220 protein-coding genes, 3 pseudogenes and 1 CRISPR repeat array (1 of these 224 cut by a window edge) are annotated in these 230,686 nt (G+C 41.6%); of the genes and pseudogenes, 111 read left to right on the top strand and 112 right to left on the bottom strand.

Annotation, left to right across the window (positions count from 1 at the left end; translation table 11 throughout):
- The 6 genes from EUBREC_RS08255 to gltA all read left to right on the top strand — a co-directional run.
- Positions 1-1,558, top strand: partial view of a methyl-accepting chemotaxis protein gene (locus EUBREC_RS08255; RefSeq protein WP_012742675.1) — the 3' portion only. The gene continues 332 nt to the left of window position 1, outside the view; the window shows 1,558 of its 1,890 coding nt (coding positions 333-1,890); its start codon lies beyond the left edge, outside the window; the stop codon is at positions 1,556-1,558.
- 178 nt (positions 1,559-1,736) lie between these two features.
- Positions 1,737-1,913, top strand: a complete 177-nt coding sequence (gene rpsU / locus EUBREC_RS08250) for a 30S ribosomal protein S21 (protein WP_006856185.1) — start codon at positions 1,737-1,739, stop codon at positions 1,911-1,913.
- 136 nt (positions 1,914-2,049) lie between these two features.
- Entirely contained in the window at positions 2,050-3,159 is a 1,110-nt protein-coding gene (locus EUBREC_RS08245; RefSeq protein WP_012742674.1) for a CobW family GTP-binding protein, read from the top strand.
- Between the two features lie 45 nt (positions 3,160-3,204).
- Positions 3,205-4,149: a TIGR03943 family putative permease subunit gene (locus tag EUBREC_RS08240; protein WP_012742673.1), complete on the top strand. Its 945-nt coding sequence runs from the start codon at positions 3,205-3,207 to the stop codon at positions 4,147-4,149.
- Positions 4,150-4,389: 240 nt separating this feature from the next.
- Entirely contained in the window at positions 4,390-5,280 is an 891-nt protein-coding gene (locus tag EUBREC_RS08235; RefSeq protein WP_012742672.1) for a sulfide/dihydroorotate dehydrogenase-like FAD/NAD-binding protein, read from the top strand.
- Entirely contained in the window at positions 5,280-6,671 is a 1,392-nt protein-coding gene (gltA, locus tag EUBREC_RS08230; protein WP_012742671.1) for an NADPH-dependent glutamate synthase, read from the top strand. The genes EUBREC_RS08235 and gltA overlap by 1 nt, the downstream gene beginning before the upstream one ends.
- 113 nt (positions 6,672-6,784) lie before the next feature.
- Here gltA and EUBREC_RS08225 read toward each other — a convergent pair whose 3' ends face one another.
- Complete coding sequence (locus tag EUBREC_RS08225; RefSeq protein ID WP_041254054.1) at positions 6,785-7,873, bottom strand: pyridoxal phosphate-dependent aminotransferase; 1,089 nt, start codon at positions 7,871-7,873, stop codon at positions 6,785-6,787.
- 113 nt (positions 7,874-7,986) lie between these two features.
- On the opposite strand from EUBREC_RS08225, the gene EUBREC_RS16620 reads away from it, so the two are divergent.
- The 6 genes from EUBREC_RS16620 to EUBREC_RS08195 all read left to right on the top strand — a co-directional run bounded on the left by EUBREC_RS16620 (position 7,987) and on the right by EUBREC_RS08195 (position 18,115).
- On the top strand, positions 7,987-11,532 hold the full coding sequence (locus EUBREC_RS16620) for a DUF5717 family protein (protein ID WP_012742668.1): 3,546 nt from the start codon (positions 7,987-7,989) through the stop codon (positions 11,530-11,532).
- 11 nt (positions 11,533-11,543) lie between these two features.
- On the top strand, positions 11,544-12,782 hold the full coding sequence (locus EUBREC_RS08215) for a DUF5716 family protein (RefSeq protein WP_012742667.1): 1,239 nt from the start codon (positions 11,544-11,546) through the stop codon (positions 12,780-12,782).
- An 8-nt stretch (positions 12,783-12,790) separates the two neighbouring features.
- Entirely contained in the window at positions 12,791-13,570 is a 780-nt protein-coding gene (locus tag EUBREC_RS08210; RefSeq protein ID WP_012742666.1) for a hypothetical protein, read from the top strand.
- Positions 13,560-14,708 carry a hypothetical protein gene (locus EUBREC_RS08205; RefSeq protein WP_012742665.1) on the top strand — a complete coding sequence of 383 codons (1,149 nt, stop codon included), beginning with the start codon at positions 13,560-13,562 and terminating at the stop codon, positions 14,706-14,708. Before EUBREC_RS08210 ends, EUBREC_RS08205 begins: the two co-directional genes overlap by 11 nt.
- A 77-nt stretch (positions 14,709-14,785) precedes the next feature.
- Positions 14,786-16,240 (top strand): glutamate--tRNA ligase, encoded by a 1,455-nt coding sequence (gltX, locus tag EUBREC_RS08200; RefSeq protein WP_041254052.1) that lies wholly within the window; start codon positions 14,786-14,788, stop codon positions 16,238-16,240.
- Positions 16,241-16,261: 21 nt separating this feature from the next.
- Entirely contained in the window at positions 16,262-18,115 is a 1,854-nt protein-coding gene (locus tag EUBREC_RS08195) for an ATP-dependent helicase (RefSeq protein ID WP_012742663.1), read from the top strand.
- On the opposite strand, the gene EUBREC_RS08190 is transcribed toward EUBREC_RS08195, so the two are convergent.
- Positions 18,112-18,423 (bottom strand): DUF1292 domain-containing protein, encoded by a 312-nt coding sequence (locus tag EUBREC_RS08190; RefSeq protein WP_012742662.1) that lies wholly within the window; start codon positions 18,421-18,423, stop codon positions 18,112-18,114. The two genes, EUBREC_RS08195 and EUBREC_RS08190, sit on opposite strands and share 4 nt — an antisense overlap.
- A 123-nt stretch (positions 18,424-18,546) precedes the next feature.
- Between EUBREC_RS08190 and EUBREC_RS08185 the strand changes: the two genes are divergently transcribed.
- A complete protein-coding gene (locus EUBREC_RS08185) occupies positions 18,547-20,403 on the top strand; it encodes an alpha-amylase family glycosyl hydrolase (protein ID WP_012742661.1) in 1,857 nt (618 codons plus the stop codon).
- Between the two features lie 4 nt (positions 20,404-20,407).
- Entirely contained in the window at positions 20,408-21,010 is a 603-nt protein-coding gene (locus EUBREC_RS08180; protein ID WP_012742660.1) for a DUF5662 family protein, read from the top strand.
- Here EUBREC_RS08180 and EUBREC_RS08175 read toward each other — a convergent pair.
- Positions 20,987-21,874, bottom strand: a complete 888-nt coding sequence (locus EUBREC_RS08175) for an RluA family pseudouridine synthase (protein WP_012742659.1) — start codon at positions 21,872-21,874, stop codon at positions 20,987-20,989. The genes EUBREC_RS08180 and EUBREC_RS08175 overlap by 24 nt on opposite strands.
- Here EUBREC_RS08175 and sigK point away from each other — a divergent pair.
- The 53 genes from sigK (at position 21,873) to EUBREC_RS07910 (ending at position 74,877) form a co-directional block, all read left to right on the top strand.
- Positions 21,873-22,565, top strand: a complete 693-nt coding sequence (sigK, locus tag EUBREC_RS08170) for an RNA polymerase sporulation sigma factor SigK (RefSeq protein WP_012742658.1) — start codon at positions 21,873-21,875, stop codon at positions 22,563-22,565. The genes EUBREC_RS08175 and sigK overlap by 2 nt on opposite strands.
- A gap of 90 nt (positions 22,566-22,655) precedes the next feature.
- Complete coding sequence (locus EUBREC_RS08165) at positions 22,656-24,191, top strand: YifB family Mg chelatase-like AAA ATPase (protein ID WP_012742657.1); 1,536 nt, start codon at positions 22,656-22,658, stop codon at positions 24,189-24,191.
- Positions 24,188-25,267, top strand: coding sequence for a DNA-processing protein DprA (gene dprA / locus EUBREC_RS08160; protein WP_012742656.1), 1,080 nt, complete (start codon positions 24,188-24,190; stop codon positions 25,265-25,267). Before EUBREC_RS08165 ends, dprA begins: the two co-directional genes overlap by 4 nt.
- On the top strand, positions 25,267-27,351 hold the full coding sequence (topA, locus tag EUBREC_RS08155) for a type I DNA topoisomerase (RefSeq protein ID WP_012742655.1): 2,085 nt from the start codon (positions 25,267-25,269) through the stop codon (positions 27,349-27,351). Before dprA ends, topA begins: the two co-directional genes overlap by 1 nt.
- Positions 27,352-27,357: 6 nt before the next feature.
- Positions 27,358-28,134 (top strand): GTP-sensing pleiotropic transcriptional regulator CodY, encoded by a 777-nt coding sequence (gene codY / locus EUBREC_RS08150; protein ID WP_012742654.1) that lies wholly within the window; start codon positions 27,358-27,360, stop codon positions 28,132-28,134.
- A gap of 220 nt (positions 28,135-28,354) precedes the next feature.
- Entirely contained in the window at positions 28,355-28,741 is a 387-nt protein-coding gene (gene flgB, locus EUBREC_RS08145; protein ID WP_012742653.1) for a flagellar basal body rod protein FlgB, read from the top strand.
- Positions 28,742-28,762: 21 nt separating this feature from the next.
- On the top strand, positions 28,763-29,203 hold the full coding sequence (gene flgC, locus EUBREC_RS08140; protein WP_012742652.1) for a flagellar basal body rod protein FlgC: 441 nt from the start codon (positions 28,763-28,765) through the stop codon (positions 29,201-29,203).
- 31 nt (positions 29,204-29,234) lie between these two features.
- Complete coding sequence (gene fliE, locus EUBREC_RS08135; RefSeq protein ID WP_012742651.1) at positions 29,235-29,549, top strand: flagellar hook-basal body complex protein FliE; 315 nt, start codon at positions 29,235-29,237, stop codon at positions 29,547-29,549.
- Between the two features lie 13 nt (positions 29,550-29,562).
- Entirely contained in the window at positions 29,563-31,164 is a 1,602-nt protein-coding gene (locus tag EUBREC_RS08130) for a flagellar M-ring protein FliF C-terminal domain-containing protein (RefSeq protein ID WP_012742650.1), read from the top strand.
- A gap of 6 nt (positions 31,165-31,170) precedes the next feature.
- Positions 31,171-32,175 (top strand): flagellar motor switch protein FliG, encoded by a 1,005-nt coding sequence (gene fliG / locus EUBREC_RS08125; protein WP_012742649.1) that lies wholly within the window; start codon positions 31,171-31,173, stop codon positions 32,173-32,175.
- The gene (locus tag EUBREC_RS16990) at positions 32,168-33,025 is read left to right on the top strand and encodes a FliH/SctL family protein (RefSeq protein WP_012742648.1); all 858 of its coding nucleotides are present in this window, start codon (positions 32,168-32,170) and stop codon (positions 33,023-33,025) included. Before fliG ends, EUBREC_RS16990 begins: the two co-directional genes overlap by 8 nt.
- Before the next feature lie 36 nt (positions 33,026-33,061).
- Complete coding sequence (locus tag EUBREC_RS08115; RefSeq protein WP_012742647.1) at positions 33,062-34,183, top strand: FliI/YscN family ATPase; 1,122 nt, start codon at positions 33,062-33,064, stop codon at positions 34,181-34,183.
- Position 34,184: 1 nt separating this feature from the next.
- The gene (gene fliJ / locus EUBREC_RS08110; protein ID WP_012742646.1) at positions 34,185-34,622 is read left to right on the top strand and encodes a flagellar export protein FliJ; all 438 of its coding nucleotides are present in this window, start codon (positions 34,185-34,187) and stop codon (positions 34,620-34,622) included.
- Positions 34,623-34,634: 12 nt separating this feature from the next.
- Positions 34,635-35,504: a MotE family protein gene (locus EUBREC_RS08105; RefSeq protein ID WP_012742645.1), complete on the top strand. Its 870-nt coding sequence runs from the start codon at positions 34,635-34,637 to the stop codon at positions 35,502-35,504.
- 40 nt (positions 35,505-35,544) lie between these two features.
- Positions 35,545-36,957 carry a flagellar hook-length control protein FliK gene (locus tag EUBREC_RS08100; RefSeq protein WP_012742644.1) on the top strand — a complete coding sequence of 471 codons (1,413 nt, stop codon included), beginning with the start codon at positions 35,545-35,547 and terminating at the stop codon, positions 36,955-36,957.
- A 23-nt stretch (positions 36,958-36,980) separates the two neighbouring features.
- Positions 36,981-37,694, top strand: a complete 714-nt coding sequence (locus EUBREC_RS08095; protein ID WP_012742643.1) for a flagellar hook capping FlgD N-terminal domain-containing protein — start codon at positions 36,981-36,983, stop codon at positions 37,692-37,694.
- An 8-nt stretch (positions 37,695-37,702) separates the two neighbouring features.
- The gene (locus EUBREC_RS08090; protein WP_012742642.1) at positions 37,703-38,083 is read left to right on the top strand and encodes a TIGR02530 family flagellar biosynthesis protein; all 381 of its coding nucleotides are present in this window, start codon (positions 37,703-37,705) and stop codon (positions 38,081-38,083) included.
- 84 nt (positions 38,084-38,167) lie between these two features.
- Complete coding sequence (locus tag EUBREC_RS08085) at positions 38,168-39,601, top strand: flagellar hook protein FlgE (RefSeq protein WP_012742641.1); 1,434 nt, start codon at positions 38,168-38,170, stop codon at positions 39,599-39,601.
- Positions 39,602-39,760: 159 nt separating this feature from the next.
- Entirely contained in the window at positions 39,761-40,552 is a 792-nt protein-coding gene (locus tag EUBREC_RS08080) for a motility protein A (RefSeq protein WP_012742640.1), read from the top strand.
- Positions 40,552-41,379, top strand: coding sequence for an OmpA/MotB family protein (locus EUBREC_RS08075; RefSeq protein ID WP_012742639.1), 828 nt, complete (start codon positions 40,552-40,554; stop codon positions 41,377-41,379). Before EUBREC_RS08080 ends, EUBREC_RS08075 begins: the two co-directional genes overlap by 1 nt.
- A 17-nt stretch (positions 41,380-41,396) precedes the next feature.
- Positions 41,397-41,918, top strand: a complete 522-nt coding sequence (locus tag EUBREC_RS08070; protein WP_041254050.1) for a flagellar basal body-associated FliL family protein — start codon at positions 41,397-41,399, stop codon at positions 41,916-41,918.
- A 78-nt stretch (positions 41,919-41,996) separates the two neighbouring features.
- Entirely contained in the window at positions 41,997-42,977 is a 981-nt protein-coding gene (fliM, locus tag EUBREC_RS08065) for a flagellar motor switch protein FliM (protein WP_012742637.1), read from the top strand.
- Positions 42,978-42,980: 3 nt separating this feature from the next.
- The gene (gene fliY / locus EUBREC_RS08060; protein ID WP_012742636.1) at positions 42,981-44,195 is read left to right on the top strand and encodes a flagellar motor switch phosphatase FliY; all 1,215 of its coding nucleotides are present in this window, start codon (positions 42,981-42,983) and stop codon (positions 44,193-44,195) included.
- 41 nt (positions 44,196-44,236) lie between these two features.
- Positions 44,237-44,623, top strand: coding sequence for a flagellar biosynthetic protein FliO (locus tag EUBREC_RS08055; protein WP_012742635.1), 387 nt, complete (start codon positions 44,237-44,239; stop codon positions 44,621-44,623).
- Positions 44,616-45,515 carry a flagellar type III secretion system pore protein FliP gene (fliP, locus tag EUBREC_RS08050; protein WP_012742634.1) on the top strand — a complete coding sequence of 300 codons (900 nt, stop codon included), beginning with the start codon at positions 44,616-44,618 and terminating at the stop codon, positions 45,513-45,515. The genes EUBREC_RS08055 and fliP overlap by 8 nt, the downstream gene beginning before the upstream one ends.
- Before the next feature lie 11 nt (positions 45,516-45,526).
- Positions 45,527-45,805, top strand: a complete 279-nt coding sequence (fliQ, locus tag EUBREC_RS08045; protein WP_012742633.1) for a flagellar biosynthesis protein FliQ — start codon at positions 45,527-45,529, stop codon at positions 45,803-45,805.
- 8 nt (positions 45,806-45,813) lie between these two features.
- Positions 45,814-46,593 carry a flagellar biosynthetic protein FliR gene (gene fliR / locus EUBREC_RS08040; RefSeq protein ID WP_012742632.1) on the top strand — a complete coding sequence of 260 codons (780 nt, stop codon included), beginning with the start codon at positions 45,814-45,816 and terminating at the stop codon, positions 46,591-46,593.
- The gene (gene flhB, locus EUBREC_RS08035; protein ID WP_012742631.1) at positions 46,580-47,728 is read left to right on the top strand and encodes a flagellar biosynthesis protein FlhB; all 1,149 of its coding nucleotides are present in this window, start codon (positions 46,580-46,582) and stop codon (positions 47,726-47,728) included. Before fliR ends, flhB begins: the two co-directional genes overlap by 14 nt.
- 83 nt (positions 47,729-47,811) lie before the next feature.
- Positions 47,812-49,854: a flagellar biosynthesis protein FlhA gene (gene flhA / locus EUBREC_RS08030; RefSeq protein WP_012742630.1), complete on the top strand. Its 2,043-nt coding sequence runs from the start codon at positions 47,812-47,814 to the stop codon at positions 49,852-49,854.
- The gene (gene flhF / locus EUBREC_RS08025; protein ID WP_012742629.1) at positions 49,855-51,099 is read left to right on the top strand and encodes a flagellar biosynthesis protein FlhF; all 1,245 of its coding nucleotides are present in this window, start codon (positions 49,855-49,857) and stop codon (positions 51,097-51,099) included.
- Entirely contained in the window at positions 51,099-51,977 is an 879-nt protein-coding gene (locus tag EUBREC_RS08020) for a MinD/ParA family protein (RefSeq protein ID WP_012742628.1), read from the top strand. Before flhF ends, EUBREC_RS08020 begins: the two co-directional genes overlap by 1 nt.
- A gap of 20 nt (positions 51,978-51,997) precedes the next feature.
- Positions 51,998-52,732, top strand: coding sequence for a flagellar brake protein (locus EUBREC_RS08015; RefSeq protein WP_012742627.1), 735 nt, complete (start codon positions 51,998-52,000; stop codon positions 52,730-52,732).
- 4 nt (positions 52,733-52,736) lie between these two features.
- A complete protein-coding gene (locus EUBREC_RS08010; protein ID WP_012742626.1) occupies positions 52,737-53,798 on the top strand; it encodes a protein-glutamate methylesterase/protein-glutamine glutaminase in 1,062 nt (353 codons plus the stop codon).
- A gap of 1 nt (position 53,799) precedes the next feature.
- Entirely contained in the window at positions 53,800-55,920 is a 2,121-nt protein-coding gene (locus EUBREC_RS08005) for a chemotaxis protein CheA (RefSeq protein ID WP_012742625.1), read from the top strand.
- A 14-nt stretch (positions 55,921-55,934) separates the two neighbouring features.
- Positions 55,935-56,405: a chemotaxis protein CheW gene (locus EUBREC_RS08000; protein WP_015516404.1), complete on the top strand. Its 471-nt coding sequence runs from the start codon at positions 55,935-55,937 to the stop codon at positions 56,403-56,405.
- A 70-nt stretch (positions 56,406-56,475) separates the two neighbouring features.
- Positions 56,476-57,096 (top strand): chemotaxis protein CheC, encoded by a 621-nt coding sequence (locus EUBREC_RS07995; RefSeq protein ID WP_012742623.1) that lies wholly within the window; start codon positions 56,476-56,478, stop codon positions 57,094-57,096.
- A gap of 17 nt (positions 57,097-57,113) precedes the next feature.
- Entirely contained in the window at positions 57,114-57,599 is a 486-nt protein-coding gene (locus tag EUBREC_RS07990) for a chemotaxis protein CheD (protein WP_012742622.1), read from the top strand.
- A gap of 1 nt (position 57,600) precedes the next feature.
- Complete coding sequence (locus EUBREC_RS07985; RefSeq protein ID WP_012742621.1) at positions 57,601-57,879, top strand: hypothetical protein; 279 nt, start codon at positions 57,601-57,603, stop codon at positions 57,877-57,879.
- 34 nt (positions 57,880-57,913) lie between these two features.
- On the top strand, positions 57,914-58,681 hold the full coding sequence (locus EUBREC_RS07980; protein ID WP_012742620.1) for a FliA/WhiG family RNA polymerase sigma factor: 768 nt from the start codon (positions 57,914-57,916) through the stop codon (positions 58,679-58,681).
- A 16-nt stretch (positions 58,682-58,697) separates the two neighbouring features.
- The gene (locus tag EUBREC_RS07975) at positions 58,698-59,522 is read left to right on the top strand and encodes a DUF6115 domain-containing protein (RefSeq protein ID WP_012742619.1); all 825 of its coding nucleotides are present in this window, start codon (positions 58,698-58,700) and stop codon (positions 59,520-59,522) included.
- Position 59,523: 1 nt separating this feature from the next.
- Complete coding sequence (locus EUBREC_RS07970) at positions 59,524-60,087, top strand: hypothetical protein (RefSeq protein WP_012742618.1); 564 nt, start codon at positions 59,524-59,526, stop codon at positions 60,085-60,087.
- Positions 60,088-60,247: 160 nt separating this feature from the next.
- Complete coding sequence (gene rpsB, locus EUBREC_RS07965; RefSeq protein ID WP_015516402.1) at positions 60,248-60,982, top strand: 30S ribosomal protein S2; 735 nt, start codon at positions 60,248-60,250, stop codon at positions 60,980-60,982.
- Between the two features lie 27 nt (positions 60,983-61,009).
- Entirely contained in the window at positions 61,010-62,095 is a 1,086-nt protein-coding gene (tsf, locus tag EUBREC_RS07960; protein ID WP_012742616.1) for a translation elongation factor Ts, read from the top strand.
- Positions 62,096-62,239: 144 nt separating this feature from the next.
- Positions 62,240-63,196, top strand: a complete 957-nt coding sequence (locus EUBREC_RS07955) for a polysaccharide deacetylase family protein (RefSeq protein ID WP_012742615.1) — start codon at positions 62,240-62,242, stop codon at positions 63,194-63,196.
- A gap of 23 nt (positions 63,197-63,219) precedes the next feature.
- The gene (locus EUBREC_RS07950; RefSeq protein WP_015569294.1) at positions 63,220-64,023 is read left to right on the top strand and encodes a polymer-forming cytoskeletal protein; all 804 of its coding nucleotides are present in this window, start codon (positions 63,220-63,222) and stop codon (positions 64,021-64,023) included.
- Positions 64,024-64,025: 2 nt separating this feature from the next.
- Positions 64,026-64,721 carry a UMP kinase gene (gene pyrH / locus EUBREC_RS07945; protein ID WP_012742613.1) on the top strand — a complete coding sequence of 232 codons (696 nt, stop codon included), beginning with the start codon at positions 64,026-64,028 and terminating at the stop codon, positions 64,719-64,721.
- Between the two features lie 33 nt (positions 64,722-64,754).
- Positions 64,755-65,309, top strand: coding sequence for a ribosome recycling factor (gene frr / locus EUBREC_RS07940; RefSeq protein ID WP_012742612.1), 555 nt, complete (start codon positions 64,755-64,757; stop codon positions 65,307-65,309).
- Between the two features lie 155 nt (positions 65,310-65,464).
- Positions 65,465-66,190, top strand: coding sequence for an isoprenyl transferase (locus EUBREC_RS07935; RefSeq protein ID WP_012742611.1), 726 nt, complete (start codon positions 65,465-65,467; stop codon positions 66,188-66,190).
- Positions 66,190-66,993 (top strand): phosphatidate cytidylyltransferase, encoded by an 804-nt coding sequence (locus tag EUBREC_RS07930; RefSeq protein ID WP_012742610.1) that lies wholly within the window; start codon positions 66,190-66,192, stop codon positions 66,991-66,993. Before EUBREC_RS07935 ends, EUBREC_RS07930 begins: the two co-directional genes overlap by 1 nt.
- 84 nt (positions 66,994-67,077) lie before the next feature.
- A complete protein-coding gene (gene dxr, locus EUBREC_RS07925) occupies positions 67,078-68,220 on the top strand; it encodes a 1-deoxy-D-xylulose-5-phosphate reductoisomerase (RefSeq protein WP_012742609.1) in 1,143 nt (380 codons plus the stop codon).
- A gap of 11 nt (positions 68,221-68,231) precedes the next feature.
- The gene (rseP, locus tag EUBREC_RS07920) at positions 68,232-69,269 is read left to right on the top strand and encodes an RIP metalloprotease RseP (protein WP_041254573.1); all 1,038 of its coding nucleotides are present in this window, start codon (positions 68,232-68,234) and stop codon (positions 69,267-69,269) included.
- Between the two features lie 26 nt (positions 69,270-69,295).
- Positions 69,296-70,342: a flavodoxin-dependent (E)-4-hydroxy-3-methylbut-2-enyl-diphosphate synthase gene (ispG, locus tag EUBREC_RS07915; RefSeq protein WP_012742607.1), complete on the top strand. Its 1,047-nt coding sequence runs from the start codon at positions 69,296-69,298 to the stop codon at positions 70,340-70,342.
- A 2-nt stretch (positions 70,343-70,344) separates the two neighbouring features.
- Positions 70,345-74,877, top strand: coding sequence for a PolC-type DNA polymerase III (locus EUBREC_RS07910; protein ID WP_012742606.1), 4,533 nt, complete (start codon positions 70,345-70,347; stop codon positions 74,875-74,877).
- Positions 74,878-75,011: 134 nt separating this feature from the next.
- On the opposite strand, the gene EUBREC_RS07905 is transcribed toward EUBREC_RS07910, so the two are convergent.
- Together EUBREC_RS07905 and EUBREC_RS07900 are read right to left on the bottom strand one after the other, a co-directional pair.
- Positions 75,012-75,590 carry a xanthine phosphoribosyltransferase gene (locus EUBREC_RS07905; RefSeq protein ID WP_012742605.1) on the bottom strand — a complete coding sequence of 193 codons (579 nt, stop codon included), beginning with the start codon at positions 75,588-75,590 and terminating at the stop codon, positions 75,012-75,014.
- Positions 75,591-75,631: 41 nt separating this feature from the next.
- Positions 75,632-76,123 (bottom strand): hypothetical protein, encoded by a 492-nt coding sequence (locus EUBREC_RS07900; protein WP_012742604.1) that lies wholly within the window; start codon positions 76,121-76,123, stop codon positions 75,632-75,634.
- 46 nt (positions 76,124-76,169) lie between these two features.
- Between EUBREC_RS07900 and rlmH the strand changes: the two genes are divergently transcribed.
- The 31 genes from rlmH to EUBREC_RS07745 all read left to right on the top strand — a co-directional run bounded on the left by rlmH (position 76,170) and on the right by EUBREC_RS07745 (position 107,325).
- Entirely contained in the window at positions 76,170-76,649 is a 480-nt protein-coding gene (gene rlmH, locus EUBREC_RS07895; protein ID WP_012742603.1) for a 23S rRNA (pseudouridine(1915)-N(3))-methyltransferase RlmH, read from the top strand.
- Between the two features lie 37 nt (positions 76,650-76,686).
- Complete coding sequence (locus EUBREC_RS07890) at positions 76,687-76,947, top strand: YabP/YqfC family sporulation protein (RefSeq protein ID WP_012742602.1); 261 nt, start codon at positions 76,687-76,689, stop codon at positions 76,945-76,947.
- Positions 76,937-77,464 (top strand): sporulation protein YqfD, encoded by a 528-nt coding sequence (locus EUBREC_RS07885; protein ID WP_012742601.1) that lies wholly within the window; start codon positions 76,937-76,939, stop codon positions 77,462-77,464. The genes EUBREC_RS07890 and EUBREC_RS07885 overlap by 11 nt, the downstream gene beginning before the upstream one ends.
- Before the next feature lie 64 nt (positions 77,465-77,528).
- The gene (locus EUBREC_RS07880) at positions 77,529-78,524 is read left to right on the top strand and encodes a PhoH family protein (protein ID WP_012742600.1); all 996 of its coding nucleotides are present in this window, start codon (positions 77,529-77,531) and stop codon (positions 78,522-78,524) included.
- Complete coding sequence (locus EUBREC_RS07875; protein WP_041254047.1) at positions 78,521-79,681, top strand: hypothetical protein; 1,161 nt, start codon at positions 78,521-78,523, stop codon at positions 79,679-79,681. The genes EUBREC_RS07880 and EUBREC_RS07875 overlap by 4 nt, the downstream gene beginning before the upstream one ends.
- On the top strand, positions 79,678-80,175 hold the full coding sequence (gene ybeY / locus EUBREC_RS07870; protein ID WP_012742598.1) for an rRNA maturation RNase YbeY: 498 nt from the start codon (positions 79,678-79,680) through the stop codon (positions 80,173-80,175). The genes EUBREC_RS07875 and ybeY overlap by 4 nt, the downstream gene beginning before the upstream one ends.
- Before the next feature lie 39 nt (positions 80,176-80,214).
- On the top strand, positions 80,215-81,879 hold the full coding sequence (locus EUBREC_RS07865; protein WP_012742596.1) for a putative polysaccharide biosynthesis protein: 1,665 nt from the start codon (positions 80,215-80,217) through the stop codon (positions 81,877-81,879).
- 49 nt (positions 81,880-81,928) lie between these two features.
- Positions 81,929-82,303 (top strand): hypothetical protein, encoded by a 375-nt coding sequence (locus EUBREC_RS07860; protein WP_012742595.1) that lies wholly within the window; start codon positions 81,929-81,931, stop codon positions 82,301-82,303.
- Positions 82,304-82,333: 30 nt separating this feature from the next.
- Positions 82,334-83,608 (top strand): aminoacetone oxidase family FAD-binding enzyme, encoded by a 1,275-nt coding sequence (locus EUBREC_RS07855; RefSeq protein WP_012742594.1) that lies wholly within the window; start codon positions 82,334-82,336, stop codon positions 83,606-83,608.
- Positions 83,609-85,228: an NAD(P)/FAD-dependent oxidoreductase gene (locus EUBREC_RS07850; RefSeq protein WP_012742593.1), complete on the top strand. Its 1,620-nt coding sequence runs from the start codon at positions 83,609-83,611 to the stop codon at positions 85,226-85,228.
- Between the two features lie 48 nt (positions 85,229-85,276).
- Positions 85,277-87,901, top strand: a complete 2,625-nt coding sequence (gene mutS, locus EUBREC_RS07845) for a DNA mismatch repair protein MutS (protein WP_012742592.1) — start codon at positions 85,277-85,279, stop codon at positions 87,899-87,901.
- Between the two features lie 11 nt (positions 87,902-87,912).
- Positions 87,913-89,859, top strand: a complete 1,947-nt coding sequence (gene mutL, locus EUBREC_RS07840) for a DNA mismatch repair endonuclease MutL (RefSeq protein ID WP_012742591.1) — start codon at positions 87,913-87,915, stop codon at positions 89,857-89,859.
- Positions 89,856-90,842: a tRNA (adenosine(37)-N6)-dimethylallyltransferase MiaA gene (miaA, locus tag EUBREC_RS07835; protein ID WP_012742590.1), complete on the top strand. Its 987-nt coding sequence runs from the start codon at positions 89,856-89,858 to the stop codon at positions 90,840-90,842. Before mutL ends, miaA begins: the two co-directional genes overlap by 4 nt.
- Positions 90,836-92,134, top strand: a complete 1,299-nt coding sequence (locus EUBREC_RS07830; RefSeq protein WP_012742589.1) for a methionine gamma-lyase family protein — start codon at positions 90,836-90,838, stop codon at positions 92,132-92,134. Before miaA ends, EUBREC_RS07830 begins: the two co-directional genes overlap by 7 nt.
- Before the next feature lie 70 nt (positions 92,135-92,204).
- Entirely contained in the window at positions 92,205-92,894 is a 690-nt protein-coding gene (radC, locus tag EUBREC_RS07825) for a RadC family protein (RefSeq protein ID WP_012742588.1), read from the top strand.
- A gap of 23 nt (positions 92,895-92,917) precedes the next feature.
- Positions 92,918-93,922: a rod shape-determining protein gene (locus EUBREC_RS07820; protein WP_012742587.1), complete on the top strand. Its 1,005-nt coding sequence runs from the start codon at positions 92,918-92,920 to the stop codon at positions 93,920-93,922.
- A 14-nt stretch (positions 93,923-93,936) separates the two neighbouring features.
- Positions 93,937-94,887: a rod shape-determining protein MreC gene (gene mreC / locus EUBREC_RS07815; RefSeq protein WP_012742586.1), complete on the top strand. Its 951-nt coding sequence runs from the start codon at positions 93,937-93,939 to the stop codon at positions 94,885-94,887.
- Between the two features lie 8 nt (positions 94,888-94,895).
- Entirely contained in the window at positions 94,896-95,417 is a 522-nt protein-coding gene (gene mreD, locus EUBREC_RS07810; RefSeq protein WP_012742585.1) for a rod shape-determining protein MreD, read from the top strand.
- Positions 95,407-98,229 carry a peptidoglycan D,D-transpeptidase FtsI family protein gene (locus EUBREC_RS07805; RefSeq protein ID WP_012742584.1) on the top strand — a complete coding sequence of 941 codons (2,823 nt, stop codon included), beginning with the start codon at positions 95,407-95,409 and terminating at the stop codon, positions 98,227-98,229. The genes mreD and EUBREC_RS07805 overlap by 11 nt, the downstream gene beginning before the upstream one ends.
- Before the next feature lie 13 nt (positions 98,230-98,242).
- A complete protein-coding gene (gene minD / locus EUBREC_RS07800) occupies positions 98,243-98,989 on the top strand; it encodes a septum site-determining protein MinD (protein ID WP_167527327.1) in 747 nt (248 codons plus the stop codon).
- The gene (locus tag EUBREC_RS07795) at positions 98,986-99,198 is read left to right on the top strand and encodes a cell division topological specificity factor MinE (RefSeq protein WP_012742582.1); all 213 of its coding nucleotides are present in this window, start codon (positions 98,986-98,988) and stop codon (positions 99,196-99,198) included. The genes minD and EUBREC_RS07795 overlap by 4 nt, the downstream gene beginning before the upstream one ends.
- Positions 99,199-99,272: 74 nt before the next feature.
- Positions 99,273-100,385: an FtsW/RodA/SpoVE family cell cycle protein gene (locus tag EUBREC_RS07790; RefSeq protein ID WP_012742581.1), complete on the top strand. Its 1,113-nt coding sequence runs from the start codon at positions 99,273-99,275 to the stop codon at positions 100,383-100,385.
- Positions 100,386-100,396: 11 nt separating this feature from the next.
- Positions 100,397-100,792, top strand: coding sequence for a methylglyoxal synthase (locus EUBREC_RS07785; protein ID WP_012742580.1), 396 nt, complete (start codon positions 100,397-100,399; stop codon positions 100,790-100,792).
- Complete coding sequence (locus EUBREC_RS07780; protein WP_306719264.1) at positions 100,776-101,747, top strand: D-alanyl-D-alanine carboxypeptidase family protein; 972 nt, start codon at positions 100,776-100,778, stop codon at positions 101,745-101,747. Before EUBREC_RS07785 ends, EUBREC_RS07780 begins: the two co-directional genes overlap by 17 nt.
- A 95-nt stretch (positions 101,748-101,842) precedes the next feature.
- Complete coding sequence (locus EUBREC_RS07775) at positions 101,843-102,265, top strand: hypothetical protein (RefSeq protein ID WP_012742578.1); 423 nt, start codon at positions 101,843-101,845, stop codon at positions 102,263-102,265.
- Positions 102,266-102,318: 53 nt separating this feature from the next.
- Positions 102,319-103,707 (top strand): biotin/lipoyl attachment domain-containing protein, encoded by a 1,389-nt coding sequence (locus tag EUBREC_RS07770; protein ID WP_012742577.1) that lies wholly within the window; start codon positions 102,319-102,321, stop codon positions 103,705-103,707.
- Between the two features lie 48 nt (positions 103,708-103,755).
- The gene (locus EUBREC_RS07765; RefSeq protein WP_041254569.1) at positions 103,756-104,454 is read left to right on the top strand and encodes a YggS family pyridoxal phosphate-dependent enzyme; all 699 of its coding nucleotides are present in this window, start codon (positions 103,756-103,758) and stop codon (positions 104,452-104,454) included.
- Positions 104,455-104,503: 49 nt separating this feature from the next.
- Positions 104,504-105,046, top strand: coding sequence for a cell division protein SepF (locus tag EUBREC_RS07760; RefSeq protein WP_012742575.1), 543 nt, complete (start codon positions 104,504-104,506; stop codon positions 105,044-105,046).
- A gap of 19 nt (positions 105,047-105,065) precedes the next feature.
- Complete coding sequence (locus EUBREC_RS07755; protein WP_012742574.1) at positions 105,066-105,662, top strand: signal peptidase II; 597 nt, start codon at positions 105,066-105,068, stop codon at positions 105,660-105,662.
- Between the two features lie 32 nt (positions 105,663-105,694).
- On the top strand, positions 105,695-106,633 hold the full coding sequence (locus EUBREC_RS07750; protein ID WP_012742573.1) for an RluA family pseudouridine synthase: 939 nt from the start codon (positions 105,695-105,697) through the stop codon (positions 106,631-106,633).
- A gap of 56 nt (positions 106,634-106,689) precedes the next feature.
- A complete protein-coding gene (locus tag EUBREC_RS07745) occupies positions 106,690-107,325 on the top strand; it encodes a cytidylate kinase-like family protein (protein ID WP_012742572.1) in 636 nt (211 codons plus the stop codon).
- An 848-nt stretch (positions 107,326-108,173) separates the two neighbouring features.
- Here EUBREC_RS07745 and EUBREC_RS07740 read toward each other — a convergent pair.
- A complete protein-coding gene (locus EUBREC_RS07740) occupies positions 108,174-109,928 on the bottom strand; it encodes a 1-deoxy-D-xylulose-5-phosphate synthase (RefSeq protein WP_012742568.1) in 1,755 nt (584 codons plus the stop codon).
- 16 nt (positions 109,929-109,944) lie between these two features.
- Positions 109,945-110,109 carry a hypothetical protein gene (locus EUBREC_RS07735; protein WP_012742567.1) on the bottom strand — a complete coding sequence of 55 codons (165 nt, stop codon included), beginning with the start codon at positions 110,107-110,109 and terminating at the stop codon, positions 109,945-109,947.
- Between the two features lie 176 nt (positions 110,110-110,285).
- Between EUBREC_RS07735 and EUBREC_RS07730 the strand changes: the two genes are divergently transcribed.
- Positions 110,286-111,308: an alpha-hydroxy-acid oxidizing protein gene (locus EUBREC_RS07730; RefSeq protein WP_012742566.1), complete on the top strand. Its 1,023-nt coding sequence runs from the start codon at positions 110,286-110,288 to the stop codon at positions 111,306-111,308.
- Between the two features lie 30 nt (positions 111,309-111,338).
- Here EUBREC_RS07730 and EUBREC_RS18290 read toward each other — a convergent pair.
- From EUBREC_RS18290 to EUBREC_RS07675, 11 genes and pseudogenes are all read right to left on the bottom strand, one after another.
- Positions 111,339-111,888: pseudogene (locus EUBREC_RS18290) on the bottom strand (AEC family transporter).
- Between the two features lie 69 nt (positions 111,889-111,957).
- The gene (locus EUBREC_RS07720; RefSeq protein ID WP_012742563.1) at positions 111,958-113,511 is read right to left on the bottom strand and encodes an ABC-F family ATP-binding cassette domain-containing protein; all 1,554 of its coding nucleotides are present in this window, start codon (positions 113,509-113,511) and stop codon (positions 111,958-111,960) included.
- Positions 113,512-113,596: 85 nt separating this feature from the next.
- A complete protein-coding gene (locus EUBREC_RS07715; RefSeq protein ID WP_012742562.1) occupies positions 113,597-114,646 on the bottom strand; it encodes a helix-turn-helix transcriptional regulator in 1,050 nt (349 codons plus the stop codon).
- A gap of 77 nt (positions 114,647-114,723) precedes the next feature.
- Positions 114,724-114,979: pseudogene (locus tag EUBREC_RS18285) on the bottom strand (fluoride efflux transporter FluC).
- A gap of 12 nt (positions 114,980-114,991) precedes the next feature.
- Positions 114,992-115,510, bottom strand: a complete 519-nt coding sequence (locus EUBREC_RS07705) for a nitroreductase (RefSeq protein ID WP_041254044.1) — start codon at positions 115,508-115,510, stop codon at positions 114,992-114,994.
- Positions 115,511-115,541: 31 nt separating this feature from the next.
- Complete coding sequence (locus EUBREC_RS07700) at positions 115,542-115,748, bottom strand: YdbC family protein (protein WP_012742559.1); 207 nt, start codon at positions 115,746-115,748, stop codon at positions 115,542-115,544.
- A 280-nt stretch (positions 115,749-116,028) separates the two neighbouring features.
- Positions 116,029-118,960: a CRISPR direct-repeat array (repeat unit 36 nt; unit sequence GTTTTACAGTCACGTAAATTATTCAGTTACTAAAAT).
- An 81-nt stretch (positions 118,961-119,041) separates the two neighbouring features.
- The gene (gene csn2-St, locus EUBREC_RS07695) at positions 119,042-120,025 is read right to left on the bottom strand and encodes a CRISPR-associated protein Csn2-St (RefSeq protein WP_012742558.1); all 984 of its coding nucleotides are present in this window, start codon (positions 120,023-120,025) and stop codon (positions 119,042-119,044) included.
- Positions 120,022-120,348, bottom strand: coding sequence for a CRISPR-associated endonuclease Cas2 (gene cas2, locus EUBREC_RS07690; RefSeq protein ID WP_012742557.1), 327 nt, complete (start codon positions 120,346-120,348; stop codon positions 120,022-120,024). The genes csn2-St and cas2 overlap by 4 nt, the downstream gene beginning before the upstream one ends.
- Complete coding sequence (gene cas1, locus EUBREC_RS07685; protein WP_012742556.1) at positions 120,341-121,249, bottom strand: type II CRISPR-associated endonuclease Cas1; 909 nt, start codon at positions 121,247-121,249, stop codon at positions 120,341-120,343. The genes cas2 and cas1 overlap by 8 nt, the downstream gene beginning before the upstream one ends.
- Before the next feature lie 152 nt (positions 121,250-121,401).
- On the bottom strand, positions 121,402-124,716 hold the full coding sequence (gene cas9, locus EUBREC_RS07680; RefSeq protein WP_041254043.1) for a type II CRISPR RNA-guided endonuclease Cas9: 3,315 nt from the start codon (positions 124,714-124,716) through the stop codon (positions 121,402-121,404).
- A gap of 393 nt (positions 124,717-125,109) precedes the next feature.
- Positions 125,110-126,837 carry a methyl-accepting chemotaxis protein gene (locus tag EUBREC_RS07675; protein ID WP_012742554.1) on the bottom strand — a complete coding sequence of 576 codons (1,728 nt, stop codon included), beginning with the start codon at positions 126,835-126,837 and terminating at the stop codon, positions 125,110-125,112.
- A gap of 193 nt (positions 126,838-127,030) precedes the next feature.
- Here EUBREC_RS07675 and EUBREC_RS07670 point away from each other — a divergent pair, with 193 nt between their 5' ends.
- Complete coding sequence (locus EUBREC_RS07670) at positions 127,031-127,774, top strand: tRNA lysidine(34) synthetase (RefSeq protein ID WP_012742553.1); 744 nt, start codon at positions 127,031-127,033, stop codon at positions 127,772-127,774.
- Here the strand turns inward: EUBREC_RS07670 and EUBREC_RS07665 are convergent.
- Both EUBREC_RS07665 and dtd read right to left on the bottom strand, forming a co-directional pair.
- Positions 127,752-127,991, bottom strand: a complete 240-nt coding sequence (locus EUBREC_RS07665) for a GGDEF domain-containing protein (RefSeq protein WP_306719251.1) — start codon at positions 127,989-127,991, stop codon at positions 127,752-127,754. The two genes, EUBREC_RS07670 and EUBREC_RS07665, sit on opposite strands and share 23 nt — an antisense overlap.
- Before the next feature lie 26 nt (positions 127,992-128,017).
- A complete protein-coding gene (gene dtd / locus EUBREC_RS07660) occupies positions 128,018-128,464 on the bottom strand; it encodes a D-aminoacyl-tRNA deacylase (protein ID WP_012742551.1) in 447 nt (148 codons plus the stop codon).
- 350 nt (positions 128,465-128,814) lie between these two features.
- Here dtd and EUBREC_RS07655 point away from each other — a divergent pair, with 350 nt between their 5' ends.
- A complete protein-coding gene (locus tag EUBREC_RS07655; RefSeq protein WP_012742550.1) occupies positions 128,815-129,495 on the top strand; it encodes a TIGR00266 family protein in 681 nt (226 codons plus the stop codon).
- A 78-nt stretch (positions 129,496-129,573) separates the two neighbouring features.
- On the opposite strand, the gene EUBREC_RS07650 is transcribed toward EUBREC_RS07655, so the two are convergent.
- A complete protein-coding gene (locus EUBREC_RS07650; RefSeq protein ID WP_012742549.1) occupies positions 129,574-130,032 on the bottom strand; it encodes a ferritin-like domain-containing protein in 459 nt (152 codons plus the stop codon).
- 271 nt (positions 130,033-130,303) lie between these two features.
- Between EUBREC_RS07650 and EUBREC_RS07645 the strand changes: the two genes are divergently transcribed.
- Positions 130,304-130,576, top strand: a complete 273-nt coding sequence (locus EUBREC_RS07645) for a hypothetical protein (protein ID WP_012742548.1) — start codon at positions 130,304-130,306, stop codon at positions 130,574-130,576.
- Here EUBREC_RS07645 and EUBREC_RS07640 read toward each other — a convergent pair.
- The 4 genes from EUBREC_RS07640 to EUBREC_RS07625 all read right to left on the bottom strand — a co-directional run bounded on the left by EUBREC_RS07640 (position 130,569) and on the right by EUBREC_RS07625 (position 133,712).
- The gene (locus tag EUBREC_RS07640) at positions 130,569-131,477 is read right to left on the bottom strand and encodes a TrmH family RNA methyltransferase (RefSeq protein WP_012742547.1); all 909 of its coding nucleotides are present in this window, start codon (positions 131,475-131,477) and stop codon (positions 130,569-130,571) included. The genes EUBREC_RS07645 and EUBREC_RS07640 overlap by 8 nt on opposite strands.
- 4 nt (positions 131,478-131,481) lie before the next feature.
- A complete protein-coding gene (locus EUBREC_RS07635; RefSeq protein WP_012742546.1) occupies positions 131,482-132,531 on the bottom strand; it encodes a tyrosine-type recombinase/integrase in 1,050 nt (349 codons plus the stop codon).
- Positions 132,532-132,561: 30 nt separating this feature from the next.
- Positions 132,562-133,278, bottom strand: coding sequence for a lysophospholipid acyltransferase family protein (locus EUBREC_RS07630; RefSeq protein WP_012742545.1), 717 nt, complete (start codon positions 133,276-133,278; stop codon positions 132,562-132,564).
- A 110-nt stretch (positions 133,279-133,388) separates the two neighbouring features.
- Positions 133,389-133,712, bottom strand: a complete 324-nt coding sequence (locus EUBREC_RS07625; RefSeq protein ID WP_041254041.1) for a LysM peptidoglycan-binding domain-containing protein — start codon at positions 133,710-133,712, stop codon at positions 133,389-133,391.
- A 244-nt stretch (positions 133,713-133,956) separates the two neighbouring features.
- Between EUBREC_RS07625 and lexA the strand changes: the two genes are divergently transcribed.
- Positions 133,957-134,571 (top strand): transcriptional repressor LexA, encoded by a 615-nt coding sequence (gene lexA / locus EUBREC_RS07620; protein WP_015569226.1) that lies wholly within the window; start codon positions 133,957-133,959, stop codon positions 134,569-134,571.
- A 112-nt stretch (positions 134,572-134,683) separates the two neighbouring features.
- On the opposite strand, the gene rsfS is transcribed toward lexA, so the two are convergent.
- From rsfS to EUBREC_RS07520, 20 genes are all read right to left on the bottom strand, one after another.
- Positions 134,684-135,031, bottom strand: coding sequence for a ribosome silencing factor (rsfS, locus tag EUBREC_RS07615; protein WP_012742542.1), 348 nt, complete (start codon positions 135,029-135,031; stop codon positions 134,684-134,686).
- Between the two features lie 5 nt (positions 135,032-135,036).
- Positions 135,037-135,618: a bis(5'-nucleosyl)-tetraphosphatase (symmetrical) YqeK gene (yqeK, locus tag EUBREC_RS07610; RefSeq protein WP_012742541.1), complete on the bottom strand. Its 582-nt coding sequence runs from the start codon at positions 135,616-135,618 to the stop codon at positions 135,037-135,039.
- Positions 135,619-135,624: 6 nt separating this feature from the next.
- On the bottom strand, positions 135,625-136,251 hold the full coding sequence (nadD, locus tag EUBREC_RS07605) for a nicotinate-nucleotide adenylyltransferase (protein WP_012742540.1): 627 nt from the start codon (positions 136,249-136,251) through the stop codon (positions 135,625-135,627).
- A 3-nt stretch (positions 136,252-136,254) separates the two neighbouring features.
- Positions 136,255-136,551, bottom strand: a complete 297-nt coding sequence (gene yhbY / locus EUBREC_RS07600; protein WP_012742539.1) for a ribosome assembly RNA-binding protein YhbY — start codon at positions 136,549-136,551, stop codon at positions 136,255-136,257.
- A gap of 15 nt (positions 136,552-136,566) precedes the next feature.
- Complete coding sequence (obgE, locus tag EUBREC_RS07595) at positions 136,567-137,850, bottom strand: GTPase ObgE (protein WP_015569230.1); 1,284 nt, start codon at positions 137,848-137,850, stop codon at positions 136,567-136,569.
- Between the two features lie 164 nt (positions 137,851-138,014).
- Positions 138,015-138,302 (bottom strand): 50S ribosomal protein L27, encoded by a 288-nt coding sequence (rpmA, locus tag EUBREC_RS07590; protein ID WP_012742537.1) that lies wholly within the window; start codon positions 138,300-138,302, stop codon positions 138,015-138,017.
- A 3-nt stretch (positions 138,303-138,305) separates the two neighbouring features.
- Positions 138,306-138,635, bottom strand: a complete 330-nt coding sequence (locus tag EUBREC_RS07585) for a ribosomal-processing cysteine protease Prp (RefSeq protein ID WP_012742536.1) — start codon at positions 138,633-138,635, stop codon at positions 138,306-138,308.
- On the bottom strand, positions 138,635-138,943 hold the full coding sequence (gene rplU, locus EUBREC_RS07580; protein ID WP_012742535.1) for a 50S ribosomal protein L21: 309 nt from the start codon (positions 138,941-138,943) through the stop codon (positions 138,635-138,637). Before rplU ends, EUBREC_RS07585 begins: the two co-directional genes overlap by 1 nt.
- A gap of 103 nt (positions 138,944-139,046) precedes the next feature.
- Positions 139,047-140,255 (bottom strand): ribonuclease E/G, encoded by a 1,209-nt coding sequence (locus tag EUBREC_RS07575; RefSeq protein ID WP_012742534.1) that lies wholly within the window; start codon positions 140,253-140,255, stop codon positions 139,047-139,049.
- A complete protein-coding gene (locus tag EUBREC_RS07570) occupies positions 140,255-140,974 on the bottom strand; it encodes a TIGR03936 family radical SAM-associated protein (RefSeq protein ID WP_012742533.1) in 720 nt (239 codons plus the stop codon). The genes EUBREC_RS07575 and EUBREC_RS07570 overlap by 1 nt, the downstream gene beginning before the upstream one ends.
- Positions 140,964-142,826: a TIGR03960 family B12-binding radical SAM protein gene (locus EUBREC_RS07565; protein ID WP_012742532.1), complete on the bottom strand. Its 1,863-nt coding sequence runs from the start codon at positions 142,824-142,826 to the stop codon at positions 140,964-140,966. Before EUBREC_RS07565 ends, EUBREC_RS07570 begins: the two co-directional genes overlap by 11 nt.
- A gap of 34 nt (positions 142,827-142,860) precedes the next feature.
- Positions 142,861-144,144 (bottom strand): bifunctional phosphoribosyl-AMP cyclohydrolase/phosphoribosyl-ATP diphosphatase HisIE, encoded by a 1,284-nt coding sequence (hisIE, locus tag EUBREC_RS16985; protein ID WP_012742531.1) that lies wholly within the window; start codon positions 144,142-144,144, stop codon positions 142,861-142,863.
- 1 nt (position 144,145) lies between these two features.
- Positions 144,146-144,736, bottom strand: a complete 591-nt coding sequence (gene hisB, locus EUBREC_RS07555) for an imidazoleglycerol-phosphate dehydratase HisB (protein ID WP_012742530.1) — start codon at positions 144,734-144,736, stop codon at positions 144,146-144,148.
- 15 nt (positions 144,737-144,751) lie between these two features.
- Positions 144,752-146,041 (bottom strand): histidinol dehydrogenase, encoded by a 1,290-nt coding sequence (gene hisD, locus EUBREC_RS07550; RefSeq protein WP_012742529.1) that lies wholly within the window; start codon positions 146,039-146,041, stop codon positions 144,752-144,754.
- Between the two features lie 42 nt (positions 146,042-146,083).
- On the bottom strand, positions 146,084-146,731 hold the full coding sequence (gene hisG / locus EUBREC_RS07545; protein WP_012742528.1) for an ATP phosphoribosyltransferase: 648 nt from the start codon (positions 146,729-146,731) through the stop codon (positions 146,084-146,086).
- A 3-nt stretch (positions 146,732-146,734) separates the two neighbouring features.
- Positions 146,735-147,925 (bottom strand): ATP phosphoribosyltransferase regulatory subunit, encoded by a 1,191-nt coding sequence (gene hisZ, locus EUBREC_RS07540; protein ID WP_041254039.1) that lies wholly within the window; start codon positions 147,923-147,925, stop codon positions 146,735-146,737.
- A gap of 72 nt (positions 147,926-147,997) precedes the next feature.
- Positions 147,998-148,531 carry a Holliday junction resolvase RecU gene (locus EUBREC_RS07535; RefSeq protein ID WP_015516333.1) on the bottom strand — a complete coding sequence of 178 codons (534 nt, stop codon included), beginning with the start codon at positions 148,529-148,531 and terminating at the stop codon, positions 147,998-148,000.
- A 59-nt stretch (positions 148,532-148,590) separates the two neighbouring features.
- Entirely contained in the window at positions 148,591-149,565 is a 975-nt protein-coding gene (locus EUBREC_RS07530) for an RluA family pseudouridine synthase (RefSeq protein WP_012742525.1), read from the bottom strand.
- A gap of 9 nt (positions 149,566-149,574) precedes the next feature.
- Entirely contained in the window at positions 149,575-151,575 is a 2,001-nt protein-coding gene (locus tag EUBREC_RS07525; RefSeq protein ID WP_041254037.1) for a YgiQ family radical SAM protein, read from the bottom strand.
- Between the two features lie 26 nt (positions 151,576-151,601).
- Complete coding sequence (locus EUBREC_RS07520) at positions 151,602-152,324, bottom strand: pseudouridine synthase (protein WP_041254035.1); 723 nt, start codon at positions 152,322-152,324, stop codon at positions 151,602-151,604.
- Positions 152,325-152,570: 246 nt separating this feature from the next.
- On the opposite strand from EUBREC_RS07520, the gene EUBREC_RS07515 reads away from it, so the two are divergent.
- Positions 152,571-153,269: a hypothetical protein gene (locus tag EUBREC_RS07515; protein ID WP_306719235.1), complete on the top strand. Its 699-nt coding sequence runs from the start codon at positions 152,571-152,573 to the stop codon at positions 153,267-153,269.
- On the opposite strand, the gene EUBREC_RS07510 is transcribed toward EUBREC_RS07515, so the two are convergent.
- The 8 genes from EUBREC_RS07510 to EUBREC_RS07475 form a co-directional block, all read right to left on the bottom strand.
- Positions 153,249-153,905 (bottom strand): ATPase, encoded by a 657-nt coding sequence (locus EUBREC_RS07510; RefSeq protein ID WP_041254031.1) that lies wholly within the window; start codon positions 153,903-153,905, stop codon positions 153,249-153,251. The genes EUBREC_RS07515 and EUBREC_RS07510 overlap by 21 nt on opposite strands.
- 13 nt (positions 153,906-153,918) lie before the next feature.
- Positions 153,919-154,404, bottom strand: coding sequence for a pantetheine-phosphate adenylyltransferase (coaD, locus tag EUBREC_RS07505; protein WP_012742520.1), 486 nt, complete (start codon positions 154,402-154,404; stop codon positions 153,919-153,921).
- A 10-nt stretch (positions 154,405-154,414) separates the two neighbouring features.
- A complete protein-coding gene (gene rsmD, locus EUBREC_RS07500) occupies positions 154,415-154,966 on the bottom strand; it encodes a 16S rRNA (guanine(966)-N(2))-methyltransferase RsmD (protein ID WP_012742519.1) in 552 nt (183 codons plus the stop codon).
- Positions 154,967-154,986: 20 nt separating this feature from the next.
- Complete coding sequence (gene pgsA / locus EUBREC_RS07495; RefSeq protein ID WP_012742518.1) at positions 154,987-155,535, bottom strand: CDP-diacylglycerol--glycerol-3-phosphate 3-phosphatidyltransferase; 549 nt, start codon at positions 155,533-155,535, stop codon at positions 154,987-154,989.
- The gene (gene rimO, locus EUBREC_RS07490; protein WP_012742517.1) at positions 155,532-156,857 is read right to left on the bottom strand and encodes a 30S ribosomal protein S12 methylthiotransferase RimO; all 1,326 of its coding nucleotides are present in this window, start codon (positions 156,855-156,857) and stop codon (positions 155,532-155,534) included. Before rimO ends, pgsA begins: the two co-directional genes overlap by 4 nt.
- Positions 156,858-156,922: 65 nt before the next feature.
- Entirely contained in the window at positions 156,923-157,183 is a 261-nt protein-coding gene (gene rpoZ, locus EUBREC_RS07485; RefSeq protein WP_012742516.1) for a DNA-directed RNA polymerase subunit omega, read from the bottom strand.
- 1 nt (position 157,184) lies between these two features.
- Entirely contained in the window at positions 157,185-157,844 is a 660-nt protein-coding gene (gene gmk / locus EUBREC_RS07480; protein ID WP_012742515.1) for a guanylate kinase, read from the bottom strand.
- 15 nt (positions 157,845-157,859) lie between these two features.
- Positions 157,860-158,738 (bottom strand): YicC/YloC family endoribonuclease, encoded by an 879-nt coding sequence (locus EUBREC_RS07475; RefSeq protein WP_041254564.1) that lies wholly within the window; start codon positions 158,736-158,738, stop codon positions 157,860-157,862.
- Between the two features lie 139 nt (positions 158,739-158,877).
- Here EUBREC_RS07475 and EUBREC_RS07470 point away from each other — a divergent pair, with 139 nt between their 5' ends.
- The gene (locus EUBREC_RS07470; RefSeq protein ID WP_012742513.1) at positions 158,878-160,620 is read left to right on the top strand and encodes an Rqc2 family fibronectin-binding protein; all 1,743 of its coding nucleotides are present in this window, start codon (positions 158,878-158,880) and stop codon (positions 160,618-160,620) included.
- A gap of 111 nt (positions 160,621-160,731) precedes the next feature.
- Here the strand turns inward: EUBREC_RS07470 and recG are convergent, their stop codons facing one another.
- From recG to EUBREC_RS07455, 3 genes are read right to left on the bottom strand one after another with little or no spacing between them, the layout of a single operon-like run.
- On the bottom strand, positions 160,732-162,798 hold the full coding sequence (gene recG / locus EUBREC_RS07465; RefSeq protein WP_012742512.1) for an ATP-dependent DNA helicase RecG: 2,067 nt from the start codon (positions 162,796-162,798) through the stop codon (positions 160,732-160,734).
- 47 nt (positions 162,799-162,845) lie between these two features.
- Complete coding sequence (locus EUBREC_RS07460; RefSeq protein WP_041254029.1) at positions 162,846-164,543, bottom strand: DAK2 domain-containing protein; 1,698 nt, start codon at positions 164,541-164,543, stop codon at positions 162,846-162,848.
- Between the two features lie 15 nt (positions 164,544-164,558).
- Complete coding sequence (locus EUBREC_RS07455) at positions 164,559-164,918, bottom strand: Asp23/Gls24 family envelope stress response protein (protein ID WP_015516323.1); 360 nt, start codon at positions 164,916-164,918, stop codon at positions 164,559-164,561.
- 174 nt (positions 164,919-165,092) lie between these two features.
- Between EUBREC_RS07455 and rpmB the strand changes: the two genes are divergently transcribed.
- The gene (rpmB, locus tag EUBREC_RS07450) at positions 165,093-165,278 is read left to right on the top strand and encodes a 50S ribosomal protein L28 (protein ID WP_015516322.1); all 186 of its coding nucleotides are present in this window, start codon (positions 165,093-165,095) and stop codon (positions 165,276-165,278) included.
- A 75-nt stretch (positions 165,279-165,353) separates the two neighbouring features.
- Here rpmB and EUBREC_RS07445 read toward each other — a convergent pair whose 3' ends face one another.
- The 18 genes and pseudogenes from EUBREC_RS07445 to proB form a co-directional block, all read right to left on the bottom strand.
- Positions 165,354-165,749, bottom strand: a complete 396-nt coding sequence (locus EUBREC_RS07445; protein ID WP_012742508.1) for a GerW family sporulation protein — start codon at positions 165,747-165,749, stop codon at positions 165,354-165,356.
- 12 nt (positions 165,750-165,761) lie between these two features.
- Positions 165,762-166,001 (bottom strand): hypothetical protein, encoded by a 240-nt coding sequence (locus EUBREC_RS17965; RefSeq protein ID WP_012742507.1) that lies wholly within the window; start codon positions 165,999-166,001, stop codon positions 165,762-165,764.
- Between the two features lie 125 nt (positions 166,002-166,126).
- Complete coding sequence (locus EUBREC_RS17960) at positions 166,127-166,669, bottom strand: hypothetical protein (RefSeq protein ID WP_012742506.1); 543 nt, start codon at positions 166,667-166,669, stop codon at positions 166,127-166,129.
- A 4-nt stretch (positions 166,670-166,673) separates the two neighbouring features.
- Complete coding sequence (locus tag EUBREC_RS07435) at positions 166,674-166,994, bottom strand: hypothetical protein (RefSeq protein ID WP_012742505.1); 321 nt, start codon at positions 166,992-166,994, stop codon at positions 166,674-166,676.
- Between the two features lie 45 nt (positions 166,995-167,039).
- Positions 167,040-167,492 (bottom strand): NUDIX hydrolase, encoded by a 453-nt coding sequence (locus tag EUBREC_RS07430; RefSeq protein WP_015516318.1) that lies wholly within the window; start codon positions 167,490-167,492, stop codon positions 167,040-167,042.
- A 114-nt stretch (positions 167,493-167,606) separates the two neighbouring features.
- Complete coding sequence (locus EUBREC_RS07425; RefSeq protein WP_049757229.1) at positions 167,607-169,115, bottom strand: peptidoglycan D,D-transpeptidase FtsI family protein; 1,509 nt, start codon at positions 169,113-169,115, stop codon at positions 167,607-167,609.
- Entirely contained in the window at positions 169,000-170,457 is a 1,458-nt protein-coding gene (locus EUBREC_RS16980; protein WP_012742502.1) for an FtsW/RodA/SpoVE family cell cycle protein, read from the bottom strand. The genes EUBREC_RS07425 and EUBREC_RS16980 overlap by 116 nt, the downstream gene beginning before the upstream one ends.
- A 1-nt stretch (position 170,458) precedes the next feature.
- Positions 170,459-172,585, bottom strand: a complete 2,127-nt coding sequence (locus EUBREC_RS07415; protein WP_041254026.1) for a U32 family peptidase — start codon at positions 172,583-172,585, stop codon at positions 170,459-170,461.
- An 88-nt stretch (positions 172,586-172,673) separates the two neighbouring features.
- Complete coding sequence (locus tag EUBREC_RS07410) at positions 172,674-173,147, bottom strand: cell division protein ZapA (RefSeq protein ID WP_012742500.1); 474 nt, start codon at positions 173,145-173,147, stop codon at positions 172,674-172,676.
- A gap of 122 nt (positions 173,148-173,269) precedes the next feature.
- Positions 173,270-174,261 (bottom strand): annotated as a pseudogene (ruvB, locus tag EUBREC_RS07405) (Holliday junction branch migration DNA helicase RuvB).
- 42 nt (positions 174,262-174,303) lie between these two features.
- On the bottom strand, positions 174,304-174,912 hold the full coding sequence (gene ruvA / locus EUBREC_RS07400) for a Holliday junction branch migration protein RuvA (RefSeq protein WP_306719337.1): 609 nt from the start codon (positions 174,910-174,912) through the stop codon (positions 174,304-174,306).
- 102 nt (positions 174,913-175,014) lie between these two features.
- Positions 175,015-175,512, bottom strand: coding sequence for a Gx transporter family protein (locus EUBREC_RS07395; RefSeq protein ID WP_012742496.1), 498 nt, complete (start codon positions 175,510-175,512; stop codon positions 175,015-175,017).
- 33 nt (positions 175,513-175,545) lie between these two features.
- Positions 175,546-175,944 carry a NusG domain II-containing protein gene (locus EUBREC_RS07390; RefSeq protein ID WP_012742495.1) on the bottom strand — a complete coding sequence of 133 codons (399 nt, stop codon included), beginning with the start codon at positions 175,942-175,944 and terminating at the stop codon, positions 175,546-175,548.
- Complete coding sequence (gene miaB, locus EUBREC_RS07385) at positions 175,937-177,376, bottom strand: tRNA (N6-isopentenyl adenosine(37)-C2)-methylthiotransferase MiaB (protein ID WP_012742494.1); 1,440 nt, start codon at positions 177,374-177,376, stop codon at positions 175,937-175,939. Before miaB ends, EUBREC_RS07390 begins: the two co-directional genes overlap by 8 nt.
- Positions 177,377-177,423: 47 nt before the next feature.
- Positions 177,424-178,680 (bottom strand): glutamate-5-semialdehyde dehydrogenase, encoded by a 1,257-nt coding sequence (locus tag EUBREC_RS07380; protein WP_012742493.1) that lies wholly within the window; start codon positions 178,678-178,680, stop codon positions 177,424-177,426.
- Positions 178,673-179,248, bottom strand: coding sequence for a 5-formyltetrahydrofolate cyclo-ligase (locus tag EUBREC_RS07375; protein WP_012742492.1), 576 nt, complete (start codon positions 179,246-179,248; stop codon positions 178,673-178,675). Before EUBREC_RS07375 ends, EUBREC_RS07380 begins: the two co-directional genes overlap by 8 nt.
- Positions 179,223-179,447, bottom strand: a complete 225-nt coding sequence (locus EUBREC_RS07370; protein WP_012742491.1) for a DUF896 domain-containing protein — start codon at positions 179,445-179,447, stop codon at positions 179,223-179,225. The genes EUBREC_RS07375 and EUBREC_RS07370 overlap by 26 nt, the downstream gene beginning before the upstream one ends.
- Positions 179,448-179,478: 31 nt before the next feature.
- On the bottom strand, positions 179,479-180,393 hold the full coding sequence (gene proB, locus EUBREC_RS07365) for a glutamate 5-kinase (RefSeq protein WP_012742490.1): 915 nt from the start codon (positions 180,391-180,393) through the stop codon (positions 179,479-179,481).
- 204 nt (positions 180,394-180,597) lie between these two features.
- On the opposite strand from proB, the gene EUBREC_RS07360 reads away from it, so the two are divergent.
- Positions 180,598-181,647, top strand: a complete 1,050-nt coding sequence (locus EUBREC_RS07360; RefSeq protein WP_012742489.1) for an FAD:protein FMN transferase — start codon at positions 180,598-180,600, stop codon at positions 181,645-181,647.
- A 58-nt stretch (positions 181,648-181,705) separates the two neighbouring features.
- Here EUBREC_RS07360 and EUBREC_RS07355 read toward each other — a convergent pair whose 3' ends face one another.
- Genes EUBREC_RS07355 through rsxC form a run of 6 tightly spaced genes read right to left on the bottom strand, consistent with a single transcriptional unit; the run spans position 181,706 to position 186,747 of the window.
- The gene (locus EUBREC_RS07355; protein ID WP_012742488.1) at positions 181,706-182,497 is read right to left on the bottom strand and encodes an RnfABCDGE type electron transport complex subunit B; all 792 of its coding nucleotides are present in this window, start codon (positions 182,495-182,497) and stop codon (positions 181,706-181,708) included.
- An 18-nt stretch (positions 182,498-182,515) separates the two neighbouring features.
- The gene (rsxA, locus tag EUBREC_RS07350) at positions 182,516-183,106 is read right to left on the bottom strand and encodes an electron transport complex subunit RsxA (RefSeq protein WP_012742487.1); all 591 of its coding nucleotides are present in this window, start codon (positions 183,104-183,106) and stop codon (positions 182,516-182,518) included.
- A complete protein-coding gene (gene rsxE, locus EUBREC_RS07345; protein WP_012742486.1) occupies positions 183,106-183,834 on the bottom strand; it encodes an electron transport complex subunit RsxE in 729 nt (242 codons plus the stop codon). Before rsxE ends, rsxA begins: the two co-directional genes overlap by 1 nt.
- A complete protein-coding gene (locus EUBREC_RS07340) occupies positions 183,834-184,442 on the bottom strand; it encodes an RnfABCDGE type electron transport complex subunit G (RefSeq protein WP_012742485.1) in 609 nt (202 codons plus the stop codon). The genes rsxE and EUBREC_RS07340 overlap by 1 nt, the downstream gene beginning before the upstream one ends.
- The gene (locus EUBREC_RS07335; RefSeq protein WP_041254024.1) at positions 184,435-185,397 is read right to left on the bottom strand and encodes an RnfABCDGE type electron transport complex subunit D; all 963 of its coding nucleotides are present in this window, start codon (positions 185,395-185,397) and stop codon (positions 184,435-184,437) included. Before EUBREC_RS07335 ends, EUBREC_RS07340 begins: the two co-directional genes overlap by 8 nt.
- An 18-nt stretch (positions 185,398-185,415) precedes the next feature.
- A complete protein-coding gene (gene rsxC, locus EUBREC_RS07330) occupies positions 185,416-186,747 on the bottom strand; it encodes an electron transport complex subunit RsxC (RefSeq protein WP_012742483.1) in 1,332 nt (443 codons plus the stop codon).
- Between the two features lie 166 nt (positions 186,748-186,913).
- On the opposite strand from rsxC, the gene EUBREC_RS07325 reads away from it, so the two are divergent.
- Positions 186,914-188,011: a ribonuclease H-like domain-containing protein gene (locus tag EUBREC_RS07325; RefSeq protein ID WP_012742482.1), complete on the top strand. Its 1,098-nt coding sequence runs from the start codon at positions 186,914-186,916 to the stop codon at positions 188,009-188,011.
- Positions 188,012-188,018: 7 nt separating this feature from the next.
- On the opposite strand, the gene EUBREC_RS07320 is transcribed toward EUBREC_RS07325, so the two are convergent.
- The 18 genes from EUBREC_RS07320 to gpr all read right to left on the bottom strand — a co-directional run bounded on the left by EUBREC_RS07320 (position 188,019) and on the right by gpr (position 207,392).
- Complete coding sequence (locus EUBREC_RS07320) at positions 188,019-188,795, bottom strand: CheR family methyltransferase (RefSeq protein ID WP_012742481.1); 777 nt, start codon at positions 188,793-188,795, stop codon at positions 188,019-188,021.
- A 78-nt stretch (positions 188,796-188,873) separates the two neighbouring features.
- Positions 188,874-189,989, bottom strand: a complete 1,116-nt coding sequence (rpsA, locus tag EUBREC_RS07315; RefSeq protein ID WP_012742480.1) for a 30S ribosomal protein S1 — start codon at positions 189,987-189,989, stop codon at positions 188,874-188,876.
- Positions 189,970-190,830: a 4-hydroxy-3-methylbut-2-enyl diphosphate reductase gene (gene ispH / locus EUBREC_RS07310; RefSeq protein WP_012742479.1), complete on the bottom strand. Its 861-nt coding sequence runs from the start codon at positions 190,828-190,830 to the stop codon at positions 189,970-189,972. Before ispH ends, rpsA begins: the two co-directional genes overlap by 20 nt.
- A 3-nt stretch (positions 190,831-190,833) precedes the next feature.
- Positions 190,834-191,496 (bottom strand): (d)CMP kinase, encoded by a 663-nt coding sequence (cmk, locus tag EUBREC_RS07305; RefSeq protein WP_012742478.1) that lies wholly within the window; start codon positions 191,494-191,496, stop codon positions 190,834-190,836.
- A 113-nt stretch (positions 191,497-191,609) separates the two neighbouring features.
- Positions 191,610-192,893: a BaiN/RdsA family NAD(P)/FAD-dependent oxidoreductase gene (locus tag EUBREC_RS07300; RefSeq protein WP_012742477.1), complete on the bottom strand. Its 1,284-nt coding sequence runs from the start codon at positions 192,891-192,893 to the stop codon at positions 191,610-191,612.
- Positions 192,886-193,815 carry a MurR/RpiR family transcriptional regulator gene (locus tag EUBREC_RS07295; RefSeq protein ID WP_041254022.1) on the bottom strand — a complete coding sequence of 310 codons (930 nt, stop codon included), beginning with the start codon at positions 193,813-193,815 and terminating at the stop codon, positions 192,886-192,888. The genes EUBREC_RS07300 and EUBREC_RS07295 overlap by 8 nt, the downstream gene beginning before the upstream one ends.
- A 500-nt stretch (positions 193,816-194,315) precedes the next feature.
- Positions 194,316-195,734 carry an oxaloacetate decarboxylase subunit alpha gene (locus EUBREC_RS07290; RefSeq protein ID WP_012742472.1) on the bottom strand — a complete coding sequence of 473 codons (1,419 nt, stop codon included), beginning with the start codon at positions 195,732-195,734 and terminating at the stop codon, positions 194,316-194,318.
- Between the two features lie 22 nt (positions 195,735-195,756).
- A complete protein-coding gene (locus tag EUBREC_RS07285) occupies positions 195,757-196,905 on the bottom strand; it encodes a sodium ion-translocating decarboxylase subunit beta (RefSeq protein WP_022293183.1) in 1,149 nt (382 codons plus the stop codon).
- 19 nt (positions 196,906-196,924) lie between these two features.
- A complete protein-coding gene (locus tag EUBREC_RS07280; RefSeq protein WP_012742470.1) occupies positions 196,925-197,287 on the bottom strand; it encodes a biotin/lipoyl-containing protein in 363 nt (120 codons plus the stop codon).
- Between the two features lie 18 nt (positions 197,288-197,305).
- Positions 197,306-198,130: an OadG family protein gene (locus EUBREC_RS07275; protein WP_041254020.1), complete on the bottom strand. Its 825-nt coding sequence runs from the start codon at positions 198,128-198,130 to the stop codon at positions 197,306-197,308.
- A 19-nt stretch (positions 198,131-198,149) separates the two neighbouring features.
- The gene (locus EUBREC_RS07270; protein WP_012742468.1) at positions 198,150-199,586 is read right to left on the bottom strand and encodes an acyl-CoA carboxylase subunit beta; all 1,437 of its coding nucleotides are present in this window, start codon (positions 199,584-199,586) and stop codon (positions 198,150-198,152) included.
- A gap of 107 nt (positions 199,587-199,693) precedes the next feature.
- The gene (locus EUBREC_RS07265) at positions 199,694-200,809 is read right to left on the bottom strand and encodes a D-alanyl-D-alanine carboxypeptidase family protein (protein WP_041254018.1); all 1,116 of its coding nucleotides are present in this window, start codon (positions 200,807-200,809) and stop codon (positions 199,694-199,696) included.
- Positions 200,810-200,890: 81 nt separating this feature from the next.
- Positions 200,891-201,454, bottom strand: a complete 564-nt coding sequence (scpB, locus tag EUBREC_RS07260) for an SMC-Scp complex subunit ScpB (RefSeq protein WP_012742466.1) — start codon at positions 201,452-201,454, stop codon at positions 200,891-200,893.
- 17 nt (positions 201,455-201,471) lie between these two features.
- A complete protein-coding gene (locus EUBREC_RS07255; protein WP_012742465.1) occupies positions 201,472-202,221 on the bottom strand; it encodes a segregation and condensation protein A in 750 nt (249 codons plus the stop codon).
- A 13-nt stretch (positions 202,222-202,234) separates the two neighbouring features.
- Entirely contained in the window at positions 202,235-203,428 is a 1,194-nt protein-coding gene (gene hemW / locus EUBREC_RS07250; RefSeq protein WP_012742464.1) for a radical SAM family heme chaperone HemW, read from the bottom strand.
- Positions 203,429-203,436: 8 nt separating this feature from the next.
- A complete protein-coding gene (lepA, locus tag EUBREC_RS07245) occupies positions 203,437-205,248 on the bottom strand; it encodes a translation elongation factor 4 (protein ID WP_012742463.1) in 1,812 nt (603 codons plus the stop codon).
- Between the two features lie 63 nt (positions 205,249-205,311).
- Positions 205,312-206,394 carry a stage II sporulation protein P gene (gene spoIIP, locus EUBREC_RS07240; protein WP_306719202.1) on the bottom strand — a complete coding sequence of 361 codons (1,083 nt, stop codon included), beginning with the start codon at positions 206,392-206,394 and terminating at the stop codon, positions 205,312-205,314.
- 86 nt (positions 206,395-206,480) lie between these two features.
- Positions 206,481-207,392, bottom strand: a complete 912-nt coding sequence (gene gpr / locus EUBREC_RS07235) for a GPR endopeptidase (RefSeq protein ID WP_012742461.1) — start codon at positions 207,390-207,392, stop codon at positions 206,481-206,483.
- 180 nt (positions 207,393-207,572) lie between these two features.
- Here gpr and rpsT point away from each other — a divergent pair, with 180 nt between their 5' ends.
- Positions 207,573-207,836 (top strand): 30S ribosomal protein S20, encoded by a 264-nt coding sequence (gene rpsT, locus EUBREC_RS07230; RefSeq protein WP_022293179.1) that lies wholly within the window; start codon positions 207,573-207,575, stop codon positions 207,834-207,836.
- A gap of 98 nt (positions 207,837-207,934) precedes the next feature.
- Here rpsT and holA read toward each other — a convergent pair whose 3' ends face one another.
- The 10 genes from holA to argC form a co-directional block, all read right to left on the bottom strand.
- Positions 207,935-208,945, bottom strand: a complete 1,011-nt coding sequence (gene holA, locus EUBREC_RS07225) for a DNA polymerase III subunit delta (protein WP_012742459.1) — start codon at positions 208,943-208,945, stop codon at positions 207,935-207,937.
- Entirely contained in the window at positions 208,926-211,244 is a 2,319-nt protein-coding gene (locus EUBREC_RS07220) for a DNA internalization-related competence protein ComEC/Rec2 (RefSeq protein WP_306719199.1), read from the bottom strand. Before EUBREC_RS07220 ends, holA begins: the two co-directional genes overlap by 20 nt.
- Before the next feature lie 87 nt (positions 211,245-211,331).
- Positions 211,332-212,276, bottom strand: a complete 945-nt coding sequence (locus tag EUBREC_RS07215) for a GerMN domain-containing protein (protein ID WP_022293176.1) — start codon at positions 212,274-212,276, stop codon at positions 211,332-211,334.
- Positions 212,277-212,286: 10 nt separating this feature from the next.
- Entirely contained in the window at positions 212,287-213,738 is a 1,452-nt protein-coding gene (locus tag EUBREC_RS07210) for a sensor histidine kinase (RefSeq protein ID WP_012742456.1), read from the bottom strand.
- A 21-nt stretch (positions 213,739-213,759) separates the two neighbouring features.
- Positions 213,760-214,452 carry a response regulator transcription factor gene (locus EUBREC_RS07205; protein WP_012742455.1) on the bottom strand — a complete coding sequence of 231 codons (693 nt, stop codon included), beginning with the start codon at positions 214,450-214,452 and terminating at the stop codon, positions 213,760-213,762.
- A 10-nt stretch (positions 214,453-214,462) separates the two neighbouring features.
- Entirely contained in the window at positions 214,463-215,170 is a 708-nt protein-coding gene (locus EUBREC_RS07200) for a helix-hairpin-helix domain-containing protein (protein ID WP_041254014.1), read from the bottom strand.
- A 57-nt stretch (positions 215,171-215,227) separates the two neighbouring features.
- Positions 215,228-216,445, bottom strand: a complete 1,218-nt coding sequence (locus EUBREC_RS07195) for an aspartate aminotransferase family protein (RefSeq protein ID WP_012742453.1) — start codon at positions 216,443-216,445, stop codon at positions 215,228-215,230.
- Complete coding sequence (gene argB / locus EUBREC_RS07190; protein WP_012742452.1) at positions 216,435-217,337, bottom strand: acetylglutamate kinase; 903 nt, start codon at positions 217,335-217,337, stop codon at positions 216,435-216,437. The genes EUBREC_RS07195 and argB overlap by 11 nt, the downstream gene beginning before the upstream one ends.
- Positions 217,338-217,348: 11 nt before the next feature.
- A complete protein-coding gene (locus EUBREC_RS07185; protein WP_012742451.1) occupies positions 217,349-217,813 on the bottom strand; it encodes a GNAT family N-acetyltransferase in 465 nt (154 codons plus the stop codon).
- Between the two features lie 83 nt (positions 217,814-217,896).
- Positions 217,897-218,955 (bottom strand): N-acetyl-gamma-glutamyl-phosphate reductase, encoded by a 1,059-nt coding sequence (gene argC, locus EUBREC_RS07180; protein ID WP_015516289.1) that lies wholly within the window; start codon positions 218,953-218,955, stop codon positions 217,897-217,899.
- Positions 218,956-219,228: 273 nt separating this feature from the next.
- On the opposite strand from argC, the gene EUBREC_RS07175 reads away from it, so the two are divergent.
- A complete protein-coding gene (locus tag EUBREC_RS07175; RefSeq protein WP_012742449.1) occupies positions 219,229-220,455 on the top strand; it encodes an argininosuccinate synthase in 1,227 nt (408 codons plus the stop codon).
- Between the two features lie 87 nt (positions 220,456-220,542).
- On the opposite strand, the gene ltrA is transcribed toward EUBREC_RS07175, so the two are convergent.
- The 4 genes from ltrA to EUBREC_RS07150 all read right to left on the bottom strand — a co-directional run bounded on the left by ltrA (position 220,543) and on the right by EUBREC_RS07150 (position 225,921).
- Positions 220,543-221,937, bottom strand: coding sequence for a group II intron reverse transcriptase/maturase (ltrA, locus tag EUBREC_RS07170; protein WP_012742448.1), 1,395 nt, complete (start codon positions 221,935-221,937; stop codon positions 220,543-220,545).
- A gap of 468 nt (positions 221,938-222,405) precedes the next feature.
- On the bottom strand, positions 222,406-223,263 hold the full coding sequence (locus tag EUBREC_RS07160; RefSeq protein WP_012742447.1) for a DUF2225 domain-containing protein: 858 nt from the start codon (positions 223,261-223,263) through the stop codon (positions 222,406-222,408).
- Positions 223,264-223,306: 43 nt separating this feature from the next.
- Positions 223,307-224,992 (bottom strand): glutamine--tRNA ligase/YqeY domain fusion protein, encoded by a 1,686-nt coding sequence (locus EUBREC_RS07155; protein ID WP_012742446.1) that lies wholly within the window; start codon positions 224,990-224,992, stop codon positions 223,307-223,309.
- An 86-nt stretch (positions 224,993-225,078) separates the two neighbouring features.
- Complete coding sequence (locus tag EUBREC_RS07150) at positions 225,079-225,921, bottom strand: rhomboid family intramembrane serine protease (RefSeq protein ID WP_012742445.1); 843 nt, start codon at positions 225,919-225,921, stop codon at positions 225,079-225,081.
- Between the two features lie 351 nt (positions 225,922-226,272).
- On the opposite strand from EUBREC_RS07150, the gene EUBREC_RS07145 reads away from it, so the two are divergent.
- Positions 226,273-230,523: a 2-hydroxyacyl-CoA dehydratase gene (locus tag EUBREC_RS07145; RefSeq protein ID WP_012742443.1), complete on the top strand. Its 4,251-nt coding sequence runs from the start codon at positions 226,273-226,275 to the stop codon at positions 230,521-230,523.
- Positions 230,524-230,686: the final 163 nt, after the last annotated feature.

The raw sequence follows: 230,686 nt of genomic DNA, 5'->3' as shown, positions 1-230,686 counted from the left end.
GATGGAGACCGTGAATATTCATACACTGGCACTGTCTCATATTATATCGACAGATCTATCATCAATGATTGATATTGTAAGTGAAGTGAGAAATCACGAGGAAAAGCTAAAGCAGCTCCTTGATGATTATAATCCTTATGTAACCTTGGAGACCAAGAGAAACTATAGAATTATCTGTGAAAACTATACAAGCCTGGTCAAGGAGTGTGGCAATGTAATGGCCTATTCTGCCGCCGGTAAAAACGAGGAAGCGTATAAAACGGCAAATGGCTCTATTGCAAAATATACTAATAACATTGAAAAAGCTATTTCGTCAATGCGTGAGCATGTCAATTCTGTTACACAGGAGGAGAGAAAGAGCCTCGAAAGTACTTATCGCGCATCTGTTGTCACATGTACATTTACTATTGCAGTAAGTATAATTGCATTACTGTTTGTTGTTTTTGCTGTTGTCACCATGGTTATCAAGCCTCTGCTTCGTACACAGAAGGAAATCAACGGCATCATAGTCAATATTGATAACAAGAAGGGCGATTTGACACAGAGGGTTACTCCTATCAACAATGCTGAGGTTGACGCCGTAGGCAAGGGCATCAATGTCTTTATGACAAAGCTGCAGGCTATATTCAAGGCTGTTGTCACCAACTCGGCCAGGATGGAGAGGGTTGTTGATGATGTGCGTCAGAGTGTTCAGACAAGCAACAGCAGTGTGTCCGATCTTTCGGCTTTAACAGAGGAGCTGTCTGCTACCATGCAGGATATCTCTGAAAATGCATCTGTTATCAATACCAACACAGATAATGTGGCAAAAGAGGTTGAGCTTATTGCTGAAAAGACAGATGAACTGACCGGATACACCAAGGATATGAAGGCCCATGCACAGTCAATGGAGTCTGTTGCACGTACAAACATGGAGTCAACAGACAGGAAGGTTTCGGAGATTCTCGAGGTATTGCAGAAGGCTATTGAGGATAGCAACAGCGTAAAGCAGGTCAATTCACTTACCAATGATATTTTAAACATTGCAAGTCAGACCAATCTGCTGGCATTAAATGCTTCTATTGAGGCAGCAAGGGCAGGAGAGGCAGGCAGAGGTTTTGCGGTTGTAGCCAGTGAGATCAGCCAGCTTGCTGCAGCCAGCCAGGAGGCAGCCAACAATATCCAGCGTATCAATGCGGTAGTTACCAATTCGGTTAACAATCTTTCTGACAACGCCAATGGTCTTGTCAGCTATATTAATGATTCGATTCTTCCGGAGTTTGAGAGATTTGTTGAGTCCGGTGTGGAGTACAACGACAAGGCTTCATTCATTGAGGGTACCATGACTGATTTCAAGGAGAAGACTGATTCACTGAAGCAGTCCATGCTTGAGATTTCTTCTTCAATCAACACCATATCACATGCTATAAATGAGGGTGTGAACGGAGTGGTTTCAGCGGCTGACAGTACACAGCTTATTGTTGAGGATATGGACAATATCTCACACAAGATGGATGAAAACTATGAGATTGCAGATTCGCTGAAAAAAGAAACATCAATCTTTATCAAGCTTGATTAGAGTCATTTTGGAGTGATGTTTTACCTGATATAATTAAAATAATAATTTCTTGAAAAAATATCCGGATTTATCTTGACAAATCCGGATATTTTGATAAAATACATGTTAGTGCAATTAAGTATAGATACCTAACAGTTGATGCACAATACACAACTGGAGGGAGGTTAGGTTTTAGGTTATGTCTAGTGTAATAGTTAAAGAAAACGAGACTTTAGATAGCGCATTACGCAGATTCAAGAGAAACTGTGCAAAAGCAGGCATCCAGCAGGAGATCCGTAAGCGTGAGCATTACGAGAAACCAAGCGTAAAGCGTAAGAAGAAATCTGAAGCAGCTAGAAAAAGAAAATACAATTAATGTATTAGAGAGGACTACCGCGTGCGGTAGTTCTTTTGTTATGTGTCAACATAATTTAATAATAAAAATTTAATTTGCATATTTGTATTATTGCTAGTAAAATAGGACTTAGTGAAAAGAAAAGGAGTGAATTACAATGACAAAAATTGACATTATTTCAGGTTTCCTTGGAGCTGGAAAGACTACATTTATCAAGAAAATGATAGATGAGGCTTTTAAGGGTGAGCAGATAGTTCTCATAGAGAATGAGTTCGGTGAGGTTGGTATAGACGGTGGCTTTTTAAAGGATGCCGGCATTCAGATTACTGAGATGAACTCAGGCTGTATCTGCTGTTCACTGGTTGGTGATTTTGGTAAGAACTTAAATGAGGTTATTACTAAGTATCATCCTGACCGTATCTTAATCGAGCCTTCCGGCGTGGGTAAATTATCAGATGTCATGAAATCTGTTATAGATATCGAAAAAGAACAGCCGGTCAAGCTTAATGCACTTGTTACAGTGGTAAATGCACTTAAGGCAAGCAAGCAGATGAAGGCTTTCGGTGAGTTTTTCAACAATCAGATAGAGTATGCCACAACAGTGATCTTAAGTCGCAGCCAGAATGCTACACCTGAGCAGCTTGAGTTTTGTGTAAAGCAGATTCAGGCTTTAAATCCAAAGGCTTCAGTTATCACTACTGATTGGGATGCTATTAAAGGAGAGCAGATTCTTAAGACTATGGAAGGTCAGGACAATCTCGAGATGAAGGTGCTTGCTGAGGCACGCCATGCACAGGATGAGGCAGAGCATCATCATCACCATGACCATGATGAGCATGAGCATCACCATGACCATGATGAGCATGAGCATCACCACGACCATGATGAGCATGAGCACCATCACGACCATGACGAGCACGAGCATCACCACGAGCATGGCGAGGGCTGCACCTGTGGCTGTCATGACCATGAGCATGAGCACGGACATCATCATGCTGATGATGTATTTACAAGCTGGGGCAAGGAGACACCTCACAAGTTTGAGCGCGCTAAGCTCGAAGAAATCCTTAAGCAGTTTGTGGAAGATGACAAGATTCTTCGTTCAAAGGGCATGGTAGAGGGCACAGACGGCAAGTGGATTTACTTTGATATGGTTCCGGGCGAGTACGAGATTCGTGATGGCGAGCCTGACTATACAGGACGTATAGTTGTTATCGGAACAGATATCCACGAGCATGAGCTTGAAGAGCTTTTCGGACTTGCTTAAATGTATTTAATATAGTTACACAATAATCAGAAAGGAACTAACAAAATGGCTGAAGAGATTCCAGTATATTTATTTACCGGATTCATGGACAGTGGCAAGACTTCACTGATTAAGGATACCATTTTCGAGAATGATTTTGCTAATGGCTCAAAGGGGCTTATCATTATGTGCGAGGATGGTGATGTGGAGTATGATATGGATAAGCTAAAGGCTGCCAATATCCAGGTTGCAGAGATCGACTCGGAGGATGAGTTCGCAGCTGCAAAGCTGAATGAGCTCAACATGCAGTATTTGCCTGAACAGGTGTTTATCGAGTACAACGGCACATGGGGCATTGATAAAATAATAGAGGCTGAGCTGCCAAAGGGCTGGGTTATCGTGCAGTCGCTTGCCACAGTTGATTCCACTACATTTGACCTTTATATGAACAATATGCGCGCGATGATGCAGGAACAGGTATTTGCGAGTGATGTTGTCATATTTAACAGGACGGACGATGATACAGACAGAGGACACCTAAGGCGCACCATAAAGAATATCAACCGCAAAGCCCAGATAGTCTACGAACGCAAGGACGGTACTATTGATGAGCGTCCGGAGGAACTGCCGTTTGATATAAATCAGGATGTGATTGAGCTTTCAGATGCAGATTATGCCATCTGGTATATGGATGCCATGGAGAATTACAAGAAGTACGATGGCAAGGTTGTCAAATTTCTTGCTCTTGTATACAATCCTGATAAGCTTAGAAAGGGTGTTATGGTACCGGGCAGGTTTGCGATGACCTGCTGTATAGAGGACGTGACCTTTATAGGCTTTAAGTGCAAGTATGAGGATGAGAGCAGTATTCCTCACAAATCGTGGATTACCATCACCGCAAGGGTGCATGTGGAGTTTGCAAGAGAGTACAAGGGAAAGGGACCGGTGCTTTATCCGGTTTCCATCGAGCCTGCCGAGAAGCCGCAGGATGAGCTTGTATACTTCTCATAAAAGCTGATAAATACAGGAACCGGTTCATTTTTTGCATGAATTGGTTCCTGTTTTTGATATAAAGTACCGGACGAATGTCAGAAGATAACACAATTTCATAAGCATATAACATATTTTTATGGAATATCTAAAGAAATATATTGAAAAATTATATCATTTCATTTAAAATTAAAAAAGTATGAAATAATTGAGTATCAGATTACCTATGTAATGAGATAAGATTTAACTAGGAGGAAGACTATGTATCCAATAGTTCGAAAAGAAAAATTGGCTGACAATATTATCCTTATGGATATAAAGGCACCACGAGTTGCAAAAGAGTGTCTGCCTGGTCAGTTTATCATCGCAAAGACAGATGAGGTAGGAGAGAGAATCCCACTTACCATCTGTGATTATGACAGGGAAAAAGAGACTGTTACTATCGTAGTACAGACTATCGGTGCAGGAACAGAGAGAATGATGGCTCTTAATGAGGGAGATTCATTAGAGGATTTCGTCGGACCACTCGGCTGTCCATCAGAGCTTTGTCAGGAGGATAACCTCGAGGAGACAAAGAAAAAGCACATCGTATTTATCGCAGGAGGTCTTGGTACAGCTCCTGTATATCCACAGGTTAAGTGGCTTAAAGAGCATGGTGTGGATGCTGATGTCATCATGGGCTTTAGAAATAAGGATATCCTTTTCTTTGAGGATGAGATGAAAGCTGTTGCAAAGAATCTCTATGTTTGTACAGATGATGGCTCATACGGCTTCCACGGCAACGGCAGCCAGCAGCTTCAGGCACTTGTTGATGCCGGCAATACATATGACTGCTGTGTAGCTATCGGACCTATGATTATGATGAAATTCACATGTCTGCTCACGAAGAAGCTTGAGATTCCTACAATTGTTTCAATGAACCCAATCATGGTTGATGGAACAGGTATGTGTGGAGCATGCCGTCTGATCGTGGACGGAAAGGTTAAGTTCGCATGTGTTGACGGACCTGAGTTCGACGGACATCTTGTTGATTTCGATCAGGCTATGAAGAGACAGCAGCAATATAAGACTGAGGAAGGCAGAGCTAAGCTTGCCTATGAAGAGGGCGCAACACATCACGGTGGCTGCGGAAACTGCGGAGGTGACAAATAATGGAAGTCGATGTATTAAAGAGAGTACCTGTCAGAGAGCAGGATCCAAAGGTTCGTGCCACAAACTTTGAAGAGGTTTGCTACGGCTACAATAAAGAAGAGGCAATGGCAGAGGCAAGCAGATGCTTAAACTGTAAAAATGCACAGTGTATGAAGGGCTGCCCTGTTTCTATCAATATTCCTGCATTTGTTGAGCAGGTTAAAAATGGTGATTTCACAAAGGCTTATGAGATTATTTCAGAGTCATCAGCACTTCCTGCTGTATGTGGACGTGTATGCCCACAGGAGAGCCAGTGTGAGGGCAAGTGTATCAGAGGTTTCAAGGGCGATCCTGTCTCAATCGGAAAGCTCGAGAGATTTGTTGCTGATACAGCCAGAGAGAATGGCATCAAGCCAAAGACAGCCGCAGAGAAAAACGGCAAAAAGGTTGCTGTTATCGGTTCAGGTCCTGCAGGACTTACATGTGCCGGAGACCTTGCAAAGCTTGGCTATGATGTAACTATTTTTGAGGCACTTCATGCTGCCGGCGGAGTATTAAGCTACGGAATACCGGAGTTTCGTCTTCCAAAGGACAAGGTTGTTGCGGCAGAAGTAGAGAATGTCAAGGCACTTGGTGTTAAAATCGAGACAAATGTAGTTATCGGAAAGTCAGTTAAGATTGACGAACTTATGGAGGAAGAAGGCTTTGAGGCTGTATTTATCGGTTCGGGAGCAGGACTTCCAAGATTTATGGGAATCCCTGGAGAGCAGGCCAACGGTGTATTTTCTGCTAATGAGTTCCTTACAAGAAATAACCTCATGAAAGCTTTTAAAGAGGGTTATGAGACTCCTATCTCAAAAGGTAAAAAGGTTGTAGTTGTCGGTGGTGGAAACGTAGCCATGGACGCAGCCAGAACAGCTCTTCGTCTCGGTGCAGAGACACACATTGTATACAGACGTAGTGAGGCAGAGCTTCCTGCACGTAAAGAGGAAGTACATCATGCCAAGGAAGAGGGAGTTATCTTTGATCTCCTTGAGAACCCTACAGAGATTCTTGTTGATGAGAATGGCTGGGTTAAGGGTGTTAAGCTTATCAAGATGGAGCTTGGAGAGCCTGATGCATCAGGACGTAGAAGCCCTATTGAGATTGCCGGCTCTGAGTATGAGATGGAGTGCGATACAGTGATCATGTCACTTGGTACATCGCCAAATCCACTTATTTCCTCTACAACAATAGGTCTCGATACAAATAAGAGAAAGTGTATTGTAGCAACTGAGGATACAGGTGCAACTTCAAAAGAGGGTGTATTTGCAGGTGGAGATGCCGTAACAGGTGCTGCAACGGTTATTCTTGCCATGGGTGCAGGAAAAGCAGCAGCAAAGGGTATTGACGAGTTCTTATCTGCAAAATAATATAGACCTTAAAGCATATTCTATGTTTCACTTTATAAAAAAGCCTCCGGCTGGATTAAATCCTTCCGGAGGCTTTTTGGTTATATGTTATGTTTATATAAAGGCATTTAGCATCATTGTGTAAGGCAATTAATAAGCCTTGTGTTGTCCTCTGGCTTCATTATACAAAATCGTATGAACCGCTCCTTGAGTCCGGGGAAGGTAGAGCAATCCCTTATCATCATGCCCTGCCTTATGGCGCGCTCAAATAGCATATGTGCATCCACGCCTTCATCAAGTATCTTAAGCAGATAGAAGTTGCTGTAGGATGGATAAAGCTTGAATTTGTGTGATTTTTCAATCAATTGCCTGCATCTGGTTTTCTCCGAAAGTATCAAGCTTCTTGTTTTATCTATATATTCTTCATCCAAAAACATGGTTTCGCCTGCAACAACGGCGAGAGAGTTAATCATCCACGGATTTTTGTTTGTGTTTATGTCTGTAAGAATTTGTGAATTTGATGTGATGGCATAGCCCAGGCGAAGTCCCGGAGTGGCAAAAAACTTGGATGTGCCGCGTAAAATAATCACATTGTCAAACAATTCAGTCAGAGGTATTGCTGAAAGCTCATCAACATCCGGCACAAACTCTATATATGTCTCGTCTATCATCACATAAGTATTTGTCTCTTTACAGTGGGTTAAAATTGTTTTGAGCTTATCCTGTGTGATAAGACTGCCAGTCGGATTGTTGGGGTTACAGATGATGACAAGGTCGGTATCAGCTGTGATTGCAGAGATGAATTCATCCGAATTAATCTTAAAATCATCCTTTTCCTTAAGAAAATAGTATGAGATATCACTGCCGTTTATCCTTAAGTCGCGCTCGTACTCAGAGTAAGTCGGACCAAGCAGAAGTGTCTTTTTAGGAGCTGTAATCTGAATGAAAAGAGAGATGAGCTCCGTGCATCCGTTTCCGACTGTTATGTGATTGTAATCGCACTTGCAGTAGCTGCCGATAGCCTTTCTGAGAGAAGTATACTCCCTGTCAGGGTATTTTGTGATTGCATCAATGCGCTCAGACAGTGCAGTTTTTAGTTTACCGGATTCACCGAGTGGGTTGACATTTGCTGCAAAGCTCATAATATTTTCTTTCTTTATACCGTATATTTTTTCTATTTTTTCAAGGTCACTGCCGTGAAAATGCTCCTTTTGTTCTATCATTAGCTGTAATTTCCTTTCTATTTGCATTGCAACAGCATTGCAAATCGTATATAATTTACATTATATAATATGTATATAAAAAATCAACATTTAACGTAAACGGGGTAACAATTGTGCGAGCACGTATAGGGCAGATAGCTGCCGGCAGATTTAATGGCACGAAACCGATTTTGGCGTTTTCAGAGGAGACAATAGACCTTTCGGTCATTGAGGGAAGAAGCGAAGCGGGAAGCTTTGTAATAGAAAGTACGAATCAGATAAAAATCTGTGGCATAGTTTATTCGACTAATCCAAGGATGGAGTGTCTGAATCCGCACTTCGAGGGCGAGAAAGTCAGGATTCGTTATCAATTTAACAGTAAGGGCCTTACGGAGGGCGATACCTGCGAGGGCAAATTTGTGATTGTATGCAATCAGATAGAGTACAGTCTTTCTTTTTGTGCAAGAATCACAAGGCTCTATGCGGAAGCATCCACCGGAGCTGTAAAGAGCCTTGATGATTTTACAAGGCTTGCGGCATCCAATTGGGATGAGGCTTATCATCTGTTTTATAATCGCAATTTTTTAAACACAATTCCTTATGACAATGTATATGAGAGGCTGACCTATGAGGGCTTTGCCTGCGCCAGACCATCCGGTCAGAATATGGAGGAGTTTCTGATTGGCGTAAACAAAAAACAGCCTGTTTCCATTAGTGTAGACAAGTCAGAGGAGATTTTTATGGCTTCTAAAGAGCCACAGAGTGGATGCTTTACTATAACAAAGGATAACTGGGGATATACCGAGATACGCCTGCGCACGGATTGTGAATTCATAAAGCTGTCTAAGCCTGTTTTAACGCTTGATGATTTTATAGGTAAAACATATCTGTATGAGTATATCATCGATGCATCTGCGATGCATGCCGGACGTAATTTTGGCCGCATATATATTGATGGTGTATATCAGAGCTTTACAATAGATATCACGGCCGGTGTAAGAGATGATGATGGCAGTATAAGTGATATAGCTGTGACAAAGGACATAAAGGAATGCATGGTCGGAATCATGGAGCTTTATACCAGTTTCAGGCTGAAGCGGATAGTGACCGGGGTATGGGCAAACGAGACTATAAGCATATTAAACCACCTGCATGCACTCATGCCGGATGAGCATATGTATGAGCTGATGAAGGCTCAGGCATTTATTATCAACAGGCAAAGGCAGGAAGCTAAGTGGATTCTTGATGATTTCAAGCACAGTAATCCTGATAAGAAAGCTCCAATCTGGGGCTATTATCTGTATCTGATGACGCTGTTAGAGAGAGAGCCTTCATACGTTGACAATATGACACACGAAGTGGAGCTGATTTTTTATGAAAATCCTGACTCTGTGCTTTTGTTCTGGGTACTTTTATTTTTGAGGGATCAGTATTTTGATGACAGTGCCGGTAAGCTTAAAGATATAAAATACTGGGTACTGCGAGGCTGTTCGTCTCCGTATTTGTATATTGAAGCTTATTATCTTATATCACAGGATCCTTATCTGATAAAGGAGCTGTCGGTATTTGAGCTTCGCATCCTAAGCTGGGCCGTAAAGGAAAAGGCTCTGACAAAGGAGCTTGCCGGAGCAATCTTTGAGGCGGTTGATCTGGCAGGCGGGTTCGATAACAGAGTATATGAGCTTCTTACAGCAGCCTATGAGATATGTCCGGAGGCAGAGTATGTCGGCATCATATGCAGCTACCTGATTAAGGGACACAAAAATGATACCTGTTTTCATAAATGGTTTGAGCTGGGTATCGAGAATAAGCTGCGTCTGACAGGCTTGTATGAGTCGTATCTCCTTACGATGAATGACAGGCAGATTTCCCCTGTGCCAAAGATCATCCAGATGTATTTCAGCTTTGATAATAAGCTGCCATACCGAAAGCTTGCAGTGCTTTACAACAATATAATTGCTGCCAAGGAAACAGAGCCTGAGGTCTACCACAAGTACAGGAAAGCTATGGGCAGGTTTGCCATGGACCAGGCACAGCTTAGGCATATTGATGATAATCTGGCTGTTTTATACGAGGATATGCTTGAGTTGGGATTTATCAATGAAGAGCTGTCGGCAGCTTTTTCAGATATTATATATACCCACAAGCTTATTGTATTTGATAAGCGCATAGTGAGAGCTATCATATATCAGAATGAAATGAAGGAGCCTCAGATAGTTCCGGTTACAGACCAGTGTGCTTATTTTGAACTGTTTTCAAACGACTATGTTATACTTTTTGAGGACTCAAGGGGCTATAGATATGTTAAAAGCATCTCATACAGACTGCAGAGGCTGATGGATGCCGAGAAATACCTTGACAGGTGTATAAGCCTCTCGCCTGACAGACCACAGTATATAGTGTCACATTTTAAGCATGTAAGGGATTATTCTGATTTTACAAAGGATGATTTGAAGCTGTTTAAACCTGTATTTTATAGTGAATCCTTTTCTGATTCCTACAAAGCTGTTATGGGATACAGAATTTTAAAATATTGTCAGCTTCACGATTATGAGGATTACGTCAGGCCGTTTTTGCAAAGCATTAATTTTGATACCCTGCAAAAGGATGCAAGAAAATATCTTATTGACATGCTTGTATCAAACCGCCTCTATGAAAAGGCATATGATATGGCCATGGAGTATGGAATAGACATGCTTGCTGCCGCATCAAAGGTGGTTTTGTGTGAGAATGCGCTTAAAGTGCAGCATGTAGATGATGATTTTATGGTGCAGCTTGCCATATCTGCCTTTAAAACAGGCAAATACAGTGATCTGGTGCTTAAATACCTGTGTGAAAACTATACCGGGCCTACAGACGAGCTGATTAATCTGTGGCATGCCGCTGATAAGTTTTCAATATCTTCCATGAAGCTTGATGAGCGTATTCTCGAACAGGGTATTTATACGCAGATTGAGCCTGAAAAGATATCGGATATCTTTATGGAATACTATAAAAGAGCCGGAAATGATAAGCTGATTTTAGCTTATATATCTCTTGTGGCACATGGATATCTGCATAGTGGCGGGTGCAAGGCTGATTTTATTTTTGATATTATCGAAAAGCGATTTATTGGAAACAGAACATTAAATGATGCCTGCCAGTTAGCCCTATTGAAGCATTTTGCTGAGAAAACGGATATCACTCAGGCTGAGCTTGAGATTGAAGATACATTGCTTAAATATTATATATATAACAATATGTATTTTGATTTTTTTGCGAGGCTTGATTACAGACTGCTGGAGAAATATTTCCTCTATGACAAGGCATTTTTACAGTATGAGAGTACTCCGGGGACTCATGTTGTGCTGCATTACAGCCGAGACGAGGATGGCGAAGAGTTTAATTCAGAGGATATGGTTGAGATGTACGACGGCATATACGTAAAGACATTTGTCATATTTTTCGGTGAGCTGATCAGGTATTATATTACTGAGGAGCATGACAACAGCATAGAGGTGAAGGAGAGCAATCGTCTTACATGCAACAATATACCGGGTGACAATGATCACAGCCGCTATAATCTGATTAATGAGATGATAATTTCAGATACACTGTCTGATGAGACAACCTTAAAGAGCAATATAGACGAATATAAAAGGCTGGATGCTGCGACTAAGCAGCTGTTTAAGCTGATTTAAGAGGATTTATAATGGGACATAATGGCAATTCATACTATATAGGCATAGATTTAAATGACAGCTATGCTATGGTTAGTTTTTTTCAACAGAATATGAAAGAGCCGGAGACTGTCAGCACTGTTGCGGGCAGTGAGGAGTTTCAGATTCCTCTTGTACTTGCACGCCGTAAGAGCATTGGCAAATGGTATTATGGAGATGAGGCAAGAAGACTCTCTAAAAGCGGTGAGATGGTGTGTATTGACCAGCTGCTTAAGAGAGCACTGAATAGTGAAAAAATAGTCATTGATGATGATTCATTTATGGCAGAGGAGCTTTTGGCCTTGTTTCTTAAAAAGGTTATGGAACTGCCATCCAAGCTTGGTAATCCTTCATCCTTTGACAGGCTTGTTATATGTGTTGACAGGCTGACAAAGGAGAACGTGAGCATGTTTTATGGCATGGCGGTCAGGCTTGGCATAAATTCCAGACAGCTTACGGTCATAGACCGGAAGGAGAGCTTTTATTATTTTGCACTGAACCAGGACAATTCACTGTGGCTTCATGATGTGGTGATGTTTATGCAGGAAAAGGAGAGTATATTTTTTTATTCCCTAAAGAGGGATCTTCGCACAACGCCACAGGTAGTATCTATAGATGAAAGCATAAGCTATACTCTGGATAAAAATGATAAGGACAAAAGCTTTTTGGATATAATAAATGAGAGCTTTAAGAATCAGATTATCTCAACGGTCTTTCTCGTGGGAGATACGTTTGCTGAGGGCTGGATGAAGCAGTCTGTTGCACTTTTGTGCAAGGGCAGACGAGTGTTCATGGGCAATAACCTCTTTACTAAGGGAGCATGCTATGCGGCAGCCACGAGGGATAGGGAAGCAGAATGGCCTTTTGTATATATGGGCGAGAATGAGATGAAGTTCAATCTGAGCCTTAAGGTACATGATAAGGGAGAATTGTCGTTTTATAATCTTATCAGTGCCGGAAGCAACTGGTTTGAATCCAAGGGGCAGTGTGAGGTTATAATTTCAGGCTCTTATGAGGTGGATTTCTGGAAGCAGCTTCCTAAAAGCCGGGAGGCAAAGATTGAGACACTAAGACTTACGGATATGCCGCCCAGGCCGGATAGGGCTACACGCATCAGAATTACGGCGACACCTGTATCTGATGACAGGATAGATATAGAGATTAAGGATTTAGGATTTGGCGAAATATTTATGAGCTCGGGCAAAGTCTGGCACTATGAGATGACTATGTAGGAGGGTATATGGGAGAATTATTACTGTGTAATGAAGCTATAGCAGCCATGCCCTATTACATAGAGGGTGTGTCTATAAATGTTTACTCAATAGAGGAGCTTAATTATTATATAATCAACAATACATATCTTTTGGATGATGACTTTATGAGTCTTGAGCTGTGCACCTGGATTGAAAACCATGCACATCTGCCAAAGCTTGCCATGCATCTTAGAACCATTATATCCACAAACGGCAGACTGTCTGCTTTTGTGACTGAGCTGCTTGAGTACAGCGGCTACTGCACTAAGGAGGAGCTTAAGAACACACATGATGCACTTAAGGAGCTCGAGGAAAAGAGCGAGTTTGAGTGCTTGAAAATCAGGGCAGACAGACTGATGGAGAAGAAAAAGTACACTGCAGCAATTTTTGAATACAAAAAGCTGCTGTCATGTGAGGATGCAAAGCATACTGAGCGTGAATTGTACGGAAACATATATCACAATCTGGCTACAGCCTATGTGCAGCTGTTTTTGTTTGATATAGCAGCGGATTTATATCTTGAGGCTTTCAGGCAAAATGGGGACAGAAAATCACTGTGGTCTTGTCTATATGCCTATAAGCTTGATAATAACGACATAGGATATGCCCGTATTGTCAGGGAATATAGTGTCACAGAGCAGGAAATAAATAATCTGGACAACGTATTAAAGGGCGTATATGCAGAAGCTTCAGATGGTTGCGATGAGGGCAGACCAAAAGAAACAATTTTGAAATACAAAGAGGATTACAGGGCGCATGTTATTTAAACGCAAAAAAAAGACCGATGATACACAATTACATATTGAGAGTATACCGGATGAGAGTACTAAAGGGTTCAATGTAGTTGAAATATGTGAACAGATGGTTGATGCCGCCAGAGAACTCGAGGATAACAGAACAGAGTATGCACTTGTCACAAATTATCTGACTGACATAGAAAGGATGGAAAATATGTCAGAGACAGATAAAAAGACCATGAATGATGCGGCTGCAAACATATTGACACTCGAAAAGACCAGAAGTGATTTTTTAAAGACCAAAAACCGCATATCAGACAGCCAGTATGCGCAGATGCAGCAGCTGGAGGATGAGATTCCGCGGGCAATAAAGCGTCTTGAAAAAAACGAAAGCAGTCTGGATGTAATAAATAAAGACCTGAGGTATCTCGAGGGAGAAAAAGTGCAGTTCGATATAGATGGTGAATATGCCAAAAGCAGACAGCGGGCATTTAGGGTGTACGCAGTGCTTTTAGTGATATTTTTTGCTGTGGTGGTAGCTGTATGCACGCTGATGCAGATTGTATATGGAGCCGATACCACTATCTTTATGCTTATCGGGGCACTTCTTTCAGCGGTTGCAGGCTCGTTTGTGCTTTTGACATATCAAAGCTATTCAGATGAAGTAAAAAGCGCTGCAGCATCCAAAAATAAAGCAGTAGCTCTTGAAAACAGAGTAAAGATCAAGTATGTAAGTATAAAAAATGCTGTTGATTATACATACGAGAAGTATCATGTGAAGAATTCAAAGGAATTTGTATACAACTATGAGCAGTATCTTCTCGCTGTAAAAGACAAGGAGCGCTTCAGAAGGACAAACGAGGATCTGGAATACAACAGCAAAAAGCTTGTTTCGGTGCTTAGTAAAAATGACTTCTACGATGCCAGAGTATGGCTCAACTACACAAACGCTATTGTGGATCACAAGGAGATGGTTGAGCAGAAGCATGAACTTATAGTCAGGAGACAAAAATTAAGGGGCAGGATGTCCTGCAATGTGGAGACTATAACCAGGCTAAGACGCGAGATTTTATCACACAGGAACGAGCTTGGTGACAGAATCCACGAGGTAAACAGAATTTTAAATAAAATCGCAGAGCTTGATATGGAAGTTCAATCTGAGGATTGATAAAATTTCCATATTGTTATATAATTTCAAATTGAAAAATGACTAAAAAATATTAATATAGAGGAGCACATTTTAAAATGAGTAAGATTAGAACAAGATTTGCACCAAGCCCGACAGGAAGAATGCATGTAGGAAATTTAAGAACAGCACTGTATGCTTATCTGATTGCAAAGCATGAGGGCGGTGATTTCATTCTCCGTATAGAGGATACAGATCAGGTACGCCAGGTGGAGGGTGCTGTTGATATTATAAACAGGACACTCGAAGAGACAGGACTTGTCCATGATGAGGGACCTGACAAGGATGGCGGATGCGGTCCATATGTGCAGAGTGAGCGTGTGGCACAGGGTATCTACATGAAGTATGCAAAGGAACTTATTGACAAGGGAGAGGCATATTACTGCTTCTGTGACAAGGAGCGTCTTGACAGTCTTAAAACAACTGTTGCAGGAAAGGAAATCTCTATATATGACAAGCACTGCTTGCACCTGTCAAAGGAGGAGATTGAGGCAAATCTCGCGGCCGGCAAGCCATATGTTATCAGACAGAACAACCCTACAGAGGGCACAACCACATTTGAGGATGAGATTTACGGAGATATCACAGTAGATAATGCAGAGCTTGATGATATGATTCTTATCAAATCTGACGGATATCCTACATACAATTTCGCAAACGTAGTAGATGATCACCTGATGGGCATCACACATGTAGTCAGAGGAAACGAGTATCTTTCATCATCCCCTAAGTATAACAGACTTTATGAGGCATTTGGATGGGATGTACCTGTATATGTACACTGTCCGCTTATCACAGATGAGGAGCATCATAAGCTTTCAAAGAGATGCGGTCACTCATCCTTTGAAGATTTACTGGATCAGGGATTCCTTACAGAGGCTATTGTAAACTTTGTAGCGCTTCTTGGCTGGAGTCCTTCAGACAATCAGGAGATCATGTCACTTCCTGAGCTTGTTGAGAAGTTTGATTATCATCATATGAGCAAATCACCTGCTGTATTCGACTTCACAAAGCTTAAATGGATGAACGGAGAGTATATAAAGAAGCTTGATTTTGACAAATTCTATGAGATGGCACTGCCATACATTAAGGAGGTTGTCACAAAGGATTATGACCTTAGGAAGATAGCAAGAATGGTCCAGACACGTATTGAGATATTCCCTGATATCAAGGAACATATTGATTTCTTTGAAGAGCTTCCGGATTATGATATTGCAATGTATACTCACAAGAAGATGAAGACAAACCCAGAGACATCACTTGAGGTATTAAACGATGTAGTTCCTATTCTTGAAAGCTGTGATGATTTCTCAAATGATGCACTTTTTGAGACTCTTAAGGCATATGCTACAGAAAAGGGCTATAAGATAGGCTATGTTATGTGGCCAATCCGTACCGCTGTTTCAGGCAAGCAGATGACACCGGGCGGAGCTACAGAGCTTATGGAGGTGTTTGGCAAAGAGGAGTCTATAGCCAGAATTAAGAAAGGCATAGAAAAGCTTTCTAATAACTAATCTATTAACAAAGGGTATTTTATGAATTTTAACAAAGCCCAGCTTGGCGCCATCGAACACAAGGATGGCGCTATGCTTGTTTTAGCAGGACCGGGTTCCGGTAAGACCGCAGTTATCACACACAGGACTAAAAAATTAATAACAAAGCATCATGTGAAGCCTTCTGAGATTTTAGTTATCACCTTTACCAAGGCTGCTGCAAATGAGATGAAGGAGCGTTTTAATTCACTGATGAAAGACGAGAGGGTGAACGTATCTTTTGGTACTTTTCATGCTGTCTTTTTTACGATACTCAAATATGCATATCGCTTTACAAGTGCCAATATTGCTGATGAGTCTGTGAGATACGGCTTTATCAGGGAAATTTTATCCTACTACCGCCTTGAATACAAGGATGAGAATGAGTTTATAGGCAATTTACTTGCTGAAATCAGTCTGATTAAAAACAGCCGCATTGATATAGAAAATTTCTACTCGGGAGTGTGTGGTGAGGAAATATTCAGGGATATATATAAAAAATATGAGACAAGGCTTAAGGAAAACAGGCTTATTGATTTTGATGATATGCTCTCGTATACTTATGAGCTGTTTAAGGAAAGACCTGATATACTGGCATTGTGGCAGAACAAGTATAAATACATACTGATTGATGAGTTTCAGGATATTAACCGTCTGCAGTATGAGATTATAAAAATGCTTGCCGCTCCACAGAACAATCTGTTTATTGTAGGAGATGATGACCAGTCAATATACCGCTTCAGAGGGTCAAAGCCTGAGATAATGCTTGGGTTTGAGAAGGACTATCCGGATGCAAAAAGAATCCTTTTAGATACTAATTACAGATGTGGCAGATATATAGTGGAGGCCTCGCTGAATCTCATCTCGCACAACAGGGAGAGATTTGATAAGAAAATCATTGCGGCAAGCAAGTCAAAGGCACCTGTTACGTTTGCTGATTTTGAAAACAGAAGAGACGAAAATATCTTTCTTATACGCGATATAGATAAAAAGATAAAGGCGGGAGCTGTATTCAGCGACTTTGCGGTGCTTTTCAGGACAAATACCCAGCCAAGACAGCTTATAGAGCAGCTTATGAGCTATAATATCCCATTCAAAACCAAGGATAATATACCTAATATATATGAGCACTGGATTGCCAGAGATTTGTTTACATACCAAAGAATTGCAGGAGGCAGCAGAGACAGAGCTGATTTTTTGCAGATTATGAACAGACCTAAGCGGTATCTGTCAAGAGACAGCCTGTGTGATGCAACTGTGGCATTTGATGAGTGGATTAAGCTGTTTGATGAGAAGCCGTGGATAGCTGAGCGGATAGAAAAGCTTGAGTATGACATGAAGCTTATAAGCCGGATGAATCCATATGCCAGCATAAACTATATCAGAAGAGGGATTGGCTATGACGACTTTTTAGCTGAATATGCCGAGTATCGAAATATAAATAAAGAGGATTTGTTTGATATACTGGATGAAATCCAGTCAGGAGCCAAGGGCTTTGCTACATATGAAGAGTGGTATGAGCATATAAGGGAATATACAAAGCAGATGAAGCTTATGGCTTTATCGAAAGAAAGTGACCCTAATGCCGTGACACTTGCAACCCTTCACAGCTCAAAGGGGCTTGAATTTGAAAACGTGTATATAATTGATGCAAATGAAGGGATAATGCCGTATAAAAAGGCTGTGCTTGAAAAGGACATAGAGGAGGAGCGAAGGCTGTTTTATGTCGGCATGACCCGTGCAAAGACAAGCTTGTCTGTTTACTCGGTCAAGTCGGTAAACGATAAATCAGCCCAAGCCTCCAGGTTTGTCCGTGAAAGTAAAGAACCTAGACAAAATAATAGTAGAGATGATTAAATATCATCAAACATTTCGTCATCCAAAAGCTCATCGAATCTGTCGGCAGCAGCCTCGTACTCGTCGTCGGATTCGATGTTTTCTATTCTCGGAAGACCTTCCTCGTCCTCGAAATAGCGATACAGATACACTTCGCCACTCTCATTCTCGTTGCCATTTTTGTCTAACGGTAGAAGAGCTATGTAATCCTTGTGATCTGCATCAAAAATAGTGATAATCTTGCATTCGACACTTCCGTTGTCCAGATCAAGTGTCACGCGGATGTCGTCTGCCTCTTCAGGTGTAACAGGTGTTGCTTTTTCTGCCATATTGTACCTCTTTCTTTATAGTAATCTAAAGTAACTATTATATTATATCAAATTATTCTATACAAAAAAAGTCAAAACTAGTATAATAAATAAATACTAGAATTTTTGATTGGATGGTGTTGCATGAAATTTCGATTAACAAAGGGAAACTTTTTAAAAACAGGTGCTTATATTGACGGGGATAGTGCGATATTCACTTTCGCGGCAGAAAAAGAGGATGCATGCAGCATTGTTTTACTTGATAAATCAGGAAATACAGCCTGTGAGCTTGATATACCCGGTGAGTATTCGACAGGCTCTCTTTACTCTGTGAGAGTTCATGGCTTTTGCGGTAATGAGTATGCATATTATTTTAGAATTAATGGAAAAAGGTGCATAGATCCCTATGCCACAAGAATTTTCGGCAGAGAAAAATGGAATGATAAAACAAGAAGTGATAATGACTACGAAATAGCATGCGGGATAGACAGTAGTGATTTTGACTGGAAATATGACAGCTTTCCTGAGATAACCAGGGACCGGATGAAGCTGTATAAGCTTCATGTGAGAGGTTTTTCCATGGATGTTTCAGGGAACAAAAAGCATAAGGGCACCTTTGAGGCTGTATCGGACAGAATAAATTACATCAAGAAATTAGGCTTTACTTCAATTCTTCTCATGCCTGTATACGAGTTTGAAGAAATGACAATCCCTGTAAAGCACGATATTCCGGAATATGCAAAGCCGAAGTATTCCTTAAAAGATGAGCAAAGTGTGCATACAGAAAATGACAAGGTCAATTTTTGGGGCTATACCTCCGGCAATTATTTTGCCGTAAAAGCATCATATGCCAGTGACGCTTCAGATGCCTCCAATGAGCTTAGGCGTCTCGTTGAAAGGCTGCACAAAAATGGCATGGAATGTATCGTAGAGATGTATTTTCCGGACAGAACTGACCACAATCTGATACTCGATGCGCTCAGATACTGGGTCATGAGCTTTCATGTAGATGGTTTTAAGCTGCTTGGGGACAGGCTGCCTGTTACTGCGATTGTGCAGGATGCTCTCCTTAGCCGGACAAAGATACTCTATGATGGCTTTGATATGTCGGTTGTACCGCAAAACAGGACATATGAAAATCTCTATATTGACAAGGAGGAGTACCAGTTTGCGGCGCGTATGATGTTAAACCATATAAACTGCAATATGTATGAGCTTTTAAACCAGCAGAAAAAGCAGGGGGAGAATGTCGGATTTATAAACTATATATCAAGCAATAACGGTTTTACCCTGAGCGATTTATTCATGTACAATGACCGCCACAATGAGGCCAATGGTGAGAAAAATGCTGATGGTCCTTCATGGAATTTCAGCAATAATTACGGTTGTGAGGGTCCTTCGCGAAAGAGGTTTATCCGTGAGATAAGAAAACTTAAGTGGAAGGATGCCATGCTTCTTTTGTTTTTGGCACAGGGAGTGCCTATGATTATGGCAGGTGATGAGATCTGTAATTCACAGGATGGCAACAACAATGCTTACTGTCAGGACAACCCTACAGGCTGGGTGAACTGGTCAAATGAGCATAGCAGAAGGGAAAACATCAGGTTCTTAACCAGACTTATCAAATTCAGGGATGAGCATCCTGTTATTTCCTGTCCAAAGCCGTTTAAATTCAGCGATTACAAGGCTGTTGGGTATCCTGATTTGTCCTACCACTGCAAGAATGCCTGGATAGGCGAGTGTGATGCCACAAAGCTATGTGTAGGTGTGATGTACTGTGGGGATTACAATGAAGTGAATAAAGACTATGTATACGTAGCTTACAATTTTTATTCATCCAGGGAGAAGTTAGCTCTTCCTAAGCTAAAGAAAGGAATGAAATGGTATGCAGTCTGCGATTCTACGCTCAAAGAACCGTTTTATGACACTCCGGTGCTGTGTGAAAACCAGCAGTATGCAGATGTCTCACCGCAGTCGGTATACATCCTCATAGGCAGATAGACATATGAAAGCAATAAGACATTTTATAACAATTACACATCATAAGATTTTAGTCATGCAGGGGTGCTTTAGGATAGGGCTTTATAAACAGGGACTTCTTCATGACATGTCAAAATATTCACCGACTGAGTTTCTCGTCGGCTGCAGGTATTACAAGGGGTATATGAGCCCGAATAATGCGGAGAGAGCCGACAGGGGCTATTCATCTGCGTGGCTTCATCACAAGGGACGCAATAAGCATCACCTGGAGTACTGGATTGACTATGCTGTTTCAAAGCCGGGGGACGATAAAACACATACAAAAATGGAGGGCATGAAAATGCCCATAAGGTATGTCTGCGAGATGTTTATAGACCGTGTAAGCGCCTCAAAAAACTATCAGAAAGAAAAGTACACCGACAAAAGTGCACTGGAATACTATGAAAAAAGCGTGGATCACTACATGATTCATCCCGATACAAAAGCAATGCTTGAGTATCTGCTTGTCATGCTCTCTGTAAAGGGAGAAAAATATACTTACAGCTACATAAAAAAAGAGGTTTTAAAAGGGCATATCCCATACGAAAAGGATAAAATAAACCAACTAGAACAGGGACTTCATGTCTGATGGAATATCAGATATGAGGTTCATTTTTTGTCCTGTGACAGGGTGCGTGAAAACAAGACGCCCTGAGTGCAGTGCTTGTCTGGATATATATGTATAGTCGGGATTATATAAAAAGTCACCTATCAGTGGAAAACCGATATACTTCATATGGACGCGTATCTGGTGAGTGCGTCCGGTAAGAAGTCTTAGCTTGACAAGCGATAAATTATTATCCGGGTTATATTTGATTCTGATAAAGTCGGTTACTGCATATTCACCGCGTTTGAAATCAACACACCGCTCTATGGTGGAAGCATCCTTTCTTGCAATCGGAGCACTGATGCGCATGCATGCAGGTGTACACCCACTGCAGACGGCGTAGTATGTCCGGTGGATGGCACGCTTTGCGACAGCGTTGCCAAGTATCCCGCCTGCAAGTGCATGCTTTGCGACAATTGTAAGCCCTGTGGTATCTCTGTCCAGCCTGTTTATGCATCTGTATACAAACGGCTTGTTCTGACTGCCATAGTAGTACATGAGCGCATTTGCAAGCGTGTTGTCATGGTTTCCGGCGGAGGGATGGGCAGGCATATCAAACGGCTTGTTTATTACGATGATATCATCGTCCTCGTATGCTATATCAAGAGGCAGATTTACAGGTGCTATATTATCAGAGCATTCGTTTTCGACAATTTGGACTGTGATTAAATCATCCTTACACAGCCTTTCATTTGTATAGGCCCATATACCGTTTCTTAGTATGCCATGGTCTGTCTGCTTCAGCCTGACAAGCACCTGATGTGTGTAGCCATGCTCTTTCAAAAAGCCTTCTACTGTTTTTCCTGTATCATTTTCATTGATTTTGTAGTCTATTTTTCTATTCATGGCAAAGATTATATCACAAAATACAGATTTGAACATAATATATTATAAGCAAATAATGACAGGGTGCTATGTGAATACATTTTTATCACCTCTTAGTTTAGAACGTGAGACGGAATGTCTGAAAAAAGTGGCTCAAAATGATAAAGAAGCTAAGGATGAGCTTATATTACACAATATGCGCCTTGTGGCACATGTTACAAAAAAATATGCAGTAAGCGAGGATGAGATGGAGGAGCTCATATCCATAGGCACTATAGGACTGATAAAAGCAGTGTCATCATTCAAGGCTGATTACGGAAATCGTTTTGCAACCTTTGCAATCAGATGTATCGAAAATGAGATTCTGATGCACTTTAGAAGCCGTAAAAAGAGCCGGGGTGATGTGTCCATATTTGAACCTATAGGCACTGACAAGGAGGGAAACCAGATTCATCTGGTGGATGTGATTGAGAATGGACAATCTGATGTGGTATCGGATATAGAGGTATCTGAATCGCTCAAGATTTTAAGGCAAAATATGAGAAGCGTTTTATCGGACAGAGAATATTATATTATTACGAAACGCTTTGGACTAGACGGTGAAAAAGAGCTGACACAGAGACAGATTGCTAAAACGCTCAGCATTTCGAGGTCATATGTTTCAAGAATTGAAAAGGCCGGTTTGAAAAAATTACGGAAACTGCTCGAATAGGTGTTTACAAAAGGCAAAAATATGTTATCATAGAGCCATGTCTTTTGTGCATTTGTCTATGCATTTACCCCAATTGGAATAGGAGTATATATGTACAGTACAGTCAGAACGGCTGTTTTGGATGGAATCAGTGCGATTCCGGTACAGGTGGAGGTTGATATTTCAACCGGTATGCCTGTTTTTGATATGGTTGGAAATCTTACCTCAGAGGTGAGAGAAGCAAAGGAGCGTGTTAAAACAGCGCTGCACAGCGTTGGCATTGTTTTGCCTGCCAAGCGTATCACAGTAAATCTATCGCCTGCAAATATTAAAAAGACAGGAACAGGCTTTGATCTGCCTATAGCTGTTGCTATTTTAACAGCTATGGGGGTGATTGACGCTGATAGCATAAAGGACTGCACACTTGCAGGCGAGCTAAATCTAAACGGTGAAATTTTGCCGGTCAGCGGTATTCTGCCGATTGTATTTGATGAGTACAACAAAGGCATTGGAAAGTTTATTATTCCAAAGCAGAATGAAAATGAAGGCAGACTCGTCTGCGGTGCAAAAATATTTGGGATAAGCCATTTAAATGATGTAATTGCACAGTTTGATGAGACAGCATTTACGTGTCAGAAAACCGGTATGGCACATGAGCTGCAAATAGATGAAAAATACGCCGATTTTTGTGATGTTAACGGACAGAAATTTATTAAAAGAGCATGTGAGGTGGCTGCGGGTGGTATGCACAATATACTGCTTGTCGGACCTCCCGGTGCAGGCAAGACAATGATAGCAGAGCGTATGCCGTCCATTCTGCCTCCTCTTAGTGAAAATGAGAGGCTTGAGCTGTCAAAAATATACAGTATCTGCGGTCTTTTGGACAATGACAGCTCCTTAAGAGACAACAGGCCATTCAGAAATCCCCACTATTCCGTCACCCAGGCCGCATTAATCGGCGGAGGAACGAGAATTAATCCGGGCGAGATATCGCTTGCACACAATGGCGTTTTGTTTTTGGATGAGCTCGCTGAGTTTAAGGGCGGCCTGCTGGATCTGCTCAGGGCTCCACTTGAGGAGCACTGCATCAGGCTTTCAAGAGCCGGCAGAAACGTGACTTATCCGGCTAATTTTCTGCTTTTTGGTGCGATGAACCCATGCAGCTGCGGCTATTATCCCGATATGCAAAGGTGCCGCTGCTCAGAGCCGACTCTGCGCAGATATTTTGATAAGGTCTCACAGCCTATAATAGACAGAATTGACATATGTGTGGAGGCGTCACCGCTTAGCTTTGAGGATATAAACAGTACTACATCCAATGAATCATCTGTGGACATAAGAAAGCGTGTTATGCACTGCCACGAGCTTCAAAAAGAAAGGTTTAAAGGTGAGAGCTTTTCGTATAATTCAAAAATATCAACTGACAAGCTGGAAAAATACTGTTTCCTCGGCAGTCGAGAGAAAAGCTACATGGAAAATATGTTTGACAAGCTTGGACTGACGGCACGCACATACCACAAGATACTTAAGGTTGCGCGTACAATAGCTGATCTGGACGGCTGTGAAAGCATAAAGACAAAGCATCTCAACGAAGCTATATGCTACAGAAGCATCAATGAGAAGTTCTGGGGAGGTGCTGTATCATGAAGTTCAAATACTGGCTTACAAGCCTTACAGATATAAGCAATGCGAAGAAAAAGCTTCTGCATGATTGCAGTATAACGGCAGAAAAGCTGTTTTTTATGCCAAAGAATGAGCTTTTTGATATTTTGTTTTTCACAGATGATGACAGAAAAATAATCCTTGAATCAAGAGCTTCCTATGACGTAGAGAAGGAGTGGATATTATTTCAGCAGAAGGATATCGGCTTTGTAACAATGGAGGATGAGGCTTATCCGGACAAGCTTAGAAATATACATAATCCGCCGTATAGTCTTTTTTACATAGGCGCTCTTCCCGACAAATCAAGAAAAAGTGTCGCTATAGTCGGAGCACGGGGCAGAAGCGCATATGGCTGCGAGGTGGCAAAGGTACTGGCAGCAGCACTTTCAAGGCAGGGGATACAGATAATCAGCGGCATGGCAAGAGGAATAGACAGAGATGCCCATATGGGGTGTCTGGAGGCTGGTGGAAATACATATGCAGTTCTTGGCTCCGGAGCAGACACCTGTTATCCGAAAGAGAACCGCTTTCTGTATGATAAAATAAAGCTCTCCGGAGGCATAATCAGCGAGCTTATGCCGGGCACCGACCCGCAAAAGATGTTTTTTCCGATGAGAAACAGAATAATTTCCGGGTTATCCGATATAGTAGTTATAGTTGAGGCAAAAAAGAGAAGCGGTTCACTGATTACGGCTGATTTTGCAATGGAGCAGGGAAAGGACGTATATGTCATTCCGGGGCGTATCACCGACACCTTAAGCTACGGCTGCAACAGCCTGATAAAGCAGGGCGCAGGCATTATTTATAATATTGATGAATTTGTCTCAGACATTACAATGACTGGGTTTACAGAGTGCACACAGATGGATTTCAGAAAAAATATACTTGATAAAAAAGAAGCATTGGTGTATAGTTTACTCGATTTTTGTCCTATCGCAATCGGGACATTGTCTCAAAAAGTGCCGTATGAATTATCGGAACTATTTGAAGTGTTAGAAGATCTTATACAAAAAGGATTTGTTAAGGAGACAATTCCAAATTACTATATAAGGAGTTTATAATGGCTAAATATCTGGTTATCGTAGAGTCGCCTGCAAAAGTAAAGACTATAAAGAAATTCTTGGGAAAGAACTATGAGGTAATGGCATCAAACGGTCATGTGAGGGATCTGCCAAAGAGCAGCCTTGGAATAGATGTGGACGGAGATTTTGAACCAAAATATATCACAATCCGCGGAAAGGGTGAAATACTCGCTAAGCTTCGCAAGGAGGCTAAGAAGGCCGATAAGATATATCTCGCAACCGATCCCGACCGTGAGGGAGAAGCCATCTCATGGCATCTGCTTCACGCACTTAAACTTGAGGGCAAGGATGTCAGCCGTATCAGCTTTAATGAGATCACGAAGAATGCTGTCAAGGAATCATTAAAGCATCCAAGAAAAATAGATATGGATCTTGTGGACGCACAGCAGGCCAGACGAGTTTTGGATCGTATAGTAGGTTACAAAATCAGTCCGCTGCTTTGGGCCAAAGTTAAGAGAGGGCTTAGTGCGGGAAGAGTGCAGTCTGTTGCACTTCGCATTATCTGTGACAGGGAGGATGAAATCAATGCATTTATCCCTGAGGAGTACTGGAGCCTTGATGCCACGGTTGATGTGGAGGGTGAGAAGAAGCCGATCACTGCAAAGCTATACGGCAGGGGCGACAATAAGATAGCCATTTCCTCAAAGGAAGAGATGGATAAGGTGCTTAACGAAATAAATGGAAAGGATTGCAAAGTGCAAAATATCAAAAAAGGACAGCGCAGCAATAAAGCTCCGCTTCCTTTTACGACCAGTACTTTGCAGCAGGAGGCTTCAAAGGCTTTGAATTTTCCGATTTCAAAGACAATGCGTATAGCTCAGCAGCTTTATGAGGGAGTAGACATAAAGGGGCAGGGTACGGTAGGTATCATCACATACCTGCGTACCGATTCTGTGCGTGTATCAGATGAGGCTGAGGCCATGGCAAAGGATTTTATTTCAAAAAGCTATGGAGACAAATATCTTTCCAACGGTGAGGGAACAAAGAAGAGCAGCAAAAATATCCAGGATGCCCATGAGGCAATCAGGCCAACTGATATAAACAGAGTGCCTTCTGAGATTAAGGAGTCACTGTCGAGAGACCAGTTCAGGCTTTATCAGCTTATCTGGAAGCGTTTTACTGCAAGCCGTATGGCAAAATCCGAGTACGAGACTACTACAGTAAAGCTTTCAGTCGGAGATTATGTATTCAGCTTTGCTACCTCAAGACTGTTATTTGATGGTTTTGAGCTTGCATATACTGCCGCAGACGATGCAAAGAAAGAAAAGCAGCCTGTTCTTAAAAATCCTCTGACAGAAGAATCGCTTCTTACAGTTGAGGAGCTTTTGCCTAAGCAGCATTTTACCCAGCCCCCGGCACATTACACTGAGGCTTCTTTGGTAAAGACGCTTGAAGAGCTTGGAATAGGACGTCCGAGTACCTACTCTCCAACAATATCTACAATACTTGCCAGACGCTATATTACCAAGGAGAGTAAAAATCTCTATGTGACAGAGATAGGAGAGGTTGTTAATTCTATTATGAAGGAATCATTTCCTACTATTGTCGATGAGCATTTTACAGCCAATATGGAGTCACTTTTAGATGCGGTAGCAGAGGGGAAGGTTAACTGGAAGACAGTTGTTGAGAATTTTTATCCTGATCTTAAAGATGCAATCGACAAGGCTGAAAATGAGCTTGAGAAGGTTACAATACATGATGAGGTGACAGATGAAATCTGCCCTGAGTGCGGACGCAATCTGGTTATAAAATACGGACCTCACGGCAAGTTTTTGGCATGTCCGGGATTTCCTGACTGCAGATTCACTATGCCTTATCTTGAAAAAATCGGCGTCAATTGCCCTAAATGCGGTAAGGATGTTGTGCTTAAGAAAACAAGGAAGGGAAGAAAATACTATGGCTGTATTGACAACCCTGAGTGTGATTTTATGAGCTGGGGCAGACCAGTTGCAGAAAAATGCCCTCGTTGTGGAGGATATATGATTATAAAGGGAAACAAGATTGCCTGCGCAGATGAGCAGTGCGGCTACGTAACAGATAAAAAGCCCGAAAGAGAGGAATAACAATTAATGGGAGTACAATTATTAGATAAGACACGTAAGATTAATAAGCTTCTTCACAACAACAATTCATCAAAGGTTGTGTTCAATGATATATGTCAGGTGCTCACCGGGGTGCTCGACTCAGACATACTTGTAATCAGCAAAAAGGGCAAGGTGCTTGGCTCAAGTATCTGCAAAGGCGTGGATGAGCTTCATGAACTGATAGTAGATGAGGTTGGTGGCTATATTGACACTGAGCTCAATGAAAGACTTCTTGGCATACTTTCAACAAAGGAAAATGTAAACCTCGAGACACTTGGCTTTGGTGAAGATACAAGAATGTACAAGGCTATTATCACACCGATTGATATAGCCGGCGAGAGGCTTGGAACTCTTTTTGAGTACAGAAGTGACAGAGAGTATGACATTGACGATATCATTCTTACAGAGTATGGCACGACAGTGGTTGGGCTTGAGATGATGAGATCCGTGAATGAGGAGAATGAAGAGGAAAAGAGAAAGGTAGCGATTGTCCGTTCGGCTATCAATACACTTTCTTATTCTGAGCTTGAGGCTATTCTTCACATCTTTGATGAGCTTGACGGCAATGAGGGTATACTTGTTGCCAGCAGAATAGCCGACAGAGTAGGCATTACCCGCTCGGTAATCGTAAATGCCCTTCGCAAGTTTGAGAGTGCAGGCGTTATCGAATCACGCTCATCCGGCATGAAGGGCACATATATCAAAGTAGTAAACGATGTAGTTTTTGATGAGCTTGACAGAATCCGAAATAAAAACAAGTAAATAAATTTAAGTATATTTTAAGGACTTATGTTTGAAAGAACATAGGTCTTTTCTATGTTTTCGGCATATATATAGTGCGTCTGTCGACAAAAAAATACAATATAATGTAAAAAACAACAAAAACATCTTGTGTTTTGTCGATTTTACTTTATAATATATATATTAGAGTACTTATATAGTATTTTTTATAATATGCAAAAAGTGTATTGGAGGAATATTTATGATAAACTCAACAGCCTTTGATTATGTCAATGTATTGACCAAAGCGGCTGATGCAAGCTACCAAAGAGAAGCTATACTTGCAAACAATATATCGAATGTGGATACCCCGGGCTACAAGCGCAAGGATTTAAATTTTGAGGGGGTACTGTCACAGGAGCTTGGCAGATGCAAGCATCAGTCGCTTGATAAAAAAATAAGTGAGCTTGATACCTCAAAGCTGACGGCCAATGTATATACAGACCATTCCAATTATTCATACAGGATGGATGGCAATAACGTGGATATAGACACTGAAAATGTCGAGCTTGCGTCTGAGCAGATTAAGTATGAAGCACTTACAAGCAGCATAAGCTCGCAGTTTTCACGAATGAAGAGCGTGCTGTAGTAATCATGGAGGTTTAATGATATGGGATTATTTCAAGCTTTTAATATAAGTGCGTCCGGCATGACGGCTGAACGCTTCAGGACAGATATCATTGCACAGAATATTGCCAATGTAAACACTACGTCCACAAAGGAAGGCACACCGTACCGTAGAAAGATTGTGACTTTTTCCGAGAAAAATGTCACACCTTTTTCACAGATATACTCTTCATCAAAGAAGGCCGCTGTTGGAAACGGTGTAAAGGTAAGCAGCGTGACATCAGATTATTCTACTGATTTTATCAAGGAGTATGACCCATCAAATCCTGATGCTGATGCAGATGGTTATGTTTCTTATCCAAATGTCAATACAGTCACAGAGATGACCAATCTGATAGATGCCACACGTGCATATGAAGCCAATGCAACTGCCTTTGAGGCAAGCAAGTCAATGGCACAAAATGGCTTACAAATAGGCAAATAGCCGGCTGATACATACATAAAGGAGCTTTTTGATGGATATTTCAAACATTAATGGAATTTCAACAGGAGATATTAAATCTTTTTTTAATAATACCTCTCTTACGAAAACTGACAAGACTGATTCATTTTCTGATGTACTTTCTGCTGCCATGGGAAGCATCGGTGAGACAAATGATCTGCAGAATGCAGCTGAGCAGGAGGAAGTGAGATTTGCACTTGGCGAGTCTGATAATACACATGATCTGCTTGTTGCGGAAACAAAGGCGGCTGTGGCATTGCAGTACACTGTTGCTGTCAGGGATAAAATAATTGACGCATACAAAGAACTTATGCAGATGTCAATATAAGGAGTAATAGAAAATGCCAGAACGTTTAAAGGCTATTTTGGATAAAATAACTGCATGGTGGAAAAAATTCAATACTAAGCAGCGCTCCGTGCTCATAAGCATAGTAGCTGTGGTTATAGTGGCTCTTGTAATACTTGGCGTAGTCATATCAAGACCTACACAGGTTGAGCTGGTCGAGGCACAGAGTGCATCAGAGGCTTCCACAATAAAGGGAGTACTTGAAGATAACAATATAAGCTATGAGGTGGACAGCAAGCTTGTGTTTTTTGTCAATAAATCAGATGAGGTAAATGCCATTATGGCACTGGGTGATAACGGCATCCCTGCGCAGGCGTACTCGATAGACAATGTCACAGACGGCAGCTTCTCAACAACCGAGGCTGATAAGCAGAAAAAGTATCAGGTGTATCTGGAGGATAAGCTTAAGGATCATCTGGAAAAACAGTCATACGTAAATGAAGCAAGCGTTGATATCACTATGCCTGACAAGGATGGTACCATTCTTAAATCAAAAGAGGAGGCAACTGCGGCTGTCACTCTTGGACTTAAGGATTCGATTACAGATGATCAGGCCTACGCAATAGCACGTCTTGTTGCAACAGCTCTTGGAAACGATACCACAAAGGGCATTACTATCATCGACAAAAAGGCCAATGTACTTTACTCGGGCGGAGATTCCGATACCTCGGCAGGTCTTGCGACATCACAGCTTTCTTATAAGCAAAAGCTGGAGGAGCAGGTGAAAAATGAAGTCAAAAAGACCTTAGAGAGCTCAAATATTTTCTCGAATATTGAAGTTGGCATGAATCTGGACATAGATTTCAGTAAGACTGAAACAGCCCAGAAAAATTACACTTTGCCTGATGGACAGACCGATACAGGTCTTTTGGACAGTGAGTCGAATTACCAGTCGGATGCAACCAATGGTCAGGCTGCGGTTCCCGGAACTGATTCAAACAGCGATGATACTACATACACTACACAGGATGGCACTCCATCAGAGTCATCAATTACAGATAACGACAAAAAGTATTTAAATGATGAAAAAATCACTACAAGTAAAAACGATGGAGGCTCAATCAAGTATGATTCATCTTCAATTACCGTAGTTGCCACCAGGTATAAGGTATATGATGAAAGCACTCTTGAAAAGAACGGAAAGCTCAAGGATACAAGCTGGGAGGAATACAAAGCAAAGCATGCAGATCCGGTCAAGGTGACGGATGTAGACCAGGATCTTGTAACTTCCGTGCAGAATGCAACAGGTATCTCACAGATTTCATTCCTTGTATATGAGCAGCCGGAGTTTGTTGACAAGGCATCTGGCGTGCGTTCGTTGAGTGATATTTTACAGATTGCAATCACTGTCCTTATTTTTGCACTGCTTGGCTTTGTGGTATTTAAGAGCACAAGAAGCAGTGAGGAAGAGCCAAAAGAGGAGGAGCTGTCTGTAGATTCTCTTTTAGAACAGACTGCTGAGAATAATGAGCCTCTTGAGGATATTGGATATAACGAGAAGACGGAGACACGTCTTCTGATAGAAAAATTTGTTGATGAAAATCCCGAAGCGGCTGCGCAGCTGTTGCGTAACTGGCTTAATGAGGATTGGGAGTAGTTACATATGATAGATGATTACAGTGGTTTACAAAAAGCTGCTATTCTTTTAATTACACTTGGACCTGAAAAGGCTTCAGCCATCTTCCAGCATTTGAAGGAAGATGAGATAGAGAGTCTGACACTCGAAATAGCAAACACCAGAAGCGTCTCTCCGCAGGATAAAGAATCTGTTTTGGATGAATATTATCAGGTGTGTCTCGCGCAGCAGTATATTGCTGAGGGCGGCATCGGCTATGCCAAGGAGCTCCTTGAAAAAGCTCTTGGCAGTGAAAAGGCTCAGGGAGTTATTTCCAAGCTTACAGCATCATTACAGGTCAGACCATTTGAGTTTGTCAGAAAGACTGAGCCTGCACAGCTGCTTAATTTTATACAGGACGAGCATCCTCAGACAATAGCCATGATTCTTTCTTATCTGTCGTCTTCACAGGCTGCCATGATACTCGGTGCTTTGCCTCCGGAAAAGCAGGCTGATGTTGCCAGACGTATCGCCCAGATGGACAGAACATCACCTGATGTCATAAAGGAGGTCGAGAGAGTGCTGGAGAGAAAGCTTTCATCTCTTGTCAATCAGGACTATACAATTGTCGGTGGCATAGATTCTATTGTCAATATATTAAACAGTGTAGACCGTGCTACAGAAAAGCGTATTATGGAGTCACTTGAGGTTGATGAACCTGAGCTTGCAGAAGAAATCAGAAAGAAGATGTTTGTATTCGAGGATATCCTTCTCCTGGATGACAGGTCTATCCAGAGAGTGCTCCGCGATGTGGAGAATGCGGATCTTGAGCTTGCACTTAAGAGTTCTACAGAGGAACTACAAAATGTCATATTTAGGAATCTTTCAAAACGACTTGCCGCTATGATAAAAGAGGATATGGATTTCATGGGACCTGTACGTATGAAGGATGTTGAGGAGGCGCAGCAAAAGATCGTTGCTGTTATCAGAAAGCTTGAGGATTCGGGTGATATTGTCATTTCAAGAGGCGGAGGTGATGATATAGTTGTCTAATATATTAAAGCAGTATCGTGTTGCCGGAGAAGATAAAAATGTCCGTGTGATAAATAGCAATTCCATGATAAAGCAGATTTTTGCCGACTCCATAAGCCGCCCCGCTGATAGTTATACAGGCATATCATCTGATGCACAGAGCAGCTTAGGAAAAACAAAATCGCAAAGTCCGGACACGCAGGAGAGTGGCTTCAATGATGGCATAAATGCTGCTGTAGTCACAGAAATAGATGTTTCAGCTGAGAAGGAAAGGCTCTTAGAGGAAGCAAAGCTTGAGGCTGATAGCATATTGGACAAAGCAAAGGCAGAGGCCTCAAGACTTTTAGATGAGGCTAAACAACGTGCACAGATTCTATATGCTGATAACAAGTCAAAGGGCTATGAGGATGGTCTGGCTGAGTGTCAGAGAGAGTTTGACGAAAAAGAAATATCTTTAAGACAGGAGCTTTCAGATAAAGAAAGCTCTTTGAAATCAAAATATGATGCTTATTCAAAGGAGCTTGAATCAGATCTGATAGATGCAATAATTCAGGTTTTTAACAAGGTCTTTAAAATACAGTTCGATGATAAAAAGGATATCTTGTTTCATCTGGTTGAAAATACCATGTCAAATATAGAGGTGGGCAAAGAATTTCGTATACATGTAGCTTATTCAAACTATAAGTTTATGATGTCGCATTTGGATGAGATTCAGGAACGCATAGGCAATGATATTGATATCGAGGTTGTAAATGACGCAAATCTTGACACGAGCGGCTGCTTCATTGAGACAAGCTTTGGAGTGTTTGACTGTGGAATTGATATGGAGCTCAACAATCTGGTGAAGGATATACGCTCACTTTGCAGCTGATATAGCTGTATGAGTGTTGGAAGAAAGGGATTTTAATTGTTAGAGGTAGCACAAAAGTATTTACAATTAAAAAGCGGTGAGTACTATAAATGCTTTGGCAAGGTGGACAAGGTTGTCGGTCTTACGATAGAATCAATTGGTCCCAAGGCTAAGCTCAATGATCTTTGCATGATTTTTCTTGACAAGGAACGCAGGGATTATGTCATGTCTGAGGTGGTAGGATTTAAAGATTCACATATTATTCTGATGCCGTTTGACAATGTGGAGGGAGTCGGTGTCGGCTGTATAGTTGAAAATACAGGACATCCTCTCACGGTAGCTGTCGGTGATGAGCTTTTAGGCCATACAGTTGACGGAATAGGCCGTGTAACTGACTGTGATGAAAAAGACCTTAAGCTTGACAGTGAATATCCGATAGAAGCACCGCCACCTGATCCGATGTCCAGAGAAATTATCAGTGATGTGCTTCCTCTGGGAGTGAAGGCAGTAGATGGCCTCATCACAGTAGGCAAGGGACAGCGTATCGGTATTTTTGCAGGCTCAGGAGTCGGTAAAAGTACTCTCATCGCTGAATATTTTCGTGACAAGGGTGAAGACGTGCTTTTGATGATGGATTCACTGACACGTTTTTCTATGGCTCAAAGAGAGATAGGACTGGCATCCGGAGAGCCGCCTGTGACGAGAGGATATCCACCAAGTGTGTATTCTGAGATGCCAAAGCTTTTAGAGAGAGCAGGAAGAGCTGATAAAGGCTCTATCACAGGGCTGTACACTGTGCTTGTCGATGGAGATGATTTCAATGAGCCTATTACAGATACGGCGCGTTCTATTTTGGATGGCCACATCATGCTCGATAGAAAGCTGGGGCATAAAAATCATTATCCGGCTATTGATGTACTGCAGAGTATTTCGAGAGTTATGAGTGCTATAGCAACTAAGGAGCACAAAAATCTCGCCGGCAGATTAAAAAACGTGCTAGCCACATACACGGAGGCTGAGGATCTTATCAATATCGGTGCATACAAAAACGGCTCAAACCAAGATATCGACTATGCTATTCAAAAAATTGGTGCTGTTAACTCATTCCTTTGTCAGGGAACAGATGAGAAATTCAGCTTTGAAGAGGAACTTGAGCTTTTAGAGAAGGTGTTCGAGTAGTATGGGAAAATTCAAATACAGCATGCAAAATATACTTGATATAAAAATAAAGCTTGAAACACAGGCAAAGAACGAGTTTTCGGAAGCAAACCGTGCTTATCTGATTGAAAAAGAAAAGCTCGAAGAGCTGTTTAAAAAGCGTGCAGTCTATGAAGCTGCTCTTAAGGAACAGCTTTCAGGCAGCTTAAATATATCTGAAATTAATATTTGCAAAAAAAACATAAATTCACTCAAATCGGCTATCCGCACACAGCTTATGAATGTAAAGAAAGCGGAGGATATGCTGGAGGTTAAAAGAGTGGCATTGAATGAGCTTATGAAAGAGCGTAAGACGCATGAGAAGCTGCGCGATAAGAAATTTGAGGATTTTCAAAAAGAGGAAAAAGACAACGAATCCAAAGAGATAGACCAGCTTGTGAGCTTTACCTATAATTCGTAGTCCGGAGGAAATATGGCAGAACTAAACGAAGCAGAATCAACCAAGGATACTAAGAAAACAAAAAAAGAAAAGAAAATGGAAGAAAAAGCCGCTAAAAAGGCGGCTAAGAAAGCAAAGAAGAATCATGAAGCCGATAAGCCCGATGCAGAAAATGATGACAGTGATTCTGTCTCAAGCAAGATAGTCATGGTGCTTGTTACTATACTTATTATTGCAATATGGCTTGGAATATTTGCAGTTTTTGTAAAAGCAGATGTGGGTGGCTTTGGCTCGACTGTGCTTGCGCCGGCACTAAAGGATGTGCCTGTACTAAGTAAGATACTTCCTGATTCCGGCAATATCACTGCATCTGAGTCTACAGAGACCGCAGGCTACACAAATTTGGACGATGCGGTTTCGAGAATTAAGGAGCTCGAAAAGCAATTGGATGATGCCAATAGCAAGAATCAGGCAGATGCCCAGACAATCAATGATTTAAATGCCCAGATACAGGATTTGAGCACCTATAAGGAGGAGCAGGCAGCCTTTGAGGAGGAAAAAGAAAAATACTATGAGGAGGTTGTTTTTTCAGATAAAGCACCCGATATAAAAGAATATAAGAAATTCTACGAGCAGGTAGATCCTGCCAATGCAGAAATCTTATATAAACAGGTGTGTGAACAGCTTGAACAGGATGATGAAATTAAGGATTATGCCCAGACATATTCCAAAATGAAGCCTAAGGAGGCCGCAGCTATTTTTGACAGCATGACCGACAATCTGTCACTTGTTGCCAAGATATTAAATGCCATGGATGCCCAGTCGAGAGGTAATATCCTTGGTAAAATGGATTCGGCTACGGCGGCAAAGGTTACTAAGATTATGAATCCTTCACAAAACTGATAGCATATCTTGTTACAATAATAAAAGAAAGGAGGAGAATATGGCAGACAATACAATATCACCTGTTGTACCAAATGTATCAGGTGGACGGAATGTTTCGACAGGGCAGAAGGCTGTAACGCAAACAGCTGCACAATCCGGTATTGACTTTAAAAGCTATCTTGGCGGCCGGACAGCTGTGCAGGATAACAGCACTACATTTTTAAAGCGAAGAAACTCTTATACTTTAAATAAAAACAATACTAAGGAAATAAGCATCAAAACTGCATCAAAAAACAGCCCTACAGAAAGCGAAGTTAAAAAAATCACAGATGATATATCTTCGCAGATAGTTGAAAAAGTAACTGATGACCTCGATATATCTGAGGATGAACTTAATAATGCAATGCAGCTTCTTGGACTGACAGCTATGGATTTACTCAACCCTGCAAATCTGTCGGCATTATATTGTGAGGTCACCGGAAATGCATCTGATCCACAGGCACTTGTTTTAAATGCCGACTTTACTGCACTGTTTAATGATGTGTCTCAGGTTGCATCTGAAAATGATGCACAGCTTGATTTATTATCACAGCTTACTGCTTCAGATGATGGTGAAATACTAGATGCAGATATAGTTTCTTCGGCTGATACAACGGAAAAAACGGTTGACAGCAGCTATGACGATACAGCAGCTTCGGGTCAGAATATAAACGACACTGCTGATGAAGCTGTTAAGGTATATGATGGCGGTACACAGGACAGTTCTTACCAAAACTCGGACGAAGGCACTTCTTCAGGCGAAACAGGCAATGGTATTATATCAGATGAAAATACAGAAAAGACTCAGTCAAAGTCTCAGGTTGACAGTAGCTTTGATGATTCCGGTGAGCGCGTGTTGCATCATGATGATGACGCACACTCAGACAATTCAGTACTTCATGCATCTGTCAGCGAACAGCTGAATACCGATACTTCATTTGAAATGTCACAGTCACAAAGCCGATTACGTGTTGATACGACCGATATCATCAGACAGATTGTCGACAGTATGAGCATATCAAACACCACTGAAGAATCGGCAATTAACCTTCAGCTTACACCTGAAAGCCTTGGAAGAATGTATATCAACGTATCTCAGAAGAACAGCGAGATATCTGCAAGAATTGCAGTTTCAAATGAGGCTGTAAAAGAAGCCTTACAGACACAGATGGTCAATCTCAAGGAAGCCTTAAACAATTCAGGCATCAGGGTAAATGAGGTGGAAATCACCGTTGCATCACATGAGTTTGAGAGGAATCTCGAGCAGGGTGCTGCAAACGACAGCAGACAGCAGGAGAGCACAAATTCCTATAATGGTTCAAACAGCTCTGACAGCGGCATAGACAGCGATATGATGCAGGATCGCGCTGAAGAAAGACTTGTGACACAGATTATGAGAGATAACGGAAATTCAGTAGATTTCACAGCATAAGGTGTCATGAAAAAGGAGGACAAATGGCAATTACAGCAAATGTTACAAACGGAAAGCTAGACAAGACAAATACTACTCCGACACAAAACAGAAAAACAAGCAGTGCAAAAGCAAGTGGCTCAAATCTTGGCTATGATGATTTCTTAAAGCTTTTAAGTGCAGAGATGCAGTACCAGGATCCGCTTGAACCAACAAGCAACACCGACTATGTGGCACAGATGGCTACATTCTCACAGCTGGAGGCAACTCTTTCTATGAAAGAATCCATGTCATCGTCATATGACCAGACTACAAAGAGTGCAGCACTTTCACTTGTAGGCAAGGAGGTTATTGTTACTGATAAGGATAGTGCTTCCGGATACTACAGTGGCAAGGTAGACTATGTCACATATAAGGATGGCAAGATTCAGCTGTCTATCAATGAAAAAATGTATGACTACTCTAGTCTCTATTCTGTATCAACGGATGAGTACTACGATGCAATTGTAAACTCAAGTACATTTTCAAGTCTTATAGCAAAGCTTCCAAAGATAGAAAATCTGACGATAGATTCAAAGGACAGCATAGAGGAAGCAAGAAAGCTGTACGACGGACTTTCAGATTATGGCAAGCAGTTTATAAATGCCAGTGATTACAGCAAGCTTCAGGCTTATGAGGATAAGCTTAAAGAGCTTATTGCGGCAGATAAAAATAATCAGGCTGACAGTAAAGAAAACGATACGAATCAGACTGCGTGAGGTGGATTATGAAGAATATCATTAATAATTACTCATCCATAGAGCAGCTGACAAATCAATATCTAAATAAGCAAAAATCTACAGAAAAAAAGATAAATGGTATATCCTTTGAGGAAATATTAAAGCAGCAGACACAGCCGGTTAAATTCTCAAAGCATGCATCAATGCGGCTGACACAGAGAAATATTAATCTTTCCGACGACCAGAGCATGCGTCTTCAAAAGGGGATAGCAGCTGCAGATAGCAAGGGTGTAAACGATTCACTGGTGCTTGTAGATGATATTGCGTTTATAGTAAATGTGCCAAGTAAGACCGTTGTCACTGCAATGGACCAGGCGGAAACTAATTCAAATGTATTTACAAATATTGATGGCGCGGTAATTATGTAGCCGGACCTTTTAAGGAGGCAGAGGGCTTTTGAATGACAGAAAAAGCCCATACCGTCCATCTATACTATAGGAGGACAAACAACTATGATGAGATCACTTTATTCTGCTGTGTCAGGACTCAAGACACATCAGACAAGAATGGATGTTATTGGTAACAACATCGCAAACGTAAATACTGAGGCCTTTAAGGCATCTTCAGTGCGTTTCAGTGAGATTATGTACCAGACTACATCGGGCGCTTCGGCCGGAAACGGAGCCGCCGGTACCGGTGGAAAAAATGCAAAGCAGATAGGTCTTGGTGTAAAGTCGGGTGCCACTGCTGTAAATATTACCGGAGCCGGTTCTGCTGAGACTACCGGTAATCCATTTGATCTTAGATTAAATGACAAAAACGCGACTAACTTTTTTGTGGTAAGTGATGGAACAAACCGTCTTTTCACCCGTGCCGGCGATTTCTATGTAGATGGTAACGGCTATTTATGTATGAGCTCTACAGGATATACATTGCAAGGATGGCAGGTAGATGCAAAGGGCACCGTGATAAAGGATACGGTATCATCACTGCAGGTAATGTCGTCTGCCACTAAAACCTCAGCTCCGGAGGCTACAACAAAGGCATATGTATCAGGTGTGCTTGATAAAAATGATGCCCAGGCAGCCGACACCGGAAGAATCATCACTATAGGCTTTTTTGATGACCTGGGATACAACTATACTGCAAAGTTTGGTATTAAAAAGACAAATACCGATGGTACATATGATGTAACGCTTAAGGATATCGTTGATTCTAAGGGAAATTCAATATTTGATGTGGACAAGGATGGTAATTTTATTACAAGCCAGGGACCAAACGGACAGACAATGTACTCGTATAAAGGAAGGGCTGTAGATCCCCAGACTATATTTGAGGACGCTTCGCTCGTTTTTGACCAGAGTGAGGGTACTTTTACATCAATTTCAAGTGCAAATTCACCGGCTGCAAAGACAATAAACCTGAATCTTTCCGTCTTAAACACACAGGATGCCTCAATCAACGGAAGTAATTTCAGTAATATAGAAGTGGATTTCAGCAAATCCATGAACTATAATAATAACGGAACCTCTACTATCGGAGGTATGAACGGTGACTTGCAGGGCGATGGCAAGGGAAAAGCACTCGGAGCACTTACAGGCATAACTGTCAGTGACGATGGTAAGATATACGGTTCATATGACAATGGTAATACAGTTTTACTCTGCCAGATAGCTGTGGCACAGTTTGCCAATGCATCAGGTCTTGAAAAAATCGGAGACAACTGCTATCAGAGCACATTAAACTCAGGTGAGTTTGATGGAATAGGAGTTGAAATATCAGCTGACGGAGGCTCTATCTCATCAGGAGAGCTTGAGATGTCAAATGTAGATTTGTCTTCACAGTTTACGGATATGATAGTAACTCAGCGTGGATTTCAGGCAAACTCACGTGTCATCACTACATCTGATACACTTCTCGAGGAGCTTATCAATCTTAAGAGATAATAATTTCGCAAGGTATTGGGGGATGGCTTAGGTCATTTCCCAATATTTTGTGTATTTTTTATTAAAAATATTATTTTTACATAGACATTTACACTAAAATTTAGTAGAATTATAACTAAGGTCATTCGACAAATATTTATTTATGGAAGGTGTGTATAAGTGGATATAGCATCTCTTTTAGGAGTAATTCTTGGTATCGGAATGGTTTTGTTCGGTATCATTCAAAATGGTGGGGTACCTGCATTATTAAACTTTCTTGATGCGCCCTCTGCAATTATCACGATAGGTGGTTCACTCTCGGCTGTGCTTTGCTCTAACAAGCTATCGGGCTTTATAGCCGGAATCAAGTCATTTGCACTTCCTTTTAAGGAAAAGAGCGTAGACCCTGGAGAGACAATAAATAAAATAATAGAGCTGTCAAATGTCAGCCGTAAGGAGGGACTTTTAGCCCTCGAGGAAGCTGCCGGCAGTATAGACGATGAATTCTTAAAGAAGGGTATTATGCTTGTAGTAGACGGTACGGATGCAGAGCTTGTGAGAGGCATTCTTGAAACAGATATGCTAAGCATGGAGGAACGTCATAAGAAAACAATTTCTTTCTGGGAATTCTGGGGAGAGCAGGGTCCTGCCTGGGGTATGATCGGTACACTTATCGGTCTTATCAATATGCTTAAAAACCTTGAGGATTCTTCAACAATAGGTCCGAATATGGCGGTTGCCCTTGTTACTACATTCTACGGTTCGCTTATTGCCAACTGGCTTTGCGCCCCATTTGCTAACAAGCTTAAGGCTAACAATGAGCTTGAGCTCACTCTCAAGACTCTTATCATAGAAGGTCTGCTTTCCATTCAGGCGGGTGAAAACCCACGAGTTATTGAGGAAAAGCTCAAGTCCTTCCTTTCACCTGACAAGAGAGAGGCTCTCTCACCAGAAGGCGGAGGTGAGGAATAGTGGCGAAAAGGAGACCTGAGGATCCGCCAAAGGGAGCACCGGCGTGGCAGTCAACCTTCTCGGATCTTATGAACCTGCTTTTATGCTTTTTCGTGCTCTTGTTCTCTATGTCAACTGTTGACGCTGAGAAATTCCAGCTGGTCATTGCATCACTGACAAGCAGTGTTAGTGTTTTGCCGGGAGGCAGCACATCTATCGGTGATGGCAGGCTTGTTGGAGCAGGAGTCAGCCAGCTTGAGTTTTTGGATAAATATTACAATGATCTGGCCAATTCCAAATCGACAACTGAAAGCACCACAGAGGGTGATGACAAGAATGCCGAAGAACAGTATGAGCAGATGGAGCTTTCTGAATCTGAAAAAATGTCAGAGCAGATAGAAAAACAGCTCGAAAACACTAGCTTACAGGATGCTGTGGAAGTGGATTTCAATGCACAGTACGTGCAATTGAGTCTGAATGGAGCCCTGTTGTTTGAATCGGGTAAGGCTGATGTAATGGAAGAGGCATATCCGGTAGTGAACAAGATTTCATCTATTTTAGCTGCATATCAGGATAATCTGATAGAGATTGAAGGGCATACTGATAATGTTCCGGTTTCATCACGTTCCAAGTATGAGAGTAATGATGTGCTTTCTATGTACAGAGCACTGAGCGTTGCAAATTACATCAGGGACAATACAAGCTTAAACCCTGCCCATATAAAGTCATCCGGAAGAGGAGACTATGATCCGGTTGCGGACAACTCTACTCCAGAGGGAAGGGCCAGGAACAGACGTGTAGAGATTAAGGTGTATAATTCTTACAATTCAGAGTTCAATACCAATTAATCCGGAAAGGAATGCATATGAAAAAGAATTTAATTTCAGTACTGATTTTAGCACTTTGTTTTGCAAACCTTGTGCTTACAGCACTGCTTATATTTACAATTATACCTGAGACAAAAAAGGCAAACAATCTGATAGACCAGGTGTGTGAGGCTATATCACTAGACTTAAACAGTGGCACTGCAACTAGTGGTTCACAGCTGCCGCAGGATCAGATTGTTGATTATGCACTTACAGCCGATGATGATACACTTACCTTCAATTTTGCCCCATCTGAGGATGGCAATACACATTATCTTGTTTGTGGCATATCACTTTCACTCAACAAAAAGAGTGACGGATATAAGACCTACGGTGAGGATTTGTCCGCCAAGAAAAATGTTATCTTAGCAGACATTACAGACATAATAGGCGATTACACAATGGAACAGTACAACACCGATAAGAGTGCTGTTCATGATAAGATTCTCAAAACTCTCCAGAAGAAATTCGGAGCAGACTATATAGTAGATGTAAATATTGTATCTTCGCTTACCCAGTGATGATTTCTTTACAAATACTTATGCCGGTATTAAAACAGGCAGATATTTAATAATTTGGATACAGGTGGTGATTAACAGATGGGTGATGTTTTATCTCAGAGTGAGATAGACAATCTGCTCAATGCCCTAAGCAGCGGCGAGCTTGATGTAGATGAAATAAAAGAGAATAGTGAACAGACGGTGAAAGACTATGATTTCGCCCGCCCATCTAAGTTTTCAAAGGAACATCTAAGGACCCTTGAAATAATATTTGAGCATTATGGAAGGCTTCTTACAACAAACCTTCCCGTTTATCTGCGAAAGTCAGTGCAGGTAGAGGTGATGAATTCGGAGGCAGTTACATACTCAGAATTCACAAATGCGCTTTCAAATCCGGTGCTGCTTGGCATTGTCAACTTTGCGCCGTTGCATGGGAATATAATAGTTGAAATGGCTTCCGGTCTTGGATATGCTATTGTAGACCGTATGCTTGGCGGAAGGGGAGATTCTCTCGATAAGACGAGAGAATTTTCAGAGATTGAGCTTTTGATTATTGAGCGTATTTTAGTTATATGCATTAATCTGCTCCAGGAGCCGTGGCAGAATGTACTTGATATAAGCCCTCATTTAGAGCGAATTGAGACCAATTCCCAGTATGCTCAGATTATATCTCCCAGCGAGGTGATAGCTATTATCACTATGAATATAAAGATTGGTGATGTTGAGGGATTGATGAATATATGTCTGCCTTATATCACACTTGAATCTGTTATAGATAAGCTGAATACCAGATACTGGTATTCTAACATACAAAATCATGATGAAACCAACTATAGAAATGCCATAGAAAGCCTTATTCAAAAATCACAAATACCGGTCAAAGCGGTACTTGGCAAGAGTCTTATATCAGTAAAGGATTTTTCTACGCTTGTGCCGGGTGATGTAATAAGACTTGACACCAATGTGGATGATGAGTTGGACATTTATGTAGGAAATATCAAAAAGTTTACTGCACTACCTGGTTCTTCCGGTGATAAATATGCGGTAAGAATTACATCAGTAGTCAGAGAGGAGCAATAAATCATGGATGGAGTTTTATCGCAGGAGGAAATAAATGCATTGTTAAATAACAACGATGCGGCGGATTCGAGCGATGAGATATTGACAGAATCCGAAAAGGATGCGATTGGAGAGATTGCCAATATCAGTATGGGAACAGCTGCAACCACGCTGTTTTCACTTGTAAATAGAAGAGTAGAGATTTCTACTCCTGTTGTTTCTTTTTCAAATTGGGACAAAATTGTTGACGAGTATGAAAAACCGTGTGTGTTTATCAAAATCGGATACACACAGGGGTTAAATGGAAGCAATATTCTCGTACTCAAAGAAAAGGATGTAAAAATTATAACCGACCTTATGATGGGTGGAGATGGAACGAATATAAATGGTGAGATTGGAGAGCTGCACCTTAGTGCTATCAGTGAGGCAATGAACCAGATGATGGGTTCTTCCGCCACATCTCTTTCGTCTATGCTCAATCGTACTATCGATATCAGCCCTCCTATCGCAGAGGTTGTTGATTTAAAAAACACCTTAAACGAGGGTGAAATTGACAGCTTCCTGTCTGAAGAGTTTGTAAAGATTTCCTTCCATATGGAGATTGGGGATCTAGTAGACAGCGAGATAATGCAGCTTTACCCACCGGCATTTGTAAAGGAAATGTGTAAGGGGGTATCTCAGAATATGGAGCTTGATACACAAAGTGTGACAGAGGATGTTCCTCAAAGTTCAAACACCGCCACACAGGCTGCGCCTATACAACAGCCACAGGATAGTGGCAGCATGAATAATGCTTCCGCAAACAGTCAGGGCATGATAAACGAAAATATGATGAATTCGAATATGAATAGTCAGAATATGATGAATCAGGGAATGATGAACCAGAATATGGGGGCACAAAATATGATAGGCAATCAGGTTAATGTACAGAACGCTCAATTCACCCCTTTTGGAGCCATGCCAAATCAGGTCTACCAGCCTGAAAACATTGATTTAATCATGGATGTTCCTCTTGAAGTGACAGTTGAGCTTGGACGCACCAAAAAATCCATTTCCGAAATACTCGATTTCGGTCCGGGCAAGATCATAGAGCTTAATAAGCTGGCAGGAGAACCGATAGATATTCTTGTAAATGGTAAATATGTAGCTAAGGGCGAGGTTGTTGTAATTGAGGAAAGCTTTGGTGTACGAATCACTGAGATAGTCAATTCAAAGATAAACACCGGAAAGACAAAATAGTTTCAGCTGACATTTAATCAATACTATGCAGAGGAATTAAAATGATATTAGCAGCAACATCACTGGACAGCTTTGTCCAGCTCATCACAGTTTTAATAATTTTTGTTTTTGTGCTTATCCTGACATATTTTACCACCAGATGGATGGCGGGTATCCAGAAGGGGCGAAGCTTTAATAAGAATCTTAGAATTATTGAAACAATAAGCGTCGGAAATAATAAGATGATCAGTATTGTTGAGGCAGGCACAAAATATATCGTTGTTTCAATCGGAAAGGATGATGTGAATTATCTCACCGAGCTTAAGGAGGAGGAATTAAAGGATTTATCATTTAAGGATCCTCAAAGCATGACGCAGAATCCGGAATCCTTTTCAGCAATTATGGATAAATTGAAAGAAAAGTACAGTAACAGGAGCAGACATGAATAGATTCATGAAGAAATTCAAGGCTGTATATTGCAATGCATCATTTATTTTTGCAATTGCAGTCCTTATGGTAACAATTTCATTATGCATATTTTATCCTGACAGTGTAAATGCAAGTCAGAGCCCCTCACCATCCGGTGATATCAGTACAAATGATGTGACAAACGATTTGGATGACGTTAAAAGTCTTGACAGTGGTGACAAGGATTTAGCCGATGCCACCTCTGACAGCACAAACGGTCTGAACATATATTACAACAATGAGTCAGGCTCTCTGTCCACACCTGTCAGGATGTTTTTGGTGCTTACAGTATTATCTTTAGCACCTTCTATTCTCATCATGCTGACTTCTTTTACAAGAATTATTATCGTACTGCATTTTGTCAGAACAGCTATCGGTACCCAGACAGCACCGCCTAATCAGGTTCTTGTCGGTTTGGCTTTGTTTTTGACACTTTTTATTATGTGGCCGACTTTTTCACAGGTAAACGAAAAGGCTATAAAGCCCCTTGATGAGGGTAAAATCACCCAGCAGGAGGCTATAAAGGAGGCTGAGGGACCATTCAGGGAGTTTATGTATGGGCAGACACAGACTAAGGACATAAAGCTGTTTGTGGATATCTCAGGAGATGAGTACGATGACTATGATGATGTACCTTTTACAACACTTGTTCCGGCCTTTATACTTAGTGAGCTTAGAACAGCCTTTATATTAGGCTTTTTAATATACATTCCGTTTATAGTGATAGATATGGTTGTTTCATCAGTGCTAATGTCAATGGGTATGATGATGCTTCCACCGACAACCATCTCGATGCCGTTTAAGGTACTTTTGTTTATCCTTGCGGATGGCTGGGATCTGGTTATTGGTAATCTGGTCAAGACGTTTTACTAGGAGGTGTACATATGATTACCCAGGAAGCTGTTTTGGATATTGCCAGAGAGGCAATTTATACTACAATCATTACATCAGCTCCGCTTTTGCTTATTTCGCTGATTGTCGGACTTATAGTCAGTATATTTCAGACAGTTACGTCAATTCAGGAGCAGACACTTACATTTGTGCCAAAAATAATTGCAATTTTTCTTGTGATGATGCTCTGTGGCTCATGGATGCTCGACACTATGTCCGGATTTATGACTGATTTGTGGTCCAAATTCAGTTATTATATAAGCATGGGATAGGATGATATATGATTAATTATTCTTTTTCTATTGCAAATTTTGAATATTTTTTGCTGATTCTGGTGCGTATTGCATCATTTGTGTACATAGCTCCGTTTTTTGGAGATAATGCGGTTCCGGCACGTGTCAAGACCGGCTTATCAGCCTTTGTTGCTTTGTTTATGTACAATATCATAGAAAGACCACAGCTTTCCTATGTCAGTGCAGTAGGTTTTGCTGTACTGGTCGTAAAAGAAGGAATTACAGGACTGCTCATAGGTTTTGCGGCCAATATATGTAATTCCATTGTTATTTTTGCGGGAAATCTGATTGATATGGATATAGGTCTGTCCATGGCAACAGAATTCAATCCATCGATGAATTCAGAGACAACAGTTACAGGTAATTTCTACTATTACGTAGTTCTTGTCCTGCTTCTTGTATCTGATATGCACACATATCTTATAAGGGCAGTTTGTGACTCCTTTTCAGTTGTACCGCTTGGAGGTGCACAGTTTCAATTTGACAATATGCTCTCTACCATGACTAAGTATATGGGCGATATGTTTGTAATAGGCTTCAGGATATTTCTTCCGGTCTTTGCGTGCATGATGATAATGAACTGTATACTGGGAATCATGGCAAAGGTTGCGCCTCAGATGAATATGTTCTCTGTAGGTATCCAGTTAAAAATTATAGCAGGATTTATTGTATTATTTTTGATAGTATATCTAATTCCGAACATTGCTAATTTTATTATTACAGAAATTAAGACTATGGTGGTTTCGATAATTGATGGAATGTACTGACAGTTTAGATGAATTTTCCAAATTGCATACAGTGTTGTGCTACAATCTGCAATGGTTTGCACAGGATGGCGAGGGCGGCGAGAAAACAGAGCCGGCAACTGAAAAGAAGTTAAAGGATGCCAGGGAAGAGGGCAAGGTAGCAAAAAGCAAGGAGCTTACAGCTGCCTTTGATCTTATAGTGCTGTTTTTAGTATTAAAGATATTTATATCCTTTGTAGGGGGCAATCTGATTGGATTGTTTTCTACTGTATATAAAAAAATGCCTGACTTTTTAAAGGAGTCACAGGAGCAGATTTCATCTGTTTCGGTCACGCATTATTTAAATAATGTAATACTTCAGTTTTTACTGACTGTGCTGCCGTTTTTTGCTTTCGGAGTTGTAATCACGATTCTCGTGAGTATCATCCAGGTTGGATTTAAAATATCCACTAAGCCTATGGCTCCAAAGCTTAGCAAGTTTAATCCCATAAACGGATTTAAGAGGATACTGTCAAAGGACTCCATCTTTGAGCTTCTTAAGTCTGTACTAAAGGTAGGAATCATTATGTATGTGGCTTATTCCTCTGTTAAATCACATCAGAATGATATATTTATACTCTATGAGCTTCCGCTCAAACAGGCAATAGTACTGATTGGTGATATCATCATAAATACCGGTCTTAAGATCAGTATTGTCTATATGATAGTCGGTATTGCTGACTTTGCTTACAATAAGCACAAGTTTAACAATGATATGAAGATGACCAAACAGGAGGTCAAGGATGAGTTTAAAAATACAGAGGGAGATCCGGCCATTAAGGGTCAGCAGCGTAAACGTATGCAGGAGGCTTCACAGCGAAGGATGATGCAGGATGTGCCAAAGGCTGATGTTGTCATCACCAACCCTACTCACTTTGCTGTTGCAGTAAAGTACGATGCTCAAAAAAATGATGCTCCGGTAGTGGTCGCAAAGGGTCAGGATTATGTGGCGCAGAAAATAAAGGAAATAGCAAGAGACAATAATATCCATATAGTCGAGAATAAACCTCTTGCACGAATGCTCTTTCACAATGTGGATCTTGGAGCTGAGATACCGCCTGAGCTTTATCGGTCAGTTGCGGAAATACTTGCCATGATTTACAAGGAAAATAATTAGATTAATTTATTATTATAAAACAAAAAGATAAATACGGACTTTATATATGCAGTCCGTGATTTAACGGAAAGGAGGAATAGAATATGTTAAAAAAGACAGATTTAGGTGTTGGATTATATCTGTTATGTGCTGTTTTGTTTTTTATCATACCTATTCCATCCTTCCTGTTAGATGTTATGCTTGCATTCAACCTTTCAATAGCACTCATCATTCTTTTTAAGGTGCTTTTTGTAAAAGAAGTGCTTGATATGTCATTTTTCCCGACACTATTACTGTTTACGACTATATTCAGGATTTCACTTAATGTCTCATCTACCAGGCTTATTTTATCAACCGGAAACCCGGGTGTGGTTGTAAATGTGTTTGGTCAATTCGTCGGTGGAGGTAATTTAGTCATCGGTGCAATCGTTTTTATAGTGCTCATTATCATCCAGTTTGTTGTTATCAACAAGGGATCTGAGCGTGTTGCTGAGGTAACTGCACGATTCACGCTCGATGCTATGCCCGGCAAACAGATGGCTATTGATGCCGACTTAAACACAGGAGCCATCACTGACAAGGAAGCCAAGGCTCGCCGTGATAAAATCCAGAAGGAGTCAAGCTTCTACGGAGCTATGGATGGTGCTACAAAGTATGTAAAGGGAGATGCAGCAGCCGGTATTATTATTACACTTATCAACCTGGTTGGAGGCACCATAATGGGTGTTATGTTCCAGGGGCTTGATGTAAATGAGGCTATACAGAAGTTTGGCCTGCTCACAATCGGAGACGGACTTGTTTCACAGATACCGTCTTTACTTATATCTCTTTCGACCGGTATTCTTGTCACAAAAGGCTCCAATGAGAATGATTTTTCAGGAGAGCTTTTAGGCCAGCTCTTTGGCACAGCCAAGGTGCTTTATATTGTATCAATTGTACTTGTGGTTTTAGGTATACTCACACCTCTTCGCAATGAGTGGTGGCTCTTTATTGGGCTTGCGGTGGCTTTTTTTGTAACAGGTAAAAATCTGGATAAAAAAGCCGGTATTGAGAGCATAGAGGATGAGACCGCACAGGCTGAAAGCGATGCCGAGGAAATACGAAAACCCGAAAATGTCGTTTCACTGCTGCAGGTTGACCCTATTGAGCTTGAGTTTGGCTATGGTATCATTCCTCTTGCAGATGTAAATCAAGGAGGGGATCTGCTTGACCGAGTTGTAATGATAAGGCGACAGATTGCTTTAGAGCTTGGAACTGTCGTACCTATCATACGATTAAGGGATAATATACAGCTTAATCCTAATCAGTATATCATCAAGATAAAGGGCATACAGGTAACAGAAGGTGAGATACTTTTTGATCACTACATGGCTATGAATCCGGGCTATGTGGAGGAGGAGATAACAGGTATTCCTACATTTGAGCCTTCATTCCATCTTCCGGCCATATGGATTACGGAAAGTCAAAGAGAGCGTGCTGAGAGTCTTGGATATACAGTTGTAGATCCGCCATCGATTATAGCTACTCATCTGACTGAGGTTATCAGATCTCATATTGCAGAGCTTCTCACCAGACAGGATGTACAGAATCTGGTCAACAATCTCAAGGAATCAAATCCTGTCATTGTGGACGAACTCATACCAAAGCTGCTTGGTCTTGGTGAGATTCAGAAGGTGCTTCAGAATCTTTTGAGCGAGGGAATTTCTATTAGGGATCTGCTTACAATTTTTGAGACGCTTGCCGATCACGCACAGACCACCAGGGATACAGATGTACTTACGGAATACGTGCGCCAGGGCTTAAAGAGAGCTATATCAAGTAAGTATTTTCCTGCAAATGAGACCACAAGTGTCATCACACTTGACCCTGCTGTGGAGCAGGAAATTATGTCATCTGTTAAACAGACAGAGCAGGGCTCTTACCTTTCTCTTGATCCTGACAGGATAAAGGCTATTATCAAATCTGTTGAAACAGAAATTGGTAAGTTGGAAAGTTTGGGAAAGAGTGCTATTATTATTACATCTCCAATTGTTAGAATGTACTTTAAGAAAATGACTGAGGATTATTTCAAGGATCTCATTGTGTTATCCTACAATGAGGTTGAATCAAATGTTGAGCTTCAGTCGGTAGGAATGGTGACTGCATAAATGACTATTAACAAATTCACTGGAAAAACAAAAGAAGAAGCAATTGAATGTGCAAAGCAGGCCTTTGGTCCAAATGCTGTGATTATGAATATCAAGGAGATTAAGCCAAAGGGATTATTTGGTATATTCAAAAGCTCAACTTATGAGGTGACTGCGGCTATGGATGAAAAAAAACAGACACAGACAATAACGACCTCGCAGCTTGCAAGGACTACACTCCCGGGTAAAATTGATTACAAGGCAGATGAAGAAATAAAGATGCCTTCATTCGCCCCAAAATCTGCATCTGAGACCTTAAAACCTACACCTGCACCGGCAGCCCCAAAGGCGGCTGAACAGACCAGCGATATTGAACAGGAAATCAAGGAGCTTGATTCCATTGCCAAAATGATGGAAAGCACATTTGATAAACCTCAAAATAAGGAGCCTTCAAAGCCTCAAAGTGCACAGGAACTTAAATTTGTCCGCATTTTATACAAGACACTGCTGGATAATGAGGTGGATGAGAAATATATCAACCAAATTCTTGATGAAATCGAGAAATTCCTACGTCCCGGTAACAGTCTCGATGTGATTTTATCAAATGTATACCAGAAACTCATTTTAAGATTTGGTCAGCCTGAAACTATAAAGGTAAACGGCAAAAAACCAAGAGTTGTTTTCTTTGTCGGACCGACAGGCGTTGGCAAGACAACCACAATTGCTAAAATTGCTTCAAAATTCAAGGTTAATTATAATAAAAATATCGCATTTATCACTGCTGATACATACAGAATAGCTGCAACAGACCAGTTACGTACATTTGCAAATATTCTGGATACACCTTTGTCTGTCATTTATACTGCCACAGAGTTAAATAGTGCGGTGGCTGAATATGAGCAGGCAGATGTGATTTTTGTTGATACAGCGGGCTTTTCACACAAGAACGAGACACAGCGGAATGATATGAGAGCACTTCTTGCAGGTCTATCACCTGAATATGAGAAGTCGGTATATCTCGTCTTAAGTGCTACAACCAAGTACAGGGATCTTATATCTATAATTGATTCCTATAAGGATATTGACGATTACAAGCTGATATTTACAAAGCTTGATGAAACCTCATCATATGGCAATTTGTTAAATATAAAGCTATACTCTGATGCCGGTATATCATATGTCACGAATGGACAAAACGTTCCGGATGATATAGAGGTATTTGATACACAAAAGATTGTCAAACAATTACTCGGAGGCAGACAATAATGGACCAGGCACAGCAGCTTAGAAATGTTATTAAGCAGCGTAATCAAAATTATATAGAACCGGCCCGTGTTATTACCATTACAAGCGGCAAGGGTGGTGTAGGCAAATCCAATACCTCTGTCAATCTGGCAGTCTGGCTCAGCAGACTCGGAAAGAGAGTAATTATTTTTGATGCTGATTTCGGTCTTGCCAATGTCGAAGTGATGTTTGGTGTTATTCCTAAGTATACTCTTGCTGATGTAATATATGAAAACCAGACTATAAAGAGCATCATCTCAAACGGACCTTTGGGCATTGATTTTATTTCAGCCGGCTCAAGTGTTGTAGGGCTTAATAATCTAAACCACAAACAGATTCATTTCATTGTCTCTGCAATAAATGAGTTGAACAGTATGTATGATTTTATCATAATTGATACCGGTGCAGGAGTGTCTGAACAGGTCATGGAATTTGTTGCGGCCAGCAACGAAATTGTGTTGGTTACAACCCCGGAACCTACCTCAATCACCGATTCATATTCATTGCTTAAAGCACTGTATAAGAGACCTGATTTCGACCCGTCAAAAGTATGCATACGCGTTATATCCAACAGGGCTGCGTCAAAAGAGGATGGCAGTATAGTGTTCAACAAGATTAATTCCGTTGTTATGCAGTTCTTAAACGGAAGTCTTGAGTATCTGGGATATGTGCCGTCTGATGCAATGGTTGAAAAGGCTGTCAGGCAGCAGAAGATACTTTCAATTTATGATCCGACCTCAAAGGCTGCACGGTCATTTGAAGAAATTGCAAAAAGACTTTTGGATAATGAATCTGCTGCTTTGGATGAGAAAAGAACAATCTCACATGTTTTTTCAAATTTTTTTAACAGAAAGCAATAGTTAATTTAAGAGGAAGACATATGGAATATACAAGTTTGATTTTTCCGGGTGACAAAATTGATATCTTTGCATCCGGTTTATCCGATAACAGCACATCATATAAGAGCAGCTTTTCTGACAAGCTAACAGACAGCATGTGGGAAATAACTATGCCTGTTGACAGTGGCAGAGTGGTTTTATTTCAGCTTGGCACGCAATTTGACTTTATAATATACACACAAAACAAAACTATACTAAAAAGCTCTGCTATAGTCAGACAGCGTTATCGTAAAGAAAATATGTATTTTCTTGCTATAGAGCTTATAAATAATCTGGAAAAGATACAAAGACGTCAGTTTTTCAGACTTCCATGTACTATAGACATGGATTTTTATGAAGTCAGATACGATGATAAAGCTGAGAGTGAGCTTGAGTTTTGCAAAAAGATGTATAAGAATCATGCAATCAACAGCAAAAATATGAATACTGTCAAATCGGTTATCCTTGATATAAGTGGAGGAGGCATCAGATTTTCTCTAAGCACACCTCTTGAAGAAGGTACATATTTTATGGCTCAGTTTTCTTTAGCACTTGAGGAGTGTACACAACAATTCAATATAGTTTGTAAGGTAATAAACTGTACTCAGTCTTTGGACTATGCAGACAGATATTTTGCACGTTCAAAGTTTATTTTCGACCGCATGACAGAACGGGAGAAAATAGTCAGATTTGTGTTTGAAGAAGAAAGACGCATAAGACGAAGAGAAATGGAGTAATAATATGAAATCTAACATTTTAATAGTTGATGATTCTGCACTACTGAGAAGGGTTGAGTGTGATATAATCAATTCAGACAATAAATTACAGGCAACTGATACATGTAAGGATGGACTGGAAGCACTTGAAAAGCTCCGTACACAAAAGTACGATGCTGTTATTCTTGATATAAATATGCCGAGGATGAATGGTCTTGAGGTGCTTTCACATCTGCAGAAGGAGAGCATAAAAACACCTGTTGTGGTGGTAAGCACTCTAACCATAGAGGGAGCAGATGAAGCTATCAAATCTTTAGAGCTTGGTGCCTTTGATTTCGTCACAAAACCAAACAATATCATAGAGGCAAAGGGAAACCAGTTTAAGGAAACTCTGCTCAGGGTTGTGTATGCAGCCGTTAGAATCACACCTGCTCATAGTGCTTCACGCAATCTCACAGTTGTTGAGAAGAAAGCCGGTGCTATTGTAAACAAACACAAGGCAGCAGGCAGCAATAAAATAGTAGCAATTGCATCATCTACAGGTGGTCCAAAGGCACTGCAAAGTGTAATACCGTTTCTTCCGGCTGAACTTTTGGCACCGGTTGTTTTAGTACAGCATATGCCTGCCGGCTTTACAAAGAGCATGGCTGAGCGCCTTAATGAGCTAAGTCAGGTTCAGGTGAAGGAGGCTTCAAACGGTGAGGTGCTTAAAAACGGAGTAGTGTATATAGCTCCGGGCGGTACACATATAGCTATAAAGAAATCAGGCGCTTCACATGTTATATCATTTAATGATATGCCACCTATCAGCGGACTCAAGCCTTGTGCCAATATCATGTTTGATTCACTGACATCCTCTAATTATGATGAGGTTGTATGTGTGGTACTCACAGGTATGGGGGCAGACGGCACGAATGGCATTCTTTCACTTGGCAAATCAAAGCCTATCTATGTCATTGCACAGGACGAGAAATCAAGTGTTGTGTATGGCATGCCAAGAGCCATCTATGAGGCAGGTGTGGTTGATGAAGTCGTTACACTATCAGATGTTGCCAAAGCAATCACAAAAAATGTGGGGGTAAAATAAAATGGATGTTAGCCAGTATCTAGATATTTTTATTGATGAAAGTTCGGAGCATATTCAGACATTGTCTGACTGTATCATGACTCTTGAGCAGGAGCCGGAAAACAAAGACACTATAAATGAGATTTTCCGTGCTGCCCACTCCTTAAAGGGTATGGCAGGTACAATGGGCTTTAAGCGCATGCAGCACCTTACACATGATATGGAAAATGTATTTCAGGAGGTCAGAAGCGATAAAATTAAAGTTGACAGCTCAATGATTGATCTGCTCTTTAAGTGCCTTGACGCTATAGACAGCTATGTTGAAAATATTAAATCCACATCTGATGAGGGTACTGATGATAATGAGGTTATCATAAAGGAACTCAACGATTTTATTGCAAAAGCAAACGGACAGACTGTAAGCAAACAGGCTGAGCCTCAAGAAAAGGCTGCTGAAGCTGAAACAAAGGATTCATCAGATGCATCTGACAGTGCACTTGATACAATTGAACTGACAGACAACGAGAAAAAATTAATTGACGAGGCAATTTCAGCAGGCCTTAAAATATACGGCATGACAGTTACCGTAGCAAGCGACTGTCTGCTCAAAGCAGCAAGAGCTTTCCTTGTTTTCAAGGCAGTTGAGGAGCTGGGACAGATTCTGGTTTACAGACCAAGCTCACAGGATATTGAGGATGAGAAGTTTGATTTGTCATTCAGCTTTTATGTTGCATCAGGTGAGGGTTTTGATAAATTGGAGCATGCAGCTTCCAACGTATCTGAGATTGATAAGGTTGAGGGAAAAGAAATCACCGAGTTTCACCTGGAGGGTGAAGCAGAGCAGACAGCACAGGCTTCTGAAGAGACAAAAAAGGCAGATAAGGAAGAAAAAGAGGAAAAGACTCCTGCTGCAAAGACAGAATCTTCAAAGCCAAAAACTGCAAATAACTCTCAAAAGCAGGCTGTTTCTCATAAAAAAGCTACTACAAGCCGAACAGTCAGAGTAGATATCGAAAAGCTTGATATGCTTATGAATCAGGTGTCTGAGCTTATTATTGCAAAGAACTCTCTTGTAGCCATGAGCTCATCTGATGGAGAAAACAATAATAACCAGTCATTCCATGAACAGATTGAATATCTGGAAAGAATTACGACCAATCTCCATGAGTCTGTCATGAAGGTACGAATGGTTCCTATTGAAAGTGTTACACAGAAATATCCTAGAATGATAAGAGATCTGTCTCGTACTCTGAATAAGAAGATGAATCTTGTCATAACCGGTGAAGATACCGAGCTGGACCGTACAGTTGTGGATCAGATCGGAGATCCTCTGCAGCATCTGCTTAGAAACAGTGCTGATCATGGACTTGAAAGCAATGAGGTCAGACTTGAGCGTGGAAAGCCAGAGGTAGGTACTATTTTCTTAAATGCATACCAGGAGGGCAACAATGTTGTCATAAAGGTCGGAGATGATGGAAACGGAATCGATACCGAAGCCGTAAAGAACAAGGCTATCGAGCGTGGCATAGTCACAGCTGAACAGGCTGAAAATCTATCTCAGAAGGATATCATCAACTTCCTTTTTATGCCAAGCTTTTCAATGGCAAAACAGATTACCGATATCTCCGGACGAGGAGTTGGTCTTGATGTTGTTAAATCCGGCATTGAACAGCTGGGTGGTGATGTATCGGTTTCAACCGAGCTTGGTAAGGGTACTACATTTACTGTACGTCTTCCTCTTACTCTTGCAATCATTCAGGCTCTCATGGTAGAGATCCGTGATGAAATATATGCCATTGCGCTCGGCTCTATCTCAAATATAGAGGATATTCCTGTGAAGGATATCAAATATGTACAGGCTAAGGAAGTTATTCACCTGCGTGGAAGCGTTATTCCAATCATCCGCCTCGATAAGATGCTGGACATTGAGCCAAAGGAGCAGGAGCCGGATCATCTTACTGTAGTAATTGTCCAAAAGGGAGATCAGCAGGCAGGTCTTGTGGTTGACAATCTCATTGGACAGCAGGAGATTGTAATCAAGTCTTTAGGAAAATACATAAACGGCAACAAGCTTATCAGCGGAGCGACAATACTTGGAGATGGTGATGTAGCTTTGATACTTGATGTAAATACACTTATGTAATGGAGGGGAAGTACATGCCAGAAAATGAATTTGATATACAGGAAAAAGAAACAAAGCAATATATTTCAGTCAAAATAGGCGAAGAAAAATTCGGAATTGATATTGGCTATGTTGATAATATCGTCAGAATGCAGAAGATTACAAGAGTGCCAAAGGCGCAGAAGTACTTTAAGGGTATCATAAATCTGCGTGGTGATATCGTTCCGGTAATGAGTGCCCGCATAAAAATGGGACTGGACGATGATGTATATACATCATCAACCAGAATAATTATCCTAAAGCTTGAAGAAAAGGGTGAGATAGGTCTTATTGTCGATGAAGTTTGTGAAGTTGTCACACTTGTGGTTGATGAAATAGATAAGCCTAATATAGATGCTTCATCTACAGGCAAGGAACTGTTCATAAACGGTATAGGTAAAAACGGAGATGAACTGATTTCTCTGTTTGAAATAGGCTCAATAGTCTCAGATAAGGACGCTAACTGATTTGCAGCAATGTATAGTGAGGTATAAAAGCCTCACTATATAAGTTTTAACAAATAAAAGGGTGAATACAATGAGTGAATTTTCTTTAGATAATGTCAATTCGATGTATATGGATGTCCTTAAGGAAATCGGAAATATAGGTGCCGGCAATGCCACGACAGCGATTGCCGGCATGCTTGGCACTACCATGAAAATGGAAGTTCCAAGAGTTCTGTTAATGGATGCGACAAAGCTTGGAGATGCCATATGTCCGGAGGAAGAGACAATAGTGGGTATATTTCTTGAGGTTACCAACGATATCTCCGGCAGTATGATGTTTCTCATGAAGCTTCCGGCAGCACACTTTCTGGTAAACAAGCTGATGGGCAGACCACAGGACTATAACGAGCCATTTGATGAGATGGATTTATCTGCCATGAAGGAGATTGGCAACATAATAGCAGGCGCATATTTGTCAGCGCTTTCAACTATGACAAATCTTAAAATACTACCTTCCATTCCGTATATTGCTGTAGATATGGCTGCTTCCATATTAAGTGTGCCGGCAATTCAGTTTGGACAATATGGTGACAATGCACTTTTTATAGAGACGGAGTTTGGTGATGATATAATGATGAACGGATACTTTATCCTTATGCCTGATCCGGATTCATATGATAATATTTTATCGGCTTTAGGAATTAGTTTTTAGTATTTAGGAGAATCCATATGGCAAGTACTATTAAAGTATCAATGGCAGACCTTAAGGTTGCCAAAGCCCCTGATTCTCTGACCACACTTGGGCTTGGTTCATGCATAGGGCTCACCCTTTATGATCCGGCTTCAAAAATCGGTGGGCTTGTACACTATATGCTGCCTGACAGCACCAAACTTAGAAATAACACAAATATAGCCAAGTTTGGCGATACGGGAATTAGGGAACTTTATAATCAAATGATAAAAAATGGCGCGAATCCCAGACGAATGGTTGCAAAGATTGCCGGTGGAGCTAAGATGTTTGAGATGTCAGGCAATTCTACAATCGGAAATGTTGGCGATCGCAATACCGATATGGCCAGGCACGTGCTTGCAGAGCTGAAAATTCCTCTGAAGGCACAGGATACCGGTCTTAATTACGGAAGAACTGTTATACTTGACTGTGAAACCGGTGACTATATCATCAAAGCAGTCGGAAAAGAGCAAAAGGTGATTTAACATGAAGAATAATTTATTACCATCTCTTGTTATGCTTTTAGCCGGCTTAGTATGCAGTATTATATCCCTGCGGCAGGGCGTTGATCTGATGAGCTTTACAACAAGACTTTTAACTGTGCTTGTAGTATTCTATATAATCGGAGCGATACTTAAAGTAATCCTAAGCTGTGCATTTAAGGCAATGGAAGACAGGCAAAAGAAAGCTGAAGCGGCCGAAGCAAAGACTGATGATTCCGAAGTCTTTGATAATGATGATGACAATGATAAGCCAATTAGCTAGCTGCAGAATAATATACTGGTAAACAGGGGGCATAATGAAAGCTATAGAAAAGGAAAAGCTGTGGGAGGAATATCAAAAGAATCCCACTCCCAAGCTACGGGAACAGCTCATAATAGAATATGCACAGCTGGTCAGGCTTGTGGCAGGACGCCTCAGCATGTATCTTGGGCATAATGTGGAATATGATGACCTGGTAAGCTATGGGATATTTGGCCTCATTGATGCCATAGACAAGTTTAATCTTGAAAAAAATGTCAAGTTTGAGACATATGCAAGCCTTAGAATCCGTGGAGCCATACTTGATCAGATCAGGAAAATGGACTGGATTCCAAGAACAGTCAGACAAAGGCAAAGGAAAATAGACGAGGCAATAAAGAACATTGAACTTCGTACCGGCAAAACAGCAAATGACGCAGACCTCGCAAAGGAGCTTTCTATCTCGGAGGATGAGCTTTGCAGCTGGCAGTCGCAGCTTAAAGTAACAAATGTTGTATCTCTCGATGAATTTGATGAGTCAGGACCTGAGCCTGTCATGGATGCTGCACATAATTCACATTATGCACAGCCGGAGGAGATTGTTACACAGGAAGAGCTGAAAACAATGCTTGTTAAGTCGCTTGACAATCTGACCGAGAAGGAGCGCAGGGTTATCGAATTATATTATTATGAGGATCTTACCCTTAAAGAAATAAGCAATATCCTAGAGGTTTCAGAATCAAGAGTATCACAGCTTCACACAAAGGGACTGATTAAAATGCGTAAGGTCATGGGCCCTTATATGAATATACTTACAAACGCATAAGAGGGCAGAGGTTTATATGACAACATTAGAAATAACTCTCATCATCATAGGTGTTGTTTTCCTTATAGGAAGCTTTATGGTAAATGACAAGCTTTCACATAAGGATTTGGATAAAATAGCCGATATGAGTGCTGAGGAACTAAAAATAATAACTGAAAAAGAAGTGACTGCCGCCAAAAAGGACTTAAGCGATGCCTTGGACGAGGAAATAACACAAAAGCAGGATGAGACAAAGCGAAGTCTTGAAAAGGAAGCAAATTCCAAAATAATGGCGATAAATGAATATTCTGATACAGTGCTTGATTCGATAAACAAGGCACATAATGAAATAATGTTTTTATACAGTATGCTAAATGACAAGCATGATGAGCTTACACGGCTTTCAGGCGATATAGATAAAGCATCATCAAGACTCAGAAGCTCCTTCGAGCCTCTTTCTGCAGACTCTGCAAAGAGGGCTGAAAAACCGTCTGTGGCCGTGCAAAAGCCGGCAGAACCTAAGTCTGGCACAATGCAGCAGGATACAAAGCCTGACATGAAGCAGATGACAGGTATAGATATTTCAGGTATCACTAAAACACAGCCTGCTTCAGCAGCCCCTGCGTCAAAGGCAGGTGCAACAGCTACAACAGGTACAGCGGCATCTGTATCGGTCAAGGCATCAGATGCTGCTTTTGGTACGCCAGCAGGCAGCAGCGCAAATGCTGATGTAATAAATCACACACATGAAATCCTTAAGCTTTATAAATCGGGCAAGAGCAATGTAGAGATAGCAAAGCTTTTGTCTCTTGGTACCGGCGAGGTAAAGCTTATAATAGATTTATATAAAGAGGGCAAATAAAGTGAGATTAAAATACTATTTGCGTGGACTTGGATTAGGCATTATTTTTGCGGTAATCATTATGATGATTGGTTTTCACGGCAATAAGCAGTCCATGTCTGATACAGAAATAATAGAAAAAGCCAAAACACTTGGTATGGTTGAAGCAAAAAATATTTCCGGGACAGTCGCAGACGAATATAATAGTGAAAAAACTGGCTCATCTGCTGCAAACTCAGATGATTCTTCCCAAAAAGCCGAAACTGAACAGGATAGTCAGATGCAGGACAGCCAAACAGCACAGGAAGATACACAGCAGGAAGACACACAGCCGGCAGCGGATGCAAAGCAGGAGACTGTAGAGCCACAGGATGCTGTTACAACATACACAATTTCAGTAACAAGTCAGGATACATGTCGCACCATTGCAGAAAAGCTTAAAGCTCTCAATCTGGTGGATGATGCTGAACAATTTCGTATATATATGGGACAAAAGGGGGCTGATCATTTTATAGCAGATGGTGAGCACGTTATCCCACAGGGAGCATCCTATGATGATATAATCACTATTCTGACACAGAAATAAATTTTTTTACTGCATATAAGCCTTTGGTATGTTATAATTCCAAAGGCTTAAATACTATAAAGCACGTGTGCGGATGATCGCCGGTGCCGGATAACGCTTACCGGTGGCTGATCTAATTGGAAACACACGGAAGATTAATAACCAAACGGAGGTAAATAAAATGAGCGTAATTTCAATGAAACAGTTACTCGAGGCAGGTGTTCATTTTGGACATCAGACAAGAAGATGGAACCCTAAAATGGCTCCTTACATCTACACAGAGCGTAATGGTATCTACATCATCGACTTACAGAAGTCTGTAGGAAAGGTTGATGAGGCATATGATGCCGTATCTGATATCGCTGCTCAGGGTGGTACAATCCTTTTCGTAGGTACAAAGAAGCAGGCTCAGGATGCAATCAAGACTGAGGCAGAGCGTTGCGGTATGTACTATGTAAACGAGAGATGGTTAGGTGGAATGCTTACAAACTTCCGCACAATCGAGAGCCGTATTGCAAGACTTAAAGCTATCGAGACAATGTCAGAGGATGGCACATTCGATGTTCTTCCTAAGAAGGAAGTTATCGCACTCAAGAAGGAGTGGGAGAAGCTCGAGAAGAACCTTGGTGGAATCAAGGATATGAAGAGAATTCCTGATGCAATATTTGTAGTAGATCCTAAGAAGGAGCGTATCTGTATCAAAGAGGCTCAGGCACTTGGAATCACTCTTATAGGTATTGCTGATACAAACTGCGATCCTGACGAGTTAGATTATGTTATCCCAGGAAACGATGATGCTATCAGAGCTGTCAAATTAATCGTATCTAAGATGGCAGACGCTGTTATCGAGGCAAAGCAGGGAGCTGAGGAAGAGGTTACTGCTGAGGAAGCTTCTGACGAGACAGTTGAGGAATAAAACAGATTAATATCGGAGGATAATCAAATGGCTATTACAGCAGGTATGGTAAAAGAACTGCGTGAAATGACAGGCGCAGGTATGATGGACTGCAAAAAGGCTTTAACTGAGACAAACGGTGATATGGATGCCGCTGTTGAGGTATTAAGAAAAAGCGGTGCAGCTAAGATGGAAAAGAAGCAGAGCAGAATTGCCGCTGAGGGAATCGCACGTGTTGCTGTAAACGGAAACGTTGCAGTTGTAGCAGAGGTTAACTCTGAGACAGATTTCGTTGCAAAGAACGAGACATTCCAGGAGTTTGTTCAGACTGTAGCAGATACAGCACTTGCTTCTGACTTAAATGGTGGTGCAAATGGAGAGGATATCGACGCTCTTCTTGCTACAAACGGACTTAGCGAGCTTCTTGTAGAGAAGACAGCTACAATCGGAGAGAAGTTATCTGTTCGCAGATTTGCAAAGGTTACAGGTGATATTGTTACTTCTTATATCCATGGTGGTGGAAGAATCGGTGTTATCATTGCAGCAAATGGTGCAACAGACGATGCAGCTAAAGGAGCAATTACAAATATTGCTATGCAGGTTGCAGCTATGAACCCACAGTACATCAGCAGAAACGATATCTCTGATGAAGAGCTTGCAAAGCTTAGAGAGATTACAGTTGACAGTGCATTAAATGATGCTACAACACTTCCAAAGCCTATTCTTAATAAGTTAATTGACAAGGCTATTAATGAGAAGCTTTGGAGCGATGATGATATCAACAACTTCAACGAGCACAAGAACAACATGAACTATGTATGGAACTTCTTATCAGATGCTGCTAAGGCAAAGCTTGGTGAGCTTGCAATGGCAGACAAGGAGTCTATCGTAGCTGAGAAGATGTTCAATGGTTTAGTTGAGGGTCGTGTATCTAAGCAGTTAAAAGAGATTTGTCTCCTTGACCAGACATATGTTAAGGCAGAGGATGGAAAGCAGTCAGTTGCAAAATATCTTGAGTCAGTTTCTAAGGATCTTACAATCACCGAGATGGTTCGTTTCGAGGTAGGTGAGGGTATGGAGAAGAAGCAGGAAGATTTTGCTGCTGAGGTTGCTGCCCAGATGGCTGGAGTCTAAACTGTATCTTTATACTGATTAAACGAATGCTGTTCCGCAAAAGTTTAACTTTTAAACTTTTGCGGAATTTTTTTATCTTTACAAGATATAAAAATATGGTAAAATAGTAAGAGGAAACAAAACCAATCATAACGGGGGACGCATATGGACTCAAAGGATAATGAATTAGCCAGACAGCAGCAGGAGCGTCGCAAACGTGTGAGCCGGATTAAGACAGGTATTATTATGACTATAGCAATATGGATAGCAATATCTATACTTGCCATAGTTGTACTGGGCATCATGGTTGTCAAACTGAATTCGAGAATATACAAGCTTGAGCTTCAGTTAAATACAGCTATATCAAGCACAGTTACCGGTACTGAGTCTGATGATGGTGACATCGCTTCTGATGAAGAAAGCTCTGGCGCAAAAACTCAGGCTGTCGTGAAACAGCTTGAGTCAAAAGACAATGTGTATCATGATGGGGATACAAGAAAGGTATATCTTACCTTTGATTGTATTCCCGGTGATAACACCGGTGCCATTTTAGATGCCCTTGCCAACTGTGGTGTCAAGGCTACCTTCTTTGTCACAGCAGATACCTCCGGTAAATATGATGATGTTTATAAGCGCATAGTGCAGGACGGACACACTATTGCGATGGCTTCCTACAGTAATTCATACAGTAAAATTTATGAATCAACAGAGGCATTTACCGATGACCTGACACAGATTTCCGATTATATCACCAATCTGACTGGAATAGCACCGGATATTTATCGTTTTCCCGGTGGCAGCATGAACCAGATTAGTAATGTAGACATGGTTGAGCTTGTAAAGATACTCAATTCAAAGCATATCACATACTTTGACTGGAATGTCAATTCTGGTGATACGGCCGACAATTGCAGTGTCGATGATATTGTCAATAATGTCACCTCAGGTATTGCCAAATATGACAATTCAGTTGTGTTATTACATGATGATTCAAACAGATCAACCACGGCAGAGGCTATTGAGCCGCTTGTTGAAAGTATAAAAGCGCAGGGTGCCGAAATATTGCCGATTGATAATAATACATATAAAGTTCAATATATCAAATCAGATACTGTTGGATAAGATAATAAATGGAGGAAATATTCATGGGATTATTCAAAGAATTTAAGGATGATTTTTCTCAGGCTGTAAACGAGCTTGTACCCGGAGATGTACCTGAGAAAGAAGTAGAGCCAAAGGCTCAGACAGCTGACAATCTTGTAGTTGATACTATAGGAGAGAATGTTGACGTTGCATCAGAGCTTTCAAAGCTCGACGGATTACTTGAGCATGTCGAGGAGCAGCCACAGGAGACAACTGTACCAAGACCAACTCCAAGTGAAAATTTTGCAGAGCATACAATCAATACACAAAAAGAGGAGCAGATACCACAAATGAATGATATACCACAGCCAGTAAATACACAGCCAGTAAACAATAACGTTTTATCAGGAGATGTACAGGACGAAACATCAGTCATCACAGCAAGTACTGTACTCACAGGAGATTTACAGTCATCAGGATCATTTGATATTCAGGGAACCATCAACGGAAATGTAATGTGTAACGGCAAGATTGTTGTTACAGGAACAGTCAACGGCAACACAAATTCATCAGAGTTTTTCGCTGATGTAGCTAAGGTTGAGGGTGAAATTGTTTCAACAGGAACTGTAAAGATAGGTGCAGGATCTGTTATCATCGGCAATATCTCAGCATCTTCAGCAGTTATCGCAGGAGCTGTAAAGGGCGATATAGATGTTCAGGGACCTGTTGTAGTAGATACTTCTGCAGTTATCATGGGTAATATCAAGTCACGTTCAGTACAGATTAACAACGGTGCCGTTATCGAGGGCTTCTGTTCTCAGACATACGCTGATATCGATGTTCAGGGACTTTTCGAGGGTAAATAAATATGAGTAGAATATTACTAAAATTAAGTGGTGAAGCACTTGCAGGTGATAAGCACCACGGCTTTGATGAGGCTACAGTCATTGAGGTTGCAAAACAGGTTAAACAGATTGTTGATAATGGTACACAGGTAGGTATTGTTATCGGTGGTGGAAACTTCTGGAGAGGCAGAACGAGTGAGACCATCGACCGCACAAAGGCTGACCAGATTGGTATGCTCGCTACAGTTATGAACTGCATTTATGTATCTGAGATTTTCAGATATGTCGGAATGAAGACAGCTGTTCTTACTCCGTTTGAGTGCGGCAACATGACAAAGCTTTTCTCTAAGGACAGAGCAAACAAGTATTTCGCACATGATATGGTTGTTTTCTTTGCAGGTGGTACAGGTCATCCTTATTTCTCAACAGATACAGCCACGGTGCTTCGTGCAATTGAGATTGAGGCAGATGGTATTTACCTTGCCAAAGCAATTGACGGAGTATATGACAGTGATCCAAAGACCAATCCTGCTGCAAAGAAGTATGATGAGCTTTCAATCGAAGAGGTTGTTGAGAAGAAGCTCGCAGTAGTTGACCTCACAGCGTCTATCATGTGCCTTGAGAACAAGATGCCTATGTATGTATTCGGACTCAATGAGGAAAACAGCATTGTAAATGCTCTTACAGGCAAATTTAACGGTACAAAGGTTACTGTATAGTAAATTGCATATAATGCATATCAGGAGGATAATATGGATTCAAGATTAAACCCTTTCCAGGATAAAATGGAAAAAACATTAAATAATCTCGAGGAAGAGTATGCAGGCATCCGTGCAGGAAGAGCCAATCCACATATTCTTGACAAGCTTCGTGTAGATTATTACGGCACACCTTCACCAATTCAGAGTGTAGCCAATGTAAGTGTTCCAGAGCCTAGAATGATTCAGATTCAGCCATGGGAGGCTTCTATGGTTAAGGAGATTGAGAAAGCAATAAACTGCTCTGACATCGGAATTAATCCTACAAACGACGGAAAGCTTATCAGACTTGTTTTCCCTGAGCTTACAGAGGAGAGACGTAAAGATCTTGCAAAGGACATCAAGAAAAAAGGCGAGGAAGCTAAGGTTGCTGTCCGCAATATCAGAAGGGATGCAATCGACAGCATCAAGAAGACCGGCAAAGAGGAAGGCATTTCAGAGGATGAGATTAAAGGCCTCGAGGATGACGCTCAAAAGCTTACCGACAAGTTTGTCGCAAAGGTTGACGCTGCGGTTGACGCAAAATGTAAAGAGATACTTACTGTATAGTATTTATATCACGTATACAAACAAGGGACATGTTATTCGTGTCCCTTATTTGCTTATTCCCGGTTTTACTGTTCACACTTAACTGTGTGACCAGCAAATAAATGATGCGTCATGATTGTAAATATATAATATGCATAAATGAAAGGAAATAAAATATGAGTACTCCGGAACATATAGCAATCATTCTGGACGGAAACGGCCGCTGGGCCAAAAGTAAGGGTATGCCAAGAAACTACGGTCATACAGTAGGAGCCAAAAATGTTGAGAATATATGTAAGGCTGCAAACGACCTCGGCGTTAAATATCTGACACTTTACGCCTTTTCCACTGAAAACTGGAACCGCCCTGAGTCTGAAGTCGCTGCACTAATGAAGCTTCTTGAAAGCTATCTTAAAAACTGCATAAAGACTGCCAATAAAAACAATATGCGTGTGCGCGTAATTGGTGAGATAAGCAGGCTTTCAGAGAATTTTCAGGAGAAAATAAGAAACCTTGAAGAAGTTTCATCAGTAAATACAGGTCTTAACCTGACAATTGCAATTAATTACGGAAGTAGAGATGAGATGATACGTGCTGTAAAGCATATGATAGCTGACCATGATGATGGAAAGCTTTCAGCTGACGATATAGATGCAGATACCTTCTCATCATATCTTGACACAAGAGAGCTTCCGGATCCTGATTTACTCATCCGCACAAGTGGTGAGCAGCGCCTGTCAAACTACCTGCTCTGGCAGCTTGCATACGCTGAGTTTTATTTTACAGATGTTCCGTGGCCTGCATTTGATAAAAATGAACTCAAAAAGGCTATAGATGCATATAATAAAAGAGACCGTCGCTTTGGTGGATTAAAAGAAACGAACGACACGGAGGATAAATAATGTTTAAGACAAGACTGCTTAGTGGTATAGTTCTTGTAATTGCCGCTATATTTCTTATAGTAACAGGAAACGAGGTGCTTCTTTTTTCAACACTTCTGATTTCGTGTATAGGTATGTTTGAGCTTTTCAGGGTGTTTAAATTTGAAAAATCGCTCTTATCGGTTGTACCGTATATTGCTTTGATTTTATTTTACATCAACTTAAGGTGGAGCTTCATACCTGATGTAATGATGCTTTTCATGGGCTTTCTTATTGTACTGATGTTCGTGTATGTGCTGTCATACCCGAAATATGATGCAAAGCAGCTCATGGCAGCCTTTTTTGGTATGTTTTATGTAGGAACAATGCTTTCATATGTCTACCAGATACGTACACTCAACAACGGACTTTACCTTGCCTTCTTGGTATTTTTATGCTCTTGGGGCTGTGATACATGTGCCTACTGCGTCGGAGTGCTGATTGGAAAGCACAAAATGGCACCAAAGCTTTCACCAAAGAAGTCTATAGAGGGTGCAGTAGGTGGTGTACTCGGCAGTGCGCTTCTTACAGCATTATACTGCTTTATATTCAGAAATCATATGAATATAGACGGCACAGAGATTGCTATACTTGCTGTTATAGCTGCTGTTGCAGGCCTTATTTCAATGGTTGGAGATTTGTGTGCATCAGCCATAAAGCGTAATTATGATATCAAGGATTACGGACATCTGATACCCGGACATGGTGGTATTTTAGACCGCTTTGACAGCATGATTATCACAGCACCAATCATTTATTATCTGGCTAGCTTCTTTTTAAGTTAAAAAGTAACATTTAAGAACCATTGAAACAAAAAGCTAAGGTAACTATTCAGAACCACTGAGAAAAATATAAATCGAGGAATTATCATGAAAAAAATATCAATACTTGGTTCAACCGGCTCTATCGGAACACAGACACTTGATGTGATAAGAGAGCATGGCGATATGCAGGTTGTGGCACTTTCCTGTGGCAGAAATCTCTCCCTTATAGAGAAACAGGCAAGGGAATTTAAGCCACAGTTTGTCAGTGTAAGTGATGAAAACGATGCCAAAAAGCTTCGCACAAGCCTTGCGGATACTGATATCGAAGTAGGCTATGGCATGGACGGTCTCATTAGATGTGCCACCATTGAGCCTTGCGATATAGTTGTAACTGCAATTGTCGGTATGCTTGGCATTCGTCCTACAATTGCCGCCATCAAAGCAAAAAAGACCATCGCACTCGCAAATAAGGAGACCCTCGTTACAGCGGGCCATATCATTATCCCGCTTGCGAAAGAGTATGGTGTGTCCATTCTTCCGGTGGACAGTGAGCACAGTGCCATCTTCCAGTCACTGCAGGGAAATTCTATGAATCCGATTAAAAAAATTCTTCTGACAGCATCCGGAGGTCCGTTCAGAGGCAGAAAGCTCTCTGAGCTTGAAGGTATAAGGGTGGAGGACGCGCTAAAGCATCCTAACTGGTCAATGGGTCAAAAAATCACTATTGATTCATCAACCATGGTCAATAAGGGGCTTGAGGTAATTGAGGCAAAATGGCTTTTTGATGTCGATTTGTCGCAGATTCAGGTTGTAGTGCATCCTCAGAGTGTCATTCACTCGGCTGTTGAGTATGCGGATGGAGCAGTTATAGCACAGCTTGGTACTCCTGATATGCGTATACCTATACAGTATGCACTGTATTATCCAAGCAGACCTGCGCTTTCCGGTGACAGGCTTGATCTCTTTAAGCTTAAGGATCTGACCTTTGAGGCACCGGATCTTGATACCTTTAAAGGGCTTGCTCTCGCCATGAAGGCTGCAAGGGCAGGAGGTAATATTCCTACGGCCTTCAATGCTGCAAACGAGAGAGCAGTGGCGCTGTTTTTGAATAAAAAAATTAAATATCTGGAAATAATCGATATAATCGAGGCATGTATGGAGAATGCATCATTTATTGAAAATCCTTCAGTGGATGAGATACTTGATACAGAGCAGTGCGCATATGACTATATCAGTAAAAGGTGGTAATTTTGAACATTATTAGTATTATTATTGCAATCATATTATTCAGCATCATAGTAATTTTTCACGAGCTCGGACATTTCTGGCTTGCTAAAGCAAATGGCATAAAGGTCAATGAATTTTGTCTTGGACTTGGACCGACTCTTTTTGGAGTGCAGCGTGGAGAGACCAAATACTCCATAAAGCTGCTTCCGTTTGGCGGAGCCTGTATCATGGAGGGTGAGGATGAAAGCTCAGGTGATGACAGGGCGTTCAACAACAAATCCGTGTGGGCGCGCATAAGCGTTGTTTTCGCAGGGCCGTTTTTTAATTTTATCATGGCATTTATTTTTGCTCTCATTATCATCTGCTCTGTAGGCTATGACAGTCCAAAGCTTGCAGGTGTTATTGAGGGTTATGCGGCTGAGGAGGCCGGTATCAAGGCCGGTGATGAGATTGTAAAGCTGAACAATACGAATATACACTTTTACCGCGAGATAAGCCTCTACTCGATGCTTCACGAAGGTGAAACAGTTGATGTGACCTACCTTAGGGATGGCAAAAAGCATACCACCACATTGAAGCCTAAATATGACGAGACAACAAAGAGGTATCTGTACGGCTTTAACGTGTCGGGAAAGCGTACAAAGCCCGGCTTTGGAAAGGCGCTGCTTTATAGCTGCTACGAGGTGAAATACAACATCTATACAACAATAGAGGGGCTTAAAATGCTCTGTACAGGGGCTGCATCTGTAAATAACTTAAGCGGACCCGTAGGCATTGTAAAGAACATGGGAGACACCTATGAGCAGGCAGTTTCTATGTCCGGAGTATGGCTTGGCATACTAAATATGCTAAACTGGGGCGTGCTGATTTCTGCAAACCTCGGTGTGATGAACCTGCTGCCACTGCCGGCACTTGATGGTGGCAGACTTGTATTTTTGATAGTTGAAGCCATAAGAAGAAAGAGAGTAGACCCTGAGAAGGAGGGCTATGTGCATCTCGTTGGCATAGTGCTTTTACTTCTTCTGATGGTTGTTGTCATGTTCAATGATATCAGAAATCTAATAGTCTGATTTTATAACAGATTGGAGATATACACATGGAGACAAAAATAGTAAAAATCGGAAATAAAGTAATCGGTGGAGGAAACCCGATTCTCATACAGTCAATGACAAATACAAAGACTGAGAATGTAGCTGACACAGTTGCGCAGATAAACGCGCTGACAGACTTAGGCTGTGATATAATCCGATGTGCTGTGCCTACGATGGAGGCTGCAAGGGCACTTAAGGAGATTAAGAAACAAATCAGCATACCGCTTGTTGCGGATATACACTTTGATTACAAGCTTGCAATAGCTGCGATTGAAAACGGAGCCGACAAAATCCGAATCAATCCCGGCAACATAGGAAGCGCTGAAAGGGTAAAGGCTGTCGTGGATGTAGCAAAGGAGAGAAATATTCCTATCCGCGTCGGTGTAAACAGTGGCTCTCTTGAAAAAGACCTGGTAGAGAAATATCATGGTGTGACAGCAGAGGGGCTTGTGGAGAGTGCTCTGGACAAGGTAAAGCTCATAGAGGATATGGGGTATGACAATCTTGTCATAAGCATCAAATCATCAGATGTCATGATGTGTGTTAAAGCACATGAGCTTATTTCAGATAAAACCAATCATCCGCTCCATGTGGGTATCACAGAGGCAGGCACAATAATAAGCGGCAATATAAAGTCTGCTATCGGACTCGGACTGATACTAAGCCAGGGCATAGGTGATACAATACGTGTGTCTCTCACAGGAAGTCCTCTCGAGGAAATCAAGTCTGCCAAGCTCATTTTAAGAACTCTGGGGCTTAGAAAGGGTGGCATAGAGGTTGTTTCATGTCCTACCTGCGGCCGCACACAGATAGATCTTATCGGGCTTGCAAATCAGGTGGAGACAATGGTTTCAGGATATGACCTTGACATAAAGGTTGCTGTCATGGGCTGTGTGGTAAACGGACCGGGTGAAGCAAAGGAAGCAGATCTTGGCGTGGCCGGAGGAATCGGCGAGGGTCTTATCATAAAACACGGTGAGGTATTTAAAAAGGTGCCTGAGAGCGAGCTTTTGGGTGCATTGAAATATGAGCTTGACCATTGGGGTGAATAATTTTGACAAAGACATTTAAGGAAGTTTTCCCTACACTTAAGCTGGACAAGGATATGGAGAATCTGCTGGAGAATGCTGATGTCACCAGAATTTCCGTAAACCATGCAAGAGATTTTTACAAAATATATGTAAAAGCAAAACGCCTTATTTTCAAAAAAAATATCTGGAAGCTAGAAGAAAGCATAAAAAAACAGATATTTAAAAGTAAAGATATTACAGTAAAAATTATAGAGTCTTACGAGTTGTCTTCGCAGTACACACCGAAGACTCTTTTTGATGTCTATTTTGACAGTATTCTTGACGAAATAAACAGTCACAGTGTACTTTTGTACAATCTGCTGCGAACCTCAAAGTGGAGCTTTACCGACGATACACATGTCACAGTCACACTTGAGGAGACAATAATCGCAAAGACCAGAGGCAATACGGTCATAGAATTTCTTGAGAAGGTGTTCTGCGAGCGCTGTGGGATGGATTTTATCGTTAATCTGCAGTACGAAAAACCAAAAATCAGCAAATACCGTCAGAATGCTGACAAGCAGATTGAGCAGGAGGTTCAAAATATTGTCGCCCGCACTAAATTTGCCATGGCAAAAGATGTCGGTGATGAAGATGCTAAAGTGGCTGTTGATGACGGTGCAATGTTTGTAGGAGGCAGTGAAAATACATCTGATACAAAAAAGAGTGGCACATCAGATTTCCCTAAAGCTTCAAATAAGAAGAATGAAGCAAAGACAGGCCCTGATAAAAAGCCTGAGAAGAAATTTGAAAAGAAATTTGAGCGCAAGGGAGATTTCAGACGTAAATATGACAATGACCCTGATATCGTGTACGGAAGAAGCTTTGATGATGAGGAGATGGCTATTGAAAAGATTGACGGTCCTATCGGTGAGGTTACAATAAAGGGCAAGATCCTTACGGTTGAATCCCGCGAAATCAGAAACGAAAAGACCATCATTATGTTTGCGGTCACTGATTTCACAGACACCATCATGCTCAAGCTCTTTGCCAGAAATGATGACGTAGCAGATATTCTTGCATATATTGCCCCGGGCAACTTTGTTAAGGCAAAGGGAGTTGTGACTGTAGATAAATATGACAGTGATTTGTCAATAAGTTCAATAGTCGGGCTTAAAAAAATACCTGACTTTACCTCAAAGAGGGAGGATACTGCTGCTGAAAAACGTGTTGAGCTTCACTGTCACACCAAGATGAGTGACATGGATGGCGTGTCTGACGTAAAGGATATTGTGAAGTGTGCCATGCGCTGGGGACACAAGGCCATTGCTATTACGGACCACGGTGATGTGCAGGCATTCCCTGACGCTAACCATACTGTGGATGACAAATTCAAGGTCATTTACGGTGTGGAAGCATATCTGGTCGATGATACAAAGGATATTGTGGAGAATGCAGCCGGTCAGTCGCTGGATGACAAGTACGTGGTATTTGATATAGAGACAACAGGCTTTTCTCCGGAAAAGAATAAAATCATAGAAATAGGTGCGGTGAAGGTCATCGGTGGCGAGATTGTAGACCGCTATTCCACATTTATAAACCCTGAGGTACCTATTCCGTTCAGGATTGAGGAGCTCACCTCGATAAGGGATGACATGGTTATCACATCGCCAACAGTGGATGTCATACTGCCACAGTTTATGGAGTTTTGCAAGGACTGTATCATGGTCGCTCACAACGCTGACTTTGATATGAGCTTTATAAAGCGAAACTGCGCGCTACTTGGCATGGAGTGTAATCCTACTATAGTGGACACGGTGGCTCTTGCGAGAGTACTTCTGCCACAGCTAAACAGATTTAAGCTGGATACAGTGGCCAAGGCTCTAAACATCTCGCTTGACCATCATCACAGAGCGGTGGATGATGCCGCATGTACTGCAGAGATATTTGTCAAATTCATAGAAAAGCTAAAGGACAGGGGCATATCAAGCTTAGATGAGGTAAATGCCCTGGCAAAATCATCTGTTGAGATGATAAGGAAGATGCCTACATACCATGCCATCATTCTTGCAACCTGTGACCAGGGGCGTACCAATCTCTACAGGCTTATCTCGCTGTCACACATCAAGTATTATAATAAGAGACCGAGAATACCAAAATCAGAGTTTAACAAGTATCGTGATGGGCTTTTAATAGGCTCAGCCTGTGAGGCAGGAGAGCTTTACAGGGCTATTTTAAACGGAAGACCACAGGAGGAAATCACAAGACTTGTGAATTTCTATGATTACCTGGAGATACAGCCTCTTGGCAACAACGCATTTATGATACGTGACGAGGATTCCGATATTGCTTCAAACGATGACCTTATTGATATAAATAAGCGAATCGTAAAGCTTGGAGAGGAATTTGGAAAGCTGGTTGTTGCAACCTGTGACGTACATTTCTTAAATCCCGAGGACGAGATATACCGTCGTATTATCATGGCCGGTAAGGGCTTTAAGGATGCAGATGAGCAGGCTCCGCTTTACTTAAGGACCACAGAGGAAATGCTAAAGGAGTTTGAATATCTCGGAAGCAAAAAGGCTGAGGAGGTAGTCATCACCAATACCAATAAGATAGCAGACATGTGTGAGCGTATCTCACCGGTCAGACCTGATAAATGTCCGCCGGTTATCGAAAACTCTGACGGCATGCTTCGTGAAATCTGCTATAACAAGGCAAACAGGATGTACGGAGATCCGCTGCCGCCGATAGTTAAGGAGCGTCTTGACAGAGAGCTCAACTCTATTATTTCAAACGGCTATGCCGTAATGTACATCATCGCACAGAAGCTTGTGTGGAAATCAAATGAGGACGGCTACCTGGTTGGCTCGCGAGGCTCCGTAGGAAGCTCATTTGTCGCAACCATGTCAGGTATCACAGAGGTTAATCCGCTGCATGCTCACTATTTGTGTACACACTGCAAATACAGTGATTTTGATTCACCAGAGGTACAGGCATTTTCAGGCCGTGGTGGCTGTGATATGCCGGATAAGCTCTGTCCAAAGTGCGGCAGACCTTTAAGTAAGGAGGGCTTTGATATTCCGTTTGAGACCTTCCTCGGTTTCAAGGGAAACAAGGAGCCGGATATCGATCTGAACTTCTCCGGTGAGTACCAGTCAAAGGCACACAAATATACCGAGGTTATTTTCGGAGAGGGCCAGACCTTTAAAGCCGGAACCATAGGTACACTTGCTGACAAAACCGCATTTGGATACATTAAAAACTATTATGAGGAGCGCGGTGTCAGAAAGCGAAACTGCGAGATAGACAGGATAGTGCAGGGCTGCGTTGGTGTTCGACGTACTACGGGACAGCATCCGGGTGGTATAGTCGTGCTGCCGATGGGTGAGGAGATTAATACCTTTACTCCTGTACAGCATCCTGCGAATGATATGACCGTTGACATCACGACAACGCATTTTGACTACCATTCAATCGACCACAACCTGTTAAAGCTCGATATACTTGGACACGATGATCCTACCATGATTCGTATGCTGCAGGATCTGACAGGTGTTGACCCGACAAAGATTCCGCTTGACGACAAAGCTGTCATGTCACTGTTTCAGAACACCTCCGCTTTGGGCATAGAGCCTGAGGATATCGATGGATGTCCGCTTGGAGCTTTAGGTATACCGGAGTTTGGTACCGATTTTGCCATGGGCATGCTCCTTGATACAAAGCCAAAGGAGTTTTCTGACCTCATTCGTATCGCCGGATTATCACACGGTACCGACGTATGGCTTGGCAATGCACAGACTCTTATCGAGGAAGGCACAGCTACCATTTCAACCTGTATCTGTACCAGAGATGATATTATGACATATCTGATTTCCATGGGACTTGAATCTGAGGAAGCCTTCAACATCATGGAGAAAGTTCGAAAGGGCATTATTGCCAAGGGCAAATGCCCTCAGTGGCCACAGTGGAAGGAGGATATGAAAGCACACGGTGTGCCTGACTGGTATATCTGGTCATGCGAGAAAATCAAGTACATGTTCCCTAAGGCCCATGCTGCGGCATACGTTATGATGGCATGGAGAATCGCATACTGTAAGGTTTTCTATCCGCTTGCATACTACGCAGCATACTTTTCAATCCGTGCCACAGGCTTTTCATATGAGCTTATGTGTCAGGGAAAGGACCGACTCGAAAACTACATGAAGGACTATAAGAAAAGAAAAGACACGCTGTCAAACAAGGAGCAGGATGTATTTAAGGACATGCGTATCGTACAGGAGATGTATGCCAGAGGCTTTGATTTCATGCCTCTTGATATATACAGGGCTCACCCTAACCGTTTCCAGATAATTGACGGTAAGCTCATGCCGGCCATAAACAGCATTGACGGACTGGGCGACAATGCCGCTATTTATATTTCGGAAGCGGCAAAAGACGGACCATTCCTCTCAAAGGATGATTTCAGGGAGAGAACTCATGTATCGCGAACAGCCGTAGACCTCATGTCAGATTTGGGACTGCTTGGTTCACTGCCGGAGTCAAACCAGCTTTCACTTTTCGATTTCGGAGCATAATCCGGCAGTTTAGCATAAAACATATACTTTAACAATAATAAAAATCCACTACTCATTGACAGACTCATAAATCTGTAAATAGAGTAGTGGATTTTGCGTATAATATGTATTGATCTTAAATATTAAATCTTATTTTAATTTTCTTCAATAAAATCTATCTGATACTCATCCATGTACTTGATACGTGCAAGTGAGTAAACCTCATAGCCCTGCTCGTTGATTTTTCTTCTGCCAGGCTGGAATGACTTCTCAATAAGGATTCCTATACCGGCAACTGTAGCGTGAGCCATACGAAGAAGTCTGATGGCACCTGTAGCAGCCTCTCCGTCAGCCATGAAATCATCAATCAAAAGAATATTGTCATCCTCTGAGATAACATCGCGTGAGAGTGTAAGCTCATAGCTCTTCTCTGTTGTAAATGAAGTAACCTGTGTCTGATATAAATCATTATGTAATGTCTTTGAAGGCTGCTTCTTTAAAATAACAAGCGGTACATTCATCTTGGCTGCTGCCATAAGTGCAGGAGCAATTCCTGAGCTCTCTATTGTGACAACCTTTGTGATTCCCTTATCGGCAAAGTGATTTGCGAAATCCTCACCGATGTGCTCCATAAGCACCGGATCTACCTGATGGTTGATAAATTTGTTGACCTTTAAGATGTTTGTGCCAATAACCTGGCCATCCTTGAGAATTCGATCTTGCAGTTCTTTCATTTTGTTCACCTCATAAAAAATAAATTGTTATTATTATAGCACTATTCTTCGACAATATCACTATAAATTTTAGAATAAATTTCTTCAACCATATGATCGAGGAAGCTTTCCTCAAGCAGGCTGTATTTTTCAGTAATGACTGATGTGATAAGCTCAGCTCTTTTGTAGTATAAATCACCTGAGCAGGCATCTCCTTTTTCACCAGATGACGCTAAAGTCATAAGCTCGTCCCTATGAGTGACGGTCACGTATTCCATGATTTCCTCTTCGAGGGAATTATTCCGGTCAATTTTTTTTGAAATGTCCCTAAGCTCCATAAATGACTTAATTCCTATGATAAAAAATATCAAGAAAACAAGCCCCATTACGATAGAAACCATGAGCTTGTTTACCGAGTCTAAAGCGGCAAGCTTTATAACTCCTGTATCAAGCAGCACAATAGCAATAAGCCCTATCGCACCGACTCCGGTGAAGCACTGTCCGGTTGCTTTTGTATCCTCGTATCGTTTTTGTTCATCAACGTATATTTTCATACGGCCTCCATATTGTTTAATTATAGTTATATGTTATAATGAAACGATGAAAATTACAATATTATGTGTAGGAAAAGTTAAAGAAAAATTTTACAGAGATGCGATTGCTGAGTACTCAAAGCGCCTAAGCCGTTACTGTAAGCTTGAAATTACTGAGGTTTCCGATGAAAAGACAAGCGAACAGGCCACACAGACAGAGATAGACATCGTAAAAAATAAAGAAGGTGAGAGGCTTCTTAAAAATATAAAAGACGATGCATATGTATTTTGTCTGGCAATAGATGGAAAACAGCTTGATTCGGTTGAGCTGTCACAGAAGATGGATAAGCTTATGACGGGCGGCAAAAGTCATCTTGTTTTTGTAATAGGAGGCTCTCTAGGGCTGTCCGATGATGTATTAAAGTGCGCTGATTATAAGCTTTCATTTTCTAAAATGACATTCCCCCATCAGCTCATGCGCGTAATTTTACTGGAGCAGATTTACAGGTCGTTTCGCATCAGCAATAATGAGCCGTACCACAAATAACCGGCATAATTCAGCCTAAATAAACATATGTTAATATATGAAGATGCAAAAAGTAACTGATTCGTTCGAGCTTCCAAAGGACATAGTGCTAGGGCTTCCAATTGTAACAGCATATGGTTATAATGAGTTGACTATAGAAAACCATAAGGGTATTCTGTCATTTTCGGACAAGGCCGTAACTGTAAGGGCAGCAGACAGTACCATAAAAATATCCGGCAGCCGCCTTGAAATCAAGGAATTTACAAAGGATTTAATAATAATAGCCGGTCATTTAAAGGGTGTTATATATGAGTATTAAAGCTTATGCAACAGTAAGGCTAACAGGCTGCAATATCAGGCGCTTCATAAATCTGTGCACGGCAAACCATATAAAAATATGGAACCTTAAATATGTAAGTCCAAAGGAATATAAGGCCTGCTGCAGTACAGAAGATATTTTTCTAATGAAGCCGCACCTGAAAAAGACGCATACAAGGCTTCTCGTGGTAAAAAGACAGGGATACTTTGCAATAAGAGCATTTCTATATAAAATACGTATTATTACGGCTGCAATTACCGGCGTTTTTTGTATACATGCACTCATCTGCACAAGAATCTGGCACATTGTGCCTGAAGGAAACCGTTTCACGTATGATGAGTCGGTCATCTCCTTTATGGAGAGTGAAAATGTAACAATAGGCAGCCACAAGAGAGCAGATTACAGCCTCCTTGAAAAGAAGCTTGAGGAAAAATATCCCGATATCACGTGGTGCAGTATATACATAGAAAAAAATACCATGAAAATTGATATATCAGAGGGAATAAATTATAGGTAAATTATGACAAATTTTATTTTTATGTTATAATGAAAAATATTTTGATTGAAAGGCACATGAGCTAATGAGTTTAAATGAAGTATCTATAAAAATACCGGGCGAATATATTCCAAACGTCTTTGGACAGTTTGATGCATTCGCCAAGAAAATAGAGCGCACACTGCAAGTAACGCTTGTCTTAAGAGATGATTCCTTAAAGATTATCGGAGCGCAGGGGAATATTGAAGGGGCAAAAGAGGTGTTCGAGCAGCTCATTGCGCTGGCTGAGAGAGGCAACGTCATTACAGAGCAGAACGTAAACTATGCACTTGCACTTTTAGAGGAGCATAGAGGCAGTGAGATTGTTGAGATTGACAAGGATATCATTTGTCACACAATAAATGGCAAGCCTGTAAAGCCAAAAACCATAGGCCAGAAGGAATATGTCGATGCAATCAGGAAAAAGATGATTGTGTTTGGCATGGGTCCTGCCGGAACAGGAAAGACCTATCTTGCCATGGCAATGGCTATAACAGCTTTTAAAAATGAGCAGGTGGGCCGTATTATTCTGACACGTCCTGCGATTGAAGCAGGCGAGAAGCTTGGCTTTCTGCCGGGAGATCTGCAGAGCAAGATTGACCCATATTTGAGACCGTTGTACGATGCTCTTTATCAGATAATGGGAGCTGAGAGCTTCCAGCGCAACATGGAAAAGGGCCTTATTGAGGTGGCTCCTCTTGCGTACATGAGAGGCCGTACACTTGACAATGCATTTATCATACTTGATGAGGCACAGAATACAACTCCTGCACAGATGAAGATGTTTCTTACACGAATCGGCTTTGGCTCAAAGGTTGTCGTGACAGGTGATGCGACACAAAAGGATCTTGCACCGGGTGCAAAATCAGGGCTTGATGTGGCACTTAGGGTGCTAAAAAACATAGATGATATAGGCATATGCAATCTGACAAGCAAGGATGTCGTGCGTCATCCGCTTGTACAAAAAATTGTTCAGGCATATGATGATTATGAAAATAAGCAGACTGCAAAGACTGCAAGAAAGCAGAGGAAGAGCAATTGAGAAGGGTTGTATCACTAATATCAATTTTTATATCAATCTTAGCTCTTTCATTTGTGCTGTGTCTGCTTGGTGATGTATATCCGGATGAGTGGATATGCATGGGTTTTTTAGATATCATATTTTATATGCTGCTTTTATTTGAGCTTGAGTACGAGCGGAACACACTGCAGCTGTCGAACAACTCAAGAACTGATTATCTTAGGTTTACGTTTGCGTTTATCATTTGCTCTATAGTGTGTATCATAAGCGGTTTTATGCCACTGTACAGCAGGCCGGTGATGATTTTTCCTATATTGCTTTGTCTGATTGGCAATGAGTTTCTGGCATTTATAAGCGGTACTTATTTTTGTATATTGCTTTCAATCACTGTATCCGGCGACTGCTTTGAGCTCGTATGTGAGCTGCTTCTTGTAATCACAGGTGCTATCCTTGCAAAGATGCTAAAGGAGGACAAGCTTCAGATATGTATATATCTGATCATAATCAGTATGAGCATTGTGACACCGGGCATATTCTATTATATGTCAACAAAGGAGTTTTCTGTTTCCGTTATTATTGCCGGAGCTGTAAGCGGCATGATTGTTTCGCTTATCGGCATCATTTGTGCCAGGGTATTTAAGCCACTTAGCGCTGATGAAACAAATGACAGGCTTATAGAAATAATAGAGGAGGATTTTCCTGCTGTAAAGCAGCTTAAAAAGCACAATTTCTCTGAATACAATCATGGCAATTTCGTATCGACGATTGCCATAAAGGCTGCAAAGGCTGCAGGACTGGACACAGCGCTATGTGCAGCAGGAGGCTTTTATTACCGCATAGGGCAGTGGCAGAGGCATAAAAGCGTCATGGAAGGAGTGGAACAGGCATTAGCCATGCATTTTCCTGAAAAGCTGACCAATATACTCTATGAGTACTATGGCAAGTTAAGACACCCACAGACCCCTGAATCCGCACTCATCCATATGGTCGATGCTTTAATAGTAAGGCTTGATCATATCAAAAACGATGTGGCAGACAGTGAATGGAATCACGAGATACTTATTATCCAGACATTAAATGAGCTGTCAAGCTCAGGAATGTATGATGAATCAGGGCTTTCCATGAATCACTTTTTAAAAATACGAGACTATCTTACAAAGGAGGAGTTGCTTAAATGAGTTTTTTTATCGAAAAAGAAGTAGAATGCAATTTTAATTTTGATTATGAAAAGGTCGCAGAAGCTGTTGTTTCTGCTTCACTTGAGCACGAGAACTTTCCGTATGAGGCGGAGGTTAATTTGACACTGACAGACAATGAAGGGATACATGCCATCAATAAGGAGTACAGACAGATAGACAGGCCTACAGATGTACTGTCTTTTCCGATGCTTTCATATGAAACACCCGGAGATTTTTCTTTTCTTTCAGACGAGAATGAGGATGATTTCAATCCTGATACAGGAGAGGTCATGCTAGGCGACATAATCATATCCGTTGACAAGGTAAAGGAGCAGGCCGTAGAATATGGACACAGCGAAAAAAGAGAGTTTGCCTTTCTGATTACACACAGCATGCTTCATCTGTTCGGATATGACCACATGGAGGCTGATGAGGCTGCCGTAATGGAAGAGCACCAGAGAAAAATACTTGACGCTTTAGGTATAACACGCTAATATTTAAGCTGGTTATCAATTGAAACAGAGGATTTATAAATGTCTAAAAAAAATAACGGGGCAAGCAATGCCTTAGTACAGGGCTCTATACTTGCCGTAGCATCTATTATAAGCAGAATAATAGGACTCATATATCGTATTCCGATGCAGCGTATATTGGGCGATATCGGAATCGGCTATTATTCCACAGCCTTTGAAATATACAATGTCATGCTGATTATATCATCATACAGCTTACCACTTGCCGTATCAAAGATGGTTTCAGCCCAGATGGCAAAAAAGAGGCGGACTGCGACGTATCAGATACTGAAGTGTGCTCTGCTTTTTGCAACCATCAGTGGCACAACAGTGGCTCTCATACTGTTTTTCGGTGGCAATTTTTTTGCAACAACACTTCTTAACACACCATACAGTATTTTTGCTTTAAGAGTACTGGCTCCCGGGCTTTTGGTAGTTGCAGTGCTCGGCGTCATCAGAGGCTTTTTCCAGGGACTGGGTACTATGATGCCGAGTGCCGTCTCACAGATAATAGAGCAGATAGTAAATGCCATAGTCAGTGTATGGGCTGCATATGTGCTATACCGTACAGGTACAAGGATTGGCGCAGTGCTTGGTGACAAGGAACACTATGCCGCAGCATATGGTGCAGCCGGTGGTACACTTGGAACAGTGCTTGGCTCTGTAGCGGCTCTTTTATTTGTAGTATTTATCTTTGCCATCTATATGAAGGTGTTCAAGAGGCAGATGAAAAGAGAACGAAATGTCAGGGTGAGCTCATTTGGCTACACAATGAAGATTCTTGTAATTACGGTTATTCCTGTGCTTTTAAGTACTACTATATACAATATCAGTGGCATCATAGACCAGGGTATATTCAAGCAGGTTGCACTGCTTCAGGGATACACTCAGAATGATATAGACGTATGGTGGGGTGTATACACCGGAAAGTACAAGCTTTTAATCAATGTGCCTATATCCATAGCATCAGCTATGGCAGCATCCTTTGTGCCGGTGCTTACAGGCGCATATCACAGGGACGATATGGAGGCCGTGAGAGGACAGATTAATCTTTCCACACGCTTTATCATGGTTGTCGCATTCCCATGTGCAGTAGGGCTTGCCGTGTTTGGACTGCCAATATTTAATATACTGTTCTCAAGCACCCGTGCAACAAATGCTGAGGCATCACTTATGATGTATGTCGGTGCGGTTGCGGTAGTATTTTACTCGCTTTCCACTCTGTCCAACGGACTGCTGCAGGGAATTGACAGGCTCAAAGTTCCTGTAATCAACGCTGCGATATCGATTGTAGCGCATGTCATAGTACTCATACTGCTTATGCTCATATTCAGACTCAATATACATGCAGTTGTGCTTGCCAATACATTTTTTGCATTGCTCATGTGTTTTATGAACAGCATGGCTTTAAAGAAGTACAGCGGCTTTAAGCAGGAAATAAAAAAGACCTTTATCATACCTGCCATCAGCTCGCTCATAATGGGAGTTATTTCGTATATAGTATACTTTATACTTTACAAGGCCTGTCATATTGAGATTATCGCCTTCATTCTTGCTGCAATCATTGCGGTTATCTCATATGCAGTTGCGCTGCTTTTACTCAAGGGACTGACTGAGGATGAGCTTAGACATTTTCCAAAGGGCACACTTATCATAAAAGTGGCAAAAAAATGTCATTTATTATAAAATTGAATAAATAACAAAAATTTACAGATACTGATTTTGAGGTGATAATATGAAAAGCAAAATCAGTATCTGTTTTTTAACTATTGTTGTAATTCTTCTTGCACTTGTTATGATAGAAAAAATCAATACGCAAAGAGCTGCAGACAAGGCTGCTATAATTGCACAAAGAAATGAAAATGATAAAGAAGAAAAAAATGAAAAAGAAAGCCTTCTGACATCAAATGAGGCTAAAAATGCAAAATACTGCATCAAAAATGACTCCGGAATGCTGTCTGTATACAACGCCACTGCAAGTGAAAAATACTTTGACACAGGCGTGTATTTTGAAGAACTGCCCGATGAAGCAAAAAATAAGGTTACAAACGGACTCTACTTTTTTAACGAAACTGATTTGTACGATTTTCTTGAAAGCTATTCAAGTTAATGTTAAAATAAATCAGTTAGGGGAAAGAATATGTACGATGTAATTATAATAGGTGCCGGTGCATCCGGGCTGATGGCGGCAGCAGCTGCTGCATCAAAGGGAGCACGTGTGGCACTTTTAGAGCACAAGGATGATATAGGAAAGAAAATACTTGCAACCGGAAACGGCAGATGTAATTTCACAAACACTGATATGTCTGTAAATAAGTTTCACGGCAGTAAAGCGCTGATTAAAAACGGGTTGTCGCAATTTAATTATGCAGACACAATACGTTTTTTTAAAGAACTTGGAATACCTGCATATGACAATGCAGGCTACATTTATCCAAATTCAAGACAGGCTGCATCTGTTGTGGCAGCCTTTCGCATGGAACTTATGAGGCTTCATGTGGATGTGAAAACAGGCATTAGTATTACAGAAATCAAGACTGCAAGGATTACGGCTGAGGACACAAATTCTGCTTCTAATCCGGCAACTAATAAGAAGACAGATGACCGGACCGGTTACTGCATCCAAACAGACAAGGGCAGCTTTAAGTCCAAAAGGCTTATCATAGCGTGTGGCCTTACGGCTTCCCCAAAGCTTGGAAGTGACGGAAGCCTGTTTCGACAGATAGAAGCTCTCGGACATCATATCCAAAAGCCATTACCCGCGCTTTGCGGCTTTAGCTGTGATGGCCTAAATTTCAAAAAAATCACAGGTGTCAGGTGCGATGCCACTGTCGCTTCCGTGATAGACGGTCAAATGACAGAGCAAAATACAGGGGAGCTGCAGTTAGCTGACTATGGCATCTCAGGCATCCCGGTTTTTCAGATTTCAAGTCTTATGTCAAGAGCCCTCGATAAAGGTCAAAGGGTCGAGGTGATAATTGACTTTTTGCCGGCTTTTAGTGATGATGAGCTTAATGGGTACATAAAGGACAGAAGTATTACAACGACAGACAACCGCTCGCTAAATGAGATGCTTAACGGACTTTTAAACAATAAGCTTCTTCTTGAGCTGATACACAAATCAGGTGTATCTCCTGACAAAAAGGGAAGGCTGTTGACAGATGATGATTGTAAAAGTCTCACCCGCTCAATAAAGCATACAGCCGTTTCGGTAAAAAAGCCAAGAGGAGCCGAATTTGCACAGGTGTGTGCAGGCGGCATATGTACAAAGGAAATAGATGTACGTACATTGGAATCCAAAATCCATCCGGGGCTTTACTTTTGCGGAGAGCTGCTTGATGTGGACGGCATATGCGGTGGCTACAATCTGCAGTGGGCATGGACAAGTGGATATATAGCAGGAGAAATGCAGTAAATGATTAAAATTAACCAGATAAAGCTCCCCGTCACGCACAGTGATGAGGCATTAAAAAAGAAAATAATAAAAATGCTTAAGCTCAATGCCAAGACAGGCTTCACATACCGCATATTAAAGAAATCACTTGACGCGCGTAAAAAGCCTGAGCTGTTCTATACATATTCAGTTGCTGTAGAGATAGAGGATACAAAAAATAGCGAAGAAGCAATTGTAAAAAGAGCAGCCAGCTCATCTGTGCTCATATATAAAGAAAAAGAGTATCGGATACCTGCGCACGGAAATATACCGCTTGACAGGCGCCCTGTTATTGCAGGGGCAGGTCCTGCCGGTCTGTTTTGTGCATATATACTGGCAGAGGCAGGTTTTCGCCCGATAGTTATCGAGCGTGGCAGCAGGGTTGAGAAAAGAACCTGCGATGTACAAAAATTCTGGGAGAGCGGCATACTTAATCCCAAAAGCAATGTACAGTTTGGTGAGGGCGGTGCAGGAACCTTTTCAGACGGCAAGCTGAACACATCCGTAAAGGATCCGTCGGGCAGGAATCGTCTTGTGCTTGAGACATTTGTGCGCTTTGGGGCAGATCCGTCCATACTTTATGACAACAAGCCACATATTGGTACTGATGTGCTTTCAGAAGTAATTGTCAACATGCGTGGGTTTTTGGTTGACAAAGGGGTTACATTTGTATTTGACACCTGTGTAAACAATCTTGACATAGTTTCCAAAAAGCTATTAAGTGTTTACACGGATTCTGACAGTAACAATAATAGTGAGATAAAGACAGATGTATGCGTTCTGGCACTCGGACACAGCGCCAGAGATACATTTGATATGCTTTACAACAAAGGCTTTGATATGGAGTGCAAGAGCTTTGCCGTCGGCTTTCGCGTGGAGCATCCGCAGCGCATGATAGATGAATCACAGTATGGTATTCAAAAGAAAATCATACTTCCTCCAAGCCCTTACAAGGTCACATCCAATTTTCCGAATGGCAGAGGAGTCTATTCATTCTGCATGTGTCCGGGAGGATATGTGGTCAACTCATCGTCAACCGAAAATCACACGGTGGTTAACGGCATGAGCTATCACGACAGAAACAGCAAAAATGCGAACAGTGCCATCATAGTATCTGTTTCGCCGAAGGATTTCGGAGCAGATGATGCCCTCGCCGGAGTGAGATATCAGGAAAAGCTTGAAACAGAAAATTATAAGCGAGGCAATGGTTTAATACCACAGCAGCTTTTCGGTGATTTCTGTGATGACAGATTAACAACAGCATACGGTGATTTTGACTCCTGTACAAAGGGAAACACCGTCTTTGCAAAGCTGAATGGACTGATGAACGCTGACATGGAGCAGTCGTTCAAGCTTGGAATGGAACATTTTGGTCATCTGATACATGGTTTTGACAGAAAAGATGCAATTTTGTCCGGTATGGAGACACGCACATCTTCTCCGCTTCGCATAAAAAGAGATGAATCCTTTGAGAGCAACATCTCGGGTGTATACCCTTGCGGAGAGGGAGCAGGCTATGCAGGAGGCATTACATCTGCGGCAATCGACGGCATAAAGGTCGCAGAGGCAATTATTAAAAAATATAGACCGGATTTTAAATAATATTTATACACGTAAAGAGAGGAAATATTCGTGGCAGAAGTATCACCAATGATGCAGCATTATCTGCAGACAAAAGAACAATATAAGGATTGTATTTTATTTTATCGCTTAGGAGACTTCTATGAGATGTTTTTTGATGATGCGATAATGGTTTCAAAGGAGCTTGAGCTTACACTCACAGGCAAAAACTGTGGACTTGAAGAAAGAGCTCCTATGTGTGGAGTACCGTTTCATGCGGCAGACTCATATATCAACAGACTTGTATCAAACGGTCACAAGGTAGCTATCTGTGAGCAGATGGAGGATCCAAAGCAGGCAAAGGGAATCGTAAAGCGAGAGGTAATCCGTGTTGTGACACCGGGCACAAACACTGATATGGCTTCTTTAGATGAGGCAAAAAACAATTACATAATGTCGATTGTATACACTGAGGACAAATACGGCATAGCAACCTGTGATGTCACAACAGGTGATTTTTTCACGACAGAGGTGGATGCTGAGAGGAAGCTGTTAGATGAGGTGAGCAGATTTAATCCATCGGAAATCATATGTAATGAAGCCTTCTACATGAGCGGAATAGATGTTGACGATATGAAAAACAGATTATCAATTACTGTTTCAGCACTCGACTCATGGTATTTTTCTGATGGTCTTGCAAATGAGACACTGCTTTCACATTTCCATGTACAGACAATAAATGCTCTGGGGCTTGAGGATTATGAAAGTGGAGTCATAGCTGCCGGTGCCCTGTTAAAGTACCTTTATGAGACGCAGATGAACTCGCTCGACAATATACTTGAGCTTCATCCGTACTCAATAGGCAAATATATGATAATAGACAGCTCATCAAGACGTAATTTGGAGCTTGTAGATACCCTTCGAGAAAAGCAAAAGAGAGGCTCACTGCTTTGGGTACTCGATAAGACACGCACGGCTATGGGAGCAAGACTGCTTCGCACCTATGTCGAGCAGCCTCTTATCGAAAAAGCAGAGATAATAAAGCGCCAGAAGCTTATCGAAGCACTTAATGCAAACGAAATCACAAGAGATGAAATCAGGGAATACCTTAATCCTATTTATGACCTTGAGCGTCTCATCACAAGAATCACCTACCAGTCAGCCAATCCGCGCGACCTTATTGCCTTTAGGGATTCTTTAAAAATGCTTCCACCAATAAAGCAGCAGCTTTCAGACATACCGTGTGAGCTTACCGATGAGATTAATGAAGAGTTCGACGAGCTTAAGGATATATATGAGCTTTTACTTTCATCCATTGAGGATGAGCCGCCTATCTCACAGCGTGACGGAGATATCATAAAAGCTGGCTACAACGAGGAGGTTGACCGTCTTCGAGACGCAAAAACCAAGGGAAAGACATGGCTTGCAGAGCTTGAAGCCGGTGAGCGTGAAAAAACCGGTATCAAAAACTTAAGAATCAAGTATAACAAGGTATTTGGATATTACCTTGAGGTCACAAACTCCTTCAAGGATATGGTTCCGGATTATTACGTGAGAAAGCAGACACTCACCAATGCCGAGCGCTACATCACACCGGAGCTTAAAGAGCTTGAGGATACCATTCTTGGAGCTGAAGACAGGCTCACATCACTTGAGTATGAGCTGTTTCGTGATGTAAGAAAACAGATTTCCTGCAATGTTTCAAGGATTCAGAAAACAGCCAGAGCTATAGCACAAATTGATGTTTTTGCTTCGCTTGCGCTTGTTGCCAGCCAGAATAATTACTGCAAGCCAAAGATAAATGAAAGCGGAATAATAGACATAAAAAACGGACGTCATCCTGTAGTTGAAAAAATGATTACAAATGACATGTTTATAGAAAACGATACATATCTGGATCAGCACAAAAACAGAATCTCAATCATCACTGGACCAAACATGGCCGGTAAATCCACCTACATGAGACAGACAGCACTTATCGTTCTCATGGCACAGATTGGAAGCTTTGTACCTGCACAAACTGCAAATATCGGTATTGTAGACCGTATCTTCACGCGAGTCGGTGCATCTGACGACCTTGCAAGCGGACAAAGTACATTTATGGTTGAGATGAACGAGGTGGCAAATATACTAAGAAATGCAACCGCAAAATCCCTGCTCATTCTCGATGAGATTGGACGAGGCACGAGTACGTTTGACGGACTAAGCATCGCCTGGGCAGTTGTAGAGCATATAAGTAATCCAAAGCTCCTCGGAGCAAAGACGCTTTTTGCAACCCATTATCACGAGCTCACCGAGCTTGAGGGCAAGCTTGACAGTGTAAATAACTATTGCATCGCTGTAAAGGAAAAGGGCGATGATATAGTATTCCTAAGAAAAATCGTAAAGGGCGGAGCTGACAGAAGCTACGGTATACAGGTTGCAAAGCTTGCAGGGCTGCCGGATTCAGTCATAGAGCGTGCCAAAGAAATCGCAGAACAGCTTCTTGCAAATGATATCACAGATACTGTAAAAAGCATATCCGTTGACAATGGCCACAAGCATAAAAAGGAGCATCTTGACGAAGTTGATATGACACAGATTTCACTTTTCGACACAGTGAAGGATGATGATATAATTGACGAGCTTCGAAGCATAGACATAGGCAACATGACACCACTTGATGCGTTAAACAAGCTGTATCAGCTCCAGAACAAGGTTAAAAACCGCTGGTAGAAAGGATTAAAATGCCAAATATTGCCATATTAAATCAGGAAACAATAGATAAAATAGCTGCAGGAGAGGTTGTTGAGCGTCCGTGCTCCGTGGTTAAAGAGCTGGTGGAAAATGCCATAGATGCAGGCTCCACAGCCATTACTGTGGAGATAAAAGAGGGCGGAATCTCATTCATCCGTATCACCGACAACGGCTGCGGAATTGAAAGAGACCAGGTTGCAGTTGCATTTTACCGTCACAGCACGAGTAAAATCCGCTCGGCAGAGGATTTACTCACAGTAAAGTCACTCGGCTTCAGAGGTGAGGCACTGTCAAGTATCTCGGCCGTTGCCCGCGTTGAGCTTATCACAAAGACATACGATGAGCTCACCGGCACCAGATATGTGATTGAAGGCTCGAAGGAGCTTTCCAACGAGGAAATCGGTGCTCCGGACGGTACTACCTTCATAGTAAAGGATTTGTTTTATAATGTTCCTGCAAGACGTAAGTTTTTAAAGACAGCACAGACAGAGGGCAGCTACATAAGCGATATGGTTGAAAAGCTTGCGCTTTCGCATCCCGATATATCGTTTAAGTTCATAAACAATAACCAGACAAAGCTTCACACCTCAGGAAACGGCAACAGAAAGGATATCATATACCATATATTCGGACGCGAGATATCGTCATCGCTGCTTGAGGTGAAGCATGAATGCGAATACTTTAAGGTGGAGGGCTTTATAGGAAAGCCTGTCATCACAAGGGGCAACAGAAATTATGAGAATTATTTCATAAACGGCAGGTATGTAAAGAGCAATATATTGTCACGTGCAATAGAGGAGGCCTACAAGAGCTTTCTAATGCAGCATCAGTATCCGTTTACAGTGCTTTACTTTACATTTTTCAGTGAACTGGATGTCAACGTGCATCCAACCAAGATGGAGCTTAGGTTCGACAACAATAACGAGATATATGTCGAATTATGTGACACAATATATGCAATTCTAGCCCACAAGGAGATGATTCCCGAGGTGCCTGTAGACAGTACGCCGGCGCCTAAAAAGATAGTGCATGAGTATAAGGAGCCAATACCGGAGCCGTTTGAGAAGAGGCGTATCAATGAGGTGAGGGCAGCGGAGTCAAGGAGCGTGTACGGACAGAGCGTGACAGCTACTGTAAAAAGCTCCACTGTAAAAGGACCTGCTGTTAATGAGCCTCTCACAGAAAATACTTTAAACCAACAGAAAGTTAAAACATCTGCATCGACGCCTGTTGTACATACCGGCAATTCAGTGGAACCAAAGCCTGAGACTTCCACCGCGTATGAACCTGCACATGTTGTCACCGGCACCCAGCAGACTCTAGGGGATTACGACAAGGTTTTTCTTACAGAAAGCGCCAAGAAGCAGTTTTCCATCATAGGCCAGCTCTTTAAGACATACTGGCTCATAGAGTTTGAAGACAAGCTTTATATCATAGACCAGCATGCAGCCCATGAAAAGGTGCTGTATGAAAAAACAATGGCAAGACTTGCCAATAAGGATTTCACATCACAGCGCATAAGCCCTCCGATTGTTATGACACTTGATGCCAGGGAATGTGAAATGCTTGAGAAATACCGGCCGCAGATAGAGCAGTTTGGCTATGAGGTGGAGCATTTTGGCGGCAAGGAATACATGATCAGTGCAATTCCAGATAATTTGTTTAACATAGATATGAAGGATCTGTTTATAGAGATGCTCGATGATTTTTCCAATGCGACAGGCAGACAGACTCCTGATATCATCACGGAAAAGGTCGCATCCATGTCGTGTAAGGCAGCAGTCAAGGGCAATGACAAGCTTACTCTTCCTGAGATAAATAAGTTGATAGATGAGCTTTTGTCACTCGACAATCCTTACAACTGCCCACACGGCAGACCAACCATCATCTCTATGAGCAAATATGAGATAGAAAAGAAATTCAAACGTATCGTATGACAACATACACATTTGGACTGAGGTGCAATATGACACAAAAACCGATGATTGTCCTGACAGGACCGACAGCAGTAGGAAAGACAGCTCTATCGATTGAGCTTGCAAAAAAAATAAATGGTGCTATAATATCCGCGGATTCCATGCAGGTATACAAATACATGGATATAGGCTCTGCGAAGGTTACAGTCGATGAGATGGACGGCATAAAGCACTATCTGATAGATGAACTTGAGCCCTCTGACGAGTTCAATGTATTTATCTTTAAGGATATGGCCAAAAAAGCACTTAATGAGATATACGAAGCAGGAAAGATACCGATAGTTGTCGGCGGCACCGGCTTTTATATACAGGCGCTTTTGTATGACATTGATTTCACAAAGCAGGATGTGGATGAGTCGTACAGAAAGAGCCTTTACGACTTTGCTAACGAGCACGGAAACCATGCACTGCATGAAAAGCTTAAGGATATCGACCCTGCATCCTACGAGAGCATCCATGAGAATAACGTAAAGCGCGTCATCAGGGCAATTGAATACTATCACACCTGCCATGAACCGATTTCAAAGCACAATGAGACTGAAAGAGCCAAGCAGTCTCCATACAGTTTTGCCTATTTTGTACTGGATGATGTAAGACAAAGACTCTATGAGAGGATAGATAAGAGAGTTGATATCATGGTTTCAAACGGACTTGTCAATGAGGTGAAAAAGCTAAAGGCAATGGGCTGTACAAGCGATATGGTATCCATGAAGGGTATAGGATATAAGGAAATCCTTGCATATCTTGATGGAGAATATTCACTTGATGAGGCTGTGGACAAGGTAAAGCTTGAGTCAAGGCGTTTTGCAAAGAGACAGCTAACCTGGTTTAGGAGAGAAAAAGATACCATATGGATAGAAAAAAATGAATATTCATATGATGATAATAAAATATTAAATAAAATACAAGAAATTTTAGCAGAAAAGAGGATTATAATTTGTTAGATACCAATGAAGCCATTTACAGGCAGTATGAGACACTTGGAATATCAAAGGAGGTTTTGGATTTCGGAACCTCTGTAGAAAAGGAGCTTAAGGAGCGTTTTGACAAAATAGACACAAATGCTGAGTATAATCAGCTTAAGGTCATAGCCGCCATGCAGAAAAACAAGGTGAGCGCAGAGTGCTTCCAGGCATCAAGCGGCTACGGCTACAATGACCTCGGAAGGGATACACTTGAGAGAGTGTACGCAGACTGTTTTGGCGCAGAAGATGCACTTGTGAGGCCTCAGATTACCTGCGGTACACATGCACTTGCACTTGCACTCATGTCAAACCTGCGCCCGGGCGATGAGCTTTTAAGCCCTGTCGGAAAGCCTTACGATACACTTGAGGAGGTAATAGGCATACGCCCTTCAAAGGGCTCGCTTGCTGAGTATGGCATCACATATGCGCAGGTTGATTTACTGCCTGACGGTGAGTTTGACTATGACGGAATAAAGAAAGCCATCAATGAAAAAACGAAGCTTGTCACAATCCAGCGCTCTAAGGGCTATGCTACAAGACCTACACTTTCGGTCAAACGAATAGGTGAGCTCATTGCCTTTGTAAAGAGCATAAAGCCTGATGTGATTTGTATGGTCGATAACTGCTACGGTGAGTTTGTCGAGGATACAGAGCCTATCCAGGTTGGAGCGGACATGATGGTTGGCTCGCTGATCAAAAATCCGGGAGGTGGACTTGCACCAATCGGAGGCTATATTGTCGGCAAAAAGGAATGTGTTGAAAATGCCGCATACCGTCTCACATCTCCGGGGCTTGGCAAGGAGGTTGGAGCCTCACTCGGAGTCATCCAGTCATTTTATCAGGGTTTTTTCCTTGCACCGACTGTCGTAAGCGGAGCATTAAAGGGAGCAATCTTTGCCGCAAAAATCTATGAAAAGCTTGGTTTTAAGGTGGTTCCTGACGGTACTGAAAGCCGCCACGATATCATACAGGCTGTAGAGTTCAATAACCGCGATGCTATGATAGCCTTCTGCGAGGGCATTCAGGCAGCAGCACCTGTAGACAGCTATGTGACCCCTGAGCCATGGGCTATGCCGGGCTATGACAGTGATGTCATCATGGCAGCAGGCGCATTTGTGCAGGGCTCATCCATTGAGCTTTCTGCCGATGGCCCTGTGAAGCCGCCATATGCGGTTTATTTCCAGGGAGGACTCACATGGTACCATGCAAAGCTTGGAATTTTGATGTCTTTACAAAAACTTTATGAGAGAAATCTTGTTAAGCTTGATTAGGTGTGCTACAATTAACTGAAAACTTTGCTTAAATCCGTTGTCAATCGCCTGGGAGAAGCGAAAGGGATTAATGCATAATAACAAAACAATTAAAAATCTGCCGGCTTCAGAGCGACCATATGAGAAATTTTTATCGCTTGGAGCATCAGGCCTGTCAGACGCTGATTTACTTGCCATCATTATAAAGACCGGCACAAGAGACAAGACTGTGATTGATATTGCACAGGACATACTTTCCGGCAAGCATAGCAATCTGCTCAATCTCTATGAGATGTCCTATGAGGAGCTTCTTAGTATCCCCGGGATAGGGCAGATAAAAGCTATACAGCTTAAGGCGATAGCAGAGCTGTCGCTTCGCATAGCAAAGACCAAAAAGGTTCAAAGCATCAGAATGAATAATCCTCAGACAATAGCTGACTACTACATGGAGCAGATGAGGCATCTCACAAATGAAGTCGTCATTTGTGCCTATTTTGATGTTAAAAGCAGATTCTTAGGAGACAAGTTCATATCCAAGGGTTCACTAAGCTCATCTGTAGTGGACATAGGCTCCATCATCAGGACCGCCCTGGACAAAAATGCATCAAAGCTTGTTTTATTGCACAATCATCCAAGCGGAGATTGTACTCCCAGCAGAAATGATATTGCTGTCACAGACAGATTAATTGAGGGCTCAGGAATTTTTTCCATAGAGCTTTGTGACCATATCATAATCGGAGATAACGAATATTATAGCTTCTATGAAAATAAACTTATATAAACAGAAGACGAGGTAGAATTATTATGAGCAACAACGTTTACGGAATTGATCTGGGAACAAACAATTTCAAGGTATACTCAAAGGCTACAGGCAAGACAATGCTTGAGAAAAACACAATAGCCGTAATAGACAAAAATCAGATATATGCATATGGAGACAGCGCATATGCCATGTATGAAAAGGCGCCTGAGACAATCAACGTCATATTTCCTGTCGTAGAGGGAGTTATTGCTGACTATAATCTGCTTCAGACTATGATTTTTGACTTTTTGGAGCACAAGACAAAGGCACGTATCAAAAATGCCGAGTTCATCATCGCTGTGCCGACAGATATCACAGATGTAGAGAAAAGAGCATTCTACGAGCTCTTCTATAAGAGCAAATCAAAGCCTAAAAAGGTCATGCTCTGTGAGAAGCCTATCGCTGATGCTGTAGGTCTTGGAATAGATGTAAACGAGCCAACCGGTGTCATGATAGTAGATATGGGCGCTGACACAACAGAGACATCCGTTATTTCACTCGGTGGCCTAGTGCTTAGTGACCTGCTTCATTTCGGTGGCAACAGACTTGACGAGTCAATTATCTCCTTTGTGCGAAAGGAGTTCAATCTTGTAATCGGACAAAAGACTGCAAAGCTGTTGAAGGAGACCATAGGCTCTGCACTTCCGGGAAGAGAGGACAGTATGGTAATAGTGGGACGTGATGTGGTAAGCGGCCTGCCTATTGAGATGGAAATTGGTTCAAAGGTCGTTTACGAGGCTATGAAGTCAAACCTTGAGTCTATATGCACATCAATAAAAATGATTCTTGAGAAGACTCCGCCTGAGCTTGCAAAGGATATCATCCATTCAGGCATTTATATCACAGGAGGTGGCTCACAGCTTACAGGACTTGACCAGCTCTTTGAACAGATTACAGGTATAAAGGTCATCTGCTCAGAATGTCCTGAGGAGAGTGCAGTACGCGGACTCGTACAAATAGTTTCTGATTCAAAATATAAGAGACTTCCGTTCAGCATCAAAAAATAATAACCGAGGTTAACATGAGTAAGAATTTTCGCAATCGAAAGAGAAAGCACAATAAAAAGCTGCCTGCAAGATACACACTGTTGATTATGACAGCAGTCTGCTTTGTGACCATGCTGTTAAGCCTTACCTTAAATATCTCCGGTGGTCCTTTAAAGACTGCTGCCGGATATGTATTCATCCCAATGCAGAAAGGTATAAACAGCTTTGGAATCCACATTTCAGATAAGGTTACAGAAATACGTACATTAAAAAATGTCAAGGCTGAGAATAAAAAGCTCAAGGCCGAGGTAGAAGAGCTTACAACACAGCTCACAACAAACAAACTTGAACAGTATGAGCTTGACAATTACAGACAGCTTCTTGATTTGGATACCAAATATCCATCATATCCCAAGGTTGCTGCCAGTGTCATAGCAAAGGACAGCGGAAACTGGTTTTCTACCTTTACTATCGACAAAGGAAAAAAGGATGGAGTGGACGTAGGCATGAATGTGCTTGCGGGAAGCGGACTTGTAGGTATTGTTACCGATGCTGGTGATAATTTTGCCAAGGTACGTTGTATCATAGATGATGCCAGCAAGGTCAGTGGCATGGTTTCCACCACGGAGGACAACCTCACCGTCAGTGGCAATATAAAAACCATGAACGAGGACAAGGTAATTACCTTTACAGAGTTAAAGGATGACGACAACAAGGTAAAAGAGGGCGATCCTGTAGTTACCTCATACGTGTCAGACCGTTACCAGCAGGGCATACTGATTGGCTATGTAACAAAAATCGAAAATAATTCCAACAATCTGACAAAATCCGGCACTATCACACCGGTTGTAGATTTTGAGCATATCGAAAATGTCATGGTCATAACACAGCTTAAGCAGACCGGTGACACTAAGACAGCTGACGACACCGAAAGTACAGAAACAGCCGGTGACAGCCAGACTGAAAATTCAACTGAAAATAAGTAAGGAGCAGCATGAGACGTAGAATTGTTTTATTTATAATAATAACTTTATGCTTTTTATTGCAGACCACGCTGTTTAAGACTCTTTCCTTTGCCAATATCTCACCAAACCTGTTGATTATAGCCGTATCATCCTTTGGCTTTATGCGTGGCAAAAAGGAAGGACTGTGGGTAGGCTTCTTTTGCGGCCTGCTTATTGACATATTTTGCGGAAATTATATAGGACTGTATGCTTTAATATATATGTATATCGGTTTTATCAATGGATTATTCCAGAAAAGATTCTATCCTGACGATATAAAGCTTCCTATGCTTCTGATAGGAGGCAGCGATTTGTTTTACAATCTGGTAGTATACTTTTTCATGTTTTTACTGCGTGGCAGATTTAGCTTTTTGTACTATCTGAAGTCAATTATCATACCTGAATTTGTATACACAATGGTTATCAGTATACTTTTGTATCTGGTATTTCTTAAGTTAAACCAGAAGCTGGAAGCATACGAGAAAAGGAGAGCAAAGAAATTTGATTTATGATATAAAAGATTTTCTGAAGAAATTTTTCAGCTCAAGGCTTTTTGTATTGGCAGCAGTAATTATTTTCATGTTTGCCCTGCTTGCCGAAAGAGTCTTTACCCTTCAGATTATTAAAGGTGCAGATTATCAGAAAAACTTCATAATGCTGATTAAAAAGCCGCTTTCCATAGAGGCATCAAGAGGCAATATATACGATGTAAATGGTGAGCTGCTTGCTTACAATCAGCTTGCATACTCTGTAGTCATCTCAGACAATGGCAGCTATTCATCTACGAAGGAGCACAATCGTCTTTTAAACAAAGAGCTTAATGAAATTATCAATGTGATAAAAAACAATGGCGGCTCCATATACAATGATTTTCCGGTTGTTTTAAACGATGATGGTACATACAGCTTTACATTCACATCTGAAACCTCAAAAAAGAGATTTCTGTCAGATGTGTTCGGAAAGAAATATGATAAGCTCGAATACAATAAAGCACTTGGATTTGACGAGGCAAATGCCAGCGCCCAGAATATTATTGATTTTCTAAGCTCTGACCAGAATGAATGCTTTGATATAAGCAGCAAGTATGATACACAGGCCACTTATGATATTGTAGTGATGAGATATGCCATAAAACAGAACCGATTCACTAAATACAAAACCACTACTATAGCAAAGGATGTAAATGATTCGATAGTAGCATATGTCAATGAGCATTCAGATACTCTTACCGGCATATCAGTTGAAGAGGATACCATCCGCAAGTACAACTATCCTGAATATATTTCATCGCTCATAGGATACACAGGCAAGATATCTACCGACGAGTATAATGAGCTGTCAAAGGATGATGACTCATATACACAAAATGATATGGTAGGTAAGTCAGGCTTGGAGCAGTACTATGAGAGCTATCTGCGAGGCAAAAACGGTGAAAAACAGGTCTATGTAAACAATGTCGGTAAGATAAACGAGGTAATAAGTCAGGAGAATCCTGTTTCCGGAAATGATGTCTACTTAAGTATTGACATCAAGCTGCAGGAGGCCACATACAAGCTGTTAGAGCAGGAGATAGCCGGAATTGTTTACTCCAAAATAAAATCCGGTGAAATACCTATAAATGATGTTTACTTTGCACTGATCAACAACAATGTAGTTGACCTGACACACTTCAATGCATCAGATGCATCAGCAACTGAGCAGGCTATATACAATTCCTTCAGTGGTCAGCTGCAGGATGCATTATCCACTATTGACAGAGAGCTTGAAAGTGGTACCTCAGGCACTGCCTCCATGTCGGAGCAGACACTTGATTATTTTACATGTGTTATGTCAGTGCTAAACGATGATGGACTGCTGTTGAACAAACAGATAGATACCTCTGATTCCACATACACCTCATGGAAGGCTGGCACACTCTCACCGCGTGATTATCTCAAATACTGCATTTCAAAGCAGTGGATAGACATCACAAAGCTTGATGTGGACCAGAAGTATGCTGATTCAAGCGAGATTTACACAGCACTCTGCTCGTATATCAGGGATGCCATGACTGACAATAAAGACTTTGCCAAAATTATATACAAATATATGGTAAATTCCGGGGCGGTCACTGGACAGCAGCTGTGCCTTCTGCTTTTTGACCAGGGTGTACTCGATTATGACGATGCAACAGTAAGCAACATTGCCAATGGCTCCATCAGTCCATATGCATTTCTTATGGACAAAATAAACAATATAGAGATAACACCTGCACAGCTTGCCCTTGACCCATGTACAGGCTCCTGTGTCATAACTGATGTAAAGACAGGACAGCTAAAGGCTTTAGTCAGCTATCCGGGCTATGACAACAACAAGCTTGCAAACACTGTAGATGCTGATTACTACCAGTCTCTCAGAGAGGACAAGTCTAATCCGCTATGGAATTATGCAACCCAGGAGCAGACTGCACCGGGATCTACCTTCAAGATGGTATCAAGCACCGCAGGTCTTGCCGAGGGAGTCATTGATACTTCGTCAAAGATCAATTGTACCGGAATATTTACAGAAATCAGCAATCAGCCAAAATGCTGGATTTATCCCGGAGCGCATGGTATGGACAATGTATCTGAAGCTTTAAGGGATTCATGTAACGTATTCTTCTACACAACAGGTTTCAGGCTTGCGAGCAAGGACACCGGTTCATATGACGATGAAAACGGTATGAAATACATACAAAAATATGCATCTATATACGGACTGGACCAGAAATCAGGTGTTGAGATAGTAGAAAAGACGCCGTCCATTGCCACACAGTATCCTGTTATGGCAGCTATCGGACAGAGTAATAACAACTTTACAACTATTTCTCTTTCAAGATATGTGACAGCAGTTGCTTCCGGAAAGCTTTATGACTATAAGCTGATGAACAAAATTGTGGATGCAGACGGCAAAACAGTCAAGCAGTATGATTCAAAATCAACCGATATATCAGGCACACTTACTCAAAGCCAGTGGGATGCCATCCATCAGGGAATGCGTATGGTGGTCGAAGACCTGCATGATGTATTTGGCGGCTTTACAGGTGTTGAGGTGTCCGGTAAGACAGGAACAGCACAGCAGGTTGAGACAAGACCAAACCATGCACTGTTTGTAGGATATGCTCCATCAAGCAATCCTGAAATTACAATAGCTACACGTATATCATATGGATACAGCTCACACAATGCTGCAGCTGCATCCAGAAATATAATTTCATATTATTATAATCTGGAGTCACTTGACGATTTACTCGCAGTCAAGGCTGAGGGTGTAAACTCATCAGGCTCAAGTGCCAGAACAGACTAGGAGGTTTATTTTTGTGAGTGAAGCAATAGTTTTCACTTCAGGAAAAGGCGGTGTTGGAAAAACTACGGTTATTTCCAATATCGGAGTTGAACTTTCACAGTTAGATAAAAAAGTCATCATGCTCGATACAGACATGGGACTTCGCAATCTGGACCTGGTAATGGGAATAGAGGACAAGGTCAATTACAATATCCTTGACATCTTAAACCGCTCATGCCGTATCAGACAGGCAATCATACGCAATAAAAAGTATCCCAATCTATATGTAATTCCTGCAGCACCTTCCATGGATACGCTATGCAGCTATGAGGCACGCTTCAAGATACTTATAGAGGAGCTTAAAGCAAGCTTTGATTATTGTCTGATAGATTCTCCGGCGGGTATCGACAGCGGCTTTTGGTTTTCAGTCTCACCTGCAGACCGTGCGATAGTAGTTACCACACCGCATGTATCTGCCATACACGATGCAAGGCGATGCATAAGCCTGCTCGACAGCGCACATCTTGACGATATATCAGTCATTGTTAATGCATATGACAAGCATATGGTAAGAAGGCATCAGATGATATCCGATAATGATATTACAGCACTTCTTTCTACCAGGATTATCGGCACTATTCCCTATGACAAAAGTGTTATCATTTGCCAGAACAGAGGAATACCTGTCCGTGAGGCCAAAAGCAGGCTTTCTCCTGTATTTGCCCGAATATCCGGTCAGATAATCCATTCCTCTGACGATATGAGAGGTGCCGCTGTATGATGCATAAATTTTCCAAAACAGGAGAATACGCAAAGAAAAGGCTTAAAATAGCACTTGCAGAAGATAGGAGCACAATATCTGCTTCTGACAATATGGCACAGATTAAAAAAGAAATAAAAAGCGTGATACAAAGACATATGAATATAAACGATGAAGCTTACGAAGTCCGGATTATCATGCGCGACAAAAAATCAATTAATAACCTTTAACAAAATACCTTTTGACCATCATGTCATTAGTATTAGAATTAAGATTACAAAGATAACAGATAGGAAGTAACAAAATGCTCAAACAGTACAGACTAAAGAATTATCACTTTCAATTAGTAGTATACATAATAGCTTTGTCGATTATAGGCATCCTGCTGATAGGCAGTGCCAAGCACTCCGTACAAAGCAAGCAGATAATAGGCTTTGTAATGGGACTGACTATTATGATAGTGCTTTCCCTTATAGATTACACATTTCTGCTCAAATTCGTGTGGATATACTATGCCGGAATGATTGTGCTGTTGTTGCTTGTTCTATTTGCAGGTGATGATGCAAAGGGTGCACAGCGCTGGTTTGAGATCGCAGGTATCAGATTCCAACCGTCAGAGATTGCGAAAATTATACTTATTTTGTTTTTTGCTTATTTCTTTTCCAGGTTTGAGGATTGTATAAATACAGTAAGAACTCTGGTATTATCTGTAATTTTTGCCGGTATCCCTTTATTCCTTATCTTAAAGCAGCCGGACAACTCAACGACAATTCTTACTGCATTAATTTTCGCTACCCTCTTGTTTATTAGCGGATTAAGTTATAAAATAATAATGCCGGTACTTGGAGTTTCAGTACCGATAGTTTTGATAGTGATAAGCTATATATATACACATGCCGATGCACTCATCAAAAAAGGCTTTTACCCTGCTACACGTATAATGTCGTGGCTCGACCCGACAAATTACGCTGATACAGCAGCACAGCAAAGGAACTCTATCTGGGCTATAGGCTCAGGACAGTTGTTTGGCAAGGGACTTAACAACTCTGTTGTAACCTCTATGAAGAACACCAACTACATCATAGAGCCTCAAACAGATTTTATATTTGCTGTTGCCGGAGAGGAGCTTGGCTTTATTGGTACAATCAGTATAATAATTCTTTTGCTTCTTATCGTAATTGAGTGTATACTTATAGCAAGGAAGGCAAAGGACACAAGTGGAAAGCTCATATGCTGTGGCATGGGAGCACTTATAGGCTTTCAGGCCTTTATCAATTTGTGCGTAGCCACAGGTCTTATGCCCAATACCGGTATGACTCTTCCATTTGTCAGTTATGGACTTACGTCACTTGTTTCACTGTACATGGGAATGGGAATTGTCCTGAATGTTGGATTACAGCCGAAGAAATATTCATAGGGAGGTTAGCAATGAACATAGGATTAGTTGCACATGATTCAAAGAAAAAACTGATGCAGAACTTCTGCATAGCATACAGAGGTATCTTAAGCAAAAATAATTTGTACGCCACAGGCACCACAGGACGTCTGATAGAGGAGGTTGCAAACCTCTCAGTACACAAATATCTTGCAGGACACTTAGGAGGCATCCAGCAGCTTGGAGCACAGATTGAGCACAATGACATAGATCTTGTCATCTTTCTGCGTGATCCATTAAAGCCTAAGCCACACGAGCCTGAGGTAAACAGTATTTTCCGTATTTGTGATGAGCATAATATACCACTTGCCACCAATCTGGCTACAGCAGAGCTGCTCATTTTATCATTGGACAGAGGAGATCTTGACTGGCGTGAGATGTACAAGTAAACAAAGAATTAAACGACTGCTATGTCTGACATGCATAGCAGCGGTTTTTATGACCGGCTGTGGTACAAAGATTGAGAATGCATATGATACTTATTCCACAGATTATATAAATGGATATAACGGAAGTAATTATTTTGCGTCCAACCTTTGCGTCACAAATGATGTCAATTTTGGTCAGGACAATATGCAGTTTGCAAAAACCGCAGAGGGAGCCGGAGCCTTTAATATTGACACTCATCAGGTGCTGTATAGCCAGAATCTGTTTGAAAAACTCTATCCTGCAAGCACTACAAAGATTTTAACTGCATACATAATTCTTAAAAACTGTGATTTAAATGCGACAGTCACAGTAAGCCATGACGCTGCAAACCCGGGTCATTCATCATCGGTATGTGGCCTAAAGGAGGGCGATGTCATTACCGTGCAGGACTTATTGTATGGGCTCTTACTTGAGAGTGGCAATGATGCGGCAATAGCACTGGCAGAGTACTGCAGTGGTTCTGCAGAAGAATTTGCCAAGCTGATGAACAGCACTGCAAAAAGTTTTGGTGCCACAAACAGCAATTTTGTCAACCCAAGTGGTCTTCCTGATGAAAATCATTACACTACCATATATGACATGTACCTCATTTTTTCCAATGCCATATCCTTAGAGAGCTTTGTTGCAATCATCAGTTCACAGACCCATGATGCGGCATATACAAATGCCCAGGGCGCGGCTGTTTCAAAGACCTTTAAGAATACCTGCGGCTATCTGACCGGAGCATATACAGCTCCTGAAAACGTCACAGTGACAGGAGGAAAGACAGGCACTACGGGGGAGGCAGGCCATTGCCTCGTACTGCTAAGCCAGAATGCTAAAAATGAGCGCATCATAAGCATAGTTTACAAGGCAGATGGTAAAAAGGATCTTTATAGCTTCATGAATGAAATACTTAGTGGATTTGCTAATTAAATATTGAGTTTTATGGTTATTTATACTATAATAATATAAAAATACAATTATTTTTTATTAATAATCACAATATTTATCCATAGGAGGAATGAGCCATGATAGAAATTATTTGTGGAGACAAGGGCAAGGGCAAGACAAAAGAGCTGTTAGACAAGGTAAATTCATCAATTAAGGGAAATGAGGGTTCCATAGTTTTTCTTGATAAGAGCCAGAAGCACATGTATGAGCTTAATAACCAGGTTCGACTAATCAATGTTATGGACTATCCTATTGACAATTGTGATGAATTTTTAGGATTTATATGCGGAATCATATCGCAGGATCATGATCTGGAGGAGATGTATTTAGACAGCTTCCTTACAATTGCATCACTTGATGATGAGGGGGATATCACCAAGGCAATCGAAAAGCTTGATATAATCAGCGAGAAGTTTAAGGTGAAGTTCATCTTAAGTGTTTCAAGGAATATTGACAAGTTGCCTGAATGTGCCAAGGCAAAGGTTATCATTTCTTTATAAATGATTAATTATGGGGATGTGTATTTCACATCCCTTTTTTAAGGAGTAAAATTGTGTCCCAAAAGAATAAAAAAGTACTGAAATATCACACAGGCTTTAATCTGAATATCGGTTTTATAGTGTTTTTTGTAATAATAATCTATGTGATTTTTCACATATTTACGTATTTCACCTCAAACCCGGTATCTGAATACGAGGTACAACAGGGTACTATAGCGACCAACAACATATATAAGGGCATGATAATCCGCGAGGAAAGTGTAGTGTATGCTGAGGAATCAGGAAACCTCAACTACTTTGTGTCAAACGGCTCAAAGGTTGCAACAAGTGATGTTGTCTACTCTGTTGATACAGACGGCTCCATTGCAACCCAGATTACCGGTGCTCAAAATGATGCTTCCGCCATCACTGACGAGGCTGCCGGGCAGATTATCACTGACATAAACAGCTTTTCATCCGGCTACAACAGACGATACTTTTCAAAGGTTTATACCTTTAAAAACGATCTTTCTGCACAGCTGACACAGGTTCTCAGTCAAAATGCACTGACAAGCCTGGCAGATACTATCAGTACTGCTGAGGCTAACAACACCTTCTATACATATAAGCCGACAGCTCCCGGAATAGTCTATTACGGGATAGACGGCTATGAGGATGTCACTACAGACAGCTTCACTCTGGATCAGTACAACAACACTAATTATGAAGAGACTGATTTAACCGACAACAGCACCATCAATCAGCTGGATCCTGTTTATAAGCTGATTACAAGTGAGAACTGGAATATACTCATAAATGTTCCTGACAATGTTGCCAAGAGCCTGAATGACAAGTCAGTCATAAAAATCAGATTCTGCGATGATGACTATACAACCACGGTATCGTTCAGCCTTTTGAAGAAGGATGATGCTTTTTTCCTGAAGCTGAATATGAAAAACTCGCTCATCCGCTATATAAATGAGCGTTTTACCAATATAGAGCTCGTGCTTGGAACAGACACAGGGCTTAAAATACCTAATTCAGCTATAACCAAAAAGGAATTTTTCACTATTCCTAAGGATTATTTCACTGCAAGCGGCGATTCCGATGATTCGTCACTCATGATAAAGGATAAAAGCAGTGGCTCAGTTAATATAGTCAGTCCAACAATATTCAGCCAGAATGATGACTTTTATTTCGTAGATGATGAATATCTTAAGGACGGCGATATCATTGTCAAGCCTGATTCTTCGTCAACCTACAGGGTTGGAACAGATAAGGACAAGCTCACAGGTGTCTACAATATCAACAAAGGATACGCTGTGTTTAAGCAGATAAAGGTACTTGCATCAAACGATGACTACACAATTGTAGAAGCCAAAACGCCATATGGCATTTCGCTTTATGACCATATAGCCTTGGATGGCAAATCCGTGAAGGAAAACCAGACCATAACCAAATAATTATTGGTAATAAATATTATTGAAAAATATACAGAAAGGGCAGATTTTATGTTAAAAGACAACTTACATCAGGTTCAGCAAAATATAAAGGCCGCATGTGACAGAGCTCACAGAAACTATAGTGATGTCACACTAATTGCAGTCAGCAAAACCAAACCTGTTGAGATGCTCAGTGAGATATACGATGAGGGCATCCGTGAGTTCGGCGAGAATAAGGTACAGGAAATGTGTGAAAAGATGGAGGTTATGCCAAAAGATATTCACTGGCACATGATTGGGCATCTTCAGACCAACAAGGTGAAGTATATAGTTGGAAAAACATCACTTATTCACTCTGTAGATTCACTGCATCTGGCAAAGGAGATACAAAAGCAGGCCATAAAGCATGACTGCAGCTGCGACATACTGGTTGAGGTCAATATAGCAGGAGAGGAATCTAAGTTTGGCACATCACAAGATGAGGCTATCTCCTTAGTTGAAGAAATTGCTAAACTGGACCATATCCATATAAAAGGACTTATGACTATAGCACCATTTGTAGATGATCCTGAGGATAACAGACAATACTTTAGAGATATTAAGCAATTATCAGTTGACATAGCACAGAAAAACATAGATAATGTCAGTATGAATGTTCTGTCCATGGGTATGACAGGAGATTACACAGTAGCAATAGAAGAGGGCGCAACAATGGTACGTGTCGGTACCGGAATATTTGGAGAGCGCGACTACAGCAATGCTAACTGATACTTTTCATATGCTATACACAAAATAAAAATAGAAAAGGAATATAGAAATGAGTTTCATAGATAAGATTCTTGACAAAATGAGTTTGAATTCTGAGGACGATGAGGAGTTCGATAACGAGGATTATTACCTCGATGATGAGGAAGAAGAAGAGCTTCCAAGAAATCCTTTCCGTAGAAAAAAAGAGGCTGTTGAAGAGGAAACGGCCATAAAAAGCACAAGGCGTGATACAACACCAAAGGAGAAGCCTGTTAAGACTACATCCAAGATTACACCAATATCAAAATCATCCAGAAAGCAGGTAGCATCAGACATGGAAGTTTGCGTAATAAAACCAAGTTCAATTGAAGACGAAATAGAAATAACAGACACATTACTTAACGGACGTACAGTCGTCATCAACATGGAGGGACTTAATGTCGATGTGGCACAGCGCATCATAGATTTCACATCAGGCTCAGCATATGCCCTGCACGGTAATCTGCAGAAGATATCCAACTTTATCTTCATCGCCACACCACACGGAGTAGATATCTCAGGAGATATCCAGAGTCTCATGGATTCATTTGATCTCCCGGGTTCATCTTATTAAGCGGAGTCTCTGATCAGCTATGAAGAAAAATAAAACAAAAAAACAGATGTGTACAGCAGGCATCATTGCATTGATTCTTGTAGCAATTGACCAGCTTACAAAGTATCTGGCTGTTATAAACCTAAAGCAATCATCCACGGGTGTGTTTGTTCTCATTCCGGGAGTTTTCGAGTTCAGATACCTGGAAAACCAGAGTGCTGCATTTGGTGTTGATCTGCTTTCAATAATACAGAATATCTTTCATTTTACATATTGGTCTGAGAATCCATTGGCATTTTTGCGTGCCAAAATGATTTTTTTCTCAGTGATTACCATTGCAGTTGTTATACTTTTGTGTGTATGGTATCGCAAAATACCTGTCTCAAAACGTTTTAGACTGCTGAATGTTGTTGTAATACTGTTTGTTGCAGGTGCACTCGGCAATCTGATAGACCGTATTGTAAATAACTATGTGGTTGATTTCTTTTATTTTAGCCTGATTAATTTTCCGATATTCAATGTAGCTGATATATATGTCACTGTAGCGGCATTTATGTTTATCATACTCGGGCTGTTTTACTACAAGGAGGAGGATTTTTCCTTAATCTTCCCTGACAAAAAGCATGAAAATAGATAAAGAAAATAAACAAAAAAAGAGAAAGCTTCACTATGAATAGAGATACATTTGAAGTCCAGAGTGAACAGGAGGGAGAACGACTGGATAAATACTTAAGCAGCATTTATCCGGATATTTCTCGCTCCTTTTTTCAACGGATACTAAAAGAAAATCAAATACTGGTCAATGATAAGCCCCAGAAAGCAAATTACAGGCTAAAGACTGATGACATAGTAGATGTCACAATTCCTGATGCCGTACAGACACCTATTCTGCCACAGGACATTCCTCTTGACATACTCTACGAGGATGATGACGTACTGGTAGTCAACAAGCCAAAGGGCATGGTTGTACACCCATCAGCCGGGCATTACAGCGATACTCTTGTAAATGCCATAATGTACCACTGCAAGGACTCTTTAAGTGGTATAAACGGCGAAATACGGCCCGGTATAGTACATCGCATAGATATGGACACCACCGGCTCCCTTATTGTCTGCAAGAACGATGAAAGCCATATAAAGATATCAGAACAGATAAAGGACCATAGCTGCAACCGTATATACGTGGGCATTGTCTGTGGCAATGTAAAGGATGACGAGGGCACCATAGAGGGCGCCATAGGCAGAAATCCCAATGACCGCAAGAAAATGGCGATCAATGAGAAAAACGGAAAGCCGGCTGTCACACATTATAAGGTGCTTGAACGCTTTGGTGACTACACATATATGCAGTTTAAGCTTGAGACCGGCAGGACACACCAGATACGCGTGCATATGGCAAGTATTAATCATCCCTTGCTTGGAGATATGCTGTATTCCAGCTATTCCCCGACGAAAAACCGCTTCAAAGGCCTTGAAGGACAGTGCCTGCATGCAAAAACAATAGGGTTTGTGCACCCAAAAACCGGTGAATACATGGAATTTGATGCACCTTTACCAAAATACTTTGCCAATTTGCTTGAAGTGTTATATAATATAAATAACAAATAAATTGAATTATCACATAGTGATATAGTATTAATTATTTATATAAGGGGGTCTGAATTATGGGATCAAACGAAATTTACACAATAGGAAGAGAATTTGGAAGCCTCGGAAAACAGGTCGGACAAGAATTAGCTAAAAGACTTGGAATTAAATTTTATGATAAAGAGCTCTTACAGAAGGCAGCTAAGGAATCAGGACTTTGCGAGGAAATATTTGAGTCGCATGACGAAAAGCCTACAAACAGCTTTTTATATTCGCTGGTCATGGACACCTACACAGGTGGCTCTTATTCCACAGCACCATTTCTTGATATGCCTCTGAATCACAAGGTATTTTTAGCACAGTTTGATGCTATCAAAAAGATTGCGGCAAATGAATCCTGTGTTATTGTAGGCCGCTGTGCAGATTATGCTTTAGCAGACGAGCCGCATTGTCTCAATATCTTCATACGTTCCAACATGGACGACAGAATTAAAAGAATAAGTGAAAGACTCAATGTCCCGGAGAACAAGGCTAAAGACATAATTAAGAAAAAAGATAAAGAGCGCTCAAGCTATTACAATTACTACACCAGTAAAAAATGGGGAGACGCAAGAAGCTATGATTTGTGCCTGAACACAAGCCAGATATCAGTTGAGGACTCAATCGAGCTTATACTTAAATACAGGGAATGCATGAGAAATCACAATAAATAATTGCATAATAAGTAATTGTATTGTTGTATAGAAAAACTATAGATATAAAGCCATCGGAGCTGATACAAATAGAGGTTTCGGTGGCTTATTCTTGTATTATTATAAAAGGTATCATCGATGCATGCTTCGATGATACCTTTTGACCCTTTAATCATAATATTGTTGTACGTATCGAAATTGCAGGTATTATGCAAAAAATAAGCAGATGTATGTTTTTGTTGTAGTACTTTAATACTTTTATAAGGTCATTTATTCGTTAAACTTAGATTTAGCGAATAAATGTGTGCCGCAAAAAAATAGTACCGCTCCGCTTGCAGTACATACCTCGTCCTTTAATACACTGCTTCCTTTGTCAATGTCTGTTAATGACTGGAATTTTCCACATCTGTTATTTTTCAGATATTTTATATTATTATACACAAAAAGACGGTTGAAAAATTATCCGTCTTATATTATAATCGAGATAAAGAAAGAGTTGATCGGATATAAAACTTCCGATTGCCTCAGTAGATAAAAATCTTAATTAAGAAATAGCACTACTTTGGTCGGTGGGTGCTATTTTCTTTTATTGTGTCCATCTATGTATGCCAGTGCAGTAAAGATTACAAGCAACAAAGTTAATACTTCCATTGTGTTCATGATTACCACGCCTCCTCTCCATCCGGACATAAACAGCATGTCCTTCTGTACTAGGGGCAACCGAAAAATCACACCCGACTCTTTCCCTATTCGATTATGAAGGTATTATAACAGATTGTGAAGCTCATCTCAATTACAAGCTTTGAAATTTCTATAAAAAAGACGGTTGAAAAATCAGCCGTCTTTTATATTTGAAATTTATGATTTTATTATAAAATAGATAACACATCCTCCACAATCTGCTCTGCAGTCAGATGATTCTCCTTCAGTACAGCATCCACGTCATACCTGTCAAGAAATTCCTTCTTCAATCCATAATTCATCACTTTCATATTGCTTGCACCATAGAATCGTGCGATTTTTTCACCAAAGCCGCCATCTAAAATACCATCCTCTAAAGTAATAACAGTATCATGATTTTGCTTAAGCTTAGTCAAAAGCGCCTCATCCAATCCGGTGATGTAATACGGATTGATTACAGTTGCGTTGATTCCGGCTTCTTCTTTAAGAAGCTTCGCAGCCTCCTTTGCCAGTTCAAAGAAGGTTCCCAGACCGATAATCGCAATCTTTTCTCCTGTCTGAACCACCTCATATCTGTTGAGTCTGCCAAAATCCTTTGTCACCCTTGAACCATCTGAAATCATCGGTCCGCCCGGCAGCTTTATTGCAACCGGATAAGATGTCTGCTCCATACTCCAGTCGAGCATGGCCAGATACTCTTCCTTTGTTGCCGGTGCCAGATATACCAGATTTGGAATATTTGAAAGCATCGGAATATCCTGAAAGCCTAAGTGTGTAACGTCATTCATTCCATATACGGAACCCTGATATATTACCATTGTAATCGGACTGTTATTGATGCAGACATCCTGTGATACCTGGTCAAAGGTTCTCTGTACAAACGAACTGTATACACCATAAAATGGTTTACCACCATTTACTGCGATACCTGATGCCAGTGCCACTGCAGTCTCCTCTGCAATACCTACATCGACAAACTGACTGCCAGCCTCTTTTCTCTTATCTTCTGTAAATCCCATAACAGTCGGCGTACCGGAAGTAATTGCAACAACAGAAGAATCATTTTTCATCTTTTCAAGCAGATATTCACAGGTCACAGAAGAATAATCCTCTTCCACATTGTCAAATAGCGGCTTTCCTGTTTCTATATCGAATGGACCGCTGTAATGCCACTGCTCCTTGCATTTTTCTGCAGGGGCATAACCCTTGCCCTTAAGTGTGTTTATATGCACTACAACCGGTTTAGTGCTGTCCTTGACCTCTTTAAATGCCTTAATAAGAGCTGCAACATCGTTGCCCCTGTCCACATACACATAGTCAAGTCCCATAGCCTTAAACAGATTGCATTCTGTCTGACCGTCAGTCTTTCGAAGCAGAGCAAGATTCTGATAGAGACCTCCATGATTTTCAGCAATCGACATATCGTTGTCATTTACTATAATAATAAAATTGCTTTGAAGCTCAGCAGCAAAATCAAGTCCCTCAAGTGCTTCTCCTCCGCTTAATGAGCCGTCTCCGATGACAGCAATCACATTGCCGTTTTCACCCTTTAAGTTCCTTGCCTTTGCAAGACCTGCAGCCAGACTGACCGATGTTGATGTATGTCCGACTGTAAAAAAATCATGCTCGCTCTCGTTTGGATTTGTATAGCCTGACACATCATCATAGTGCTGTTCAGACAAATACGCTTCCTTACGCCCCGTAAGCATCTTATGAGGATAACTCTGGTGCGATACATCATAAACAATTTTATCCTTAGGTGATTCAAATACATAATGTAAAGCGATTGTCGCCTCTACCATTCCAAAATTCGGTCCAAAATGTCCGCCATGCTTACTTGCTCTTACCAAAAGGGCATCTCTTATCTCCTGCGCCAGCACCGGCAGTTCATCTATCTTAATTTTCTTTACATCTTCTGGTCCGTTAATTTTCTCAAGATACATATTATATTTTGTCCTCCTATTTGTCCCAGGTCAATTCACCTGTCTTTATCGCATTCTCGTATTTAGAAATTTTATACTGTAAGCGTTCCATCGTGTTTTCAATCTGTTTTTTCTGCTCATCAAGCTGCTCGTATTGCTCCTTGAGAAGCTGACACCTTGCTTCAAATGTGGCATCTCCCATCTGAAAAAGCCTGATATATTCTATAAGCGCCTCCTTTTTGATTGTTACAATGAAACTATATCACTTGGAGTCCACTCCAAGTCAAGAGCTTTTCATCTGTTTTGTATACATTAAAAAATTATCGTGTTATAATCTCAATAATAAAATTTAAAAAGATTTACACTTGGAGGAAAAATATGAACTATACAGAATGTATCGAAAATGCCAGACCACGTCTTGGAAAATACTGCAAGGCCTGTCCTGAATGCAACGGCCTCGCATGCAAAAACCAGATGCCCGGTCCCGGCTCAAAGGGCATCGGAGACACAGCCATACGCAACTACGACAAATGGAAACAAATCCGTGTAAACATGGATACTATTGCCGAAAATAAGCCCGTAGACACCTCTCTCTCACTCTTCGGCCGTACTTTTAAATATCCGGTATTTGCAGGTCCTGTAGGTGCAGTACAGCTGCACTACGGAGACTGTCTGGATGATGTGACATACAACGATATCCTCGTGTCAGCCTGTGCAAAGAACGGTATCGCAGCTTTCACAGGCGACGGAACTGACCCCAATGTCATGGTTGCAGCCACCAAAGCTATCAAAAATGCAGATGGTGCCGGAATACCTACCGTAAAGCCATGGAACATTGAGACCATACGTGAAAAAATGGAGCTGGTACATGAATCAGGCGCATTTGCAGTAGCTATGGATGTCGATGCAGCCGGTCTTCCATTCCTCAAAAATCTTGATCCGCCAGCCGGAAGCAAAACAGTTTCAGAGCTTTGCGATATCATACAGATGGCCGGAACCCCATTTATTGTAAAGGGAATTATGACCGTAAAGGGTGCGCTTAAAGCAAAAGAGGCAGGCGCAAGCGCTATTATTGTATCAAATCACGGTGGACGTGTGCTGGATCAGTGTCCTGCCACTGCTGAGGTGCTTGAAAGCATCGTAAAGGCTCTTGAAGGCTCAGGCATTAAGATTCTTGTAGATGGTGGCATCAGAAGCGGCACAGACGTCTTTAAAGCCCTTGCACTGGGTGCAGACGGAGTTCTTATCACAAGACCGTTTGTAACGGCTGTATACGGCGGTAAGGCCGATGGTGTACGTGCATACATAGACAAAATCGGTACAGAGCTTGAAGACACCATGAAGATGTGTGGTGTATCATCACTTGATGAAATCACAAGGGACTGTGTGATGACCTTCTAGTTTAAAAACAAGCTTCATGACTTTTCGTTTTTATATAAATTCTTCAAATAAAAGCACCATAACCGGCATCGTCACTACAGCACAAAGTGTTGTCACTACATTTATTGCGCTGGCATACCTTGAATCATTGCCATACACCTGACACATCTGTGTAACAGTCGATGCCGAAGGCGTAATAATCGCCAAGAAAACAATAAGCATAATCTTTGGCGCATCTGCAGAAAGATATGCCATATGGCTGATTTTAATAAGAATAAGCGATATCAACGGAACCAGAAGCATCCTGAGAAAGGTAACAAATATGGAAAAGCCTGCCCATAGCAGAAATGATAAACAGCAAAACTAACCGCAAAATCACCGATGCCACAAATGCAATCAAAAGACCTCTCACTGTTTTTGAAGTGTAATCCACCTGAAAGGCATTGATAATAACACACGGTATAATCAGATACAGCACAATCTTTGATAAAACCTTGCTGTCCTCATCCTTCACAATACCTGCTTTCACGATAATAAAACCCATTAAAATTATGATAAAAAGCTCTATTATCTGTTCCATTAAAAGTATACTGATATGCATAAAAATCATCTCCTGCTCTAAATATCTATGTCTTAAAAGGCATGCATATCTAATTCATAATTTATAAATCTATAATCTCGTAGTCCACTTTGAACAATCCCACACATCCGTCGCAAGCCCATCATAGAAATCCGGCTCGTGGCATACCATCAGTATGCTGCCCTTATATTCCTTTAAGGCACGCTTCAGCTCATCCTTAGCATCCACATCCAGATGGTTGGTAGGCTCATCCAGAAGCAGAATATTTGTCTCTCTGTTTATCAGCTTGCACAGGCGTACCTTTGCCTGTTCACCACCGCTTAACACACGCACCTGGCTTTCAATATGCTTTGTGGTCAGACCACACTTGGCAAGCGCGCTTCGCACCTCGTACTGCGAAAATGCAGGAAACTCGTTCCATATCTCCTCAATACATGTGGTTGTAACCGACTGATCCATCTCCTGCTCAAAGTACCCTATCTCCAGATAATCTCCAAGTGTAACACTTCCTGAAAGCGGCTTTATCAGCCCAAGAATACTCTTAAGCAATGTCGTCTTTCCGATGCCGTTTGCACCGGTAAGAACAATCTTTTGTCCCCTCTCCATCTCAAGGTCGAGAGCAGATGAAAGCGGATCATCATAGCCAATGACCAGTCCATTTGTCTGGAAAATATACCGACCCGGAGTACGCGCTGTCTTAAAGTTAAACTCCGGCTTTGGCTTTTCAGCAGCAAGCTCAATAACATCCATCTTGTCAAGCTTCTTCTGACGTGACATCGCCATATTCCTTGTAGCGACACGCGCCTTATTTCTCGCCACAAAATCCTTCAGCTCTTTAATCTCCTGCTGCTGTTTGTTGTACGCAGCCTCAAGCTGGGCTTTCTTCATCTCATAGACTTCCATAAATTTGTCATAATCCCCGACATACCTGTCGAGCTTCTTGTTGTCCATGTGATAGATGAGATTTACCACGCTGTTCAGAAACGGTATATCGTGAGAAATAAGAATAAACGCATTCTCATAATCGTTCAGATATCGCTTAAGCCACTCAATATGCTCTACGTCCAGATAGTTTGTAGGCTCATCCAAAAGCAGAATATCCGGCTTCTCCAAGAGGAGCTTTCCCATCAGCACTTTGGTTCTCTGACCACCGCTTAAATCGGTAACGTCTTTATCAAGCCCCAGGTCTAAAAGTCCAAGAGCCCTTGCAACCTCCTCAACCTTTGCATCAATCATATAGAAATCATGCATGGTAAGCATGTCCTGAATCGTGCCGGCTTCCTCCATCAGCTTATTCATCTCGTCCTCGTCCACATCGCCAAGACGCGCATATATGTCGTTCATCTCATTTTCCATATCATAAAGGAAATCAAATGCAGATGAAAGAACTGAGCCGATAGTCATACCCTTTTCAAGCGCTGTGTGCTGGTCTAGATAACCCACACGCACCTTCTTTGCCCACTCTATTTTGCCCTCATCAGGCATAAGCCTGCCTGTGATAATATTCATAAAAGTCGATTTTCCCTCACCGTTTGCACCGACAAGCCCTATGTGCTCTCCCTTCAACAGTCTGAAGGAAACATCCTCAAAAATAGCACGGTCGCCAAAACCATGGCTTAGGTGCTCTACGTTTAAAATACTCATGTATACCTCTCTTCAAGATTTTATTTCCCCAATATGGCATTTTCTTCAAGATTTTATTTTCCCAATATGGCACTTTCTTCAAGATTTAGTCAGCAAGCTCATATTGTTTTGCCAGTCTGTTAAGCTCATCATGAACCTCTTTCACCAGATTCTCCGGGCCAATTATCTTAAAATTATCCCCCATTGCCATAATCCAATGAATAAAAAGCTTGTTATCAGCTACCTTCACAAAAACACGCGAATGAGCTTCATCCTTCTTTAAGATTGTCACATCAGTTCCAAACCTGTCAATCAGGACACCTATAGCGCTGTTTTTGCACAGTATCTCAGCCTTAATCTCTTCTCCATTGTACATACCAAACTTCGATTTGCCATAAGAAGCAATATCGAGTTTTTTAAGCTTCTCCCTGCCCTCACGGACTTTATTTTCAATCAGGATATTCTTCATCTTGTCTACACGGTAATGACGAATATCCTTTACCTGTGTATCATGGTCATATCCAATCAGATAGTAATTGCCATCATTCCACAGTAATCCCCATGGACTGACATGATATCTGGCGCCGTCATGCTTCACCTCAAGCTCTTTTTTCGTATTCCACCGGCAATATTGAAAAGAAAGGCTTGAATTATTTGCAATTGCATTGTGTATGGCATCGACATTTTTCATGATGTCGCTATTCATGGTTTTCACTCTTCCGGCAACATATACCTGGCGCTGCAGAGTGGCAGCCTCCTGTCTGCTTGTAAGACTCTCCAGCTTCTTAATAAGCTCATTGGATTTCTCCTCAGTGATGAACTTGGCAGCCGCGACAGAATCCACTAAAAGCTTAAGCTCCGCCAGCTCAAATGCCCTGCCAATCACCTTATAATGGACAGTCCTGCCATACTGCGTCTTTTGGGTTTTGATACCAAAATCATTCAGCTGTGCTATATCATCATACAGACTTTTTCTCGCTGCCGTGACATCGTATGCATGCAGCTTGTTTAAAATCTCATCAAGCGTAATATCATGGTTAGCATCAGTATTATTCAAAAGAATTTTGGCCAGATACAAAAGCTTTAGCTTTTGATTGCTCCTAGGTTCCTTAGATTGCTTCCCGGCAGTCAGCTCATTGTTTTCCGTTTCACTCATATACACTTATCTCCCCATCAATTTGTATTGTAACTATTCAGAAACACACGCACATTCGCAAAACCGCACAATACTCGTCACTTGATTATTGCAGCAAGTTTTTCGCCACACATCACACCGAGTATACATCCTAAACAGCTCAACAACACATATCCGCACCCAAGCAGGCAGTGATTATGGTCAAACAGATTATAGGATTCCAGCGAAAATGTAGAAAACTACGTTGGTGATTAAAGTCAAAAAAGGAAATTCAGTTTTTAAGGGTATAAGACTGATGGCATATCTGGCCATTGCACCTACGGCGCCGCCCAATGCCACAAATAAAAAATTCATGGTGGTTATCTCCTATATGTAAAATACGCGATTCTCTTTTCTCGGAATCACGTCAGGATAATCTCCATCGACATATCCAAGAGCACAATGTCCGATTCCCTCATACTCATCCTCAATACCGAGTGATTTGAGAAGCTCCTTGCCCCAGTCAGACTCAAATTCTTCCTTCGCGCGGTGAATCCAGCAGCTTCCAATACCCAGATCATGTGCTGCAAGCATTAGATTTCCCATCACAAGACTGCCATCATAGACATGTGTAGGCCAGTCCTTCTTTCCAAGAACGATAAGAATAACCGGCGCACCGTAAAATGGATCAGTATTACTTCCCATTATGTCGGCATTTCTCTTAGCGATTTCATCCCTTATTTCCTTGTTTGTCACCTGAATAATAATGGTGTTCTGTGCACCTCTGCCGTTTGCCGCAAAGGTTCCGGCCTCAATTATCCGGTCAAGGATGTCTTGCGGAATCATGTCCGGTTTGAATTTGCGAATACTTCTTCTGGTTTTCATTTCTTCTAATACTTTGCTCATGATTTTGTCCTCCATGTAATTCAAATGATATTTACAATAAGTCTTTTAGCTTTGCCATCTCATCCTCAGACAACGTAACACCCTTTCCCATCTTCTCGTGTTCCGGTGCCCAGTCTCTGATATCATACTTTGGTTCTCCACCATTCCATGAAATTCTGTTGAGTTCCTTTGTCCATCCTTTGGCACTTTCTGAGAGTGTGCCTATGTGTTCTACTATTTCATATTTAAAATCTGCCATACTATAAATCCTTTCTGTTAGAATTGGAAATATTATATTTGTTCATCTTTAGTTTATTAGATGAAATTTCCACTCAGTGAGTGGAAAATTTTTTATTTCGCAATCTCATATAATAATAAAAATATACTGCTTCCAGATTGTCGACACAGTGTGTCGATAATCTAATAACTGTGAAAACTTGACTTCGTATTCTTATATATTACTTTAATGAATCAAAATCGTCTAGTTTAATTTTTAATAAAACTAAACTTTGAAATAATATTGCTTGTTGTCTTGATTTTATATAGCGTCACGTAAATTATTCAGTTACTAAAATATAGTTTTATGTACATTAAAATAAAAAAAGTTTTACAGTCACGTAAATTATTCAGTTACTAAAATACAAGACCAACGCTCCTGAGAGCTACATGTGTTTTACAGTCACGTAAATTATTCAGTTACTAAAATGTGTGCTGCGAGCTAGCAAGCTTGAGCTCGGTTTTACAGTCACGTAAATTATTCAGTTACTAAAATTGTTAGCTGCATCAATAGTGAACTTGTCTTGTTTTACAGTCACGTAAATTATTCAGTTACTAAAATATGCGTGAAAATGCGGTACCGAACATTCTGGTTTTACAGTCACGTAAATTATTCAGTTACTAAAATTTGTTGCATATTCCTTCAGTTTCACGTCTTGTTTTACAGTCACGTAAATTATTCAGTTACTAAAATTGCATTGATAATGGCCTTGTTTATGATGATGTTTTACAGTCACGTAAATTATTCAGTTACTAAAATGGTTGGCATAATTGGGATTGCAACCGGATTTGTTTTACAGTCACGTAAATTATTCAGTTACTAAAATAGATAGGTTGACGAGTGAGTCATTACATCCGTTTTACAGTCACGTAAATTATTCAGTTACTAAAATCTTCCGTGAAGACCAAGTTCTTGTAAAGCTGTTTTACAGTCACGTAAATTATTCAGTTACTAAAATCGTGTCTACGCTCTTGCCACTTCCGGCAGTGTTTTACAGTCACGTAAATTATTCAGTTACTAAAATGCATCGACTATTCTGAATTTCATTGTTTATGTTTTACAGTCACGTAAATTATTCAGTTACTAAAATAAGAGGCGTATAACTTTAATCAATATGAATGTTTTACAGTCACGTAAATTATTCAGTTACTAAAATTCCGCCTTTCAGTCCTGTATTTAAGTGAGCGTTTTACAGTCACGTAAATTATTCAGTTACTAAAATCACGTATCCCGGGCACATACGGAGAAAACGGTTTTACAGTCACGTAAATTATTCAGTTACTAAAATCCAAATCCACCCACAAAAGCACCGAAGCTCGTTTTACAGTCACGTAAATTATTCAGTTACTAAAATTAATGATTTCATTAGAATTATTTGCTACGGTTTTACAGTCACGTAAATTATTCAGTTACTAAAATATCATCTTCTACCCCCCTAATAAACTTGACAGTTTTACAGTCACGTAAATTATTCAGTTACTAAAATAGTAACCAGCTTAGAGGATATAAAGGCTCTGTTTTACAGTCACGTAAATTATTCAGTTACTAAAATCTATCGCTCATTAGCCAACACCGCCTTTACGTTTTACAGTCACGTAAATTATTCAGTTACTAAAATTCTCTAACAGTTCCACTGTCTATCAGTTCGGTTTTACAGTCACGTAAATTATTCAGTTACTAAAATTGCTTATTTCGTCACTTTTTCCACGATTTGTTTTACAGTCACGTAAATTATTCAGTTACTAAAATATGGTGAAGCCCAGCCATAGCGTCTATTTAGTTTTACAGTCACGTAAATTATTCAGTTACTAAAATCGCTAAGGCACAAGGTAAAGTATGTTATTGTTTTACAGTCACGTAAATTATTCAGTTACTAAAATCTATGTGTTTCCATATATGCTTTTTGCCTGTTTTACAGTCACGTAAATTATTCAGTTACTAAAATAAGCTGATACTCAATCTGTCCTGGATATGCGTTTTACAGTCACGTAAATTATTCAGTTACTAAAATTAATCTGCTTTTGCAATCAGAAACATTTTTGTTTTACAGTCACGTAAATTATTCAGTTACTAAAATACGCTGACACGGACAGCATACACTGTTGTGTTTTACAGTCACGTAAATTATTCAGTTACTAAAATTGTAAATCGCAAAGCCGAAGCCCCACGATAGTTTTACAGTCACGTAAATTATTCAGTTACTAAAATACAAGGCTTATGAGACTAAGACGGTCAATCGTTTTACAGTCACGTAAATTATTCAGTTACTAAAATTGATAAGTACCATTCTAATAATCCTTTGGGTTTTACAGTCACGTAAATTATTCAGTTACTAAAATCTTGCTGTTGTAATGCTCTTGTTAGTCCTGGTTTTACAGTCACGTAAATTATTCAGTTACTAAAATTGGGCGATGATCTGATTGATGTATGTGATCGTTTTACAGTCACGTAAATTATTCAGTTACTAAAATTGTAGATAATTGGAGAAAGCCGTCCGGCGGGTTTTACAGTCACGTAAATTATTCAGTTACTAAAATAGAATATCTTCCTTTGATAGATTTGTTCTTGTTTTACAGTCACGTAAATTATTCAGTTACTAAAATTTGTTAGGGGGCGCAACTATGAGAGATTTGTTTTACAGTCACGTAAATTATTCAGTTACTAAAATTGGACAGACTATGGATGGAAGTACACCATGTTTTACAGTCACGTAAATTATTCAGTTACTAAAATAGAATTACTTTAAGAAGGAATTTTTTCATGGTTTTACAGTCACGTAAATTATTCAGTTACTAAAATCACCTTTCTTTCCGGCTGGCTGCTATGCAAGTTTTACAGTCACGTAAATTATTCAGTTACTAAAATTTAGGCTTGGCGTGTCAAGGCTAAAATGCGTTTTACAGTCACGTAAATTATTCAGTTACTAAAATAGCATTGTTGTTTTTGCATACTCCGCAATTGTTTTACAGTCACGTAAATTATTCAGTTACTAAAATGTACTTCCTGTTTTAGCTTGTCTATTTCATGTTTTACAGTCACGTAAATTATTCAGTTACTAAAATCCATTCGTGGTATTTTCTCCATTGTTGCTCGTTTTACAGTCACGTAAATTATTCAGTTACTAAAATAGTGTCACAAAAATAGCTATAAGTGCTGCAGTTTTACAGTCACGTAAATTATTCAGTTACTAAAATATCAAATCTAATCATCACAAGACGTCTCTTGTTCAAATTAACCTAATATTCTAATTTCTACAACATTTATTTTAGCACATATTATGCCTTTAAAAAAGCCATTTCAGGCATTTTTTCATCTGGTATTTTATCATCCAGCAGCAAAGTTTTGTTAATCAACTTACATACTACATTTTCTTCTACAGTATTCAAAAAATTTGACTGCCCAATATTTTGTATTATATTGCATATAATTTTCTTAACATGTTCATTTGAAAATTCTTTTTCATAAGGATAATTTTCTTTTAGGAATAGATATAATCTGTTATATTCAGGCATTTGAAAATACACATCACCAAAAACAGATATACCCTCAAGAAAATCTATATCACAACAAACATACTTATTCAAGCTAGATGAGAATATAAAATATAAATCATATTTTTTTGATATTGTATCTGCTGCATGAATGATTTCAACATATTCTTTCAGGCTTACTAAATGATCTAAATTTTCAAAAAGAATCAATGTCTTTTTAGGATTGTTTTTCAAAACATTATCTACAATATTCAATAATATTAATATAAGCTCAGCATTGGACTTATCAGATAATTCAGTATCATCAATACCTGACACTTCAGATTTCTGGACCATATCCCAAACATCAGCCATAGAATATGACAATTCTATATCACCAACTTTATTGACTTGATCATTAATAATCTGAAACATTATTTCTATTTCTTCACTCAAATTACGCAGATGCAGCTGCCAGTCAAAATCCTGTATAACATTTTTGACATATTCCATGAGAAGACTCTGCTTTGTCATTTTAATCATTTGAATAATATCTGTTTTATTACTGATGGAAAGAACACTAAAGAACTTTCTGCCTACCTGATTATTGTCTATAAATACATTATCTCTCCACTTGTTTTTTGATTCAGAATATTTAAATGTTCCAAAGTATCTTCTTAACGATTCAAAAATATAGTTTTTCTTACGAACATTTTGACCGCACAATTGCGTAACAGGACATAATTCAAAACAAAATCTTTTTTCAAATTCTGTAATTTCCACATTCATATAATAATCAGCCTTTCTGTACCTATTGCTGTTTCAGAAGTTTGTCTGCTGCCAACCAGTAGTTTCATATCATCATATTGCTTCTCTGTAACACAAAGAAGACGCACATTCCCTTCCAGTGGCAGATTTTTTTTAATCCTATTTTCTATTCTGTTGGCAAATTCCCTGCTGGGACAGACTCTTACATATATAGAATACTGAATCATAACAAACCCTTCCTGAATAAGTTCTTTTCTGAATATTCTATAATTTCTTCTTTGTTCTTCTGTTTCAACAGGCAAATCAAACATACAAAACATTCTCATTATATTATATTTATCCATACTCCTCTCCAATCAAATTATATACATCCGGAAATACAATATTATCTGTACGCTTCATAATAAGCGATGCATATTGCTCAATATAATTTTCAATCATATTACACATGTACATCTTTTTTTCACGATACATAATCTTCATATTCAGTATACTTACCAGTTTTCTCCTATGCTCCGGTGTAAAATACTTATCGTTTTTCATAGAATTATAGGCAACAATATCGACAATAGGTCTAAGTGGCTCCATAAGATCATCTACAAGATTAAATCTATTGTATTCACTTTTATGATGAATTCCGATCTGTGTATTAAGCCCGTAGCCCACACACGCTCTGGCAATATATCCTCTAATGACAGCATATCCGTAATCCAATCCGCTATTTAACAGAATATCTTCGTTTCCTCTTGAAAAAGAGGTTCCCATTAAAAGATTAAAATATACCTTAGCCGCATGTGCCTCTCTATTAGATTTGTCACCAATTAAAATATTCTTTGAAAACTCTATTATTTTCTCTGGTCCATCAGAATCCCTGGTCATAATCTGATATGCTTTTGCCTGATTTTCGATTTTTATCTTAACAATTTGCTGCCATAGCTTTCCATAATAATCCTGCTCTTTATCAATCTGAAACCCTATCACCTTTGAAGCTCTGCTATGATTATCATATGCACTATAAAAACCTGTCGGAAGATGCTGTTGATTATAAAGCATCAATCCAATTCCCTGCTCAGCTAACTGACACATCAATCTGGTAGATAAATTTGAGGCAAGGTTATCCAGAACTATCATTGATATATCATCAAGCGGGATCCATATATCCTCACCACATTTTGTAATAATCAGGTTGTTCAGCTTAACCTTTATAGTCACTTCATTTTCTATAAGTATTACTCTAAATGCCATTTAACCCTCCAACACACAAAAAAAGGAGCACCCGTCGGTGCTCCTGATTTCGGCATAAAGCCTTGTTTTAGTAGATCTGAAAAATTTACGTGACTATAAAATTTTCTCTACATTTACACTTTATCACCAAGAGCACGTTATGTCAATAAATATTAACAAAAACTTGTAAATTTTTCTTCTGAACAGGAATATTTATTTCCTAAAATATCATATCTGTATTTTTTAATAAATTTTGTCTTTCCAAGTCCAACTAAATTTTGCTTTTCAAATTTAGCCTTATCAATTGGTTTAGTCTCTATATAGTTTCTTTGCTTTGGCATAGTTCGAGAAACCAGTCTCTCTGTATAAATCTTACCATCCTTCTCATACTCAATGATATCATTTTTATAGAAAGACAGCTTAAATTTAAATCCAAGATTTTCTAAATCAGCTCTCGATTGTCCCGGCTGTATCATCTTTTCATTAACTAATATTCTAGCATATGCCTCTTCGTCAATTACATTCCTGCCTTTTTCAAACTTAATGTCTGACTGCTTCACACCTACAAGATAGTACGAATGATTTTCTTCTTTATAGTAGACATCCATCCTATAAGGGACAAGGCTCTCTAATATTACCTTTTTGCTACCCTTTTCAAATCCGTATTTATGAGATATATCTATACAGGCACCGACTTCACCATCTTTATATTTAAGCTTATCAATTCTAGGTCCATTGTGTTTTTTTGAATACTTTCTGATAATATCTCCGGTCTCTTTCTCATACTGCACAAATGGATTTGCGGCATCACTGTAGTCCTCATATATCTTGCAAAGATCATCAAATGTTCTTCTATCATTCAGATACACTAACAGACGTTCTCTGTCACTATCCTTTTTGCTAAATGCAAGCTTGGCAAAAACCTTTATTCCTTCTTTTGTCCTTATGTCAAGCTTATTTATCTTGTATTGCTTACCATCATATTCTCTTGTGCCGCGAATAGTCTGATTACAAAGACCACGGTTTGATTTGCGCATAACATAGTGCCAGTATTTTACATTTTTCTCTGCTTTTACAACCTCATTCCTGATATTTGCCCATTTTTTTCCATATAGATAATCTGCATAAACCTCGTCCGACATGTTTTCATCCCACATGTCCTTTCTAAGAATTTCACCGGTTTCAAAATCAATAAATTCACCCTGTAATTTATGATAAGCCTCATATCCAAGCTCTGAATAACCAATAAGCATCGCATCAACCGCATGATGTGAATAGCTTTCATCACGATTTTTGTCAAGCTTCAAATTACATCTCATTTGATGTGTATAGCTTCCTTTAATTACTTTAACTTTTGTATCTGCTTCATTAGCCATAAAAAAGTTTTGAATTGTGTTTAATACAAGTCTGGATGCATAGCTCGTATCATTGATATTTCTATTTATGAAACCTTTGAGTACATCCATTTTTGTTATATCCTCACTATATAGTAAGTTTTGAATTTTCTTTCTTGAAATTGCATATTCCTTTTTCTTTGATAAATTCATGACTGTTGCCTTATATTGCTCAAAGCTCCATTCGCTATGTGAATGAGTAAGATAATAATATGGTGTCTGATTACCTTTCTTTTGATTTTCAGAACGATAAACTAAAACCTTATTACTTCTGGCATCATCAAACGATATTGATCTCGGAATTATATGGTCAATCTCAAATAACTGAGGATTATTGATTATATCATTTGGATCAATTGTCTTGCCTGAATACAGACATATTCCATCCTGTTCATTCCAAAGCTTTAATTTTAAAGAAAGCTGTTTTTGAGACGAAAAATCGGATGGTGAAAGCTTAATACCATATGTAACAGCAAGCTTTTTCTCAATATATTCCATTTCTTTTTCATTTAATTTCTGGCTGTCATTGATTCTCTTCTTCTGCTCCTCTGAATTTCTATCTCTCGGCATCTCAATAACTATTGTGTCTAGAGCCTTGTATTTCTTTAATACTGCATTAAGGATTTTAAACGATATTCGAACTGACCTGCGTACAACCGGATTAAATATATCTTCACTAACCACATCGACCGGAATATATTTTAATCCCGCAAATTCTTCCTGTGTGCCTTTTGTAACACCCATTTCTGTTAAAAGTGTCATCTGCTCCTTTGGCTGTGCATACATCTCTGGAATAAGCTCATTCATTATCTTTAATGAAAATGATTGCCATTTATTAAATAATGCACCATTAGTTTTTCTCATATTAATGAGACATTGTTTAACATCATCTGATAAATCAATCCATGACTTCTGAAAAGCCTCCATCATAGCTTCTTTATCTGTATTTATTGTCATTATATAACCAATTTCGTCAAGCTCTTCTCTTGAATAATTTGAAATATCAATTCCGATTTCAAGGAGAGCCTTACGCATTTTATTATATACCTCGAATTTGTGAAATATCTCTTTGCCGGATTTATCTATCCTTGCGCCAGCGAAATCATCTATGTTTTCTCCCATACAATCAGAAATAATCTTACGCATATTAATGGTATTGCTGCTCTTTATACGCTCAACAATTTCATGCTTTTCATTTTCCTCCAATTTACGTCCATTAATAGTCAGATTATTTAAATCATTTAACACATTGTATTCCTGAGCTGTATATGATGCGGCAGCGGCACGAAGCTCATCCGGATAGACACTACATTTACCAATTAATTTTTCAAAAATATTATCTTCTGTAATATAATTTCCATTGGCATCTAATTTTGTTGTAAATCTGCCATAATCTGTCCTTGACTTTTCATTTCCAGGACCTTCATAATACTTTCTCTTTCTGTTAAATATAAGCATATATCCATCGCAGAATTCGTCTGTAAGCTCAGGATGATATTTCTTTTGGATTTCAAAAACTCTTTGAATTTCCTTTCTATATGCACCAATAGTAAATACATTACTGAGATCAAGAACTTCGCCATTTTCGTTAATAATTTGTGATTGTCCTCTGTATTTGCCAATTGTATTTAACCGTTCCTGCTGTATTTCACACGGATAATGAGTTTCAAGTTCCTTGGCATTGAGCTTTAAGCCATTAGCATAAGCACTGCTGCCAGATACTGTATCATCTAAGGCATCCTCCAAATAAGAAATACCCCTATGCTTTAAATAACTATACAGAATCAGATACAATTCATCTAATGTAATCTCTTCTGTAATTGCACGTACCTTCAATCCAACAATTTCAGTTGACTTAAACTGCGGGATTGACAAATTATTGTTCTCCCATAATTTAATAAAGTCATTAATTCTGGTTTTAAGACGCCTGTTATTTCTTTTCGCCCCACGCATATCACGTCTGAGCTGATTATCTGCAGCAGATGCTTCAGGAAATATATTTGATCCCGCTTCTATAACTGTTTCGCTTTCCTTATCCAATATTGCCCATCCAACTGATGCGATTCCAATGTCTAATGCCAAGATGTACTTCATAAATAACTTCTCCTTTTCTGTATAATTCACGCAATAAAAAAATGATATGTTACATTTAACATAATACTAAAGCAAAATTTGATACCTTATTCCTATAATATCACATTTTTCAGAATTTGTATCATTATAACCTTAATTTTATGACTTTTGCTTCTTTCTTATGATGGCTTATGATGGCTCTAGCTTATCACATTACGAGTCCCAAAGTCTGCCCTCGTAACTCGAATTTTTGTTCGAAGATTACTGTTCAGTCCCTAGCCAGAAGCCCTCTCTCGTAACCATATTTTATTTATAAAAACATCTATAATCCTTAAACAAAAAATCGCTCAAACTCACGGTCTAAGCGATTTTTCTATTCGGGAATTGGTTTAGTTCCCCATCTTTATATAAGCTCTACTCAAGCTTGAATTTGCCGACTTCCGTTGCCAGATCCTCTGCGATGCCATTGTTGTCGGAAGCCTCGCTTTGGATATCATTGACGTTACCGGTAAGCTGTACGGAAGACTCGGAAACTCCCGCAATGCCCTTGGCACTCTCTTCCACGGCAATGTTGACTGCAGAGATGGATTCACGGATGCCATCCATCGTGCTGCGAAGTTCTTCCGCAGTCTGCGCGAACTGCTCCATCATTGCACGCATTGCATTCGCATCGGTCGCATAATTTTCACTCGTTGCAACAAGACCTCCGAAGCCTTCCTCTGTGGAATTGCGGACAAATTCGATCATCTGCTGCGATCCCTCTGCCAGTTCATCCACTGCCTGAATGACCTCTGCACTCACCTGGCGGATTTTTGCTGCGGCATCCGCAGAGTTACCTGCCAGCTTTCCAATCTCATCCGCAACCACCGCAAAGCCGCGTCCTGCTTCCCCTGCGCGTGCCGCTTCAATACTTGCATTCAGCGCAAGAAGATTGGTCTGTTCTGTAATCTCGATAATGTTGGAAGTAAGAATCTCGATCTGTTCCACCGATTTGGACTTTGCAATCTTCTCATTTAAAGAAGCCGCCATCTTCTCGGTCTCAATGTTTGCTTTCTTCTGCCCCTCCTCTGCTGCATCATTCGCCCCGGAAGCACGGCTCTCCATCTCCTGAGAAGAGACTTTTCCGGCATCCGCATTGCCTGCAATACGCTCTACCGATGAATAGATTTCGTCAATTGCCTCCGTGATCTGATTGAGTGAAGAAGTCGTTTCCTCCATCGCCGCACTCATCTCCTGCATCGTTGCCGACACATCGGTAATGCTTTCATCCGCAGAGCTCAGATGATCCACCATTTTGCGGGAAGAAGACATAAGCCGCATGGATCCGGACGAAATTCCGATCATAATCTTGCGGATATACGCTAACAACTCATTCACATTGCCCGCAATCAGTTCCAGCTCATCCCCGCTTCTGACATCCAGTTTCTGTGTCAGGTCACCCTCATTATGTACCAGATCATAAATCTTCGCATTTACCTGCATCAGTCCCTTTGTAATCCTGCTAACGATAATCGTCAGAATCAGGATTGCCAGAATCAGACAGATGCCTCCGATCTGTAACGTCTGGACAACTGCCTTCTGTAATTCTGCTGTAATCGATGACGCATCATAATCGCATCCAAGTATTGCAACAACCTTGCCTGCATTGTCCTCAATAGGCTTGTATACCGTAATCAGATCTCCGTCTTCTGTATGGTCGATGTAATCCTGAATGTATTCCTTTCCACCGAACACCGGCTCCAGTTCCGCGTATGAATCCGCAAATTCATCACCGACTTTTGCCGCATCCTCGTCCGAATCCACACCATAATACACTTTCTTTCCGTCCGTATACAATGTGTATAAAAAAGCAATTCCGCATGCTTTTTGCTTTTTTCTGAGATCTCCTTGCAGATTCTGATAGACCTGCGTACCTTCCGATCCTACCGTCACTTTGTATACCAGCTTGGCATCCAGCGAATCCGCAACGATCGTTGCCGCCATGTCTGCTTCCTCAACGCCCATCCTCACCATGCTTTTCTCAAAACGCGTGTAGGAATTGTATCCCATCAAACCACAGACGAGTACAACGATTATGATTGACGGAATCAGGATCTTCGCGCGGATTGTGAGTCTCCTTGTACGAATTTTGCCTTTGTTCATTTCAACGCTTCTCCTTATGTCTACATTGTATGGCACAAGTATAACACATTATCGAACGATGGGCAACGGGCATGTTCGTCAATTATTATCGAATAGGAATCGTGACGGAATCCTTTGCCTTTTTCCATACGATCACTGAATAGTAACTGTTCGAAGCTTTGTTTTTTCACAGATTTGTAGTATAATACCTACCATGAAATTACAAAAATTATACAGCAAGGTCCGTCAGGCCCTTGACGACTACAATATGATAACTGAAAATGACAAAATCGCCATAGGTGTCTCAGGCGGAAAGGATTCTCTTACGCTACTCTATGCGCTTTCCGGCATCAGAAGCTTTTATCCTGTGCCCTTTGAGCTTGTAGCGATAGCGGTTGACCTGGGATATGAGGATTTTGATTTGTCTCCGGTGAAGGCGCTGTGTGATGAGCTCTCTGTTGAGTTTTATGTGGTGAAAACTGATATTGGAAGAATATCTCTTGAGAAATCTAAGAATCAGGCTAGTCCCTGCTCATGGTGTGCAAAGCTTAGAAAGGGAGCTTTGAATGATTTTGCGCTGTCTGTCGGCTGCAATAAAATCGCATATGCACACCATATGGATGATATTATAGAGACTATGTTTCTTTCCCTGCTATATGAGGGACAATTTTATTCTTTCGCGCCTGTTACACAGCTGGACGGCAGTGGGCTTGCCATCATCCGTCCGCTTATGTATGTCGGCGAGTCTGATGTGAAGGGCTTTAAGAATAAATACAATCTGCCGGTGTGCAAGAATCCATGCCCTTACGACGGCCACACGCGGCGCGAATATGTAAAGCAGCTTGTCAGACAGCTCAATCTGGAAATTCCGGGTGTCAAGAAGAGGCTGTTTTCTGCTATTCAAAACGGCAATATCGATGATTGGGTGAAATGCACTAAGCCTTCCGATGCTTCATAGAGCGCTTTTTCTCATACATCCTAGAATCAGCCTCACGGATTATCTCATTAATATCCTTTGTGCTGTTATCGTTTTTCACAGCATATCCCATGGCAGCTGTGATAGGCACTATATTATTTCCATCAGTGATACATCCGAGATTATCCATCATTTCAGAGATATCGCCTATGTACATTTCATCTTTCCAAAAAACTGTGAACAGAAATGATTGTTCCATAAAAATGCCTTTCATACTTATATCTTTTACAGCTTGTCCGAATCCAGTACAATCGTAAATGGCCCGTCATTCTCAAGCTCTATCTTCATATCGGCTCCAAACACCCCTCTTTGTACTCCTGGAACTGCCTTATCACACTCGCTGATGCAGTATTCATAAAGCTCGTTTGCCATATCAGGACTTCCTGCCTCCACAAATGAAGGACGATTGCCTTTCTTACAATTTGCATAAAGCGTAAACTGCGATATGAGCAAAAGCTTTCCGTCTACATCATTTATCGAAAGATTTGTCTTGTCATTCTCATCGGCAAAAATTCTCATGTTTATAAGCTTTTTGATCATTTTATCAGCAATCTCTTTAGTGTCTGTCTCTGCTATGCCTATCAAAACGCACAGTCCCTTTTCTATGCTGCCGGTTATATTTCCATCTATAGTGCACTTTGCATGGTTTACACGCTGTATTACAAATCTCATTATTATGTTGTCTCCTCAAATATGTTATTTACATGTTATAAATTGGATATAATTATTTTGTTACAATTTATGTGACATATAGTTTTACTACCATTTTTATCCAACAATTTGCATATTATTTTAAACCATATTTATAAAATAAACAAGTCTGTCTGTGACTTTGTCCACATAGTTTCAGTCAAAATCATATGAACACCGCAATCCCTAAAGTGCATTTATTAGGCAATTTGTATTCATTTATAAGCTTTCGTGTACATTTATGAATTATATTGTCAAGTGACGTATTACTGTGTTAGAATTATAAATATAAAATTTTTACAAACCATTTTTTTGAGTAAAGGAGGATATTTATGAACTACAATATTGAGGGAGAGCCATTACCGGTTGTGATCTGCAACCTTGAGGCAAACGAGACTATGATTACCGAAAAAGGTGCCATGTCATGGATGACTCCAAACATGAAGATGGAGACTACATCAAATGGAGGCATCGGCAAAATGTTTGGCCGTGCATTTTCAGGTGAGAGTATGTTCCAAAATCGCTACACATCTATGGGTGGTCCGGGAATGATAGCATTTGCATCATGCTTTCCAGGATGCATCAGACCCTTCCAGATTGCACCGGGACAGGAAATAATTGCCCAGAAATCAGCATTTCTTGCTTCAACCTCCGGAGTTGAGCTGTCCGTATTTTTCCAAAAAAGAATAGGATCAGGTTTCTTCGGCGGTGAGGGCTTTATCATGCAGCGTCTGTCGGGAAACGGATTGGCATTTTTAGAATTTGACGGCCACATAAAGGAATACGAGCTTGCACCCGGTCAGCAGCTGGTGATTGATACCGGATACTTAGCCGCTATGACAGGAAGCTGTCAGCTCGAAATTCAGACTGTTCCGGGTATCAAAAATGTGGTATTCGGCGGTGAAGGATTATTCAACACCGTTGTCACCGGACCTGGCCGTGTATGGCTCCAGAGTATGCCTGTTTCTCAGCTTGCAGGTGCAATCAGACCTTTTATTCCAACCGGCAACTAAACCTATAAAACAGGACTGTCGATATTCAGGCAGTCCTGTTTTACACTTTGTACTAAATTCTATGGTTTTATATTTTATCTATGCCATACCATTTGCAGTTTTGTACTTCCATAGCATCTCAGCGTGATTCTGCTCTTCTATCTGTATATCTGCCAATAGCTTTCTGATATCCGAATTTCCAAATACAAATACATCGGAATTGTACTCGCCGGATACCAGCTTTTCTGTTCCTATACAGTCTGTAGCCAGATAACAGTCAGCTTTCTTGTCCTCAGAATTGCCAAGCGAATCGTATGTTGCAGCAGGGTTATAATTCTTCCCCTTGGAATCATTGCAGTCAACTGACGGAACCTTTCCCTTAATCACCTGATCCAAAGAGTCAAAATGCTTTTGCTCATCCCTTGCTATTTCTTCAAAAAGCTCCTTAAGCACCGGATCCTTTGCCTGATTACTGTATTTGGTATACTTCTCTATGCATGCCTGTTCCTGTGTTTTTAAATCTTCAATAGCGTTTGTTTCTTTTTCTGTTAGAATCATTTAATAGACACCTCCTGTCAGCATTATTATGTACAAAGGTGTAAATTATATTTATGATTGCCACAATTTTAATTAAAAAAGCCTCTAACCGAAATCGCAATTAAAAATAAGATACATAAAATAATTACTCACAGCACATGCTAAACTCATACTCAGGATGAAAAATAACAGTAACTATTCAGCATATTCAGGATAGCTGCAAATAAAAATCAAATTAAAACATCAAATAAACAAAACACAAATAAACAAGCATCAATCAGGAGGACTATTCATGAATAATACAGGGATATATAATGCCAATACACATAATACCGACCAGAATATCTACAGCCGGCAAAACTTTAAACAGTATCATAACAATAAATCCAGCATCTGCGGCATATCAGATGATAAAACTGACTGCAGCCGCCAAAGTGCCTTCTGCGATAGCACAAACTATGCGGATTTACCACTCGGATGCGTATGCGAAGGAACTGAAGTTAGAAACAGTGCTGACGAAAATGTCAAAATTTACAATATAAAGCACTCTCATCAGCCTATTTAGCCAGCTCCCAAAATGCCACTGCACTGGCAGCAGCCACATTTAGAGAATCGACGCCATGTGACATTGGTATCTTTACAGTGTAGTCACAGGAGTCTATAGTCTGCTCATGAAGACCATCTCCCTCAGTGCCGAGCACTATTGCAAGTCTTTCCTCTGAGTGAAGCACAGGGTCATCTATACTCACGGAATCATCAGTCAGCGCCATAGCACAAGTCTTAAATCCAAGCTTATGAAGCACATCAATATAGTATTTATAAGCACTGCTATTTCGGTCGCTGCAATTTTGGTCACTGCTATCACACTTATCATGCAATGAAGCATCTGAAAAAGTGTTGTCACTGCCGACATTGTACTTGGGAAAATATGCCCATGGCACCTGAAACACAGTTCCCATACTAACCCTGATTGCACGCCTGTACAAAGGATTGCTGCAGGCAGGAGTGAGCAGCACCGCATCCATATGCAGTGCTGCCGCTGACCTGAATATAGCTCCGACATTGGTTGGATTTACCACATCCTCAAGCACCGCAACTCTTCTTGCGTCCCTGCACACCTCTTCGACGGACCTTGGCTTCGGCCTGTACATAGCACAGAGTGTGCCTCTGGTCAAAGCAAAGCCAGTCAGCTTTGTGAGCAAATCAAATGACGCAGTATATACAGGTATATTCTGACATCTTTCGATAATGCCTCTTGCCTCGCCATTTACATGCTTTGTCTCCATCAGAAGAGAAACCGGTTCACATCCCGCATCAAGTGCCCTCTCTATCACCTTTGGACTTTCAGCTATAAACATCCCCTCTTTTGGATTAGCTCTGTTTAAAAGCTGATTCTCCGTCAATCTGGCATACACATCCAGATTGGGGTCCATAAAATCTGTAATTGTGATTATATTATCAGACATATAATCAATCCTCCCTCAGATGTACTACCCTGGCTGCCGCACGACGCCTGCTGTCCTCCTGGGCTGCATAATGCTTACGTGTGGTATTTACATCCTTGTGCCCTAGAACATCCGCCACAAGATAGATATCACCTGTTTCCTGATAAAGTGTGGTGCCATATGTACTGCGAAGCTTATGAGGAGTAATATTCTTAACGGTTGTTACGAGTCTCGAATACTTTTTTACCAGATTCTCAACAGAGCGTACAGATATACGCTTCCTCTGTAAAGAGAGAAAAAGCGCATTAGCATGCCCCTCGGCAGGTGTAATTATGCTTCTCTCCTCCCAGTACGAAAGAAGTGCATCACGTACCTCATCACCAAAATAAACAATCACATCAGCACCACCCTTTCGGTGCACCTTGATTCCGTTGTTTTTGAAATCTACATCATCCATATCCAGCCCCACGCACTCAGATACACGGATACCTGTTCCAAGAAGCAGTGTCATAAGTGCAAGGTCACGAACCTTTGTTTTCTCATGGAAACGCTGCTGGTTCTTGGACAGACTGTCTCCTGACTCAACCTCATCGAGAAGCTGTGCGACCTCATCAGTATCAAGACGGATGATATTCTTCTCATGTATTTTGGGAAGGGTTACCTTGCTCGCAGGATTGGTATCTATAAACTCTTTCCTGAAATAAAAATTATAAAAAGTGCGCAGTGATGCAAGCTTTCGCTTAATGCCTCTCTCGTCATTGGTGTGTACGACGCCATCCTTCTCATAATACTTTAGATAAAACAGATATTCCTCAATATCTGAAGGACTGATCTGATCTAACAGAGATATAGGGTAATCCCTTATATCATATTTCTTAAGCGATGGATTGGCACTCTTCATGTACTCGAAAAAGGTCTGTAGATCATATGCATACGCTATCTTGGTTCTTGAGGACTTATCCGCATCTATTCCGATAAAAAAATCCATACAGAACTTCGGAAGCTTCTGTATCATGTCTCTGAGCTTTAATTCATTTTTTATATTTACGTCTTCGTAATAAGCTTTGTCTTTCATAATAATACTATATAATAATCAAAGTTGACTCTAACCAAGTATTTCTTTGATTTTCTCCTCTATACGCTCCTTGACCAGTGCAGCTATATCCTTCGTCTTCATGTCCTTGTACTCATCATACTCAATAGGCTTTAAATAGTGAACCTGCGTTGTAACAGGGCCAAAATGAAAGCTGTTGAACACCTTATATGAATCTATAAGAGCTATCGGAATAATAGGAACATGTGATTTCAATGCAATCTTAAAGCTTCCTGCTTTAAAATCCTGCACTTTATTCTTATTATTGAACTTATAGCCACCCTCCGGAAACAAGACATATCTCTTGCCGTTTTTCACATCCTTAGCTACCTCATTGATTATAGTAAGCCCCTGCCTTGGATTATCTTTCTCTAAACGCTTTGCCTGAACCAGATCCACAAATTCCCTGACAAGCATTGTATGCGACTTCTGCTTATCCATAACAAACGACAGTACCTTGTCATGTGTAGTAATAATTCCCAGTAAATCATACTTTCCCTGATGGTTGGGATACATGATATAGCCACCTGTTTCAGGAAGATTCTCAAGACCATAGGCTTCTGTTGTAATTTTTCCCGATTTATTCATTAAATCTATACAGTGCCGCATCATATCATATCTCTCCGCTTCTGAATATTTCTGCGGATGATCAGCCATGTATCTCATTTTGGGAACAATATACGGCGCTCTATGAAAATTTGCAAATATAACAAAAAATAGTTTTAACATAAATATCCAATCTCCTGTTTCAAAAACGGATAAGCTATAGATACTATAACCCAAATCCGCTGCAATTAACCTATATTATATAAGAAACAGGAAATTTTAGCAAGAAAACGTTACTTTATATCCTGAGAATAATATGAAACAACTATATAATCGCCACTGCGGACATTGCCATCTGTAAGACTATTGAGCCTGCAAATTTCATCTACATAATCTCTTTTGCTCACCTGACTGTCAGCAATATATCTGTCGGCAATGCTCCAGACAGTGTCGCCCTCCTCAACCCTGACGCTGGTATAATATTTGTTATAAGGCCTGCTGTCACCGGAACTGGCAAAAATATGAATAGTGCCACACAATATAATGACAGCTGCTATAAATGCAACAGCAGTCCATCCAAACATTTTTCTTCTACCTGATAAAGTATTTCCTCTCATAAAACCACCTCTTGTATTTCCGAACATGTGTTTGTTGTTATTGTGGTTACATAATACATCTCGAACAATCGTTTGTCAATAGAAAAACGAACAAAATTTCGGAATATATGTTTGCGTTTGCTTTGGTTTTATGATATACTTTTTCTAAGATATAATTTTTATTTTTACAATCATTCATGGGGTGCAAAATTCCTTTTGCCCCATATCATTATATTATTTTAATATTCACATGGAGGATTTACCTATGGCATTAGAAAAGATTTCAGACAAGCAGAAAGAGATACTGGAGTTTATCAAGAGTGAGATTTTAAACAGGGGCTATCCGCCATCAGTGCGTGATATCTGCGAAGGTGTACATTTAAAGTCCACATCCAGCGTCCATGCTCATCTCGAGACACTGGAGCGAAAGGGCTACATAAGAAGAGATCCTGCCAAAAACAGGGCTATAGAAATTATAGATGACAGCTTTGGTTTACAGCGCCGCGAGATGGTTAATGTTCCTTTGGTCGGTCGTGTAGCTGCAGGTGAGCCGATACTCGCAGTGGAAAATATCGAAACCTATTTTCCTGTTCCTGCTGAATATATGCCAAATAAGCAGTCATTTATGCTTAAAGTCAAGGGCGAGAGCATGATTAATGCCGGTATCTTCGACGGTGATAATATCCTCGTCGAGCAGCAGAGTGATGCTTCAAACGGAGATATGGTTGTAGCACTTATAGATGATTCTGCCACTGTAAAGACTTTCTACAAAGAGAATGGTCACATACGTCTTCAGCCGGAGAACGACACAATGGATCCAATCATAGTTCCGGACTGTGAAATACTCGGCAAAGTGTTTGGAGTATTTCGTTTCTTCTAATATTAATTGCAAAAATATCGCACCCATATGCTAAGCTAAACAGCTCGGCATATGGGTGCGATATTTTAAATTACCGGTTTCGATTTATAATTCCTTAATCATAGAATAAATACTACAGTGAATGTACATCCACCACTTTTCCATCTCTCCATATTCTGTCGAGATCATAGAACTGCCTGTCTTCTTTAGAGAACAGATGCACGATAATATCCTGATAGTCCATAAGAATCCATGTAGAGTTGCCTGTTCCCTCTACCTGCTTCTGATGCACTCCGTTTGTATACATAGCCTCATCCACGGCATCCTCCATGGCTGTGAGCTGATTTGCATTATTTCCGTTTGCAATGATAAAGTAGTCTGCTATAGAAGAAACCTCTCCTATGTCGAGGACTGTGATATCCTCTGCCTTTTTGTCTTCAAGTGCTTCCACTATCTTTTTAACTAAATCGATTGTCTGCATAGCAGTTATTCCTCCCTGTTGTCTCTGTATTTAGCATAATAATTGTAAGTAATCTGGGTAGTCGGATCTATTGCCCCACTCTTTGTGTTAAGGAAATTGATTGTATCATACAATATCTCTGCAACAGTCCTATCAAGGTCTGAAAAAGCAAGCTTTCTTATCTCTTCAAGCCTCGGTGCTTCACATCTGTTTGGCTCAATATAATCTGCCACAAAGAGTATTTTGTCAAGGAGCCCCATATCTGCTTCTCCTGTAGTATGCACTCTTATGGCATGCAGTATCTGCGTATCCTTAATACCATACTCTTCCTCCGCCAGCACCATGCCTGCCTTTGCATGTAACAGCCCCGGGTTTGATATCTCTACCTCTGTTATGTCTATATTTTTCTTTACACAGAGTTCGATTTTCTTTTCAGTCGAAAGACACTTGGCGCAGTCATGAAGCAGGCCTGCAAGCATTGCCTTTTCTATCGAATAGCCGTTTGCCATGGCAAGACAGCCGGCAGTATACATCACTCCAAGCGTATGCTGATACCTTTGTTTATCAAGGCTCTTCTTTAGCTTTTTCTTTATTTCTTTTACTTCCATACTCTATCACCTGTATAAATTATTAGCCTGTATATATGACATAACTGCAGCATCAAGACACATTTCCGCTCCTTTAGGACTCCTATACCCGTCTGCCTGTGACTTGGCACGTAGCAGTCTCCTGACCTGAGTAGATGACACATCCATCCTGTCACACTTTAAAAGTCTTATATCTGCAGGAAACAGATTTTTGATATGAGCAATCTTTTCTTCCATCTGCTGCTTTGGAAAATTTTCCCTCACCATAACAAGGATTATTGCTGTTTGGGCTATTATATCAGGCTTCATCCATGACTCAAAATAGTCGAGCGAATCTCCACCCATGATAAAATACAGTTCATCCTCCGGATAAAGCGCCTTTAGCTTTTGGAGTGTCACATACGTATAGCTGGTGGACTCATCCTTTATCTCAATATCAGACACCTCAATACCGGGCACTGCTTCTGATGCCAGCTTACACATATTGTACCGGTGGCTAAATGCTGTCATTGCATTCTCAGTCTTGTTCGGTGAGTGACCTGACGGAACAAGCAGAATCCTGTCAAGAGAATACTCTTCCATCGCCTTTTGTGCCATGTATATATGACCTTTGTGTATCGGGTCAAATGCCCCACCAAAAATCCCTGTTTTCATGGCTTATTCCGGAAGCTTAATCTTTGGATTTTTCTTCGCAGGACGATAAAAAATCATTTTTTTGCCTATTACCTTAACCACTGCAGAGTGTGTTCTCTCACCGATTACACTTGCAATCTCTCTTGGATCATCTATGCAGTTTTTAAGAACTGCGACCTTGATCAGCTCCCTCTTTTCAAGTGCTGCATCAAGAGCCTCGATGATTTCCGGAGTAAGCGATGCCTTTCCAATATTGAAAATAGGGTTAATTGTGCTTGCAAGGCTGCTTAAATATGCACGCTGTTTACTTGATAAATTCATATATACTCTTTCTCCTTACTTGTAATAATCAAACTCGAAATCATACATGCGGACAGTATCTCCATCCTCGATGCCCATATTTTCAAGCTCCTTGATGATACCCTGCTCACGCAAGAATCTCTGGAAAAAGGCAAAGCCCTTCTCCGAGTCCATATTTGTATATCCGAGCATTTTCTCAATCTTTGGACCTGATATCTCATATGCACCATCGGCTGCCACCTCAACCGCGTACGGCTCATCCTTAAAGAATGAAAGTGCAGGATCAATCTCCGGCTCATATACAGTAACCTCTTTTGGACAATTTGCAAGCAGGTTCTTCACCTCGTACAAAAGCTCCTTAAGGCCCTTACCGCTTACTGCGGATATCGGGAATACCTTTATGCCCTGTGGCTCGAATTCGGCTCTTAAGGCCGAAATCACCTCATTCTCATCTCCTGCTATGGCATCTATTTTGTTGGCTGCAATGACCTGTGGCTTTTTGAGAAGCTGTGGATTGTATGCTTCAAGCTCCTTGTTTATCGCCTTGATGTCAGCAACCGGATCACGGCCTTCAGTACCGGCAGCATCAACCATGTGTATCATGACCTTGGTACGCTCTATATGACGCAAAAACTCATGACCGAGTCCGATGCCCTCTGATGCTCCCTCGATAAGTCCCGGGATATCAGCAATTACAAATCCAAAGCCCTCATCCATATCAACCACACCAAGATTTGGCTGTAATGTGGTGAAATGATAGTTGGCAATCTTTGGCTGTGCATTGGTAACTCGTGACAGAAGTGTTGATTTTCCTACGTTTGGAAAGCCTACAAGCCCTACATCCGCTATCACCTTTAGCTCAAGCTGTACCTCAATTTCTATTGCATCCTGTCCCGGCTGTGCATATTTAGGAGCCTGCATGGTGGATGTGGCATAGTGCTGGTTGCCCTGACCGCCTTTTCCTCCGCGCAGGATCACCTGCCTTGTATTGTCACCGGACATATCTGCTATGACCTTTCCGCTTGCTGCATCCTTTATGAGTGTACCCTCCGGCACCTTAAGTATAAGATCCTCACCATTCTTTCCGTGGCAGTTCTTTTTGCCGCCCTCCTGTCCGGGCTCTGCTGCAAACTTTCTTCTGTGACGATAATCTGTCAGGGTGTTGATTCCCTTATCCACGAGAAATATAACGTCTCCGCCTTTTCCACCGTCACCGCCGTCCGGACCACCGTTCGGCACGTATTTTTCACGGCGGAATGATACATGACCATCTCCGCCTTTTCCTGATTTTATGATAATTTTTGCACGATCTGCAAACATAATTTTCCACCTCATGCTGAATGTCTGCATAAAACACTCAGTATACTTTATGACAAATCATTACTATGCTATATCTGTATAAGACACAGTAATAATAAATAAATCAATATTCCTGCTAATTTACAACATAAAAACCCCGGCTAATAAAAGTCGGGGTTTAAATCTTATTCGTTCACTACTGGATATACGGAAGCCTGTTTCTTATCTCTTCCAACTCTCTCAAATCTTAATACGCCATCAACCTTAGCATATAATGTATCATCTCCACCGATACCAACGTTTGTACCAGGGTGAATCTTTGTACCACGCTGTCTGTAAAGAATATTACCAGCTTTTACGAATTGTCCGTCTGCTCTCTTAGCGCCTAATCTCTTAGACTCAGAGTCACGTCCGTTCTTTGTAGAACCAACTCCCTTTTTATGAGCAAAAAACTGAAGGTTCATATTCAACATGTCTTACACCTCCTTGAAGTCTAGAATGATGTACTCATTCCCATAGTCTCTTTGTATTCCTTTTAGTCCCAGAATCATGGAATCCATAAGCAGTGCAACATCACCTGTCGCAGGCTTGTCAAGTCTGTAGTCAATCATACCTGTCTCTTCGTCTGTATCAAGGCTGTACTCAGCATGACACAGCTCTTCAGCGGAATTGATGAAGTTGATCACCAGCGCTGAAACCCCGGCACAGATTATATCATAACCGGAATCTGCAAAACCTGCATGTCCCTTTGACTTAAAGCCTATCTTATGTCCTTTTGAATTCTGATAAACGGTTATAGCTATCATTATCCGTTAATTTTTTCAATCTTAACCTGTGTGAAAGCCTGTCTGTGTCCGTTCTTTTTGTGATATCCGGTTTTTCTCTTGTACTTGTAAACGATAACCTTTTTAGCTCTGCCTTCTTTAACTACAGAAGCCTCAACTGTTGCACCTGCAACTGTTGGATCTCCAACCTTGAGATCATCTCCGCCTACAACTAAAACCTGATCAAAAGTAACCTTCTCACCAGCTTCAACGCCAAGCTTTTCAATGGTAATGATATCGCCTTCAGATACTTTGTACTGCTTACCACCTGTTGCTATAATTGCGTACATATGGCACCTCCTATTTATCATTACTCGCCAGTTACGGTGTTGCGAAAGTCGCAAACTTATACCTCACTGTGCGGCATACTCCAGTATATTAGCATAGAGCTATCTATTCGTCAAGTGTTTTTTCTAAAATTTGTTTAAGAGATTTGTGGACCTTTTTTCTGGTCAGCTCCACCAGTCCAAGCTTCGTGATATCCACAAAGGTACAGACTGTATTATCGTCCTTTATATACCGTTTGAGCTCTTCAATAAGCGTATCCTTTGATGCCTCAGACTTCATATTGATAAAATCAATTATTATCATGCCGGAGATATTTCTGAGCCGAAGCTGCCTGGCTATCTCCTTTGCGGCCTCCATATTGGTCTTTAATATACTATTGCTCCCCGACGATATATTCTTTGCACTGTTTACATCTATAAAGGTAAGTGTCTCAAGCTGTTCTATTATGATGTTGCCACCACAGTCAAGCCATACCCTGCGCGAGGTCAGATTATCAATCAGCCCTCTTATGCCATAGAGTGTTGACATGCTGATAGCTGAATCGTCATATCGCATTATCTTTTCAGGAGCATGGTCATATATGCCGTACTCTGTAAGAAGACTGTCATATATGTCATCGCAGTCAGTCTTTATCCACTCCACCGTGGCAAAATCAATTGTCTTCATTAAAAGCAGATAGTCGCTCATCCCATGATATACGCATGAATAGAGTGCCTGATGCGGTGCCTTTTTTATTATCTGATCATATTTCTGTGCTACCGAATATGCATCTTGCGAAACCGCTTTATCCTCCACATTTTTGGCATTGGTTCTGACTATGATGCCATAGCCCTCTTTTTCGTGGTCTGCACAACTTAAAAGCACAGCCTTACGTAAAAGAGCCGCCCTTTCCTTATCCAGCTTCGATGAAACACCTATCTGTGTATCAAAATTGGTGAGAATCACATTGCTTCCGAATATAGAAAGCTTTGTTGTGACCACCGGATCCTTTGTCTTTAGCGCATCCTTTATGACCTGCACAAGTATCTCATCGCCCTCACACAATCCTTCTTTTTTTGATTTTTTGTTTGTGTATACAGGATTTTTTGCATCATTTAGCGACAGATAACAGCTTTTATTCTGCGCAATGGTCACAAATGCCGCATTTATGCCCGGCAGTATCTTATTTACCCTTGCCGCGTATATATTGTTTATTATTGTATCCTTCTCGGGAAGGAGCTGGAAATCCTTATAATTTCCGTTTTCGTCCATCAGTGCATACACTGTGTATGTCTTATTATTTTTTACTGTTTTAGTCAGAATAATTCTGTTCATTATGAGATTTCTTCTCCCATGTCAAGCAGACAAATGAGTGTTCCATCGTCTTTTCTTGCATACACTTCCTGCCTGTGGATTTGTATGGCAAGCGGATTGTAATCAAGTCCACACTTTTCGTATATGGCCTGAAGCACAAACTCAGGCTTTATATTGTCAATGCTTCCTGTTGATACCTGCATGAAAAACTCAGGCTTTTTGTTATTTTCCATGACTGTAAGCTTGTATACAAGAGGCTTTATATCTACCTCTCTCTCACTCTTTTTAGTCTTTTTCATCACAACAAAGGATGGCTCGTCAAAAAAGTGCTTATCTATCGCTTCCTTCCACTCCTCTATGGTGTATGGGCTCTCATAGCCATCCTTGAAGCTAAGCACATAATCTGCAGCCGCAACAAGCGACATAGCCTTCTTTGCATCATCCGGCAGAAGCACATACCCTGTCACCTCTACTCCGTCCACCATCTGGGCATTTAAAGCTTGTATGCTTTTTTCTGTAGATTCTGTTGTATTTACATCTATGTCAAAGTACTCACCATCACTTGTGATGCCCACTCCAAGCGGAGCCGCAAACGACATAATCTGGTGAGCAGAATACCCCTCTGAATAGCGGATATCAATATCTGCCCTTCTGACCGCCTTCTGGAAGTATCTCATCATATCGAGATGTCCTATAAACTTCATGCAGCCCCATTTTTTAAACTTCACTCTAATTTTCATAGCAGACACCTCCTCCATAGCTCTTTGCACCGCAGGCAGAGCACCTCATGCGGCAGTTAGGAGTGACTGTCTCCTTATGGGCTGTCTCCCACTCTCTTATCATAAACTGCTTTGTCACACCTATATCGATAAAATCCCATGGGAATACTTCATCTAAAGGCCTTTCTCTCATCGTGTAGAAATCCGGATCCAGTCCGCATTCCTTTATCGAATCAATCCATCTGTCATAGTCAAAATACTCTGTCCAGGCATCATAATATCCGCCCTTTTCGTATACCTTTACTATCGCATCGCAAAGCCTTCTGTCGCCTCTTGCAAGTATGCCCTCTATCACAGTGACATAGGCCTCATGCCAGTTGTATCTGATGCTCTTTCTGTTGAGCTGCTCCTTTACATGGTCATTTACTATTTTGGCTCTGCCCAGATACTCAGAAGGCTCATACATTCTCGCCCACTGGAATGGTGTAAAAGGCTTTGGCACGAAAAATGATGTACTTATCGTAATCTGGCATTTTCCGGCTCTCTTTTCCTTTGGAACGGTATCATAGTACAATGCCGCCACATCGTTTGCAAGCTCAGGAATGCCCCTCATATCTTCCTCTGTCTCTGTAGGCAGACCGAGCATGAAATAAAACTTCACCTTGTTCCAGCCGCCCTCAAATGCCTGTTTTGAGCCGTTCATGATATCATCCACGGTAAGTCCCTTGTTAATGACATTTCTAAGGCGCTGTGTACCGGCCTCAGGCGCAAAGGTCAGACTGCTTTTTTTGACATCCTGCACCTTCTGCATGATATCGAGCGAAAACGCATCAATTCTGAGTGAAGGCAGGGAGATATTTATCTTCTTTTCCTTGCAGATATCAAGCAAAAATGTGATGAGCTCGTCAAGCTCCTTGTAGTCGGATGAGCTTAAGGAGCTTAAAGAAATCTCCTCGTGTCCTGTATTTTTGATAAGAGCCGCTGCAACGTCCTTTAAGTGGTCAACCTTTTTCTCACGGTTTGGGCGGTAAATCATACCGGCCTGACAGAAACGGCAGCCTCTTATACAGCCACGCTGTATTTCAAGCACCATTCTATCCTGCGTAGCCTTGATAAAAGGCACAACCGGTGCCTCCGGGTAGGTTGAGTTAGTCAAATCTACCTGCACCTGCTTTTTTATCTTTACCGGAATATCATCATACTTAGGCTTCATGCAGCAAATTGTTCCATCCTCATTGTACTCCACCTCATACAAAGCAGGTACATAAAGACCCTCAATCTTTGCAGCCTCATGTAAAAACTCTTCCCTTGAAAGTCCATCAGCCTTTGCCTTCTTATAAAGCTCAAAAAGATTGCCGTACTGTGTCTCACCCTCTCCGATATAAAATATATCAAAGAAGTCTGCAATCGGCTCCGGATTGTAGGTACATGGACCACCTGCAATCACAATAGGACAGCCTTCCGCTCTATCCCTTGAACGAAGCGGTATCTGTGCGAGGTCAAGTATCTGCAAAATATTTGTGTAGCACATCTCATACTGCAGCGTCATGGCTACAAAGTCAAAGTCTTTTATAGGCTCCTGCGACTCAAGTCCGAAAAGCGGTATATTCTCCTGCTTCATGATTTCATGCAGATCAGGCCACGGAGAATAAACTCTCTCGCACCACACGTCATCCATGCGGTTGAACATATCATATAATATCTGGATTCCCAGATGTGACATACCAATCTCATAAACATCAGGAAAACACATCGCAAAACGTATATTTACCTGCGATGTGTCTTTCATTACTGAGTTGAACTCATTCCCGATATATCTAGCCGGTTTGTCTACCTTCATAAGTATCTCATCACTTAAAGCTAGTTTTCTCATATAATTTCCTCTAAATAATTATTGTGTTTTAAGGCTATCGCTGTGCCAGCTCCCCTGCTATCTCTGCCCATGTGATATTTTTCTGAGCCATAAGAATCATGCAGTGGTACATAAAGTCCGATATCTCAAACTTCAAATCATCACTGTCCGGATTTTTGGCTGCCAGAATAATCTCAGTGCACTCGTGTCCGAGCTTTTTTAATATCTCATCTATGCCCTTTTCCATGACAGCATTGGTGTACGAGTCTTCCTTTGGATTCTTCATACGGTCAACTATCACCGCATAGACTGATTCAAGCACTGTAAGTGGATTCTTCTCCACATACTCCTTTTTCACGATATTATTGAAAAAGCAGGTCCTGTTACATGTGTGACATGCAGCTCCCACCTGCGAAACCTTCGCAAGGATAGTATCATAATCACAGTCCGCTGTCAAAGACTTTACGTACTGTAAATGTCCTGATGTAAGTCCCTTGGTCCAAAGCTCATTGCGGCTTCTGCTCCAGTAGGTCATGCGTCCGCTGTTTATCGTGACATTGAAGGCCTCCTCATTCATATAGGCAAGCATGAGCACCTGCTCATTGCGGTAATCCTGCACTATGACAGGCACCATGCCGTCAGAGTTGAGCTTTAAATCAGACCACTTTAAGTCTGGAGTAAAATTGTCAACAAGTATTCCTCCGTCAGAAAGCTTTGTCTTTAACGCCATGATATCATTTTCAGGATCATTGATAAACTCTCCTGCAATGCCTCTTAGTGTTTCACGCTTCATGACATCAATTATTTTATCCATGTCAAACTGCGGCATATAGACCACATACGGTGTGGATGTGAGATTCTCAAGGGCATCTATTATATCTATATTCAAGACCAAAAGCTCATGAAAGGTATCCTCTATCTCCTCCTGATGCTTGAAAATATAGTCTACATTGCTGATTGACAAAAGGATTTTATCCTTGCCAAACTTCTCGCTTGCCACATTTGCAAGCTCAAGGCTTGAATCCTTTGTAGCATTGAAGATGACCTGTAAACAGCCTGCATACAGCAGCTTTTTCACGTCCTCTATGCGGTTGATATTGCCTCCGGCGCACACCTTTATGTCGATATTTCTGTTTATATTTTCTATCGTATGTATGTTTTTCTCATGCTCATCATCATCAGTTGAAAGATCAAAAATAATAATCTTGTCTATGCCACTGTCATTGTAGAGCTGACACAGATTGTAGACGTCGCCCATAACTGTCATATCAGACGCTGATTTCACGGCCTGGCCGTTTTTTAAATACAGTGTAGCAACGATGTTCTTAAAACCAGTCAAATTACAAACTTCCTTTCGTGGACATCACGTCCTTTATTCTGCTATCATAGGTGCAGGCATCGTCAAGCGCCTTGGCAAATGCCTTAAACATAGCTTCTATCATATGATGATTATTTCCCGGTGTCAAAACCTTTATATGCAGATTCATCGCAGCAGAGTAAGAAACGGCATAGAAAAACTCTCTAACCATCTCTGTATCCATATCTCCGACTCTCTCGCAGGTAAACTCACCGTCAAACTGCAGGTACGGTCTGCCTGATAAGTCAATGGCACAAAGCACCAGCACCTCATCCATCGGTAAAATAAAGCTTCCAAATCTCTTTATGCCCTTTTTGTCTCCGACAGCCTGTGCTATAGCATTGCCAAGCACTATGCCGCAGTCCTCTATAGTATGATGACAGTCCACATTTAAGTCACCGTCGCATGTCATATCGAGGTCAAAAAACCCATGCTTTGAAAAGCCCTCCAGCATATGGTTAAAGAAGCCTATGCCCGTGTCTATATTTGATTTTCCGGTTCCGTCTATATTTAAACCGACCGAAATATCAGTCTCTTTTGTTTTTCTACTAAGCTTAGCGCATCTATCTGCCATTTCTTACTCCTTTGACTAATCCTCAAATCTAACCTTGATTGAATTTGCATGTGCCGTAAGCTTCTCACACTCTGCAAACTGCTCAATATCTGTATGTATTCTCTCAAGTGCTTCTCTTGAATATGAGATGATGCTTGACTTTTTGATAAAGTCATCTACAGATAAGGCTGAGAAGAATTTTGCTGTTCCGTTTGTAGGCAGAACATGGTTTGGTCCTGCAAAATAGTCTCCCAAAGGCTCTGATGAGTACTCTCCGATAAAAATTGCTCCTGCATTTTTGATTTTTGTCATGACTGAGAAAGGATCTCTTGTGACAATCTCCATATGCTCTGAAGCGATATCGTTTACTGCATCAATTGCCTCATCCATATCCTCTGCAACAAGTATATATCCGTAGTTTTCAAGAGATTTCTCAATGATTTCTTTTCTTGAGAGGACCTCAACAAACTTATCAACTTCCTCTGATACTTTCTTTGCAAGCTCCTCACTTGTTGTGATCAAGATAGCTGATGCCATCTCATCATGCTCGGCCTGTGAAAGTAAATCCGCTGCCACATAACGTGGATTTGCAGTCTCATCTGCAAGCACCAGAATCTCGCTAGGTCCTGCGATTGAATCAATGCTGACATATCCAAACACAGCCTTTTTGGCAAGGGCAACAAAAATATTTCCCGGTCCAACAATCTTGTCTACCTTTGGCACACTCTCTGTACCAAATGCCATTGCAGCGATAGCCTGTGCACCACCTACCTTGTAGATTTCATCTACTCCGGCCTCGTTTGCGGCTACAAGTGTGGAAGGATATACCTTGCCGTCAGCTCCACATGGTGTACACATAACAATCTTTTCAACGCCTGCTACCTTTGCAGGAAGCACGTTCATCAGCACAGATGAAGGATAGACAGCCTTGCCGCCCGGCACATATACTCCTGCCTTTGCTATAGGTGTGACCTTCTGTCCTAAAATGATGCCGTCCTCTGTTGTAAACCATGAGTTCTGCAGCTGCTTCTCATGATATTTTCTGATATTTACAAGAGCTTTTTTTATAACGGCAAGAAGCTTCTCATCAACCAGCTCATATGCTTCCTTTATTTCTTCCTCTGTGACACGGATATTTGATGCATCCACATCCGCTTTATCAAATTTCTTTGTGTATTCAAAAACAGCCTTATCACGGTTTTCCTTTACATTGTTTATAATCTCATTTACCGTGCTCTCATACTCTGTATAGTTGTTAGGGCTTCTCTTAAGCAGGCTCTCCAATATGTTCTTCTGTGAATCCTTTGTAAGTTTTAAAGTTCTCATTACAGCCTCCGTCTAAAATCATGTATTGATATAAATTATACGCTATTTGATAACAGTCTTCAAATCACTTATGAGCTTTGTGATACGCTCATTGTCCATCTTCATGCTGACCTGGTTTACCACAACCCTCGCAGACAGCGGACAGACCTCCTCAAGTACGGTAAGTCCGTTCTCCTTAAGTGTAGTTCCGGTCTCTACTATATCACAAATCACCTCTGAAAGTCCAACAATCGGAGCAAGCTCTATTGAGCCGTTTAGCTTTATAATCTCTACCGTCTGATGCTTTTTATTGTAGAAATAATCCTTTGCGATATGAGGATACTTGGTGGCAACTCTTATCTGCTCATGATGCTGTAAAAGCTCCCTTGCACTCTCCGGTCCGCATATACACATGCGGCATTTTCCAAAACCTAAATCAAGCACCTCGTATATATTTCTGCCCTCCTCGAGGATGGTATCCTTTCCTACCACACCGATATCGGCAGCGCCATACTCCACGTAAGTAGGCACATCAGGTCCCTTTGCCAGGAAAAATCTAAGCTTAAGCTCCTCATTTACGAAAATCAGCTTTCTGGTATCCGGATCCTTCATCTCCTCACAGGTGATGCCTATCTGCTCAAAAAGCTGCAGTGTCTTTTTTGCAAGTCTGCCCTTTCCCAGGGCAAAGGTTAAATATCTGTCATCACTCATCTTTTATTCCTCTATAAACTCAACTCTGTTTATACGGTTGTCTACCGCATATGAAGCATAGTCCTCTTTCGTTTTATTTTTGTCCTTAAGCACCATCTGTGTATTTACCCCATCTCTTCGAAGCTCCATAGAGCGCTTGATTGCCGCATGGTATGCAGCCTCCTCAAATACTATAAGTGAGGAATTCTCAATGACAGGCACATCAATATCCTGACGGCTTAATGCTGCCATGAGCTGATCCACAACAATTGCAAAGCCGATTGCAGCAGCGTCCTTTCCAAAGTGTGAAAGCAGCTTGTCATAACGGCCTCCCTTTACAATAGGCTCTCCTGTACCATATGTGTAGCCCTGGAAAATGATACCAGTGTAATATGTGTAGTCACTGATAAGTCCAAGCTCATACGAAATATATTTCTCGATGCCGTACGCCTTTAAATATTCTCTAAGCTTAAGCAGAGTATCAATAGATGATAATATCTCATCATATCCCTCCGCAAGCTTTAAAGCCTCCATAAGCTGCTCATCCTGTAAATCGAAATTGTCTAACAGTCCAAACAGCTTCCTTAGCTTGTCGTTCATCGAAAGACTGTCAACAAACTCCTCCACACCGAAGAAATTCTTATTTGCTATGAGCTCTTTTAGGTTTTCCTCCTGCTCCCCTGACAGCCCTGCTGCCTTTGTGAGACCGTAAAAAAACTGCGAATGTCCGACTGAAATCTGGAAATTCTTAAGTCCGCTCTCAAGCATCGACTCAACCGTCATCGAAAGTATCTCGGCATCTGCAGAGATAGAGCCATCACCTATCAGCTCTGCACCGCACTGTGTGCTTTCCTTGAGCCTGCCCTGATAATCCGATGAATTGATAAAAGTATTGCCAAGATAACACAGCTTGACAGGCATATCGTCCTCTATATAGTACTTAGCCGCACTTCTTGCAATAGAAGGTGTGAAATCAGGACGAAGAACAAGCGTATTGCCCTCCTTGTCAAAAAACTTATATAAATCCTTTGAAGGGGTTGTTCCGACATCGCTTCCAAAAATATTAAAAAACTCAAACGTAGGTGTCATGATATCATGATATCCGTATTTTAAAAGTGTACGGTGCAGCTTATCCTGCAAATACAGCTTTTTTTTGCATTCTCCGTTATATATGTCTCTTACTCCGTCCGGAGTGTGTAATAATTGATTTTCCATAATCTGTAAAATCTCGCTTTCTTGTAGTAAAGTGTTATCGTGGTAATATGCTACCATACGATAGTAATACTGTCAAGCCCTGCAATTTAAGTCAAGCTGAAGAGCGTTCAGATACGGCACAAGTATTCCGGGCACCTCCGGGAGGAAAAATGCCGGCTCAAGCTCCTCATAGCGGAAGCTCTTTCTGCCGCCTTCTGCAGCTCTATCCCAGAATTCTGTCAGTTTTTTAAATGTGAGATAATAGTATTCGTTCCTGTGTGTGTACGATATAAGGATAAATGCAACACCATCCTGTTTTTCAAAGCATCTCATAAACTCTACCTGATGCTCATGTATATTGGCAAGGGGAAACGTGTCGGTATTACATTCCTTTGCATCAAAGCATACCGGGATTCCCTGTACAGCGCCAATATAGTCAACCGTACTCTTCTGCTCGAAATAAGCCAGTGTAATGTGTCTGGTTTCCGGCTCCATCTTTATAGGTGTAATCGGAGTGGGAATCTTTTGTATGAGCGCCAGGCCGTTCTCCCTGTATTTTTCATTTGTCTTGTTTATCATGTCCTCTAAGGTCGAGCCTCTTAAGCCTCTTGAATTCCAGGTTGCCATATCGTTTCTATCTTCCTTAATACTGTAAGCTATGCGATGTAAAGTAAATAATGACGGGTTTAAAGCCCCACCCTGCTCCATATGTCAGGCAAAGCCGCCTCTATATATCTGCCATCAGGCAAAATCACATGGTGCGCATGCAAAAGCTGGCTGGTCACATGATAATTTTCTTTGTAAAAAGCATTAATCCTTCTATCACCATACTTTATATCACCTATGATCGGATGACCAATCGATGACAGATGTGCCCTGATCTGATGGCTTCTTCCGGTAATCAGATGCACCTCAAGAAGAGTTGCTTTATGGCACGAAGCACTCATATCAATTGTCTTAAGAGGCCTGTAGGCAGTCTTTATTGGCAGTGATTCATCACTTATGGGCTCCCTGGTTATCTGCACCTTATTTACAGCCTCATCCTTTGTCAGAAAGCCCTCTATGGTCATAGGCTCATCAACCTCTCCTGCAACAAGCGCCATATAATACTTTTCTGCGGTTCTGGCCTTAAGCACCTGTGACAGGTACTGCAGTCCATGAAGCGATTTACCCATCAGAATCAGCCCCGATGTATTTCTGTCCAGGCGGTTGCACACCGATGGCTTAAAGCTCTTATATGTGTCAAAATCAAGCTTTCCCTCTTTTATCAGGTATCCGATAAGCCTTTCGTTTGCAGAAATATCAGTCTCCTTTGATTTCTGCGACAGCATATTGACGGGCTTGTTTGCAGCCAGTATGTCATCATCCTCGTATACCACACCAAGTCCGTCAGGCTTTAGTGCACTAAGTGCCTTAAAGTCCTTCATCAGTCTGTCCTCATTGACGGAAAACTTAGCAAATGTATCATCTGACAGAAAAATCTTGATTTTGTCGTCAACTGACACAATTTCTGTGCCTGACGCTTTCTTATCATTCAGTTTTATGTTCTTCTTCCTGAGCATCTTGTAAATAAAGCCCATGGATGCGTTTGGAAGTATCTTTTTAAGGTATTTGTCAAGCCTCTGGCCTGCCTCGTTTTTACCAGCTTTAAATTCTTTCATAGTCTTTATTTATCTTTTCTTCTTGTGGACGTTTCTGATTGTTTTCTTTTTGTGCGCTGTGCCTGCGGTGTTACTTCCGCTTGCGTTTTTCCCTCGCTCTGTTGCATTTTTCAAGTTTTTCCTTACACCTGCATTCTTGCCGCTGCCATAGCTGCTGTTTGAATTTTTATCAGACTTAGAAGTTTTTTTGTCCCAGCCGCCATCAGTATGCATTTTCCTAGGCTTTATCAGGCACTTTTTGTCAAATCCGATTAAGTCCTCCCTGCCGGCCTTCACAAGTGCCTCGTGCACGAGATCGTAGTTCTTTGGATTGCGGTACTGGATGAGTGCCCTCTGCATAGCCTTCTCATGCGGGTTAGTTGTGACATACACCGGCTTAAGTGTCGCCGGGTCAAGCCCTGTATAGTACATGCATGTAGAGATGGTAGACGGTGTCGGATAGAAATCCTGCACCTGCTCAGGCATATATCCCAGATCGCGCAGATACTCCGCAAGCTCTATCGCTTCCTTAAGCGTTGAGCCCGGGTGTGAAGACATGAGATAAGGCACAAGATACTGCTCCTTGCCTATCTTTTTATTCATATCCTTGTATGCCTTCACAAAGCTGTTGTATACCTCTACACTCGGCTTTCCAAGCCTGCTCAAAACAGCATTGGAGATATGCTCCGGAGCTACCTTGAGCTGTCCGCTGACATGATACTCACACAGCTCACGAAGAAATGTCTTGTCTTTGTCATACATCAGATAGTCAAACCTGATACCTGAGCGGATAAACACCTTTTTTACCTTTGGCAGTGCACGAAGCTCTCTAAGCAGCTGTATATAGTCGCTGTGGTCAACAATCAGGTTATTGCACGGCTTAGGAAACAGACACTGCTTTGTAGGACATGCACCCCTTGTGAGCTGCTTTTTACATGCCGGCTGCCTGAAATTGGCTGTAGGACCACCAACATCATGGATATAGCCCTTAAAGTCCTTATCCTGTGTGATAAGCTTTGCCTCTTCTATGATTGACTCATGACTTCTTGTCTGGATTATCCTGCCCTGATGGAAGGTCAGAGCACAGAAGTTACAGCCTCCAAAGCAGCCTCTGTTGCTGATAAGAGAAAACTTCACCTCGCTTATCGCAGGCACTCCTCCTGCCTCCTCGTAGCTTGGGTGATAAGTCCTCATATAAGGAAGCGCATATACCTCATCCATCTCCTCCTGCGACAGTGGCTTTTGCGGCGGATTCTGCACCACAAGCGTAGAGTTGTCATACGGCTCTATGAGCCTCTTTGCGCAGAAAGGATCAGTATTGCAGTACTGTATGTAAAAGCTCCTTGCAAACTCCCTCTTGTCCTCTTTTATAACGTCATAATCCGGAAGCTCAATCGCATCATATATGATATCCCTGTCCTTTGTCTTAAACACGGTACCATCTATAAACGTGATATCCTTTACATCCATACCACTGGCAAGCGCATCCGCTATCTCGATGATGCTTCTTTCTCCCATGCCATATGAGATGAGATCCGCACCGGAATCTAAAAGAATCGAGCGCTTGACTTTATTTGACCAGTAATCATAATGTGCCATGCGCCTAAGGCTCGCCTCGATGCCGCCTATTATGATAGGGATTTTTTTATAAGTATGGCGTATCAGGTTACAGTACACAACGGTCGCATAATCAGGTCTCTTTCCCATCACGCCACCCGGTGTAAATGAATCCTTTGCTCTTCTTTTCTTTGAAACCGAATAATGGTTTACCATGGAGTCCATATTACCTGCCGAAACCAAAAAGCCAAGGCGCGGCACTCCGAGTATGGATATAGACTCATCATCCTTCCAGTCGGGCTGTGAAATGATGCCGACCGTATAGCCATGTGCCTGCAGCAGCCTTGCAATTATTGCATGTCCAAAGGACGGATGATCCACATATGCATCACCGCAGACATACACAAAATCAAGCTGCTCAATGCCCTCATCTATCATATCCTGTTTTGAAATTGGTAAAAAACCATTACTCATATCATACCTCATAATTAAAAATTATTTTATTTGCCGGATTTTATCTGCATAAGCATATCCGTTTCAGCCTGTGTCAAAGCTCTGTAAGTCCCTGTTTTAAGGTCATCAGGCAGCTTAAGCGGTCCCATGGATATTCTCTTTAAATAGATTACCCTCTTTCCAAGCGCCTCAAACATCCGCTTGACCTGATGGAACTTTCCTTCTGTTATCGTAAGCTCAATCTCGGATACGCTGCCGCTTTTTTTAATAACAAGCTCCGCAGGCTTTGTAGGTTTTTCCTCACCTATATCAATGCCCTCTTTAAACCTGATGATATCATCCAAAGTCACCTCACCATCAATACGTGCGTAGTAAGTCTTTGCCACGTGCTTTGAAGGACTTAGGAGCTCGTGCGAAAGCGCTCCATCATTTGTGATAAGTAAAAGCCCCTCCGTGTCTATATCAAGCCTTCCGACAGGAAACAGATCATCATGCACAGCATCCGTGATATAGTCCATGACGGTATCATGCACATTATCACAGGTCGCAGAAACACAGCCTGAGGGCTTATTAAACAGGTAATACTCATACCTTTGATACTTAACTATTCTGCCGTTAACTGATACCTCGTCGGCATCAGTATCTACCTTTGTCTCAGGCTTTGCGGCCACAGTGCCATTTATGGCTATCTGTCCGGTCTTTATAAGCTTTTTTACCTCAGAGCGTGTGCCAAGCCCCATCTCTGATAAAAATTTATCTAATCGAATCATATTGATATTTCTCTCCACATATACTGTCACATGAGTAAAAACAAACTTAAAAAATTACTGTTTATCGCTTTTATACTGCTATTTTGTATTTATTACATATTGTTTCCGGCACAGGTAAGTACGTGCGCTAAAGCTGGCATAATGCTATGGTTCAACCAGATATTTCCGCTTCTATTTATATTTACGATTTTATCTAACCTGATTATCTCAACAAATGTGCTGCAAAACATTCCCCAAAAGCATATCATGCTGTTTACATACATAATAGGCATAATATTTGGATTCCCGATAGGAGCAAAGCTCACAGCAGATTTTTGTTCCAAAGGATACATAGATAAAAATCACAGAGAAATACTGAGTGCACTGGCAAACCATTTCAGCCTTCCCTTTATCATTACCTATGCACTGTCCGAGCAACTTAACATATGCAGCCACTATAGCATTTATCTTGTGTCACTTTATCTGCCATCTGCTATAGGAATGATAGCTATGCTTTCGATTAACAAAAACAAAAGCTTAACACAAAAAATCCCGGCTCAAGGATTTAAGCTTAACATGCAAATCGTTGATGCCGGAATAATGAAAGGGTTTGAAACCCTTATAAAACTCTGTGGATATATTGTATTGTTCTCTATAGTCTCACGTATCCCACAGACCATTGCCCAAAAGGCTGACTGCAGCATGCCACTGTCGGCAGACATAATAGGTGCCTTTTTTGAAACCACAAACGGTATCGGCATAGTCTGCGGTCTATGCATTCCACGCACCCTGTCAATTGTGCTGTGCATTGCACTTCTGTCATTTGGCGGTGTATCATGCATGGTCCAGACCAAATCAATATTCCGGGATACAGGCTTTAGGCTTTACAGATACATACTGCTTAAGGCAGCCATGAGCATACTCTCATGCCTGTTATGTATTATCCTATTTCGCATCCTCATCTGAATCGGAAATATTGGTGATTTCTATATCATCATCAGATGTATCTGAAGTTGCCTCATTGTCAGACGACTCTGCTCCTGCAGCTTCATCGCCATTCTCTTCCGGTGGGAAAAGCTCTGCTCTGTTTGCTGCAACAACATCCTCAAACTGCTGCAGTGAACTTATAAGGCTGTCATATCTGGCCTTTGAAGTCTCAATAGAGCCTGTTAAGATGTCCTCAATGCTCTTAAGCTGGCTGTCCGTATATGCCATGGCACTCATTCTGAGATTATTTGCTTCGTTTGTGGCACTATCAAGTATCTCCTGTGCCTGCTTTGTTGCAATCTGCACTACCTCATTCGCCTGAGCATATGCCTGCTGCATAATCTGATGCTCACTGACAAGCTCATTTGTCTGAATCTGAGCCTGCGCGATTATCTGATCAGCCTTCGCCTGTGCATCAGCAAGGATAGCCTCCTTATTGCTGATGATCTTCTGATATCTCTTGACCTCCTCAGGGGTCTTTGTACGAAGCTCTGAAAGAAGCTCCTCTAACTGTTCACGATTGACAAGAATCTTGTTTCTTGAAATAGGTGACGGCTTGCAGCCATCAATATAATCTTCGATTTCTTCAATAATCTGTTCCATTTTACTGCTCATAAATACTGTCTCCTTACCTGGTAATATTGTATTTGGCATAAATTCTATCAATGAACTGTTCAGGTACGAACTTTGATATATCTCCTCCGTATGATGCAAATTCCTTGACAATTGTAGAGCTTAAATATGAATAATTGAGGCTAGAAGTGAGAAAAACCGTCTCTATTTCCGGATTCTGCACTCCGTTAGCCTGTGCAATCTGCAGCTCATACTCAAAATCTGTCACTGCACGCAATCCTCTTATTATGATTGTTGCATTGATTTTCTTCATATAATCAACTAAAAGTCCTTCGAAGCACCCTACCCTAACGTTTGGTATATGTGCTGTCATTTCCTTTATCATACTAACACGTTCTTCCAAAGAAAACAACGAGTTTTTTGCACTATTATTGAGTACTCCGACAACCAGCTCGTCAACTATTTTTGCTGAACGCTCTATTATATCCAGGTGTCCAAATGTCACCGGATCAAAGCTTCCCGGATAAATTCCTACCTTCATATTGTATCTCCTATGCACGCTTTATGAAAACATGCTTGTTTGTCTTATAAATTTTTTCTTTGACTATCTCATAGCCAAGCTCTGTGAGATAATCAAAATCAGTATCGTTTGAAGCCTCAACCACGATAAGTGTATCATCCTTTAATATATCGCTGTCCGAAAGTGTAATAAGCACTTCCTTTTCAAGCTCCTTATTGTATGGCGGGTCCATAAACACGATATCAAATTTGTATTTGCCCTCAAGAGTACGTACTGCCGTGACAGCATCCGTCATCATAAGCCTTGAGACTTTATCAAACTTTGTAAAATGGATATTGTCCTCGATGCATGAAGCAGCTTTTCTTGAATTTTCCACAAATACAGCATAGGCTGCACCGCGGCTTAACGCTTCAAGTCCTATCTGTCCGCTTCCCGCAAACAGATCTAAAAAATATGCTCCGGGAACATCAAACTGCATGACATTAAAAAGAGTCTCCTTCGTCTTGTCAGTAGTCGGTCTTGTATCTTTTCCCTCGATAGTCTTTAGAGGGAGGCTTCTCGCCGTTCCTGCTATTATTCTCATACTTTTCTCCCTGTTATAGTCTATTTCTGGTCCTTTAAGACGTCCTTATTCTTTGCAATATAGTCAATAAGTGAAACAACTGTGAGCACAAGTGCCACATAAATGAGGATTGTTCCAAGGATATTTAACCAGCCAAGCTGCAGATTGATATTAAAAATAATAACAATAACCATAAGCATCTGGAAGGTTGTCTTAAATTTTCCCCAGTAGCTTGCTGCAATGACAATTCCATTGTCTGATGCAACGAGTCTGAAGCCGCTTATGATAAACTCTCTTGCAATGATAATAAGCACAACCCATACAGGGATGAGCTTTAAATCAACAAGGCATATCATTGCAGAGCATACAAGCAGCTTGTCTGCAAGCGGATCCATAAACTTGCCGAAATTTGTAACAAGATTGTATTTTCTTGCAATTTTTCCGTCAGCCATATCGGTCAGACTTGCAATGATAAATATCGCAAGCGCTATATAATTTCCGTATCCGTCAAAAAACGGTGAAATAAGGAAAAATACAAAAAACGGAATAAGTATCACTCTTAAGATTGTAAGTTTGTTTGGTAAATTCATTTTACAAGTTCTCCTATCAAATCATATTCATACGCACCCGTCACCATAACCTTGCATATATCACCGGTCATAAGTGTCTCATCAGTGTTGATGAATATATATCCGTCAACATTCGGTGCATCTCTGTATGTACGGCCGATATAAGCATTTTCATCAGCCACCTTGCCCTCTATGAAAACATATAATTCTTTACCCTTTAGTGTCTCATTTTTATCAAAAATGACCTCTTCCTCAAGCTCCATGACATCAGCCTGCCAGTCAGCCTTTATATCCTCATCTATCTGGTCAGGCATTGCAGCTGCCTTTGTGCCCTCCTCCGGGGAATACGTAAAGGCTCCCAGACGGTCAAACTCCATATCATTTACAAACTGCATAAGCTCCTCGTGATTATCCTGTGTCTCACCCGGGAAGCCACATATAAGTGTGGTCCTTAGTGTGATATCAGGTATTCTCTCACGCAGCATTCTGATACGCTCCATAAGCTCAGCCTTTGTTGTTTTTCTGCCCATGCGCCTTAAAATATCGTCATTGCAGTGCTGGATTGGCATATCCAGATAATGGCATACCTTCTCATCCTTTATCATGGACTCTATAAGCTCATCGTATATCTCCTCGGGATAGCAGTACATAATCCTTATCCAGAACAGCCCGCTTATCTTGTTGAGCTCATCCAAAAGCTTATGAAGTGACTTCTCACCATACAAATCCACTCCGTAAAGTGTGGTCTCCTGGGCAACAAGTATAAGCTCCTTTGCCCCCTGCTCCACAAGGCTCTTCGCCTGCTCAATCAAATCCTCCATCGGCACACTTCTGTAACGACCTCTGACAGATGGAATGACACAGTAGGTACAGTTTTTATTGCAACCCTCTGCTATCTTAAGGTAAGCGAAATGCCCTCCTGTGGTGACAATACGCTTTGTCTTTATGCTGGGAAGCCCCTCTAAGGTGTGCAGATTGCTGTATCTGTGTTTTTCAAGTGTCTCATGGACAGCTTCAACTATAGTATCATATGAATTGGTGCCAAGTATGGCATCAACCTCTGGGATTTCCTTAAAAATCTCATCCTTGTATCTTTGTGCCAGACAGCCTGTCACAATAAGTGATTTGCATTTGCCTGTCTCCTTATACTGAGCCATCTCGAGAATTGTATTGATACTCTCCTCCTTTGCATCACCTATGAAGCAGCAGCTGTTTACGATAATGATATCAGCCTGCGTCTCATCATCGGTCATCTCAATGCCGTCATTTGCAAGCATGCCTATCATATACTCTGAATCCACAAGGTTTTTATCGCATCCAAGCGAAATAAATAATAATTTCATAGTACCTCTCAAATGTAAGTATTTACAATTAAAGGGAAAGACAAAACAGCCTTTCCCCTCCTAGATTAAGCCTCTTCGCCTTCGTTTAAATCCTCATCATCTGAGACGATTCTGACAGCTCCCGTGTACAGCTCCTCTACAGCAATAGATAATGGCTTATTGCACTTAGGGTGTGCGATAAGTGGTTCTGCACCATCAATAATCTGACGTGCACGCTTTGCTGCAGCAATAACGATAGAATAACGGCTGTTTACTACCGGCTCTTCACCTATCTCTACATTGTTGTTTACTACCTTCATTAACTCTACATACGATGGATGTATCATATTATTTATCTCCTTTCGAAAAGCTTAAAAGCTCTTTTCTCATTTTATTTATAAAATCTATATTTGATGATACCAGATAATCCTGATTCTTTTTTGTGTCGTCAGAGCTGTGGATGATATCATTCACAAGCTCTACACAATCGTCAAGCTTATCATTTACCACTAAATAATCATATTTCTCTATGCCTAAAGACTCCTCATATGCTCTTGAAAGTCTCTGTGCACAGACCTCTTTTGTCTCTGTGCCTCTTCCTACAAGCCGGTCCTTAAGCTCATCTGCACTCGGCGCTGACACAAACATAAGCACCGTATCAGGAAACTGCTTCTTTATCTTTAAAGCTCCCTGGATTTCTATCTCAAGAATCACATTCTTTCCTGCGCTAAGCTGCTCATTTACATATGACTTTGGTGTGCCGTAGTAATGATCTACATACTTGGCATACTCAAGCAGTCCGTCTGCCTTTATCATCTGTTCAAATTCTTCCTCTGAGATAAAAAAATACTCTCTGCCATGCTCCTCACCCGGCCTTGGACCTCTGGTCGTGGCTGATACGCTCAGTGCATAATCATCACCATGCTTTGCCATAAGCTCCTTCATGATAGTACCCTTTCCGGAACCCGAAAAGCCTGAAAAAACAACTAATTTTCCTGTGTTACTCATCACAATCTCCTAAAATTACTCAATATTTTGAATCTGTTCCCTGACCTTTTCTATATCAGTTTTAAGACTGATGCCTGTGTCAGAAATCTTAAGATCATTGGACTTTGAAAGGATGGTATTCGCCTCACGGTTCATCTCCTGTGCGAGGAAATCAAGCTTTCTTCCCACACTGCCACCGGCATTTAGCGAATCCTTCATGGAAAGGATATGGCTTTTGAGCCTGACTGTCTCCTCATCCACACAGATCTTGTCCGCAAAAATAGTGACCTCCTGGGCTATTCTTGAATCATCAAGCTGATTGTCTGCAAGCAGCTCTCTTAGCTTTTCCTCAAGACGCGCACGGTATTCGACAATAATCTGTGGCGAACGCTCCTCAATGAAATCAACATATGATACCATATTATCGAGCTTTTCGCAAAGGTCTTTTTTAAGATTTTCTCCCTCGCGCACGCGGCTTTCAACAAATGGCTCAAATGCACCGCGAAGAGCCTTCTCAAGACTGCTCCACAGCTCATCCTCATCTACAGGCTGCTCCTCCATCGCAAATACCTCCGGATATCTCGACAGCGTGCTCACTCTTATATCATTCTCCAGTCCGAATTCCTCCGCCATCTGATTAAGATACTTAAGATATTCTCCCGCGAGAGCCTTATTATACTGCAATGAGAGATTATTTTCTGTAAAATCCTCATATGTGATATAAATGTCAACCTTGCCACGCTCTATGTACTCCTTAAGCAGAGTCCTTATTGCACTCTCGAAGAAATTGAGCTTTTTGGGCATCTTGATATTGACATCCAGATATCTGTGATTTACAGATTTTACCTCAACTGTAATCTTACGGCTTGCATCTGCGTACTCGTATCTGCCAAAGCCGGTCATACTTTTAATCATAATTTTTCCTTTCGCATATGCATAGATGAGTTTATTATATAACTCCTTGAGATTTTCGTCAAATATATTATAATATAAATATTCATGATTATAAATATTCAGCAACTTAGAATATTTACAGGAAATAAGGAGGAACATCATGGCTTTAGACGGAATAGTCATTTCAAATATAGTTGCAGAGCTAAACAGTACGATACTAAACTCAAAAATCAGTAAAATCGCAGAACCTGAGGCAGATGAGCTGCTTCTTACCCTAAAGGGACCAAACGGCTCGTTCAGGCTTTCGATGTCTGCAAGTGCATCTCTTCCATTCATCTACCTGACACCCACAAATAAGGTAAGCCCCCTCACTGCCCCTACATTTTGCATGGTTTTAAGAAAGCATATAGCAAACGGACGCATCACAAAAATTTACCAGCCGGGCATGGAGCGTATCATAAACTTTGAAATCGAGCACTTAAACGAGATGGGCGATCTATGCCACAAGGTGCTTATTATCGAGCTGATGGGCAAATATTCAAACATCATCTTTACCGACTCCGATGGTACAATAATAGACAGTGCCAAGCGTATTCCCGCATCCGTAAGCTCTGTGCGAGAGGTGCTTCCGGGCAGAGCCTACAAAATCCCCGCGACACAGGAGGATAAATATAATCCTCTGACTGTAGATTCGAAACAGTTTGTGGATATTATATCAGCAAAGCCGCTTACTGTTTCAAAGGCTATCTACTCATCCTTTTCCGGCATCAGCCCACTTGTGGCAAATGAGCTGGCTCACAGGGCAGGCCTTGACGCGGACTCCCCTGTAGCTGCCTACTCACACGATGAGCTTTTGCACCTGGGAAGCAACTTCACATGGATGATGGAGGACATAAAAAATAATCGTTTTACGCCGAATATCGTGCGTGACGGCAATGAACCAAAGGAATTTTCTTCAATAGAGCTGACTCAGTATAGCGATTTAACGGTCACAAAATATGAATCTATATCAGAGGTTTTAGAGCTTTACTACTCTGAGAGAAACGCCTATACACGTATACGCCAGAAGTCAGCCGACCTGAGAAAACACGTAAATACCCTCCTGGAGCGAAACCAGAAGAAATATTCCCTGCAGATGAAGCAGCTTAAGGACTCCGAAAAACGCGAAAAGTACAAGGTGTACGGCGAGCTTATCAACGCATTCGGCTACGGACTTACACCGGACGACAAGTTTCTTGAAGCTGCAAACTATTATGATGACAACAAAATCATCAAAATTCCTATCGACAACACAAAAACTCCTGCCGAGAACGCGCAGAAATACTTTGACAAATACGGAAAGATGAAGCGTACTGCCGAAGCATTGAACGAGCTGATTCTTGAAACAAAAGGTCAGATAGACCATCTCGAATCAATTCAGAATTCACTGGATATCGCTTTAAGCGCTGACGACCTCGTCCAGATAAAGGATGAGCTGATAGAATACGGTTTTATCAAAAAAGGTAAGGGTTCAAAGAAACAGAAGGTAAAGAGCAAACCCTTCCACTATATCTCATCAGACGGCTTTGATATGTACGTTGGCAAAAACAACTACCAGAACGATGAGCTCACCTTCAAGCTGGCAACCGGAAACGACTGGTGGTTCCACGCCAAGGGCATGCCCGGCTCACATGTCATTGTAAAAGCTGAAAACAAAGAGCTGCCGGACAGCACCTTTGAGGAGGCAGGCAAGCTCGCAGGCTACTACTCAAAGGGCAAAAATGCCGACAAGGTAGAGATAGACTATCTGCAAAAGAAAAATGTCAAAAAGCCAAACGGTGCCGCAGCCGGCTTTGTCGTGTATTACACAAACTATTCTCTCACGATTCACCCGGATATATCCGATATCAGGCAGATTGAGTAAGCAGATTATACTTATTTCATAACCATTCCAAAACGCTTAAAGTAAAAAGCTGATATACACATGCATAGTCCTGCATGCTATATCAGCTTTTATTTTTGCCATTTAAGCTAATCACAGATTCATCCTCTTTAATTGTTCTTTTGCAAATTCATCCATTTTCTTTTTCAGTATTCTGTTTTCCGGTGTACAAAGCGCCGGGTCTGCTTCAAGCACCTCATCCACCATCTCAGATGCTTCCTTTAGCACATCGCTGTCCTGATACACATCCGCAAGTGCAAACGCAAGGTCTCCACTCTGCCTGATTCCAAAGAAATCCCCGGGACCTCTGAGCTTTAAATCCTCACTTGCTATATAAAAGCCATCATTTGATTTATTTAATATCTCCAGACGTTTTTTTGATTTCTTTGAATTTGACGAATTGATGAAAATGCAATACGACTGTGCATCCCCCCTGCCTACACGGCCTCTTAGCTGATGAAGCTGTGCAAGTCCAAACCTGTCTGCATTTTCTATCATCATGACGGTTGCATTGGGCACATTTACCCCAACCTCCACGACTGTTGTGGACACAAGCACCTGCGACTCATTATTTGCAAAGCGCTGCATCACCTCATCCTTTGCCTTGCTCTTCATCCTGCCGTTAAGCACATCTACAGTGATATCCTTTGGCAGTGCCGCTTTAAGCACATCTGCATAGTCTGTGACATTTTCCCCTTCCGAGTTTTCGGTTTCCTCCACAAGAGGGCATATAACATACGCCTGATGGCCGGCTCTCACCTGCTCCTCGATGAAGCTGTAGGCCTTTGGCCTGAATGCTGTGCCAACCACACAGTTCTTGATAGGAAGCCTCTTTGCCGGCACCTCATTTATGACAGAGATATCCATATCACCGTATATGATTATTGCTAACGTACGCGGTATCGGAGTGGCACTCATCACAAGTATATGTGGCTTTCTTCCCTTATCCGAGAAGCTCTCCCTCTGCTTCACTCCAAATCTGTGCTGCTCATCTGTGATAACAAGCGACAGATTGGAAAAATCAGCTTTCTCCTGTATGAGCGCATGAGTGCCTATAATAAGCGCATTTTTCTCGTTTTCAAGGCTCGCATAGGCTTCTCTTTTCTGCTTTGCCGTCATGGAACCGGTAAGAAGCACAACAGGACTGTCAAGTCCAAACTGACTGACCAGTGAGCAAAACGTCTCGTAATGCTGGTTTGCAAGGACCTCCGTCGGAGCCATAATAGCAGACTGATAGCCACATTTTGACGCCCACGCCATAAGAAGAAAAGCAACAATCGTCTTTCCTGAGCCCACGTCACCCTGAATAAGCCTCTGCATCACATAAGGGCTTTTAATATCCTGCTTTATCTCATCTATTGTCTTCTTCTGCGCGCCTGTCAGCTCATACGGAAGCTTATCAATCAGTCCGTCTATAAAAGCATCATCCGTAAACTCAAACTCATTTTTGTCCTTCTGCTGCTTTTTATTCTGATACCGCATGCCCATGATAAAGAGAAAAAACTCATCAAAAACAAGCCGTCTTCTTGCCTCCACAAGAGCGTCAAAGTCATCAGGGAAATGTATCTGCTTCATGGCATAATTGTACTCGCAAAAGCCGTATCTGTGCCTTATATCCTTAGGCAGGTAATCTGACAGCAGTGTATCATGTGACAGAGTCTCCTTTATCGTCTTCACTATCAGATTGTTTGTCACACCGCTTGTCACGGAGTACACAGGCTGCAGTGTATCGCGTATAGCCTCGTACTTTTGCACCTCATACACCACAGGCTGCTCCATGACATATCGGCCTCCCTTTGGCTTAATATGTCCGTAAAATATAAGATGTCTCCCCTGCACAAGCTGTGCCTTAAGGTATGGCATACGGTACCATACCAGCTGTATCATATGCCCGGGCGAGCCGATATCCTGCAATGTAATCTGCATTCTCGCTGTATTTTTCACTACAGGTGCCTTTTTAATCACAGCATAGATGGCATAGGTGCTGCTTACGTTTACATTATTCAGTTCATCAATATCCGTTATTTCCGGAAACTTTACATAATCCCGGGGAAAATGAAGGAGTATATCACCAACGGTGTATACTCCCATTTTAGCAAATGCTTTTTGTGTTTTTTCCCCGATTCCCTTAACCGCGGTAATCGGTGAAGCTATATCCATATTTGCTCCTAAATATAATAAATATCATTTATATTCTTTAAAAGGCTTTACTCTACAGAAATAACATAATAGTAGATTGGCTGTCCGCCATCGTTGACCTCAACCTCTACATCAGGATATTTCTCTTCGATTGCTGCCGCAAGCTCATTAGCTGAGTCCTCATCAGAATCACTTCCGAAATAGATGCTGACAATCGCTGAATCCTCATCTACCATGGCATCTACCATCTCAAGTGTGGTAGCCCTTAAGTCTGTTCCAACAGAAAGGATGCTCTTGTCTCCGATTCCCATGAAGTCGTTCTGCTTGATGGTTTTTCCGTCAATCTCAGTATCGCGGACTGCATATGTCACCTGTCCTGTCTTGACATTTTCTATCTCAGCTATCATCTGCTCTTTATTCTCCTCGGCGCTGTGGTCAGGGATATAATTTACAAGCGCTGTGATACCCTGTGGGATAGTCTTTGTAGGGATAACAATAATCTGTTTATCCTCAACAAGGTCTACTGCCTGGTTTGCAGCCATGATGATATTCTTGTTGTTTGGCAGGATAAATACTGTCTTTGCATTTACATGCTCGATAGCGTTAAGCATATCCTCTGTGCTAGGGTTCATGGTCTGACCACCCTCTATGAGATAGTCCACTCCAAGGCCTCTAAACACTTCATTCATGCCTTCTCCGATTGAAACAGATACAAAGCCCATTTCCTTTACAGGCATGTTACTTATCTTTTCATCAGCCTGAGCAGCTTCATAAGCCTCTTCCTCAGCCTTCTGCTGTGCTGCAAGCTTCTGTGAATCCTTGATGAGCTTTTCCTGATGCTCCTCACGCATATTGTCGATCTTTATCTTGCTGAGTGAGCCGAAGGTAAGTGCCTTCTGCAGTGCAAGTCCAGGGTCGTTTGTATGTACGTGAGTCTTTACGATCTCATCGTCAGCTACAACGACTATAGAGTCACCGATTGACTCGAGGAATGCCTTGTATGCGTGCTCCTCATTGTCTGACATTGGCGCATTGAGTACAATAATAAACTCTGTGCAGTAACCAAACTTAATCTCCGCCTCTGTCTCAGCCGTAATCTTTGCAGGAGCTGCTCCTGTTGGTGCGCCTTCGATTGTATAATCAATCTCCTTGCCGATAAGGGCATCATATGCTCCCTTTAATACCTGAACAAGTCCCTGTCCGCCCGAATCCACAACGCCTGCCTGCTTTAATACAGGAAGCATCTCCGGTGTCTGGTCGAGCACATACTCAGCCTGCTTAATAACCTCTTCGACAAATGTGACAACATCCTCTGTATCGTCTGACAGCTCAAGAGCCTTTTCTGCTGCGCCCTTTGCCACTGTAAGGATAGTTCCCTCCTTTGGCTTCATAACTGCCTTGTAAGCTGTCTCAACTGCCTTCTGGCACGCCTCGCAAAGAATAGTGACATCTATCTCATCGTATTCCTTTATTACCTTGCAAAAGCCTCTGAAAAGCTGTGATAAGATAACACCCGAGTTTCCTCTGGCACCTCTTAAAGAGCCTGATGAAATAGCCTTTGCAAGCTCTGCCATGGTAGGATCTGTAAGCGAGCTGACCTCCTTGGCCGCAGACATGATTGTCATTGTCATATTTGTTCCGGTATCACCATCCGGTACCGGGAATACATTCAGCTCATTTATCCAGTCCTTTTTTGAATCAAGATTCTTGGCTCCCGCAAGAAACATCCTTGCAAGGAGCTTTGAATTAATGCTTGTGATCTCCACTTTTTGTAGTCCTCCTTAATCAATTACCCTTACGCCCTCAACGTAAATATTGATTTTTGCAATTTTCATTCCTGTAAATGACTCAACCTTGTACTTGACCGTCTCGATAAGATTGTCCGAAACAGTGCCGATTGAAATACCATACGCTACTATTACATGAAAATCAATGGTAATTTCGTTGTTCTCATCTACCTTTACATTTATTCCATGGTTCAGGTAATCTCTCTTTAAAAGCTTTACAAGACCATCCTTCATGTTGACCGCTGCCATGCCTACTATTCCAAAGCACTCTACAGCTACAGAGCCTGCATAGGTTGCAATAACATCTGTATCAATTAAAATTTGTCCATATTGGGTATCCATCTGTCCCTTCATAATATATACCTCCATCATATTGTGACGTAGCTAATGTTATTATACCTTTTTTTTCACAAAAAGCAAATATTTTTATATTTTATCCTTGCATTCTTTATTTTAATCTGATAGAATACATTTGTTGTGAGCTTAAGAGTATGGTAAGCTTAGTGAAATGCAAGGAGGTGCAATATCATGGCAAAATGTGCAATTTGTGAAAAAGGTGTTCATTATGGAAATAATGTCAGCCATTCTCATAGAAGATCAAATCATGTTTGGAAGTCAAACATTAAGAAGGTTTCTTGCAAGGTCAATGGAGTTCCACAGAAGTTATATGTATGTACTTCATGTTTAAGATCTGGCAAAGTTGAGAGAGCTTAGTCTTTATTTTTGAATCTTTTGAATTTTAAAGGACATCCGTTTGGATGTCCTTTTTATTTGCTCTCATATATGAAATTAATCCTGCTTATCGTCCTCTTCCTCGTCTGCCTTTATATCATCGAGATTAAGGTCATCATTTTTTCCTTTTGAAAAACGGCTTACAATATCCGGCACCATATCAAGTATCTTGGTCATGCCGTCCTGATTCTTTACATTGACAAGCTTTGTCTGTCCATTCTGAATAACGAGCACTGCGCTAGGCTGAATCTTTCCGCCCATACCACCGGCTCCGTTATTTTTCTTTTCTGCCGAAAATGCTCCTGCTGCCACTCCAAACGACACATCCACAAGCGGAAGTATGATTGTATCCCCTATATGAATCGCATCACCGACTACTGTCTTTGTAGTGATAAAGCTGTCCATCCCCTTGAAAAGTGACTCTACTGTGTTATTGAAACTATTATCTGCCATAATATCTTCCTCCTATCTGCTTATCCTATTATATAATCTGCGGCAGTTTTTATCAAATAAAATTCTAAGTGTTGCCGCTAAAATACTTATTACTATCACATGCCCCTTTATATCAAAGCTGCCCTTTGCATACGGATTTTCACTCTCGAAATCAGGTGTAATCCGCCATCTGTTTGTATAGCCGACAGGAAAGCATGCTAAAACACCTAATGAAATGCCTGTTGTATCCGGCGAGCCTGTTGAATAAACCATTGTAAGCTTAAGCCTCCTTGGGCATATTCTTTTAAGAATGATAAAAAGCTCTTTTTTCAGATGCGAAAAAGCAGCTTTATTTCTCTCATCACTGTATTCTCTTTTTAGCTTATAGATACAGTTTTTTATTTATCTGACTTATCTTTAAATTGCTTTTTATGTGGCTTTTCGCTTCGCTTTTTATACGTTTTTTGATGAGTGGGCTTGGTTTGTTGTTTTATATGCTGATTCTCATCAGTTACTGACCTTTGCTCGTCATGAGTCTGTGATGTGCTTTCATTCTCTGTCTGTTCATCTGCTACATGTTCTGACTCATCTGCCGGTATTTTAGGCTCATCTCCGGTGTTTTCACTGACTTTATCTTCTGTTTCAGTTTTAGCTGCATCATCCATATCGTCATCATCCAAAGCCTCATAATTATCAAACAGCTTCTTCTTCACAAAAGCAAGCCTTATATATCCGTCAGTCTCCTGTGCATACTCTATATGCAGTGCAAACAAATGCAAAAGCCATGACACATGTGCTTTTGCTCTTATGTCTGTATTGTCAAAGCTTCCGACAGCCCTGTACTTGACCGGCACAAACAGTACGCAAAGCAGCGCTGTAAGTATAAGAGCAAGCACTACAAGGAGTATGATGCCTATGACCTTTAAAATCGTAAATATCATCTATCTATTTCCTCCGTCTGCTCTTTAAATAGCTCTTCACATCTGTTTTACCTGTATTTTCGTATGTCTCCTTAACAATATCACAGGCCAGCAAAAGTGCCTCATCATAATTACCCGCTACTGCGATTATGTGCAGATTCTTCTTCGGATATCCCTTTTGCAGCAATTCTCTTGTCGGAATGATATCCAAAAGATTTTCCTCATTTGACGGAAACGTGATGATGTATGTGTGAAGCATGCCGGCATTATGCTCTATCTTCCACTTGATTTTCTTTATCTTTCCGGTAACAGACTCTCCTACAAATAAATCCTCATACCATTTCATTCCAAAACCTCAAAAAGCAGTTTTTTAAACTGCTTTTTAATAATACTAATAATACTTGTGTGTCCCCCATAAGTTGCTTTTCTTTAAATCCAGGTACTCATTGTAAGCCTTCTCAAGTATCTGCTTCTCATTTGCAAACTTGAGCAGATGATATGCCTCGTGATACTTGTAAAACCCTGAATCCATGAAATACTCTTCTCTTTGCGGTTTACTATAATAACTTTCGCCCATCATAAGATACCAGTGTACATCCTTTTCCACTGTATCATGTGGCACGGTAAAAGAATAGTGGCTCTTACCCACGTATTGGATTATCGTTGCACTGGCACCAGTCTCCTCTTTCACTTCACGGATTGCAGTGTCCTTGTACTCTTCATCAGATTCCACAGTTCCCTTGGGCAGTACCCACCCCTCGTACCTGTTCCTGTAGTTCTTGTATAAGAGTAATATTTTGCCACGAAAGATTACCACACCGCCACAGCTCGTTGCTTCTATCATTGCCATTCCTCCAAGTGTGGTTTAAACGCTATCTGTCAGTTCAAGCGAAATATGAACGATAACGTCTGTCATTACACTTAAGTATAACCTACTTCTAAAAAAAGTGCAACAAGCCTATTCATTGAAATATTTATCAAATACCTTTTTTGCCACCGGCACAGCATATGTGCTTCCGGCACCCGAATCCTCCACAACTACTGCGATTGCCAGATCATTGTAGCCGTCCTTTTTTCCATAGCCCACAAACCAGGCATTGGTCTGATCTGTAGAATCTGATACCTGGGCAGTTCCGGTCTTTCCAAAGGCCTCATAGCTCTGGTCTCTTAGCTTTGCGCCTGTTCCATCAGATACCACTGCTGCCATAAGATTCTGGAGAAAAGCTGCCTGATCCTTTGACATAATCTGCTTGTATGAAGCCGGTTTATTCTGCTCCACAAGCGCCCCGCTCGCATTTTCCGTATGGTCTACCAGATATGGCCTCATCAGATTTCCATCATTGCAGATTGCACCGGCAATCATGCACATGTGAAGCGGTGAAACAAGCGTGTTTCCCTGACCTATCGTGGTCTGCATGGTCAGAGCTGACGAAGCATTGTTATCCAGTGCAAATTTACTCTTTTTTGAATCAAAGGCTATGGGCAGATTCTTATTGAAAAGCATATCGTCACACAAGGTATTAAGCTTATTGTTGTCCACCAAAAGACCTATATTGGAAAAGGACGAGTTGCATGACTTTGCAAACGACTTTGTTAAATCCTCCTGTCCGTGTGATTTATTGCCGGCGCAGTGGATTGTAAAGCCGTCCTTTGTAATACTGCCGTCACAATCAAAGCTGTAGTCGTTGTATGTAGACGGATTTTCGTTATAATACTCAAGTGCTGTAAAAATCTTAAACACTGAGCCCGGAGCATACTGTCCCTGTGTTGCCCTGTTGTAAAGAGAAGTGCTGCCATCACCGTTTACGCTCTCCCAGTCACTTGCGATGGTATTTGGGTCATAATCAGGCTTTGACACCATAACTGCAATCTTTCCTGTTTTCGGCTCAATTGCAATGACAGCACCTTCATAGTCGCCAAGTGCATTGTATGCAGCCGCCTGTGCTTCGTAATCCAGTGTGGTTATGACATTATCACCGGTATTTTTCTTGCCGCTTATATCATTTACTATCTGGTCAAGGAAAAACTCATGTGAGCGAAGCAATGAGAAATTTTCCTGCTTTTCAAGCCCTGCCTTACCGTTTACGGCAAAGCCCGCTACATGCGCAAACACTCTGCCGTCAGGGTATTCCCTTGTCTCAGACGCATCTGAACCTACCTTTGTCCGTGCTATGACATGTCCATCCTTAGTCTGTATCTCGCCCCTCACTACATTCTTAGAGAAAAGATCCTGCAGCGAATTGTATGGACTGTTGATGAATTCGTCGCTTTTTACAAACTGGAAATATAAGAAATAACCTATCAATCCAACAAAAACTATAAGGAAAAAATATGTAACAACCGCATACTCTCTATTTCTGTGTCTTCGTGCTGTTTTTGCTGCCTGCTGCCGGTTTTCTCCTTCTCTGTTGACTTCCCTGCGCCCCCGGCTCTTTAGCTGTCTGCTTTTGTCTGTTTTTTGTCTCATGGTCCTTTCGTCTCTTGTCATCTATATTTCTCCTTTTTTCAGGGGCTGCCTGCATAATATACATGCCCTGTATCATTCCAAAAATAATCATCGTAGATAGAAGCGAGCTGCCACCGTAGCTCACAAGCGGCAGCGTCACACCGGTCATCGGTATAAACTTGGTTGAGCCGCCGACAGTTAAAAGCACCTGAAGCGCATACACACTGCCAAGTCCAAGCGCCACATACTTGTAAAACGCATCCTTCATCTGCATGGAAAGATTAAATATCATAAGAAAGCAGCTTACACAAACCATGATGAGGCAGACAGCAAATATACCGCCCATCTCCTCTGAGATAGCCGCTATGATAAAGTCTTTTGACACAATAGGTATCTTATTCGGCAGTCCCTGTCCCAGTCCAAAGCCAAACAGTCCGCCTGTACCTATGGCAAAGAGCGACTGACACACCTGATAGCCGGCCTTGTCTATGACAGAAAGAGGATCAAGCCATGCAACAATTCTGTTTTTCACATGTGAAAACAGATGATAACCAGCGTACATTCCAAGCCCCACAAACGCAAGACCTCCGGCAAAAATATAAAACCTTTTTGTCGCAACATAAATCATGACCAGATATGTAAAGAAATACAAAAGCGCTCCACCGAGGTCGTTTGATGCAACAAGTATCAGCACAAACACTGCCGATACGCCGCTTGTTATGGCAAGCTGCTTTAAATCAGTTGATTTATACAGCATGGATGCTATAAAAAACACAAAAAGTATCTTTACAAACTCTGACGGCTGAATCGAAACAGGACCAAATGTCAAAGAAAGCTTTGCTCCTCTGCTCGCCACTCCTACCACAAGCACCGACAAAAGTCCAACTATTCCCACACCGGCATATGTCCATGTCAGTTTTCGAAACATCGTGCCTTTTTGCATGATAAGCGGTATTAAAAACGCAAATATCGTTCCGGCAAGTACAAAAACAAACTGCCTTAATGCCTTGTCAAACGAAATTCTCGTTAGAATAATCATGCTTATACAAAGCATCATCACCATGTTGTTTAGCACAAGCTCTGAGGCATTCTTATAAAACTTATGATAAATCAAATAAATTGATTCAAAAAGCACAAGCTGTGCTATATAAAATCCTATTATCTTCGTATCCATTGTCGTGACAAAGAGCACCAAAAAACCATCTAAATGAATCAGAAACATATAAAATCTCTGCAGATTATATATATGCTTCTGCTTTTTCGGCTTGTCGGGATACTTGAATAAATGAAAGCATAAAAAAGTATATATGAGAAAAAGTATTATCATAATATACTTGGAAAGCTGTACTATCAGATGTACCATGTTATTCTACTCCTCTTTTGTAATGTCCGTTTGTATATTCAGCTACCTTATCATCCATAACCGCCTTAATCTGCTTTGGAGTCTCGATTGTAAAGCTGTATCTAAAACTTCTTATACCTGCCTCCTTAAGCTTACTTATGTTCTTTGTGAGCATGGTAGGCAGTGAATTATATATTGTATTATAGCACTCCTTACAGTTGTTACAAACTGCAAAGGATTTATTGTATCTGTCCTTTAAATATATAAGCTTTTGCTTTTTATCACAGCCCTTTGTGTTTTTGTGCACACAGTTGGCGGTGGTCATAAGCGGATAATATCCATAGACTATCATCTGCGAGCCTATATTGTTTCTATGCATAATCTCCCTTGAATTAAGTTCAAGCGGCACTGTGTCACCACTTACTCCGTGCTCAAAAAAAGCACTCTTTGAAACATCATTAAAGGTATACATATTGTGGTCTAAAATAACTTTTTTCCCTGTAAAAAGATTTTCTGTCAGATAAAGCTCCTCGTAATTTTTCACAACAAAGCCATCGAAGCTTACCTTATCAAGCTCTTTTGCGATAGATACAAAATAATCCGATGAATCCGCCCTGAATATCGTAGGCAGCATGAGATACACTTTTTTATTTCGCTTTGTAAGGCATTTCACATCATCTGCAAACTGCTGTATCAGAGTCTTCCTGTCATACATGTCAAAATCCAGATAAAAAACATCAAAGCATTCATAGCTAATAAGTGTATCAAGCTGCGCGCGTGTCATACACGAGCATATGGTGGTGTAATCCTTTGCATTTACAGCTCCATCTTCATGTGTTGCGTCGCTTTTTACGACATGTTCAGGGAGCTCACACATACTTGATATATCAGCATATCGTGCGTCATCCCTGTAATACTTTTTCAACAGCTTATCACAAAGCCCTGAAATTGCATCACGCCGCAGCTTGTTTAGTGCTCCGTTCGGCACAAAGACGTTTTCTCCGATTTGAGCTTTAATATGTGAAAACTCAAAGTCTGTATCACCGGTTTTGTTTATCCTGTCGATAGCGGCCTTTTTATCTAGCGGTGCCTTAAGTGCGGCACTGACAGGTTCTATTGAAGCTTTGTATGTCACATCACCTCTTTTTACAGTGAGGCTTCCGGGCTCCCCCTCTCTTAAAACAAGCTCTCCCTCTATCGAAAGCTTTCTCTTTTCAGGCGAAGGCTCTGCAGCATTTGAAACGAAATTAGGCTTCACATAAGTCACCATATCAGAGCCATTGTGGTCGAAATAATACCCGTCTGTGAAACCACAGCGGTTTCCAAGTGCCTTTATCCTGTCATAATCAGCATCGGTAACAGGCTTCATACTGTCGATATAGCTTCTGTAGTATTTTACCACTCCGCATGCATACTCAAGCTGCTTCATACGTCCCTCAATCTTGAGCGAATAAACACCTGCATCATGCAGCTTGTCAAGAGCCTTTATACCACACATATCCTTAAGGCTTAAAATGTATTCATCCTTTTTGCCCTCCACGGTATACGGCAGTCTGCACGGCTGTGCACAGCGGCCTCTGTTTCCGCTTCTACCACCTAAAATACTGCTGAAAAGGCACTGTCCCGAATACGAATAGCATAATGCTCCGTGCACAAAGGCTTCAAGCTCCATGCCGGTTTCCTCATGTATGCGCTTCATCTCTGCAAGAGAAACCTCCCTTGCCATGACCACACGCGTCACTCCAAACTGCGAAAGAAAGCGCACTCCGTCTGCTCCCGTTACAGTCATCTGTGTACTCGTATGTATCTCCATTGACGGAAAATACTCATGGATAGCCTTCACCACTCCAATATCCTGCACTATCACTGCATCAAGCCCTCTTTTGTAGTATGGAAGCAGGTAGTCGTAGAGCTTTGAAAACTCACTGTTTTTAATCAGCGTATTGACCGTCAGATACACCTTTACTCCTCGTAAATGCGCAAAATCAATTGCCTCTAAAAGCTCCTCCTCTGTGAAATTATTGGCATATGCCCTGGCTCCAAACATGCTTCCGCCCACATACACAGCATCGGCGCCGCTTTCTATCACGCCCTTAAATATCTCAAGGTTGCCTGCCGGTGCAAGCAGTTCAAAATCTTTATTTCTCATATATTTCCTCATATAGATGCTCATTTGATATCATATAAACCTGCAATAAAATAGGGAACAGTGTACGATAACTGTTCCCCTTTTATTGCTATTTATCGCTACTGTCATTTGCCCCTTTAGAAGCATGTGCAGATTTTTTAACAGGCTTTTTTCCATCAAGAAGTGACTCCTCAAGAGTTGCCTCAAGTCTCGCCTTGTTGAGTAAAAGCTCTTTGTTTTGTGCCTCAAGCTCCTTCATGCTCGCCTCGGCATTCTCAGTCTTCACCTGATTGGAAATTAAATCATGCTTTAAATCGTATATTTCCTTATCCTTATTCTCTATATCACCCTCGAGCTTTTCGACAAGTGCCTTTGCCTTGAAATAATCATCCGCAATATTGAGCTCGATAAGTGTGCTCTTCATATTGCCCGGAAGATGCTTATACTCATCCATATCATCAAACTCTGCAATCTTGTTGTTGATGTATGCCGCAACCTTCTGTAAGTATTCCTCATTCTCATATCCTGACAGTGTGTAAACCTTTCCGTCTATTACCACCTCGGCATTTGTTTTTGCAGACATTTAATCATCCTCCGTTTTCACATTTATTCAAACCAGCTATATTAGTATTAATATTACTATTAATATCAATTTCAATATCAAATACTTAATTATTATATGCCTTATAGATATAAATTGCAACTTTAAGCCCTTTTTCTCTCAAAATGCTCAAAGGCTAGTTCTGTTGCCACACGTCCCTTTGGTGTGCGGTTTATGAAGCCGTTCTTCACCAGATACGGCTCGTAAACATCCTCAATGGTTCCGGCATCCTCACCTATTGCCGCTGCAAGCGTATCAAGACCTACCGGTCCTCCCGCAAACTTGTCAATGATGGTGAGAAGTATATTTCTATCGTTTAAATCCAGTCCGTACTTGTCCACTTCCAAAAGATCCAGTGCAAAGCTTGCCACATCATAGGTGATTTTGCCGTCATACTTGACCTGCGCAAAATCCCTGACACGCTTTAGAAGTCTGTTTGCAAGTCTTGGGGTACCTCTTGAACGACGCGCCATCTCGTAGGCTCCCTTGTCATCTATCTCAACTCCAAGCACCTTTGCGGAATTGACGATAATATGCTTTAGCTCATCGACAGTGTAAAACTCCATGTGATTTACCACACCAAACCTGTCGCGTAAAGGTGCCGAAAGCATACCCGCCCTCGTTGTTGCACCTACAAGGGTGAATTTTGGCAGGTTGAATCTGATTGACTTTGCAGACTCACCCTTACCAATCATGATATCAATGGCGTAATCCTCCATGGCAGGATAGAGCACCTCCTCCACCTGACGGTTTAATCTGTGAATCTCATCGACAAACAGTATATCTCCCTCAGAAAGTCCGTTGAGTATGGCTGCCATCTCTCCCGGCTTACCTATTGCAGGACCGGAGGTCACCTTTATCTTTGTGCCCATCTCATTTGCAATGATTCCTGCAAGTGTTGTCTTTCCAAGTCCCGGGGGCCATAAAACAGCACATGATCGAGCGCCTCGCCCCTTGATTTTGCGGCTTCAATATATATTTTTAAATTGTCCTTTATCTTCTGCTGACCGATATAGTCATCAAAATACATAGGACGCAGGGATTTCTCTATCTTTATGTCCTCTTCCTGCAATTGTGTGGAAATTACTCTTTTCACGTTTTGTTCCCCGTTTCTGTTTTAAGCTTACAGCTTGTCCAATCAGCCCATATTTTTGAGTGCAAGCTTCAGCACATCCTCTACATCCATATCCTCTGTGATATCAACCTTGGACACTGCCTTAAGACTCTCAGTAGATGAGTATCCAAGCGCATTGAGCGCCATGACAGCATCATTTTTCACAGTGCTGTTCATGGATACAGCAGCACCGGATGCCTGATTCTCAAGCTTCTTTTCAAATGCATCCTCAAGCGACAGCTTGTCCTTTAAATCAAGTATCACTCTCTGAGCCGTCTTTGCACCTATTCCCGGTGCCTTTGATATAGCCTTTGAATCCCCCGATAGAATCGCAAAACGCAAATCATCGGCAGGCAGAGTTGACAAAATGGCAAGACCTCCCTTTGGTCCGATTCCGCTGACTGTAATCAGCAGCTTAAAGATTTCAAGATCATCCTTGCTCAAAAAGCCATAAAGTATCATGGCATCCTCCCTGACACATAGGTAGGTGTAAATTTTTACATCCTCTCCCTCGTCAGGCAGCATATCAAAATACTGCGTCGGTATGTAAATGAGATAGCCTACACCTGCAGCCTCCACTACAATGCTGTCTATATTTTTTTCTGCAAGCTCTCCTTTTATATATGCATACATTGAATCCATTTGTTACTGTTTCGACTGTAGCCTGACACACAGGCATAAAACAGCAGCATCTCCTTTTATTATTAAATATACGTAGATTACAGCCCATTAAAACTATACATGAAAGCTGTCAGAAATTCTTAAAAGCACCTGTGAAGCTACTATTCCAATCACAAGTCCCGTGATGCATCCTGCCACAAGAAGCACCGGAATATAGTACACTACGCTGTAGGTTGACAAAACTATAGCCGCAACTATTATCTGTCCTATATTGTGACACACTCCACCGACCAGGCTTATTGAAACCGAACTGAATTTATCTGATTTCTTAAGCAGGTACATAACGATAAAGCTTAGTATACAGCCTGCCAGTGAATATATGATGCTGAACGCATTTCCAAACATAAAGCCTGAAAGCACCGCGCGAAATACACATAGCAGAAACGTCTCCATGGGTGCTGCTATATAAAGCATGATTACTGTCACTATATTTGTAAGCCCAAGCTTCACTCCCGGTATGCCTACCGCAAACGGTATAAGTGACTCAACATAGCTTAGCACCAGTGCCAGTGCCATAAGCATACCAAGATATGCAATCTTTCTGGTTTTCATTTATCTCATTCTTTCTATAAAAATGTTCGGGTATCACTTGGATATAGAATCTATATCGGATTTCGTGTCGCTTTTTACCGTCACAACAACCTTATTCGGCAGACAGATAATCGACTCTCCCTCCTTTGATATCGCCTTCTGCTTCACACACAGATGATCCGGACAGTCGGCAGAGGTCATATCCGCCACACCGCCCTTTATGACAAGAGTGTTAGTAACATCGCCATCGCCGTTTTTTATCTCAATTGTATCATCCTTTGAAAGCGGATATGTGCCATATGCCCTTCCATCGATAGTCACCTCGACACATGCATCGCTATCCGTATCCTGTCCCTTTAAATATACAAGCTTCCATATAAGAAGCAGAGCGACAGAGATAATTACAATAACCGATATCAGGATTATATCATTTCTGCCAAAACGCTTACGCATCCTCTTTTATCTCTCCCATATAGTAAAAGCCTCTGCACTCATCAAGCTTCACATTGTAGATATTTCCAATCATATCCTCGGTACCCGGAAAATGTACGATTGAATTATTGTCCATACGTCCGGTCACATAGCCATCCTTCTGGTCATCCATCTCCTCTGCAAGTACCGGCACCACTTTGCCCTCATAGCATTTTGCCTTTTCTGATGAGATAGTCTGAACCTCCTTTAAGAGCCTGTCAAACCTGTCCTTGACCACATCATCCGGCACCTGATTCTCCATGGTAGCTGCGCGTGTGCCTGTTCTCTTTGAGTAAATAAATGTAAAAGCACTGTCATATCTGACCTGCTTAACAACATCCATTGTCTCAAGGAAATCCTCCTCAGTCTCTCCCGGGAAGCCCACAATGATATCAGTTGTGATTGCAATATCAGGAATCTGCTCACGAAGTCTCTTTACCTCGTCGAGATATTTTTCCTTGTCATAGTGCCTGTTCATCTCCTTAAGCACCCTTGAGCTACCTGACTGAAGCGGCAGATGCATATGCTTGCACACCTTGTCGCACTCCTTTATCGCCATAATCAGGTCATCGGATAAATCCTTTGGATGAGATGTCATAAAACGAATCCTCTTAAGTCCCTCAATCTTATTGACCTCGCGAAGAAGCTCTGCAAAGGTTATAGGATTGTCAAGAGTTTTACCGTATGAGTTGACATTCTGTCCGAGAAGCATTATCTCGCACACTCCGTCTGCAACAAGCTTTTCTATCTCTCTTATGATATCCTTAGGCTCCCTGCTTCTCTCACGACCTCTTACGTATGGCACGATACAGTAGCTGCAGAAATTGTTGCAGCCAAACATGATATTGACACCTGATTTGAAAGAGAACTTTCTCTTCACCGGCAGATCTTCGACAATCTGATTGGTATCCTTCCATATGTCAATCACCTGTGAGCCAGACTCGATATTGTTGCACAAAATCTCTGCAAACTTGAATATATTGTGGGTTCCAAATACGATATCTACAAACTTATAGTGCTTTTTGATATTTTCAACAACCTCCGGCTCCTGCATCATGCATCCGCAGAGAGCAATCTTCATCAGAGGATTCTTTTTCTTGTAGTTCTGCAGATATCCAAGCCTGCCATACACCTTATTATTGGCATTCTCACGTACGGTACAGGTGTTGTATACAATGAAATCAGAGTGCTCATCAGTTCCTTCCACGTAGCCTATCTGCTCGAGTATTCCGACAAGCTTTTCTGAGTCGCGGGCATTCATCTGACACCCGAATGTCTTTACAAAATAAGTCATAGGACGGCCGATTTCTTTAGATTTCTTTTCAACAAAATCCTTTGCCTTTGCCATGTAGTAATACTGCCTCTCAGGCTCATGTGCCGGTGGTGTCTTTGTTATATCTATATCGTAGCTCATGTTATATTATATTTCCTCTCAAATTAATTCTATGATACTTTACCTGACTATTCCCTGATCTGACCACTGCCGTAAATAATATATTTGTAGCTAGTCAGTGCTTCAAGCCCCATAGGTCCCCTTGCGTGAAGCTTCTGTGTGCTGATTCCTATCTCAGCTCCAAAGCCGAATTCATTTCCATCAGAAAATCTGGTTGAGGCATTTACATAAACGCATGCAGCATCTATCTCATTTAAGAACTTCTGTGCGTTGTCATAATCATTTGTGACGATTGCCTCAGAATGTGATGTGTTGTATCTGTTGATATGCTCGATTGCCTCATCAATACTGTCAACAATCTTTACAGACATAATGTAATCAAGGTACTCCATACCCCAGTCATCGGCAGTGGCCTCTGTCACATCATCTCTTCCGGCAAGAATTGCCTGCGCTCTTTCATCACAGTGCAGCTGTACATGATGCTCTCTTAGCTTATCGTACAGCTTTGGCAGAAACTCCTCCGCTATGGCACTGTGTACTACAATCGACTCACATGCATTGCAGACACTGATTCTTTGTGTCTTTGCATTGTTAATAATATTAACAGCCATATCAAAGTCTGCATCCTTGTCCACATATACATGGCAGTTGCCTGTACCGGTCTGGATGACAGGAATTGTAGCATTTTTGACAACATTCTGGATGAGTCCTGCACCACCTCTTGGTATGAGCACATCCACATACTGATCCATCTTCATAAACGCATTTGTTGTCTCTCTGTCTGTTGACTCAATAAGTGCAAGTGCAGCATCAGAAACCAAATTGTCCGTTAAAGCCTTTTTTAGTGCCTTAACTATTGCGATATTGGTATTTATCGCATCACTTCCACCCTTCAATATGACACAGTTGCCTGTCTTAAAGCACAGACCAAAGGCATCTGATGTGACATTTGGGCGCGCCTCAAAGATAATGCCAACAACACCGATTGCAACTCTTCTTTTTCCGATAATAAGGCCATTAGGACGCTTTGCCATAGACATCACTTCCCCAATAGGGTCTGCAAGCTTTGCTATCTGTCTGAGTCCGTCAGCCATGCCAAGGAGCCTGTCATGGTCAAGCGAGAGCCTGTCAATCATGCTCTTTGCCTTCATATTTTCCTCTGCTGTGGCCACATCCCTTTTGTTTGCCTCAAGGATTTCTTTTTCTGCCTTAAGAAGATTGTCCGCTGCATCGTTTAATACCTTATTCTTGATATCAGTATCCAGTGTTCCTATCTTTACTCTGGCCTCATATGCATCCGCACAAATTTTTTCTAAATCATTCATCAATAAACACCTCTCTCTTATCTGTTATCACCCCATCTAAGGGTACGTCATATTCATCTTCAAACGTCATGCCGCTAAGTAACTGGAAATCGTAGCCCACTCCAACTGCCATAACAGTGTCTCTTTTTGTAAAAGACGATAAATATCTGTCATAAAAGCCCTTTCCATAGCCGATTCTGTAACCGGTATCCGAAAATGCAAGCCCCGGCACTATCATAAGCGCCCTGCCATCCGCCTGCGTATACTCCTTCGTCATATCAGGCTCTTTAATATTAAATGAACCACAATTAAGCTCATCAAGGCTTCTTACCCTGTAAAAGGACATTGTATTGCCCGAAACCCTCGGATAATATATCCTTTTTGCTTTGTTTATTAAATAGGCAAAATACTCATCAGTATTCACTTCATTTCTGATAGCTGAATACAAAAGTATGTTGTCATATTCCCTGTCGAGCTCTAAAGCTATGAGCCTTTTATAAATTTCATGGCTCATGTTGTGGCACTCATCAACCCCCAGAAGGCCTCTTTGCTTTTTAAGCCTGCTACGAATTTCTTTTTTTGTTTCCATATTTCTCGCCGAGATTCTCAACCGAACCGTCATCGTTTACCATATCGATATTGTTGAGCTGGTTTCTTAAATTCTTCTTCACGTTTGCTATATACTCCTTGCGCAAAAGATCCTGCTCTTTTTTCTCTGCCTCAGAAAGTCCCTCTGCCTGTGACTTTCTGTAAAGCTCATTGATTCGCTGTATTTTTTCCTGTGTCATAGCACTCTCCTGATTTCAAATTTATAGCTGATTACTGGCCGCCTGTAGATGTAGGTGCCATCTCTCTTTGTATATAATCCGCAAGCACAAACTCTGCATCCTTTGCCCTGTGGAAAAGTGTTCCTGTATATCTGTCATTCATAATGTCATATAAAATTCCCATATTGCCGCCGTTTGCGATAATCATATCGGCACCGGAATATGTGGCAATCTTTGCCGCTGTAAGCTTTGTCGCCATGCCGCCGGTTCCGACATCGCTGCCGGTTGATGACTTTGCCATGCCAAGTATTTTCCTGTCAAGCGTATCAACCTCTCTGATAAGCTTTGCATCCGGATTGTCATGAGGATCGTCGGAATACAGTCCGTCTATATCAGAAAGCAGTATGAGCAGATCGGCCTTCGTGATTGATGTAACAATAGCAGACAGCGTATCATTGTCACCAAACTGCATCTCGTATGTGCTTACCGTATCATTTTCATTGACAATAGGCACCACGTTCAGATCAAAAAGCTCCTCAAATGTATTCATAACATTGCGTCTTGAAACAGGATTGACTATGGTATTCTTTGTCATGAGCACCTGTCCGGAATTCTGATTATACTCGGAAAAAAGCTTCTGATATGTCATCATAAGCCTGCCCTGTCCAACTGCGGCGCATGCCTGCTTTATTGAAATGTCGCTCGGGCGCTCCTTTATGCCTATCACATCACGTCCAACCGCGATAGCGCCGGAGCTTACGAGGCACACATCCATACCGCTGTTTCTGTAATCACATATCGAGCGCACCAGACGCTCCATCTTTGAAAAATTGAGGCTTCCCGTCTCTGCATGTGTCAGCGTCGATGAACCTATCTTTATTACCACTCTTTTATAATTGTCCAAAAAACTCATTTCTATCATCTTTCCTATTGTAAGTCTAAATGCATACATAATTACATTACGCATACATTTACTACTTTACCATATATTCATGCAAAATACAAAATCATTTTTACTACTGTCTCTATTTTTTTATTTTGTGTTATTATATTTCTGTTGCTTTCGGCTTTAAATTTCATAAAGTCCGGACGCAAAGTTATATTTATGCTTTTACTATTTAAGCTTTAACTATAAATAATTTACAACTAGAAAATTAATAAAGGATGCACTATGAAAAATAAACTAAAACACCTTGTCCCTGTCCTTTTGGCGCTTGCCACAATAACAGGAAGCCTGTCTGCATGTGAATTAAAGCCCAAGGCTCAGCAGAAGGTTTCAAAACAGGGCTTCTACTTTGACACGATAATACAGATTACGCTTTATGGCACTACCGACGAGAAATACATAGACGACTGCTTTGATATGGCAAAGAAATATGAGGATATGCTGTCAAACACAGTTAGTTACTCAGAGGTGAGCAAAATAAATGACGCTGCCGGCAAAGAATATGTCACAGTAAGCGATGATACACTCGAGCTCATAAAAAATGGCATCGAATACGGCGACACAAGTGACGGCAGGTTTGATATCACTATAGGAAAGCTGTCTGATTTGTGGAATTTTTCCGAAATAGCTGAAAATACCGACTCTAAAGATAATGAGGTGGATGCATCAGTCGTTCCGTCTGATGCACAGATACAAAGTGAGCTGTCACATGTAAATTACCGCAATATACAGATTAACGGAAACGATGTGATGCTAACCGATTCAAAAGCAAAGCTTGACCTTGGTGGAATCGCAAAGGGCTTTATCGCCGATAAGATGAAGGCTTATTTACAGTCCAAAAAAATCACCTCAGGCATCATAAACCTGGGTGGCAATGTCCTCACTGTCGGTGAAAAATCCGACGGAAGTGATTATACAGTCGGCATACAAAAGCCCTTCGACGAGAGCGGTGAGCCCATATGTACTGTCAAAATCAAGGACAAATCCGTCGTCACCTCCGGCATCTACGAGCGGTACTACAGAGTAGACGGCAAGCTATATCACCATATACTGGACACCACAACCGGCTATCCCGTCAAAAACAATCTGTACTCTGTCACCATCATAAGCGACTCCTCCTGCGACGGAGATGCCTTAAGCACCACATGCTTTGCTCTTGGCATTGATAAAGCAAAGGAGCTTATCAATTCCCTTTCCGGTGTTGAGGCAATATTTGTGACAGACGATTATAGTATTATCACTACATCAGATGAATATAACGTAAGCACAGAATAGCTGCAAGCTTATAAAAAAGCTGCCACATATCATAATGATATGTGACAGCTTTTATTCATTACAGAATAATCTTCTTTGGACACTTCTCTGCGCAGATTCCGCAGCCTGTACATTTCTCCTGATCAATATAAGCTACATTGTCTACTACATGGACAGCATCTGACGGACAGTTCTTCTCGCACAGATGACAGCCGATACATCCAACCGAGCATGCCTTCATGACATCCTTGCCCTTATCCTTTGAGCTGCACTTTACAACATGCTTTGTGTCATATGGAATAAGCTCGATGAGGTGCTTTGGACAAGCCTCTACGCACTTGCCGCAGGCCTTGCATGTAAGCGGATTGACACATGCAACTCCGTCAACCACATGGATTGAATCAAAAGGACATGCCTTCACACAGCTTCCATAGCCAAGGCAACCATAATTACATGACTTAGGTCCGCCGCCCGGTACAAATGACATTGCAACACAATCCTCTACTCCTGTGTAGTCGTAGTCTGTATTTGCTTTATCACAGGTGCCGGCGCACTTTACAAATGCAACCTTCTTTACTCCGGCCTCAACCTTTACACCCATAATCTCGCTGACCTTTGCCGCAACAGGGTCTCCACCTACAGGACACTGTCCTACCGGTGCCTCTCCCTTTGCAATGGCGGCAGCAAGTCCGGAGCATCCGGCATATCCACAGCCACCACAGTTGTTGCCCGGAAGCACCTCAAGTATTGCTTCCTCTCTCGGGTCAACCTCTACTTTGAATTTTTCTCCTGAAATACCGAGGAAAAATCCAAGAATTATACCGACAGCTCCAACAACTAAAGCTGCAATAATAATCGCAGTAACATTCATATCACTTTTCCTCCAATCCTATACAGAAACCATTCCTGAGAATCCCATAAAGGCAATAGCCATAAGACACGCTGTAAGAAGCACGATGGCTGTTCCCTGGAAAGGCTTTGGAATATCATTATACTCAATCTTCTCACGAACACCTGCCATAAGCACAATGGCAATAAAGAAACCAAAAGCTGTGGCAAAGCCGTAAACAACACTCTCTAAGATATTGTAGCCCTTTGTTACACTGTTAAGTGCTACACCGAGTACGGCACAGTTTGTTGTGATAAGAGGCAGATACACACCGAGTGCCTTGTAAAGAGGCGGCATCTGTTTCTTTAAGAACATCTCTACAAACTGAACAAGTGCTGCAATTACAAGAATGAACACGATAGTCTGTAAATATGACAGATTAAGCGGATACAGTATAAAATTGTAAATAAGCTGTGTAACGAATGTGGCGATTGTGATAACGAAAATTACCGCACCACCCATTCCGGCAGCAGTTTTTGTGTTCTTTGATACGCCGAGGAAAGGACAGATACCAAGGAACTGGCTAAGTACTACGTTGTTAACTATTGCATATGCTACTGCAATGAGCAGTAAATGACCTAATGTACCCATTATTTATCCCCTCCTTCTGTAGTGTTAGGCGCAACAGCGGCCTGTGCTGCTTTTGCTGATGGACATGATGCTCCACAATGTGCACAATCTCCTGAAAGGCAGCCTGCCGGCTCTGCAAGAGGTGTACCCTTTGCTTCCATCTTTTTACGGATGATATTCATGCCTGCAACGAGGAAACCAAGTACGAGGAAGGCTCCCGGTGCCATGATAAAGATTGTGATTGGTGTAAACCAGTCACCGAAAATCTTGATGTTGAAGAATGTTCCTGCACCTAAGATTTCACGGATAAGTCCGATGATTGTAAGACCCATGGTAAATCCAAGTCCCATTCCCATTCCATCAAAGATAGACTCTACAGGCGGATTCTTTGAAGCATAGCTCTCGGCACGTCCGAGGATGATACAGTTAACCACGATAAGTGGGATGTATACACCAAGTGCTGCTGAAAGGCTAGGCAGATAAGCCTGCATTAAAAACTGTACTACTGTAACAAGAGATGCAACTATGACGATATACGCCGGCATACGCACTCCGTTAGGAATCACTTTTCTGAAAAGTGAAATCAAAAGGTTTGAACATATAAGTACCACCGTGGTGGAAAGTCCCATTCCAAGTCCGTTTACCGCACTGGATGTAACAGCCAGTGTAGGACACATACCAAGCATAAGTACAAAGGTAGGATTTTCCTTAATGATACCATTATATAAACGCTCTACATATTTGTTCATTAGTTGGCACCTCCCTGTAATTTATTCTGGAAGTAAGTAATAGCTGCGTTGCAGCCGTTGGCCATAGCCTTTGATGTGATGGTTGAGCCTGTGATGGCCTCAATCTCATCATCCTTTGAAGGTGTAGCCTTTACAACGTCGAACTTGTCTACTTTCTTGTTCTCAAACTGCTTGTAGAAATCAGCCTCCTCGGCCTTCATTCCAAGTCCCGGAGTCTCACTGATGCTTGTGATCGAGTAACCGTTTACAGTACCATCATTCTTGATACCTACAGAGAATGTGATACTGCCCTGGCTACCATCCTTGGCTGTAACTGTAATGACATAGCCTAATGTCTCTTTGTTTGAATCAAGGGCAGTCTCAATATCATCGATTGTATCCTTATAGCCTGCATCAGATACAAGCTTATCAGCTTCTTCAGCATCATAATCATATTTCTCAAATGATTTTGCATCCGAAAATACTGCCTGATATGCTTTCTGTGCTGCTGCTTTATTGGCCTTGTCGATAGGATCTGCCGTGATTCCCTGAACCAGGGCAAGAATAAAACCAAGCACCAGAGTAAAGGCAGTTAAAATCAAAGCGTCATGTACAATACGTTTATTCATTCTTCTTTGCCTCCTTTACCATACCAAAGGCTCTTGGGATAGAAACCTTCTCAATAATAGGAACAAGGCAGTTGCTTAAGATGATAGCAAAGGAAACACCCTCTGCATTGGCACCGAAGCAACGGAATACTCCTGTCAATATACCACAGCAGATACCGAATATTATCTTTCCCATCGGCGTAATCGGGCTTGTGACATAATCGGTTGCCATGAAAAATGCACCGAGCATCAGTCCACCACCGCAGAGCTCTGCAACAACATAGTTGATATCAAACTGCTGTGCTCCGAAAAGGAACATGAAAACAGCAAATGTAATAATGTAAGATGCAGGAATCTTTAAATCAATGACTCCAAGTAAAATCATGATGATAGCACCTATTAAAATAGCTATAACTGATGTCTCACCGATTGTTCCTGCAGTATTTCCTATAAGCATATCTCTTACATTAACACTTGAAAGTCCCTCATTTTTGATGAGCGCAAGTGGTGTTGCTCCTGAGTATACATCCACGCCGTTTCTTGTGACATTGAAATTAGTCATATCAGCAGCAAATGCGATGAGAAGGAAGCATCTTCCACCAAGTGCCGGGTTCATAAAGTTCTGTCCAAGTCCTCCGAACATACACTTGACAATGATGATTGCAAATACTCCACCGAGTACAGCCTCCCACCATGGAAGTGAAACCGGAAGATTTAGTGCTAAAAGCAGTCCTGTAACTACCGCACTAAGGTCTGTAATTGTGCTCTTTTTCTTAACTATGTAGTCAAACACCCATTCTGATGCCACACACGATGCGATGGTAAGCAGAATGATAAAAAGTGCTCTAAATCCAAAATTGTAAATACCAAAAAGACTTGCCGGGAGTAATGCTATAATGACATAAAGCATTATTCTGTCAGTGGAATCCTTGGCACGTACATGTGGTGATGATGAAACATGATATAAATCACTCACTTTAATCCACCTCTTTCTTTATTTTTTGCTGGCCTGTTTTCTCTTTTCAGCGAGAACAAGCTTCTTCATTGTCTTAATAGGCTGAGCCACCTGTCTCCTTGACGGACATGCAAATGAACAGCTTCCACACTCAATACACTCAAGTCCGTGCCACTTCTCAAACTCATCCATCTGTCCACGCAAACCAAACTTAGCAAGACGGCTTGGAATAAGCTGCTCAGGACATGCCTCAACGCAACGACCGCAGTTAATGCAGGCCTGTGGCTCAAATGCTGCCACCTCATCATGTGTGAAGCACAGTATTGATGAAGAGGTCTTTGTAGTAGGGATATCAAGACTAAACATGGCAAAGCCCATCATAGGACCGCCTGATATAATCTTCTCCGGCTGGCTCTTAAAGCCACCTGCAGCATCAACCAGCTCCTGATATGAGGTACCGATGCTGTATAAAATATTGGAAGGATTCTTCACAGCATCTCCTGTAACTGTTGAAATACGCTTAAGGACTGGCTGTCCATTCTTTACGGCATTGTAGACAGCAATGATTGTCTCTACATTATCAACGATACAGCCTGCATCAGCAGGGAGCATCTTAGAATTGATGGCTCTGCCGGTTGTAGCATAGATGAGCTGTCTCTCACCACCCTGTGGGTACTTTGTCATAAGCGGACAAACCTCAATACGTGGCTCATCCTTCGTGAGCTCTGTGAGCTTTTCGATACAGTCAGGCTTATTATCCTCTATACCAAGGATCCCCTTTGCATTGTCAAAAAGCTGAAGTATGATCTTCATGCCGCCAATTAATTCCTCAGGATTCTCAAGCATACGTCTGTAGTCAGATGTGAGGTAAGGCTCACACTCTGCGCAGTTTGCGATAATATACTCAATCTTGTCCGGCTCCTTTGGAGAAAGCTTAACATGTGTAGGGAAACCGGCACCGCCCATGCCGACAACACCCGCATTCTTGACCTTCTCGATGATTTCTTCCTTTGAAAGCGCAGTGACATCCTCGACGCTCTCATATGTTGTCTCAGTAAACATGCCATCATTTTCGATAACAATACTGTCAACCATATCGCCGACCGCCACACGTCGCTTCTCAATAGCCTTAACTTTTCCTGACACTGATGAATAGATAGGTGATGAAACAAAGCCACCGGCCTCTGCTATCATCTGTCCCTTCAACACAGTGTCACCTACGGCAACAACAGGCTTAGCCGGTGCGCCGATATGCTGCGAAACCGGATATACCATGTCGCCCTTGGGCAAAACTTCTTTAATTGGTGAATCCTTAGACAACTCTTTGCCATCATATGGATGAACACCGCCAATAAACGTTTTATGACCCATTTTTGTGCCCCTCTTTCTTTTAGATTAATAACGTGGAAATGCTATTGCACATTACTATTCCTATTATACCACTTATGATTTTTAGTTAAATAGTATATTATGTACTTTTTTTAATACTTTATGTTATAATGTTTATACAAATGATATTCAAGGCAGGAATCGAAAAATGAAAACATTTCACAATGAAGAAATTTACATAAAAACCGATAATTTTTCAGACAGCATATTTAAAGAAAACACTATGTTCTTTGATATTGAGACAACAGGCTTTTCACCGGTGAAAGCGATTGTCTACATGATAGGCTGTGCAAGGCGCATTAAAAACCGTATTGTAATAGACCAGTATTTTGCCGAATCTGTCGATGACGAAGCAGCTGTAATTGAAGCCTTCGCAGGAAGTCTGTCAGGTTGCAGCACTATCATATCCTTCAACGGCGTCGGTTTTGATATACCATTTTTAAAGAATAAATACAAGAAATATAAGCAGGAAGACCCCTTCTGTAATGTGCAGATACTCGATATCTTTAAGGAACTTTCCCCGATAAAGCCTCTTTTGTGCCTCGAAAACTACAAGCAAAAAAGCATCGAAGCATTTCTGGGTATAGATAGGGAGGATAAATATTCCGGTGGTGAGCTCATAAACGTTTATTATGAATATCTTGCCCAAAAGGACGACGAAAAGCTATCCCTGCTTTTGACACACAACTACGAGGATGTCCTTGGCATGACAAAGCTCCTTAGTATACTTTCGTATAAAGAATGCATACATGGCATTGCAGACATCACCGGTGTATCCGTAAACCCATATACAGCTTACGACGGCAGTCTGATGAATGAGCTTATCATATCATTTGAAAATAAATTTTCCGTTCCAAAATCTGTAAGCTTCCATGACAATGACATCTATCTGACCATCGGCACTACAAAAAGCTATGTGCGTGCAGAGATATTCGAGGGGGAAATGCGCCATTTCTACAGCGATTACAAAAACTACTACTATCTTCCAAAGGAGGACATGGCCATACACAAGAGCGTCGCAGCATATGTCGACCACGAATACCGCGAAAAATGCAAGGCATACAACTGCTATGTGCGCAAAACCGGTACCTTCATCAGACAGTACTCTGACTTCATGAAGCCCGAGTTTCGATTCGATATAAAGGATAAGTACAGCTATTTCCTGCTGACTGAAGATTTTATAAATTCAAAACAGATGGTACTGTCATATGTAAAACACATAACAGACCATCTGTTTAACCTCTGATAAGATATCATGGCTTCCTGAAATAGAAACTGCTCAATCTCTCAAAGCCGAGCTCACGATATGTAGTTATCTGCTCAGTACTGCCTATAAACAGTATTCCCTTGGATTTTAAAGTATTGAAGAAATTTTTGTATATCATATCCTTCGCATCATCGGTAAAATAAATCACCACATTCCTGCACAGGATAAGATCGTAATCCTTTGGATATGAATCCTTCAACAGATTGTGTTCCTTAAAGGTCACACATCGCTTGATATCATCGGATATCTTGTATGACCCCTCCACCTGGGTAAAGTACTTCTTCTTCAGGTCAGCCGGCACATTTTCTACAGACTTTGCGCTGTAAAGCCCGGCTTTAGCGCTCGCAATCACCTGGTCGTCAATATCTGTAGCCAGTATCTTTATACGAGACAATGGAACATGCTTCGAAAAAGCCATGGCAAGCGAATACGGCTCGTCCCCTGTTGAGCATGCCGCGCTCCATATCTTAATCGTCCCTGTATTGTTCTTTAATATCTCAGGAATGACCTCTCTGTCCAAAAAACTCCACTGATCAGGATTCCTGTAGAACTCAGATACATTGATAGTGATAAAATTGATAAACTGTTTAAACTTAGCCTTATCTGTAGAAATCATATCAATGTATGTCTCATAAGAATCAGCCCCATTTTTTCTCGCAAGAGTATCAATACGCCTGCGCATCTGCTTCTCTTTATAATAATTGAGATCTATCTGTGTCAGCCTGTACACTTCCTTTTTAAACCATTCATAATGATCAAACATCACAATCCTCCAATATGTGCCACCCGATACAAATAAAAGCTGCCATATAATTATATATGACAGCCTTAAAATCAAAAACTACTCGTTATCAGAAGCAACCTCGTCGATATTTACATCTGCAACATCTGCTCCATCATCCTCTGAATCAAGGAGAGCCTTCATGCTTAAGCTGATTTTCTTATCGTCCTCATTGAACTCAACAACCTTAGCCTCAACCTCCTGACCAATCTTGAGAACATCTGATGGCTTCTCAACATGATCCTTTGAAATCTGTGAAACATGAAGAAGTGCGTCAACACCAGGAGCAAGCTCGATGAATGCACCAAAATCTGTCATTCTGGCTACTTTGCCCTTTACGATATTGCCAGGAGCAAATTTCTCTGTTGCACCATTCCATGGATTCTCATCATCAAACTTCATTGAAAGAGCAATCTTAGAACCATTGATGTTCTTAACAAATACTCTTACAGTCTGTCCAACAGTGAATACCTTCTTAGGGTTCTCTACTCTGCCCCAAGACATCTCTGAGATATGAAGTAATCCGTCTACTCCGCCAAGATCGATGAATGCACCGAAATCTGTAACATTCTTAACTGTTCCTTCGATTACATCGCCAACGTGAAGATTTGCAAGAAGCTCTTCCTGCTGTTTAGCCTTCTGCTCAACGAGTAATACCTTTCTATTTCCGATAATACGTCTCTTTCTTGGATCGAACTCTGTGATGATAAACTCAATCTCCTGATCCTTGAACTTGTTGAGATCCTTCTCATAAGTATCTGATACAAGGCTTGCAGGGATGAATACTCTTGTCTCATCAACACTGACACATACACCACCGGCTAATACCTGTGTAACTTTTGCCTTTAATACTTCCTGGTTCTCAAAAGCCTCCTCAAGACGCTTGCTGCCCTTCTCTGCCTGAAGGCGCTTGTAAGAAAGGATAACCTGGCCCTCGCCATCGTTAAGCTTAACTACCTTGGCTTCCATCTTGTCGCCAACCTTTACAACAGTAGTAAGATCTACGTTCGGCTCATTTGTGTACTCGTTTCTAGTAATAATTCCGTCTGATTTGTATCCAATATTTAAGAAAATCTCGTCAGGTTTAACATCAATAACGGTACCTTCTACCACTTCTCCATTTCTTATAGTTTTAAAAGATTCTTCCAGCATTTGTTCAAAGCTCATTTCTGACATTCTTTGAAACCTCCTCAATGATATTATTTGGGGTTGAAGCCCCTGCTGTAATACCTACGTTATTGTTGGACCTGATTTGTGTATAATCCATTTCGTCACTTGTCTGTATATAGTAAGTATTTTTGCATTCGTTTTTACATATTTCAAATAGCTTCTGTGTATTGGAGCTGTGCCTGTCGCCTATGACAATCATGACATCTGAGCACTGTGCTACCTTTCTTGCTTCGGTCTGTCTGACCTCTGTAGCATTACAGATTGTATTTAAAACAGTTATATCATAACCTTTTTTTGCAATAATTTCAACTATATCTTGAAATTTATTGTAGTTAAATGTCGTTTGTGACACTATGCATAGTTTTTTTGTACTATTTTTCATGTAATTTTCGGCATCCTCAGGAGAATTTATGATGGTTACATGGCATTTTTCGTCTGCCCAGCCCTTTATTCCACACACCTCAGGGTGCTTTGGACTGCCGACAATTATAATATCATAGCCCTTTGAGCTGTAATCTTCCACATATCTGTGAATTTTTGATACAAAAGGACAGGTTGCATTAAGCACCTCAAAGCCACAGTTTTTTATCCTGTCATACTCAGCCTTGCTTATACCGTGTGAACGGATAATCATCACACCCTTTTCATGAGAAGAAAGCTCATCGAGATCGTTTATGACGGTTACGCCATTTTTTTCCATATCCTTTACGACCTCATCATTGTGAATAATCGGGCCATAGGTGTATATAGGCACATTTTCCTTTTCAATTGCCTCATAGACCATATTTACCGCTCTCGTCACTCCAAAACAAAAGCCGGCGCTTTTTGCGATAGTAAGCTCTCCCATACGCTATGCCTCTTTCACAAGCTGTTTCATTCTATCTACCACCTCATCGATTGTCATATCAGACGAATCAAGCAGCACAGCATCATCCGCCTGCTTCAAAGGTGATGTCTCTCTTGTCATATCCCTGTGGTCTCTCTCTATAATATCCTTCTCGATTGCATCAATATCGCATTTCTCACCCTTTGCAGTAAGCTCATCGAAGCGTCTCTTTGCACGTACTTTAGAGCTTGCTGTTAAAAATATCTTGACATTGGCATCAGGAAGCACAACAGTTCCTATATCTCTTCCATCCATCACCACATTTTCTCTGGCAGCGAGCTGTCTTTGAAGCTCAACAAGCTTTTCTCTAACTACAGGATAAACACTTGTTGCTGATGCCATATTGCCGACAGCCTCCTGTCTTATAAAGCCTGTGATATTCTCACCATTTAAGATAACCTGCTGTTCACCGTTTTCATAGCTGATTGAAACCTCAACATCCTTACATAGCTTCGTGATGGTGTCAATATCATCCTTGTCCACACCCTTTTGGATAAAATAGTATGCCATGGCACGGTACATGGCACCTGTATCGACATAAATTGCGCCAAGTTCCTTTGCAAGTCTCTTTGCTATAGTGCTTTTTCCGGCTCCTGCCGGTCCGTCAATTGCTATATTGTATCTCATAATTTCTCCTTAAAATATTATTGTTCATCATTTTTATTAAAATCCCAGCTGCTCAATTCACTATGCGCATAAATAACTGTTATTATAAATGTCTCAAAACAGTTTCCAAATCATCAAACCGCTGCACTTGTTCCTGCCAGATATCCTGTGGACCATGCTATCTGCAGATTGAAGCCTCCCGTATAAGCATCCAGATCCAGCACCTCGCCGGCAAAGTAGAGGCCATTCACAAGCTTCGACTCCATAGTGGATGGATTGATTTCCTTCACCTTTATGCCGCCCTTTGTGATAATAGCTTCATTATATCCTCTTGGACCATTAAGAGTGACAGGCAGCTTCTTAAAAAGCATAAGAAGTCTGTTTCTTTCCTCTTTCGATATCTCATTGACCTTCTTATCCGGGTCAATGCCTGAAAGCTCAATTATCACCGGAATCATTTTTGCCGGCAAAAGCTTGTTTATCGAATTCTTAAACTGCTTGTTTTTTGCCTCCTCAAACTCCCTGAGAATCCTCTTGTCCAAGGCCTCCTGTGTGAGAGCCGGCTTCAAATCAATATACATGTCAAGAGGCTGCTTAATAAGGCTTTGCTTAATTGATGCACTCGCAGACAAAATCATAGGGCCGCTGACCCCAAAATGCGTAAAAAGCATCTCTCCAAAATCCTCATAAAGCTTCTTTTTGCCACTATATATGGAAATAGCCGTATTTTTAAGGGAAAGTCCCTGAAGACTCTTTACCCACTCTTCCTTTACATTAAACGGCACAAGCGACGGTGTGCACTCTGTCACAGTATGGCCTGCATCCTCTGCCATTTTGTAGCCGTCACCTGTAGAGCCTGTAGAAGGATATGAAAGTCCTCCTGTGGCCACAATAACTGCATCAGCAGCCATTGTGGTGCCATCCTTTAATATGACACCTGTTATTTTTAATTCAGGCTTTTTATCACTAGCTTCCTCATCTGCCCTAGTATCAGTGATTTTCTCATAGCACAGCTTCGATACCTCCGTATGAAGCAATACTTCCACTTTCTTTTCCTTCAAAGCTCTCTGTAAAGCAAAAATCACATCCGACGACTTATCAGATACCGGAAATACACGATTGCCACGCTCCACCTTTACGGGCATGCCATGACTCTCAAAAAAATCAATCACCCTGCTGTTGTCAAAGCCATAAAAAGCGCTGTACAAAAACTTACTGTTGCTCTTTACATTTAAAAAAAGCTCCTCAACATCGCACGCATTGGTCAGGTTGCATCTGCCTTTTCCGGTTATATATATTTTCTTCCCAAGTTTTTCATTTTTTTCAAGAAGCGTAATCTTATTCCCTGCTTCTGCAGCAAAATACGCCGCAAGCATTCCGGCGGCTCCGCCACCTACCACAATAATTTTCTTACTCATCCTGCGAATCCCCCAGCTTAGCGTAATGTACCTTTATAGAGTCATCAATGTAATCAATCTCATCATTCTCGTACACCTGATACTCATTCCATATATCCTCAAGCTCTGTCAGTGTCTTTGCGACAATATTCTGCTTTTTCATGCAAAGAGCCACAATCAGGGCATTAATGACAGAAAGCGGAGCAACAAGTGAATCAACTATAGAGGCCATATCACTGTCGGCAATCAGATTACATGAAGAATACAGATTCATCGGTGAATGAATGCTGTCTGTGATAGTTATAACCTTTGCACTCCTGTTGTTGGCAAATTCTAACGCCTTAAGAGTACGCATAGAGTAACGAGGAAAGCTGATACCGATAATCACATCATCCTTGCCAATGCGCACCATCTGCTCAAAAAGCTCGCTCGAGCTGTTTGTCGTAAGCAGACACACATCCTCAAACATCAGATTCATATAAAATGCAAGAAAGCTCGCAAGAGGTGCACAGCTTCTGATTCCGACAATATAAATTTTCCTTGACTGTAAAATAGTATCTACCGCCAAGTCAAATGCATCCGCATCAATTTTTTCCAGAGTGGTCTTAATCTTGTCACGATCAGACTGCAGTACAGTCTCAAGAATCTGTGACTGGCTGATACGCCCATATGTGACCTCCATTCGCTGAACCGAATTGAGCTTGTTCCTTACAAGCTCCTCAAGTGCCTTCTGAAAATCGGGATATCCCTTATATCCGAGCGATGTAGCGAACCTGACAACCGTAGACTCAGAAATTCCTACCGTCTCGCCCATCTTAGCCGCTGTCAGAAAGACAGCCTTATCATAATTATCAGTTATGTATGTAGCAAGCAGCTTGTGCCCCTTGCTCATCGTACTGTATTTAGCATTTATCCTGTTAAGTAAGTCGTTAGTATTTGACATCATATACTCCTGAGCTTTCCCGTTTATGGCTGTGCTTCACATATTTGTGTGACCTGCAGCGATTTTTTCATACCTTAAAATATTATCACTTTTTTCCTCTATATGAAAGAGCGAATTTATATTTTTTATTTTTGCCATAGAATAGACTCGTAAGTCCCGGGCACCGGACAGGCACGCACACTTTCCCGTGCGCTACGCTACGCCACTAAGATACTATACGAAATTATGCTTGAAGTTGGTCTATGCTTGACGAAACCGGCTTTTATGCTCCATCCATGGCGCATAACACCTTGTCCTGCCGTCCATGGCAGGACATTTCTGTGTTTCATGGGCATAATTTCTATAGTATCTAAGAGGCTGCGCTATTCGCGCACATGAAAGTGTGCGTGCCTTTCCGGCGCCCTGGACTTACGAGTCACCCTATCCTCATAATATAAAAAACAGGCCCGGCAAAGCCGGACCTGCTTGAAATCCAAAAGCATGAATTATATTTTTAAATACTATACAGGATAAGCCTTATTCTCAGTATCAGCGGCCTTTGCATCAACACCTGTCTGCTGTGCCTGTCTGTACTTGAAGAAATCAGTAGCAACCTGTGGGAAAAGAGCATAAGAAAGAACATCCTCATCCTGCTGTTTCCACTGCTTCATCTCAGCCTCAATCTTGTCAAGCTCTGGCTCAAGAAGATCTGCCGGACGACATGTGATGGCATTCTTCTTATCATCACCAAGAACCTTGTCAACAACCTCAGGGTTGAAAGGCTTAACTGTCTGACCATACTTACCAAGAAGGATATCCTTAGTCTCCTTAGTAGCAACCTTGTATCTCTCGCCCATGAGTACGTTAAATACAGCCTGTGTACCAACGATCTGTGAAGAAGGAGTTACAAGTGGTGGCTCACCGAGATCTTTACGCACACGAGGTACCTCTGCGAGAACCTCCTCGTACTTGTCCTCTTTGCCCTGCTCTTTAAGCTGTGAGATAAGGTTTGAAAGCATTCCTCCAGGAACCTGATAACGGAGAGTATTGATATTTACTCCGAGTACCTTTGGGTTCATGAGACCTGAAGCTAAAGCTTCCTCTCTCATTGGTCTGAAGTAATCAGCAATCTCACTTAAGAGATTAAGATCAAGACCTGTATCAAACTCTGTACCCTTGAATGCCTCAACCATAACCTCTGTTGCAGGCTGGCTTGTTCCAAGAGCGAATGGTGACATAGCTGTGTCAATGATATCAACTCCGGCCTCAACAGCCTTCATGTATGTCATTGAAGCAACACCTGATGTGTAGTGTGTATGAAGCTCGACAGGAAGGCTTGTAGAATCCTTTAAAGCCTGAACAAGCTCTGTAGCCTTTGCAGGAACTAAAAGACCGGCCATATCCTTGATACAAAGTGAGTCAGCACCCATGTCCTCAACTCTCTTTGCCATATCCATCCAGTAGTCAAGTGTGTAAGCATCTCCAAGTGTGTATGAAAGAGCTACCTGGGCATGTCCCTTTTCCTTGTTACATGCTGTAACTGCTGTCTGTAAGTTTCTGATATCATTTAAGCAGTCGAAAATACGGATGATATCGATTCCGTTTGCGATTGACTTCTGTACGAAATACTCAACAACATCATCTGCATATGGACGATATCCTAAGATATTCTGTCCACGGAAAAGCATCTGGAGCTTTGTATTTTTGAAGCCGTCTCTTAATTTTCTGAGACGATCCCATGGATCTTCCTTTAAGAATCTAAGGCAGGCATCAAATGTTGCACCACCCCAGCACTCTACTGCGTTGTATCCAACCTTGTCCATTTTATCAACGATTGGAAGCATCTGCTCTGTTGTCATTCTGGTTGCAATCAGTGACTGATGTGCATCACGAAGAACAGTTTCTGTTATTTTTAATGGTTTCTTTACCACTTCTGACATGATTAATCCTCCTTAATTAAATCTAAATACCGAATATAGCCATGAAGCATCCGGCCGCTACGGCAGTTCCAATAACACCGGCTACGTTAGGTCCCATAGCATGCATAAGAAGGAAGTTTGTTGGATCCTCTTCTGCACCGACCTTCTGAGATACACGGGCAGCCATAGGAACAGCGGATACACCGGCTGAACCGATAAGTGGATTGATCTTGCCTTTTGTAAGGAAGCATAAAAGCTTTCCAAAAAGTACTCCTGCAGCAGTTCCCACCATGAATGCAATAAGACCAAGGATAACGATCTTGATTGTGCTCATATTAAGGAATGACTCTGCGCTTGTAGAAGCACCTACTGATGTACCGAGTAAGATAACTACAATGTACATAAGGGCGTTGCTTGCTGTCTCCTGAAGCTGACGTACTACACCAGACTCACGGAAAAGATTTCCAAGCATGAGCATACCAACGAGTGGTGCTGTAGTTGGAAGCAGTGTACAAACAACGATAGTAACTACTACAGGGAAGAGAATTCTCTCAAGCTTGCTTACAGGACGAAGGTTCTGCATCTTGATCGCACGCTCTTTCTTTGTAGTAAATAATTTCATAATTGGCGGCTGGATGATAGGTACTAATGCCATGTACGAGTACGCTGCCACGGCGATAGGTCCCATCAGACCTGTCTGACCTAATTTTCCGGCAAGGAAAATAGATGTAGGTCCGTCAGCTCCACCGATGATAGATACGGCTGCTGCTGCCTTGTCATTGAATCCGAGAAGGATTGCAAGGAAATAAGCTCCGAAAATACCAAACTGTGCTGCAGCTCCGAGTAAGAAGCTGATAGGGTTTGCGATAAGCGGACCAAAGTCTGTCATAGCTCCGACACCGAGGAAAATCAGTGAAGGAAGAATTGACCACTCATCAAGTGTATAGAAATAATAAAGTAAACCACCTACTCCATTGCTTGAGTGCTCCGGGCTTACAATAATATCAGGATAGATATTAACAAGGAGCATACCAAAAGCAATAGGTACTAAAAGTAAAGGCTCAAATCCTTTTTTAATAGCCAAAAACAGGAATACACATGCTACGGCAATCATAACATAGTTTCCGACTGACAGATTAAAAAAGGCAGTCTGATGTAGGAGGTTTGAAAGTGTTTCACCTACGTAACTCAAATTAGTTTACCTCCTGGAATTAGTTTAATGTTGCAAGTAATGCACCTGACTCTACTGAATCACCAACAGCAACATCAATGCTTGCTACTGTTCCATCCTGTGGTGCAACAACAGGTGTCTCCATCTTCATGATCTCAAGAATAAGAAGTGTATCACCCTTCTTTACTGCATCGCCAACCTTAGCCTCGAGCTTAAATACCTTTCCGGCAGCTCCGGCCTCAACCTTGATGCTTCCTGCTCCTGCAGGTGCAGCAGCCTTTGGTGCAGCGGCAGCAGGTGCTGCAGCTCTTCTAGGTGCGCTGGCTGTGCTAGGTGTGCTTCCTGTCTCTTCTACTGTAACATCGTAAACATTTCCGTTAACGGTAATTGTATAGTTTTTCATCTCAAATGTCCTCCTAAATTATCTTCTATTGATTGAACGGACTACAAAGCCCTCTGTTGTAGTACCCTCGCTTGCTGCTATAGCTGCTGAGATAACAGCTACAAGCTCTGTATCATCTGTAAGGTCTGTAGCAGGTGCTGCTGCAGCAGCAGTCTCTTTCTTTTCAGGCTCGCTCTTTGCTTCTGCCTTCTTTGGCTTATTGCCGATAAGAGCAATAAATTTGAAGCAGTAAATGATAAGAGAGATAAGAATAAGTACACAGAATACAATACTCATTGAAATTACTGTGTTCTGTCCTGCCTTAGCAAGCTTCTGTCCCATTGTCTGAACAGGAGTAAGTGAGATACCTGTTACCTCCATGGTAACCGAATCATATACTAATTCGTATGTTACATCCTGCTTGCCAAATGTAAGTGTCATGTCGGTAGTAAGTGTACCACCTGACTTAGTTACTGTAAAATCCTTGCCATCAGTTGCATCCTTTACGTCTCCGTATTTGTCAACCAGATCAAGCCATGATGAAACGGCATCAAGCTCAGCGTCTATATTTTTCATTGAAACGCTTGCTCCCGACTGTCCGAGTGTGTTGTAAACAACCTCACCCTCTGTCATGCCTGTCTTCTCCTCAACTTTCTTGACACTCTTCTCATAGCTGTCATAACCGCCACAACTATCTACGAGCGCAATGTAGTTCTGGATGTTGCCAAGACTGTCTGTTGCCTCAGTATGAAGCTCGTCTGTTGTGTATCCGCCGTATGTCTTTTCGGCATTGTCAGAGCCACATGCTCCAAGCATACATACAATCATAAGAAGGCTAAGGATATATGTTATTTTTTTCTTCATAACAAAATGCGCCTTTCTATTATTTAGTTCCGTGTTTCTTCTCTGGTGCATCTACATATTTGGTGTAAAGCATCTCAAAAGCACCTACAAGATATTTTCTTGTGTCAGCCGGATCAATGATGAGGTCTACATATCCTCTGGCTGCTGCTGATGAAACAGAAGACTGAAGCTTCTCGTAATCAGCTGCCTTCTCATCGATTTCCTTTGCATCAGCGCCCGGATACATAATCTCAGCTGCAATCTTTGAATCCATCATACCAATCTTTGCATCAGGGTATGCATAAACCATATCAGCTCCGATTGACTTAGAGTTCATTGCAACATATGCGCTTCCGTAAGCCTCGCCTGTAATCAGGTTAACCTTTGGACATGTTGCACTAGAGAATGCGTATGTCATTCTGGCAAGAGCCTTTGCAAGCTTCTTCTCAGAGCACATGCAGTTCTTGAATCCGTTTACATTTGTAAGTGTAAGTACAGGAATTGAGAAAGCATCACAGAATGATACAAACTCAGCTGCCTTGTTACAGCCCTTTGCAGTAAGAGAAAGTGCAAACTCCTCTGCCTTCTTGCCCTCAGCATCATATACTGTGCTGCAGTTTGCAACTGCACCGACTGTCATGCCGTTTAATTTAACAAAGCCTGTTACCATATTCTTGGCAAAGTCTTTCTTTGTCTCAAAGAATACATGATCATCAGAAAGCTCTGATAAGAGGAATCTTGGATCAGCCTTCATATCAGCCATGCTGTTACATGCTCTGTTGAGATCATCCTCACATGAGTCTGTATATACATCTCCCTCGTTGTTGAGTGGAAGCATGCTGACAAGAGCTCTGATATCAGCGATAATATCATCCTCTGAACCGATTCCGTCTACACATCCGTTGTTCTCACTCTGGAATGAAGCTGCTGCTGTATCGCATTTCTCAACGCGGTTACCCTCTATTGCATCAGGAGTATTAATAAACATTCTGCCCTTAGACTCTTCGATATAAGCGAAATCACAAAGAGCCGGTACTACAGAAAGTCCGCCACCACAATTACCGAATACACCACAAATCTGTGGAATAACGCCACTTGCTGCAACTTCCTTGGCGTAGATAAGACCAAATCCGTCTAATGCATCAACTGACTCCTGAAGTCTGATACCACCGCAATCGATAAATCCGATAACAGGTGCGCCCATTTTCATGGCCATATCATATACAGAAGCAATTTTCTTTGCATGCATCTCGCCGATTGTTCCGTTAAGAACTGTTGCATCCTGGCTGTAGATAAATACAAGATTTCCATCAATCAGACCGTGTCCGATAATAACACCATCTGAAGGAGCTTTTGCTGCAGTAAGGTTAAAATCTGTACTGCGAGCTGTCACAAGAGAACCAATTTCCATGAAACTGTTCTCGTCGACTAACTTAGCAATACGCTGCATTGCCAAGCTTTGATTGTTACTACTCATTTTATATCCTCCATCTATAAAAAAATAAAATTTTTCGCTAGTATGATAATAGACTATTTCTAAATTTTTTTCAACTAATTTGTTAAATTTTTAACTTTAATTTTTGTTTAGAAAAAATTTCCTATATTAATTGTAAAATTCTTGAGAAAATTCTTGCAAATTTTCTTATTTTTCTTGTTATTTTCTATATATTTTAAGTTAATTGTGTTTCGTGTATCACCGGTCTGTTGTGTTGTTACACAAGCAGCATCACAGTAAGAATCTTCGGCAGCATCTGAAACCGCATACTCCACCAGACTCTTTGCATCAGCCCACTTATAGTTTTTATTGTTTGGCCACCCACAGCCCAAGAGAGAAAGGCACATTCTCCTTCCATCCTTTTCAACTGCTGCGACATAGCAGTAACCTGCCTTTGCGGTAAAGCCGGTCTTTCCCGATATGCAGTAGTCCGTTTCCGTAAGGAGCCTGTTGTGATTGTTAAAAACCATCTTACCTTCCTCTGTCTCAAACGTGTACTGCATAGTCTGTGTTATCTCAAGAAACTGTGTTGATTTTGGTGATTTCCACGCACAATAAGACATTATAACACACAAATCTCCCGCTGTGGAGTGGTGAAAGCTTATATCATTCTCAGCATCCAGCCCGTTTGGTGTAATAAAATACGTGCCAAGGCACCCTATCTCATTTGCTTTTTCATTCATAAGCTTTGCAAAGCCTTCCGTCGAGCCGCCCACATGCTCCGCAATCGCATAGGCACAGTCATTGAACGACTCAAGCATCATGCCATAGAGTAAATCCTTCATATTATAGCTATTCCCGGCCACAAGTCCAAGCTTGACCGCAGGCTGTGATGCAGCATTTTGTGAAATCGTAACAGTATCATTTATATCAGATTTTTCAAGTGCCACAATGCACGTAAGAAGCTTCGTGGTGCTGGCATTTGCCATGCTGTCTCTCATATTTCTACCATATATAAACGTCTCGTCATCCGCATCATATAATGCCGCTGAAACAGCATGAAGCCTGGGTTCATTTACGGCTTTGTCAGTATTCTTAGCAACAGTATTTTCAGCTGCCATAAACACACTTTTCTTTTCCAAACCGGGCATTTTTTGCTTTTCCAGCGTCTTAAAATCAAGCAAACAGCTGACAGTACAAACCAACACACAAATGAAAACCATTAAAGCTATTTTCGACTTATATTTTTTCAAAAAAATAACCATATAATTACCTCCATCGGTAATATATATGATTATTTGCATGTCCTTATTATATGAAATGGCAGCTTACGCAATACACCTGCACTACACATCAAGCTTCACGTGCATCTCTTCCTCTGCCTCCTGCTTAAACTCCTCAACCTGCACAGGGCTTAGTACCGGCAGCTCGTCGATAGACGAAACCCCAAAGCTCCTTAGAAATTCCTCTGTGGTACCAAACAAAAGCGGTCTTCCCGGAGCATCCAGCCTTCCAAGCTCCTGCACCAGATTGTACTCGACAAGCTTGCTTACGGCATGTTCACTTGATACACCTCTGATTTTTTCTATTTCAGCCTTTGTTACAGGCTGCTTGTACGCTATGATTGAAAGAGTCTCTAAAAGCACATCCGTAAGCACCCTCTTCTTAGGCTGCTTTGCAATGCGGATGAGATATTCATACATCTGTGGCTTTGTACACATCTGATAAGCACCATCAAGCTCTATGATATTCATACCTATATTTGAAGAACTTCTATATTCCTTAATCAGCTCGTCAAGCAGCTTTTTTGTTTCTTTTTCATTTAATTGTATTGCATCGGCTATCCTTCCAAGCTCCACGGATTCTCCCATGGTAAATAAAATAGCCTCTATTGCAGCTTTATAATTCATATATCCTCAACCCCTCTTTATGCAGCAATCCTTGACTCAATCCGGATATCATCAAAAATATGCTCCTGAACGATAGTTAATTTGCCGGTCTTCATAAGCTCCAGTATGGCAAGAAATGTAACTATGACTTCCACTTTGCTTGACGATGCAGTAAGCATCCCTCTGAAGCTGAAGTGCTTGTGTGAGGCAGCATAGTCTGTCAGATATTCCATCTTTTCCTCTAAGGAGACCTCTTCCTTTTCAATCTTTCCAAACTTCGAACGGACCTTATCTATCTTTTCTTCCTGTCTCTTCATTATACTTTGAAAGATTCTGTTTAAATCAGAAAGACGGATATCTCCGACAAGCTCCTCAAGATTAACAGGCTCCTCATATGCAAGCACCTCATCAGGTATGTCCTTCTTCTTATACCACACCTTGCCGGCATCCAGCTGGCGATCCTTAAGCTCGTTTGCCATGCACTTGTACATCTTGTACTCAAGCAGCTGCTGCACAAGCTCTGCTCTTGGATCTTCCTGCTCCTGCTCTTCTTCCTCTTTCTTTGGGAGAAGCATCTTTGACTTTATGTCGAGGAGCGTAGCTGCCATCACGAGAAACTCGCTGAGCGTGTCCAGGTTATCCTTTTTCATCTGATTCACATACTCCATGTACTGCGCTGTAATCTCGACAATCGGGATATCATAAATATTTACTTTATTTTTCTCTATCAGGTATAAAAGCAGGTCAAGCGGTCCCTCAAACACCTGAAGCTTAAAAGTCATATCCATAATTTACTCTCCGTTAATCCTTCAAAAACTGTGCCATAACGTAATTGGCTACATCTTTTCCTCTCTCCGATAAATAGATATGCCCGGCCTTTACCACGAGCAGCTCCTGTTTTTTCAGGCTGTCTATCGTATCCTTGTAGATTGCATCTATCGAAATACCAAATGCCCTCTCAAAGGCTTCTCTTGTGACCCCCTCATTCATACGAAGTCCAAGAAACATAAACTCCTCCATCTGTCCCTTTTTGTCTATAACATCAGCTGACACATGCAGATTGGCCTTAAATATATCATCACCCACATCATGTATATGACGGCATCGCGACAGATATTCATCCATATCTGATGTATTGGTATATCTGACATTTGATATAAGCGATGCCGCCCCTATTCCAAGTCCTAAATAGTCAGCTCTGGTCCAGTAGCCTATATTATGGCGGCACTCCATACCTCTTTTAGCATAGTTAGATGTCTCATACTGCCTGTAGCCGGCATCCATAAACGCCTTCTGTCCCGCCTTTTCCATATCATATAACTCGTCCTCATTAGGCAGAAACTCTGTTCTCATGCCCGCCTCCTGGCGCACCATGTCAAACTTGTACTTTTCATAGAAAGGAGTACCCTTTTCCACTATAAGAGAATACGCCGATATATGATCCGGATGAAGCCTTATAATCTTGTTTACTGTCGCCATATACTGTGACGCTGACTGTCCCGGCAGACCATACATCAAATCTACATTGATATTTTTAAAGCCCACGTTTCTGGCCACCTCGTAATTCGTCACAAACTGTTCAAAGGTATGTATACGCCCGAGCAGCTTAAGCTCATCATTATTTGCCGACTGCAGTCCTATGGACAGGCGGTTGATTCCCGCATCCCTGTATGCTAAAAGCTTTTCTCTGCTAAGCGTACCGGGATTGCACTCTATGGATATCTCAGCATCAGGCAGCACATTAAAGCAGTCAAACACACCCTCCATCAAAGCAGCAATCCACTGCTCATCTATAGAGCTTGGTGTACCTCCTCCGATATAGACAGATGACACCTGATAGTTCTTCATAAGCGGGCCGTAAAATATCATTTCCGCCATAAGCCCCTTGACATAGCGAAGCTTTGCATCATCGTCTGCGGGAAATGATAAAAAATCACAATATTCACATTTTCTCACACAAAATGGTATATGAATATAAATCTCAAGATTCTTCATATGTGCGATTACTCCTCATCCAGCTTAAGCACACTCATGAATGCCTCCTGTGGTATCTCTACATTGCCCACCTGACGCATCCTCTTCTTTCCTTCCTTCTGCTTCTCAAGCAGCTTCTTCTTACGTGAAATATCACCACCGTAGCACTTGGCAAGCACATCCTTGCGAAGCGCCTTAACCGTCTCTCTTGCTATAATCTTGCCACCGACTGCTGCCTGAATAGGTATCTCAAACAGATGCCTTGGTATCTCACCCTTAAGCTTCTCGCACATCTTACGGCCTCTTTCGTATGCACTCTCCTTGAATACGATAAATGAAAGTGCATCGACCATTTCCTTATTGATTAAGATGTCAAGCTTGACAAGCTCTGAGCGCTCATAATCCTTCATCTCATAGTCAAACGAAGCATATCCCCTCGAGCGTGACTTTAAAGCATCAAAGAAATCATAGATAATCTCATTTAATGGCAAGTCGTACTTTATGAGAGCTCGTGTTTTTTCGATATACTCCATGCTGATATAGACTCCTCGTCTCTCCTGGCACAGCTTCATAATCGCACCGACATAGTCACTTGTGACCATAATCTCTGCAGATACGTATGGCTCCTCCATATACTCAATCTCTGACGGATCCGGCATATTTGAAGGGTTGGTCAAATCTATCACCTCACCGCTTGTCTTGTGAATCTTGTAAATAACACTAGGTGCAGTGGTAACGAGATCAAGATCAAACTCTCTCTCCAGTCTCTCCTGAATAATTTCCAGATGTAAAAGACCAAGGAATCCGCATCTGAAGCCAAAGCCAAGTGCCAGTGATGTCTCAGGCTCAAACTGTAATGAAGCGTCGTTGACCTGCAGCTTTTCAAGCGCATCCCTTAAATCAGGATACTTTGCACTGTCTGCAGGATAAAGACCACAGTAAACCATAGGGTTGACCTTCTTATAGCCCGGAAGCGCCTCATCGCACGGTCTGTCAACGAGTGTAACTGTATCACCCACACGTGTATCCCTGACATTTTTGATGCTGGCCGCAATGTATCCAACCATACCGGCCGAAAGTTCATCACATGGTATAAACTGGCCTGCGCCAAAATAGCCCACCTCTGTAACCACATCAGATGCACCTGTAGCCATCATCTTTATTGTGTCTCCTACCTTTACAGAACCCTCTCTCAGTCGGCAGAAAATAATGACTCCCTTATAAGAATCATATGTTGCATCAAATATAAGTGCTTTAAGCGGTGCATCTTTATCGCCTGTTGGTGCCGGAATCTTTTTTACAATCTGCTCCAGCACATCCTCTATATTGAGTCCTGTCTTTGCGGAAATACGCGGTGCATCCATAGCTTCAATACCGATAACGTCCTCAATCTCCTGTGCCACCTCATCCGGGCGCGCACTCGGCAGATCCACCTTATTTATAACAGGAAATACATCTAGGTCATGATCCAGTGCAAGGTAAACATTTGCAAGTGTCTGGGCCTCAACGCCCTGGGCCGCATCCACTACAAGTATAGCTCCGTCACATGCCGCAAGACTCCTTGATACCTCATAGTTAAAATCCACGTGTCCCGGTGTATCTATCAGATTAAAAATATACTCTTCGCCATCCTTTGCGGTATATATAATACGGACTGCCTGAGACTTGATTGTGATACCACGCTCTCTCTCTAAATCCATATTGTCGAGCACCTGAGCCTGCATCTCCCTGCTGGTAAGTGTGCCTGTTTTTTCTATAATTCTGTCCGCGAGTGTAGATTTACCGTGATCAATATGGGCAATAATACAAAAATTGCGGATTTTGCTCTGATCTATTGACATATGTCCTCCTAATGCTTTCAATAACTCATCAAAGTTTATCAGATTTGTGAAATAAAGTCTATATTATTTTAACACTTTATCAAGTATATCTGCAAGTGGTTCCATTGCATTGTACGCTTCCTCCTTGGTATTTGTCTGCGCTCCCACCTCCACGAGCAGCGATTTCGGACACAGATGCATATTATATCTGTAGCCCTTTAAGTAAATGCGCCTTGCAAGCCCCGGATAATACTCATTTGCCATGAGCTGCAGCTGAAATGAAAACGCCAGATTATCCCCCAGATACTCATTGGGCAGACTATTAATCGGTCCCCTTGCAGCAGTGCGGCACAGCCCGTTAAAAAACATAATCTGTGCCATAGGCTTTCCATCTATTGTGGCAGCAAGCCTTGTAGTCTCAGCCACTCCATCCCTGTGCAGGTCAATAACCACCTTTATAGACGGATTTTTCTCAATAATCTCTGTAATCTCAGGAAGTGAATTAGAATACGCATGGTCGCGGTCATTCACATCATACTGCCCCTTGTGATGCAGCACATTGTAGCCGTATTTTTCCCTCAAAAGTGATTCAAGCCTGTCACCCACTCCAACTACGGTCTCTGTCTCTGATGTATCAAGGGAATCACTGTACCCCTCCTGCGAATGTGTATGGTATATGAGTATATCAGGACCGTCGCCTGACTTTTCTATAGACATATCGCGCCCAAGCAAAACGTCCTCACACAGCTCATCGGCTCCTATATATGTAGTCTTGTCCACCTGATAATAGTTTTTTACAAGATTGTCAAAGCTCATATCTACCTGCGGCATTTTCACGTTCTGCTGCTCCTCAAGTTCTGCCAGCTCACCGTTTTTTTCAGCTTCATCAACAAATGCCAGCTGGTCTGTATCCGGCAGCATATTGTTCCTGACACTTGCATTTTCATTTTCCATCGCAGCAAGCTCCTCGTATGAGAGAATACCTCCTGCTGTATCCTCATCCTCCACAATACGCAGCTCCTTCTTTTTTGAATCATCACACTCCTTGTCAGAATATGTAAGGTGCGGAAATTTTTCTTCCACGAACTTCTTTCCCACACCATCACCGCAAAACAGCATAGACGCAATATATATAAATGCTATAAGCACAATCATTTTTTTCTTCACAATATCATCTCCCATCTAAAGCATCAGGCAGCCCCTGCTACATAAAGCTTATGCGGCTGGCTCTAATGATATTCGAAGCAATAAAATTATTCACTATAGTCATCATATTCATCGTTTGAAAAAGCCATATTTATGCCCTCAGACAAAAGCCCTGCCAGTCTCTTAACCGTCTCGTCAATATCCTTCGGCGTCACAAACATGCCGTTTAACTTAGGCGACATGAGCTTTGCGGTGTTCTCCCGGCTGGCATTTACCGCATCTGAAACAATGGTCACCGCATCAATGACTGTCGGAATACCAATTGCGATAACAGGCACTCCGAGATTGTCATGGTTAATACCGTCCCTGTGGTTTCCTACCCCGCTTCCAGGCACTATGCCTGTATCCGTCAGCTGTATTGTACAGCCCAGCCTCTTTGTACTGCGTGCCGCAAGTGCATCAATTGTCACAACAAAATCAGGTTTCACCTCGCTCACCACACCCTTTATTATCTCAAGGCACTCCATGCCTGTCTGAGCCATCACGCCAGGCACGAGGCCGCACACACTGTTTACATTCTCGTTGCTAAACGCATACCTGCCATATTCCTTTACTATATGGCGGGTGATAAACAAGCTGTCAACGCATCTTGGCCCAAGCGCATCAGGAGTTACATTTCTGTTTCCAAGTCCGACAACAAGTGCCGCATATATACGCTTGTCACAGACAGCCTTTACAAAGCTCTTAAGCTCTCTTGAAAGCTCCCTTGTCACAGCCTGACAGCACTCCTCATCTCCCTCGGACAGCATAGCAGCCTCAATTGTCACATATTTTCCTTTAGGACGGCCTGTAGCCCTGACTGCATTTTCTGAGTCAATTGTCACTACACTGACTATGATTCCATTATCCAGCTTTTTTTCAGAGAAATTCACACCTCTCATATCTGTGTTTGCCTTTTTAAGGCTCTCCTGCGTCTCAAGCGCCAGATCAGTTCTTGCACACCATTTATCAGCCGACAAATCAATACACCTCCCCTGTATGATATTCCAAAATCACATATATGTTAATTTTTTGCAATTTTTTTCAAAATATGTATTGACAGAGCAGAAAGGTTGACATATTATATTTTAGTATGTTTGTGCCAAAGCGTCCGTGTCTGTTTTGGCATACATTAGATTAAATATTTGGAGGTGTACGAGTTGGCTAACATTAAATCAGCAAAAAAGAGAATTTTAGTAACAGAAACTAAGGCTGCAAGAAATAAAGCAATCAAATCAGGAGTTAAGACAGCAATCAAGAAGGTTGAGGCTGCTGTAGCTGCAAATGATAAGGCTGCTGCTGAGGCTGCATTAAAGGATGCAACTTCTGTTATCGCAAGCGCTGGTTCAAAGGGTATCTTCCACAAGAACAACGCAGCCAGAAAAGTATCTCGTTTAACAAAGCTTGTTAACGGATTAGCTTAATTACTATATAGCAATAAATAATAAACCCATCGGTGCCGTCATACCGATGGGTTTTTTTATTTGTTTTTTATCTGTTTTTTATATATATTTGCGTTATATCATTTACTGCCTGTCGCATGAGTGCCGGTCATATCTGCAGAGTACTGCACTATAAAAAGCTCCACAGCCATCTGGTCATTCATCCTGCCGGTCTTAACAGCCTCCTCATATGCCACACCATCTCTCACAGCCCTCTTTAAATCATCCAGCGAATATGCCCTGCACTGCGCCTGATATTTGCGCACCGCCCACTCCGGACATCCGGCCTTTGATGCTATATCCTTGTTGCCAAAGCCCTTATTTGTCATGGCTTTCACATTCATCAGTATATTGAACTGGCGCGATATAAGATACATAATACGCATGGCCGGCTCTTTAAGTGCCAGCAGATCGTAATACAGCTCAAGCGCACGCTTTTGTTTGTGTGATGCAATCGCATCAACCATCTCAAACACCTTGTTTGTGATCTGCTCTGTCGTTACAGTCTCAACATCCGAAAGCTCAATCACGTCCTTGTCCATACAGTAGCACAGCAGCTTCTCAAGCTCCTTGTCGATATTTTCCATATCTGTGCCGGTTTTTTCTATAAAGCTGTTGTAGGCAGCCTGGCTCATGCCCTTTCCATCTTTTCTAATCCTCATTCCTATCCATCTAGCAAGTGTCTCATCCGTCTGTTCCTTGAACTCCACAGGATTACCGCACTTGGCTGCCGCCTTATAAAGCTTTGAGCGCTTATCAACGCTCTCCTCAACAAATATAAAGTGCGTGCTCTCAGGTGAATCCTTTAAATACTCTCCAAGCTCATCGCCTGCCTTTGAAAAAATGCCTGCATCCTCTATAAGAATCACTCTTTTATCCGCAAAAAACGGAAGTGTCTCCGCCAGGTCAATTATCTCCTTCTGGTTGATTCCATCGCCCTCAAACGATGAAAAGTTCATGCTGTCGCCCTCACTGACCATAGCCTTTATCAGCTTGTCCCTGTACTGTTTTATGAGGTATCTCTCCTGTCCATACAGAAGATAAACCTTTTTGAAATCTCCTGCTTTTATATCATTGTCTATTGTTTTCATATATAGCACTCTCTTTATACTTAATCTGACCGCTTTGCATTGTGTATAAAATACGGCACTTTGCATCCATAAGCCTATCCATGGCTTCATCAGCCGGATGTCCATAGCGGTTTTCTACCGCGCATGATACTGCAGCCCACCTTGGGCTTAAAGCCTCAATCCAGTCCGCAGAGCTTGAATACCTGGAACCATGATGATTTGCCTTGTAAAAATCCACAGAAAGCTCATCCCCATACTCATTAACAAGCTTCTTTTCTACCTCAGATGATATATCTCCGCCGAAAATACCACTAAACCTGCCATCCGTGAGCTTCAGCACAAGACACATATCGTTTCTGTCTAATGCAGTATCCGAAGGCCCCGGATACAGGCACATGATACCATCAGCTTCTTCATTTGCAGTACTGCGCGAACCTGATGCATCATTTATTTCAATCGAATCCCCCTTTGACATAAGGCATATATCAATTCCTGCTTCCTTAGCTTTAAAAAGCAGCTCCTCCATAGCTTCCTCTTTAGCCGCCGCTTCTGCCACAACTATATGCTCTATAGTATACCCACTGTCTATCACCTCAGACAATCCGCTTATATGATCACTGTCTGCATGTGAAACAAACCAGTATGATATACTCTGTATGCCGTTATACTTAAGAAACGGCATAATCACATTATCGCCAAGCTGTTTTCGGTCAGAGCTTCCTCCATCAATAAAGATGCATGTGCCTGACTCAAAGCGGTAAAATATGCCATCTCCCTGCCCCACATCAAGTATATCAAGCTGCGCAGCAGTTTTTGGCTTCACAAGCAAAATTGCAAGCAGGACTGCTGTACACACCACTCTTTGGACACTGTAAAGGATTTGGCCTTTTTCTTTTGAGCCACACTCTGTGGCACGTTTTTTAAGCGAAAATATCACCAAAAAGCCACTCATAACAGCATAAAAAAGGAAAATCCTGTATCCATCAGGAGCTCCTGTGATAACCGTTGCCCCCGGAAGCTTCATAACAAGACCGCAAAGCACCTCATAGAGCTTTAACACCGCAAATGCAGGAAACACCAGCAGTTTGCCGGGCATCACGCCAAAGCAGCCTGCGGCAGACGCAAGCAGACCCGAAATAAATACGACAGGCAAAGCCGGTATCACAATGAGATTTACAAACACTGCAAAAAGAGGCAGCTCATAATAGTTCATAGCCACAACCGGAAGCATCGGAAGCTGTATGGATACTGATGCCCAGAATTTTCCGCCCTTAGGAGCACTCATCACAGGTGTCACAATACCTATAGCAAGTATTGCCCCTACCGAGAACACAAATCCGGCATATTCCAAAACCATAGGATTGTCCCACAGCAGGTAAATGACCATGATGCCAAGAGAATTGAGCATATCTGTGCATCTGCCTAAAGCTGCCGCAAGCATTGTAAGTATGAACATCCCCACGGCACGCCTTGTGGACACGGCATTTCCTGTCATAACAGCATAGCTTAGTATAAGTGCCGCAGAACAGACAAATGCCGCTGTATAGCTCACCCTTCTTTTTCTGAGAAGCTTGTAAAAGGCCATGCCAACTATAGAAATATGAAGTCCGGAAATAGCCAGTATATGTGAAATACCACTGACCTGGTATAAATCCTTTATCTCATCATCCAGATACGACTTGTCTCCAAGCAGCATGGACGAAAGCACTCCTGCCGTTGTCTCATCAGTCACCTCAAGAAGTGAAGCTGACAGCGTATCACGAAGTTTTTCAAGTCCGTGGTAATACCATGCATGTTTACCGGCGCTTGTCTTAATACTGTCTGCATTCACCGAGAAATCAATTCCCTGCGAACGGTAAAAGCGCGCTCTGTCAAACTCTCCCTCATTGGTTGCAGACTTAAACAAGCCTATCTTGCCGCAAGCTTTCATATAATCGCCCAGATGTGCGCTTTTGCTGTCACAGTATACCACGACATCACCACAGGATATTTTTCTGCCCAAAGCCTTGCCGTACCCAGGCTGCACTACGCAGTCCGTCATATAATACCTGTATGAGAAATACTTGTATTCAGTTTTATAAATCTTCCCCCAGACGATGACAGATTTTTCATCTGTCATATACTGCATATAGCTGTCACGGTTTTCTTCTACCGAAGTGTATCTGAATTGTGCTGTGGCAAAAACAGCTGACGATGTCAGGATAAGCAAAACAACTATGCGCCTGACACCGGAAAAACTGCCCTTAGACACCACACACTCAGCTATTAAAGCCACAACCAGCATGGCAAAAACCAAAAAGCCAAATCCCCTGCCATACATACCTGAAACAGTTCCTGCAGTATAGACCAACGCAAATAAAAACATCGGTCTTTTACTAATACTCTTCTCCTCCTAATCCAATCTATTCTATTTTTCAGTTTTTTCCGTGGAATCATTAGAATCCACTATATCCTTATTAAACTCATACATGTCGCTTAGCTTGTAATTATAAAGCAGCATGCCGTCATTCTCACCGTCAAGTGAGATCTGTACCTTGTCCACAGTAGGAAGTGAGGTGAGTGAATTAACTATCGAATACAGCACCACATCCTCTGTCAGCTTATTGTCAATAGTATTTCTGAACGATGAGTCAAAGTTCAGATAGCATATTCTATCTGCCACAGACACATTGATAAGCTTTGTTGTGCCCGGAAGAGTTGCCTTGAGCTTAGAGCCCTTCGGCCCCTCAATAAGCTGCTCAACAACAAGCTTTTCAAGCGCTATATTTGAGCTGTAATGTATCACTCTGGTCTGTTTTTCAAGCCCTGTACCATCCTTGTCAGCAAAATAAAGCGTGAGTGTCTCCTTCACACTTGTATTAATCTGTTCACCCGGATTCTCAACAAAATCATCAGCACCCATGCTGCCGACAATCTCATCATCCGAGTCCACAAGAGGAATACTGTTTACGGTAAATGTCACATATGAAATACTATCCAGCTGTGTGAGCGTGCGGACTACAGAAGCTCTCAAAAGCACTTCCTGTGCAGCCGTAAGGTCATAATACTCCTTGCTGAAATCCACAGTGCAGTTATAGTTTTTCTCGTCATGACCTCTCACAGACACCTCATCCGGAATCGCCTTGCGCAGTCTTGAGTCTTCAGGCTTATCCTGCAGTCTTCCTAGAAGCTCATCCACCTGCTTGTCTACATCTGAGTTTTTGCTTCTAAGCACATATGACTCCGGCACGCTGCTCGTAACATCCATATTCAGACAAAACACCTCAACCGTATTATCTGCTTTTTTCTTTGTGCAGCCGCCCATGGAGAGCAGAATTACTGCAGTGAGCACGAATATAATTATTCTTTTCACGTCAAGCCTCCTATACAATATAGTTGAGCGGTATACGCACATCAAAGGTAGTGCCCTCTCCCATCACACTGTGAGCCTTTATAGCTCCCCTATGCATAAGAATAGAGCTTCTTGTAATGGCAAGTCCCAGACCTGTACCGCCAATCTCTCTCGAATGCGACTTGTCCACGCGATAAAATCTCTCATAGATGTGCTCTAAGGACTCCTCCGGTATACCGATACCGTTGTCCTCCACCTTCAGATAGAAATACTGATGATCCGCATTTAAGGATACATGCACATAGCCACCGGTCTCATTGTCATTGTACTTGATTGCATTCTCAATGAGGTTTGTAAAAGCAAGCGTCAGCTTCACCTCATCTATCTCTGCAGTTACCGGTCTGAAGCTCTCGAGTACAAGCTCCACCTGCTGCTTGTCAGCAATCGGCTGAAGTCTCTTCATAATCTGCTCGAGCAGGTCATTGATATTAACACTCTCGATATTCAGCGTGGCAGCCGACTTATCCATCTTAACCAGTGATAACAGGTCATTTATTATCTTTGTCTCTCTGTCTATCTCGCTTGTGATATCTCCCATGAACTCCCTGTACATCTCAATCGGAGCCTCATCACCCATGCTGTTGATGGAATCTGCGAGTACCTTCATGGAAGTAAGAGGTGTCTTGAGCTCATGTGACACATTCGATACAAACTCCTGTCTGGACTCATCCATGACCTTCATTCCGCTCATCAGCTCATTAAAATTCCTGCTTATTATAGCAGTCTCCGCATAGTCATCTACATCCAGCTGCTCTTTTCCAAAGCCATCCTTAATGTCTGATATCTCGTCAGAAAGCTTCTTAATCGGAACAAAAAGGTGCAAAAGCACAAGCACACCAAAAAAGAGCACCACCGCACCTGCGATAATAGCAACCGTCACAGCAATCTGTGTCAGATACGACATATTTAGCGATATATTGTCCGTCGACACACTTACAACAAGTGCTCCCTCTATCTTTGAATCCTTGTCGTTTGGATTGCTTATCGGAACAGAAAGCTCGATATAGTGGTTTTTAGAATCATAGTTAGTAATCTCTGAAGCAGAGAAGGTCTTGATAACCTCCTCTGAGACAATAGTATTGCCATCATCTAAATTGTACGTATCCTTAATAATCTTAAAATGCTTGTCAACTATGAGCACACGGCCCTCATATATAGTAGTAAGAGTGTCAATCTGAGCATCAATATTACTCAAGTCACTGCCATCCTTATCAAAGTATTTACTTGTGGATATCTTGTTTGCGAGAATCTTTGCCTGACTAAGCACTTCACTTTCGCGGATTGAAACCGCTCTGGACTCGTAGGTGTTAAGTATGCCGAAGCACAGCACCACCTCCGGTACCAGAACGAGAACAAAAATCATGAAAATCAGCCTGGATTTCAGACTCTTATAAAATGCAAAATGTACTTTACTCTTAAACATTTTAGAACCTTTCTGAAAGTATTACTTCTGGTTGTAGTAATATCCCACACCCCACTTGGTATGAACGTACTTCGGCTCGCTTGGATTTGCCTCAATCTTTTCACGAAGACGTCTGACATGCACATCAACCGTACGCACGTCACCCGGGTAATCCTCGCCCCATACAATCTTTAAAAGGCTCTCCCTACTGTACACTTTATTTTCATTTTTTATCAGAATCTCGAGCAGTTCAAACTCTCTTGCAGTCAAATTGATTTCATTATCGTTTATGAACAGACGTCTGCTGTCACAGTCGAGCTTGATATCACCCTTTTCAATTACAGATGACTGTACCTGTGGTGCACGTTCCGGTGAAGTACGCCGCATGATTGCCTTGATTCTGGCCTTTACCTCAAGAATATTAAATGGCTTTGTGATATAGTCATCAGCGCCGTACTCAAGTCCTAAAATTTTGTCCATGTCATCGCCCTTTGCAGTGAGCATGACAATCGGGACATCAGAAAACTCCCTTATTGCCTGACACACCTCAAAACCATCCATCTTTGGAAGCATGACATCTAAAAGAATCATATCATATGAATTGGCCTTCGCCATATTTAAGGCCTCCTCACCGTCATATGCGCAGTCTACTTCCATGCCATCCTGCAGCAGACTGAAACGTATTCCTTTTACAATTAACTTTTCGTCGTCAACGACCAGCACTTTTTTTGCCATTTATACACTCCTAATTTACTGTTATATCATCTTTTATTTTATTAAACATCGTTTCACCGATGCCGGACACCCTCGTGATATCCTCAATCGAAGAAAACAATCCATTTTTGGCGCGATCTTCAACAATACTCTTTGCCTTGCTCTCACCAATTCCGGAAAGAGCCATTAGCTGCTCGACAGTTGCGGTATTGATATTGAGCTTGCCATCCTTTACGCCTATATGTTCCTCAGCGCCGCCCTTCATCAGCGAGCCATCTATGCCGGTGGTATATGTGCCCTCAGGTATGTGATCCGACTTAAGCTCCTCTACAGTCGGGAAATACAGCATCTGCCCATCATACAACTCTGATGCCAGATTCCAAAAGCTTTTGTCAGCTGTATCCAGCATGCCTCCTGCCATATCAACGAGCTCACAAACTCTCGCGCCCGGCTTTACTCTGTATACACCGGGATTGGCAACCTGACCACAGATATAGACGCACCACTCAGTAGATTCATCAGTGTCATCTGCTGTGTCTTTTGCCTTCTGCTCCTGTTCTCCATCGGATGAAGCCTTCTTCTCCTTGGAATCAACAGGCTGTCTGTTTACATCACTTGAAACCACAGCAGTCTGCTCCGTTTCAGAAGCAAAATGAACTGTGGCATCATCCTTTTTACAGCCGCAAAGGCCAAACGCTATTGTTAAAATAAACGCACTTAATAATATTATTTTTTTCATATGGTCTCCTTTGATTAATATCATAATCTCAAAGGAGAAATCGATGTCCTCTTTATTTTACAGACTTTTTGACAGTATTACAAGTGTTGTTTCAAGTTTTTCTATCATTTCGTCAACATCACTCTTTTCGATAACAAGAGGAGGCACAAATCTAAGCACATTGCTGCCTGCCGTAATGACTATAAGGCCTTGATTTAAAGTCTCTGCTGAGACCTTTCCTACAGGAAGGCTGCACTCCACGCCCTGCATGAGTCCCATACCCCTTCTGGCTGTGAGACAGTCGAATTTTGCAACAAGCTCATCAAGCCTCTTCTCCAGGTAAGGTGCAACCTCCTTTACATGGCTTACTATATCAAGACGCTTAAACTCATCAAACACTGCACTTACTGCGGCTCCTACGAACGGATTGCCGCCGTATGTGGTACCATGGTCGCCCGGTGCAAGGGATTTGTCTGCCACCCTCTGTGTCATAAGAAATGCACCAACAGGCACACCACAGCCGAGTGCCTTCGCACAGGTCATGATATCAGGCTTCACATCATAGTTCTGCCATGCGAACATTTCGCCACTTCTGCCCATGCCGCACTGTATCTCGTCAAGAATAAGAAGAATATCCTTTTCATCGCAGAGAGCTCTCACTCCCTCGATAAACTCCTTCTTTGCCGGGTAAATACCACCCTCACCCTGAATAGTTTCCATAATAATGGCGCAGGTTTTGTCTGTCACCTGAGCCTTAACGCTCTCTAAATCATTGAAATCTGCAAATTTAACGCCCGGCATAAGTGGCTCAAACGGCTCCTGATAATGTGCATTGCCGGTGACAGAAAGCGCTCCGATGCTTCTTCCGTGGAAGGAATGGTTCATGGCAATTATCTCATGACCTGCATGGCCGTCTCTTGTAAAGGCATATTTCTTTGCAGCCTTGATAGCTCCCTCAATAGCCTCTGTACCACTGTTTGTAAAGAAAATACGGTCCATTTTACTTGCATTAAGCACCTTGTCTGCCGCCTCGATGACAGGCGCATTGTAGTAGAGGTTTGATGTATGTAAAAGCTTATCAACCTGTGCCTTTAATGCCTCCTTGTGGTGCTCATTGCTGTATCCAAGTGCACATACGGCTATTCCTGCAGCGAAGTCCAGATATGCATTGCCATCTGTATCATAAAGATGTACTCCCTCGCCGTGATCAAGTACAAGTGAAAATCTGTTGTAGGTGTGAAGAAGCTCCTTTTCTGCCTCATCAATGTATGACTGTTTATCCATATTATTGCTCATTGTTAAATTTCTCCTCCGAATCTCCAAGAATAGCTGTTCCGATTCCTCTGTTTGTGAATATCTCAAGCAGTAAGCAGTGTGCGATACGTCCATCAAGAATATGAACTCTTGAAACTCCGTTATCGATAGCATCTATGCAGTTGTTGAGCTTAGGAAGCATGCCTCCGCCGATAAAGCCATCACCTATAAGCTTCTTTGCATCTGAGACTGTAAGCTCTGAAATAAGTGTATTCTTATCTGAAGGGTCTTTGTATACACCCTCGATATCCGTGAGGAATGCAAGCTTTTCTGCTGAAACTGCTCTGGCGATAGCGCATGCTGCATCATCTGCATTGATATTGTATGTATTGTATTCATCATCAAGACCGATTGGACACACAATTGGAAGAAAATCCTTCTCAAGCAGGTCATAAAGAATTTTTGGATTGACATCAGTGATTTCACCGACAAAGCCTATATCCTCTCCGTTTGAATACTTTTTCTTTACCTTTAAGAGGCCACCGTCCTTGCCACTCACTCCGACAGCCTGCACACCAAGCTCCTCAACGAGTGTAACGAGAGATTTGTTTACCTTATTCAATACCATCTCGGCAATCTCCATTGTATCGGCATCAGTCTTTCTGAGTCCGTTTACGAATACAGGCTCCATGCCGACCTTTCCTACCCATTTGCTGATTTCCTTGCCTCCGCCGTGTACGATGATAGGCTTGAAGCCGACCAGCTTGAGAAGTGTGACATCCTGGATCACCTGCTTTTTAAGCTGTTCGTCAACCATTGCAGATCCGCCGTACTTTACAACGATAATCTTTCTGTTAAATCTCTGTATATACGGAAGTGCCTCTATGAGCACCTGTGCCTTTTCCATTACCTGTTCCATGTTCTTATCTGCCATTGTACTGCTCCTTATTTGTTAAATCTTGTTATATTTTCTTCGTTAAGTGTGAAATCATAGTAGTTTAAGTCTTCTCTGAATGTCCATCCCTCTTCCTTCCAGAAGTGGTTTCCCAGCTCATTCACCTTGAAGGCTATGATTGACACCTTGTTGATATGCTCTGCCTGAAGTGCTCTCATGCAGGCAACCACCATACTCTTCCCGATGCCGCACTTCCTGTAATGCTCATCCACGCATACATGATACAGGCAGCCTCTTCTGCCATCGTGTCCGCAGAGTATCGCTCCAACTATCTTTCCATCTTCTACCGCTACAACACTCGTAGTCGGATTTCTCTTAAGAAATCTAAGGACTCCCTCTCTTGAGTCGTCAATAGAACGGATTCCAAAGCCGTGGATGGTCTGCCAGAGGCTGTACACCTCGTCATAATCATCTATCGTCATAACCCTTATTTCATATTTATTCTCATTACTCATTTTATTAAATCATCCTTATATTTTTATATAACTATCAGCATTATAATGCATCTTTCTGATAATTACTTTCCTATTATTAATTATTACGGGAACATAGGAACCATATTGAGTCCCTCTGCCTCATCGAAGCCAAATAACAGATTCATATTCTGAACCGCCTGTCCTGCAGCACCCTTTACCAGATTGTCAAGAGCACCCATCATAATAATTCTGCCGGTCCTCTCATCAATCACAAAGTTTACATCCACATAGTTGCTGCCCTCAACCCACTTTGTCTCAGGGCAGACACCCTTTTTGAGCACTCTGACAAACTTCTCATTTGCATAATACTTATCGTAAACTGCCTTAATCTCATCATATGTAGGAAGTGTTCCATCAGGTTTTTTCTTAAGTGTCGCATACTCTGTAGCGAGGATTCCTCTGTTCATCGGAACAAGATGCGGAGTAAAGTTGATAAGAATTTCTTTTCCTGCCGCATATCCAAGCTGTTCCTCTATCTCAGGGGTATGTCTGTGTGAGGCAACGCCATATGCCTTCATGCTCTCATTTACTTCACAAAACAGATTAGGTGTCTTTGCACCACGTCCTGCGCCTGATGTGCCTGACTTTGCATCGACGATAAGTGTATCTGTGTCAATAAGTCCCTCCTTCACAAGCGGATAAGCTGTAAGGATGGAGCATGTGGTATAGCAGCCAGGATTTGCAACAAGCCTTGTCTCCTTTGTGACCTTGTCCCTGTTTATCTCACACAGACCATATACAGCCTCATCAATAAACTGCGGCGACTTGTGCTCAATCTTGTACCATTTCTCATATGTGGCTACATCCTTGATACGGAAGTCCGCTGACAGATCGACAATCTTTACCTTACTTAATATATCCTCAGTGAGCACGCCTGCCAAAAAGCCCTGTGGGGTCGCAGTGAAAATCACATCAACAGACTCTGCAAGCTCCTCCATATTGTCATCCATGCACTTTGCATCAACTATCTGAAACATATTTCCATAGATATCGGCATAATTCTCATCCACATAGCTTCGTGAGCCATACCATGCAATCTCTACCTCTTTATGATTCATCAAAATTCTCACGAGCTCTGCTCCGGCATATCCGGTGGCTCCAATAATACCAGCCTTTATCATAGTATTTCCTCTTTTCATATTGTATTTCTGCATAACCATATAAAATGGGTCTGACGCATCATACATAATAATATAGTACAGTAATTTCAATCCGTAAAGAGAAAAATTATACAAAATTATGTATAATTATACATGAATAATGTATATTTTTTCACTTGCAATATGTAAAGAACTGGTATATATTTATTCTAAAGTAATTATTCAAGGCTTTTAGACACAAAAGCAGTTAATGGTTACCATCATAAAGAATAAACGAAAAGAGGACACGCACTTATGAAAGACAAAGTTGTATTAGCTTATTCAGGCGGACTTGATACTACTGCTATCATTCCATGGCTTAAAGAGACTTATGACTATGACGTAATCTGCTGCTGCATCAACTGCGGACAGGGAGAGGAGCTTGACGGACTCGATGAGAGAGCTAAATTATCCGGAGCTTCAAAGCTTTACATAGAGGATATCTGTGATGAGTTCAGTGAGGACTACATCGTACCTTGTGTACAGGCCGGCGCAGTTTATGAGCACAAATACCTCCTTGGAACAGCAATGGCAAGACCGGGCATCGCAAAGAAGCTTGTAGAGATTGCAAGAAAAGAAGGCGCTGTAGCCATCTGCCACGGTGCAACTGGTAAAGGAAACGACCAGATCCGTTTCGAGCTCGGTATCAAGGCGCTCGCTCCTGATATCAAGGTAATCGCTCCATGGCGTCAGGACAACTGGAAAATGGATTCACGTGAGGCTGAGATCGAGTACTGTAAGGCACACGGAATCGACCTTCCGTTCGGCACAGATTCAAGCTACAGCCGTGATCGTAACCTCTGGCACATCAGCCACGAGGGACTTGAGCTTGAGGATCCTTCACAGGAGCCAAACTATGACCATCTGCTCGTATTAAGCGTCACACCTGAGCATGCTCCTGACGAGGGTGAGTATGTTACAATGACATTTGAGAAGGGTGTTCCTACATCTGTCAACGGCAAAAAGATGAAGGTAGCAGACATCATCAGAGAGCTCAACCGTCTCGGTGGCAAGCACGGCATCGGTATCATCGATATCGTTGAGAACCGTGTAGTAGGTATGAAATCACGTGGTGTATATGAGACTCCTGGTGGAACAATCCTCATGGAGGCACATGACCAGCTCGAGGAGCTCTGCCTTGACCGTGCCACAATGGAGGTCAAGAAAGAAATGGGCAACAAGCTCGCTCAGGTAGTATACGAAGGAAAATGGTTCACACCACTTCGTGAAGCAATCCAGGCTTTCGTAGAGTCAACACAGGAATATGTAACCGGAGAAGTTAAATTCAAATTATATAAAGGCAATATCATCAAGGCCGGCACTACTTCACCATATTCACTCTACAGTGAGTCTCTTGCAAGCTTTACTACAGGAGATTTATATGATCACCATGATGCAGACGGCTTCATCACACTGTTTGGTCTGCCACTCAAGGTGCGTGCAATGAAGCTTCTTGAGCTTGAGAACAAGAAAAACAATTAATTGTTACAACAAATAAATCGAGTAGGAGGCGGTGACTAACCGCCGTCCTCTCACACCACCGTGCGTACCGTTCGGTACACGGCGGTTTCAATAGTTGACGTGCACAGACTGATAGGCTGTGGCTAAATCATAAAAGCCACTGTTTATCAGTCTTTCTTTTGTCATTGCCATGTTTACTGCAACTGTATGCGTTGCGAACCAATGTCCCCGTCGGGTATTACCCGCTTGCATTGCCAAGTCTTTGGGTACTCCCATCTTGATAAGGTTACGTACCTTCGTCCTTGGTTTCTTCCACTGTTTCCATATACACATACGTATTCTGTGATAGAGCCATCCGTTGATTTCATCTATGTTGTTCTTCATGCTTGCAATTCCGTAGTAGTTAAGCCATCCCCTCGCATACACCTTGATTTTCTCAAGGTTTGGCTTGATTGACTGACATCGCTTACGGGAAGATAACTCCTTCAGTCTGGACTTGAACTTCTTCCATGACTTCGGATGAACTCGGACATAAATGCCCTCTCCGTTCCTTCCCAATGCAAAGCCAAGGAATTTAAAATTTCGGATTGCAAACACGCTGACAGTACGGCTCTTTTCCCGGTTGACTGTAAGTTTCAGCCTCTCCTCAAGATATTTTGTACTGCTTTCCAAGAGTCTCTCTGATGCCCGCTTGCTCTTTGCAAGAAGCACGATGTCATCTGCATATCTTATGCATGGAACACCTCTTTTCAGGTATTCCTGGTCGAACTCATTGAGGTAGATGTTTGCCAGCAATGGTGATAGATTTCCACCTTGTGGTGAGCCTTCCTCTGTGTCAATGACCACTCCGTTTTCCATTACACCGCTTTTCAGATAGCGCTTTATCAACTGTACTACACGTTCATCTTTTACATTCTTCCGGAGAAGATTGATGAGAATTTCGTGATTAAGAGTATCGAAGTACTTTGACAAGTCAAGGACTACAGCGAATGTATAGCCTTGTTCTGCATACTCCTTAACCTTAAGTATTGCATCTTTTGCACTTCTGTTCGGACGATAGCCATAGCTACCATCTGCAAACAGCGGTTCATAGATCGGCACTAACTGTTGGGTTATTGCCTGTTGAAGTGTACGATCTATCACTGTTGGTATGCCAAGCTTTCGCACACCACCATCTGGTTTGGGAATTTCAACTCGTCTTACTGGAGACGGAGTATACTTTCCACGATAAATGCGGTCAGTTATCTCTTGTTGATGTTCCTTTAGATATGGAAGAGCCTCTTCAATGGTCATGCCATCAATTCCCGGCGCTCCCTTGTTTGCCTTAACTCTCTTATACGCTCTGTTAAAGTTGTCTTTATACAGTATCGTTTCCAAAAGTCTCGGCTGTGCACTGTCTCTTTCTTTCCATATCCGATTGAATGACCTGGACGCTTTCACATACCCTTCATGTTCCGCATTATCTCTTTGCGAACAGCCATTGTTTTCAATGTTTTCTGCCATAGATGGTCATTCCTCCTTTCTCGGTCATACTCAAGACTCCTACTGATTCGGTCCTTCACCTCTCGGCTACTATGACCTCTGCTGACTTCTGTGCGTTCAGCATTGCTTTATGCAATGGTTACCTCTTTCAAGGCATACCGCACAGACCTCCCTAGGTACCACACGTTTCTTCCTCTCCATCCATCTGCCTCATTTATCATGCATGATTCCGTGTAGTTATCGGGCTTCAACATGGCTTGCTGCCTTACCCACATGCATGACCTCATATGAGATTTCTGTTCGTCAGACCAGAGATTTGCCCGTGAGTTAGTATATTCCTCACATCCAGCTTCCTTCAGATTCCATCTCACGATGGACACCCTTGCTTTCGGCTATATCCTTCCCACTACCGGGCGGATTCGGGACTTTAACCCGTTAGAAACGTGCGCCGCTAGGCGCACAAGAAAAAGAGATGTGAAATAACAGCAATTATTTCACATCTCTTATTTTTTTAATAATTTCATTCTTTAAATCAAGTGCCTTATCCTTAATGTGTCTAGAAGCACTTTTTGATATAAGCACCCTTGCAATGAGCTTTGAAGCCACATCCCAATGGTCAAGCTTATAATTCATCTGAGCCAAAAGCAAATCAACCGTATCCTGATTCATACCACATATAGGGAAATGCTCAGTCGCAACCGCTCTTGTCATTCCATCAAGAGCCTGCTTATAATAATATTTTTCTGCCTTTTGTGCACTTACAAGCTCTTCACTTTCCGTTGAGATACCATCAGCCGTAAGCTGTTCGATTAAACCGCGATAAAGCCAGGATAGCTTAAGACAAATATATGCCTTTTCACTATACATAGCCCTTTTAACAATCGCTGAAAAAAGTGCCAGCTTAAATCTGTCTATTGCCTCATCATACGAATATAACAAAGGCACCGACTTGCTGCCGGGCTTAAATTTGGCAGCAACCTGCTCCTTAAGCAGCCTTATCTGTGTACTCGATACATGTACAAAGTCGCCATTCATCGCACTATAACCACAATGCGGACACGATGTGACACCATACTTTATTGTATCAATTCCCTTGTAAACCGGTCTGAAATCATCATCAGAGCCAGCAAACCTGATCTTTGATGTCCGTACCGTCAGTGTTTGAAAACTCTGATCACACACCGGACATGTTATATTCTTTGCAAAAACAAAATCCGTTTCATCCTCTGTCTGAACAGCAGCTGCCACCGGAGCATCCCCGGTGGCAGCTGCTTTATCCTCATCATACAGATCATTTATGTCTTCAGGATTTAAACCGAATTTGTCAATACCTGACTTTAAATCCATATTTTACCTCTATTCTTCTCTTCTGTTTATTTTTAGTCAAAAACTATTTAGCTGTCGGAAGCTTGAATGAGCTCTTTAATGAGACGATTCTGTTAAATACAGGCTGTCCATCCTTTGAGTCCTTGCAATCCGCGCAGAAGAAGCCATTTCTGACAAACTGGAAGCTGTCATAAGCCTTGGCACTCATAAGCTCCGGCTCCACTACACAGTTATCAAGCACTGTGAGTGAATTAGGATTAAGATTTAAGCTTCCGTCCTCATTGTACACTCCAAGCTCCTCATTTACGATATTCTCGTAAAGACGTACAGTTACCTGCTTTCCATACTCGGCTGAAACCCAGTGGATAGTTCCCTTGACCTTTCTGCCATCAGGACTGTTGCCACCCTTTGATGCCGGATCATATGTACAGTGAATCTCTGTAATATTGCCGTTTTCGTCCTTCACACAGCTATTGCACTTCACAAAATAAGCATTCATGAAACGCACCTCATTGCCAGGGAACATACGGAAATACTTCTTCGGTGGCTCCTCCATGAAGTCATCTCTCTCCACATAAAGCTCTCTGGTGAAAGGAACTTTTCTCTTTCCAAGCTCAGGATTCTCCACGTTATTGTCCACTTCAAGATACTCAACCTGTCCCTCAGGGTAATTGTCGATAATCACCTTGACCGGATCAAGCACAGCCATCATACGAGGGCGCTTAGCCTTTAAATCCTCTCGGATACAGTACTCAAGCATAGCGTAGTCAACAGAGCTGTTAGCTTTTGATATACCACACAGATCAACAAAATTCTGGATAGACTCCGGTGTGAAGCCCCTGCGTCTGAGCGCTGCTATAGAAACAAGCCTCGGGTCATCCCAGCCATCAACGATACCGTCCTCAACAAGACGCTTGATATATCTCTTTCCTGTTACAACATTAGTCAGATAGAGCTTTGCAAACTCAATCTGCTTTGGCGACTCCTCTGGAGAATTCTTAAATCCACATTCAATAACCACCCAATCATACAGCGGTCTGTGGTCTTCAAACTCAAGAGTACATATAGAATGTGTGATGCCCTCAATAGCATCCTCTATAGGATGAGCAAAATCATACATAGGATATACACACCATTTATCACCTGTATTGTGATGTGTCATATGAGCCACACGGTAAAGAATCGGATCTCTCATATTGATGTTTGAAGAGCTCATGTCAATTCTCGCACGAAGTACCTTTGTGCCATCCTCGAACTCACCGTTTTTCATGCGCTCAAAAAGGTCTAAGTTTTCCTCAACACTTCTCTTTGAGTATGGATCCTCCTTGCCGGCCTCTGTGAGTGTACCTCTATACTCTCTTATCTCATCAGGTGTCAGATCAGATACATATGCCTTTCCCTTCTTTATCAGTCCTACTGCACACTCATACATCTTGTCGAAGTAATTGGATGCAAAAAACTTCCTGTCAGCCCAGTCAGCACCAAGCCACTTAACATCGGCCTCGATAGACTCTACAAACTCCAGACGCTCCTTGGTAGGGTTTGTATCATCAAACCTGAGATTGAACTGTCCGTCATACTTCTTTGCCAGTCCATAGTTTAAAAGAATAGACTTCGCATGGCCGATATGCAAATAACCGTTTGGCTCCGGTGGGAATCTGGTCTTTACAGTCTTGCAATGACCCTCAGCCAAGTCCTTCTCAATAATCTGTTCAATAAAATTTTTCGAAACTGTTGCCTCGTTCTCCATAAATGTTCCTCCGAAAATAATACTGTGTCCATTATAAATTCATCAGTTTACTTTGTCAATGAATTAGAAAAAGTAGTACATGTATATTATACGTGCGTATGTGTAAACAGATGATCCTGACAGTATTCCTTGTTGCCGGTGCACTTCGAGCAGTATCTGAATGTTAATTCAGGATTTGACAATTCCGTTCTGCCGCATATATAGCACTTGTGACGTGAGATGCCACTTCCCGGGCGAGGTTCGGAAAACTGAGCCTTAAACTGTGCCTTTCTCCTCTTCTGGTGCATATTCTGTCTGAATGAGAGCCTGTGCTTGCAGCCATAAATGAATACCAACAGATTTATAAGTGCAAGTACGATTTCTGAGCCGTATGCCAATCCAATCTGCCATCCAAAGCTCATATAGGTATACACATCATATGCAAACATCACGAAGTAAACAAGCACCATCCACTTCATCTTTATAGGAAGCACAAAGTAAAGCCTCACCTCTGCCTCCGGCATCAAAAGACCAAGCATCAGATACATAGCTATAAGTATATAGTACATAGTCAGATTGATGGATACATGTGTCACTGCAAATGCAAGCATTCCTACTATATCATACAGCAAAAAGCCTCCGAAAAAGTACACATTCATCCTAAAAGAGCCAAGATATGACTCCATGCTGTCTCCAAGCGTCCACAGACAGAATATAAATAAAAGCTGTAAAAATGATATGCTGCCGCTCGGCACAAAAATCCAGCTTATAAGACGCCATACCTGTCCGTGCAAAATAGCAGAGGCTGAAAACTGCAGATAATAAAGGACAACATCTCCCTTTGTCAAAAGCAGCACACTGCCTATCAGATTCGCAGCGATAAATATTCTAGTGATATTCGGAATCGCTTTACTTCCATATTTTTGTTCTAGTTTGTTAAGCCAGTTCATACATTTTAGCAGACATGGTTCATTTCACTGCTGCTCACACCATTATGTGACAAGCAGTGGTTACATCACGATGCAATAAAACCACGTATCTGCATCCTCCTGTCATATTATTGCTGCCTTTTACACTATAGTGCAAAGGGCAGCGGTTATTACAAAATTTATTATGATAGTTAAATCATACTTTGTCAACGAGACTGCGAATTATTCACAAATTCTTTATAATTATAGTCATTGTAATTTGTCGATATCTGTCGTATAATAATCTCTGTTTTGATAATAGAACAATTATATATTTTAATAAGAAGAAAGATATATAAAAACATATAAGTAATACATTATGGAGGAACCACTATGGAAAATAACAGCTTACATAAGTTGGGCATTGATATCGGCTCAACAACCGTCAAGATTGCACTTCTTGATGCCGATGACAATATCCTCTTTTCCGATTATGAGCGTCATTTTGCAAATATCCAGGAGACACTTGAGTCCCTTATCAGAAAGGCCTACGACAAGACAGGTGACCTTTCAGTTTGTCCTATGATAACAGGCTCCGGCGGACTCACTCTTGCAAAGCACCTTGAGGTGCCATTCGTACAGGAGGTTATAGCTGTATCTACCGCACTCACACACTATGCTCCACAGACCGATGTGGCAATAGAGCTAGGTGGCGAGGATGCCAAAATCATATACTTCGAGGGTGGTAACGTGGAGCAGCGTATGAACGGCATATGTGCCGGCGGTACAGGCTCATTTATCGACCAGATGGCTTCTCTCATCCAGACAGACGCTACAGGACTAAATGAATACGCAAAAAGCTACAAGGCCATCTACCCTATCGCAGCCCGCTGTGGAGTATTTGCCAAAACAGATATCCAGCCTCTCATCAATGAGGGAGCCACACGCGAGGATTTATCCGCTTCAATCTTTCAGGCCGTGGTAAACCAGACCATCAGCGGTCTCGCCTGCGGTAAGCCAATCAAGGGACATGTTGCTTTTCTTGGCGGTCCTCTGCACTTTTTGTCAGAACTTAAATCAGCATTTATCAGAACCTTAAATCTCGATGACGAGCACACTATCGTTCCTGAGAACTCTCATCTGTTTGCAGCAATAGGCTCTGCATTAAACTATAAAGACAACTCTGTCACCACACTCTCATCCTTAATCGACCGCCTCTCAAACGGCATTAAGATGGAATTTGAGGTGGCACGTATGGAGCCTCTTTTTAAGGATCAGGCTGATTACGATGAATTTACAACGCGTCACGGCAACAATCACGTAAAGACCGGTGACCTTTCTACATACAAGGGCAACTGCTATCTCGGAATAGATGCAGGCTCAACCACCACTAAAATCGCTCTCGTAAGCGAGGACGGAGACCTTTTATACTCATTCTACAGCAACAACAACGGAAGCCCTCTCGCGACAGCCATCCGTTCTATCCAGGAGATTTACGCAAAGCTTCCTGAGGATGCACACATCGTACACTCCTGCTCTACAGGCTACGGAGAAGCTTTATTAAAGGCTGCTTTAAAATTGGACGACGGCGAAGTTGAGACTGTAGCCCACTACTACGCAGCAGCATTCTTCGACCCAAAGGTAGACTGTATCCTCGATATCGGTGGACAGGACATGAAGTGCATCAAGATAAAGAACCAGACTGTCGACTCAGTACAGCTCAACGAGGCCTGCTCTTCAGGCTGCGGCTCATTTATTGAGACCTTCGCAAAGTCCTTAAACTACTCAGTACAGGATTTTGCAAAGGAAGCCCTTTTTGCAAAGAACCCTATCGACCTCGGAACCAGATGTACGGTTTTCATGAACTCAAAGGTAAAGCAGGCCCAGAAGGAGGGCGCATCTGTCGCAGATATATCAGCAGGACTTGCCTACTCAGTAATAAAGAATGCACTTTTCAAGGTTATCAAGCTGTCTGATGCAAGCGACCTCGGTGAAAATATCGTAGTCCAGGGCGGTACATTCTACAATGATGCCGTTCTTAGAAGCTTTGAAAAAATAGCAGGTGTACATGCCACAAGGCCTGATATCGCAGGTATCATGGGTGCCTTTGGTGCCGCACTCATCGCACGTGAGCGCCATGAGGCTGATTACAAGACAACAATGCTCACAATCGACCAGATAAACGAGCTCACCTACACCACAAAGCTCGCACGCTGTCAGGGCTGTACAAACCACTGTCTTTTAACTATAAACAAATTCTCCGACAACAGACAGTACATCACCGGAAACCGATGTGAAAAGGGTCTGGGCAAGGAGAAGAACAAGGATAACATCCCAAATCTTTTTGAATACAAGAACAAGCGTATATTTGACTATGAGCCACTTGACCCAAAGGATGCTCCACACGGTACAGTCGGCATCCCAAGAGCCTTGAATATGTACGAAAACTATCCGTTCTGGGCTACATTTTTCAAACGTCTCGGCTTTTCTGTAGTGCTGTCACCACAATCTACCAGAAAGATTTATGAGATGGGTATCGACTCCATCCCAAGTGAGTCAGAGTGCTACCCTGCAAAGCTCACACATGGTCATATAAGCTGGCTCATAAAACAAAATGTAGATTTTATTTTCTACCCGGCAGTGCCATATGAGCGCAAGGAGTTTCCTGATGCAAACAATCACTACAACTGCCCTATTGTCACATCATACTCTGAGAATATCAAAAACAACGTGGACGAGATTACCTCAGGCGAGGTTAAATTCATAAATCCGTTTATGTCATTTGAGAGTGAGGAAACTATCTCACAGCAGCTCGTAGCCACCTTCTCAAAGGGTGATTTCAACCTGCCTGAGTCACAGATTCGTGATGCGGTAGCCGCAGGCTGGAAGGAGCTTGCCATGACAAGGCTTGAGATACAGCGAAAGGGCGAGGAAGTGCTCGACTACATGGAGGACACCGGACGTCGCGGAATCGTGCTCGCAGGCCGCCCGTACCATGTGGACCCGGAAATCAACCACGGTATCCCTGAGCTCATCACAAGCTATGGCATCTGTGTGCTGACAGAGGACTCCGTATCCCATCTGGGCGAGCTTGAGAGACCTCTCATCGTCATGGATCAGTGGATGTACCACACCAGACTGTACTCAGCAGCCAACTTTGTAAAGACCCGTGATGACCTTGACTTAATCCAGCTCAACTCGTTTGGCTGCGGTCTCGATGCTGTCACAACCGACTGCGTAAACGATATACTGACAGGCTCCGGCAAGATATACACCTGCCTGAAGATTGACGAGGTAAACAACCTGGGCGCAGCAAGAATCCGTATCCGCTCGCTCCTTGCCGCCATAAGAGTCAAGGAAACCAAGCATGAAAAGCGTGACTTAAAACCGTCTAACTACGAGCGTATTGTATTCACCGAGCAGATGAAAAAGGACAACTACACCATCATCTGCCCTCAGATGTCACCTATACACTTTGACCTTCTCGTGCCAGCCTTTAAGGCAGCCGGCTACAATATGGTCATACCGGATATCCCTGCAAGGGAATGTGTGGACGTGGGACTTAAGTTCGTAAACAACGATGCCTGCTACCCTTCACTCATTGTCGTAGGACAGATTATGGCAGCCGTCAAATCAGGCAACTATGATATGACACACACAGCCATCCTCATCTCACAGACAGGTGGCGGATGCCGTGCGACAAACTACATCGGATTTATCCGAAGAGCCCTCGAAAAGGCCGGATATCCTGATGTGCCTGTTATCTCAATCAACATGGTTGGTCTCGAGAAAAACCCGGGCTTTAAGTTTACTCCAAGCCTTATCCAGCACGGACTGTATGCACTTGAGTTTGGTGATATCTTTATGCGCTGTCTCTACAGGGTACGTCCTTATGAGAAAGAGCCAGGAAGTGCCAATGCACTTCATGAGAAGTGGAAAAAGAGAGTCATCGATTTTGTCGGCAACACAAAGATGCTCTCTCACAAGAAATACAAGAAGATGTGCCGCGAAATCATAAGGGATTTCGACAATCTGCCTATGACAGATGAGATTAAGCCGCGTGTCGGCGTGGTCGGTGAGATTCTCGTCAAATTCCTGCCTGCAGCAAACAACTATGTGGTTGACCTGCTCGAAGCTGAAGGAGCCGAGGCTGTAGTGCCTGATCTGACTGATTTCTTACTCTACTGCTGCTACAACACGAATTTCAAGGCTGACTATCTCGGTGCTTCCAAGAAAGCTAAGTTTATGAACAACCGACTTATTGCCTTCTTCGAGTGGCTCAGAAAGGATGCAAGGGATGAGCTGGCTAAGAGTAAACACTTTGAGCCAACCGCTCACGTGCAGGATCTCGCAGAGTATGCTTCTCCTATCGTTTCTTGCGGTAATCAGACCGGTGAGGGTTGGTTCTTGACAGGTGAGATGCTTGAGCTCATCAATGAGGGCGTCACAAACATCATCTGTGCACAGCCATTTGCATGCTTACCGAACCATATTGTGGGTAAGGGAGTTATAAAGAGAATCAGACATGATCATCCGGATGCCAATATCGTGGCTATCGATTATGATCCGGGTGCTTCTGAAGTAAACCAGCTGAACCGTATTAAGCTGATGCTTTCTACAGCACAGAAGAAGCTTAAGAAGTAAGAGAATTGCACTGTTGTTGCTAGTGGGACGAACCCAGCGCAGCCGGGGCTTTCTGCCCTTTCCCGCATGAACTACGCTGCTAAGTGTCTGTACGAATTGCATATGCCAGTTGTGGCTTTTTGACACAACCGGCTTTTATGCGCCGTCCATGGCGCATAACACC

The sequence above is a fragment of the Agathobacter rectalis ATCC 33656 genome (assembly GCF_000020605.1).
GTDB lineage: Bacteria > Bacillota > Clostridia > Lachnospirales > Lachnospiraceae > Roseburia > Roseburia rectalis.
This window is presented reverse-complemented; position numbering and strand designations above follow the sequence as displayed.

Coding starts and splice junctions, on each gene's coding strand:
- rplU (WP_012742535.1), bottom strand. CDS start 138,943: ATGTACGCAATTATAGCAACAGGTGGTAAGCAGTACAAAGTATCTGAA.
- ispH (WP_012742479.1), bottom strand. CDS start 190,830: ATGGGAGAGCTTACTATCGCAAAAAGCGCCGGCTTTTGTTTTGGAGTG.
- EUBREC_RS08015 (WP_012742627.1), top strand. CDS start 51,998: ATGGAATATACAAGTTTGATTTTTCCGGGTGACAAAATTGATATCTTT.
- EUBREC_RS07865 (WP_012742596.1), top strand. CDS start 80,215: ATGTCTAAAAAAAATAACGGGGCAAGCAATGCCTTAGTACAGGGCTCT.
- EUBREC_RS07255 (WP_012742465.1), bottom strand. CDS start 202,221: ATGGATATGACTTTTAAGCTTCAGGTGTTTGAGGGACCGCTTGACCTG.
- mreC (WP_012742586.1), top strand. CDS start 93,937: ATGAGTAAGAATTTTCGCAATCGAAAGAGAAAGCACAATAAAAAGCTG.
- flhA (WP_012742630.1), top strand. CDS start 47,812: ATGTTAAAAAAGACAGATTTAGGTGTTGGATTATATCTGTTATGTGCT.
- EUBREC_RS07415 (WP_041254026.1), bottom strand. CDS start 172,585: ATGAGAAATAAAGATTTTGAACTGCTTGCACCGGCAGGCAACCTTGAG.
- EUBREC_RS08190 (WP_012742662.1), bottom strand. CDS start 18,423: ATGGCAGAAAAAGCAACACCTGTTACACCTGAAGAGGCAGACGACATC.
- EUBREC_RS08010 (WP_012742626.1), top strand. CDS start 52,737: ATGAAATCTAACATTTTAATAGTTGATGATTCTGCACTACTGAGAAGG.
- ispG (WP_012742607.1), top strand. CDS start 69,296: ATGGAGACAAAAATAGTAAAAATCGGAAATAAAGTAATCGGTGGAGGA.
- hisB (WP_012742530.1), bottom strand. CDS start 144,736: ATGGCAGATAGATGCGCTAAGCTTAGTAGAAAAACAAAAGAGACTGAT.
- EUBREC_RS08070 (WP_041254050.1), top strand. CDS start 41,397: ATGAAAAAGAATTTAATTTCAGTACTGATTTTAGCACTTTGTTTTGCA.
- EUBREC_RS07765 (WP_041254569.1), top strand. CDS start 103,756: ATGTTAAAAGACAACTTACATCAGGTTCAGCAAAATATAAAGGCCGCA.
- nadD (WP_012742540.1), bottom strand. CDS start 136,251: ATGAAAACAGGGATTTTTGGTGGGGCATTTGACCCGATACACAAAGGT.
- hisD (WP_012742529.1), bottom strand. CDS start 146,041: ATGAGAACTTTAAAACTTACAAAGGATTCACAGAAGAACATATTGGAG.
- EUBREC_RS07985 (WP_012742621.1), top strand. CDS start 57,601: ATGAAGAATAATTTATTACCATCTCTTGTTATGCTTTTAGCCGGCTTA.
- EUBREC_RS07300 (WP_012742477.1), bottom strand. CDS start 192,893: ATGAGTAAGAAAATTATTGTGGTAGGTGGCGGAGCCGCCGGAATGCTT.
- EUBREC_RS08095 (WP_012742643.1), top strand. CDS start 36,981: ATGGCAATTACAGCAAATGTTACAAACGGAAAGCTAGACAAGACAAAT.
- lepA (WP_012742463.1), bottom strand. CDS start 205,248: ATGTCAATAGATCAGAGCAAAATCCGCAATTTTTGTATTATTGCCCAT.
- EUBREC_RS08185 (WP_012742661.1), top strand. CDS start 18,547: ATGAAATTTCGATTAACAAAGGGAAACTTTTTAAAAACAGGTGCTTAT.
- EUBREC_RS07275 (WP_041254020.1), bottom strand. CDS start 198,130: ATGAAGAAAAAAATAACATATATCCTTAGCCTTCTTATGATTGTATGT.
- fliR (WP_012742632.1), top strand. CDS start 45,814: ATGATTAATTATTCTTTTTCTATTGCAAATTTTGAATATTTTTTGCTG.
- radC (WP_012742588.1), top strand. CDS start 92,205: ATGCATAATAACAAAACAATTAAAAATCTGCCGGCTTCAGAGCGACCA.
- miaB (WP_012742494.1), bottom strand. CDS start 177,376: ATGAGCTACGATATAGATATAACAAAGACACCACCGGCACATGAGCCT.
- EUBREC_RS07630 (WP_012742545.1), bottom strand. CDS start 133,278: ATGTTAAAACTATTTTTTGTTATATTTGCAAATTTTCATAGAGCGCCG.
- rimO (WP_012742517.1), bottom strand. CDS start 156,857: ATGAAATTATTATTTATTTCGCTTGGATGCGATAAAAACCTTGTGGAT.
- EUBREC_RS07320 (WP_012742481.1), bottom strand. CDS start 188,795: ATGTTTGATCATTATGAATGGTTTAAAAAGGAAGTGTACAGGCTGACA.
- EUBREC_RS07205 (WP_012742455.1), bottom strand. CDS start 214,452: ATGGCAAAAAAAGTGCTGGTCGTTGACGACGAAAAGTTAATTGTAAAA.
- codY (WP_012742654.1), top strand. CDS start 27,358: ATGGGAGTACAATTATTAGATAAGACACGTAAGATTAATAAGCTTCTT.
- cmk (WP_012742478.1), bottom strand. CDS start 191,496: ATGAGATACAATATAGCAATTGACGGACCGGCAGGAGCCGGAAAAAGC.
- EUBREC_RS07210 (WP_012742456.1), bottom strand. CDS start 213,738: ATGTTTAAGAGTAAAGTACATTTTGCATTTTATAAGAGTCTGAAATCC.
- EUBREC_RS08105 (WP_012742645.1), top strand. CDS start 34,635: ATGGCAGAACTAAACGAAGCAGAATCAACCAAGGATACTAAGAAAACA.
- EUBREC_RS07525 (WP_041254037.1), bottom strand. CDS start 151,575: ATGAGTAATGGTTTTTTACCAATTTCAAAACAGGATATGATAGATGAG.
- EUBREC_RS07430 (WP_015516318.1), bottom strand. CDS start 167,492: ATGATAGAAGCAACGAGCTGTGGCGGTGTGGTAATCTTTCGTGGCAAA.
- rsmD (WP_012742519.1), bottom strand. CDS start 154,966: ATGAGAATAATAGCAGGAACGGCGAGAAGCCTCCCTCTAAAGACTATC.
- EUBREC_RS08225 (WP_041254054.1), bottom strand. CDS start 7,873: ATGATAGAACAAAAGGAGCATTTTCACGGCAGTGACCTTGAAAAAATA.
- flgC (WP_012742652.1), top strand. CDS start 28,763: ATGGGATTATTTCAAGCTTTTAATATAAGTGCGTCCGGCATGACGGCT.
- gltA (WP_012742671.1), top strand. CDS start 5,280: ATGGAAGTCGATGTATTAAAGAGAGTACCTGTCAGAGAGCAGGATCCA.
- EUBREC_RS08215 (WP_012742667.1), top strand. CDS start 11,544: ATGGGACATAATGGCAATTCATACTATATAGGCATAGATTTAAATGAC.
- mutS (WP_012742592.1), top strand. CDS start 85,277: ATGATGCAGCATTATCTGCAGACAAAAGAACAATATAAGGATTGTATT.
- EUBREC_RS07640 (WP_012742547.1), bottom strand. CDS start 131,477: ATGTCTGATAATATAATCACAATTACAGATTTTATGGACCCCAATCTG.
- EUBREC_RS07705 (WP_041254044.1), bottom strand. CDS start 115,510: ATGAGCAAAGTATTAGAAGAAATGAAAACCAGAAGAAGTATTCGCAAA.
- EUBREC_RS08245 (WP_012742674.1), top strand. CDS start 2,050: ATGACAAAAATTGACATTATTTCAGGTTTCCTTGGAGCTGGAAAGACT.
- rpsA (WP_012742480.1), bottom strand. CDS start 189,989: ATGTCAGAAATGAGCTTTGAACAAATGCTGGAAGAATCTTTTAAAACT.
- rsxA (WP_012742487.1), bottom strand. CDS start 183,106: ATGGGTACATTAGGTCATTTACTGCTCATTGCAGTAGCATATGCAATA.
- frr (WP_012742612.1), top strand. CDS start 64,755: ATGGATTCAAGATTAAACCCTTTCCAGGATAAAATGGAAAAAACATTA.
- EUBREC_RS08085 (WP_012742641.1), top strand. CDS start 38,168: ATGATGAGATCACTTTATTCTGCTGTGTCAGGACTCAAGACACATCAG.
- EUBREC_RS07150 (WP_012742445.1), bottom strand. CDS start 225,921: ATGAACTGGCTTAACAAACTAGAACAAAAATATGGAAGTAAAGCGATT.
- EUBREC_RS07950 (WP_015569294.1), top strand. CDS start 63,220: ATGGGATTATTCAAAGAATTTAAGGATGATTTTTCTCAGGCTGTAAAC.
- EUBREC_RS07670 (WP_012742553.1), top strand. CDS start 127,031: ATGAAATTACAAAAATTATACAGCAAGGTCCGTCAGGCCCTTGACGAC.
- EUBREC_RS07155 (WP_012742446.1), bottom strand. CDS start 224,992: ATGGAGAACGAGGCAACAGTTTCGAAAAATTTTATTGAACAGATTATT.
- EUBREC_RS07290 (WP_012742472.1), bottom strand. CDS start 195,734: ATGTCAGAAGTGGTAAAGAAACCATTAAAAATAACAGAAACTGTTCTT.
- hisZ (WP_041254039.1), bottom strand. CDS start 147,925: ATGGAAAATCAATTATTACACACTCCGGACGGAGTAAGAGACATATAT.
- rsxC (WP_012742483.1), bottom strand. CDS start 186,747: ATGGGTCATAAAACGTTTATTGGCGGTGTTCATCCATATGATGGCAAA.
- EUBREC_RS07375 (WP_012742492.1), bottom strand. CDS start 179,248: ATGGAAACAAAAAAAGAAATTCGTAGCAGGCTTAAAAAGCAAAGAGGC.
- EUBREC_RS08090 (WP_012742642.1), top strand. CDS start 37,703: ATGAAGAATATCATTAATAATTACTCATCCATAGAGCAGCTGACAAAT.
- pgsA (WP_012742518.1), bottom strand. CDS start 155,535: ATGAATTTACCAAACAAACTTACAATCTTAAGAGTGATACTTATTCCG.
- EUBREC_RS07390 (WP_012742495.1), bottom strand. CDS start 175,944: ATGCGTAAGCGTTTTGGCAGAAATGATATAATCCTGATATCGGTTATT.
- EUBREC_RS07760 (WP_012742575.1), top strand. CDS start 104,504: ATGAGTTTCATAGATAAGATTCTTGACAAAATGAGTTTGAATTCTGAG.
- EUBREC_RS07975 (WP_012742619.1), top strand. CDS start 58,698: ATGACAACATTAGAAATAACTCTCATCATCATAGGTGTTGTTTTCCTT.
- EUBREC_RS07820 (WP_012742587.1), top strand. CDS start 92,918: ATGAGCAACAACGTTTACGGAATTGATCTGGGAACAAACAATTTCAAG.
- EUBREC_RS07850 (WP_012742593.1), top strand. CDS start 83,609: ATGATTAAAATTAACCAGATAAAGCTCCCCGTCACGCACAGTGATGAG.
- EUBREC_RS07665 (WP_306719251.1), bottom strand. CDS start 127,991: ATGGAACAATCATTTCTGTTCACAGTTTTTTGGAAAGATGAAATGTAC.
- EUBREC_RS08165 (WP_012742657.1), top strand. CDS start 22,656: ATGTACAGTACAGTCAGAACGGCTGTTTTGGATGGAATCAGTGCGATT.
- tsf (WP_012742616.1), top strand. CDS start 61,010: ATGGCTATTACAGCAGGTATGGTAAAAGAACTGCGTGAAATGACAGGC.
- EUBREC_RS07890 (WP_012742602.1), top strand. CDS start 76,687: ATGAAGATGCAAAAAGTAACTGATTCGTTCGAGCTTCCAAAGGACATA.
- cas2 (WP_012742557.1), bottom strand. CDS start 120,348: ATGGATAAATATAATATAATGAGAATGTTTTGTATGTTTGATTTGCCT.
- EUBREC_RS08235 (WP_012742672.1), top strand. CDS start 4,390: ATGTATCCAATAGTTCGAAAAGAAAAATTGGCTGACAATATTATCCTT.
- EUBREC_RS07265 (WP_041254018.1), bottom strand. CDS start 200,809: ATGGTTATTTTTTTGAAAAAATATAAGTCGAAAATAGCTTTAATGGTT.
- EUBREC_RS07565 (WP_012742532.1), bottom strand. CDS start 142,826: ATGAGAAAACTAGCTTTAAGTGATGAGATACTTATGAAGGTAGACAAA.
- rpoZ (WP_012742516.1), bottom strand. CDS start 157,183: ATGATACATCCATCGTATGTAGAGTTAATGAAGGTAGTAAACAACAAT.
- EUBREC_RS07360 (WP_012742489.1), top strand. CDS start 180,598: ATGAAAAATAAACTAAAACACCTTGTCCCTGTCCTTTTGGCGCTTGCC.
- EUBREC_RS08000 (WP_015516404.1), top strand. CDS start 55,935: ATGCCAGAAAATGAATTTGATATACAGGAAAAAGAAACAAAGCAATAT.
- sigK (WP_012742658.1), top strand. CDS start 21,873: ATGGCAAAGATTATATCACAAAATACAGATTTGAACATAATATATTAT.
- holA (WP_012742459.1), bottom strand. CDS start 208,945: ATGAAAACAATAGACAATGATATAAAAGCAGGAGATTTCAAAAAGGTT.
- scpB (WP_012742466.1), bottom strand. CDS start 201,454: ATGAATTATAAAGCTGCAATAGAGGCTATTTTATTTACCATGGGAGAA.
- EUBREC_RS08180 (WP_012742660.1), top strand. CDS start 20,408: ATGAAAGCAATAAGACATTTTATAACAATTACACATCATAAGATTTTA.
- EUBREC_RS08100 (WP_012742644.1), top strand. CDS start 35,545: ATGGCAGACAATACAATATCACCTGTTGTACCAAATGTATCAGGTGGA.
- EUBREC_RS17965 (WP_012742507.1), bottom strand. CDS start 166,001: ATGGTTTATTCAACAGGCTCGCCGGATACAACAGGCATTTCATTAGGT.
- EUBREC_RS07445 (WP_012742508.1), bottom strand. CDS start 165,749: ATGGCAGATAATAGTTTCAATAACACAGTAGAGTCACTTTTCAAGGGG.
- fliE (WP_012742651.1), top strand. CDS start 29,235: ATGGATATTTCAAACATTAATGGAATTTCAACAGGAGATATTAAATCT.
- pyrH (WP_012742613.1), top strand. CDS start 64,026: ATGAGTAGAATATTACTAAAATTAAGTGGTGAAGCACTTGCAGGTGAT.
- EUBREC_RS07735 (WP_012742567.1), bottom strand. CDS start 110,109: ATGGGAGATGCCACATTTGAAGCAAGGTGTCAGCTTCTCAAGGAGCAA.
- fliJ (WP_012742646.1), top strand. CDS start 34,185: ATGGGAAAATTCAAATACAGCATGCAAAATATACTTGATATAAAAATA.
- flgB (WP_012742653.1), top strand. CDS start 28,355: ATGATAAACTCAACAGCCTTTGATTATGTCAATGTATTGACCAAAGCG.
- rsxE (WP_012742486.1), bottom strand. CDS start 183,834: ATGAACAAATATGTAGAGCGTTTATATAATGGTATCATTAAGGAAAAT.
- EUBREC_RS07625 (WP_041254041.1), bottom strand. CDS start 133,712: ATGAGAGGAAATACTTTATCAGGTAGAAGAAAAATGTTTGGATGGACT.
- EUBREC_RS07655 (WP_012742550.1), top strand. CDS start 128,815: ATGAACTACAATATTGAGGGAGAGCCATTACCGGTTGTGATCTGCAAC.
- EUBREC_RS07730 (WP_012742566.1), top strand. CDS start 110,286: ATGAACTATACAGAATGTATCGAAAATGCCAGACCACGTCTTGGAAAA.
- EUBREC_RS07270 (WP_012742468.1), bottom strand. CDS start 199,586: ATGAGTAGTAACAATCAAAGCTTGGCAATGCAGCGTATTGCTAAGTTA.
- EUBREC_RS07715 (WP_012742562.1), bottom strand. CDS start 114,646: ATGAGTGAAACGGAAAACAATGAGCTGACTGCCGGGAAGCAATCTAAG.
- EUBREC_RS08020 (WP_012742628.1), top strand. CDS start 51,099: ATGGACCAGGCACAGCAGCTTAGAAATGTTATTAAGCAGCGTAATCAA.
- EUBREC_RS07585 (WP_012742536.1), bottom strand. CDS start 138,635: ATGATAGCTATAACCGTTTATCAGAATTCAAAAGGACATAAGATAGGC.
- EUBREC_RS07980 (WP_012742620.1), top strand. CDS start 57,914: ATGAAAGCTATAGAAAAGGAAAAGCTGTGGGAGGAATATCAAAAGAAT.
- EUBREC_RS08195 (WP_012742663.1), top strand. CDS start 16,262: ATGAATTTTAACAAAGCCCAGCTTGGCGCCATCGAACACAAGGATGGC.
- EUBREC_RS07700 (WP_012742559.1), bottom strand. CDS start 115,748: ATGGCAGATTTTAAATATGAAATAGTAGAACACATAGGCACACTCTCA.
- EUBREC_RS07160 (WP_012742447.1), bottom strand. CDS start 223,263: ATGGATTTAAAGTCAGGTATTGACAAATTCGGTTTAAATCCTGAAGAC.
- EUBREC_RS08130 (WP_012742650.1), top strand. CDS start 29,563: ATGCCAGAACGTTTAAAGGCTATTTTGGATAAAATAACTGCATGGTGG.
- EUBREC_RS07900 (WP_012742604.1), bottom strand. CDS start 76,123: ATGAAAATATACGTTGATGAACAAAAACGATACGAGGATACAAAAGCA.
- flhF (WP_012742629.1), top strand. CDS start 49,855: ATGACTATTAACAAATTCACTGGAAAAACAAAAGAAGAAGCAATTGAA.
- EUBREC_RS07530 (WP_012742525.1), bottom strand. CDS start 149,565: ATGAAAGAATTTAAAGCTGGTAAAAACGAGGCAGGCCAGAGGCTTGAC.
- rpmA (WP_012742537.1), bottom strand. CDS start 138,302: ATGTTGAATATGAACCTTCAGTTTTTTGCTCATAAAAAGGGAGTTGGT.
- argC (WP_015516289.1), bottom strand. CDS start 218,955: ATGATAAAGGCTGGTATTATTGGAGCCACCGGATATGCCGGAGCAGAG.
- topA (WP_012742655.1), top strand. CDS start 25,267: ATGGCTAAATATCTGGTTATCGTAGAGTCGCCTGCAAAAGTAAAGACT.
- EUBREC_RS07880 (WP_012742600.1), top strand. CDS start 77,529: ATGAGTTTAAATGAAGTATCTATAAAAATACCGGGCGAATATATTCCA.
- dtd (WP_012742551.1), bottom strand. CDS start 128,464: ATGAGATTTGTAATACAGCGTGTAAACCATGCAAAGTGCACTATAGAT.
- flhB (WP_012742631.1), top strand. CDS start 46,580: ATGGAATGTACTGACAGTTTAGATGAATTTTCCAAATTGCATACAGTG.
- recG (WP_012742512.1), bottom strand. CDS start 162,798: ATGGATATAGCTTCACCGATTACCGCGGTTAAGGGAATCGGGGAAAAA.
- ltrA (WP_012742448.1), bottom strand. CDS start 221,937: ATGGCAGAAAACATTGAAAACAATGGCTGTTCGCAAAGAGATAATGCG.
- fliQ (WP_012742633.1), top strand. CDS start 45,527: ATGATTACCCAGGAAGCTGTTTTGGATATTGCCAGAGAGGCAATTTAT.
- EUBREC_RS07860 (WP_012742595.1), top strand. CDS start 81,929: ATGAAAAGCAAAATCAGTATCTGTTTTTTAACTATTGTTGTAATTCTT.
- EUBREC_RS07785 (WP_012742580.1), top strand. CDS start 100,397: ATGAACATAGGATTAGTTGCACATGATTCAAAGAAAAAACTGATGCAG.
- EUBREC_RS07185 (WP_012742451.1), bottom strand. CDS start 217,813: ATGAGTAATGAGAATAAATATGAAATAAGGGTTATGACGATAGATGAT.
- EUBREC_RS07855 (WP_012742594.1), top strand. CDS start 82,334: ATGTACGATGTAATTATAATAGGTGCCGGTGCATCCGGGCTGATGGCG.
- EUBREC_RS07575 (WP_012742534.1), bottom strand. CDS start 140,255: ATGAACAGAATTATTCTGACTAAAACAGTAAAAAATAATAAGACATAC.
- EUBREC_RS07775 (WP_012742578.1), top strand. CDS start 101,843: ATGATAGAAATTATTTGTGGAGACAAGGGCAAGGGCAAGACAAAAGAG.
- EUBREC_RS07720 (WP_012742563.1), bottom strand. CDS start 113,511: ATGAGTATTTTAAACGTAGAGCACCTAAGCCATGGTTTTGGCGACCGT.
- EUBREC_RS07520 (WP_041254035.1), bottom strand. CDS start 152,324: ATGATTCGATTAGATAAATTTTTATCAGAGATGGGGCTTGGCACACGC.
- obgE (WP_015569230.1), bottom strand. CDS start 137,850: ATGTTTGCAGATCGTGCAAAAATTATCATAAAATCAGGAAAAGGCGGA.
- hisG (WP_012742528.1), bottom strand. CDS start 146,731: ATGAGTGATGACAGATATTTAACCTTTGCCCTGGGAAAGGGCAGACTT.
- dprA (WP_012742656.1), top strand. CDS start 24,188: ATGAAGTTCAAATACTGGCTTACAAGCCTTACAGATATAAGCAATGCG.
- EUBREC_RS07905 (WP_012742605.1), bottom strand. CDS start 75,590: ATGAAAGAACTGCAAGATCGAATTCTCAAGGATGGCCAGGTTATTGGC.
- rpsU (WP_006856185.1), top strand. CDS start 1,737: ATGTCTAGTGTAATAGTTAAAGAAAACGAGACTTTAGATAGCGCATTA.
- EUBREC_RS07145 (WP_012742443.1), top strand. CDS start 226,273: ATGGAAAATAACAGCTTACATAAGTTGGGCATTGATATCGGCTCAACA.
- mutL (WP_012742591.1), top strand. CDS start 87,913: ATGCCAAATATTGCCATATTAAATCAGGAAACAATAGATAAAATAGCT.
- EUBREC_RS07380 (WP_012742493.1), bottom strand. CDS start 178,680: ATGAATGATTTAGAAAAAATTTGTGCGGATGCATATGAGGCCAGAGTA.
- EUBREC_RS08005 (WP_012742625.1), top strand. CDS start 53,800: ATGGATGTTAGCCAGTATCTAGATATTTTTATTGATGAAAGTTCGGAG.
- EUBREC_RS08175 (WP_012742659.1), bottom strand. CDS start 21,874: ATGAATAGAAAAATAGACTACAAAATCAATGAAAATGATACAGGAAAA.
- EUBREC_RS07475 (WP_041254564.1), bottom strand. CDS start 158,738: ATGATTAAAAGTATGACCGGCTTTGGCAGATACGAGTACGCAGATGCA.
- rpsB (WP_015516402.1), top strand. CDS start 60,248: ATGAGCGTAATTTCAATGAAACAGTTACTCGAGGCAGGTGTTCATTTT.
- csn2-St (WP_012742558.1), bottom strand. CDS start 120,025: ATGAATGTGGAAATTACAGAATTTGAAAAAAGATTTTGTTTTGAATTA.
- EUBREC_RS07510 (WP_041254031.1), bottom strand. CDS start 153,905: ATGAGCAGTAAAATGGAACAGATTATTGAAGAAATCGAAGATTATATT.
- EUBREC_RS07745 (WP_012742572.1), top strand. CDS start 106,690: ATGGGATCAAACGAAATTTACACAATAGGAAGAGAATTTGGAAGCCTC.
- EUBREC_RS07220 (WP_306719199.1), bottom strand. CDS start 211,244: ATGTATGGCAGGGGATTTGGCTTTTTGGTTTTTGCCATGCTGGTTGTG.
- cas1 (WP_012742556.1), bottom strand. CDS start 121,249: ATGGCATTTAGAGTAATACTTATAGAAAATGAAGTGACTATAAAGGTT.
- EUBREC_RS07200 (WP_041254014.1), bottom strand. CDS start 215,170: ATGAAAAAAATAATATTATTAAGTGCGTTTATTTTAACAATAGCGTTT.
- ybeY (WP_012742598.1), top strand. CDS start 79,678: ATGAGTTTTTTTATCGAAAAAGAAGTAGAATGCAATTTTAATTTTGAT.
- argB (WP_012742452.1), bottom strand. CDS start 217,337: ATGGCAGATAAGAACATGGAACAGGTAATGGAAAAGGCACAGGTGCTC.
- EUBREC_RS16980 (WP_012742502.1), bottom strand. CDS start 170,457: ATGGTACATCTGATAGTACAGCTTTCCAAGTATATTATGATAATACTT.
- EUBREC_RS07645 (WP_012742548.1), top strand. CDS start 130,304: ATGAATAATACAGGGATATATAATGCCAATACACATAATACCGACCAG.
- EUBREC_RS07740 (WP_012742568.1), bottom strand. CDS start 109,928: ATGTATCTTGAGAAAATTAACGGACCAGAAGATGTAAAGAAAATTAAG.
- EUBREC_RS07935 (WP_012742611.1), top strand. CDS start 65,465: ATGAGTACTCCGGAACATATAGCAATCATTCTGGACGGAAACGGCCGC.
- ruvA (WP_306719337.1), bottom strand. CDS start 174,912: ATGTATGCATATATAAAAGGAGAGCTTGCAGAAAAAAATATAGACAGC.
- EUBREC_RS07355 (WP_012742488.1), bottom strand. CDS start 182,497: ATGAATGTTACTGCGATTATTATTGCAGCTTTAGTTGTTGGAGCTGTC.
- EUBREC_RS07325 (WP_012742482.1), top strand. CDS start 186,914: ATGAAAACATTTCACAATGAAGAAATTTACATAAAAACCGATAATTTT.
- EUBREC_RS07885 (WP_012742601.1), top strand. CDS start 76,937: ATGAGTATTAAAGCTTATGCAACAGTAAGGCTAACAGGCTGCAATATC.
- EUBREC_RS07930 (WP_012742610.1), top strand. CDS start 66,190: ATGTTTAAGACAAGACTGCTTAGTGGTATAGTTCTTGTAATTGCCGCT.
- EUBREC_RS07455 (WP_015516323.1), bottom strand. CDS start 164,918: ATGAAGGGACAGATGGATACCCAATATGGACAAATTTTAATTGATACA.
- EUBREC_RS07370 (WP_012742491.1), bottom strand. CDS start 179,447: ATGACACAGGAAAAAATACAGCGAATCAATGAGCTTTACAGAAAGTCA.
- EUBREC_RS07435 (WP_012742505.1), bottom strand. CDS start 166,994: ATGAAATGGTATGAGGATTTATTTGTAGGAGAGTCTGTTACCGGAAAG.
- yqeK (WP_012742541.1), bottom strand. CDS start 135,618: ATGGAAGTAAAAGAAATAAAGAAAAAGCTAAAGAAGAGCCTTGATAAA.
- fliP (WP_012742634.1), top strand. CDS start 44,616: ATGAATAGATTCATGAAGAAATTCAAGGCTGTATATTGCAATGCATCA.
- rsfS (WP_012742542.1), bottom strand. CDS start 135,031: ATGCAGACAATCGATTTAGTTAAAAAGATAGTGGAAGCACTTGAAGAC.
- EUBREC_RS07995 (WP_012742623.1), top strand. CDS start 56,476: ATGAGTGAATTTTCTTTAGATAATGTCAATTCGATGTATATGGATGTC.
- EUBREC_RS17960 (WP_012742506.1), bottom strand. CDS start 166,669: ATGATATTTACGATTTTAAAGGTCATAGGCATCATACTCCTTGTAGTG.
- EUBREC_RS08210 (WP_012742666.1), top strand. CDS start 12,791: ATGGGAGAATTATTACTGTGTAATGAAGCTATAGCAGCCATGCCCTAT.
- EUBREC_RS07470 (WP_012742513.1), top strand. CDS start 158,878: ATGGCTTTAGACGGAATAGTCATTTCAAATATAGTTGCAGAGCTAAAC.
- gltX (WP_041254052.1), top strand. CDS start 14,786: ATGAGTAAGATTAGAACAAGATTTGCACCAAGCCCGACAGGAAGAATG.
- EUBREC_RS07535 (WP_015516333.1), bottom strand. CDS start 148,531: ATGGCAACCTGGAATTCAAGAGGCTTAAGAGGCTCGACCTTAGAGGAC.
- fliY (WP_012742636.1), top strand. CDS start 42,981: ATGGATGGAGTTTTATCGCAGGAGGAAATAAATGCATTGTTAAATAAC.
- EUBREC_RS07990 (WP_012742622.1), top strand. CDS start 57,114: ATGGCAAGTACTATTAAAGTATCAATGGCAGACCTTAAGGTTGCCAAA.
- dxr (WP_012742609.1), top strand. CDS start 67,078: ATGAAAAAAATATCAATACTTGGTTCAACCGGCTCTATCGGAACACAG.
- EUBREC_RS07675 (WP_012742554.1), bottom strand. CDS start 126,837: ATGAACAAAGGCAAAATTCGTACAAGGAGACTCACAATCCGCGCGAAG.
- gmk (WP_012742515.1), bottom strand. CDS start 157,844: ATGAGTAACACAGGAAAATTAGTTGTTTTTTCAGGCTTTTCGGGTTCC.
- EUBREC_RS07635 (WP_012742546.1), bottom strand. CDS start 132,531: ATGAAAGACAAAGCTTATTACGAAGACGTAAATATAAAAAATGAATTA.
- EUBREC_RS07570 (WP_012742533.1), bottom strand. CDS start 140,974: ATGAAAATTAGAGTGAAGTTTAAAAAATGGGGCTGCATGAAGTTTATA.
- EUBREC_RS08055 (WP_012742635.1), top strand. CDS start 44,237: ATGATATTAGCAGCAACATCACTGGACAGCTTTGTCCAGCTCATCACA.
- EUBREC_RS07650 (WP_012742549.1), bottom strand. CDS start 130,032: ATGATTCTAACAGAAAAAGAAACAAACGCTATTGAAGATTTAAAAACA.
- EUBREC_RS07755 (WP_012742574.1), top strand. CDS start 105,066: ATGAAGAAAAATAAAACAAAAAAACAGATGTGTACAGCAGGCATCATT.
- fliM (WP_012742637.1), top strand. CDS start 41,997: ATGGGTGATGTTTTATCTCAGAGTGAGATAGACAATCTGCTCAATGCC.
- EUBREC_RS07955 (WP_012742615.1), top strand. CDS start 62,240: ATGGACTCAAAGGATAATGAATTAGCCAGACAGCAGCAGGAGCGTCGC.
- EUBREC_RS07340 (WP_012742485.1), bottom strand. CDS start 184,442: ATGAATAAACGTATTGTACATGACGCTTTGATTTTAACTGCCTTTACT.
- EUBREC_RS07795 (WP_012742582.1), top strand. CDS start 98,986: ATGATGCATAAATTTTCCAAAACAGGAGAATACGCAAAGAAAAGGCTT.
- EUBREC_RS07195 (WP_012742453.1), bottom strand. CDS start 216,445: ATGAGCAATAATATGGATAAACAGTCATACATTGATGAGGCAGAAAAG.
- EUBREC_RS07280 (WP_012742470.1), bottom strand. CDS start 197,287: ATGAAAAACTATACAATTACCGTTAACGGAAATGTTTACGATGTTACA.
- EUBREC_RS08240 (WP_012742673.1), top strand. CDS start 3,205: ATGGCTGAAGAGATTCCAGTATATTTATTTACCGGATTCATGGACAGT.
- proB (WP_012742490.1), bottom strand. CDS start 180,393: ATGCGTAATGTAATTATGTATGCATTTAGACTTACAATAGGAAAGATG.
- cas9 (WP_041254043.1), bottom strand. CDS start 124,716: ATGAAGTACATCTTGGCATTAGACATTGGAATCGCATCAGTTGGATGG.
- EUBREC_RS07425 (WP_049757229.1), bottom strand. CDS start 169,115: ATGAGACAAAAAACAGACAAAAGCAGACAGCTAAAGAGCCGGGGGCGC.
- EUBREC_RS07295 (WP_041254022.1), bottom strand. CDS start 193,815: ATGTCAAATACTAACGACTTACTTAACAGGATAAATGCTAAATACAGT.
- miaA (WP_012742590.1), top strand. CDS start 89,856: ATGACAACATACACATTTGGACTGAGGTGCAATATGACACAAAAACCG.
- EUBREC_RS07395 (WP_012742496.1), bottom strand. CDS start 175,512: ATGAAAACCAGAAAGATTGCATATCTTGGTATGCTTATGGCACTGGCA.
- fliG (WP_012742649.1), top strand. CDS start 31,171: ATGATAGATGATTACAGTGGTTTACAAAAAGCTGCTATTCTTTTAATT.
- EUBREC_RS08205 (WP_012742665.1), top strand. CDS start 13,560: ATGTTATTTAAACGCAAAAAAAAGACCGATGATACACAATTACATATT.
- coaD (WP_012742520.1), bottom strand. CDS start 154,404: ATGAAGGTAGGAATTTATCCGGGAAGCTTTGATCCGGTGACATTTGGA.
- EUBREC_RS07175 (WP_012742449.1), top strand. CDS start 219,229: ATGAAAGACAAAGTTGTATTAGCTTATTCAGGCGGACTTGATACTACT.
- EUBREC_RS07790 (WP_012742581.1), top strand. CDS start 99,273: ATGCTCAAACAGTACAGACTAAAGAATTATCACTTTCAATTAGTAGTA.
- rpmB (WP_015516322.1), top strand. CDS start 165,093: ATGGCAAAATGTGCAATTTGTGAAAAAGGTGTTCATTATGGAAATAAT.
- hemW (WP_012742464.1), bottom strand. CDS start 203,428: ATGAAGAATCTTGAGATTTATATTCATATACCATTTTGTGTGAGAAAA.
- EUBREC_RS07410 (WP_012742500.1), bottom strand. CDS start 173,147: ATGTCTGCAAAAACAAATGCCGAGGTGGTAATAGACGGAAAGGTTTAC.
- lexA (WP_015569226.1), top strand. CDS start 133,957: ATGGCATTAGAAAAGATTTCAGACAAGCAGAAAGAGATACTGGAGTTT.
- EUBREC_RS07750 (WP_012742573.1), top strand. CDS start 105,695: ATGAATAGAGATACATTTGAAGTCCAGAGTGAACAGGAGGGAGAACGA.
- yhbY (WP_012742539.1), bottom strand. CDS start 136,551: ATGAATTTATCAAGTAAACAGCGTGCATATTTAAGCAGCCTTGCAAGC.
- EUBREC_RS07515 (WP_306719235.1), top strand. CDS start 152,571: ATGCTGTTTACATACATAATAGGCATAATATTTGGATTCCCGATAGGA.
- rlmH (WP_012742603.1), top strand. CDS start 76,170: ATGAAAATTACAATATTATGTGTAGGAAAAGTTAAAGAAAAATTTTAC.
- mreD (WP_012742585.1), top strand. CDS start 94,896: ATGAGACGTAGAATTGTTTTATTTATAATAATAACTTTATGCTTTTTA.